The sequence below is a fragment of the Asaia astilbis JCM 15831 genome, from assembly GCF_000613845.1.
In the GTDB taxonomy this organism is placed as follows: Bacteria; Pseudomonadota; Alphaproteobacteria; order Acetobacterales; family Acetobacteraceae; genus Asaia; species Asaia astilbis.
Map to the genome: position 1 here is coordinate 1 of NZ_BAJT01000003.1, position 221236 is coordinate 221236.

At 58.3% G+C, this 221236-nt stretch carries 181 protein-coding genes, 7 tRNA genes and 37 pseudogenes; 128 read left to right on the forward strand and 97 right to left on the reverse strand.

Annotated elements, in window-relative coordinates:
• On the reverse strand, nt 1–1633 hold a 1633-nt coding region (locus tag JCM15831_RS16115), incomplete at its 3' end, for a DEAD/DEAH box helicase (RefSeq protein WP_408735015.1).
• A 557-nt stretch (nt 1634–2190) separates the two neighbouring features.
• Complete coding sequence (locus tag JCM15831_RS02695) at nt 2191–2643, reverse strand: hypothetical protein (RefSeq protein ID WP_025822541.1); 453 nt, start codon at nt 2641–2643, stop codon at nt 2191–2193.
• Nucleotides 2644–2774: 131 nt separating this feature from the next.
• Here JCM15831_RS02695 and JCM15831_RS02700 point away from each other — a divergent pair, with 131 nt between their 5' ends.
• The 23 genes and pseudogenes from JCM15831_RS02700 to recO all read left to right on the forward strand — a co-directional run bounded on the left by JCM15831_RS02700 (nt 2775) and on the right by recO (nt 28586).
• Nucleotides 2775–4232, forward strand: coding sequence for a bifunctional ADP-dependent NAD(P)H-hydrate dehydratase/NAD(P)H-hydrate epimerase (locus JCM15831_RS02700; RefSeq protein ID WP_025822543.1), 1458 nt, complete (start codon nt 2775–2777; stop codon nt 4230–4232).
• A 27-nt stretch (nt 4233–4259) separates the two neighbouring features.
• Nucleotides 4260–4344: transfer RNA gene (locus tag JCM15831_RS02705), tRNA-Leu, on the forward strand.
• Nucleotides 4345–4446: 102 nt separating this feature from the next.
• The gene (tig, locus tag JCM15831_RS02710) at nt 4447–5778 is read left to right on the forward strand and encodes a trigger factor (protein WP_025822545.1); all 1332 of its coding nucleotides are present in this window, start codon (nt 4447–4449) and stop codon (nt 5776–5778) included.
• 142 nt (nt 5779–5920) lie between these two features.
• The gene (locus JCM15831_RS02715; RefSeq protein ID WP_035773782.1) at nt 5921–6559 is read left to right on the forward strand and encodes an ATP-dependent Clp protease proteolytic subunit; all 639 of its coding nucleotides are present in this window, start codon (nt 5921–5923) and stop codon (nt 6557–6559) included.
• A gap of 204 nt (nt 6560–6763) precedes the next feature.
• Nucleotides 6764–8032, forward strand: coding sequence for an ATP-dependent Clp protease ATP-binding subunit ClpX (clpX, locus tag JCM15831_RS02720; protein ID WP_025822549.1), 1269 nt, complete (start codon nt 6764–6766; stop codon nt 8030–8032).
• Nucleotides 8033–8331: 299 nt separating this feature from the next.
• The gene (gene lon, locus JCM15831_RS02725; protein ID WP_269530317.1) at nt 8332–10662 is read left to right on the forward strand and encodes an endopeptidase La; all 2331 of its coding nucleotides are present in this window, start codon (nt 8332–8334) and stop codon (nt 10660–10662) included.
• A gap of 281 nt (nt 10663–10943) precedes the next feature.
• The gene (locus JCM15831_RS02730) at nt 10944–11228 is read left to right on the forward strand and encodes an HU family DNA-binding protein (protein WP_025822553.1); all 285 of its coding nucleotides are present in this window, start codon (nt 10944–10946) and stop codon (nt 11226–11228) included.
• A 49-nt stretch (nt 11229–11277) separates the two neighbouring features.
• Nucleotides 11278–11352: transfer RNA gene (locus JCM15831_RS02735), tRNA-Val, on the forward strand.
• Nucleotides 11353–11374: 22 nt separating this feature from the next.
• Nucleotides 11375–12025 carry a biotin--[acetyl-CoA-carboxylase] ligase gene (locus tag JCM15831_RS16120; protein WP_051528266.1) on the forward strand — a complete coding sequence of 217 codons (651 nt, stop codon included), beginning with the start codon at nt 11375–11377 and terminating at the stop codon, nt 12023–12025.
• A complete protein-coding gene (locus tag JCM15831_RS22295; protein WP_232227979.1) occupies nt 12022–12102 on the forward strand; it encodes a hypothetical protein in 81 nt (26 codons plus the stop codon). The genes JCM15831_RS16120 and JCM15831_RS22295 overlap by 4 nt, the downstream gene beginning before the upstream one ends.
• A gap of 10 nt (nt 12103–12112) precedes the next feature.
• Entirely contained in the window at nt 12113–12904 is a 792-nt protein-coding gene (locus tag JCM15831_RS02745; RefSeq protein ID WP_025822555.1) for a type III pantothenate kinase, read from the forward strand.
• A gap of 36 nt (nt 12905–12940) precedes the next feature.
• On the forward strand, nt 12941–14587 hold the full coding sequence (locus tag JCM15831_RS02750) for a ribonuclease J (RefSeq protein WP_025822558.1): 1647 nt from the start codon (nt 12941–12943) through the stop codon (nt 14585–14587).
• 70 nt (nt 14588–14657) lie between these two features.
• Entirely contained in the window at nt 14658–15983 is a 1326-nt protein-coding gene (gene proS / locus JCM15831_RS02755; RefSeq protein ID WP_025822560.1) for a proline--tRNA ligase, read from the forward strand.
• A gap of 2 nt (nt 15984–15985) precedes the next feature.
• Nucleotides 15986–17233, forward strand: coding sequence for a lipoprotein-releasing ABC transporter permease subunit (locus JCM15831_RS02760; RefSeq protein WP_025822562.1), 1248 nt, complete (start codon nt 15986–15988; stop codon nt 17231–17233).
• Nucleotides 17226–17938, forward strand: a pseudogene (locus JCM15831_RS16125) (ABC transporter ATP-binding protein). Before JCM15831_RS02760 ends, JCM15831_RS16125 begins: the two are co-directional and overlap by 8 nt.
• Nucleotides 17939–17951: 13 nt before the next feature.
• Nucleotides 17952–21370, forward strand: a pseudogene (gene dnaE / locus JCM15831_RS16130) (DNA polymerase III subunit alpha).
• A 278-nt stretch (nt 21371–21648) separates the two neighbouring features.
• Nucleotides 21649–22914, forward strand: a pseudogene (locus tag JCM15831_RS16135) (UbiA family prenyltransferase); the annotation flags it as partial.
• Entirely contained in the window at nt 22911–24230 is a 1320-nt protein-coding gene (locus JCM15831_RS02780) for an FAD-binding oxidoreductase (protein ID WP_025822564.1), read from the forward strand. The pseudogene JCM15831_RS16135 and the gene JCM15831_RS02780, both read left to right, overlap by 4 nt.
• Nucleotides 24227–24976 (forward strand): SDR family NAD(P)-dependent oxidoreductase, encoded by a 750-nt coding sequence (locus tag JCM15831_RS02785; protein ID WP_025822566.1) that lies wholly within the window; start codon nt 24227–24229, stop codon nt 24974–24976. The genes JCM15831_RS02780 and JCM15831_RS02785 overlap by 4 nt, the downstream gene beginning before the upstream one ends.
• A gap of 88 nt (nt 24977–25064) precedes the next feature.
• The gene (locus JCM15831_RS16140; protein ID WP_025822567.1) at nt 25065–25625 is read left to right on the forward strand and encodes a GtrA family protein; all 561 of its coding nucleotides are present in this window, start codon (nt 25065–25067) and stop codon (nt 25623–25625) included.
• Between the two features lie 334 nt (nt 25626–25959).
• Complete coding sequence (rpsB, locus tag JCM15831_RS02795) at nt 25960–26766, forward strand: 30S ribosomal protein S2 (RefSeq protein WP_035773742.1); 807 nt, start codon at nt 25960–25962, stop codon at nt 26764–26766.
• 103 nt (nt 26767–26869) lie between these two features.
• Nucleotides 26870–27773, forward strand: a pseudogene (gene tsf, locus JCM15831_RS16145) (translation elongation factor Ts).
• 33 nt (nt 27774–27806) lie between these two features.
• Complete coding sequence (recO, locus tag JCM15831_RS02805; RefSeq protein WP_025822571.1) at nt 27807–28586, forward strand: DNA repair protein RecO; 780 nt, start codon at nt 27807–27809, stop codon at nt 28584–28586.
• On the opposite strand, the gene JCM15831_RS16150 is transcribed toward recO, so the two are convergent.
• The gene (locus tag JCM15831_RS16150) at nt 28554–29483 is read right to left on the reverse strand and encodes a Brp/Blh family beta-carotene 15,15'-dioxygenase (protein ID WP_025822574.1); all 930 of its coding nucleotides are present in this window, start codon (nt 29481–29483) and stop codon (nt 28554–28556) included. The two genes, recO and JCM15831_RS16150, sit on opposite strands and share 33 nt — an antisense overlap.
• Before the next feature lie 14 nt (nt 29484–29497).
• The gene (locus JCM15831_RS02815) at nt 29498–30208 is read right to left on the reverse strand and encodes a bacteriorhodopsin (RefSeq protein ID WP_025822576.1); all 711 of its coding nucleotides are present in this window, start codon (nt 30206–30208) and stop codon (nt 29498–29500) included.
• 243 nt (nt 30209–30451) lie between these two features.
• Here JCM15831_RS02815 and parC point away from each other — a divergent pair, with 243 nt between their 5' ends.
• Nucleotides 30452–32674 carry a DNA topoisomerase IV subunit A gene (parC, locus tag JCM15831_RS02820; protein ID WP_025822578.1) on the forward strand — a complete coding sequence of 741 codons (2223 nt, stop codon included), beginning with the start codon at nt 30452–30454 and terminating at the stop codon, nt 32672–32674.
• An 8-nt stretch (nt 32675–32682) separates the two neighbouring features.
• Here parC and JCM15831_RS16155 read toward each other — a convergent pair whose 3' ends face one another.
• Nucleotides 32683–33330 (reverse strand): arginyltransferase, encoded by a 648-nt coding sequence (locus tag JCM15831_RS16155; RefSeq protein WP_306301807.1) that lies wholly within the window; start codon nt 33328–33330, stop codon nt 32683–32685.
• A 218-nt stretch (nt 33331–33548) separates the two neighbouring features.
• Between JCM15831_RS16155 and cls the strand changes: the two genes are divergently transcribed.
• Nucleotides 33549–34964, forward strand: coding sequence for a cardiolipin synthase (gene cls, locus JCM15831_RS02830; RefSeq protein WP_025822580.1), 1416 nt, complete (start codon nt 33549–33551; stop codon nt 34962–34964).
• On the opposite strand, the gene JCM15831_RS02835 is transcribed toward cls, so the two are convergent.
• Together JCM15831_RS02835 and JCM15831_RS23840 are read right to left on the reverse strand one after the other, a co-directional pair.
• Nucleotides 34948–35691: an endonuclease/exonuclease/phosphatase family protein gene (locus JCM15831_RS02835; RefSeq protein WP_156938719.1), complete on the reverse strand. Its 744-nt coding sequence runs from the start codon at nt 35689–35691 to the stop codon at nt 34948–34950. The two genes, cls and JCM15831_RS02835, sit on opposite strands and share 17 nt — an antisense overlap.
• Nucleotides 35688–36723: pseudogene (locus JCM15831_RS23840) on the reverse strand (AI-2E family transporter). Before JCM15831_RS23840 ends, JCM15831_RS02835 begins: the two are co-directional and overlap by 4 nt.
• Nucleotides 36724–37028: 305 nt before the next feature.
• On the opposite strand from JCM15831_RS23840, the gene JCM15831_RS16165 reads away from it, so the two are divergent.
• Complete coding sequence (locus tag JCM15831_RS16165) at nt 37029–37676, forward strand: sulfurtransferase (RefSeq protein WP_232227961.1); 648 nt, start codon at nt 37029–37031, stop codon at nt 37674–37676.
• 13 nt (nt 37677–37689) lie between these two features.
• The gene (gene metC, locus JCM15831_RS16170) at nt 37690–38913 is read left to right on the forward strand and encodes a cystathionine beta-lyase (RefSeq protein ID WP_035773745.1); all 1224 of its coding nucleotides are present in this window, start codon (nt 37690–37692) and stop codon (nt 38911–38913) included.
• A 10-nt stretch (nt 38914–38923) separates the two neighbouring features.
• Here metC and JCM15831_RS16175 read toward each other — a convergent pair.
• The 3 pseudogenes from JCM15831_RS16175 to JCM15831_RS16185 all read right to left on the reverse strand — a co-directional run bounded on the left by JCM15831_RS16175 (nt 38924) and on the right by JCM15831_RS16185 (nt 42598).
• A pseudogene (locus JCM15831_RS16175) lies at nt 38924–40425 on the reverse strand (YifB family Mg chelatase-like AAA ATPase).
• A 68-nt stretch (nt 40426–40493) separates the two neighbouring features.
• Nucleotides 40494–41743 (reverse strand): annotated as a pseudogene (gene serA / locus JCM15831_RS16180) (phosphoglycerate dehydrogenase).
• A gap of 55 nt (nt 41744–41798) precedes the next feature.
• Nucleotides 41799–42598: pseudogene (locus tag JCM15831_RS16185) on the reverse strand (inositol monophosphatase family protein).
• 133 nt (nt 42599–42731) lie between these two features.
• Between JCM15831_RS16185 and JCM15831_RS16190 the strand changes: the two are divergent.
• The 4 genes and pseudogenes from JCM15831_RS16190 to smpB all read left to right on the forward strand — a co-directional run bounded on the left by JCM15831_RS16190 (nt 42732) and on the right by smpB (nt 45790).
• Nucleotides 42732–43465 (forward strand): annotated as a pseudogene (locus tag JCM15831_RS16190) (3-deoxy-manno-octulosonate cytidylyltransferase).
• Nucleotides 43462–44301, forward strand: a complete 840-nt coding sequence (locus JCM15831_RS02875; protein ID WP_025822582.1) for a prephenate dehydratase — start codon at nt 43462–43464, stop codon at nt 44299–44301. The pseudogene JCM15831_RS16190 and the gene JCM15831_RS02875 overlap by 4 nt, the downstream one beginning before the upstream one ends.
• 99 nt (nt 44302–44400) lie before the next feature.
• Nucleotides 44401–45295, forward strand: a pseudogene (gene dapA / locus JCM15831_RS16195) (4-hydroxy-tetrahydrodipicolinate synthase).
• Nucleotides 45296–45790 carry an SsrA-binding protein SmpB gene (smpB, locus tag JCM15831_RS02885; RefSeq protein ID WP_025822583.1) on the forward strand — a complete coding sequence of 165 codons (495 nt, stop codon included), beginning with the start codon at nt 45296–45298 and terminating at the stop codon, nt 45788–45790.
• Between the two features lie 239 nt (nt 45791–46029).
• On the opposite strand, the gene JCM15831_RS23225 is transcribed toward smpB, so the two are convergent.
• Nucleotides 46030–46707 (reverse strand): cold-shock protein, encoded by a 678-nt coding sequence (locus tag JCM15831_RS23225; RefSeq protein WP_025822584.1) that lies wholly within the window; start codon nt 46705–46707, stop codon nt 46030–46032.
• A gap of 293 nt (nt 46708–47000) precedes the next feature.
• Between JCM15831_RS23225 and JCM15831_RS16205 the strand changes: the two are divergent.
• Together JCM15831_RS16205 and JCM15831_RS23230 are read left to right on the forward strand one after the other, a co-directional pair.
• Nucleotides 47001–47905: pseudogene (locus JCM15831_RS16205) on the forward strand (lipid A deacylase LpxR family protein).
• A pseudogene (locus JCM15831_RS23230) lies at nt 47833–48039 on the forward strand (lipid A-modifier LpxR family protein); the annotation flags it as partial. The pseudogenes JCM15831_RS16205 and JCM15831_RS23230, both read left to right, overlap by 73 nt.
• A 117-nt stretch (nt 48040–48156) precedes the next feature.
• On the opposite strand, the gene JCM15831_RS19865 reads toward JCM15831_RS23230, so the two are convergent.
• From JCM15831_RS19865 to recG, 3 genes and pseudogenes are all read right to left on the reverse strand, one after another.
• Nucleotides 48157–48960 carry an EAL domain-containing protein gene (locus JCM15831_RS19865; protein ID WP_084490524.1) on the reverse strand — a complete coding sequence of 268 codons (804 nt, stop codon included), beginning with the start codon at nt 48958–48960 and terminating at the stop codon, nt 48157–48159.
• Complete coding sequence (locus JCM15831_RS19870) at nt 48909–49757, reverse strand: GGDEF domain-containing protein (RefSeq protein ID WP_051528270.1); 849 nt, start codon at nt 49755–49757, stop codon at nt 48909–48911. The genes JCM15831_RS19865 and JCM15831_RS19870 overlap by 52 nt, the downstream gene beginning before the upstream one ends.
• A gap of 141 nt (nt 49758–49898) precedes the next feature.
• Nucleotides 49899–51988 (reverse strand): annotated as a pseudogene (recG, locus tag JCM15831_RS16215) (ATP-dependent DNA helicase RecG).
• Between the two features lie 127 nt (nt 51989–52115).
• Here recG and mfd point away from each other — a divergent pair.
• A complete protein-coding gene (gene mfd, locus JCM15831_RS02910) occupies nt 52116–55571 on the forward strand; it encodes a transcription-repair coupling factor (protein WP_025822586.1) in 3456 nt (1151 codons plus the stop codon).
• Nucleotides 55572–56146: 575 nt separating this feature from the next.
• The gene (locus JCM15831_RS21325) at nt 56147–56923 is read left to right on the forward strand and encodes a class I SAM-dependent methyltransferase (RefSeq protein WP_025822588.1); all 777 of its coding nucleotides are present in this window, start codon (nt 56147–56149) and stop codon (nt 56921–56923) included.
• A gap of 278 nt (nt 56924–57201) precedes the next feature.
• On the opposite strand, the pseudogene JCM15831_RS20795 reads toward JCM15831_RS21325, so the two are convergent.
• Nucleotides 57202–57697 (reverse strand): annotated as a pseudogene (locus JCM15831_RS20795) (IS5/IS1182 family transposase); the annotation flags it as partial.
• Nucleotides 57698–58189: 492 nt separating this feature from the next.
• Between JCM15831_RS20795 and JCM15831_RS02920 the strand changes: the two are divergent.
• Nucleotides 58190–60349: a hypothetical protein gene (locus JCM15831_RS02920; protein WP_025822590.1), complete on the forward strand. Its 2160-nt coding sequence runs from the start codon at nt 58190–58192 to the stop codon at nt 60347–60349.
• A 293-nt stretch (nt 60350–60642) separates the two neighbouring features.
• Here the strand turns inward: JCM15831_RS02920 and JCM15831_RS02925 are convergent, their stop codons facing one another.
• Entirely contained in the window at nt 60643–61404 is a 762-nt protein-coding gene (locus tag JCM15831_RS02925) for an SDR family oxidoreductase (RefSeq protein ID WP_025822592.1), read from the reverse strand.
• Nucleotides 61401–61598 (reverse strand): hypothetical protein, encoded by a 198-nt coding sequence (locus JCM15831_RS02930; protein ID WP_025822594.1) that lies wholly within the window; start codon nt 61596–61598, stop codon nt 61401–61403. The genes JCM15831_RS02925 and JCM15831_RS02930 overlap by 4 nt, the downstream gene beginning before the upstream one ends.
• A gap of 325 nt (nt 61599–61923) precedes the next feature.
• Here JCM15831_RS02930 and JCM15831_RS02935 point away from each other — a divergent pair, with 325 nt between their 5' ends.
• Complete coding sequence (locus JCM15831_RS02935; protein ID WP_025822596.1) at nt 61924–62889, forward strand: AraC family transcriptional regulator; 966 nt, start codon at nt 61924–61926, stop codon at nt 62887–62889.
• A gap of 106 nt (nt 62890–62995) precedes the next feature.
• Nucleotides 62996–63628 carry a nitroreductase family protein gene (locus tag JCM15831_RS02940; protein WP_025822598.1) on the forward strand — a complete coding sequence of 211 codons (633 nt, stop codon included), beginning with the start codon at nt 62996–62998 and terminating at the stop codon, nt 63626–63628.
• Nucleotides 63629–63680: 52 nt separating this feature from the next.
• On the opposite strand, the gene JCM15831_RS02945 is transcribed toward JCM15831_RS02940, so the two are convergent.
• Complete coding sequence (locus tag JCM15831_RS02945; protein WP_035773749.1) at nt 63681–64592, reverse strand: hypothetical protein; 912 nt, start codon at nt 64590–64592, stop codon at nt 63681–63683.
• A 165-nt stretch (nt 64593–64757) separates the two neighbouring features.
• Here JCM15831_RS02945 and JCM15831_RS16225 point away from each other — a divergent pair.
• Nucleotides 64758–66168: pseudogene (locus JCM15831_RS16225) on the forward strand (pyridoxal phosphate-dependent decarboxylase family protein).
• 56 nt (nt 66169–66224) lie between these two features.
• On the opposite strand, the gene JCM15831_RS16230 reads toward JCM15831_RS16225, so the two are convergent.
• From JCM15831_RS16230 to JCM15831_RS02965, 3 genes are all read right to left on the reverse strand, one after another.
• Entirely contained in the window at nt 66225–68087 is a 1863-nt protein-coding gene (locus JCM15831_RS16230) for a cobaltochelatase CobT-related protein (protein ID WP_035773751.1), read from the reverse strand.
• Nucleotides 68088–68100: 13 nt separating this feature from the next.
• Nucleotides 68101–69117 (reverse strand): AAA family ATPase, encoded by a 1017-nt coding sequence (locus JCM15831_RS02960; RefSeq protein ID WP_025822602.1) that lies wholly within the window; start codon nt 69115–69117, stop codon nt 68101–68103.
• Between the two features lie 112 nt (nt 69118–69229).
• Nucleotides 69230–69817, reverse strand: a complete 588-nt coding sequence (locus JCM15831_RS02965) for a DnaJ domain-containing protein (RefSeq protein ID WP_035773753.1) — start codon at nt 69815–69817, stop codon at nt 69230–69232.
• A gap of 51 nt (nt 69818–69868) precedes the next feature.
• Between JCM15831_RS02965 and JCM15831_RS02970 the strand changes: the two genes are divergently transcribed.
• Complete coding sequence (locus JCM15831_RS02970) at nt 69869–70156, forward strand: BolA family protein (protein ID WP_025822606.1); 288 nt, start codon at nt 69869–69871, stop codon at nt 70154–70156.
• Nucleotides 70153–70743: a LolA family protein gene (locus JCM15831_RS02975; protein WP_025822608.1), complete on the forward strand. Its 591-nt coding sequence runs from the start codon at nt 70153–70155 to the stop codon at nt 70741–70743. The genes JCM15831_RS02970 and JCM15831_RS02975 overlap by 4 nt, the downstream gene beginning before the upstream one ends.
• Here the strand turns inward: JCM15831_RS02975 and lipB are convergent.
• On the reverse strand, nt 70647–71411 hold the full coding sequence (gene lipB, locus JCM15831_RS02980; RefSeq protein WP_084490526.1) for a lipoyl(octanoyl) transferase LipB: 765 nt from the start codon (nt 71409–71411) through the stop codon (nt 70647–70649). The two genes, JCM15831_RS02975 and lipB, sit on opposite strands and share 97 nt — an antisense overlap.
• Nucleotides 71412–71468: 57 nt before the next feature.
• On the opposite strand from lipB, the gene JCM15831_RS02985 reads away from it, so the two are divergent.
• The 11 genes and pseudogenes from JCM15831_RS02985 to JCM15831_RS03030 all read left to right on the forward strand — a co-directional run bounded on the left by JCM15831_RS02985 (nt 71469) and on the right by JCM15831_RS03030 (nt 77603).
• A tRNA-Leu gene (locus JCM15831_RS02985) sits at nt 71469–71554 on the forward strand.
• A gap of 275 nt (nt 71555–71829) precedes the next feature.
• The gene (gene galU / locus JCM15831_RS02990) at nt 71830–72705 is read left to right on the forward strand and encodes a UTP--glucose-1-phosphate uridylyltransferase GalU (protein ID WP_025822611.1); all 876 of its coding nucleotides are present in this window, start codon (nt 71830–71832) and stop codon (nt 72703–72705) included.
• A pseudogene (locus JCM15831_RS23845) lies at nt 72705–74162 on the forward strand (phosphomannomutase/phosphoglucomutase). The gene galU and the pseudogene JCM15831_RS23845 overlap by 1 nt, the downstream one beginning before the upstream one ends.
• Complete coding sequence (locus JCM15831_RS20800) at nt 74159–74335, forward strand: DUF3553 domain-containing protein (RefSeq protein WP_084490527.1); 177 nt, start codon at nt 74159–74161, stop codon at nt 74333–74335. Before JCM15831_RS23845 ends, JCM15831_RS20800 begins: the two are co-directional and overlap by 4 nt.
• The gene (locus JCM15831_RS23850) at nt 74332–74631 is read left to right on the forward strand and encodes a double zinc ribbon domain-containing protein (RefSeq protein ID WP_373277602.1); all 300 of its coding nucleotides are present in this window, start codon (nt 74332–74334) and stop codon (nt 74629–74631) included. The genes JCM15831_RS20800 and JCM15831_RS23850 overlap by 4 nt, the downstream gene beginning before the upstream one ends.
• Entirely contained in the window at nt 74568–74849 is a 282-nt protein-coding gene (locus JCM15831_RS21810) for a ComF family protein (protein ID WP_025822614.1), read from the forward strand. The genes JCM15831_RS23850 and JCM15831_RS21810 overlap by 64 nt, the downstream gene beginning before the upstream one ends.
• Complete coding sequence (locus tag JCM15831_RS21815; protein WP_025822616.1) at nt 74831–75124, forward strand: ComF family protein; 294 nt, start codon at nt 74831–74833, stop codon at nt 75122–75124. The genes JCM15831_RS21810 and JCM15831_RS21815 overlap by 19 nt, the downstream gene beginning before the upstream one ends.
• A gap of 14 nt (nt 75125–75138) precedes the next feature.
• Entirely contained in the window at nt 75139–75399 is a 261-nt protein-coding gene (gene grxC, locus JCM15831_RS03015) for a glutaredoxin 3 (protein ID WP_025822618.1), read from the forward strand.
• Nucleotides 75396–75821, forward strand: a complete 426-nt coding sequence (locus tag JCM15831_RS03020; protein WP_025822620.1) for a DUF1178 family protein — start codon at nt 75396–75398, stop codon at nt 75819–75821. The genes grxC and JCM15831_RS03020 overlap by 4 nt, the downstream gene beginning before the upstream one ends.
• Nucleotides 75822–75828: 7 nt before the next feature.
• The gene (locus JCM15831_RS03025; RefSeq protein ID WP_025822622.1) at nt 75829–76305 is read left to right on the forward strand and encodes a DUF2147 domain-containing protein; all 477 of its coding nucleotides are present in this window, start codon (nt 75829–75831) and stop codon (nt 76303–76305) included.
• 35 nt (nt 76306–76340) lie between these two features.
• Nucleotides 76341–77603: a lactonase family protein gene (locus JCM15831_RS03030; RefSeq protein WP_025822624.1), complete on the forward strand. Its 1263-nt coding sequence runs from the start codon at nt 76341–76343 to the stop codon at nt 77601–77603.
• A gap of 104 nt (nt 77604–77707) precedes the next feature.
• Here JCM15831_RS03030 and ubiG read toward each other — a convergent pair whose 3' ends face one another.
• A complete protein-coding gene (gene ubiG / locus JCM15831_RS03035) occupies nt 77708–78442 on the reverse strand; it encodes a bifunctional 2-polyprenyl-6-hydroxyphenol methylase/3-demethylubiquinol 3-O-methyltransferase UbiG (protein ID WP_025822626.1) in 735 nt (244 codons plus the stop codon).
• Between the two features lie 172 nt (nt 78443–78614).
• Between ubiG and JCM15831_RS03040 the strand changes: the two genes are divergently transcribed.
• The 6 genes and pseudogenes from JCM15831_RS03040 to prfA all read left to right on the forward strand — a co-directional run bounded on the left by JCM15831_RS03040 (nt 78615) and on the right by prfA (nt 86043).
• Complete coding sequence (locus tag JCM15831_RS03040) at nt 78615–79862, forward strand: aspartate kinase (RefSeq protein WP_025822628.1); 1248 nt, start codon at nt 78615–78617, stop codon at nt 79860–79862.
• A gap of 2 nt (nt 79863–79864) precedes the next feature.
• Nucleotides 79865–80939 (forward strand): annotated as a pseudogene (locus tag JCM15831_RS16245) (NAD(P)H-dependent flavin oxidoreductase).
• An 11-nt stretch (nt 80940–80950) separates the two neighbouring features.
• The gene (locus JCM15831_RS03050) at nt 80951–82312 is read left to right on the forward strand and encodes a helix-turn-helix domain-containing protein (RefSeq protein ID WP_025822630.1); all 1362 of its coding nucleotides are present in this window, start codon (nt 80951–80953) and stop codon (nt 82310–82312) included.
• A gap of 254 nt (nt 82313–82566) precedes the next feature.
• A complete protein-coding gene (gene ispG / locus JCM15831_RS03055; RefSeq protein WP_025822632.1) occupies nt 82567–83727 on the forward strand; it encodes a flavodoxin-dependent (E)-4-hydroxy-3-methylbut-2-enyl-diphosphate synthase in 1161 nt (386 codons plus the stop codon).
• 4 nt (nt 83728–83731) lie between these two features.
• Nucleotides 83732–84976: a histidine--tRNA ligase gene (hisS, locus tag JCM15831_RS03060; protein WP_025822634.1), complete on the forward strand. Its 1245-nt coding sequence runs from the start codon at nt 83732–83734 to the stop codon at nt 84974–84976.
• 2 nt (nt 84977–84978) lie between these two features.
• Nucleotides 84979–86043, forward strand: coding sequence for a peptide chain release factor 1 (prfA, locus tag JCM15831_RS03065; protein WP_025822636.1), 1065 nt, complete (start codon nt 84979–84981; stop codon nt 86041–86043).
• Between the two features lie 26 nt (nt 86044–86069).
• Here the strand turns inward: prfA and JCM15831_RS03070 are convergent, their stop codons facing one another.
• A complete protein-coding gene (locus JCM15831_RS03070; RefSeq protein ID WP_025822638.1) occupies nt 86070–86501 on the reverse strand; it encodes a hypothetical protein in 432 nt (143 codons plus the stop codon).
• A 40-nt stretch (nt 86502–86541) separates the two neighbouring features.
• Here JCM15831_RS03070 and JCM15831_RS22325 point away from each other — a divergent pair, with 40 nt between their 5' ends.
• From JCM15831_RS22325 to JCM15831_RS03085, 3 genes are all read left to right on the forward strand, one after another.
• On the forward strand, nt 86542–86850 hold the full coding sequence (locus JCM15831_RS22325) for a class I SAM-dependent methyltransferase (RefSeq protein WP_232227965.1): 309 nt from the start codon (nt 86542–86544) through the stop codon (nt 86848–86850).
• 8 nt (nt 86851–86858) lie between these two features.
• A complete protein-coding gene (locus tag JCM15831_RS16250; protein WP_232227981.1) occupies nt 86859–87419 on the forward strand; it encodes a N5-glutamine methyltransferase family protein in 561 nt (186 codons plus the stop codon).
• A gap of 262 nt (nt 87420–87681) precedes the next feature.
• Nucleotides 87682–88086, forward strand: coding sequence for a DUF4167 domain-containing protein (locus JCM15831_RS03085; protein ID WP_232227966.1), 405 nt, complete (start codon nt 87682–87684; stop codon nt 88084–88086).
• Nucleotides 88087–88092: 6 nt separating this feature from the next.
• On the opposite strand, the gene JCM15831_RS03090 is transcribed toward JCM15831_RS03085, so the two are convergent.
• Nucleotides 88093–88956, reverse strand: a complete 864-nt coding sequence (locus JCM15831_RS03090; protein ID WP_025822646.1) for a glycosyltransferase family 2 protein — start codon at nt 88954–88956, stop codon at nt 88093–88095.
• 56 nt (nt 88957–89012) lie between these two features.
• A tRNA-Met gene (locus tag JCM15831_RS03095) sits at nt 89013–89087 on the reverse strand.
• Nucleotides 89088–89274: 187 nt separating this feature from the next.
• Here JCM15831_RS03095 and JCM15831_RS03100 point away from each other — a divergent pair.
• Nucleotides 89275–90483: a mechanosensitive ion channel family protein gene (locus tag JCM15831_RS03100; RefSeq protein WP_025822648.1), complete on the forward strand. Its 1209-nt coding sequence runs from the start codon at nt 89275–89277 to the stop codon at nt 90481–90483.
• Nucleotides 90484–90763: 280 nt separating this feature from the next.
• Nucleotides 90764–91051, forward strand: coding sequence for a hypothetical protein (locus tag JCM15831_RS03105; protein WP_025822650.1), 288 nt, complete (start codon nt 90764–90766; stop codon nt 91049–91051).
• A 64-nt stretch (nt 91052–91115) separates the two neighbouring features.
• Here the strand turns inward: JCM15831_RS03105 and JCM15831_RS23855 are convergent.
• The 6 genes and pseudogenes from JCM15831_RS23855 to JCM15831_RS03135 form a co-directional block, all read right to left on the reverse strand.
• Nucleotides 91116–92149 (reverse strand): annotated as a pseudogene (locus JCM15831_RS23855) (bifunctional enoyl-CoA hydratase/phosphate acetyltransferase).
• A 217-nt stretch (nt 92150–92366) separates the two neighbouring features.
• Nucleotides 92367–92579 carry a hypothetical protein gene (locus JCM15831_RS03115; RefSeq protein WP_025822652.1) on the reverse strand — a complete coding sequence of 71 codons (213 nt, stop codon included), beginning with the start codon at nt 92577–92579 and terminating at the stop codon, nt 92367–92369.
• Nucleotides 92580–92967: 388 nt separating this feature from the next.
• Entirely contained in the window at nt 92968–93096 is a 129-nt protein-coding gene (locus tag JCM15831_RS23235; protein ID WP_269530291.1) for a hypothetical protein, read from the reverse strand.
• 14 nt (nt 93097–93110) lie between these two features.
• Nucleotides 93111–93332 (reverse strand): glycosyltransferase 61 family protein, encoded by a 222-nt coding sequence (locus tag JCM15831_RS23860; protein WP_084490540.1) that lies wholly within the window; start codon nt 93330–93332, stop codon nt 93111–93113.
• Entirely contained in the window at nt 93305–93754 is a 450-nt protein-coding gene (locus JCM15831_RS21335; protein WP_156938722.1) for a hypothetical protein, read from the reverse strand. The genes JCM15831_RS23860 and JCM15831_RS21335 overlap by 28 nt, the downstream gene beginning before the upstream one ends.
• Before the next feature lie 825 nt (nt 93755–94579).
• Nucleotides 94580–94654, reverse strand: a tRNA-Val gene (locus JCM15831_RS03135).
• A gap of 85 nt (nt 94655–94739) precedes the next feature.
• Here JCM15831_RS03135 and JCM15831_RS16260 point away from each other — a divergent pair.
• The 3 genes from JCM15831_RS16260 (at nt 94740) to mqo (ending at nt 97254) form a co-directional block, all read left to right on the forward strand.
• Nucleotides 94740–95432, forward strand: a complete 693-nt coding sequence (locus JCM15831_RS16260; RefSeq protein WP_156938723.1) for an N-formylglutamate amidohydrolase — start codon at nt 94740–94742, stop codon at nt 95430–95432.
• Nucleotides 95433–95476: 44 nt separating this feature from the next.
• Nucleotides 95477–95632 (forward strand): hypothetical protein, encoded by a 156-nt coding sequence (locus tag JCM15831_RS22340; RefSeq protein WP_232227968.1) that lies wholly within the window; start codon nt 95477–95479, stop codon nt 95630–95632.
• 143 nt (nt 95633–95775) lie between these two features.
• Entirely contained in the window at nt 95776–97254 is a 1479-nt protein-coding gene (gene mqo, locus JCM15831_RS16265; RefSeq protein ID WP_035773760.1) for a malate dehydrogenase (quinone), read from the forward strand.
• Between the two features lie 96 nt (nt 97255–97350).
• Here mqo and ruvX read toward each other — a convergent pair whose 3' ends face one another.
• Complete coding sequence (gene ruvX / locus JCM15831_RS03150) at nt 97351–97818, reverse strand: Holliday junction resolvase RuvX (protein ID WP_025822656.1); 468 nt, start codon at nt 97816–97818, stop codon at nt 97351–97353.
• A gap of 74 nt (nt 97819–97892) precedes the next feature.
• Between ruvX and gatC the strand changes: the two genes are divergently transcribed.
• The 4 genes from gatC to JCM15831_RS03170 all read left to right on the forward strand — a co-directional run bounded on the left by gatC (nt 97893) and on the right by JCM15831_RS03170 (nt 101292).
• Nucleotides 97893–98180: an Asp-tRNA(Asn)/Glu-tRNA(Gln) amidotransferase subunit GatC gene (gene gatC / locus JCM15831_RS03155; RefSeq protein WP_025822657.1), complete on the forward strand. Its 288-nt coding sequence runs from the start codon at nt 97893–97895 to the stop codon at nt 98178–98180.
• Entirely contained in the window at nt 98180–99658 is a 1479-nt protein-coding gene (gene gatA / locus JCM15831_RS03160; protein ID WP_035773762.1) for an Asp-tRNA(Asn)/Glu-tRNA(Gln) amidotransferase subunit GatA, read from the forward strand. Before gatC ends, gatA begins: the two co-directional genes overlap by 1 nt.
• Nucleotides 99655–101112 carry an Asp-tRNA(Asn)/Glu-tRNA(Gln) amidotransferase subunit GatB gene (gene gatB / locus JCM15831_RS03165; protein ID WP_025822659.1) on the forward strand — a complete coding sequence of 486 codons (1458 nt, stop codon included), beginning with the start codon at nt 99655–99657 and terminating at the stop codon, nt 101110–101112. Before gatA ends, gatB begins: the two co-directional genes overlap by 4 nt.
• Before the next feature lie 87 nt (nt 101113–101199).
• Nucleotides 101200–101292, forward strand: a tRNA-Ser gene (locus JCM15831_RS03170).
• Nucleotides 101293–101643: 351 nt separating this feature from the next.
• On the opposite strand, the gene JCM15831_RS03175 is transcribed toward JCM15831_RS03170, so the two are convergent.
• The gene (locus JCM15831_RS03175; protein WP_025822661.1) at nt 101644–102534 is read right to left on the reverse strand and encodes a phosphatidylinositol-specific phospholipase C; all 891 of its coding nucleotides are present in this window, start codon (nt 102532–102534) and stop codon (nt 101644–101646) included.
• A 732-nt stretch (nt 102535–103266) separates the two neighbouring features.
• A tRNA-Cys gene (locus JCM15831_RS03180) sits at nt 103267–103340 on the reverse strand.
• Between the two features lie 210 nt (nt 103341–103550).
• Between JCM15831_RS03180 and JCM15831_RS03185 the strand changes: the two genes are divergently transcribed.
• Nucleotides 103551–105002 carry a TolC family outer membrane protein gene (locus tag JCM15831_RS03185; RefSeq protein ID WP_051528295.1) on the forward strand — a complete coding sequence of 484 codons (1452 nt, stop codon included), beginning with the start codon at nt 103551–103553 and terminating at the stop codon, nt 105000–105002.
• Nucleotides 105003–105325: 323 nt separating this feature from the next.
• A pseudogene (locus tag JCM15831_RS16270) lies at nt 105326–108012 on the forward strand (valine--tRNA ligase).
• A gap of 47 nt (nt 108013–108059) precedes the next feature.
• Here the strand turns inward: JCM15831_RS16270 and JCM15831_RS19895 are convergent.
• Together JCM15831_RS19895 and JCM15831_RS19900 are read right to left on the reverse strand one after the other, a co-directional pair.
• Nucleotides 108060–108920, reverse strand: a complete 861-nt coding sequence (locus JCM15831_RS19895) for a TonB-dependent siderophore receptor (protein WP_051528274.1) — start codon at nt 108918–108920, stop codon at nt 108060–108062.
• Entirely contained in the window at nt 108896–110446 is a 1551-nt protein-coding gene (locus tag JCM15831_RS19900) for a TonB-dependent siderophore receptor (protein WP_051528275.1), read from the reverse strand. The genes JCM15831_RS19895 and JCM15831_RS19900 overlap by 25 nt, the downstream gene beginning before the upstream one ends.
• 420 nt (nt 110447–110866) lie before the next feature.
• Between JCM15831_RS19900 and JCM15831_RS03200 the strand changes: the two genes are divergently transcribed.
• Both JCM15831_RS03200 and JCM15831_RS16280 read left to right on the forward strand, forming a co-directional pair.
• Nucleotides 110867–111643 carry a tetratricopeptide repeat protein gene (locus JCM15831_RS03200; RefSeq protein WP_025822665.1) on the forward strand — a complete coding sequence of 259 codons (777 nt, stop codon included), beginning with the start codon at nt 110867–110869 and terminating at the stop codon, nt 111641–111643.
• Nucleotides 111644–111859: 216 nt separating this feature from the next.
• A pseudogene (locus JCM15831_RS16280) lies at nt 111860–114165 on the forward strand (TonB-dependent receptor).
• Here the strand turns inward: JCM15831_RS16280 and JCM15831_RS03210 are convergent.
• Nucleotides 114155–114592: a hypothetical protein gene (locus tag JCM15831_RS03210; RefSeq protein ID WP_025822667.1), complete on the reverse strand. Its 438-nt coding sequence runs from the start codon at nt 114590–114592 to the stop codon at nt 114155–114157. The pseudogene JCM15831_RS16280 and the gene JCM15831_RS03210 sit on opposite strands and share 11 nt — an antisense overlap.
• A gap of 2 nt (nt 114593–114594) precedes the next feature.
• The gene (locus JCM15831_RS03215; protein WP_025822669.1) at nt 114595–115038 is read right to left on the reverse strand and encodes a DUF1868 domain-containing protein; all 444 of its coding nucleotides are present in this window, start codon (nt 115036–115038) and stop codon (nt 114595–114597) included.
• A 535-nt stretch (nt 115039–115573) separates the two neighbouring features.
• Here JCM15831_RS03215 and JCM15831_RS03225 point away from each other — a divergent pair.
• From JCM15831_RS03225 to JCM15831_RS03235, 3 genes are read left to right on the forward strand one after another with little or no spacing between them, the layout of a single operon-like run.
• Nucleotides 115574–117418 (forward strand): hypothetical protein, encoded by a 1845-nt coding sequence (locus tag JCM15831_RS03225; protein ID WP_025822671.1) that lies wholly within the window; start codon nt 115574–115576, stop codon nt 117416–117418.
• A complete protein-coding gene (locus JCM15831_RS03230) occupies nt 117334–118245 on the forward strand; it encodes a hypothetical protein (protein WP_084490528.1) in 912 nt (303 codons plus the stop codon). Before JCM15831_RS03225 ends, JCM15831_RS03230 begins: the two co-directional genes overlap by 85 nt.
• On the forward strand, nt 118242–119480 hold the full coding sequence (locus JCM15831_RS03235; protein WP_025822675.1) for a Hint domain-containing protein: 1239 nt from the start codon (nt 118242–118244) through the stop codon (nt 119478–119480). Before JCM15831_RS03230 ends, JCM15831_RS03235 begins: the two co-directional genes overlap by 4 nt.
• Before the next feature lie 83 nt (nt 119481–119563).
• Here the strand turns inward: JCM15831_RS03235 and JCM15831_RS03240 are convergent, their stop codons facing one another.
• From JCM15831_RS03240 to ilvD, 6 genes and pseudogenes are all read right to left on the reverse strand, one after another.
• The gene (locus JCM15831_RS03240; protein WP_025822677.1) at nt 119564–120490 is read right to left on the reverse strand and encodes a LysR family transcriptional regulator; all 927 of its coding nucleotides are present in this window, start codon (nt 120488–120490) and stop codon (nt 119564–119566) included.
• A 334-nt stretch (nt 120491–120824) separates the two neighbouring features.
• Entirely contained in the window at nt 120825–121727 is a 903-nt protein-coding gene (locus tag JCM15831_RS20810) for a Hint domain-containing protein (RefSeq protein ID WP_198024225.1), read from the reverse strand.
• A complete protein-coding gene (locus tag JCM15831_RS03255; RefSeq protein ID WP_025822682.1) occupies nt 121702–122295 on the reverse strand; it encodes a hypothetical protein in 594 nt (197 codons plus the stop codon). The genes JCM15831_RS20810 and JCM15831_RS03255 overlap by 26 nt, the downstream gene beginning before the upstream one ends.
• On the reverse strand, nt 122295–123512 hold the full coding sequence (locus JCM15831_RS03260) for an AIDA repeat-containing protein (protein WP_025822684.1): 1218 nt from the start codon (nt 123510–123512) through the stop codon (nt 122295–122297). Before JCM15831_RS03260 ends, JCM15831_RS03255 begins: the two co-directional genes overlap by 1 nt.
• Nucleotides 123509–124261: an AIDA repeat-containing protein gene (locus JCM15831_RS03265; protein WP_025822686.1), complete on the reverse strand. Its 753-nt coding sequence runs from the start codon at nt 124259–124261 to the stop codon at nt 123509–123511. The genes JCM15831_RS03260 and JCM15831_RS03265 overlap by 4 nt, the downstream gene beginning before the upstream one ends.
• A 314-nt stretch (nt 124262–124575) precedes the next feature.
• Nucleotides 124576–126424 (reverse strand): annotated as a pseudogene (gene ilvD, locus JCM15831_RS16290) (dihydroxy-acid dehydratase).
• A gap of 245 nt (nt 126425–126669) precedes the next feature.
• Here ilvD and JCM15831_RS16295 point away from each other — a divergent pair.
• Nucleotides 126670–128552, forward strand: a pseudogene (locus tag JCM15831_RS16295) (CocE/NonD family hydrolase).
• Between the two features lie 39 nt (nt 128553–128591).
• A complete protein-coding gene (gene msrA, locus JCM15831_RS16300; protein WP_035773768.1) occupies nt 128592–129137 on the forward strand; it encodes a peptide-methionine (S)-S-oxide reductase MsrA in 546 nt (181 codons plus the stop codon).
• A 96-nt stretch (nt 129138–129233) separates the two neighbouring features.
• Here msrA and JCM15831_RS16305 read toward each other — a convergent pair.
• From JCM15831_RS16305 to JCM15831_RS03310, 6 genes and pseudogenes are all read right to left on the reverse strand, one after another.
• Nucleotides 129234–130548: pseudogene (locus JCM15831_RS16305) on the reverse strand (ABC transporter ATP-binding protein).
• A gap of 23 nt (nt 130549–130571) precedes the next feature.
• Nucleotides 130572–131441 (reverse strand): ABC transporter permease family protein, encoded by an 870-nt coding sequence (locus JCM15831_RS03290; RefSeq protein ID WP_025822688.1) that lies wholly within the window; start codon nt 131439–131441, stop codon nt 130572–130574.
• Nucleotides 131442–131487: 46 nt separating this feature from the next.
• Complete coding sequence (locus JCM15831_RS03295) at nt 131488–132273, reverse strand: ABC transporter permease (protein ID WP_025822691.1); 786 nt, start codon at nt 132271–132273, stop codon at nt 131488–131490.
• Between the two features lie 90 nt (nt 132274–132363).
• A complete protein-coding gene (gene dut / locus JCM15831_RS21345; RefSeq protein ID WP_025822693.1) occupies nt 132364–132825 on the reverse strand; it encodes a dUTP diphosphatase in 462 nt (153 codons plus the stop codon).
• A gap of 6 nt (nt 132826–132831) precedes the next feature.
• A complete protein-coding gene (gene coaBC, locus JCM15831_RS03305) occupies nt 132832–134034 on the reverse strand; it encodes a bifunctional phosphopantothenoylcysteine decarboxylase/phosphopantothenate--cysteine ligase CoaBC (RefSeq protein ID WP_025822695.1) in 1203 nt (400 codons plus the stop codon).
• Nucleotides 134035–134040: 6 nt separating this feature from the next.
• On the reverse strand, nt 134041–134826 hold the full coding sequence (locus JCM15831_RS03310; RefSeq protein ID WP_025822697.1) for a class I SAM-dependent methyltransferase: 786 nt from the start codon (nt 134824–134826) through the stop codon (nt 134041–134043).
• A gap of 30 nt (nt 134827–134856) precedes the next feature.
• Between JCM15831_RS03310 and mutM the strand changes: the two are divergent.
• From mutM to JCM15831_RS03355, 9 genes and pseudogenes are all read left to right on the forward strand, one after another.
• A pseudogene (gene mutM, locus JCM15831_RS16310) lies at nt 134857–135725 on the forward strand (bifunctional DNA-formamidopyrimidine glycosylase/DNA-(apurinic or apyrimidinic site) lyase).
• Nucleotides 135726–135860: 135 nt separating this feature from the next.
• Nucleotides 135861–136112, forward strand: a pseudogene (gene rpsT, locus JCM15831_RS16315) (30S ribosomal protein S20); the annotation flags it as partial.
• Nucleotides 136113–136381: 269 nt separating this feature from the next.
• Nucleotides 136382–137824: a chromosomal replication initiator protein DnaA gene (dnaA, locus tag JCM15831_RS03325; protein WP_025822701.1), complete on the forward strand. Its 1443-nt coding sequence runs from the start codon at nt 136382–136384 to the stop codon at nt 137822–137824.
• Nucleotides 137825–137894: 70 nt separating this feature from the next.
• Nucleotides 137895–139019, forward strand: coding sequence for a DNA polymerase III subunit beta (gene dnaN / locus JCM15831_RS03330; RefSeq protein ID WP_025822703.1), 1125 nt, complete (start codon nt 137895–137897; stop codon nt 139017–139019).
• A 23-nt stretch (nt 139020–139042) separates the two neighbouring features.
• Nucleotides 139043–140148, forward strand: a pseudogene (gene recF / locus JCM15831_RS23865) (DNA replication/repair protein RecF).
• Nucleotides 140149–141006: 858 nt separating this feature from the next.
• Nucleotides 141007–141762: a hypothetical protein gene (locus tag JCM15831_RS16325; RefSeq protein WP_232227969.1), complete on the forward strand. Its 756-nt coding sequence runs from the start codon at nt 141007–141009 to the stop codon at nt 141760–141762.
• 209 nt (nt 141763–141971) lie between these two features.
• A pseudogene (guaB, locus tag JCM15831_RS16330) lies at nt 141972–143479 on the forward strand (IMP dehydrogenase).
• A 23-nt stretch (nt 143480–143502) separates the two neighbouring features.
• Complete coding sequence (locus JCM15831_RS03350; protein WP_025822705.1) at nt 143503–144795, forward strand: RsmB/NOP family class I SAM-dependent RNA methyltransferase; 1293 nt, start codon at nt 143503–143505, stop codon at nt 144793–144795.
• 47 nt (nt 144796–144842) lie between these two features.
• Entirely contained in the window at nt 144843–146687 is a 1845-nt protein-coding gene (locus tag JCM15831_RS03355) for a cation:proton antiporter (protein WP_025822707.1), read from the forward strand.
• A 20-nt stretch (nt 146688–146707) separates the two neighbouring features.
• Here JCM15831_RS03355 and JCM15831_RS03360 read toward each other — a convergent pair whose 3' ends face one another.
• Nucleotides 146708–147172 (reverse strand): L,D-transpeptidase family protein, encoded by a 465-nt coding sequence (locus JCM15831_RS03360; protein WP_025822709.1) that lies wholly within the window; start codon nt 147170–147172, stop codon nt 146708–146710.
• A 241-nt stretch (nt 147173–147413) separates the two neighbouring features.
• Between JCM15831_RS03360 and JCM15831_RS03365 the strand changes: the two genes are divergently transcribed.
• The gene (locus JCM15831_RS03365) at nt 147414–148133 is read left to right on the forward strand and encodes a response regulator transcription factor (RefSeq protein WP_025822711.1); all 720 of its coding nucleotides are present in this window, start codon (nt 147414–147416) and stop codon (nt 148131–148133) included.
• A gap of 96 nt (nt 148134–148229) precedes the next feature.
• On the opposite strand, the pseudogene JCM15831_RS16335 reads toward JCM15831_RS03365, so the two are convergent.
• Nucleotides 148230–149030 (reverse strand): annotated as a pseudogene (locus JCM15831_RS16335) (exodeoxyribonuclease III).
• Between the two features lie 78 nt (nt 149031–149108).
• On the opposite strand from JCM15831_RS16335, the gene JCM15831_RS03375 reads away from it, so the two are divergent.
• From JCM15831_RS03375 to JCM15831_RS16345, 4 genes are all read left to right on the forward strand, one after another.
• Nucleotides 149109–150098, forward strand: a complete 990-nt coding sequence (locus JCM15831_RS03375) for a dipeptidase (RefSeq protein WP_025822713.1) — start codon at nt 149109–149111, stop codon at nt 150096–150098.
• 321 nt (nt 150099–150419) lie between these two features.
• Entirely contained in the window at nt 150420–152291 is a 1872-nt protein-coding gene (uvrC, locus tag JCM15831_RS16340; protein ID WP_198024226.1) for an excinuclease ABC subunit UvrC, read from the forward strand.
• A gap of 100 nt (nt 152292–152391) precedes the next feature.
• Nucleotides 152392–152997 (forward strand): CDP-diacylglycerol--glycerol-3-phosphate 3-phosphatidyltransferase, encoded by a 606-nt coding sequence (pgsA, locus tag JCM15831_RS03385; protein ID WP_025822715.1) that lies wholly within the window; start codon nt 152392–152394, stop codon nt 152995–152997.
• Between the two features lie 81 nt (nt 152998–153078).
• Entirely contained in the window at nt 153079–153609 is a 531-nt protein-coding gene (locus tag JCM15831_RS16345) for a hypothetical protein (RefSeq protein ID WP_232227970.1), read from the forward strand.
• A 75-nt stretch (nt 153610–153684) separates the two neighbouring features.
• Here the strand turns inward: JCM15831_RS16345 and JCM15831_RS23600 are convergent, their stop codons facing one another.
• Both JCM15831_RS23600 and JCM15831_RS23605 read right to left on the reverse strand, forming a co-directional pair.
• Complete coding sequence (locus JCM15831_RS23600; RefSeq protein ID WP_306301812.1) at nt 153685–154089, reverse strand: EamA family transporter; 405 nt, start codon at nt 154087–154089, stop codon at nt 153685–153687.
• A 59-nt stretch (nt 154090–154148) separates the two neighbouring features.
• A complete protein-coding gene (locus JCM15831_RS23605) occupies nt 154149–154547 on the reverse strand; it encodes an EamA family transporter (protein ID WP_306301813.1) in 399 nt (132 codons plus the stop codon).
• A 169-nt stretch (nt 154548–154716) separates the two neighbouring features.
• Between JCM15831_RS23605 and JCM15831_RS03400 the strand changes: the two genes are divergently transcribed.
• Nucleotides 154717–156120, forward strand: coding sequence for an aminotransferase-like domain-containing protein (locus JCM15831_RS03400; RefSeq protein ID WP_084490532.1), 1404 nt, complete (start codon nt 154717–154719; stop codon nt 156118–156120).
• Here JCM15831_RS03400 and lexA read toward each other — a convergent pair.
• Complete coding sequence (gene lexA, locus JCM15831_RS03405) at nt 156117–156833, reverse strand: transcriptional repressor LexA (protein ID WP_025822719.1); 717 nt, start codon at nt 156831–156833, stop codon at nt 156117–156119. The two genes, JCM15831_RS03400 and lexA, sit on opposite strands and share 4 nt — an antisense overlap.
• Before the next feature lie 236 nt (nt 156834–157069).
• Between lexA and rpmG the strand changes: the two genes are divergently transcribed.
• Entirely contained in the window at nt 157070–157237 is a 168-nt protein-coding gene (rpmG, locus tag JCM15831_RS03410) for a 50S ribosomal protein L33 (RefSeq protein WP_023977387.1), read from the forward strand.
• Between the two features lie 134 nt (nt 157238–157371).
• Here the strand turns inward: rpmG and JCM15831_RS03415 are convergent, their stop codons facing one another.
• Nucleotides 157372–157701, reverse strand: a complete 330-nt coding sequence (locus tag JCM15831_RS03415) for an FtsB family cell division protein (protein ID WP_025822725.1) — start codon at nt 157699–157701, stop codon at nt 157372–157374.
• Nucleotides 157702–157815: 114 nt separating this feature from the next.
• Nucleotides 157816–159095 (reverse strand): annotated as a pseudogene (eno, locus tag JCM15831_RS16355) (phosphopyruvate hydratase).
• Nucleotides 159096–159195: 100 nt separating this feature from the next.
• Between eno and JCM15831_RS23240 the strand changes: the two are divergent.
• Both JCM15831_RS23240 and JCM15831_RS19920 read left to right on the forward strand, forming a co-directional pair.
• Nucleotides 159196–159450, forward strand: a complete 255-nt coding sequence (locus JCM15831_RS23240; RefSeq protein WP_051528278.1) for a DUF3429 domain-containing protein — start codon at nt 159196–159198, stop codon at nt 159448–159450.
• Nucleotides 159411–159683: a DUF3429 domain-containing protein gene (locus JCM15831_RS19920; protein WP_084490533.1), complete on the forward strand. Its 273-nt coding sequence runs from the start codon at nt 159411–159413 to the stop codon at nt 159681–159683. The genes JCM15831_RS23240 and JCM15831_RS19920 overlap by 40 nt, the downstream gene beginning before the upstream one ends.
• On the opposite strand, the gene JCM15831_RS03430 is transcribed toward JCM15831_RS19920, so the two are convergent.
• From JCM15831_RS03430 to tpiA, 6 genes and pseudogenes are all read right to left on the reverse strand, one after another.
• The gene (locus JCM15831_RS03430) at nt 159671–160144 is read right to left on the reverse strand and encodes an OsmC family protein (RefSeq protein ID WP_025822727.1); all 474 of its coding nucleotides are present in this window, start codon (nt 160142–160144) and stop codon (nt 159671–159673) included. The two genes, JCM15831_RS19920 and JCM15831_RS03430, sit on opposite strands and share 13 nt — an antisense overlap.
• Nucleotides 160134–160960, reverse strand: a pseudogene (gene kdsA / locus JCM15831_RS16365) (3-deoxy-8-phosphooctulonate synthase). The gene JCM15831_RS03430 and the pseudogene kdsA overlap by 11 nt, the downstream one beginning before the upstream one ends.
• Nucleotides 160957–162588, reverse strand: coding sequence for a CTP synthase (locus JCM15831_RS03440; RefSeq protein WP_025822729.1), 1632 nt, complete (start codon nt 162586–162588; stop codon nt 160957–160959). The pseudogene kdsA and the gene JCM15831_RS03440 overlap by 4 nt, the downstream one beginning before the upstream one ends.
• A gap of 91 nt (nt 162589–162679) precedes the next feature.
• Nucleotides 162680–163030 (reverse strand): preprotein translocase subunit SecG, encoded by a 351-nt coding sequence (secG, locus tag JCM15831_RS03445; protein ID WP_025822731.1) that lies wholly within the window; start codon nt 163028–163030, stop codon nt 162680–162682.
• 34 nt (nt 163031–163064) lie between these two features.
• The gene (locus JCM15831_RS23245; protein WP_306301817.1) at nt 163065–163220 is read right to left on the reverse strand and encodes a triose-phosphate isomerase; all 156 of its coding nucleotides are present in this window, start codon (nt 163218–163220) and stop codon (nt 163065–163067) included.
• A gap of 65 nt (nt 163221–163285) precedes the next feature.
• Nucleotides 163286–163813 (reverse strand): annotated as a pseudogene (gene tpiA / locus JCM15831_RS16370) (triose-phosphate isomerase); the annotation flags it as partial.
• 225 nt (nt 163814–164038) lie between these two features.
• Here tpiA and JCM15831_RS16375 point away from each other — a divergent pair.
• From JCM15831_RS16375 to JCM15831_RS20815, 13 genes and pseudogenes are all read left to right on the forward strand, one after another.
• On the forward strand, nt 164039–165418 hold the full coding sequence (locus tag JCM15831_RS16375) for a peptidylprolyl isomerase (RefSeq protein WP_051528280.1): 1380 nt from the start codon (nt 164039–164041) through the stop codon (nt 165416–165418).
• Entirely contained in the window at nt 165415–165957 is a 543-nt protein-coding gene (locus JCM15831_RS19925; RefSeq protein ID WP_051528281.1) for a hypothetical protein, read from the forward strand. Before JCM15831_RS16375 ends, JCM15831_RS19925 begins: the two co-directional genes overlap by 4 nt.
• A complete protein-coding gene (gene trpE, locus JCM15831_RS03460) occupies nt 165954–167426 on the forward strand; it encodes an anthranilate synthase component I (RefSeq protein ID WP_025822733.1) in 1473 nt (490 codons plus the stop codon). Before JCM15831_RS19925 ends, trpE begins: the two co-directional genes overlap by 4 nt.
• A gap of 41 nt (nt 167427–167467) precedes the next feature.
• Nucleotides 167468–168064 (forward strand): anthranilate synthase component II, encoded by a 597-nt coding sequence (locus tag JCM15831_RS03465; RefSeq protein WP_025822735.1) that lies wholly within the window; start codon nt 167468–167470, stop codon nt 168062–168064.
• Nucleotides 168065–169183 (forward strand): anthranilate phosphoribosyltransferase, encoded by a 1119-nt coding sequence (gene trpD / locus JCM15831_RS03470; protein ID WP_025822738.1) that lies wholly within the window; start codon nt 168065–168067, stop codon nt 169181–169183.
• Complete coding sequence (gene trpC, locus JCM15831_RS03475) at nt 169180–170091, forward strand: indole-3-glycerol phosphate synthase TrpC (RefSeq protein WP_025822740.1); 912 nt, start codon at nt 169180–169182, stop codon at nt 170089–170091. The genes trpD and trpC overlap by 4 nt, the downstream gene beginning before the upstream one ends.
• A gap of 104 nt (nt 170092–170195) precedes the next feature.
• Complete coding sequence (pdhA, locus tag JCM15831_RS03480) at nt 170196–171218, forward strand: pyruvate dehydrogenase (acetyl-transferring) E1 component subunit alpha (protein WP_025822742.1); 1023 nt, start codon at nt 170196–170198, stop codon at nt 171216–171218.
• Nucleotides 171219–171221: 3 nt separating this feature from the next.
• On the forward strand, nt 171222–172568 hold the full coding sequence (locus tag JCM15831_RS03485) for a pyruvate dehydrogenase complex E1 component subunit beta (protein WP_025822743.1): 1347 nt from the start codon (nt 171222–171224) through the stop codon (nt 172566–172568).
• Between the two features lie 12 nt (nt 172569–172580).
• On the forward strand, nt 172581–173843 hold the full coding sequence (locus tag JCM15831_RS03490) for a pyruvate dehydrogenase complex dihydrolipoamide acetyltransferase (protein WP_025822744.1): 1263 nt from the start codon (nt 172581–172583) through the stop codon (nt 173841–173843).
• Nucleotides 173844–173846: 3 nt separating this feature from the next.
• Entirely contained in the window at nt 173847–175250 is a 1404-nt protein-coding gene (lpdA, locus tag JCM15831_RS03495; protein ID WP_025822745.1) for a dihydrolipoyl dehydrogenase, read from the forward strand.
• 8 nt (nt 175251–175258) lie between these two features.
• Nucleotides 175259–176242: a lipoyl synthase gene (lipA, locus tag JCM15831_RS03500; protein ID WP_035773813.1), complete on the forward strand. Its 984-nt coding sequence runs from the start codon at nt 175259–175261 to the stop codon at nt 176240–176242.
• Nucleotides 176243–176703 (forward strand): annotated as a pseudogene (locus JCM15831_RS16380) (type II toxin-antitoxin system RatA family toxin).
• Nucleotides 176704–176836: 133 nt separating this feature from the next.
• A complete protein-coding gene (locus JCM15831_RS20815) occupies nt 176837–177049 on the forward strand; it encodes a hypothetical protein (RefSeq protein ID WP_232227971.1) in 213 nt (70 codons plus the stop codon).
• On the opposite strand, the gene JCM15831_RS22345 is transcribed toward JCM15831_RS20815, so the two are convergent.
• Nucleotides 177018–177311, reverse strand: coding sequence for a hypothetical protein (locus tag JCM15831_RS22345; protein ID WP_232227972.1), 294 nt, complete (start codon nt 177309–177311; stop codon nt 177018–177020). The two genes, JCM15831_RS20815 and JCM15831_RS22345, sit on opposite strands and share 32 nt — an antisense overlap.
• A 54-nt stretch (nt 177312–177365) precedes the next feature.
• On the opposite strand from JCM15831_RS22345, the gene cydD reads away from it, so the two are divergent.
• From cydD to JCM15831_RS23880, 5 genes and pseudogenes are all read left to right on the forward strand, one after another.
• A complete protein-coding gene (cydD, locus tag JCM15831_RS03520; protein ID WP_025822753.1) occupies nt 177366–179093 on the forward strand; it encodes a thiol reductant ABC exporter subunit CydD in 1728 nt (575 codons plus the stop codon).
• Nucleotides 179090–180796, forward strand: a pseudogene (gene cydC, locus JCM15831_RS23870) (thiol reductant ABC exporter subunit CydC). The gene cydD and the pseudogene cydC overlap by 4 nt, the downstream one beginning before the upstream one ends.
• 94 nt (nt 180797–180890) lie before the next feature.
• Nucleotides 180891–181289: an OmpA family protein gene (locus tag JCM15831_RS03530; RefSeq protein WP_051528282.1), complete on the forward strand. Its 399-nt coding sequence runs from the start codon at nt 180891–180893 to the stop codon at nt 181287–181289.
• Nucleotides 181290–181378: 89 nt separating this feature from the next.
• Nucleotides 181379–182262, forward strand: a pseudogene (locus JCM15831_RS23875) (RecQ family ATP-dependent DNA helicase); the annotation flags it as partial.
• Nucleotides 182263–182361: 99 nt separating this feature from the next.
• Nucleotides 182362–183159: an RQC domain-containing protein gene (locus JCM15831_RS23880; RefSeq protein ID WP_373277605.1), complete on the forward strand. Its 798-nt coding sequence runs from the start codon at nt 182362–182364 to the stop codon at nt 183157–183159.
• 59 nt (nt 183160–183218) lie between these two features.
• Here JCM15831_RS23880 and JCM15831_RS03540 read toward each other — a convergent pair whose 3' ends face one another.
• Nucleotides 183219–183701, reverse strand: coding sequence for a copper chaperone PCu(A)C (locus JCM15831_RS03540; RefSeq protein ID WP_198024227.1), 483 nt, complete (start codon nt 183699–183701; stop codon nt 183219–183221).
• Between the two features lie 74 nt (nt 183702–183775).
• Here JCM15831_RS03540 and nrdR point away from each other — a divergent pair, with 74 nt between their 5' ends.
• Genes nrdR through thiL form a run of 3 tightly spaced genes read left to right on the forward strand, consistent with a single transcriptional unit; the run spans nt 183776 to nt 185728 of the window.
• Nucleotides 183776–184288: a transcriptional regulator NrdR gene (gene nrdR / locus JCM15831_RS03545; protein ID WP_025822759.1), complete on the forward strand. Its 513-nt coding sequence runs from the start codon at nt 183776–183778 to the stop codon at nt 184286–184288.
• Nucleotides 184285–184782, forward strand: coding sequence for a transcription antitermination factor NusB (nusB, locus tag JCM15831_RS03550; protein WP_025822760.1), 498 nt, complete (start codon nt 184285–184287; stop codon nt 184780–184782). Before nrdR ends, nusB begins: the two co-directional genes overlap by 4 nt.
• Nucleotide 184783: 1 nt before the next feature.
• Complete coding sequence (gene thiL, locus JCM15831_RS03555; RefSeq protein WP_035773775.1) at nt 184784–185728, forward strand: thiamine-phosphate kinase; 945 nt, start codon at nt 184784–184786, stop codon at nt 185726–185728.
• A gap of 85 nt (nt 185729–185813) precedes the next feature.
• Here the strand turns inward: thiL and JCM15831_RS03560 are convergent, their stop codons facing one another.
• Nucleotides 185814–187154 (reverse strand): GNAT family N-acetyltransferase, encoded by a 1341-nt coding sequence (locus tag JCM15831_RS03560; RefSeq protein ID WP_232227975.1) that lies wholly within the window; start codon nt 187152–187154, stop codon nt 185814–185816.
• 43 nt (nt 187155–187197) lie between these two features.
• On the opposite strand from JCM15831_RS03560, the gene JCM15831_RS03565 reads away from it, so the two are divergent.
• The 6 genes from JCM15831_RS03565 to JCM15831_RS16400 all read left to right on the forward strand — a co-directional run bounded on the left by JCM15831_RS03565 (nt 187198) and on the right by JCM15831_RS16400 (nt 192194).
• On the forward strand, nt 187198–188010 hold the full coding sequence (locus JCM15831_RS03565; protein WP_025822766.1) for an SDR family NAD(P)-dependent oxidoreductase: 813 nt from the start codon (nt 187198–187200) through the stop codon (nt 188008–188010).
• Between the two features lie 120 nt (nt 188011–188130).
• Entirely contained in the window at nt 188131–189105 is a 975-nt protein-coding gene (gene glk, locus JCM15831_RS03570) for a glucokinase (protein ID WP_025822767.1), read from the forward strand.
• 468 nt (nt 189106–189573) lie between these two features.
• Nucleotides 189574–189939: a cation:dicarboxylate symporter family transporter gene (locus tag JCM15831_RS24165; RefSeq protein ID WP_456303424.1), complete on the forward strand. Its 366-nt coding sequence runs from the start codon at nt 189574–189576 to the stop codon at nt 189937–189939.
• Complete coding sequence (locus JCM15831_RS24170; protein ID WP_456303425.1) at nt 189939–190721, forward strand: cation:dicarboxylate symporter family transporter; 783 nt, start codon at nt 189939–189941, stop codon at nt 190719–190721. Before JCM15831_RS24165 ends, JCM15831_RS24170 begins: the two co-directional genes overlap by 1 nt.
• Nucleotides 190722–190731: 10 nt before the next feature.
• On the forward strand, nt 190732–190983 hold the full coding sequence (locus JCM15831_RS21350) for a hypothetical protein (RefSeq protein WP_156938726.1): 252 nt from the start codon (nt 190732–190734) through the stop codon (nt 190981–190983).
• Nucleotides 190984–191027: 44 nt separating this feature from the next.
• Complete coding sequence (locus JCM15831_RS16400; RefSeq protein WP_156938727.1) at nt 191028–192194, forward strand: alginate export family protein; 1167 nt, start codon at nt 191028–191030, stop codon at nt 192192–192194.
• Between the two features lie 181 nt (nt 192195–192375).
• On the opposite strand, the gene JCM15831_RS03585 is transcribed toward JCM15831_RS16400, so the two are convergent.
• The 4 genes from JCM15831_RS03585 to JCM15831_RS20820 are packed head-to-tail and all read right to left on the reverse strand — an operon-like array spanning nt 192376 to nt 194749.
• On the reverse strand, nt 192376–192780 hold the full coding sequence (locus JCM15831_RS03585; protein WP_025822768.1) for a DUF934 domain-containing protein: 405 nt from the start codon (nt 192778–192780) through the stop codon (nt 192376–192378).
• The gene (locus tag JCM15831_RS03590) at nt 192767–194437 is read right to left on the reverse strand and encodes a nitrite/sulfite reductase (RefSeq protein WP_025822769.1); all 1671 of its coding nucleotides are present in this window, start codon (nt 194435–194437) and stop codon (nt 192767–192769) included. Before JCM15831_RS03590 ends, JCM15831_RS03585 begins: the two co-directional genes overlap by 14 nt.
• On the reverse strand, nt 194434–194541 hold the full coding sequence (locus JCM15831_RS23610) for a DUF2849 domain-containing protein (RefSeq protein ID WP_306301814.1): 108 nt from the start codon (nt 194539–194541) through the stop codon (nt 194434–194436). Before JCM15831_RS23610 ends, JCM15831_RS03590 begins: the two co-directional genes overlap by 4 nt.
• A 1-nt stretch (nt 194542) precedes the next feature.
• A complete protein-coding gene (locus tag JCM15831_RS20820) occupies nt 194543–194749 on the reverse strand; it encodes a DUF2849 domain-containing protein (RefSeq protein ID WP_306301815.1) in 207 nt (68 codons plus the stop codon).
• A 244-nt stretch (nt 194750–194993) separates the two neighbouring features.
• Between JCM15831_RS20820 and JCM15831_RS16405 the strand changes: the two are divergent.
• Nucleotides 194994–195520: pseudogene (locus JCM15831_RS16405) on the forward strand (flavin reductase family protein).
• On the opposite strand, the gene mtnK reads toward JCM15831_RS16405, so the two are convergent.
• The 11 genes and pseudogenes from mtnK to JCM15831_RS20825 all read right to left on the reverse strand — a co-directional run bounded on the left by mtnK (nt 195469) and on the right by JCM15831_RS20825 (nt 207622).
• Nucleotides 195469–196662 carry an S-methyl-5-thioribose kinase gene (gene mtnK / locus JCM15831_RS03600; protein WP_025822771.1) on the reverse strand — a complete coding sequence of 398 codons (1194 nt, stop codon included), beginning with the start codon at nt 196660–196662 and terminating at the stop codon, nt 195469–195471. The pseudogene JCM15831_RS16405 and the gene mtnK overlap by 52 nt on opposite strands.
• Nucleotides 196659–196949: a hypothetical protein gene (locus JCM15831_RS19930; protein WP_051528283.1), complete on the reverse strand. Its 291-nt coding sequence runs from the start codon at nt 196947–196949 to the stop codon at nt 196659–196661. Before JCM15831_RS19930 ends, mtnK begins: the two co-directional genes overlap by 4 nt.
• 13 nt (nt 196950–196962) lie before the next feature.
• A complete protein-coding gene (locus JCM15831_RS19935) occupies nt 196963–197361 on the reverse strand; it encodes a hypothetical protein (RefSeq protein WP_051528284.1) in 399 nt (132 codons plus the stop codon).
• On the reverse strand, nt 197358–198338 hold the full coding sequence (locus tag JCM15831_RS03610; protein ID WP_025822773.1) for an aldo/keto reductase: 981 nt from the start codon (nt 198336–198338) through the stop codon (nt 197358–197360). The genes JCM15831_RS19935 and JCM15831_RS03610 overlap by 4 nt, the downstream gene beginning before the upstream one ends.
• Before the next feature lie 76 nt (nt 198339–198414).
• Nucleotides 198415–199296: an endonuclease/exonuclease/phosphatase family protein gene (locus tag JCM15831_RS03615; protein ID WP_084490535.1), complete on the reverse strand. Its 882-nt coding sequence runs from the start codon at nt 199294–199296 to the stop codon at nt 198415–198417.
• Complete coding sequence (locus JCM15831_RS03620; protein ID WP_025822777.1) at nt 199265–199939, reverse strand: carbonic anhydrase; 675 nt, start codon at nt 199937–199939, stop codon at nt 199265–199267. Before JCM15831_RS03620 ends, JCM15831_RS03615 begins: the two co-directional genes overlap by 32 nt.
• A 137-nt stretch (nt 199940–200076) precedes the next feature.
• Nucleotides 200077–202726, reverse strand: a pseudogene (gene alaS / locus JCM15831_RS16415) (alanine--tRNA ligase).
• Nucleotides 202727–202816: 90 nt separating this feature from the next.
• Nucleotides 202817–203323, reverse strand: coding sequence for a GtrA family protein (locus JCM15831_RS03630; protein ID WP_025822779.1), 507 nt, complete (start codon nt 203321–203323; stop codon nt 202817–202819).
• A 114-nt stretch (nt 203324–203437) separates the two neighbouring features.
• On the reverse strand, nt 203438–204007 hold the full coding sequence (gene pnuC / locus JCM15831_RS03635) for a nicotinamide riboside transporter PnuC (RefSeq protein ID WP_025822781.1): 570 nt from the start codon (nt 204005–204007) through the stop codon (nt 203438–203440).
• On the reverse strand, nt 204007–205188 hold the full coding sequence (locus JCM15831_RS03640) for a phosphotransferase enzyme family protein (protein WP_025822783.1): 1182 nt from the start codon (nt 205186–205188) through the stop codon (nt 204007–204009). Before JCM15831_RS03640 ends, pnuC begins: the two co-directional genes overlap by 1 nt.
• A pseudogene (locus JCM15831_RS20825) lies at nt 205188–207622 on the reverse strand (TonB-dependent receptor). The gene JCM15831_RS03640 and the pseudogene JCM15831_RS20825 overlap by 1 nt, the downstream one beginning before the upstream one ends.
• Before the next feature lie 124 nt (nt 207623–207746).
• Between JCM15831_RS20825 and JCM15831_RS03650 the strand changes: the two are divergent.
• Nucleotides 207747–208238 (forward strand): hypothetical protein, encoded by a 492-nt coding sequence (locus tag JCM15831_RS03650; RefSeq protein WP_025822785.1) that lies wholly within the window; start codon nt 207747–207749, stop codon nt 208236–208238.
• A gap of 24 nt (nt 208239–208262) precedes the next feature.
• Here JCM15831_RS03650 and JCM15831_RS22365 read toward each other — a convergent pair whose 3' ends face one another.
• From JCM15831_RS22365 to JCM15831_RS03665, 4 genes are all read right to left on the reverse strand, one after another.
• Nucleotides 208263–208769 carry an MFS transporter gene (locus tag JCM15831_RS22365; protein WP_232227976.1) on the reverse strand — a complete coding sequence of 169 codons (507 nt, stop codon included), beginning with the start codon at nt 208767–208769 and terminating at the stop codon, nt 208263–208265.
• The gene (locus JCM15831_RS22370; protein ID WP_232227977.1) at nt 208712–209452 is read right to left on the reverse strand and encodes an MFS transporter; all 741 of its coding nucleotides are present in this window, start codon (nt 209450–209452) and stop codon (nt 208712–208714) included. Before JCM15831_RS22370 ends, JCM15831_RS22365 begins: the two co-directional genes overlap by 58 nt.
• 207 nt (nt 209453–209659) lie before the next feature.
• A complete protein-coding gene (locus JCM15831_RS20830) occupies nt 209660–210940 on the reverse strand; it encodes an amidase (protein ID WP_232227985.1) in 1281 nt (426 codons plus the stop codon).
• Between the two features lie 130 nt (nt 210941–211070).
• Complete coding sequence (locus JCM15831_RS03665) at nt 211071–211874, reverse strand: NAD kinase (protein WP_025822787.1); 804 nt, start codon at nt 211872–211874, stop codon at nt 211071–211073.
• A gap of 228 nt (nt 211875–212102) precedes the next feature.
• Here JCM15831_RS03665 and moaB point away from each other — a divergent pair, with 228 nt between their 5' ends.
• Nucleotides 212103–212633, forward strand: a complete 531-nt coding sequence (gene moaB, locus JCM15831_RS16435) for a molybdenum cofactor biosynthesis protein B (protein ID WP_051528289.1) — start codon at nt 212103–212105, stop codon at nt 212631–212633.
• Between the two features lie 27 nt (nt 212634–212660).
• Here the strand turns inward: moaB and JCM15831_RS03675 are convergent, their stop codons facing one another.
• Nucleotides 212661–215621, reverse strand: coding sequence for a glycoside hydrolase family 99-like domain-containing protein (locus JCM15831_RS03675; protein WP_025822789.1), 2961 nt, complete (start codon nt 215619–215621; stop codon nt 212661–212663).
• 343 nt (nt 215622–215964) lie between these two features.
• Between JCM15831_RS03675 and JCM15831_RS03680 the strand changes: the two genes are divergently transcribed.
• A complete protein-coding gene (locus tag JCM15831_RS03680) occupies nt 215965–216825 on the forward strand; it encodes a hypothetical protein (protein WP_156938729.1) in 861 nt (286 codons plus the stop codon).
• Nucleotides 216826–217334: 509 nt separating this feature from the next.
• On the opposite strand, the gene JCM15831_RS03690 is transcribed toward JCM15831_RS03680, so the two are convergent.
• The 10 genes from JCM15831_RS03690 to JCM15831_RS22375 all read right to left on the reverse strand — a co-directional run.
• Nucleotides 217335–217541 carry a hypothetical protein gene (locus JCM15831_RS03690; RefSeq protein ID WP_025822795.1) on the reverse strand — a complete coding sequence of 69 codons (207 nt, stop codon included), beginning with the start codon at nt 217539–217541 and terminating at the stop codon, nt 217335–217337.
• Nucleotides 217538–217771, reverse strand: coding sequence for a hypothetical protein (locus tag JCM15831_RS03695; protein ID WP_025822797.1), 234 nt, complete (start codon nt 217769–217771; stop codon nt 217538–217540). The genes JCM15831_RS03690 and JCM15831_RS03695 overlap by 4 nt, the downstream gene beginning before the upstream one ends.
• Complete coding sequence (locus JCM15831_RS03700; protein WP_025822799.1) at nt 217768–218058, reverse strand: hypothetical protein; 291 nt, start codon at nt 218056–218058, stop codon at nt 217768–217770. The genes JCM15831_RS03695 and JCM15831_RS03700 overlap by 4 nt, the downstream gene beginning before the upstream one ends.
• 57 nt (nt 218059–218115) lie before the next feature.
• A complete protein-coding gene (locus JCM15831_RS16440; RefSeq protein WP_051528292.1) occupies nt 218116–218346 on the reverse strand; it encodes a hypothetical protein in 231 nt (76 codons plus the stop codon).
• Complete coding sequence (locus tag JCM15831_RS03710; RefSeq protein ID WP_025822803.1) at nt 218343–218837, reverse strand: hypothetical protein; 495 nt, start codon at nt 218835–218837, stop codon at nt 218343–218345. The genes JCM15831_RS16440 and JCM15831_RS03710 overlap by 4 nt, the downstream gene beginning before the upstream one ends.
• The gene (locus JCM15831_RS03715) at nt 218837–219121 is read right to left on the reverse strand and encodes a hypothetical protein (RefSeq protein ID WP_025822805.1); all 285 of its coding nucleotides are present in this window, start codon (nt 219119–219121) and stop codon (nt 218837–218839) included. Before JCM15831_RS03715 ends, JCM15831_RS03710 begins: the two co-directional genes overlap by 1 nt.
• A 75-nt stretch (nt 219122–219196) precedes the next feature.
• On the reverse strand, nt 219197–220288 hold the full coding sequence (locus JCM15831_RS03720) for a hypothetical protein (protein ID WP_025822807.1): 1092 nt from the start codon (nt 220286–220288) through the stop codon (nt 219197–219199).
• A complete protein-coding gene (locus JCM15831_RS03725; protein WP_025822809.1) occupies nt 220285–220791 on the reverse strand; it encodes a hypothetical protein in 507 nt (168 codons plus the stop codon). The genes JCM15831_RS03720 and JCM15831_RS03725 overlap by 4 nt, the downstream gene beginning before the upstream one ends.
• A gap of 17 nt (nt 220792–220808) precedes the next feature.
• A complete protein-coding gene (locus JCM15831_RS16445; protein ID WP_051528293.1) occupies nt 220809–221063 on the reverse strand; it encodes a hypothetical protein in 255 nt (84 codons plus the stop codon).
• On the reverse strand, nt 221036–221236 hold a 201-nt coding region (locus tag JCM15831_RS22375; protein WP_025822811.1), incomplete at its 5' end, for a hypothetical protein. The genes JCM15831_RS22375 and JCM15831_RS16445, both read right to left, overlap by 28 nt.

Below are 221236 nucleotides of genomic sequence, written 5' to 3' on the forward strand. Positions count from 1 at the left end.
GGTCGCGGTTTTCTGTCTGGCGCTGGTTGCGAGCGCCGCGATCCTTGCCGCGTCTCTCGCGGCGGTCGGGCTGCTCACCTTCCTGCTCCGGATCGGCCCAAGGCAGGGTTTCGATGCCCTCGATCTCAATCACAGGGATCGCGGCATGCTTCAGCTTTTCAATTGCTTCGGCCAGCTGCTTCTGGCGCGGGGTGGCCATACTATAGGCGTGGCCAGTTTTGCCAGCACGTCCGGTGCGTCCGATGCGATGGATATAATCTTCCGCATTGAACGGCAGATCGAAATTGAAGACGTGCGACAGACCGCCGATATCGATGCCGCGTGCTGCGACGTCGGAGCATACCAGAATTTGAACTTCGCCGGTCTTGAACCGCTCGAGGGTCTTGAAGCGTAGCGACTGAGCCAGATCCCCGTGAAGATGGCCGACAGAAAATCCGTGCTTGTGCAGGGATTTGTAAAGCTCATCTACATCGCGCTTGCGGTTGCAGAACACGATGGCGTTCTGAACGGCTTCCCGCTTCAAGAGCTTGCGGAGCACCCGGCGCTTTTCGGTCTCATCAACCACGAGAAGCGCTTCTTCGATCGTCGTAGCGACGGAAGAGGGGCGTGACACCGTGATCTCTTCCGGCAGGCGCAGGAACTGATCGGCGAGGGTGCGGATCTCTGGAGCCATGGTGGCTGAGAAAAGCAGCGTCTGGCGTTGCGCGGGCAGCAGCGAAACAATGCGCGTGATATCGGGGATGAACCCCATATCGAGCATGCGGTCAGCCTCATCCACAACCAGAATGCTGGTCTGAGTCAGCAACAGGCCACCACGATCGAACAGATCCATCAGACGACCCGGGGTCGCGATCAGGATATCGACGCCCTGATTGAGCACGGCGCGCTGGTCGGCCATGCTTTCTCCGCCAATCAGCAGGGCATGGTTCAAACGCAGATGCTTGCCGTAGAGCGTCAGATTCTCAGCAACCTGAAGCGCGAGCTCACGTGTCGGCTCGAGGATAAGCGAGCGAGGCATCCGGGCGCGGGCACGTGATCCGGCCAGACGCTCAAGCATGGGCAGGGTAAAGGAGGCTGTCTTGCCTGTACCGGTCTGGGCAACGCCAAGCACATCCTGTCCCCCGAGCACGACGGGGATAGCGCGTGCCTGAATCGGCGTTGGATGCTCGTAGCCCATTTCCTCAATGGCGCGCATGATCGGCGCCGAGAGGCCCAGCTCTGAGAACAGCGGCTTCGGGGATTCTGTTTCACTTATCGCAGTCGCAGCAGGCTCGCTCTTCGTCGGCACGGTCTCGGCCGCAATAGCTTGTTCGCTCTGAGCAGATGGGGCGACGCGCTTGCGACGACCGCGTTTTGGAGCGGGCTGCACGATGTCTTCGGCGACACTCGGTGCTGGGACAGGGGCGTTTTCCTGTGCAGCCACTTTTGCTTTTGCTGTTGTGACAGCGCGTTTCCGCGTGGCTTTGGGCGTCGAACCGACAGCATTGTCGTCAGCAGCGATCGTAATTGCCTGAGTGGTTTCAGACTTCTTCGCCGCAGCAGATTTGGAAGCGGTTGAGCTTCTGCTGCGTGTGGTCTTGCCTTTGGTATCAGCCACCACATCGACGCTTTGAGTCTCAGCCGTTTCGGTAATCGTTGCAGCAAGCGGAGTCTTGCGAGGGCGGCCACGTCCGCGCTTAACGGGTGGCGCTTCGGCAGGTGCTGCTTGCGGCGTTTCCTCAGCTTCCGATTTCGTGGCTGTCGTCCGGGTGCGTGACACTTTTACAGCGCCTGATTTCACACCAGTCTTGACGACGGTGGCACGCGGCTTACGGGCAGACGATGCCTTGACCTGAGCGTCGACGGCAGGTGCGTCAGGCTCTGCGTCCCGGGTCTGGGATCCCGTTACGGTCTCCACCACAGCGTTTTCCGTTTTTGAGGAGGAACGTTTTTTTCGGGTGGGGGAGGTTTTTGCGGAACCTGCGGTCGATTTTGCGGTCAAACTGCTCTCTGATAACTATGAAGGTCTAGAAATAATGCGAGGCTCAGGCATCGCATGATTACAGATGGGCCAACGCAGAGTGTTGGCCAACTGCCAGTGCGTTATCGTGAAATCCTGCAAAAGGCAAGAATTTCCGGGTCTCTCTGCGTTGCTCCGACGCAAGCGCGGGTGTTTATCGGTTCTGGCTACGGAGTCGACACGCTTTGTTGTCAGACGCCTCCGCCCATAGCGGCGAAGAACACGGTCAGGACGCCGAGTGCGACCATCAGAATGACGCGCTGTCTTACCTTGTTGAAGAGGGCGGGCTGCGGGCGAATGGCGCGGCGAAGAGCCTGGAAAGGGCCGAAATAGCTGCTTACGAAAAGTAGCGCCATGATGAGCGCCAGGCCCTGCATGATATTGATCGGCAGGCTCATGACACCGAACCCACCCATATGGATGACCAGCAGCCAGCCCGTCACAAGCGCTGTGGGTACGATGTGGAGCAGCGTGCGGAAATAGCGCGCGATGAGCTGGATCTGGATATTCTGTCGCTGGGCGGGCTCAAGAAGTGCGACGGTGCTGCGGCTGACGATCGCCGCATAGAGGCCGCCACCGATCCAGTAGGCCATGCACAGGAGGTGGAGCGCGAGGATGACGCTCCAGAGATACGGGTTCGACATGTCTTCTCCACGTAAAATAGCCGCTCCTGAAAACATCGCAGCTTCAAAAGCAGGGGATCCGGGATACCGGTGGTTTCTGGGACGTTCCCTAGCACCATGCGCGGAATCATCAACAGGGGATTGAAACGATCATGAAGCCAGAGCTGCAGTTCGCCTTGCTCACGGCGGCGCAATGCGCCGTCATGGATCGAAAAGCCAGCGAGACCATCGGGATCGCTGGCTTGATGGATCGCGCCGGGTGGGCGGTGGCGCAGGCCGTGCGTGCGCGCTTTACACCCCGTCGCGTACTGGTGCTGTGCGGACCCGGAAATAACGGCGGCGATGGGTATGTTGCGGCGCGCTATCTTGAGCGTGCGGGTTGGCCGGTGCAGGTGGCTGCTCTTTCCCCTCCGCGCGAGGGAAGTGCTGCAGGCGAGGCTAGCAGGCAGTTTCGAGGGCTAAGAACCGGGTTTTCTGCACAGAATGCGGCGCGTGCTGACCTTGTGATCGACGCAGTCTTTGGCGCTGGGCTGGATCGACCGCCGTCGGAAGAGGTTATGAGTGTGTTGCGTGCGGCAAAAGCACTCGTTGCCATCGATCTGCCGAGCGGGGTCGATGGGACGACAGGCGCGCTTCTGGCTGATGGCCCGGACTATCGGATGAGTGTCACATTCGTTCGCCCCAAGCCGGGGCATGTGCTTTATCCTGCGCGCGCGAAGTGTGGCGAGACGATATGTGCGGATATCGGCATGCCTGAAGAATGTGTTTCTCATGCTGCGCCCGATATCTGGCTGAATGTCCCCGGGCTTTGGCGCATCCCTGCGATGACCCCGCAGGATCATAAATACACTCGCGGCGTCGTCAGCCTCTGTGCCGGGCGTGTCATGCCCGGTGCGACACGACTTGCTGCGGCTGGTGCACGGGCAAGTGGGGCGGGCCTCGTTAGGATCAATGCAGGGGAGGGAGCCGATTCTTACCGTCTCGGGGCACCCGGTCTTGTTGTTGATGACGCATCACTTGTTTCCTTACTCGAAGACAAGAGAAGAGCCGTCTGGCTTTGCGGTCCGGGTTTGACCCCTGAAGAGGTTGATGCCTGCCTGCCGCTCCTGCTGGCTGCAGATAAGATCGTCCTCGCCGATGCCAGCGCGCTGGGCTGGGCGGGGAATGAGCCTGAGAGGCTGCGTGGTGTCTCCGTGATCACGCCCCATATCGGAGAATTCACCCGGCTCTTTGGTCCACCAGATGACGATTCTGTCTCTGCCGCGCGCAGGGCTGCGGCAGAACTCGGGGCCGTGGTAGTTCTCAAGGGGGCGGTCAGTGTGATCGCTGCACCAGATGGGCACGTCGCCTTGAACGATCATGCGAGTCCGGCTTTGGCGACAGCGGGATCGGGCGACACGCTTGCCGGGGTCATTGGTACGATGCTCGCTGCAGGAATGCCCCCGTGGGAAGCAGCCTGCGCGGGCGTCTGGGTTCACGGGGAGGCGGGCTTGCAGGCGGGGCACTGGCCGATTGCAGAAGCGCTCGACGCGCATTTGGGGGATGCGCGCGCCAAGGCCATCGAGCTGGCTTGTGGAACCGGTGAACTTGCTGTAAAGCGGCGCGCTTGACGGACTGGCTTCGGCTGGACCGCGTGTGCGGGCGTGGTGGAATTGGTAGACACGCCAGATTTAGGTTCTGGTGGCGCAAGTCGTGGGGGTTCAAGTCCCTCCGCCCGTACCAAAAATTTTCTCCTTAGTCGGGGCTTTCCGCCTTGCCTGTGCTGCGATGAAGCCGGGCGCGGGGCCCCGATGGCAACCCGGTCAATAGAGGATCGCCTGACAGATGCAGGTTACCCAAACGCAATCCGAAGGTCTGAAGCGCGGCTTTACCGTCACTGTGCCGGCTGGCGATCTGGAGGCGCGCCGTAACGCTCGTCTCGCCGAGCTCGGCCGTACGATCAACGTCCCTGGCTTCCGTCCGGGCAAGGTGCCCGCATCGCTCGTCAAGCAGCGCTACGGCGCCGCGCTGAACGGCGAGATCATGGAGCAGGCTGTCAACGAAGCGACCAACAAGGTCCTCGACGACAACAAGCTGCGTCCAGCGGTTCAGCCGAAGGTCGATCTCGTGTCTGGTGGCGAAGGCGAAGGCGATCTCGAATTCAAGATCGAACTCGAAGTCCTTCCTGAAATTGCGGTTCCGGATCTGTCCGGTCTCGAGCTGACCCGTCTGACGGCCAAGCCGGCTGACGAGACGATCGACAAGGCTCTTGCCGAGCTGGCCAAGCGTCAGCGCAGCTTCGAGGCGATTGAGGAAGACCGCGCAGCCCGTACGGGTGATGTCGTCAACTGCGACTTCGTGGGCAAGCTCGATGGCACGCCGTTCGATGGCGGTACCGCGCAGGACGTCAATGTCGAGATCGGCGGCGATGGCTTCATTCCCGGTTTTGCCGAGCAGCTCGAAGGCATCAAGGCTGGTGACGAGAAGGTCATCACCGTAACGTTCCCCGCCGAATATCAGGCCAAGGAACTGGCCGGCAAGGAAGCGACCTTCGACATCAAGGCGAATGCGCTGAAGACGCCGGTTGACCCCACGCTCGATGACGAGCTGGCCAAGAAGATCGGTTTCGAAAACATCGCCCAGGTGCGCGACATCATCGTCAAGCAGGCTGAGAACGAGTACGTGCAGCTGTCACGTCTTCGCATCAAGCGTGAACTGCTCGATGCTCTCTCCAGCAAGACGGATTTCGAAGCGCCTGAGAGCATGGTCGAGAGCGAGTTCGGTCAGATCTGGCAGCGTGTCGAGCAGGACCGCGCATCCGGTGAGATGGACGAGGAAGACGCAGGCAAGGACGAAGAGACCCTTCGCGCCGATTATCGCAAGATTGCCGAGCGCCGCGTGAAGCTCGGACTGCTGCTTGCAGAAATCGGCCGCACGAAGGAAATCACCGTGTCGCGTGAAGAGCTGATGCAGGCCGTCCGTCAGGAAGCCATGCGTTATCAGGGCCAGGAACAGGCCGTGTTCGAGTTCTTCACCAAGAACCCGCAGGCAGCTGACGGTCTTCGCGGCCCGATTCTGGAGAACAAGGTCGTCGATTATCTGATCGAGCTGGCCAAGGTCACAGAAAAGGAAGTGACGCCGGAAGAGCTGGCAGAGATTCCGCCGGCCGACCTCTGATCATCTGATTCGCGCTGCGACTCTTGGAGTCCGTTCGTTTTTTGACGGACGGGCTCTAGGCGTTCATGGTGACGATACCAAGATGAAAGAAGTCATTCACCGGCCCCGTCAGGGCCGGTGACAGTTAGGAACGGAAATGCTCATGAGAGATCGCGATCCCGTCGAGGTCTTCAATAATGCGCTCGTGCCGATGGTCGTCGAGCAGACGTCACGCGGCGAACGGGCTTTCGATATCTATTCCCGTCTCCTGCAGGAGCGGATTATCTTCCTGACCGGCCCTGTCTATGATCAGGTGGCTGCGGTGATCTCGGCTCAGCTTCTCTATCTGGAGAGCGTCAATCCGAGCAAGGAAATCTCCTTTTACATCAACAGTCCTGGCGGTGTGGTCTCGGCTGGCTTGGCCATGTACGACACGATGCAGTATATCCGCTGCCCCGTAAGCACGGTCTGCATCGGTCAGGCCGCATCGATGGGCTCTCTCCTGCTCGCCGCTGGCGAGAAGGGACGTCGTTTCTGCCTGCCAAATGCTCGCGTGATGGTGCACCAGCCCTCAGGCGGCGCTCAGGGGCAGGCTTCCGACATCGAGATTCAGGCACGCGAAATTCTACTGATCCGTCAGCGTCTGAACGAGATCTATCGTCATCACACGGGACGTACGCTTGAAGAAATCGAGCAGAAGCTCGAGCGCGACAGCTACCTTTCGGCTGATGAAGCTCAGGCCTTCGGTCTTGTTGACGAGGTTGTGCAGGCGCGTCCCAAGAGCGTTTCCGAACAGGCTTGACCTTGTTCCCGGTTGTGAGGTCCGGCCCTCTCGCCGGACCTTGAGCGGGGTCGCTGTTGGCGGCGCCGCGAACAGGGCCGAAAGGTCCTTTTTTTGCCTCTGGCCGGAGGGGCTTGCCGGGCTCTCATCGCCTGGCTTAAGTTTGGAATTCCCCCTGTCGTGGTCCGGTCGTATGGCCGATCCGATCGGGGAGGAGGAGCAGCGATGAATAACAAGACCGGCGATTCGAAAAATACCCTTTACTGCTCGTTCTGCGGCAAATCGCAGCATGAGGTGCGAAAGCTCATTGCCGGTCCTACCGTTTTCATCTGCGATGAATGCGTCGAGCTGTGCATGGATATTATCCGTGAAGAGCACAAAACCCACCTTGTGAAGTCGCGCGACGGTGTGCCGACGCCTAAGGAAATCTGCAAGGTTCTCGATGATTATGTGATCGGCCAGTTCATCGCCAAGCGTGCGTTGTCGGTGGCTGTGCATAATCACTACAAGCGTCTCGCTCACTCCCAGAAGAGCAACGAGATCGAGATTGCGAAGTCCAACATCATGCTTGTCGGACCGACCGGTTCAGGCAAGACGCTGCTCGCCCAGACATTGGCGCGTATTCTCGATGTGCCTTTCACGATGGCCGATGCAACGACGCTGACCGAAGCAGGGTATGTGGGTGAAGATGTCGAAAACATCATCCTAAAACTGCTTCAGGCCGCCGATTACAATGTCGAGCGTGCTCAGCGTGGCATCGTTTATATCGACGAAATCGACAAGATTTCGCGCAAATCGGACAACCCCTCGATCACGCGCGATGTGAGTGGTGAAGGTGTGCAGCAGGCGCTGCTCAAGCTGATGGAAGGCACGGTTGCCTCTGTTCCGCCTCAGGGCGGACGCAAGCATCCTCAGCAGGAATTCCTGCAGGTCGATACGACCAATATGCTTTTCATCTGCGGTGGCGCTTTTGCCGGTCTCGATAAGATTATTTCGGCTCGCGGCAAGGGATCGGGGATCGGCTTTGGCGCGGACGTCAAAAATCCCGATGACCGCCGTCTCGGAGCTGTGCTGCATGATGTCGAGCCAGAAGATTTGCTGAAATTCGGTCTGATTCCCGAGTTCATCGGGCGTCTTCCGGTCGTCGCGACGCTGGAAGATCTGGACGAGGAGGCGCTCGTTGCCATTCTGTCCAAGCCCAAGAACGCGCTGGTGAAGCAGTATCAGCGTCTGTTCCAGATGGAAGGCGTCGACCTGACCTTCACGGATGATGCGCTGGTCCAGATCGCTCAGCGTGCCATCGCCCGCAAGACGGGTGCCCGTGGCTTGCGGTCGATCATGGAAGCGATCCTTCTTGGGACGATGTTCGATCTGCCCGGCCTCGAAGGGGTGGAAGAAGTCGTGATTAACAAGGATGTCGCAGAAAACCGGGCCACGCCTGTCTACGTTTATGGCAAGGGCAAAACGGCCGAACCTGCAGAGCAGTCCGCCTGAAAGAATGAAATGAGAACGAAGGGCTGACTTGCTGCACCGTCCCCTCGTTCTCATATGAAGAGAATCCTGCTGAGCTAGGCAGAACAGACGCGGCGTCGATCACGCCATATTTCGGGTGACATCGCCGAGATCGTCCTTAAGGAGATCAGAGTTTTATGAGTGAAAAAAAGAGGAAGACTGCAGCGAGCAAGACCGGCGCGGCAGCGAAGGCAGGGCAAGCCAAGGCAACCCAGACCAAGTCGAAGCAGAACGAGACCATCGCAGTCCTGCCTCTGCGCGATATTGTTGTTTTTCCCCATATGATTGTGCCGCTCTTTGTTGGGCGTGAGAAATCAGTGCGCGCGCTTGAGGCAGTGACGCGGGATAACAAGCAGATTCTGCTCGTTGCTCAGAAAAACGCGTCGCAGGATGACCCGCCGGCCGATGACATCTATCGTTTCGGAACCGTCTCCACGATCTTACAGCTTCTGAAGCTGCCTGATGGCACGGTGAAGGTGCTCGTCGAGGGTGTCCGTCGCGCGCGCATTAAGGAATTCCATGATGTCGACGGGCATTTCGAGGCGGAAATCGACGAGGTCGCAGACGCCCCGGAAACCGGTAAGGAAGTCGAGGCGCTCGGCCGCACGGCAATTTCCCAGTTCGAGCAATATATCAAGCTCAACAAGAAAATTGCGCCGGAAGTCATGGTGTCGCTCAACCAGATCGAGGATCTCTCGAAGCTGGCCGATACGATTGCGAGCCATCTGAATCTCAAGATTTCGGAGAAGCAGGATATTCTCGAGGGCGGCTCGGTGAGTCAGCGCCTTGAGCAGGTTTTTGCTCATATGGAGCAGGAAATCGGCGTCCTGCAGGTCGAAAAGAAGATCCGCAACCGCGTCAAACGCCAGATGGAGAAGACGCAGCGCGAGTATTATCTGAACGAGCAGCTCAAGGCGATCCAGAAGGAGCTCGGCGAGGGTGAGGACGGACGTGACGAGACCGCCGAAATTGAAGAGCGCATCGTCAAGACCCGTCTGAGCAAGGAAGCTCGTGAGAAAGCTCTGGGCGAACTGCGCAAGCTGCGTGGCATGAGTCCTATGTCGGCTGAATCGACGGTCGTTCGGAACTATCTCGACTGGATTCTCAGCATCCCCTGGAAAAAGCGCTCGAAGGTCTCGCGTGATTTCGCCGCGGCTGAAGGAGTTCTTGAGGCTGAGCATTACGGGCTCGATAAGGTCAAGGAACGGATCCTCGAATATCTGGCTGTGCAGACGCGCTCGCAGAAACTCAAGGGCCCAATTCTGTGCCTCGTCGGTCCGCCGGGTGTTGGCAAGACCTCGCTGGCGCGCTCCATCGCCAAAGCGACAGGTCGCCAATATGTGCGCATGTCGCTTGGTGGTGTGCATGACGAGTCCGAAATCCGCGGACATCGCCGTACCTATATCGGGTCCATGCCGGGCAAGATCGTGCAGGGCATGAAGAAGGCGAAGACGTCCAACCCGCTTTTCCTGCTCGATGAAATCGACAAGCTCGGATCGGACTGGCGCGGTGATCCGTCTTCAGCTCTGCTTGAGGTGCTCGATCCAGAACAGAACAGCACCTTCAACGATCATTATCTTGAGGTTGATTACGACCTGTCGGATGTCATGTTCGTGACGACGGCCAACAGCCTCAACATGCCCCAGCCTTTGCTGGATCGCATGGAGGTGATCCGTCTCTCCGGGTATACGGAAGACGAAAAGGTCGAGATCGCGCGTCAGCATCTGGTCGGCAAGCAGGCTGAGGCTCACAATCTCAAGCCGCATGAGTGGTCGATCAGTGATGACGCATTGCGCAGCCTGATTCAGCACTACACCCGCGAAGCCGGTGTGCGTAGCCTTGAGCGTGAGATCGCCAAGATCGCGCGCCGTGTGGTCAAGCGCCTCGTCACGACGTCTGTGGAAACCATTGCGGTTACTGCGGAAAATCTGGGAGATTTCTCGGGTGTGCGTCGTTTCAAGCATGGCGAAACCGAGACGGAAGACCTGGTTGGCATGGTGTCTGGCCTCGCCTGGACCGAGGTTGGGGGCGAAATTCTGACGATCGAAAGCGTGTTGCTCCCGGGCAAGGGTCAGGTGAAGGCAACCGGTAAGCTTGGCGAGGTCATGCAGGAGAGTGTGTCTGCGGCTGTCTCTTATGTTCGGTCCCGTTCACAGTCTTTCGGTATCAAGCCTTCGATCTTCGAGAAGCGCGATATCCATGTGCACGTTCCCGAAGGCGCAACACCCAAAGACGGTCCGTCCGCAGGTGTCGCCATGGCCACGTCGATCGTCAGTGTGATGACGGGTATTCCCATCCGTCGCGACGTTGCGATGACCGGAGAAATCACGCTGAGAGGACGTGTGCTCGAGATTGGCGGTTTGAAGGAAAAGCTGCTCGCAGCGACCCGCGCCGGGATCAGCACGGTTTTCATTCCCAAGGATAATGAGAAGGATCTCGCCGAGATTCCGACTAACGTCAAACAAGCATTGACGATTATCCCAGTCTCCCATGTCGATCAGGTTCTGGCTGCCGCTTTGGTACGACCGCCAGAAGCCATCGAGTGGGAGGAAGAGGAAGACGTTCCTGCTGGTCGAGAGGCTGACAAGCCCAGCAATCAACTGCCACATTGATGTTGCCCGGTCTGTGTCACTAAGCCGGGCCGACGCCCACAGACACAGGCCGAGTAGTGACGCATTTGACCTGAAGTAAAGAGAGAAGGGGCACTCCACATGGGGTGCCCCTTTTTGTCAGGCATGGCAGGAAAGACGCAGCCCTTATTAAAGCGTTAAATACCGTCGTTTTGACGCAGTCTCTTCGGTTGACTTGAAGAATAGCGGCTCCATAGTGCCTTGAGAACATGTCGTGAGGTCGGCAGCAGGCCGGATCGTAGGGATTTTCGTGAGGGAACGAGATGGATAAGCCGCTTAACAAACAAGAGCTGATCGCAACGGTCGCGGAAAAAGCAGACCTCCCGAAGGCAAAAGCTGGGGATGTCGTCGAGGCAGTCTTTGCAAGTATTGAAGAAGCTCTGGCGCGCAAGCAGGAAGTAAGACTGGTTGGCTTTGGTTCGTTCGCCACGACGACGCGCAAGGCAGCCAAGGGCCGTAATCCGCGTACGGGTGAGGAAATCGACATCCCCGCATCGGTTTCCGTGCGGTTTCGTCCCGGTAAGGGCTTGAAGGATTCCGTGAGTTAACGTATCCCCACTTTCACGACAGGCAGCGATTCGACGCTTCCTGTCCTGAGGGCGATTAGCTCAGCGGTAGAGCGTCTCGTTTACACCGAGAGGGTCGGCGGTTCAATCCCGTCATCGCCCACCATTCCTCAGTTTTTGGAAGAGTCATGAGCTTCCCCTGGTCCCTGACGTGTTACGATACACTTGGGTCGACCTCAGATTTCTGCAAATTGCAAGCTGAGAACGGAGCCTCCAACGGAACGGCTGTTTTAGCTTTTCGTCAAAGTGCTGGGCGTGGAACACGTGGCCGCGTCTGGGCTGCGCCGGAGGGTAACCTCTCCTTTTCTTTCCTTTGCCGATATCCGCGCAGAGACGCACTCATGCAGGTTCTGCCTTTCATTATTGCACTATCGGCGCATGAGGCACTGACCTGCGTACTGCCAGACGCGCCGCTGCGGTTGAAATGGCCTAATGATATCATCTGCCATGATGCGAAGCTCTGCGGCGTCCTGATCGAGAGCGGTGGCTCGGCAGAAGATGCCTGGATCGTTGTCGGGATTGGAGCCAATTTGCAGTCAGCGCCCGTTATCGAAGGGCGCAAAACCGTCTCTGTGGCTGCGCTTGGGGGTGTTGCGGCTCCTGAGCCTCTGGCCAGAAGCATTCTCGATCAGTTCTCGCTCTGGCTGAGCCGGTGGGAGAGGGGGGGCTTTGAGCCGATCCGGACTGCCTGGCTCGACCGGGCGCACGCGCGGGTTCCCGGCTTGCGGTTCAGAGGGGGGAGAACTATATTGAGGGTTTCTTCGCAGGGCTCGATCTGACCGGTCGACTTCTGCTTCAAACCGACCAGGGCGAGATACAGACGTTCGCGGCGGGAGATATTCTACTGCTTGGGTGAAGGACGGTCTGTGCTCCTCGTTGTCGACGCTGGTAATACCAATATCGTTTTCGCCGTGCATGACGGCAGAGAATGGCGTGGCACTTGGCGCATTTCGACCAATGACCAGCGCACGTCCGACGAGTATGCTGTCTGGCTCTTGGGTCTGATCGAGCGCTCCGGCCTCCAGCCCAAAGACGTCTCACGAGCGATTATCGGGACCGTTGTTCCTGCGGCGTTGTACCACCTTCGCCGGCTTTGCCGCGAATGGCTCGGCGTCGAGCCTTTGATCGCGAATACCTCTCTGGATTGGGGGTATCCTCTCAAGGTCGATACGCCCTCTGAAGTCGGCGTCGATCGTCGCCTCAACGGTCTGGCAGCCCAGCACTTCTTCGGCGGCCCTTTGGTGGTCGTCGATTTCGGAACGGCCACGACATTCGACGTTGTCGATCAGGATGGTGCCTTTTGCGGCGGTGCGATCGCGCCTGGTGTCAATCTCTCGCTCGAAGCGTTGCATCAGGCAGCGGCACGCTTGCCGAGGATCAGCGTTGGTCGTCCGTCTTCAGCGATTGGACGCAATACGTCGGTCGCGATGCGTTCTGGCCTGTTCTGGGGTTATGTCGGTCTGGTCGAAGGGATCGTTTCGCGCATTGCGCTTGAGATGGTCACGCCGATCAAAGTGATTGCGACTGGGGGGCTCGCCCCTCTGTTTTCCGAAGGAACAAATCTGTTCCAGCATGTTGCTCCTACTCTCACGCTCGATGGGCTGCGCCTTTTGGCTGCGCGCAATTCGTTGAGCGAATTTATTCCGGCACCGGGATGATGGTGTGTGTACTTTGTATGTTTTTAGGATTTTTGAATGTCAGTGACTGAAAAGGGTCTCGCTTTCCTGCCTCTCGGCGGGACGGGTGAGATCGGTATGAATTTCAACCTCTATTGCCTCGATGGCAAATGGCTCGCGATCGATTGCGGTATCGGATTTTCGGGGAACGACACCCCCGAAGCAGAGATTCTGATGCCGGATCCGCTCTTCATCGCAGAGCGCCACAAGAGCCTCTGTGGTCTCGTTATTACCCACGCGCATGAAGATCACCTTGGAGCCGTGGCTCATCTGTGGCCGCAGCTTCGCTGCCCGATCTATGCCACACCTTTTGCGGCGGCCGTGCTGCGTCGCAAGCTGGGTGAGGCCCATCTGCTGCCTCAGGTGACGATCCACACCATTCCGATGGGCGGTCGTTTCGATGTCGGTCCGTTTGATCTGCAGTTCATCAACGTGACGCATTCCGTTCCCGAGGCGCAGTCTCTGGTGTTGCGCACGCCTTATGGCACCATCGTGCATACGGGTGATCTCAAGCTCGACAACGAGCCCGTCGTCGGCCCTCTGACCGATCTTGAAGCCTTCCGCGCACTTGGCGACGAAGGCGTTCTGGCCATGGTCTGCGACAGCACCAACGTTTTCCGCGAGGGCATCTCGGGCACTGAAGGCCAGGTGCGTGACTCCATGGCCGGGCTGATCAAGACCCTTCATGGTCGTGTAGCGGTCACCTGCTTCGCGAGTAACGTTGCGCGTGTGGAATCCATTGCGCGTGCGGCAAAGGCCGCGGGGCGTCAGGTCATGGTTGTCGGGCGTTCGCTGCGTAACCTCGAAGTAGCAGCGCGTGAATGCGGCTATCTTCAGGATATACCGCCCTTTCTTGATGAGCGTGAAGCCAACTCGGTTCCCGATAACCGTCTGCTGATGATCATCACTGGCAGCCAGGGGGAACCGCGCTCCGCGCTCTCGCGCATCGCGTCTGATGTGCATCCGAATATCGCGCTGGGTGAGGGGGATACGGTGATCTATTCTTCGCGAATGATCCCCGGCAACGAGCAGGCCGTGATGGCAGTGCAGGATAACCTGACCCGCCGTGGCGCCACGGTGCTGACCGACAAGGACCATCTCGTCCATGTGTCTGGCCACGCAACGTCTGATGATCTGCGTCATCTTTACAGCCTTGTCCGCCCGAAACTGAGTGTGCCGACTCATGGCGAATGGCGTCATCTTACGGCCCATGCAGCGCTTGCGCGCGATACAGGGGCGGAAGCGATCCTTCTGGAAGACGGCGATTTGTTGCGCCTGGGCCCGGATCATGCCGAAGTTGTCGACACCGCACCGACGGGACGATTGGCTCTTGACGGTGGACGTCTGCTTCCCATGACCGGGGGCGTTCTGGCGGCGCGCCGCAAGATGCTGTTCAATGGCATGGTCATTGCGAGCTTCGCCGTCGATGACGAAGGCTATGTGATCGGTATGCCCAAGATCAGCGCGCCTGGTCTGCTGGAGGCTGAAGATCCGGAAAGCACGCGGATTTCGGAAGAATTCGCCGACGCAATCGACGAAATTCCCGATGATCTGCGTCGTGATGACACGACGTTCCGTGAAGCGGCTAAGACGGCGCTGCGTCGCGCTTTGGGGCGCAAATTGCAAAAGCGCCCCTTGGTGGATGTTCATCTGCTGCGGGTCTGATTCCGCAGCAAAAAGCCCATGAACGCGCCCCTGGCGGCGCGTAATGTTATTCTAGAATGGTTCAAGCCTGATGCGTCTGTCCCGCGGTTTCCTGCCCACTCTTAAAGAAGTCCCAGCCGAGGCGCAGATTGCCTCGCATCGCCTGATGCTGCGCGCCGGGCTGGTGCGTCAAACCTCTGCCGGTATCTATGCCTGGCTGCCCGCTGGCCTGCGTCTGCTCCGTAATATCGAGCAGATCGTGCGGGAAGAGCAGAATGCGATAGGCGCTCAGGAACTGCTCATGCCGACCGTGCAGTCTTCCGAGCTGTGGCGCCGCTCGGGGCGCTACGATGCTTATGGACCGGAGATGCTGCGTATTCGCGATCGTCAGGACCGCGAGTTGCTTTATGGACCGACCAATGAGGAAATGATCACCGATCTCTTCGGTCAGGTCGTTAAATCGTATCGCGAGCTGCCTCAGGCTCTGTATCACGTCCAGTGGAAATTCCGCGATGAGCTTCGCCCGCGCTTTGGCGTGATGCGCGGCCGCGAGTTCTTCATGAAGGATGCCTATTCCTTCGATGCGTCTTATGAAGATGCTGTGGCGGCCTATCGCCGCATGATGCTGGCCTATCTGCGGACGTTCCAGCGGCTGGGTGTGCGCGCCGTGCCGATGAAGGCAGATACGGGGCCGATTGGCGGTGATCTGAGCCATGAATTTCTAGTTCTGGCTCCGACTGGTGAGAGCGGTGTGTTTTTCGATGCGGCGCTCGAGGAGCAGGATTGGCTCAAGGAAACGGTCGACATTAACGACCATGCGAGCCTGGAGAGCTTCTTCAGCGGTGTTACCAAGTTCTATGCCGCGACCGATGAGATGCATGACGAAAAAGCATGGGATGACGTGCCTGCCGATCGTCGTCGCGAAGGCCGCGGTATCGAAGTCGGGCATATTTTCTATTTCGGCACGAAATACACTGAATCGATGGGGATTTCGGTCAGTGGCGCGGATGGCAACCAGTTCTTCCCCGAAATGGGGTCTTACGGCATTGGCGTTTCCCGTCTGGCAGGCGCCATCATCGAAGCCAGCCACGACGAGGCCGGGATCATCTGGCCGGATGCAGTCGCGCCCTATCGAGCAGCCATTCTCAGCCTCAAGCCGGGCGACGAAGCCGTCGATACCCTGTGTGAGAAGCTCTATGCGGCGGCGCCCGATGCGTTCCTCTATGATGACCGTGGCGAGCGCGCCGGGGTGAAGTTCAACGATGCCGATCTTATGGGCCATCCCTGGCAGATGATTGTCGGACCTCGCGGTGCCAAGGACGGCAAGGTTGAGCTCAAGCGTCGCGCAACTGGCGAGCGTTTCGAGTTGTCGGCTGAGGAAGCGCTGGCGAAGGTGCTGGGCAAGGAAGTCGCCTGATCATGTTCAATCGCTTCGAGCGCGTGGTGGCAGGGCGCTATCTGCGCGCCCGTCGCGGTGAACGTTTCGTCTCCATCATCGCCATTTTTTCGCTGATCGGGATTGCGCTTGGCGTTGCGACTCTCATCATCGTCATGGCGGTGATGAACGGGTTTCGTGCCGATCTGATGGGCCGCGTGCTCGGGCTCAATGGCGATCTGAACATCTTCAGCGCCGGTCACAGCATCACGAATTATCAGGACGATGTCGTGGCCATCAAGGGCGTGAAAAACGTCACCCGTGTCACCCCTATGGCTGAGGGTACCGTGCTGATCGACGCCGGGAGCTATTCCACAGGTGGGGTGGTTCGGGGCATCGCCCCTGACGATCTGCGCGATCTGCATGCGCTGAGTGATACTGTGATCGACGGCAAGCTTTCTGATTTTCAGGGCGATGACGCTGTTGCAGTCGGTGCCACCCTGGCAGCACGCGCCGGTTTGAGCGTCGGGAGCAAGGTCACTCTTCTTTCACCGCAAGGTCGCGCGACACCGTTCGGCACGATGCCGCGGGTTCGCGCCTACCGCGTGGCGTTGGTATTCGATGCAGGTGTGAACGATTACGACACCAGCGTTGTCCTTATGCCTATGGAAGCCGCCCAGCGTTTTCTGATGATGCCGAATGCGGTCTCGCTCATTCAGGTCGCCACGAAAGATGCTCTGGAAGTGACACCCGTTACGCGTGCCATTGCCCAGCGTCTGGACGATCCGAGATTGCGGGTGATGGACTGGACGCAGAGCAATAACGCGTTTCTGGGTGCGCTGACCGTCCAGCAGAACGTGATGTTCCTGATCCTGACGCTCATCATTCTTGTCGCAGCCTTTAATGTGATTTCGTCCATGATCATGATGGTCAAGGACAAGACGCGCGATATCGCAGTCTTGCGCACGCTAGGCGCGAGCCGGGGCGCCATCATGCGTATCTTCCTGATGTGCGGTGCGTCGGTCGGGGTGTCCGGCACGTTGATCGGGTTTGGGATAGGTGTGGTTTTCTGCCTTAATATCGAGCGCATTCAGCACGGGGTCGAACATCTGACCCATACCAGTCTGTTTAATCCGGAATTCTATTATCTCGAGCATCTGCCGGCAAAGCTGGTCTGGTCTCAGGTCATCGAGGTGATGGTCATGTCTCTGGCACTGTCCTTCCTCGCCACACTTTATCCGTCCTGGCGTGCAGCCAAGACCGATCCGATCGAGGCTCTGCGCCATGAGTGATACGCCTGTTTTGAGCCTTGGGGGTGTCACCAGACGATTTAGGTCAGGCGACGAGACGCTGGAGATCCTCAAGGGAGCGTCATTCGATCTATACCCGGGTGAAATTGTGGCCCTTGTGGCCCCGAGTGGCACGGGTAAATCGACCCTTCTTCATATCGCGGGACTTCTTGAATCACCGCAGGACGGGGCTGTGCGGATTGCAGGTCGCGAAACACGAAATCTCAGCGACACGGCGAGGACGCAGATCAGGCGCGACGAAATCGGTTTCGTCTATCAATTCCATCACCTGCTGGCCGAATTTTCAGCGCTGGAAATGTGATGCTGCCCCAGCATGTGGCGGGGGTGACAGCGCGAGACGCGAAGGCGAGGGCGACCGATCTGCTGACACGTTTTGGCCTGGCGCATCGTTTGCAGAATCTTCCTGGCAAGCTCTCAGGCGGGGAAAAACAGCGTGTGGCGATTGCCCGTGCCTTGGCCAATCGTCCGAAACTGCTCCTGGCAGATGAACCGACCGGCAATCTCGATGTGCATACCTCCGATACTGTGTTTGACGAGCTGCTTCATGCCGTGCGCAGCGAAGGCGTCGGCGCGCTGATCGCGACCCATAATGAAGAGCTAGCTTCGCGGATGGACCGGGTTGTGACGCTGCGGGATGGCAGATCATCGCGAAATAAAGAAAGGGATGTCGCCACGGAGCGGGTCTGATACATCCTGCTTCATGTCACACGCCCGCTTCGTTCATCTGCGTAATCACTCTGCTTATTCGCTGAGTCAGGGGGCGATCCGTATCCCTGATCTGGTGGCACTTGCCGCCGAATCGGCAATGCCGGCGGTCGGACTGACCGATACGGGCAATCTCTTTGGCGCGTTGGAATTTTCGCAATACTGCACTGGCAAGGGCGTGCAGCCGATCATTGGCTGCCAGTTGGCTCTGCCGTCCCGAAGTGACAAGCCGGGTGCGCCCTCCGAGCCGATGGTCGCTCTCGCACGAAACGAAACCGGGCTCGCCAATCTTCAGTTTCTCTCCTCGGAAGGATTTCTGAAAGGGGATCCCTCAGATCCGGCAGTTCTGCTCGAAACGCTTTGCGCGCATGCTGACGGGCTCTTCCTGCTGACAGGAGGAACGCGCGGGCCTCTTTTCCGTCTGTTGGCCGAAGGTCAGGAAGATCAGGCCATGGAGCTTTTGCGCGCGCTGCAGGGGAGTTTTGGCGACCATATGGCCGTCGAATTGCATCGTCACGGCCTGCCGGAAGAAGCTGCCGTCGAACCGGGCATGATCGCTGCTGCCGATCGTCTCGGCCTCCCGCTGGTTGCGACCAATGAGTGCTTCTTCTCCAAGCCTGCGATGCATGAAGCCCATGATGCTCTGCTGTGCATTGCGCAGGGCCGCACGATGGCGGAGCAGGAGCGCTGGCGGGTCACGCCGGAACACTGGTTCAAGACGCCGGATGCCATGCGAGCCCTTTTCGCAGACCTGCCTGAGGCGTGCGACAACACGCTCATGATCGCGCAGCGCTGCGCGGTGAAGGTCTCCACGCGCCCGCCGCTTCTGCCTGTCTGCCCCAAGGTCAATGAGGGAGCGACGGAAGAAGAGACACTACGTGCCATGTCGCAGGACGGGTTGCGTCTGCGCCTCGAGCGCATGCAAGCGGACGACGAGACGCGCGAGCGCTACGAAGCCCGTCTGGAGATGGAGCTCGGTATTATCGCCGGTATGGGCTTTCCCGGTTACTTCTTAATTGTTGCCGACTTCATCCAATGGGCGAAGGAACATGATATTCCGGTAGGGCCGGGGCGTGGATCGGGTGCGGGTTCCTGGTGGCCTGGGCACTGACCATTACCGATATCGACCCCTTGCCATTCAATCTGCTGTTCGAACGCTTTCTGAATCCGGAACGTGTATCGATGCCTGACTTCGATATCGATTTCTGTCAGGACCGTCGGGACGAAGTGATCCGCTATGTGCGGACTGAATATGGTGGCGAGCGTGTCGCCCAGATTATTACCTTCGGAAAGCTTCAGGCCCGTGCCGCCGTACGCGATGTGGGCCGCGTGCTGGGTCTGCCTTTCGGCATGGTCAACCGCGTCGCCGAGCTGATCCCCAACAATCCGGCAAAGCCTGTCACGCTCAAACAGGCGATCGATGGGGAAGCGCGCCTGCAGGAAATGCGCGATAACGACGAGGCTCTGCGTCGTCTCATGGAAATCGCGCTTCAGCTCGAGGGGCTTTATCGCCACGCTTCGACCCATGCGGCCGGTGTGGTGATCGGTGACCGGTCGTTGGTGGAGCTTGTGCCGCTCTATCGCGATCCCAAGAGCGACATGCTGGTCACGCAATACAACATGAAATTCGTCGAGCAGGCGGGACTGGTGAAGTTCGACTTCCTCGGCCTCACAACGCTGACGATCCTCAAGCGCGGTATCGGGTTTATTGCGCAACAGGGCATTGAGGTCGATCTGGCGACATTGCCGCTGGATGACGCGCCGACCTACGACATGCTCGCACGGGGAGATGCGGGCGGCGTGTTCCAGTTCGAAGGCGCGGGAATGCGCGATGTCCTCAAGCAGATGCGTCCGACGCGGCTTGAGGATCTCATCGCCGCCGTGGCCCTTTATCGTCCCGGGCCGATGGCGAATATTCCCGATTACTGTGCCCGCAAACACGGCGCCGCATGGGAGCCGCCTCACGAGGAAATTCGAGAGATTCTGTCAGAGACCTACGGCATCATGGTCTATCAGGAACAGGTGATGCAGATCGCGCAGAAGATGGCCGGGTACAGCCTCGGCGGCGCCGATCTACTGCGTCGCGCCATGGGCAAGAAGATCCGTGCCGAAATGGACACGCAGCGCGAGATCTTCGTCAAAGGAGCGACAGGACGCGGTATCACGCCGGAAAAGGCGGCTGAAGTCTTCGACCTTATGGCGCGCTTTGCCGATTACGGCTTCAACAAATCCCACGCTGCCGCCTATGCGCTGGTTTCGTATCAAACGGCCTGGATGAAGGCGAACCATCCTGTTGCTTTCCTTGCGGGCTGCATGTCTCTGGCGCGCGAAAAGACCGACAAGCTTGCGGCGCTGTGTCAGGAAGCGCGCCGTATGAAAATCAAGGTGCTTCCGGTCGACATTAATCGGTCGAAAGCCGATTTTTCGCTTGAGAAGCAGGACGATGGGAGCTGGGCTATCCGTTACGCCCTCGCTGCGGTCAAGCGGGTGGGCTTTTCGGCCATGCAGGCGATTGTCGAGGCGCGCGGCGACAAGCCTTTCACCAGCCTTGCCGATCTGGCCTCACGGTGTGACGCCAGACAGCTCAACAAGATTCAGATCGAAAATCTGGCCAAAGCCGGGGGCTTCGACTCTCTCGGTAAGGAGCGCCATGTGGTGTTTGCTAGTGCCGAAATCATCATGCGTCGCGCTCAGTCAGATGCTCAGCAGGCAGCTTCAGGCCAGATCGGCCTGTTCGGTGCGGCTGCCGAACCTGAAGAACTGCGTCTGGCCGATGCCCCCTACTGGCCGGAGTTCGAGCGTCTGGCCGCAGAAGCCGAGGCCATCGGATTCCATATGTCGGCTCATCCGCTCGATGCATATCGTTCTGTGCTGCGCCGCGCCAATGTGCTGACCTCGCAGAATCTGATGACAGCTGCCGAAAACGGCTCGTATCGCGTGCGCATTGCTGGATGCGTCGTCGATAAAAAGGAGCGCCCGACCAAGAGCGGAAGCAAGATGGCCTGGGTGCGCCTGTCTGACGCAACAGGTGGGTGCGAGGTCACTCTCTTTTCCGAAGTCCTGTCGCGTTGCCGCGATCTTCTGGTCGCCGGTCAGGCGGTCATGGTAACCGCCGATCTCAAATTGGAAGGCGATGCGCTGCGCATTACCGCCACTGATGTGACGGATCTCGAAAAGGCTGCTGCACAGGAGAGTTCAGAGATGCGCGTCTGGATCAGTGAGAGCTCAGCCGTCGGACAGGTGCGTGATCTGCTCCATAAACAGGGGGGAGGGCGCGGCAAGATCGTACTGGTGCCTGCAGTCGACGAGACCAAGGCCGTGGAAGTCACGTTGCGTGGTACTTTCCCAGTGACGCCGCGCCTCGGTGAGCGTCTGCGGACGATCCACGGTGTCTCTCGCATCGACCATTTCTAAGGCCGATTGAGAGGGAATCTCCTCCAAAAAAATGTGGTCGCGTAGGGGAGGATGAGATAACGTCTCGCGCAACGAAATCGCCCCTATGTGATGGGAGAGTTGTCTCTGAACGTTCCGAAGAATAGTCCACTTGTAGTCGATCTTGATCGTACTCTTGTGTTGACTGATACGTTGGTTGAACACTTTTTGTTGCTCTTCTTGCGCTCTCCGTGGCAAGCGATACTGTGCCTGTTTCAACTCATCAAAGGTAAGGCGGCTTTTAAAGAGCTGTCGCCGAATCTGTTGACCTGTACAGAGGCGCCCTCCTCTTCAATCCTGAGTTGCTTGCCTATCTGCGCGAGCAGAAACTCAAGGGGCGTGCCCTTCATCTCGTTACAGCCTCCAATCAGAAAATGGCCGATCTGGCTGCGGCTGCAGCGGGAGTTTTCGACAGTGCCACTGGCACGTCGTCGGCCATCAACCTGAAAGGGAAGAACAAGCTCGCGCATTTGCAGAAAGTCTTCCCGGAAGGCTTTTGCTATGCGGGCGATTGCTCTGCCGATCTGGTTATCTGGGAGCAGTCTGATGCTGCTGTCGTCGTCGGAGCGGACCGTTCCACCCGGGAAGCACTGTCACGGCTTTCCTGCCCGATTGAATTGAGCATTGACCGCAGCAAGGGCACCTTCCGTGATTGGCGTCGGTTGCTGCGCGTGCATCAATGGTCCAAGAATGTCCTTCTTCTTGTGCCGCTATTGCTCGGACACAAGTATTTCGACCTTCCCTCGATACTGTCCGTATTAGTAGGGTTCATTGCGATGGGGCTCGTCGCGTCGGGTACTTATATCATCAATGATATCAATGACCTGATTGCTGATCGTGCGCATGCAACCAAGCGGCGGCGGCCGGTTGCCAGTGGCGTTATCGAGGCTGGACCTGCTGCTGTCGTGGCTGTGGCGCTTGTCCTGGGCGGTCTGATCGTCATGGCGTCACTGTCAGTTTCGGCTGCCGGGTGGTTGCTTTTGTACCTCGTTGCAACGCTTTCCTATTCCTGCATCTTCAAGCGCCAGCCGATGATCGACGTCTTCATCCTTGGTGGCTTGTATACGTTGCGGCTGGTGATCGGTGCGTGCCTTGCCGGAGCCGAGCAGTCTCATTGGCTGCTGATGTTTTCGTTCTTCTTCTTCTTTTCCCTCTCAATGGCCAAGCGCCATGTGGAAATCGTCAAGGCTGTGGAAAGCAGCAACGGTTCGGCTGTCATCAAGGGGCGCGGCTATCGGACGTCTGACGTTCCGCTCACCCTCGCTTTCGGTGTAGGTACTTGTCTGGTGGCCGTTCTTATTCTCGGCCTTTACGTTGCCTTCGATATTAACCCGCAGAAACTCTACCGTGATCCGGAGTGGTTGTGGGGCGTCGTCGTCCTCGTGATGGTCTGGTCGTCACGTATCTGGCTGTTGAGTCATCGTGGTGTATTGGATGACGATCCGGTTTCTTTTGCAATCCGGGACCGTATCAGCCTTCTGATAGGACTGGTTGTTGTTGTCCTGTTTGCATTGTCCATCGCATGACCGACCTTGATTTCCGTCTCGATTACACGTCTTGGGGACGTGTCGTACGCGCACCGCACCATGTCCTGAAGCCGCGCTTCGTCGATACAGTGCCTCGGCTCACTGATTCCGAGGGGTCGTTTCTTCCGGTAGGAATGCGTCGCTCCTACGGTGACTCGGTCATAAATTCCTGCAACCACCTTATCGATATGACCGGCGTCGACCGTTTTCATTCTTTCGACGAGGAGACGGGTATCCTGCATTGCGATGCGGGGGTCACTCTGGACGCGGTTTTGCGCTTCTCAGTACCGCGTGGCTGGTTTTTGGCGACGACACCAGGGACGCGTTTTGTGACCCTGGGCGGGGCATTGGCCAACGACGTGCACGGCAAAAATCATCACCGCGCTGGTACGTTCGGATGTTCTGTCAGAAGTTTTGGCCTGATACGCAGTGACGGGCCGCCGCAGCGCGTCGAGCGAGGAGGCCCGCTTTTCGAGGCAACCCTCGGAGGGCTGGGTCTCACCGGCATTATCACCGATGTCGAGATTGAGCTTGTTCGTGTCGAGAGTGCTTACCTCAACATAGAACGGATCGCTTACGGGAATATTCGTGAGTTCTTTGCGCTCGCACATGAGAGTGGCGACCGGTTTGAGCATACCGTCTCCTGGATCGATTGTGCGAATGGTGGTGACGCCCTCGGGAGGGGTATTTTCCAGCGAGCGAACTGGTGTCGTGACGGGCGATTGATCCCGCATGGTACCAAGAGCGGAGCTGTCATGCCTTTCGATATGCCTGTTCGCCTGCTTAACGGCACGACCGTTCGACTATTCAATACGTTTTATAACGCGCTGCAAAAACGTGGTCCGAGAGTGCAGGAAACGCATTACGCGCCTTTCTTCTACCCCCTGGACTCTATTCGGGACTGGAACCGGATGTACGGCGGCGCTGGCCTTTACCAGTATCAATGTGTCATCCCCTCGATCAATGCAGAAGACGCGATCGAGGCTTTGATCCGTCGGATCGCTCGGTCAGGCGCAGGATCTTTTCTGGCGGTCTTGAAAACTTTCGGTGAGCGCCAGTCCGGCGGTTGTCTTTCTTTCCCCTTTGAGGGAGCAACGCTGGCTCTTGACTTTGCCAATCGCAAGGCAGAGACACTCAGCCTGATGGCGCAGCTCGATCAGATCGTCGAAGACGCGGGCGGGCGCCTTTACCCTGCCAAAGACGGACGTATGTCGGCGGGGATGTTCCAGCAGGGCTATCCAGACTGGATGCGCCTAAGGGAACTTAAAGATCCGACAATTACTTCAGATTTTTGGCAAAGGGTTTCCTATTGTTGAAGCGCAACATCATCATTCTCGGCGCACTCTCTGCGATAGCTGAGGAGACAGCCCGTCTTTACGCGGCAAAGGGCGCCAATCTGGTTCTCGCAGGTCGCAACGAGGAGCGGCTCAATCAGCTAGCTGCGGATCTCAAAATCCGCGGTGCCGCGCAATGCGATGTCGTCGCCATGGATCTCTCACACGAGGAATTGGTTGCGTCAACGTTTGCGGAAATGACGAGCGCCCTGAATGGCAAAGCCGATGGCGTCTATCTTTTTTACGGTCTGCTCGGCGACCAGCGGCAGGAAGAAGGCGATATCACGGCCGCTCTTCGAAACATAAATGTCAATTTCACCAGTGCCGCTGCATGGTGTCTTGCTGCAGCCAATCAGCTTGAACGTCAGGCTTCAGGAGTTCTGATTGCCGTGAGTTCGGTTGCCGGAGATCGCGGGCGACAGTCCAACTATATCTATGGCGCGGGGAAGGCTGGGCTGACAGTTCTGGTGCAGGGCATTGCGCACAGACTGGCCCCGAAGGGCGCTCGCGCAGTCGTAGCCAAGCTTGGCTTCGTCGATACGCCGATGACCGCCCATATCGCCAAGAAGGGCCTGCTGTGGGCGAAACCTGCCGCAGTTGCTGCGAGACTGGTCGCCGCTGCCGAGAAGCCCAGTCTGCCGGTTGTGTATGTGCCCGGCTTCTGGCGCGTGATCATGACGATCATCTGCATCGTGCCCGCCAAGATCTTTCACAAGACGAAACTCTAAACGACGTGGTTGGATCGCAGAGGCGGGGACAAAACTCCCTCAACGATCCACCATTTTACTTAGCACTCTCAAGGATCGACCGGCGTCAATGGGCAGCGTAACAGAGAAAAAACCCGCCACTTCGCAATTTTTGAAGTTCCTTATAACGGGTGGTATTTCTGCTCTGGTTAACCTCGCTAGTCGTTATGTGCTTAATTACTTTCTGCCGTTCAGTTGGTCGGTGATTTTTGCCTACACGTTGGGCATGTTGACAGCCTATAATCTCTTCCGGATTTACGTCTTTGCCCCATCAGGACGTAAAGCGAGCTCAGAGGCCTGGCGCTTCGTTCTGGTGAATATAGTCTCATTGGGGATAGTTTGGGGTGTCAGCATGGTACTCAACTACGTCCTCTTCCCGAAGATCAATTTCGCATGGCACCGCGAGGCAATTTCTCACTTCATCGGAGTTCTTTCTCCGGCTGTGCCAAGTTTCATTGGACATAAGTTTTTTCGTTTAAAGAAGAGAACGAAAAGCCTTCTGATCCGTGAGTCGTTCCTTAGTCATGTTTGGAGGCGTGTCTCCTTCAGAGGGCCGGGTTTCAGTTGCTTCGCCAGCAGGGCCCCAATGCCAAGTACGGGCGGCGTGACGCACGCTCACCCTTGTTGGTGATCGCATCGTTAATTCTACCCTCTTACCATCGCGCTCAGCTCAAGCCACAACATCAATTGTAAGGCTTCCCTTTGTGTTGTTCGTATCTTTGTGACTTGATCGGACTTGGGTTGGACTCTCACGTCGCGTGGGCGAGAGAATTGAGGGCTTGTAACCAGGTCTTCTCTTGCCTTTATCGGTAAAAAGGGCGATACCGCCCACGCCTGATCCTCCTCGATCTTCGACCAGAGGGAGAGAAGGGCAATTCGCACGTATGACGACAGACTATCTGGTGTCGGCTTCAGGGCTGGCGGAGTCATACGGAGGCACAACCAGAAGATTAGGAATTTGCATCATGGCGATGCCAGAATTCACCATGCGTCAGCTGCTCGAAGCAGGCGTCCATTTCGGTCACCACACGCGCCGCTGGAACCCGGCAATGGCGCCGTATCTGTTCGGTATCCGCAACCAGGTCCACATCATCGACCTGCAGCAGACCGTTCCGATGCTCGATCGCGCCCTGCAGGCCGTTCGCAACACGGTTGCCGGTGGTGGTCGCGTGCTGTTCGTCGGCACCAAGCGCGCTGCTGCCGAGCATGTTGCTGAAGCAGCAACCCGTTGCGGCCAGTACTACGTCAACCATCGCTGGCTCGGCGGCATGCTGACCAACTGGAAGACCATCACGGGTTCGATCAAGCGTCTGCGCCAGATCGACGAGATGCTCTCCGGCGACACGCATGGTCTGACGAAGAAGGAAATTCTCGACATCACCCGTGACCGTGAGAAGCTTGAGCGTTCGCTCGGCGGCATCAAGGAAATGGGCGGCCTGCCGGACATCCTGTTCGTAATCGACACGAACAAGGAAAAGCTGGCTGTCGAAGAAGCTAACAAGCTCGGCATTCCGGTTATTGCTGTTCTCGACAGCAACTCCGATCCGGCTGGCGTGACCTACCCGATCCCGGGCAATGACGACGCGATCCGCGCCATCACCACCTATTGCGATCTCGTGGCGCAGTCGGTTCTGGACGGTATCTCTGCTGAAATGGCCGCTTCGGGCGTCGATTTCGGTGCGTCTGAAGACCTGCCGGTCGAGACGGTTGTCGAAGAGACGACGGCAGAAGCTCCGGCGGAAGCCCCTGCTGCAGCTCCGGCCGAGGCCTGATCTGCATGTGGAGAGCTCTCGGGCTCTCCCTGCACTGACTATTATGGGCGTGCCCGGCTGGAAGGCTGCGGCACGCCGTTTCATTCCTGAAGGAGTATGGAACATGGCGGAAATCACAGCTGCCCTCGTTCGTGACCTGCGCGAAAAGACCGGCGCCGGCATGATGGACTGCAAAAAGGCTCTCACCGAAGCTGCTGGCGACATGGATGCAGCCATCGACTGGCTGCGCGCCAAGGGCCTTTCTCAGGCTGCCAAGAAGTCTGGCCGCACCACGCTGAAGGCCTCGTGGCCGTTGCCTCGGGCAAGAACAAGGCCGCCATGGTCGAAGTCAACGCCGAGACCGATTTCGTGGGTCGTAACGAAGCTTTCCAGGGCTTTGTTGAATCCGTTGCCCATGCCGCTCTCGAAGTTGGCGACAATCTCGAAATTCTGTCCCAGGCGAAGCTGCCCACGGGCCGCACGGTTGCAGAAGAGCTGACCCACCTGATCGCCACGATCGGTGAGAACATGTCCCTGCGTCGCGCCAAGGTTCTGACGGTTCCGTCAGGCATCGTCGCTTCCTATGTTCATGGCGCACTGCGTCCGGGCATTGGCAAGATCGGTGTTCTGGCTGCTGTCGAAGCGCCCTCAGAGAGCGACGCTCTGCTGACACTGGTCGCCAGATCGGCATGCATGTTGCAGCAACCCGTCCCGCAGCTCTCGAAGTTGCCAGCGTCGATCCGGAAGCTCTGGAGCGTGAGCGCCAGGTTCTGATCGAGCAGGCTCGTGAGTCCGGCAAGCCGGAAGCCATCATCGAGAAGATGATCGAAGGCCGTATCCGCAAGTTCTACGAAGAAGTCGTTCTTCTAGAGCAGGTCTGGGTGCATGACGGCGAAACGCGCGTTGGCAAGGTTGTCGAGAAGGCCGGTGCCAAGCTGGTGGCGTTCGATCGCTTCCAGCTCGGTGAAGGCATCGAGAAGGAAACCAGCGATTTCGCTGCTGAAGTGGCTGCCGCCGCTGGCAACTGATCGTTCTCACGATCGTCAAATCGAGAGCGGCGCATGAATTTCGAATGTGCCGCGATCGTCCTCTCCGCCCGCCGCTACGGCGAGGGCGGGGCGGTGGTCCATCTCTTTACTGAAGAGCATGGACGCATTGCCGGTCTGGTGCGTGGCGGTTCGTCACGCAGACAGGCCGCGCTCTGGCAGCCGGGCAATCTCATTCTCGCCCGATATGCATCGCGCCTTTCCGACCAGCTCGGTCATCTGAGCGGTGAAATGGTGCAGGAGACCGCAGTCAGACTTCTTGACCGGCCTTTGCAGCTTGCCCTTGTTCAGGCAGCTGCCGAACTGACCGATGCGGCCCTGCCGGATCGCGAACCCCACCCGGATTTCTTTTTGCGTACCATCCGTGATCTCACGGCTTTCTGCGTACTGGCCGATCCTGCCCCGGTTGTGGATTATGTCCGTTGGGAAATCGCGCTGCTTACGACGCTCGGTTACGGGCTCACTCTCAATTCCTGCGCGGTGACGGGTGAGATCGAGAATCTGGCCTATGTTTCGCCTAAAACCGGTCGAGCCGTGAGCGAGAACGCAGCGGGGAAATGGGCGGACAGGCTTCTTCATCTGCCGGTTTATCTGCGTCCCGACGGGGACGATGAGGGCGTGGGCGACCCTGTTCTCTGGTCTCAGGGTCTGACGCTGACCGGTGTTTTTCTCTCCAGACATCTTTTCGGTTCCCGGCACCGCCCGGTACCCGCGTCGCGCGAGCGGCTTGAGGCACGAATTAGGGCCATGGTCGAAGCGATGTCAGATACCGATGAGGGTGACCGGCTTCCCTGACCCTAAGTGCAGCGCCCTTGATGTCCATCTCAGCCAAAGATCGAATATCATGTGCGGCAGGGTCAGCGCGGCCAGAAGCTGGAAGGTTATCTCGAGCAGTCTTTGATCAGGTGACGCAGTGTAGAGCGGCCACAAAGCCATGCCGATCATCAGGCTCGCGATTGTCAGAGGCAGAGCAAGCTTCAGGGCCGTCCGCAAGGAGACGAGGCGCTTCCATCTGGGATCATGCACCAGAGCGGCAATATGTGCCGGGGCATGAATGAAAATAAAATACACCATGAAGGCTTTGAGAGGCTCAAAAACCCAGAACACAATGAGTGTCGTTGCGATCAGGGCAAAATGCTTGATCCTTAATAAAGGGGGGCTGAGCGCGATCAGAAAGATGACGGCGCATCCCCAGATCGGTGACAGCCATAAAAGCCATTCCGGGGGGTGAGAAAGCTGTGTCGGAGCGATCATGCCGCTGAGAAGCGCGGCAGTCTGCGCTGGCTGCAACGCGCAGGGCAGGATCAACGGAGCGCCTCCAAGCACGAACGCACTCAGCAGAGGGTGAGATCCGTCTGACAGTTCTTGTCCGAAATGCAGGAGCGAGAAAAGCAGAAACAGGTTGAGCGTCCATATCGGTGCGATATGCCAGCACGCCAGAACACAGGCGATCAATGTCAAATAGGGCAGGGCAAAAACAGGAAACCAGCCCCGCCCAAAACGGGGGAGAAGGATTTGCCTTGCCAGCTCGCCATCGAGCGCCCCATGCGGAAGACCGAACGTAATGATAACGATCAGGGCGATGACACTGTCATGGCTCCACAGGGCGAGGCCCGCGCAAAGAAGGGCACAGGCTCCGTAGACCAAGTCGAAAGGCGAGAGGGCTGTGGCCAGACGTTGCACGTTCACCACGGCCCCCTTTTCTTTCAGACGTTCGTCAGTTTCCGGTCATCGGAGAGGCTCAGGAAACCGAACCCGACTTTGGCGAGGACATCCGTGATGGCGAGAACCAGAACGCTTGTTGCATCAGAGGCGATCCCGAGCCCATCGGGGGAGAGCGCCAGAATGATGGGGTAGACCATCCAGAGCACCGAGAGCACCGCCGCGCTGCGGATATAGGCACGCTGCACGGCTGGTGTCTCCTGTCTGCTGGCTTCGAGCTGAGAGACCCAGATCACGTAATAAACGCCAAGGAATGCGAGGCATGAGAGCACAAACCAGATCCAACGACTGACGACGTTTTCCGAAGCGCTGAAGGCGAACGCCGTGATGACCATGATCACATCGGCAGTGATCGCACCAAGGAGAAGATCGAAGCGCTTGCGCCCGCTGAACATGCCCAGATAGCCGAGGCCGAGGAGCAGAAGGGGTGTCGTGAAGACCCAGTCGATATAACGGCCGAACCACAGGGTGCGCGTCGTCGCCGCGGCACCGGCAAGCGTCGCGTCCGTTGGCAGCATAAGTACACCTTGGCCTGTCGCCATTGCGACATAGAGACAGCCGGCGATGATGGGAACGATGCCATGGGCGAGACTCATCACTCCTTCGGTCTCTGTACGACGTTTGCCGAGCAGGAGAAGAGCTGTCCCTCCAGCGAACATGATGAGAGCGGTGAGCCAAAGAACGGTCTGGGTCATTGTTAAATTCTCTCCACTTAAAAGGATGATCCCAAAACGGCCGTTGACACAAAAAGTTGTAAATGGCCCGGAGCGAAAAAATCTCTCTTGCACGAAATCACGAGAGAAGCGGCGATGACCCGCTCAGGCAGGCTGCTCATCTTTTGGGATGCCAGACCGGAGGCATGAGAACAAAAACGGGGTGTTTACTCTGGACATCCTGCGCCGTGCGGCCTTATCTGCCCTGAAACGAAAGGGCGCAGGATGAGTCAGGATCTCGCAGGTCATATCGAGGATACGAAGCTCGCCGATGCATTGAGCGAGCGGTATATCGCGTATGCGATGTCGACCATCATGGCGCGTTCCTTGCCCGACGTGCGCGACGGCATGAAGCCGGTTCATCGACGCATTCTGTATGCCATGCAGCAATTGAAGCTGGATCCGAGTTCAGGCTTCAAAAAATGCGCCCGCGTGGTCGGTGACGTGATCGGTAAATTCCATCCTCATGGCGATGCCGCCGTCTACGAGGCCCTCGTACGTCTGGCTCAGGATTTCGCAGTGCGTTATCCGCTGGTCGAAGGGCAGGGCAATTTCGGCTCGATCGACGGCGATAACGCTGCCGCCATGCGATATACGGAATCCCGTCTGACCGAAGTTGCCAAGGCCTTGCTCGAGGGGATCGAGGATGACGCCGTCGATTTTCGACCCACTTACGATAATGAGGATTCCGAGCCGGTCGTCCTGCCCGGTGCTTTCCCGAACCTTCTGGCCAATGGTGCAGCAGGCATTGCTGTTGGTATGGCGACGAGCATCCCGCCGCATAATGCTGCCGAGATCTGCCTTGCCGCACGGCATCTGATCGACAATCCGCAAGCCTCGGTCGAGGCGTTGATGCAGTTCATGCCCGGTCCGGATTTCCCCACGGGCGGCGTGCTGATCGAAGATCCGGCAAGCATGCGGACAGCCTATGAAACGGGCCGTGGTAGTTTTCGCACGCGTGCGCTCTGGGAGGTCGAACAGGGGCGCTTCGGTACCTGGACGGTGATTGTCACCGAAATTCCGTATCAGATGCAGAAATCGCGACTGATCGAGCAGATCGCCGAGTTGATGGAGCAGAAGAAGCTGCCGCTTCTTGCCGACATCCGCGACGAAAGCACGACCGATATCCGTCTGGTGCTGGAACCGAAGAGCAAGAGCATCGAGCCTGAAGTGCTCATGGAGACGCTGTTCCGCGCCAAGGTTCTCGAAAGCGCGTTCAACCTCAACATGAACGTGCTGGACGCCAACTGCGTGCCGCGTGTGATGGGACTGCGTGAGGTCATTCAGTCCTGGCTCGATCATCGTCAGATCGTGCTGGTTCGGCGTTCGCAGCATCGCCTGACAGCTGTCGAGCGCCGCCTGGAGATTCTGGAAGGCTTTTTGGCGGTCTACCTCAATCTTGACGAGGTGATCCGCATCATCCGTGAGAGCGACGAGCCCAAGCCGGAATTGATGCGCGTGTTCAGCCTGACCGATCTTCAGGCCGAATATGTTCTGAACATGCGTCTTCGTTCGCTGCGCAGGCTGGAAGAAATCGAGCTCCGCAAGGAGCGTGATACTCTTCTCAAGGAGAAGGCCGGACTCGAGGGCCTACTGGGCAGTGAGCGCAAGCGCTGGACCCGCATCGGCAAGGAGCTGGAAGCAACGGCATCCCGTTTCGGCGAAGGCGCGCTTGGCCTGCGTCGCACCCGCATTGCGGCTCCGCCGGCACCGATCGATCTGAGCATGGCCATTCAGGTGGATCGTGAGTCACTGACGGTGCTGCTTTCGCGTGAAGGATGGGTGCGAGCGATCAAGGGCCACGGGATCGATCCGGAGAGCCATAAATTCAAGGAAGGCGACGCATTCGGTCTGTCGCTGGAATGCCAGAGCACCGAGCGTTTGTGTCTTCTGGTCAGCGGGGGACGTGCCTTCACGCTTAAGGCCGCGGAACTCCCGCGTGGGCGTGGTTTCGGCCAGCCGATCCGTGTTCTGGCCGATCTGCCGCAGGATGAGGACATCGTTGCGTTCTTCGTCATCGACGAGAAGGGCAGCCATGTTCTGGCCAGCGAGTCCGGACGTGGTCTGGTTGTGCGCGATGTCGACATGGCGGCGGAAAAGCGCACGGGCAAGCAGGTTCTGACCTTGCGTGAGGGCGATCGCGCGGCGTTCTGTGTCGCTGTGACGGGCGATCAGCTTGTGACGATGGCGAGCAATCGCAAGGCGCTATCTTTCGCCGTTTCGGCCTTGCCAGAAATGTCCAAAGGTATGGGCGTCACGATCCAGAAGCTGCCACCCGGGCAGAAGCTGGTCGATCTCCGTGTCTTCCCAAGCGAGACCGGGCTTGTCTGGCATGAGGGACAGAAGCCGCGCAGCGATGCCGATATAGCGACAATCATCGGCAAGAGAGCGGATCAGGGCAAGGCGGCGCCACAATGGATGACGCGCAAGCCCGCGTCACGCGGATAGGCCGGATCTCAACGTGGAGCGCTTTCCGGTGTGAGGCGCTTCCATTGACCTGCCCTGAGGATTTCTGCAGGGCGGAAGCGTGATTTATAGCTCATCTTCGGGCTGCCCGGCACCCAATAGCCGAGATAGAGATGGGTCTTTCCCCGGCGAGCCGTCTCTTCAAGCAGCCAGAGGATCGAGGTGGTGCCATAAGAGCGCTGCGGGTTGTCGATGCTATAGAAAGTATAGACTGCCGAGAGCCCATCCGAGAGCATATCCACAAGCGACACGCAGACCAGTTTCCCGTCGGGCGTGCGGAATTCAAAGAGGCTTGTTTCGATGGGGCTCGTTTCGATCATCGCCTGATAATCGTCCAATCCCATAAGTGCCATGTCGCCGTCGTTATGGCGGCGCTCCTGATAGGCCTGAAAGAGCTCGTACTGCTCCATCGTTGCGATGATCGGGCGTTCGCTGACGCTCAGATCACCCAGGCTGCGTTGCAGGCGGCGCATCGTGCGATCTGGCTCGAACTCGGCGACCGGAATACGGATCGGAATGCAGGCCTGACATCCGTTGCAGACAGGCGCGTAAACGATGCCATGGCTACGCCGAAAACCTGCGCGCGAAAGACGATCGTGAAGGTCGTCCGCTTCGAGGCCGCTTAGTTCGGTAATCACCTTGCGCTCGAGGCGGTCGGTAGATACGGACAGGGAGAGGGCTCGGTCGTGTAGAAGAGTTGCGGACGGTGGGCGGACATAACCATCCTCTTGCTCTCCTTTGTGCGCGTCGGGTTCCAGGAGAGATATTCCTCCAAGCTTTCATATTTTACGATGATTTTACCAGTTGCAAGATGCGGCACCTTGAAATTCAGCCGAATACGGTAACGTAATAAACAATGAGCTGGCCTGTAACGCTTTTCGATTTCACCCTTCTGGCCCTTCGGGTTTGTCTTTCAGTGGCAGTCACCCTTCACGTTCTGAGGACGAAACAGAATACAGCGGCCTGTGCGGGATGGATCGGGGTGAGCTGGCTCATGCCGTTTTGCGGGGCGCTGCTCTATCTCATGTTCGGCATCAATCGCGTGCGGCGCCTTGCCCGTCGGTTGGCCAGCGATCATCGCTGGAGAGGGCGCGGGCTGGCCTATCAGGCGCAGCATCGGATGAAGGGCGATTTCGAGCCGCTTGCCCGGATGATCAGCAAGCTGACCGAGCGCCCTCTTCTGGGCGGCAATTCGGTCACCACGTTGCATGATGGCGATACGATTTATCCAAGAATGCTCGAGGATATTGCCTCGGCTCAGGTGTCTGTCCTGCTCTGTTCCTATATTTTCAGAGCTGACCGGATCGGTAACCAGTTTGTCGAGGCGCTGGCCACAGCTCAGGCACGCGGCGTTGCGGTACGGGTGCTCGTCGACGGAATTGGAGCAGGGTATTTTTCCTGCGGAATTGAAAAATCCCTGCGGCGTCGGGGGATCGTCTGTCAGCGTTTCATGCATTCGCTCCAGCCCTGGAAAATGCCGTTTATCAATCTGCGAAATCACCGCAAGATCCTGATCATCGATGGTCGGATCGGGTTTATGGGCGGTCTTAATATCGGTGAGGAAAATCTGCGTCGTCTCCGTACCAAACATCCCGTTGCCGACACGCATTTCCGCCTCGAAGGGCCGGTGGTGCATCAGCTGACCGAGGCTTTCGCGCGCGACTGGTCGTTTACTTGTGGCGAGCAACTCGATGGTGAGACCTATTTCCCCGATCTGGAGCGTCAGGGAGATATTCCGATGCGGGTGGTGACATCGGGGCCGGATAACGATCTGGAGAAAATCGAATTCTCCATGCTGCAGGCCATCGCGCTTTCGAGGCGCCATGTTCGGCTCATGACCCCCTATTTCCTGCCAAATGAACGGCTTGTTTCCGAGCTTTGCCTCGCTGCGCTCAGGGGGGTGACAATCGATATCATCGTGCCCAAGCGCAGCAATCATCGCCTGATCGATTATGCGCGTGATGCCAGTCTGGCCCCGTTCCTAAAGGCAGGATGTCATGTCTGGATGAGCAGCCCCCCATTCAACCACGCCAAGCTTCTTGTGGTCGATGAGGCCTGGTCTTTCGTCGGCAGCAGCAATATCGATGCGCGCAGCCTCAGGCTGAATTTCGAGATCAATCTGGAGATCTACAGCGAGTCTGTGGCGCAGGAGCTCAATGCTTTCATGGAGCGCCACCGTACCCGTCGCCTGACGCATCACGCACTCGACAGTATCAGCGCGGTTCGCAAGGTCCGGAACGCATCGGTCAGGCTCTTCAGCCCTTACCTTTGAGACTTTGCCTGTCTTTGAACTTCTGGAAAAAACTCCGATGCCGATCCGGGGCTTCGAGCTGGAGTGTCACGCGGATTGGGTGATGGTCGGAACTTTGATTGGGGAGAACCGCCGTCCCAAGGGGGGTCATGCCGCGCACGAGGCATCGATCGATCCGGATCGGGAGCATGTCCGCCATACGATGTGTCGCCGCCCTAGGGCCGACATCGTTAAAGCCAGGGAGAAGGGTTGGGCCGACCAGATTGAAGTCGCCCATCACGAGCGCATGGTGTCGCAGCATGGGGGCGATGCGACGAAGCTGGCGCCGGTTGAGAATCTGTCCGTGCGAGAGATGGACATTCGCGATCGAGAATGAGCTGAAATCGATGAGCTGCGCGGTGCGACGGACCATGAGACCCGAGGGGAGCGCACAGGAGACAGGCGCGCGGTTGAAGGGAAAGCGGCTCCAGCACGCGGTGCCGTGAATACGGTCGGGCAGGGGGATGCGGGCATAATGCCCTCCCAGAATCTCGGGCAGGCGGTCGAAGGTATCCACGGCTTCCTGCATCAGGAAGATGTCGGGCTGAACGCTCCTTGCGAGCTCGACGACTTCATCGAGGGGGGCGCCGACTGCACGCAGGAGGTTCCAGCTGAGGATGGTGAAGCTCTCGCCGATCTGTGGAACGGCGTGTTTTTCCGTCATTTTTGCAGAAGAAGAGGAGGATTCCTGTAGGGAGGAGGAGCTCATTGCTGAAGTTTCTTTTCGGTTTGATAGGCGCCACGAGCGAATTCGGTGGTCAGAGTATAGCCAACCCCCAGCAGTACCGGTCCCAGAAAGATTCCCAGGCCCCCAAGCGTGACGACGCCTCCCAGCACGCCTAGCACGGTAAGCAGATAGGGAAGTTGTGCGCCTCGCGCGATGAAAGCGGGCCGAATGATGTGATCGGCGCCCGAGATGAAGATGATACCGTATCCGGCGAGAAACAGACCCCAGCCGAGGTGATGATGCAAAGCCAGCCAGATCGCTGCGGGAGCCAGACGAGTGGGGCGCCGACAGGAAAGACAGCGACGAAGGCGGCAAACCCGCCGAGGAGGACGGGGGCAGGTACGCCTGAGATGAAAAGGCCGATCGAGGTCAGGACGCCCTGAACGATGGCCGTCCCCAGAATGCCGTAGACGGTGCCGCGTATCACGCTCCCGATGATTGTGATCAGCCGATCCGCATAGGTGCCGGTAATCCGGGTCAGGACGGCGTGGATGATTTTCCCCAGAGAATCGCCGCTGATCCAGAAAAACAGGGCGATGAAGAGCGCCATGACGAGTTCAGCAAGGCCACTCGCCATCTGCATCAGCGCCTTGAGCGCATAATGGGCGATCTGCCGGCATAGGGGTGGAGTGCCTCGCTCAGTCCGCTGACGTCGTGGTTCCAGTGAAGATAGGCGCTGGCAAGCTGCGGCCCGACTCCCGGGACGGAGGCCAGCCAGCCCGGCGCAGGATGGGTGCGGCTGAGGGCTTCGATCTCGGTGTTGATGCCGTCGATGATGAGCGGAAGGTCGGCGAGTCCTGTCGAGGTGAGCAGGGCGAGGGGCATGACGATGGCAATGGCACTGCCGATCATCATGATGACTGCCGCAAGCGCCGGACGCATGTGGCGTCTCAGTCTCTTGAAGAGCGGCCATGTGGTGAAAGTGAGGATGGCCCCCCACAGAATGGCAGAGAGAAACGGCCAGAGGACGACGCCGCAGCCATAGGCAACGCCTACCAGAAGCAAACCCAGCATGATGCGTTCGGTCGTCACAAAATCTCCTGTGGCCGCGTCTGACGCCAGTTGACCGGATGGTCCTTCTGACTGCTATCGTGCGGTTCTTAACCCGTTCCCGCAAGGTCCGTTCATGACGCTGCCTCCCCTCATCGACGTTTCGACCCTGATGGCACTTCCCGAAGCAGTATCGCTATCTCGACGCGTCGATCCTTCTTCCCGGACAGGAGGGTAACCCTGACGCGGCTTTTCATGAATTAGCGCTTCCCGACGCAAATCGTTTCCGCATCGACGAGATAAGCGAAGCGGCGGATACGCTCCCTCATATGGTTCCCGGAGCAGCCGTCTTTGCAGGGTTCATGACGCAGCTCGGGATTGAGCGAGAGACTGGTCTCGTCTTCTACGACCAGAAGGGCAGTGTCGGCGCCTGCCGGGCTCACTGGATGGCGTCTCTTTTCGGTCATGAGCGCGCTCATGTGCTCGATGGCGGGCTGGCGGCTCTGACTGAGGCGGGGGTTCTGCCTGACGCCCTTCCAAAGGCCGCATCGCCTTCAGATCGGCCGTATCTTACGCGACCCGTCTATGCCCTTTTGGCTGGCAAAGGCGACGTGCTGGCAGCATTGGACGACCCAGCGGCTCTCATCCTCGATGCGCGGAGCGCGGCGCGGTTTCATGCAAAGGTGCCAGAGCCGCGTCCCAATATGCGTGGTGGCCACATGCCGGGTGCCGCCAATCTGCCGTTTACCGCCGTATTGGACGAAGGAGGGCATTTTCTGGCCTCGCAGACGCTCTTTGACCTTTTGGGCGGTCTCGGTGCACGGGAGCGCCGGGTTATCGCGAGCTGCGGCTCGGGGCTGACCGCAGCCACGCTGACAATGGCGCTGCGTGTGGCAGGGCTCCCCGCAGGGCAATTATATGACGGCTCATGGGCTGAGTGGGGCAGCGATCCGACAACGCCCGTAACGGCCTCTTAGGAGACAAGATAGAGTGGACAATTCTGCAAAGCAGGTCACTTTCGGCTGGAAGCGCCTGTCCTCCCTGCTGGTACAGGGTGGTCGACCCGATCCCACACCCGAAGAAGGGGGCTTCGTCAACGGTCCTGTCACGAGAGGGTCCACCGTGCTCTTCCCCTCGCTCGAGGCGATGAACGAGCAGGGGCAGCGTACCTATGATCATGCTGCGATCTATGGTGCCATGGGCACACCGGTTCAGCACGAGCTTGAAAAACTCATCGCGCAGATCGAGGGAGGCTTGCACACGCAGGTGGTCTCTTCAGGGCTTGCGGCTTGTACTCTGCCGCTTCTGGCCTTTCTGAGCGCGGGCGACCATCTCCTGCTGCCTGACTCGGTCTATGGACCGACACGGCGCTTTGCGAGCACCATGCTGGCACGGATGGGTATTGAAACGACCTATTACGCACCGCTTGCCGATGAAGCGACGGTGACCGGGCTGATGCGCGAAAACACCCGCGTGGTCTTTGCCGAGAGTCCGGGCAGCCATACTTTCGAGGTTCAGGACGTGCCGATGCTCGCGCGTATCGCTCATGAGCGCGATGCGTTGCTCATGCTCGATAACACATGGGGTATCGGCATTTTTCAGCCCTTCCGTCACGGGGTCGATGTGTCGATCCAGGCATTGACGAAATATCCTGCCGGACATTCCGATGTCATTGCCGGTGCCATCACCGTCGCCGATGGCGCCCATTGGAAAGATCTGCGCGATTCAGCCATCCAGTTGGGTCAGCTCGCAGGCCCGGACGAGTGCTGGCTGACTCTGCGCGGACTTCGCACGATGGCAGTGCGCCTCGAGCGCCAGTCGCAATCGGCCTTGCTGGTGGCGCAATGGCTGCGTGGCCGCCCGGAAGTTGCCCGCGTCCTGCATCCGGCTTTCGAGGAATGCCCGGGTCACGAATTCTGGCGACGCGATTTCGAGGGGGCCAGCTCGCTTTTCGGGGTCGAATTGCGGGCCGATCTCACGGTGGGTGCCATGCGTGACATGATCGATGCTCTGGCGCTCTTCGGCATCGGGGCCTCCTGGGGCGGGTATGAAAGCCTCGTTCTGCCGACGACGGGTGGCGTGAGACGCTCCTTGCCCAATGCAATGCCGGAAGGGCCGACATTCAGGCTCCATATCGGTCTCGAAGATCCGAATGACCTGATCGGCGATCTTGAAGGCGGGTTTGAAGTCTTGCGCGCCTCGCTCGCCGGTTGAGCTGGCGGGGCTAGCGGAGCCTGAAGCCAAGCGCCTCACGCAGATGCAAGGCGCTGACGGCTTCAGCTGCATCGAGATCGGCAATACTGCGTGAGACACGGAGCAGACGCGTGAGGCCGCGGGCGGAAAGACGCAGCTTTTCGCCCGCTTCGCTCACAAGATTTCGAGCGTCGTGTTCGAGTGTGATCGAAGTCGCGCTGACCTGAGCATTCGGAACGCCCTGGCGTGCGATCTGTCTCGATCTGGCGGCGCAAACGCGGTTGCGCACAACGGCGCTCGGTTCACCTGCCGGGGCAGTCATCATGTCGAGTGGTGGGACGGGGGTCACGAAAAGCGAGAGGTCGATGCGGTCGAGCATCGGGCCGGAAATACGCGAGAGATAGTCTTCTCCGCATTGCGGTGCTTTACGGCAGGCTCGGCTGGCATCGCCGAGATAGCCGCAACGGCAGGGATTCATGGCCGCGATAAACTGAAAACGTGAGGGATACAGCACCGTCTGTTTGGCGCGCGCCACGGTAATTGCCCCAGTTTCCAGCGGCTGACGCAGGGATTCGAGGCAGGCACGCGAGAATTCGGGCAATTCGTCCAAAAACAGCACACCGTTATGGGCGAGGCTCACCTCGCCCGGTCGGGAGCGGGTACCCCCACCGACGAGAGCGGGAAGGGTGGTCGAATGATGGGGGGCGCGAAAGGGAGGCTGGGTGACCAGAAGACTGCCACTGGCCTGACCGCCGAGACTATGTATGCGACTACATTGCAGGATCTGCTCATGGGTCAGATCGGGCAGGATCGATGGCAGGCACTGGGCAAGCATGGATTTTCCTGCACCGGGAGGCCCCGTCATGAGCAGGGAATGGGCGCCACAGGCAGCGATTTCGAGGGCGCGACGACCCATCTCCAATCCTCTGATCTCTGAGAGATCGGCCAGAGGAGGCGGCGCGTCTATCCTTTCGAGTTCAGGTGGCGACAGGACATGATCGCCATTGAAATGGGCGAGCAGGGCACGCAGCGTGTCAGGTGCCAGGATATCCAATGCATCGCTGGCCCATCGCGCTTCCTGCGCCTGCTGCTTCGGGCAGATCAGCCGAGTTGCAGGGTGAGAGTCTCAAGTGCGGCGGAGAGCACGCCGCCTGTCGCCTGCAGGCGACCATCGAGCGAGAGTTCACCGATGGCGGCATAAGCGGCGATGGCTTCATGCGAGAAAATCCCCATCGCCGTCATGATCGCCAGCGCGATGGGCAGGTCGAAATGCGAGCCTTCCTTGGGCAGGTCGGCTGGTACCAGATTGATGAGGATACGCTTGGGAGGCAGAGCCAGGCCCAGAGCGGCGAGGGCAGCGCGGACACGCTCACGTGCCTCGCCGACGGTCTTGTCAGGCAAGCCGACAATGATAAAGGCCGGGAGGCCGGACGAGATCTGAATCTCGACCGTGACAGGTATTGCGTCGATCCCCGCGAAGGCGAAGCTCTGAACTCTGGCGATCGACGAAGAAAAAGAGGACACGGCACCCACTAATGTCAGGAACAGACCTCTCTGTTCCTAACGATTACCGGGGTTTCGTCAATAATTCATTAACCTGTTCAGCGTTGATAGATCAGGCGTGCGCGCATTGTACCGTCGAGGTCCCGCAGACGTGACAGCAGACGGGTTTCGAGTTCGCCATCCGGTCCGGAATCGATCTCGACGACCACATAGCCAACTTCGCCGTCAGTCTGGAGATATTGTGCGACGATGTTGCACTCTTCGCTCGAGAAGATCTCGTTGATCTGACGCAGAATTCCGGGGCGGTTTTCATGGACATGCATGAAGCGCGTGCCACGGGGCCGCTCAGGCAGCTGCACGGGAGGGAAATTGACGGCGCCGAGGGTCGAGCCAACGTCGGAATATTCGACGAAGCGCTTGGCGACTTCAACGCCAATGCGTTCCTGCGCTTCCATGGTCGAGCCGCCGATATGCGGGGTCAGCAGAACATTGGGCAGGCCCTGCAGGGGCGAGACAAAGCTCTCACCGGCGCCTTTCGGCTCCTTGGGGAATACATCGACGGCGGCACCCATCAGATGGCCGTCGCGCAGTGCAGCGGCGAGGGCATCGATCTCGACTACCGTCCGCGTGCGTTGTTGAGCAGGATCGAATTCGGCTTCATGGCGCGGATTTCAGCCTCGCCGATCATGTTCCGGGTCTCATCCGTCTGGGGAACGTGCAGACTGACAATGTCAGACTGTCCGAGAAGGTCCTGAAGCGTTGCGACCGGTGTCGCATTGCCGTGCGGAAGCTTGTCCATCGTGTCGTAATAAATGACGCGCAGACCGAAGGCTTCTGCCAAAACGGAAAGCTGCGAGCCGATCGACCCATAACCGACGATACCGAGCGTCTTGCCGCGCACTTCCCACGCATTGACAGCCGATTTGTCCCAGCCGCCGGCATGGCATTGCTCGGAGCGTGAGGGGATGCGGCGCAGCAGCATCACAATCTCGCCCATGACGAGCTCGGCGACCGAGCGCGTGTTGCTGAAGGGAGCGTTGAAAACCGGGATGCCTGCCATGCGCGCCGCATTGAGATCGACCTGGTTGGTGCCAATGCAGAAGCAGCCAATCGCCATCAGGCGGTCAGCCGCCTCGATGACCGGTGCGGTGAGCTGGGTGCGGGAGCGGATCCCCACCATATGGACGCCCTTGAGCGCCTCTGTCAGGGCCTCGCCTTCGAGCGCTGTCTTGACACGGGTAACCTGACGATAACCCTGCGCGGCAAGATGCTGCGCTGCGCTCTCGTGGATCCCTTCGAGCAGAAGGATCCGAATGCGGTCTTTGGGGAGAGAAAACGAGGCTTCCATGTCTGGCTCCTGTCAGCGGCGCAAATCCGAAGAGCGGTGCTAGCCTATCCTCAGGTCAGGGGGAAGGGCGAAGGCTTGTGATCGCGGCCTCCAGCAGCCCCTTGTGACCGCATGCCAGAACCGTTCCATCGCTCTCCAGCGTCAGCGGTGCGCCCTGCCAGTCACTCATGACACCTCCGGCGCCTGTGACGACCGGTACCAGAGCACCCCAATCCCACGGTTTCATCGTGCATTCGGCAATCAGGTCGATCTGTCCCAGAGCAAGCAGACCATAACCATAAGCGTCGCCGCCCCAGCTCGTGCGTCGCGTGGCAGCCTTCAAACGGGCAAAACGGGCATCATAGGGCGCGATCAGCATGTCTGGCGACGTGCAGGAGAGCTCAGCATCTGCCAGAGTCGCGCAGGCGCGCGTGCCGATCCTGCCCGGCATCGCCGTCGATTCAAAGCGGGTCGGTAGGCCGTCGACCCCGATCCAGCGCTCCTGCGTGAAGGGTTGATCGATGATCCCGATGACCGGTCTGCCTTTGTGAAAAAGGGACACGAGAGTCGCAAAGCTCGGACGGCCTGTGATGAAGGCGCGGGTCCATCGATGGGGTCGATCACCCAGACCCAGTCTCCCGTAACGCCGGAGAAGCCAAACTCCTCTCCTATGATCGCATGATCGGAATGCCGCGTTGCGATCAACGTCCTAATGGCGGTTTCCGCCTCCCTATCGGCGCGCGTGACAGGACTCTCGTCGTTCTTGTCGTCAACGGTGAGGCCGGAACGGAAATGGGGGGCAACAGCCTGCCGGGCATGGTCGGCGCAGAGCAGCGCGGTTTGAAGGCAGGTGGTGAGCTCGGGCTGGGAAGGCATGGGCATGATCCGGGGCAGAAGGGACGCTGGAGGACGTGAGTGACGGGAAGATTGACGCATCAGGGGGGGTGCGGCATGTCTCAACCTGCTTTGCAGCCCTCACCAGATTAAGTGGAAAGCCTGCTTTTACCTTATGAACCCGATTATCGTCATCCCATCGCGTCTCGCCTCGACGCGTCTGCCTAACAAGCCTTTGGCGGAGATCGATGGCAAGCCCATGATTCTTCACGTGGCCTTGCGGGCGAAAGCGGCTCAGCTTGGGCCCGTGCTTGTCGCCTCGGGGGATTCAGCCATTCTGGACGCCCTTTCTGGCCATGACATCAAGGGCGTGTTGACCGACCCGGCGCTGCCGAGCGGGTCTGACAGGTTCATGCCGCGTTGCAGGATTTCGATCCGGACGGCTATCATGATGTGGTGATCAACCTGCAGGGAGATTTGCCCCTGATCGATCCGGACAGTCTTGCTCGTGCCCTTCGCCCGGTGACGGAAGCGTCTTACGATATCGGGACACTTGTCGCACCCGTCGAGACCGAGGAAGAGGCCAACCGGGAGTCGGTGGTCAAGGCAGCGTGCAGCTTTGCCGGGGAGGGCGATGTGGCCCGGGCTCTTTATTTCTCGCGCCGGGCCATCCCTTGGGGAGCAGGGCCGCTCTGGCATCATGTCGGGGTTTACGTCTGGCGCCGTGAGGCTCTGGCGCGTTTTGTCTCTCTTGATCCGTCGCCTCTCGAAAAGCGTGAGTCGCTGGAGCAGCTGCGTGCTCTGGAAGCCGGGATGACAATCGGGTGCGTCGCGATTGACGAGGCCCCTCTGGGCGTCGATACGCCGGAAGATCTAATTCGAGTACGTCAGGCTCTTTCGCTTTCATGACCCAAATCATTGCTTTCCAGGGACGCCCGGGCGCCTATTCCGACCTCGCGTGCCGAACGGCACGTCCCGGCTGGCAGACTCTGCCTTGCCCCAGCTTTCAGGCGGCCATCGATGCGGTGCGCGAGGGGCGGGCGACCGTTGGTATGCTGGCCTGCGAGAATTCGCTCGCCGGACGCGTGCCGGAAATTCATGCCCTGCTGCCCGAAGCGGGGTTGCCGATTATCGGCGAGCATTTTGAGCGCGTTGAGCATTGTCTGGTCGCGTTGCCGGGAACCAGAATTGAGGATCTGCGCCGTATCCACACCCATCCAGTCGCGCTGGGTCAGATACGCCAGTTGATCAGCGAGCTCGGGATCGAGGCATGTTCAGCCTTCGATACGGCCGGTGCCGCTGAAATGGTTGTGAAATGGCAGTCCCGCGAGGATGGAGCGGTTGCTTCCTCACTCGCAGCAGAGCTGAACGGGCTTGAGATCCTGCGTGCCAATGTCGAAGACGCTGCCCACAACACGACACGGTTCTACCTCGTCGCGCGGGAGGCTGTCTGGCCATCCGCAGATGCAGAGCGTGTCATGACCACGCTGGTCTTCCGCGTGCTCAACCGGCCTGGAGCGCTTTACGAAGCTCTTGGCGGCTTTGCGGAGAACGGCGTGAATATGACGCGCCTCGAAAGTTACATGAGCCCCGGGACCCTCACGGCGACGGGGTTTCTGCTCGATGTTGAAGGGCATCCTGAACAGCCCGCTTTGAAACGGGCTCTCTCGGTCCTGCAGGGATGCAGCGAGAATATTTCGGTTCTGGGCGTCTATCCGGGTAGCCCCTCACGATATCCTGAATAGTGAGGGGCTGAATGGCGAGTAATGCGGCGTTATCCATTTGACAGCGCTGTGCAGAGTTCTATTTAGCAGCAGGTTTGTTGAAGACGGCAGGTGGGGGCCATGGCACGGAACAAGGATTTCAACGGGTCTCTGACCGCGCTGCTGACGCCCTTTCGCGATGACGGAACGGTCGATCTCGCCGCGCTGGAACGGTTCATTGACTGGCAAATCGATCAGGGAACGGCAGGTCTCATCCCGGCGGGGACGACGGGCGAAAGCCCGACCCTGACGCATGATGAACACGCTCTGGTTGTAGCTCATACGGTCAAGATATCGGGTGGTCGTGTGCCAGTGATGGCTGGAGCTGGCTCGAACAGCACGCACGAAGCGATTGGTATGGCTCGCCATGCCAAGGCCGTGGGGGCCGATGCTCTGTTGGTGGTGGCACCCTATTACAACAAACCGACACAGGAAGGGCTCTACCGGCACTTCATGCTTGTCGCCGATGCGACGGATCTGCCGCTCTACGTTTATAATGTTCCCGGGCGTTCGGTCGTGGAAATTCTGCCCGAAACCATGGCGCGTCTCGCGCAGCACCCCAATATCGTCGGAACCAAGGATGCCACAGCCAATCTGTCGCGTCCGCTTCAGCTTCGACAGCTCCTGGGAGACCAGCCTTCACATTGCTGACGGGCGATGACGGGACAACGGTGTCGTTCCTCGCAACTGGCGGGCATGGCTGCATCAGCGTGACGGCGAATATCGCGCCGCGACTCTGTGCCGATATGCATGAGCCTGGCAGGCTGGTGACGCGGCCAAAGCTATGGAAATCCAGCAGAAGCTGACGCCTTTGCATGACGCCATGTTCTGTGAGAGCAATCCCGGCCCAGTCAAATACGCGGCGTCGCGTCTGGGGCTTTGCACCCCTACTGTTCGCTTGCCTCTGTGCGAACCGGGCGACGCTTCGCGCGCTTTCATTGATGAGGCCCTTAAGAAGACGGGTCTGTCAGGATAAATTGTGGCTGAAAAGAAAAAATCCGGTCTGATTTCGCATGGCATCGCCTCGCAAAACAGAAAAGGCCGGTTCAACTATTCCATTCTCGAGACTGTCGAAGCGGGGATCGTCCTCAAGGGTCCTGAGGTCAAAAGCCTCCGCATGGGCCGGGCAACGATCAATGAAGCCTATGCTGGCGAGCGCAACGGCGAAATCTGGCTTCTGAATTCCTATATTCCTGAATATCAGGGCGGGGTTCTCTCCCGGTTCGACACGCGTGCGCCGCGCAAGCTTCTTCTGCACAAGAAACAGGTCGACCACCTTCTGGGTGCTGTGTCGCGGTCAGGGGCGTCTCTGGTCCCGCTCGATATTCATTTCAACAAGCGGGGCGTTGCCAAGCTGACGCTTGGGCTGGGTCAGGGACGGAAGAAGGAAGACAAACGTCACGCGATTGCCGAGCGTGACTGGCAGCGCGACAAGGCGCGCCTCCTGAGAAGCAAAGGCAAGGATTACTGAGAAGAGTCTGGCGTTTCAGTGGCCGACCCAGTTCCAGGAATTTCGAGGTTTCCCGAAAGCCATGCTGTCACGCAGCATGGCTTTTTTTATACAATTTCTCGGATAATTTGTCTTCCGTAACGATGCTCGCGACACCTGTCGCAGGCATTAGCCTACGTTTTTATCGGCAGTCTTCGCCGGAAAAAGGCCACAAAAAACCCGGCACAAAGGCCGGGTTTTCTCGGAAATCAGCGCGCCGATCAGGCGAGGTTGATGTCGGCAGCCTCGGGGCCCTTCTGGCCCTGAACAACCTTGACATCGACAGCCTGGCCTTCGTTGAGGCTGGACAGACCCGAACGCTCCAGAGCGGAAGCGTGGATGAAGATGTCCTTGCCGCCGTTTTCCGGCGTGATGAAGCCGAAGCCCTTTGTGGAGTTGTACCACTTCACGATGCCACGCAGCTCCTGAGCGTGCGACAGGTCAGGGGCCGGACGAGCCGGACGTCCACCGCCACCGAAAGCAGGGCGCGGGCCAGCCGGGTTGAAGGCAGCGCGCGGACGCGGGGCTTCTTCGGTGCTCGTATCGACCGTGAGAACCTCAGCAACCTGACGGCCCTTGGGGCCCTGGCCGATGCGGACGTTCAGCGTGGCGCCAGGATTGACGCTGGTATGGCCTGCGCTGGACAATGCGTTTGCGTGAAGGAAAACGTCACCTGATCCATCAGACAGCTCGACAAAGCCGAAGCCCTTTTCGCTGTTGAACCATTTGACGCTGGCGCCGACTTCAGGGCCTGACGCCAGAACCTGGGGGCCGCCCGAAGGGGGACGACGATTTTGTACTCCGCCGCGATCCGCGCCGAAGGAGGGGGTCATGAAATCGTCATCGAATCCGCCGCGGCGCGGGGAACGTGGGCTGCGGTCGGTACGGTTGCTTCTCAACGGTCTAATCCCGGGATCTAAACGGTGATTCATCTGCGTGAGAATCACCAGTGTTGTAAGTCGAAACGATGTGCACAGCCTCGCCGCGAATATCGGAGAGGCTTTTGTCCACAAGGGGTTTCATGCAAAGCCTAACACGGTTTTTTCAAACTATGCCACTGGAAAACGTGGCTGATTACAACGATTTTCTTTAGATCGCTTTTTTATGAGCAGAACCTCTTCTCGAAGCCTGTCATCACTGTTTTCTGATAGGCGGAATGAGCTAAGGTGGTAACCTAGTATTTCAGAAAGGGATGGAATTGCGCTGTTCAAAGTCGCGCTGGCCAAATGCCAGGCAGGTCACGACAGGATCGCTCTCGGCTCTCGGAGTCGTGCTCGCTGGCGCTTCTGCGGCCCACGCAACCCCGAAGCAGGATCCCTACGGGACCTGGACACTCCAGGGTGAAAACGATGCGGTTTCGACGCTCAAGGGAACGTCGGACCAGTATTATACCTCTGGTCTTCGTTTCAACTGGACATCGGGGACGGATAATCTTCCCAAGCCTTTCGCCGATGTGAACCGCTTCCTGCTGGGCGAGGGTATGCAGCGCATCAGCTCGGGGTGCAGCAGATCATCAACACGCCTCGCGATACCCAGAGTGCGTCGCTGCCCGCAGGGGATCGCCCTTATTCCGGTCTGCTGCTTGGGACGGTCAATTTCATCAATGACACGGATCTTTCCCGGAGCGTTGCCGGTATCCAGTTCGGCGTGATGGGACCTGCCGGTCTTGGCCGTCAGCTTCAGAACGGGTTCCACGGCGCCATCGGCGATACGAAAAATCGCGGCTGGGGCACACAGCTGGCCAACCAGCCGATCTTTCAGATTCAGGCAGGACGCATCTGGCGTCTTCCGGTTGTGAATCTCTACGGGATCAGTGCCGATGTGCTGCCCGCCGTCTCGGGTGCAGCGGGTGATTACCGCACCTATGCCGATGTCGCAGGAACGTTCCGCATCGGTCAGGGTCTGGATAGCGATTTCGGTAACTCGACAATCGGGCCGGGCTTGATGGGACAGATGCTTATGTCGCGACCAGACCCGTCGCCTGGTATCTCTATGGGGGTGTCGAAGGTCAGGCTGTCGCTTATGATGCGACCCTTCAGGGTAATACGCTGCGGAGCAATTCACCGCATGTCAGCAAAAACTGGGATGTCGGTATGATCCACGCCGGCGTTGCCGTGATGTGGCATGGCGTCCGCCTGTCCTATAGCCAGAACTGGCAGACGGCTCAATTCAACACAGCCAAGGCCGGTCTCTTCAACTACGGATCGCTGAAGCTCTCGGTCAAGTTCTGAGAGCGCGCAGCGACCTGCGACTTATTGACCAAAACCTGACTGCATCATGCGGTTAGACATCGTCGAAAACCCCATGCATTCTCGAGGGAAGCATGGGGTTTTGATTCGCCTGAGTTTTTACAGGTAATCCTCTGTCGGCACGCCGAGGAGATAACCCTGCACCTCTTCACATCCGTAAGAGTCGAGGAAGGCCATCTGACGCTCCGTCTCGACGCCCTTGGCGCAGCAGGAAATACCGAGTCGCCGCGCCATCTGGATCGTCTGCCCCATGACCTCATTGACGCGGCGATCGTCATTCAGGCGCTGCATGAATGAGCGATCGAACTTGATCTGATCGACCGGGAAATTCGCCAGACGCTCAAGCGAAGAATAACCAGCACCAAAATCGTCAAGAGCGACATGGACGCCGAGTGCGCGTAGACGTGACAGCTCCTGATAGGCGATGTCACGTGGGCCGAACGGTCGCTTTTCGGAGAGTTCGATCTGAAGTCGTTCTGGTGCGAGACCTGTTTGTTGCAGAATTGCCTCGACCATGCCTGAGAGATGACGTTTTGCGAGCCAGGTAGGAGAGATATTGACGCACACGCGAAGTGGGTGACTCCACTCGACCGCAGTCCGACACGCTGTTTCAAGGCTCCACTGATCGATTTTCTCAATGAGTCCGCCATTTTCGGCGCATTGAATGAACATATCCGGTGGCACCTGCCCACTGCCGGGACGCTCCCACCGAAGAAGGGCCTCAAGGGCGACCACTGTCTGAGTGCCGGACGCGATAATCGGCATCCAGTTAAGAGAAAGTTCGTTACGGTCGATTGCTTGCATGAGGTCGCGCTCAAGACCTGACGTCCCGACAAGAGCCGCGATACTGGTCAGGCTTGCCCGTCTTTCATGTGCGCCACCGTGTTGCCGAACCTCTGCCATGCAGCGTCGACAGCTTGCAAAAGGGCTGCCGTAGACGCGCCATCATCAGGGTAAAGAGCCCAACCGATGGAAAACGACGCCTGGATCTCAGTGTCGTCGACCTTGATGGACACGGCTAATGCCTGGCGGATGGTGGCAATAAGAGTGCGGGATGTCACCAGAGAAAGGCCTGGTGGCGAGACCACCAAAAAGTTGCCGCCACCCGCATAACTCAGAAAGGCCTGACGCGGCAGCACATCCTGGATACGGCCGATGGCTTCGTCGATAATAAAATTGGACGTTTCCCACCCATGTTGCAGATTCAGGGTGCTCAGATGGTCGAGGTCGATCTTCATGACCGCAAAGCTTGTTTTGCGGATCTCGGCCGCTCCAGACTCGATCATATGTTCGATGTGAGCGGCGCAGAGCCCGCGGTCGGGAAGATCGGGGCGGCGGGTTTGCTGCGGTTGATTGCGGAAAATCGTGCGGGCGCAGACGGCCAGGTAGTGAGCGAGCTCGCGCAATTCCCTCTCATTCTGGTTCGGTGGGAGAGTCGCAGAAAGCCTCAGTTCATCATCGAGCGCGAGATCGAATTCATAGCCGTTATCGGTTCGCGTCAGAGAAAAAGGATGCTCGTTATCGCGGTTCGCGTCGGACGCCGGTGACAGGCCTGTTCCGGCGTCTGGTCCTTCTTGCGTGATGTCCACAAGGGTGTTCGACCCGTCATGGCCGCTGACGCGGATCGATGAGGCGCTTAACAGCCGGCGCGCGATTTCAAGTATCGCTGTTTGCGGCTGAAGCTGTTTGGATAGTGACATAACGCCTCTCTTCAACAGGGATATCCGCTTATGAAAGACAAAGCAGGCTGGGGCAATCATGACCCTAACGCGGCGGGGAATTCAATCACCCTGTTATTTCATATATTTAAATAAGAGGGTGATTTTTCGGTCATCAACAGTTTATCCCGAACGATTGATACGTTTCATGTCATGGCGGTCGAAAATCTGTAATAAGATTGGTAATTCTGGTCTCAGAGTAGTCAATGTTTTTGATTTTTCTGTAATCATCAAGGTATCGCGATGAGCTTCTTGCAGAAGAAGTTCTGCATTGACGCCTTCTGTGAGGCGGAATAGCGGAAGGCCGGATTGACGGTTCCCCGCGAGATCGCCACCGCCTCGCACCGAAAAGTCCCGTTCTGCAATCAAAAAGCCGTCTTCAGTCTCTCGCAGAAGGGACAGACGCTCCTTACCGGTCGCCCCGGTCGCATCATCATAGATCAGCAGGCAGTAAGAGGCGGTCGCTCCGCGGCCGACTCTTCCGCGAAGCTGATGCAGTTGGGCGAGGCCGAAACGTTCCGCATGCTCGATGACCATGACCGAGGCATTGGGGATGTCGACGCCGACTTCAATGACGGTTGTGGCAACGAGGAGGCGTGTCTCACCCAGTCTGAACCTGTCCAGTTCTGTCTGTCTTTGTGCAATTTCCTGTCTGCCATGGGCCAGCCCGACTGGGACGGAGAGGCGTTGCGCAAGGTCGCCCCAGCGCGCTTCCGCAGCCGCGACGTCGAGCACGTCGCTTTCTTCGACCAAAGGACAGACCCAGAAGACCTGCGCACCTCGTTGCAGAATGCGCGTAATGCCCGAGATCACCTCTTCCAGCGTGGAGAGTGGATGAAGCGACGTCTGAATGGGCTTTCTGCCTGGAGGTTTCTCGTCCAGGCGGCTTACGCTCAGATCGCCCCACTGGGTCAGGAGCAGGGTACGGGGAATCGGTGTGGCAGTCATGACGAGGATATCGGTCTGACTGCCTTTGAGCCCAGCATCGTCCGTTGAGCGACACCAAAACGGTGTTGCTCATCGATGACGGCCAGAGCCAGATCCTGAAACACCACTTTTTCCTGAAACAGGGCGTGGGTTCCCACGATGAGTCGGGCGGTGCCGTCGGCAATGGAGTCGAGGGCAAGCCGGCGCGCCTTTCCTTTGACGCTGCCAGAAAGATAGACGCATTCAACACCCGACAGGCGGGAGAGCGTCTCGAAATGCTGGCTGGCAAGAATTTCAGTCGGTGCCATCAGTGCTGCTTGTGCGCCACATTCCACGGCGCGCAGCATGGCCATCAGAGCGACGAGTGTCTTGCCCGAGCCGACATCGCCTTGGAGCAGGCGCATCATGGGAATAGGGGCAGCAAGGTCGGTATCGATTTCAGCCAGAGCCCGGGATTGTGCGCCGGTGGGCTTGTGGCCGAAGCGCTCCAGCGCCGCCTTTCGCAGTGACCCATCGCCCGTCAGCGCTCGCCCTGTCTGGGTGCGGGCTTCGAGCCGCGCCATGGCGAGGGCGAGCTGATCGGCAAGGCATTCGTCATAGGCAAGACGCTCGCGCGCCAGCAAAGCCTTGCCTGACCAGCTTGCATCGCTGCTTTCAGGAGGGCGGTGCAGCATGTTCAGCGCAGCGCCAAACCCCGGCCAGTCGTGATGGACCAGACGTTCGGGAGAAATCCACTCAGGGAGCGGCGGGATCAGATCCAGCGCCTTATGCATGGCGCGTCGCATTACGGAGGTGAACAGCCCTGCTGTGAGGGGCCAGACCGGATCGATTGCCGGGATTGAGCTGCGCCGTGCCCAGCCGACCATATAATCGGGATGCGGCATGGTCAGAGAAAGACCGTAGCGTTCAAGCTTGCCGGAGACGGCCAGTTCGTCGCCGATGGCGACCGAGCGGATGAAGGCCTGATGGAAAAACAGAATGTCGACTTCATCTGTGTCGTCACAGGCGCGGATGCGGAAGGGCTGGCGCGAGCGAGTGGGGGAGGTGATGTCGAGCACACGCAGTTTTGCCGTCAATGTAGCGCCGGGCACGAGGTTCTGGCGTGCTTCACGCAGGGTAAGAACCGTGCGCCTGTCGGTGTAGCTCGTCGGCAGCGTGAACAGGAGATCGATCACGCGAGGGCCCAGCGCGACCTTTCGCAGCAGATCGGCGTAGCGGGGGCCAATGCCGGGCAGTGTCGCCAGCGGGGCCAGAAGGGGAGAAATCCTCGTTAACTCTGGGGACATGACCTTCGCGCAACATGGGCTGACATCGGGATACGCAGAGGCTATAGGATAGAATTGTCATGGAACAAAACGAAACCATCGCCTGGCAGCCCGACTGCATTATGGCGCGCGTGCTTTGGATTTCTGGATGACCGATACCCCCACCTGGCCGATCCTCTGGGGCGTGCCGGAAGCCTATACCGCCTTCTTGCTGCGTCGCCGTCTCGGCGAGCATGATGGCGCCCTGATCCATGTCGCGCGTGACGATGCCGCCGTGGCCGCCCTTGCGGACATGTTGGCCTATGTCGAGCCGGACGTCACCGTGCTGCGCTTTCCGGCATGGGACTGCCTTCCCTATGATCGGGTCTCTCCGAACCCGACCATCACGGCCGAGCGTGCTGCGACACTGACACGTCTGCTCGAGCCTGCGGGGAAGACGCGGCGCATCGTGCTGACGACTGTGCACGCCCTCGTTCAGCGCGTGCCCCCCAGGCAAGCTTTTCGCGATCAGTCGATCTCGGTGAAAAAAGGCGAGGCGCTCGATCAGGCGATGCTCATCGAGCTTCTGGTGGCAAGTGGCTATACCCGCACCGATACGGTGATGGAGGCAGGCGAATTCGCCACTCGCGGCGGTATCTTCGATCTCTATCCGGCGGGCGAGAGCGAACCGATCCGACTCGATCTGTTCGGGGACGAGGTCGATAACATCCGCCGTTTCGATGTCGCCAGTCAGCTTTCGACCGACACGCTCGATGCGTTCAAGCTGCGGCCCGTTTCCGAATATGCGCTCAGCCCCGAAGCGATCAGCCATTTTCGCTCAGCCTGGCGTGACCTCTTTGGTCCGTCCTCGGCATCGGATGTTCTGTACGAGCATGTGAGTGATGCCAGACGCTTCCCCGGTCTCGAGCATTATATACCGCTCTTTCATGAGCAGATGGAGACATTGATCGACTATCTGCCGGATGCCTCGGTAAGTTTCGACCATCAGGTGCCTGATATTCTCAAGGCACGGCTGGAGATGATCGCCGATCATTTCGAAGCCAGAAAAGCGCCTGCGCGGGAAGGGGAGGCCATCTATCGCGCCTTGCCGTCCCATCTCCTTTATCTCAACCGGAACGGATGGGATGCGATGCTGGCGCGCGTGCCCAGCATCGCGCTCAATCCGTTTGCCAAACCCGACACCGTTCAGGGGCTGGATGCCGGGGGGCGACCCGGACCGATTTTCGTGCGGGGCAAGGATGGCACACGTGAGGGGGCGTTCGATGCGCTGCGTACCCAGCTTGAGGCTTGGGAGAAAGCAGGGCGACGGTGCTATGTCACGGCCTGGAGCAGGGGATCGCGCGAGCGCATCGCCTCGCTGCTCAAGGAACACCGCTTTACGACAGAGATGCATGATAGCTGGGCCTCGGCGGCAGGAATCGCCCCGGGGACGGTCGGTCTTATCCTGCTCGGGCTGGAACGCGGTTTTGTGGCCGATCGCATGGCCTTCATCTCGGAGCAGGATTTGCTGGGCGAGCGGATTGCCCGTCCCCCACGGCGAAAGCGTCGTGCCGAGCAGTTCATCACCGAGGCGTCAGAGATCGCCGAGGGCGATCTGGTCGTTCACGCCGAGTACGGCATTGGACGCTATGAGGGGCTGGAGACCGTCAGCGATGGTGTGGCGCCGCATGACTGCCTGAGACTACTTTATGACGGCGCGCAGAAACTGTTTCTGCCGGTCGAGAATATCGAGCTTCTGAGCCGTTTCGGATCGGAGCAGGGCGGTGTTGCGCTCGACAAGCTGGGCGGACAGGCCTGGCAGGCGCGCAAGGCCAAGATGAAGGAACGCATCCGCGATATGGCGGGTGAGTTGATTCGTACCGCGGCCGGACGCGCCATGAGAGAGGCGCCCTCGCTCATTCCTGCAGAGGGCATGTGGGATGAGTTCTGCGCCCGGTTCCCGTTTGTCGAGACGGAAGATCAGTCGCGCGCTATTGCAGATGTGCTGGAAGATCTGACATCCGGTCGTCCGATGGATCGACTGGTCTGCGGCGACGTCGGCTTCGGCAAGACGGAAGTGGCGTTGCGGGCGGCGTTCGTTGCCGCGCTCTCTGGTGTTCAGGTCGCTGTCGTCGTGCCGACAACACTTCTGGCGCGTCAGCATTTCCGCAGCTTCTCAACACGCTTCGAGGGCTTTCCCGTGCGGATTGCGCAGCTCTCGCGCCTTGTTACCGCCAAGGAGGCGGCTGAAACGCGCCGTGCGCTCGAAGAGGGGCAGGTCGATATTGTGGTCGGCACCCATGCGCTGATTGCGAAATCGGTCGGGTTTGCCAATCTGGGTCTTCTGATTATCGATGAGGAGCAGCATTTCGGCGTTGCACACAAGGAACGTCTGAAATCCCTGCGCGAGGACGTTCATGTACTGACGTTGTCCGCCACGCCGCTGCCCCGTACGCTTCAGCTCTCGCTGACGGGCGTACGCGAGATGAGTCTCATCGCCACACCCCCGACAGACAGGTTGGCAGTACGGACGTTCATCACGCCTTTCGATAGCGTCATGATCCGCGAGGCGATCCAGCGCGAGCGTTTTCGTGGAGGGCAGATTTTCTGTGTCGTGCCTCGTATCGAGGATATGGATCGCATGGCCGAGCGTCTGCGCGACATCGTGCCCGACGCCAAGACGGTTCAGGCCCATGGGCGTCTGACGCCTGCCGAACTTGAGCGCGTCATGACCGAGTTCTCCGACGGGCGTTACGATATTCTCTTATCGACCAATATCGTCGAGAGTGGTCTCGACATGCCTGCGGTGAACACGCTGATCATCCATCGCGCAGATCTGTTCGGTCTCGGGCAACTCTATCAGCTTCGCGGTCGCGTCGGGCGTGGCAAGCAGCGCGGTTATGCCTATCTGACCTGGCCGCAGAGCCATCGCCTGTCTCCGGCATCTGAAAAGCGGCTTGAGATCATGCAGACCCTCGACACGCTCGGGGCAGGCTTCACGCTGGCATCGCATGATCTCGATTTGCGTGGTGCGGGCAATTTGCTCGGTGACGAACAGTCAGGTCATATCAAGGAAGTCGGCATCGAGCTTTATCAGCAGATGCTTGAAGACGCTGTGACGACCATGCGCCTGCAGAAGGATCAGAAGCGCGAGGAAGACAAGGACTGGACACCGAATATCATTCTGGGCCTGCCGGTTCTGATCCCGGAGGCCTATGTGCGCGATCTCCCGGTGCGTCTCGGCCTCTATCGGCGTATTGCGCGACTGGAGGGAGAGGCAGAGCTTGAAGCGATGCGCGCCGAGATGGTGGATCGCTTCGGATCGCTCCCTCAGGAAGTGGAAAATCTGCTCGACGTCGTCGTGATCAAGCGCCTGTGCAGTGCGGCTGGGGTGGATCGACTGGAGGCTGGACCGAAAGGAATGGTGATCCAGTTCCGTAACCGCAAATTCCGCAACCCGATGGGGCTGCTGAAATGGGTCGAGCGTCATAAGGATCAGGGTGTCAAACTCCGCCCGGATCAGAAGCTGGCCGTCGTGCGGGAAATGACGAATGCCCAGCGTATTACCATGGCGCGCAAAGTGATGAGCGCCATGAAGAAGCTAGCGGAGAAAGATAACAGCTGAGAGGTCAAAAGTGCAGGCGAAAATTTTGTAAGATGCAAAGACGTTTGAGATACGCTGGCTTATAGAGCGGGAGGACGAATTTCGCATAGTGCGAGCGCGATGCTGAGGGTGAAGGCGGCAGTAGCCAAGCGCTAAACACGGAAGATCATGTCCGGCGTTGTGCGAGCACGAAGCTTCCTGCAAATTGAGCGAGAATGAGATTAGCTGGCGATGATCTGCGGCCAATGAACGCTGCTTTACTTTCAGCTTAGTTTGCCGATCAATCTTGATGGAGCTTGGGTTGATGCTCTCCGATTTATCCGTGTGCGCCATTTTTCCGTTTAGGAATTTTTCCAAGTAAAGGCTATTCCTAGCATCAATGTTTTTATTTTAGATTGAGATACAGGATGATTAACTTTCGGAAGGATCGAAAGGAGGTGGCGGTGGTAAAAGCGCTCAGATAGGCTGGGTTCTATATTTTTGAAATTCTTTCGCTCGAGAGAGATCAATTTTACACTATTATTCATTTATTTATTGGTAGAGATTATCAATAGATACGATAATTGTCCTATTAAAAACGTTAGGGGTTCAATATAGTGATTGACAAAAGCGAAATCAAAGCAAATTCTTTGTTTGCAAATAAACGCGTACTTCTATCATCTCCAGAAAGAGAATGTGTAGAAATTAACGATACTAAATCCGGAAGAATCTGGAAGAGTATCCCTGGTGGCCACAAATGGCTGGATTATTTTAAAATATATGATAGAGAATTTTCTTATTTTGTTAATAAAAGCCCCAAAATACTTGAAATTGGCGTCTATAAAGGGGCTTCCTTAAAATTATGGAAAGAGTTTTTCGGAGAGGGGTGTAAAATTGTCGGCATTGATATCGATCCAGTCTGTCTTTCGTACCACAGTCCGGAGAATAATATTTTTGTGGAGATAGGATTGCAGGGAGATGACGCGTTCCTCAGCCACGTTATTGACCAGCACGGTCCCTTCGATATCATTATTGATGATGGCAGCCACAAAGCCTCCGACCAGATTAAATCTTTTATTTCTCTTTTTGAGCATGGATTGCGGTCAGAAGGGTTGTATTTAGTCGAGGATCTTGAGTGTATGTATTGGGGGAATACGGACGAGTACAGAGACGTAAAGTCTACTTCAGTGGATTTTTTCAAGTCTCTGGTCGATATGCAAAATGAAGTATTTTCTCGATATTCCTACAATGAACTCAGTATGCATGGTGAAAATTTCGCAAAATCCCTCGATATTTATGGAATAAGTACTTTTCTTCTTTCGATTAGGTTCTATCAAGGAATCGTTGTTTTGGAGAAGGGGATCAAGGGGCCTCCTAAGACTCTCCATTTGTGAAGTGCCTGAGCGGCTTCGTCTTTCCTTCGGCTACTGAGCTATGCGGCATCCCAAATCCCTAAGGGGCGCTGCAAGAGTCAGGTGCGATATCGACGGACTATCTGGCGGACGCTTCACCATTTAGCTTTTTGGAGTCTGGCGCTGACGATCGATGTGCAAATTCAGTGAACATCATTCCGGAAAACTGAGAAGGGCTGCTGCTGGAAGGTGTCAAGGCGGCCTTGCTTAATCGAAAGGAATTGGAATGGAATTGACCTTGAGGATGTCACTTCCGAGTGTCAGATCCCGCAACACCTGTTTGCAGTTGTGACGCGCCTCCAGTCCTTGGGCCTTCCGAACATGATTTCGTTACGATTGCGGCGCCGATATTTGCGTTTGTCGCAACTCACGGGCGTCTTGCGGGATTTACGTCCCGTGATGCAGGACTTGCTCCCTTGTTCTCCCAGCCTGTCCCTGTCCGTTACCGCGTGCAGTTCGGTGTTCATGCGCCCTCTGGTCCGCCCGATCAGGCGGTCTAAACCCCCTTTTTTACCCGTGGACTCGAGGCCGTGCGGTAGGCCTTGAGATAGGTCGCGTCGATCATAATTATCTGGCGATTCGATCAGGCCGCGGACAGGCCATTCATTATTTGAGCAAAAACCCCTGCAGCACCCTGATGGTTCCAGCTATCATCGAGTGTCTTGTGCGGGCCGTACTCCCGTAGAGCATCTGCCAGCGCAACCCGTTGCGGTTCACCAAGAAGATCCCGCTCAGCTCGCGCCTCCTGCTCGTTCGTCAGCCATTATAGATCGCTCATCTTCAGTCTGCTCGCAGAGCTTGAATCAGATTTTCATATCCAGATCTCTGGCCCCAGAGCCTGACTTGTATTCGGGAGTGATGACCTATTGCGAGCATTGAAGAAATGACTTTCGTGCCACGTTGAGAGGCAGAGACGTCATCACGAGAAGCGGGTGAATTTGTCGAAGATAAATCCATTCGGAGTCGGAAATTTGCCGATTGAGGCAGCGCGTCAAGTACAAGCGTCATGGCCTGGAACGCTCATCGTTGATCAAAGCGCTTCAGCCGGGCAATCATCGAAATCAGAAAGCGTGTGGAATGCAGCGATCACTTTGAGCAAAATATTCGATATAAACTACCCATATAAAGAACTAGTTACTTATAATATCGACTCATATAATTATCTATAATAAATCTCCAGAAAAATTTACTTGATTCTGCATTGATTCTGCCGATTTTTGTTACAATAAGTAACGGGAATTATCAGCCATGTCCGAGACGCACTCCCTCATATCCAGTCATCGCCCTGACGTCTTATTTCCTCTTTCGGCAAGCGATGAGCTGATACGCCCTATCGGCAGCGGCATGTCAGGTGCTGAAACGAGTACGGTATCGCTCCCTGCATCGGGATCTTTTTCGCAGACAGGATATCTCTTTTCGGATCACAACGCAGGGCGTGTCCAGGATCGTCTCATAGGTCAGCAGGCGCAGGGGAAAGACGTGCAGGCGTTGGTTGATCAGCTTTTAGTTAAGGCTGACGCAGACGCTGTGTCCGACGTGCATGCGCTACAGGGCACAAAGCAGGCAGTGGCCCTTCCTCAGGGCGGAGAACAAGTTGCTCAACATTTCGCAAAGCAAATTGCTGAGCAACAGGCTCTTTCTACGGATGGGGCGACAGGTGCACCTCCGCTGAAGTTCCTGAGTGCGTCTACAGCTTTGATGGTGGAGCCGAGGGTCTTTTCAGCGAGCATGGAAGAGCAGTTGAAAGAGATGATCGGAACTGTTCAAGGACGTCCCCTCACTCCGGGTGATGACGATTGGGTCAGGGATAAAGCTGAGAAGATCTCCAGCGGAGCATTGAAGCTAGAGCAGGCTCGACAGGATCTCGCACACTGGACTGCTAATGACGGGCAATATGACCAGATCTTCCGCGATGTCCATGGTAGGGATCCCGGCCCTCAGGACCGCGACTATGCGGGCAATATGATTGGTGGGGGATGGTCCAAGCAGGATTATCGCTGGCACGAAGCGCATAGTGCGTCTTCCTATGACCAGTTGGAGAACATGATTCCGACGATCATGGGGCATCCTTACTGGGCGGAACACAACCAACCATGGCGTGATGCGACGGCGAATTCGATTGGGGCTGGGAACTACGATATCAGCCGTGCACGCATGGACCTTGCTCATTATCCCGAGGCGCTGAACGCTCTGGAGAACATGATTCCGACGATCATGGGGCATCCTTATTGGGCGGAACACAACCAACCATGGCGCGACGCGACGGCGAATTCGATTGGGGCTGGGAACTACGATATCAGCCGTGCACGCATGGACCTTGCTCATTATCCCGAGGCTTATGACGCCATTGTTCGAGCGGGGCGGGAGGTACTAGGACGAGAGCTTACCTCGTCTGAGATTTCCGCTTATCAATTTGAGATCGGCAAAGGACGCACCATCTCAGATTTACGTGACAGTAAATTCGCGCCGATGTTTGAGAATATCTTGTCCAATCCGAGTGTGGATGGTCCAAATCTCAAGATGAACACGCAAGGCGTGGTCAACGGAGCTCCTCAATATAATGACAGGCTTCCGGCGTTAGCGGGGGGAAGCTCTCCTGATTGGGGTGTGATTCAATGGAACGGTCAGTCGCCGCTTGATCCTGCGGCTGGGACGTCATCGCAGGCTTGGGATAAGAGATACGGCGCTTCCATTGGTCACTGGACACAAGGATCAGCCACATCGTCAGCCGGCAAGACTGACTACACAGTGTTCCGCGACCCTAAGGATGGGCATTATGTCTATCAAATGGCCGCTCAGGGCGGAAAGTTTCTCGATGTGCAGCTGTCGAGCGTTAGAGATATAGATCGTAAATATTCATTCGATCATCAGATAACGGCGTCCTTCGAGCAGGGGATTAGCGATTATAATAGGGGTAATACAGGTAATTTTCAGGCAGGAATAAATTTTACCATCAATTATCATAGTGCCAATATGAGTTTTGGTATCTTCTTGCAGTTTCAAATGGTTGATTCTCGAGGCGCTCCCCCGCCTTACGCGATGATACCGTATACGCTGGGCGGTTCCATTTATAACGTTAATGGTGGTTCGGGCTCGTATATTAATCCTCAATCGTCATCCAACGATGGGGTGATGTACAAGACGACGATCGACGTGAACAAAGGGTTGATGGCTGCCATTAGAGCGATGTCGACTGTACGCCCCGATCTTCGTGGGGAGCTCAGTAACCTCAGTAACTGGTATATGGCAGGAAATTATATTGGGGTTGAGACAACTGCTGGTAGGGGATCTCAGAATGATGTCACTGCCAAGTACACGGTAAAAGATCCGACAATTACCTATGACAGATCGAAAAATATCAATTATCAAGACTCCGTAAACACGTCTTCAATTGTATCGATGTCCTGAAATCGTCGTTCGGCGTGAGCAGCCAGCGGCGCCTCGTGCGAAATCGCATGACGCGCCAGTTCCGGTTCGGTCCTTTGGTGATGGAGATGTCGGCCAAAGGGCATTTGATGGTCCTGTAACCCTGCCTCGATGCGACAAACATCAACTCTGAATCACTCATGTAAGGTTGAATAGGTTCGGATTGATATCTCGGTCTGGTCGCGCTTGCCGGGGTCCTCGGGCCAAAGAAGGCAGGCGCGACAGCGACAACACGGATAATGTATGGTCGATGCCTGCTTCTGGTTGCTGCGTTCCTACCAGTTCCAGACGTCTTTTTCCTGCTCGCGGATTTTCTCCTCCAGGTCGCGGGGGAGAATGTTGCGAAAGCGCGAGGTTGGGTCGAGCGTGATGTCCGCCATGGTCTCGATGTCCTGATCGGCCTTGTACTGTGGCAGCGGGAACTTCAGATCACTGTAATCGAAGAGATCTTTCTCACTTTTCCAGTAACGGGGACCCTCCATGATGAGATCATTGAAGTTCGTCTGATACGGACCGGGATTGATGGTCGCAATCGTCACGTCGCGTTCAGCGAATTCCTGGTGAAGCGACTGCGCTACTGATTCAAGAGCGTGCTTGGAACCGCAATAGGCGCCGCCGAAAGGGAGGGTGACGATACCCGCGATTGAAGAGATGAAAATGACGCGGGTCGGACCGGCGTCTCGCCTTGCGTGCAGATAGTCGCGTGTGAGAGCGACCGTCCCGAAAAGATTGACCTCGAATTGGCGACGAAGCACCTCATCCGGCATGTCGGCCAAAGAGCCGCCTTCACCGATGCCCGCATTATTGACGAGGATGTCGTATTTCTCGCGCAGGGCGTGAGCCCGGTCCAGAGGGGAGGTGATGTCGAGGCGGAAAATCTCCAGATCGACCCCTTGCTGTTCGGCATCCCGGCGGAGTGCGCCCACCTGAGACGTGAGTTCGACGCTGGCGTGGACGCGATGGCCGCGGCGTGCAAGCGAGAAAGCAAGAAGGCGGCCAAATCCTGTGCCTGCGCCGGTGATGAGGATTTTGCTCATGATCTTCTCTCCTGTGAGGTGAGGGCTTTGGCCGCATCGAGCGCAGCCTGATGGTCCAGCTCGGGTCGATCGGTGGATAGACCGAGATAAAGGGGGTGGCCTGACGGGTCATGAAACATGACCCCGCCTGCGAGGAAGCAGAACCGCGTGTCCTTGATGGCGGTGACAAGCCCGTCCTCGCCTGCGAATTCCACTGTGTTACGCTGAAACGCGTAGGCCGTGAGTGCTTGGCGTGAGCGAGCGTCTCGCTGGCAGCCAGGATCTTATTGCTTCTGAAGAACATGAGTTCCTCACCTGCTGAGTTGAGGAGGCAGCAACAGTAGCGGCTATTCAAATTTGTCAGGATGCTATGTGCGGCGCCTATCCGGTTATAAAGCGGGTTCATGCTCCATCTCTCTCAAATGTGAAGGCGCAGAATATCGCTTGCTGTGAGACGATCTATCCTCATAAATCCGCCTATCCGGCTCATTGCGCCGAAATGGTGCGAAATTGAACGACGACGAGTGAGAGGAGGGAGAGGTGGATCTTCTGAGTAAAGTCTTCGCCTCGGTGAGGACCCGAGGGGAGATCTGGGGACGGGTGACGCTTTCCGGGCGCTATGGAATCCGTTTTCCGAGACAGCACGGAGCGTTCCTGGCTGTGACAGAAGGCAAGTGCTGGTTGAGCCTCGAAGGCGAGCAGCCCCTTGCTCTGGAGAGGGGAGACTTTGTCTTTCTTCCCCTGCCTTCTCCTTTCTATTTGCGCAGTGACCCGACCATAGATGAGACGCTTGAGCTTGAAGAGTGGCAGGTCGCTCATTGGCGTGCGACGAGCTCGTTAGATCTGGGCGAGACCACCAGCCTTCCTTTTACGGACGATGCGGTCTCGCTTTTGGTCGGGTGCTTTACGTTTCCATCGGCGGAGGCTCCGCTCTTGATCCGCGAATTGCCAGCGCTTTTGCACGGATCGTCTCGTCAGGGAGAGTCTTCGACCCGTCACATCATGGACATGATGCGTGAGGAAATTGCACGTGAAGCTCCCGGCGCAGGCGGGATTGTCGACAGGCTGGCCGAAATACTCCTGATGCAGACCATCCGGCGTTCGGTCGATGCAGCAGATAAGTCACGGGCTACCGGATGGCTCCGCGCGATGTCAGATCAGAAAATTCATGCGGCTCTGAAAGTCATGCACGGCAATATTGCCTGCCCATGGACGGTTGCCCGGATCGCTCGTGAGATCGGCATGTCGCGCTCGGCCTTCGCGAGCCGTTTCCGGGAGCGTGTGGGCCAGACGCCCCTGGAGCACCTTACGGCATGGCGGATGGCGCGTGCTGCGGATCTGCTGCGTCACAGTCCTTCGATGAAAACTGAAAGTATCGCAGTTGCGGTGGGTTACAAATCGGAGCGGGCCTTTCGGGCTGTTTTCGCGAAGCATATGAAATGTCCCCCCGGGGCTTACCGCCGACCTGTCGCGTCAAAAGAGCATGCGGCGGCAGCCGAAGTTTGATGGCAATTGGTCTGTAACTTGGCGCTTTAAGCCGATAAAAAGCCGTTTTAGTCATTTATCGTCCCAATACGATCGACGATAAGGAACCAAACAAGGAGATGAAGTGATGACTTTGATCGATAACCTGAAATGGCGCCACGCGGCGAAGAGCATGAACGGCGCTCCGATCGCGCGCGAGGCGCTGGATCGTATTCTCGAGGCTGTCAGGCTGACGGCAACATCGAGTGGTTTGCAGCCCTTCGAATTACGTGTGATTTCAACGGCGGATCTGAAAGCGCAGATCCGGCCGATTGCCATGAATCAACGTCAGGTTGAGGAATGCGCCCATCTGCTCGTCTTTGCCGCTTGGGATCGTTTCACCCCGGAGCGCATCGATTACATGTTCGACCTGACCAACACCGAGCGGGGTGGGGCTAATGCCGGTCTCGAGGCCTACAGAGCCTATCTGCATCAGCGCTTTGCGGAAATGGACGAGGAAGCCCATTTCGTTCAGGCCGCAAAGCAGGTCTACATCGCTTTGGGAAGCGCGTTGATTGCAGCAGCGGAGGAGCGGATCGACTCAACCCCGATGGAGGGGTTCGATAATGAGGCCCTCGACGCTCTTCTCGACCTGCGAGCACAGGGTCTACGCAGTGTTGCCCTGTTACCGCTGGGCTATCGCGACGCCGAGCATGACTGGAATGCAGGTCTGGTGAAAGTCCGCCGTCCAATGGACGAGCTGGTTCATTTCATCGATTGAGCCAGATCACCCGGTCTCCAGAGGGCGAGCAAGTGGCGCCCTCGGAGTCTCTTCAATTGACAGGAATGGGGATGGAATTGACCTTGAGGATGCCGCTCTCGAGTGTCAGATCCCATAAAACCTGATTACCGTTGCGATGCCCCATAAACTGGGCGATTGAAAGCGCAGTCGTAATGCCTGCCGGAACCACTGGGCGGATAGTCGTCAGCAGGTCTCCGAGATCGGTAATCGCCAGATGGAGGGCGCCACTGCTGCTGGCCGCGTTATGGCCGATTGTCGCCCAGCCTGATCCATCCAGACGCCCCTTGGCCCAGAGCGCTTCAAGCGACGAGATGGTGATTTTCCCTGACGGAGCATTCGGATTTTCGAGCGTTTGCTCAGGGATCGTCAGCGTGGCTCGCAGGCTGTTCGGCAGAGCAGAGCCTCCTGGGGCAGAAAGCCCGGTCGAGGTCACAGCAAGGTCGATACTGCCCGGGGCCTGCCCTGCATGCAGCGTGACGGTGATCTGTTTTGCTGAATACTGTTTGTTCCCCTCCGAAACGGCCACGTCGTTCCAGATCATTTCTGCTACTGCCCCTTGATGCAGGGCATCGCGAAGGGTGTGCAGGGCAGGGCGTCCCTCGACGCTACGACAACTCGCTGGGGCGCTGTTATGAACCAGCTTGAGCACGCCCAAAGAAACAAGGCCGTTCGCATCGCGAAGATTCGATAACGTCAGATGACCCTGTTTATCCCGTGCCGTGACCTGCTGCACATGCAGGCGCGCTCCGGTTTCGGCGAGGCGGGCCGAGTAGCCTGTCATGGTGAGACTGGAAGCACCCATGACTCGCGACGCTGAGTCAGTGCTCAGGCAAGTGGCCGGTATGGCATCAGCACGTGCTATCTGCGGGAGGGCCCCCATTGCGAGCACGGTTAGGAGAGAGGCTGTGGCGTATTTCATGGGCGTCACGATGAGGCTGTTCATTCCGTTAGACAACTGCCTTTTTGCGGCAGGAGTGGGGCGTAGCGGAGGGAGATAAGCGGGGGAGAGGAGTGGACTTCTTGCCCTGATCGTTTCGGAGCTCGATAAGGTCGCGACAACAAGGCAGGCTTCATGAGATGCCAAGATGCTGCCAGAGGGATGAGAGCAATGAGTGGACTGGACCCGGAAGATTTTGCGCCGCTGCGTGCGCTCGCTCATCGGATGCTCGACGATGTGTTCGATCGTGCAGAGCAGATGGGCGACGGGCCGGTCTGGCAGCCCATGCCTCAACAGGCTCGCGATGCGTTCAACCTGGATCTGCCGGAGAAAGGACAGGACGCAGAAGCGCTTTATGGGCAATTTCTAGATCAGATCCGTCCCTATTCCAACGGAAACCCCCATCCGGGGTTTATGGGCTGGGTACAGGGTGCAGGAACGCCAATCGGCATCTTAGCAGAGCTTCTCTCGGCCAGCCTCAACGATAATTGCGGCGGGAGGGATCACGCCGCTATCGAAGTCGAGCGTCAGGTGATTCGATGGGCCGCCGAGATGGTCGGGATGCCGAAAGAGGCGTCTGGCTGTCTCGTCACGGGTTCCTCTTTGGCTAATTTCATTGGTGTCATCACGGCCAGCCGTGTGGTCTCACCTGAGCTACGCCGGGAAGGGCTCTCGGGCCGGAAACTGGTCGGTTATGCCGCTGAGACGGCTCATGGCTGCGTCAGTCGGGCTTTCGATCTTGCGGGGCTCGGCAGCGATGCCCTGCGCCTCATCCCGGTCGATGAGCTGCATCGTATGGACGACCTCGCGCTTGCTCAGCGTATCCGTGAGGATCGCGAAGCCGGTTATCATCCCTTCATCATCATCGGCACGGCGGGGAGTGTGGATTGCGGGGCTGTCGATCCACTTGAGGCTCTGGCCGATATCGCGCAGGCGGAAAAATGCTGGTTTCATGTCGATGGGGCCTTCGGGGCGTTTGCCCGGCTTTCGCCCGAACATGCGATCATGCTCGATGGGATCGAAAGAGCAGACAGCCTTGCGCTCGATTTCCACAAATGGGGTCAGGTGCCTACGACGCGGGCTGTGTGCTAGTGCGGGACCGCGCCGCGCACGCTCAGGCCTTTGCCCAGTCTCTGAGCTATCTGACCCGTGCCGATCGCGGGCTTGCTGGTAATGCTCCCTGGCCCTGCGATTTTGGGCCGGACTTGTCACGGGGTTTCCGGGCGCTCAAGGTTTGGATGACACTTGCGCATTACGGCACAAATCGTCTGGGCGAAATGGTTGCAACATGCTGCGACGTCGCCCGCTACCTGGCCGAGCGGATTGAAAACGATGCGCGATATCTGCTGATGGCGCCGGTTGCGCTTAACATCGTGTGCTTCACCCTTGTCGATCTTGAGGATGAGGCGGTCGATGAGCTAGTGAAAGATCTGCATGAAAGCGGCGTGGCCGCGCCTCAACCACGCGGATCGAGGGACGGCTGGTGATCCGGGCGGCAATCGTCAACCACCGCACAACACGTCGTACGATCGACGCGATGCTGGATCAGATTACGAAGCTCGCCGAAAAACACGCACCGTGACGAAAGGTAGGACGCGCATCGATCCTTACAGATCGGGATGCGCGTCCAGAAAGAATTCAGCGCGCGATAAACAGGTCTGAGAGCTGTTTGATCATCGTGCCGCCTAGCTCCTCGGCGTTGGTGAGCGTGACTGAATTGCGATAATAGCGCGTCACGTCATGGCCAATCCCGATGGCAAGCAGCTCAGTCTCAGGAGCACCTTCGATACGGGCGATGACCGATCGCAGATGGTCTTCCAGATACGAGCTTGGATTGGTCGAAAACGTGCTGTCATCGACCGGGGCACCATCGGAAATCACCATCAGGATACGACGATGCTCGGGTCGGCGGCGCAGGCGTTTCCAGGCCCAGAGCAGCGCCTCACCATCGATATTTTCCTTGAGCAGCCCTTCGCGCAGCATCAATCCAAGATTATCGCGCGCCCGTCGAAGCGGTGTGTCCGCGTCCTTGTAAATGATGTGACGCAGATCGTTCAGGCGCCCGGGATCGGTGGGGCGTCCGGCAGTGACCCAGCGCTCACGGCTCTGTCCGCCCTTCCAGGCGCGCGTCGTAAAGCCGAGAACTTCGGTTTTGACGCCGCAGCGTTCGAGCGTGCGCGCAAGGATGTCGCCGCACATCGCAGCGACCGAGATCGGCCGTCCGCGCATCGAGCCGGAATTATCGATCAGAAGTGTCACCACCGTATCGCGGAATTCAGCCTGACGCTCTGTCTTGTAGGACAAGGTGAGGGTCGGGTTGGCGACCACGCGCGCAAGCCGCGCCGCGTCGAGAATGCCCTCTTCCTGATCGAATGCCCAGGAGCGCTGCTGCTGCGCCATCAGTTTGCGTTGCAGACGATGGGCGAGGCGGGAGACCACCCCTTGCAGGCTGCTCAATTGCTGATCGAGCTGTTGTCTCAGCCGTGCCAGCTCCTCCGGGTCGCATAGCTCGGCGGCGTCGGCCTCCTCATCGAAAGCCGTGCTGAACACTTTATAGGCAGGTGGCGCTGCCCCAGCCTCGTCTTCTTCCCCGTCCTTGTCGTCGAGCGATCCTGCAGGTTGTTCCGCGCCCTCATCCTGGAAGTCGGAATCGCTCGCATCGCTGCTGTCAGGCTGCTCGGTCGGCTCAGGCTGAAAACCGTTCGTTTCGCTGTCGTCCTGCTCCTGCTGGGAGGGCTCGTCCTCAGGCTGATCGGTGTCAATCTGGCTGTCATCATCCTGATCGGGATCGTCAGCGTCGCTCTGCTCGTTCTGTTCCGGCTCTTCGGTCAGGTCGAATGCCTTGAACAGCCCCGAGCAGGCATCGGCAAAACGCTTCTGGTCCGTCTGGGAGGATGCAAGCTTCTGCAGGGCACGCTGCGCGTCGGGGGTCAGCGTTTCGCGCCATGCCTTGAGAGCTTTACCGGCTTGTGAAGGCGAGGGAGTGCCCGAGAGCGCTTCACGCACGAGAAGCGGCAAAGCGGCTGAGGCAGGCATATCATCGCGTGCGCTCATGCGGCTGAAGCCGCTTTCCTGACATTCCTGCACCAGCTTCTGATGCAAATTGGCCTGCACGCCTGCCATGTGGCGCGATCCGAAGACTTCGCAACGTACCTGCTCAAGAGCGTCGTAAAGCGGTCTCGTCTCGGCCGTATCGGCGCTTTGCGGCAAAGGGGCGAGGGCCGAGTTGTGATGTTTCAGCCGTAATGCCGCTGCATCGGCCGCGCCACGCACACGCTGCATCTCCGCAGGGGTGAGGGCGCGCGATACATAAGGAAGCTGAACGCCCTTGCCCTGCTTTGCCGCAGCAGAAGCAGCAAAACTAATTTCGGTTTCGGGTTCGCCGGAGATCGCGCGCAGAGCCGCCGTGGTCGCGCGTCTGAAAGCGTCGGTACGCTCACTGCCCGGCAGAGCGAGATCGGTCGCGTTCCTGTCAGGCGCCTTCGGTCTGGGGGAAGCCATGGACCCGCCCCCTTCAGGTGTTCAGTGGCGAATGATTGAAGCAGCGCTGGTAATACTCTGCGACGATGCCGCGCTCGGCCTCGTCGCATTTGTTCAGGAAGGTCAAGCGGAACGCAAAGGCCAGATTGCCGAAGATGCGTTCGTTCTCCGCCCATGTGATCACGGCGCGAGGGGACATGACTGTCGAGATATCCCCAGCCATGAATCCGGCGCGCGTCAGATTGGCAAGCGCAACCATGCTTTCGAGTTTCTTGGTCACAGCGGCTTCGTCGCCCAGTTTCAGCTTCGATCGTACGATGCCCACTTCCTGCTCCAGTGGCAGGTAGTTGAGCGACGCCACGATATTCCAGCGGTCCATCTGACCCTGATTGATCTGCTGGGTGCCGTGATAGAGCCCGGTCGTATCGCCAAGTCCGACCGTGTTGGCCGTCGCAAACAAGCGAAAGCCTGAGTGAGGACGAAGGACACGGTTCTGGTCGAGCAGTGTGAGATGGCCTTCGGCCTCAAGCACGCGCTGGATGACGAACATCACATCCGGGCGACCCGCATCGTATTCATCGAAAATGAGGGCGCAGGGATGTTGCAGACACCAGGGGAGCAATCCCTCGCGGAACTCGGTGATCTGCTTGCCGTCGCGCAGAACGATGGCGTCCTTGCCGATTAGATCGATACGCGAAATATGGCTATCCAGATTGATACGTACTGTCGGCCAGTTCAGTCGGGCCGCAATCTGCTCGATATGCGAGGATTTCCCGGTACCGTGGAAGCCTTGCACCATCACGCGGCGGTTATGCGCGAACCCGGCTAGGATCGCTCGCGTGGTGTCGCAATCGAATTGATAGCTCGGGTCGATATCGGGGACATGTTCGGTGCGGATGGAAAAGGCAGGCACTTCCATATCGCAGTCGATCCCGAAGACGTCACGGGCAGAGACGATCCGATCGGGCGCGCCAAGGACATGGGTCGGCACCGCGTTCTGCTCGGCGCTGACAACTGTTTCCGGTGCGTCGATGGAGGCGAGATCGCTCATGGTATGAATCCGTCTTTCACTCGATCTGGCGAGGTTCTGTCATGTCTGGTTCTGGCCGAGGATATGGTCATGTTCCATTCGATGGCCAGAGGGAAACGCGCATTAAAAATGGCTAAAGATTGGTGAGATGGGCGCGAATCGCACTATAGGCGACGCTCACCGTCTTGAAACGCTCCTCGGCCGAGAGGTCTCCCGCGTTGGCGTCCGGGTGGTGCTTTCGCGCCAGTTCCTTGTAGCGGGCCTTCAGCGTATCGACTGTCACAGGCCAGTCGAGCGCAAGCGCCTGAAGATGGTCGCGCAGGGCCGGAGGGACGGATTCACGCGCCTGCTGATGACGCTGTTTGGCCGCCTGGGCGCGTCGCGCGCGGGTTGAAGAGAGGATATCGAGCGGGTCGAGCACCTCCTCTTCATCGAATTGTTGGCCGCCTCGTGTGCCGAGTTTCCAGGATGGGCGTTGCCAGGAGACGTCAGCGCGCAATTGCGCCTCGATCTGGCCCGCGCTCATACCCTTATAGAAATCCCAGCGTGCATTGTACTGGCGCACATGCCCAAGGCAGAACCAGAAATACTGGCGCAGTTGCGTACGGTCTTTGGGAGCACGATATCCTGCATGCTCGGTGCAGCCGGGCATATCGCAATAGCGCTCCGGGGCGTCTGGATCCGGGTCAAAGGCCCTATGTTTTGTGGATTTGCGCTGCATGATCGGGTTTATGTGCGTCCTAAGACACGCTGATGCAAGAAGGGAGTGACCATGACTGATCTAAAGGAACGTGCCGCGCGCATGAAGGCGGTATTGGAGAGCGAATTGCAGCCTGTCACCCTGACCATACGCGATGACAGCAAGCGGCACGCCCATCACGCCGGTCGCAATGGCGTGGAAGGCGATGAGACCCATTTCACGATGACCGTTGTGAGTACCCGCTTCGAGGGATTGAACCGGGTCGCCCGTCATCGACTGGTCAATGAGATCCTCAAGCCAGAGTTTTCGACGGGGCTTCACGCGCTCTCCTTGACGCTTTCCGCACCTGCAGACGCATGAGCGCCCGGCTTCGCTTCGTCTCCGCGCTCGCTTCTGTTTTCGTGCTTGCTGGCTGTGCCGTAAGTGGAACTGACGGGCTCTCTGCAACCCAGAGAAGCGAGGCTCACCGTGTCGAGGAGGCCCTCAATCGTTCGGGCACGCTTGAGGGGCATTTCGTTCAGGTCGGCCCCGGACGAAACGGTGGAGCAGGTCATTTTACCTACCGTCCCGGCGCCCTCTCTCTCGATTATGTGACCCCGCATGTGATGACGCTGCGCGCCGCGGGCACACATCTCGTGCTCGACGATTCGCAGACCGGGGCCGTCACGCGGGTCAGTCTGGCACGTCACCCTTTAGGTCTGCTGCTGCACGTCCCTGTGCGCTTTGTCGGCGCAATCCGGGTGACGGATCTGCAGACTACACCGGGTGCGACGCAGATCTCCCTCGCGGAAGCTAATAATCCGTCTCAGGGCCTTCTGACACTGAGATTGAAGGATGAAGGCGATCGACTTCAGCTTTCGTCACTCGACGGTGTCGACGCCCGCGGTAACAGAATCGAGCTCTCACTCTCTGACGTGATGCAAACAGGGGACGCACCGAAAAACTGAGGCCAAGTGGAAATCAGTGCCCGGTCCAGATCGTCCATGGTCAGGTCCGGGTTGAACCGCTTAAGGCTTGTGACGCCGTACTCCCTGATTCCGCAGGGAATGATTCCGTCGAAGTCGCTCAGCCGCGGATCGAGATTGATCGAGATGCCGTGCCACGAAACCCAGCGGCTCACTCTGATGCCGATTGCAGCGATTTTTGTTTCCAGACCCGTCTGAGGGTCATCGACCCAGACGCCAATGCGGCCGCATTCTATGCGGCTTGCGACGCCGAGCGATGCAAGGCTCGCAATAATCCAGCGCTCCAGGCTTTGCACGAAGGCGCGCAGATCGCGGGGCGGCGTGGGGCCGTGGGAGCGATGCAAATCGAGCATCACATAGACAATTCTCTGTCCGGGGCCGTGATAGGTCCATTGTCCGCCCCTACCTGCGTCGTAGGTAGGCAGGTTGTCCGGATTCAACAGGTCTGACGGTTTTGCTGAAGTTCCGGCCGTATAGAGGCGAGGGTGTTCGAGAAACCATAGACGCTCCTCGGCATCACCCGTTCGAATGGCAGCGGCCCTGTTTTGCATCTCTGCAAAGGCGCGTTCGTAAGGAACCAGCTCTTTTTCCTTTTTCCAGAATATTTTGTCGAAAATCGCCTTTTCGGCGATTGCCTGCTCATCAGTCATCGGCTATAGCCCCCTTCACACGAGCGGTATCGCCCAGAGCGGGCCGCTTGTCACGATGCGGTCGTGGCGGAATGGTAGACGCGCAAGCTTGAGGTGCTTGTGGGGGCAACCCCGTGGAAGTTCGAGTCTTCTCGACCGCACCATCGGAACTGGAAGCACCCCCTAACGGGGGTGCCAGTCCACCAAAAAAACCTAAAAATTGAAACAAAACGAACTTGTTGCAGCAATCTTGCTTGTGACTGCCGATGCGTTTTGTGAAGATTTAAGTGCGTGCCATCACTTTGCCGAAGTTTTGCTGCCAGATGGTGGAAGTGAAACTGGTCTCGTGCAATCTGGGGTGCGGTCTGAGGGTTTTCTCAGAACCACAGTGTTTCAGATTGCGCAGCATACTCTTAATAAGGTCAAAAGGTCGGATATCGTGATCAAGCCGCTCAGAAAAGCCGTTCTCCCCGTTGCTGGAATGGGAACACGCTTTCTCCCAGCTACCAAGGCAATGCCAAAAGAGATGCTTCCGGTCGTGGATCGCCCTCTTATTCAGTATGCGATCGACGAAGCGCGCAAAGCCGGTATCGACCAGTTCTGCCTGATTACCGGTCGCGGCAAAGATAGCCTGATCGATTATTTCGACGTGGCCTTCGAACTTGAGACAACGCTGCGTGAGCGTGGCAAGAACTCCCTTCTCGAGACGCTGCAGCCAAGCACGATCGAAGCGGGCTCGCTCGCTGCTGTGCGCCAGCAGGAACCTCTCGGGCTTGGTCATGCCATCTGGTGCGCGCGCTCCTTCATCGGGGATGACCCTTTTGCAATTCTTCTCCCTGACGATATCGTTCAGGGAGAAAAGGGATGCGTGGCCCAGCTCGTTGACGTTTACAACCAGACCGGCGGTAACGTCGTCGCGGTTTCGGAGGTGCCCAAGGAGCACACCAATCGTTACGGCATTCTCGATGTCGGCAAGGATGACGGAAAGCTGGTCGAAGTAAAGGGACTGGTCGAAAAGCCAAACCCGGAAGACGCACCTTCCAATCTTTCCATCATCGGTCGATACGTGCTGTTGCCGGAAATCATGACCCATCTCTCCAAGCTGGAGCGTGGGGCTGGTGGTGAAGTCCAGCTGACGGACGCGATGGCCAAGATGATCGGTCATACGCCGTTCCACGGACTGCGCTACGAAGGCACGCGTTACGATTGCGGTGACAAGGCCGGTTATCTGGAGGCGCAGATTGCGTTTGCTCTCGAGCGTCCCGATCTGCGCGAGGCCATGCGCGGGTTCATCAAGAAATATGCCGATGCCTGATGGATACTCTGTTTCGGCATGAGTTCCATCCGTCGATCCTGCGGGAATATGATATCCGTGGGATCGTCGGCGAGACGCTTTTCGAGAACGACGCCCGAGCTTTGGGCGTCGTTTTTTCGTCTGTGCTGCGAGAGCTGGGGAAAAACGACGTTGTGATCGGTCACGACGGGCGGCTGTCTTCCCCCGCGCTGGAGCAGGCGTTGCTCGAAGGGCTTCTTTCGGGGGGGATGAGCGTGACGCGTCTTGGGTGCTGCCCCACTCCGGAGCTTTATTTTACGTCTGTCGCGCGAAAGGCGTCGGGCGCGATCATGGTAACGGGAAGCCACAACCCGATCGGTATAATGGTTTCAAGATCATGCTCGAAAACCAGCCTTTTTTCGGCAAAGCCTTGCAGGAGCTCGCGTGTCAGGCGCGTCAGGGTGTTGCTGAAGAACCAAAGCGCGGAGGAGCTGAAACGCTCTCACGCCAGGCGAGGGCATCCTACGAAGAGGCTCTGGCCGACGGGCTGAGCGCGGGGACACGCCCGTTGCGTATTGTCTGGGACAATAGTCATTCCTCAGCCGGAGAGGTGCTGGCCCGTCTGGTTGAGCGTCTTCCCGGTGTTCATCTTGTTCTGAACGGGGCTGTGGACGGGCTGTTTCCCGCGCATCATCCGGACCCGACCCTACCCGAAAACATGGTGCAGCTTCAGTGCGCGGTGAGAGAGAGGCACGCGGATATCGGCTTCGCCTTCGATGGAGATGCCGATCGTCTTGGTGTCGTCGATGAGAAAGGAGCCATCATCTGCGGACAGGCTCAGCCTGCTGCTGGCGCGCGCCATCATCGCCGATAATCCGGATGCCGTGATTCTTGCAGATGTGAAGATGTCTCAGACCCTGTTCGATGGCGTCGTGGACGCCGGGGGGAAGGTAGACATGTGTCCAAGCGGGCATTCTGAAGTCAAGCGCGCGATGCGGAGAGCAGGGGCCTCTTTTGCGGGAGAAATGTCCGGTCACTTCTTCTTTGCCGATCGGTGGTCGGGTTTTGATGATGGACTCTACGCCGCGATCAGGGTGATGGATTTCCTGTCTCGACAGGAGCGTCCACTCTCGGAGTTGTGTGACGCGCTCCCCCAGCTTGTCGCGACACCAGAGATCCGCTTCGAGTGTGCGGACGAACAGAAATTCTCGGTGATCGAGAGGGTTACCGCCCGCTGCGCCGCGTCGGGCGAGGACATGACAACGATCGACGGCATAAGGGTCAGAGAGAAAGGGGGGTGGTGGTTGCTGAGAGCCTCGAACACCCAGCCTGCTCTTGTTGCCCGTGCCGAAGGTCGAGATCATGAGACCTGCGGTGCACTGATCGCGCGGATTGCCGCGCTTCTGGAAGAAGAGGGTCTTTTCTTGCCGCAAATCGAAGGGTTTCCGATCAGGTCGCAGGGCAGCGATCCCGTGCAAGTTGCCGGGACAATTGTATGAGAGCGCCCAGCAGTTTTTTTGAGCCCGGTCAGTTCGTGACCCATCCTGATTGCCCCGACTGGGGCGTGGGCCAGATTCAGAGCGTGACCGGAGATCGTGTCACGATCAATTTTGAGAATCAGGGTAAGGTCCTGGTGAATACTCTGCGTGTTGATCTGATCGTGTTGGAGTGAAGCGAGGCCACGTCTATGGCAAGTGGAGTGCGGGTCTATGCCGCTTTGCGCTTGACTGGGTCTTTCCACCCATCTGCCTTGCCTGCGGTTCGGAAAGTAGCGAAACGGGGCTGGTCTGCGTGTCTTGTTTCCGTGATCTGGCGACGATTATCTTGTCCTGCACCCATTGTGCGATGCCTTTGCCCTCCAGCGATTACGCCGATGCCGAGGCAGATGCTCTCAATGCACGGCTTTGCCCTATCCCTGGCAGGAGGCAAAAGCGGCTTTTGTTTATGAAGGCACGGCACGTCGCCTGATTCTGGGTCTCAAATATGGAGATCGGTTGGAGAACGCGCCGTTCCTGGCTCGGGCGATGAGTGCTGTCGCCTCGGGTATGCTTTCGAAAGCCGATCTCCTCGTGCCAGTACCGTTGCATTTCCGCAGGTTCTGGCATCGGCGCTTCAATCAGGCTTCTATCCTGGCGAAGCAAATTGCCCGATCCCATGCGGGGTTGGCTTGGGTGCCGATGCCCTGACCCGTCGTTATCCCACCCGGACACTCGCGACACTTTTCAAAAGCCAACGCGCTGCGGCCCTTGAGAATGCTTTCGACATCACAGAGGCACAGAGACACCGAATCGTCGATCGGCATGTCGTTCTGATCGACGATATCTTGACCACGGGCGCAACCGCCTCCATTTGCGCAAGGCACCTGAGACGGGCGGGAGCAAAGCGCGTGGACCTTCTGGTCGCGGCTCGGACCGTAAAGCTGGCGGAAGGTTCCGGCGTTTCCGGTGATATTTCTGAATAGACGCGAGGGACAAAGTGCAGAAAGTCGAAATCTACACCCAGCCGGGTTGCCCGTACTGCGTACGCGCCGTGCAAATTCTGTCGTCCAAGGACGTCTCTTTCTCCGAGATCAATGCGCCACATGGCACGCAGGAGCGTGAAGATGCGATCAGGCGTTCGGGTGGTGGCCGCACTGTGCCGCAAATCTTCATCGACGATCGCTGTGTTGGAGGCTGCACCGATCTGATGCAGCTCGATTCAAGCGGAGAGCTCGACCGAATTCTGGGCAAGAAATGATTTGCTACCAATTGCGGTGCTCTGCGGGGCACCCTTTTGAGGGCTGGTTTCCCAATTCTACCTCCTATGACCAGCAGCAGGATTCAGGGCTCGTTTCCTGTCCTCAATGCGGCGTGACCGAGGTCGAAAAAAGCCTTATGGCGCCTGCTCTTTCCACCAGAGCCGCGCAGAAAACGCTGCCACCGGACGAACAGGTCAGAATGGCTCTGCGGGCTTTCAGAAAAGTTGTGGAAACGCAATGTGATGACGTAGGCGACCGATTTGCCGAGGAAGCGATGAAGCGTCATGATGCGCAGCTCGAGGGGGAGCGCCAGTCGGAACGTGGCATCTATGGCACAATGAGCGACTCCGAGAAGGAAAGGCTCGAAGATGAAGGCGTGGATTTTACCCCGGTCCCCTGGATCGATCGCTCGGACTCATGAGAGACGCGTGAAACATTTTGTTGCAGGCAGTCTGATGAGTGTTGCGATGGCTCTTGCCACGCTGCTGGCTTTCCTTCCGATCGGAGCGTTAGCGCAAAACGCCGGAACGCCGCCTGTCGCGGAAGAAGGATTATGGCTTGCGCAGGATCACGACGGTGTCTTTCTCATCGGACATTGTGGCGACACGCTCTGCGGTCGACTGATCGGCATGCAATATGACGGTCCTGTTCCCAAGGATGTGTGGGGTCGGTCACAATGTGGGCTGGTCATGCTGACCGATTTCCGACTAAGCAAGGACGAAGACGTGTGGCGGGGGCATATCCTCGACCCGGAGACCGGGCGTACTTATGACGCTCGTATCCATGCCGAGTCACCGGAGGTGCTGAAGCTGCGCGGTTTTATTCTTGGAATACCCCTTTTCGGCAAGACACAGACCTGGACCCGTTATCGTGGAACAATTGGCCCAGAGTGCAAATTGCCCTGAGCTGGACGTTCGCCTGAGGAGCTTGAGATCAAATCATGAAGACTTCCCTTTCCCGTCGCAGTTTTGCGTTGGGTACCCTCGGCCTGATCGGCTGCGGCACTGCAAACGCACAGGACGTAGCAGGCAAGGCGCCTGCAACGCCGCCGCCGCCGCCGAAGGCGGTCTCCAAGACGATCTGCTTTGTTGGTGGCTATACCAAGCATGCGCCTGCCGGTGGCGCTGGCAATGGCGAGGGGATCGCGGTCTTCGAGATGGATCGCCAAAGCGGCGTGTTGACGCCGGTCACAACCTTTACCGATATCGCCAGCCCGTCCTTCATCACGCTCTCGCATGACAAGCGTTTTCTCTACGCTTTGAGTGAGATCGACGATTTCAACAAGGACGGCGATGGCTCCGTGACGGCTTTTGCGGTCGACCGGAAGACGGGCTCGCTCAAGAAGCTCAATGCGGTGAGCTCAGGCGGTGCCGTCCCTGCTCATCTGAGCGTGCATCACTCAGGCCGCTATGTGTTGGTAGCCAATTATATGGGCGGCTCTGTCGGCGTGATTCCGATCCGTCCGGATGGATCGCTCGGCCCCGCAACCGACGTGGTGCATAATTCCGGGCCGCGCCAGCCAGAACGCGCTGCCGACAACCCGCAGGGTAACTTTGCCGTCTCCGATCATTCCGGATCGCACCCGCACATGATTCAGAGCGACCCGAGCGGTCGCTTCGTGATCGCCGACGATGCAGGTCTCGATCGGGTCTATGTCTGGACGCTCAATCTCCAGACCGGCAAGCTCGTCCCGGCTAAGGTGCCCTATTACGACATGACGCCGGGCAGCGCGCCGCGTCACTTCCAGTTCAACCGTTCTGGCAAGCTGATGTACAATCTGTGCGAGCAGGATTCGAAGATCGTTGTCAGCGCCTTCGACCCGCAGACGGGCGCAATCAACAATTTGCAATCCGTCAGCACGGTGACGTCGCATTTCCGTGGCAGCACCCTGGCCGCCGAAATCCTGATCTCGGCGGATGACCGCTTTGTCTACGCGTCGAATCGCCTTGGTGACTCGCTCGCAGTGTTCAAGGTCGGTGAAGACGGAACGCTGACGCTGCAGGATGAAGCGTGGATGCACGCCGATTACGGCCGCGCGATGATGTTCGATCCGTCGGGCAACTTCCTGTTCTGCGCCAACCAGCGCAGTGACGCCGTCACGTCGTTCCGAGTGGACAAGTCCAGCGGGCAGCTCGGCTTTACCGAGAACTTCACTCCGGTCGGAAGCCCGACCACCTTTGCTTTCATGGATACGGAAGTCTGAGGAAAGAAAAGGGCGGTCTCTCGCGAGACCGCCCTTTTTCATTGGGGTGAACAGTCGAAGAGATGCTTTAGCGCATCTGCTTCAACTTAGTCTGCAGCGTCGCGTCAATCGCGAACGAACATGGCGATGTAGTTGATGCTGGTATCGCGCGTCAGGCGCCAGTGGAACGGGCGATAGCTCATTCCGGACACGTCAATCATACGCAGTCCCACCGCACCGCCCATCTGGCGCAATTCCTCAGGTTTGATGAATTTCTGCCAGTCATGCGTGCCGATCGGCAGGAGGCGCGCGATATACTCAGCGCCAATCTTAGCGACCGCCAGAGAGCGCAGTGTCCGATTGAGAGTGGAGACGGCAATCAGTCCTCCGGGCTTTGTGAGTGAGCGAAGGAGCGATAGAAATTCCTGAGGATCGTTCACATGCTCAATGACTTCGAGTGCTGAGATGGCATCGAAGCTTTTGCCTTCCCGAACCAGTTCCTCCGCGCTGCTTTTGCGATAGGTGAGTGCGCCCGCACCCGGCGCGAGAGGATGGGCCGCGAAATGAGCCTCTGCCGCACGTATTCCTTCCGGTGAAGCATCCAGGCCAAGCACGTCGTGGCCCATGCGCGCGAAAGCCTCGCTCGCCAGCCCGGCACCACAACCGATATCAAGCAGGGAGAGCGTGCCGCCCCGCAGATTATGCAGACGCTTGAGATGGGCGTTCACCCATTCGGTGCGCATGGGATTCATGTCATGCAGGGGCTTCATCGGCCCGTTCGGATCCCACCAGGTTGCGGCCAGCTGGTCGAAATGGGCAATTTCGCGGTCAGAGACGGAAGAAGCTGCGTGATCTGGCATTGTGGTTCCAAAAAGACAGTTGTGAGGCCGTTTTACCAGAGTATCTGGACGGCGCGGGCTGGACTTAGTATGTGACCGGCCTTTCCTTGCGCAACATCGCAGGCTGGAAAATCCGATCCCGGCGCTCTGTGATTGACCGCTTTCTGCTACGTACGGAGCCAGGTGCACCATTATGACGTCATCAGACCAGCGCCCAACCCGGATCGTCATGAAGTTCGGCGGAACCTCGGTAGGCGATCTGGACCGCATACGCGCTGTCGCCGAGCGCGTCCGTATTGAGCGCGACAAAGGCCATCAGGTTGCAGTTGTCGTGTCGGCGATGGCTGGTGTGACCAATCAGATGGTCGGCTATGTGCAGGCCCTCGATCCCATGGCTGACGCGCGTGAATACGATGCGGTCGTGGCCAGCGGTGAGCAGGTGACTAGCGGTCTGACAGCCATCGCGCTTCAGGCTCTCGGTGTGCCGGCACGCTCCTGGCAGGGATGGCAAATTCCTTTCCGTACTGACGATGCGCATGGCAAAGCGCGCATTGAGGCTGTCGAAGGCGCTGCGCTCATCGCGTGCATGGAGCGGGGTGAGGTGCCTGTTGTCGCCGGGTTCCAGGGTGTTGCAGCGCAAGACAGGATCAGCACGCTGGGGCGTGGAGGATCGGATACGTCTGCAGTCGCCGTTGCGGCAGCCGTCAAGGCTGACCGGTGCGATATCTACACCGACGTCGATGGAATCTACACCACCGACCCGCGTATCGTGAAAAAGGCCCGCAAGCTGGATCGCATCACCTTTGAGGAGATGCTGGAGCTGGCTTCGGTGGGCGCAAAAGTACTCCAGACCCGCTCGGTCGGGCTGGCGATGAAAGAAAAAGTGCGCGTGCGCGTGTTGTCGAGTTTTGAGCCTGAGACGGAGCTCTCAGGATCACTGGTGGTGGATGAGGACGAGATGATGGAAAAGGAACTGGTGACGGGGATCGCCTATTCCCTGGACGAAGCGAAAATCTCGGTTAGCCGGATTCCGGACCGTCCGGGCATCGCTGCTGCTATTTTCAGCCCTCTGACAGAGGCACGGCTCAATGTGGACATGATTGTCCAGAGTGTTGGGTCCGACGGCTCGACCAACATGACGTTTACCGTTCCCAAGGGCGATCAGGCGCGTGCTCTGGCAGCGCTTGAGGCTGCGCGTGGGGATATCCAGTATGGTGAAATCCATACTGCCAACAATGTCGTGAAAATCAGCGTGGTCGGCATTGGCATGCGGTCCCATTCGGGGATGGCCAGTACCATGTTCCAGACCCTGGCCGACCGTGGAATCAACGTTCAGGTCATCTCAACGAGCGAGATCAAGATTTCGGTTTTGATTGACGCTGAATATATGGAGCTCGCCATGCGCGCTCTGCACACTGCTTATGGACTGGACGCGGAATAAACATGACCAACACCGATCAGGCACGGCTTAAGGCTCGCGCGACACTGGACCGCCTCTGGGCGCGGATGTGCCTTTCTGGGTACGCCTACCGCGATCCTGGGCGGAGCCATGTCCTGGGTGAGCGAGCGTCACCTTGTTTCGGCAATTTCCAATGCCGGTGGCTTTGGCGTGATTGCCTGCGGAGCGATGATGCCGGACCGTCTGGCAGAAGAGATCGCTGCGACCCAGGCGCTGACGGACAAGCCGTTTGGCGTGAACCTGATTACCATGCATCCTGAGCTCGATAAGCTGGTCGATGTGTGCCTCGAACACAAGGTCGGGCATATTGTGCTTGCCGGTGGCGTGCCGAGCGGCGCGATCATCAAGCAGGTTCGTGATGGTGGTGCGCGTGCCATCGGGTTCGCGCCCGCGCTGGCTCTGGGCAAGCGTCTGGTCAAGCAGGGCATTGAAGCACTCGTGATCGAAGGGTCGGAAGCCGGGGGACATGTCGGCCCGGTTTCGCTCAATGTTCTGGCGCAGGAAATTCTGCCTCACATCGATAACGTACCGGTCTTTGTTGCAGGTGGGCTGGCGCGTGGTGACGCGGTTCTGGGCTTTCTTGAGCAGGGCGCATCGGGTGCGCAGCTAGGCACGCTGTTTGCGGCCAGCAGCGAGAGCATCGCGCATGAGTCTTTCAAGAAGGCTTTCGTGCGGGCGTCGGCGCGCGATGCGGTGACGTCGAACCAGATCGACGAGCGCTTTCCGGTTATTCCGGTCCGTGGTTTGAGCAATGCGGGCACACGGCGCTTCATGGCTCACCAGGCTGCGACGCTGACGCGCTTCACATCCGGCGAAATGACCAAGGAAGAAGCGCAGCTCGAAATCGAACATTTCTGGGCTGGCGCGTTGCGTCGTGCGGTCATCGATGGCGACGTCGAGGAAGGCTCAGTCATGGCCGGTCAATCGGTCGGCATGGTCAAGGCCATTCGACCGGTTGCGGAAATCCTGCATGACCTCGTCGAGCAGGCTGTCGACGCATTGGTTGCAAGAGAAGCGCGGACCGGGCATCCTTTAACTTCTGAGACCGCAATCGGATAGATAGGCCACAGATGACGACAGATCGGATCCCGGGGGAGCAGGGTAAAGTTGCGGAGGGCGCCCGCGGTTTGGGCGCAGATCTGCGCGCCCGGCGAGAAGAGCTCGGTTGGGCTCTGCCTGATCTGGCGGAATGGCTGCGCATCCGCGAAAGCTACCTTCGAGCGCTCGAAGAGGGCAACACGGGCATTTTCCCCGGAAGCGCCTACGCGCTGGGGTTTCTGCGCAGCTACGCACAAGCGCTTGGGATGGATCCGGACCAGGCGGTTGCGCGGTTTCGACGTGACACTCGGGGCGCGCTTGATCGCAAGCCGGAGCTGACATTTCCTGAACCCGTTTCGGAGCGCGGCGTGCCGGTGGGCCTGTGGGTCGGTGCCGGTCTGGCGGTTCTTGTCGGTACTTATATCGGGTATTATCATTTTGCCGGTTCCGATCCTGCGCCGACGCATCAGATGCCACCCGTGGCCGAGATCATGCCGGGCGTCACACAAAAAGGCACGACATCCCCGCAAATCGCGGCAGTGATGCCTGAACGTGGACTGGCCCCTTCGCCACAAAAAGCGCCTCCAGCCCCTGCACCGCAAGCGGTCCCATCGAGCCCGATTTCTGGCAAGGCACCGCAGGCCGCCTCTGTGGCTGAAACATCGACATCCTCGCAGCCTGCGGCGCTTTCGCCCGTAACCGAGACGCAAAACGGGCCAATCCCGCCAGCGTCTTCAGCGCCCGACCAGATTTCTCACGCATCTTCGGATTCATCCGCTGCACAGACAGGGACGGCCCAGCCACCCTTGCCAACAGAGGCAACTCAGCCGCCCTTGCCGAGTGCTGTTCAGACTGCCACGCCTGCGCCGACCGGCCCTGCAGCAGCGGTTACGCCTGCGAATATGATCGTGCTTCATGCCGGTTCTGATGCCTGGGTATCGATCAAGGACAAGGCTGGCGCGACGGTGTTCAGTCGTGTGTTGAAGACGGGTGAGACCTGGCAGGGCCCGGAAGATGCCGGTCCCTATCGTATGACGCTTGGTAATGCAGGCGGTCTTACGCTCAGCTCTGGTGATGTCACCACATCGGCACTTGGCCGGGCAGGCGCCGTGCGCCGAGGGCTGATCGTGACGGCCGAGGCCATTCGCACTGGGCAGCTCGGTCAGGAGAGCAGCGGAGCACCAGCGGTGCCATCTTCTGCAACGCCAGCATTGCCTGCTTCTGCGCCTGTCACGACCGGAGCTGCCTCGACCGCACAGAATGGGACAGACGCCTTGAAAAAGGCTCCTGCCGCCCCAAGAAATAGAGTTTCGACGCATGATAATGCAGATCATGAGTCAGAAACTGATCGGTTGAACGCACGCCAACTGGAACAGACGGCGCAACCGCGCTAAAGCGTCACCCGGTCGGCATGATCTGTTCGACCGGAGCCTGTTGGTTCGAGAAGCAATGACGAGGCGTGTGGTGCGAGATCCTTCGGGATCTATCCCATGCTTTGGAGAGAATGGGCAGGGCGCCGCCCCTCGAAGGGGAGGGCGGTCTGGCCAGCATGACATAGACACGGGGTGACGAAACGGGACAAGGTTCCGTCGGTACCCTCGGAAGGCGAGGCAGGTCAGGCTTCGCCCTCCGTTACGGAGACGAGATTATGAGCGGATATCGCCCTTACCAGTATATTGAACGTCGCAAATCCCGTCAGATTCATGTTGGCAAAGTTGCGGTCGGTGGGGACGCACCGATTTCGGTTCAGACCATGACCAACACGCTCACCTCTGACGCCAAGGCCACCATCGAACAGATCCGTCTGTCTGAAATCGCGGGCGTGGATATCGTGCGCGTCTCGTGCCCCGATGAGGAAAGCACGGCGGCGCTTGCCGAAATCGTGCGTGAAGTGAACGTGCCGATCGTGGCCGATATTCACTTCCACTACAAACGCGCCATTGAGGCAGCCAAGGCAGGCGCGGCCTGTCTGCGGATTAACCCCGGCAATATCGGCAGTGCCGAGCGTGTGCGTGAGGTGGTCAATGCAGCGCGCGATTACGGCTGTTCGATCCGTATCGGTGTGAATGCGGGCTCGCTGGAAAAACATCTTCTTGAGAAATACGGCGAGCCTAACCCCGAAGCGCTGGTCGAGAGCGCTTTGGAGCATGCGAAGATCCTTCAGGATCATGATTTCCACGAATTCAAGATCAGCGTGAAGGCATCTGATGTCTTCATGGCGGTTGCTGCCTATCAGCAGCTGGCCGAAGTCTGTGATCATCCACTCCATATCGGGATCACCGAAGCAGGATCGAAGCGTGCCGGCACCGTCAAATCCTCGATCGGTCTGGGCAATCTGCTCTGGGCCGGTGTGGGCGATACGATGCGCGTCTCGCTTTCTGCCCCTCCGGAAGAAGAAGTCCTTGTGGGTTGGGATATTCTTAAGTCACTCGGCCTGCGTCATCGCGGTGTGAAGATCATTTCCTGCCCCTCCTGTGCCCGTCAGGGCTTCAATGTGGTCGAGACGGTGCAGACGCTTGAAGATCGTCTGCAGCACATCAAGACCCCGCTGACGCTTTCGATCATCGGCTGCGTCGTGAATGGTCCGGGTGAGGCGCTGATGACCGATCTCGGTGTGACCGGCGGAGGTGCCGGACGTCACATGGTGTATTCTGCAGGCAAGCAGGATCATCGCCTGAACGAAGGCCAGAACATGATCGAACATATTGTCGATCTGGTCGAAGAGCGCGTCGCGAAAATCGAGGCCGAGAAGGCTGAGCAGGAGGCCGTTCTGCAGGCCGAAGCCACACTTGCTGCGGTTGGCGTCTGATCTCATGAGTCAGCTTCAACCGGTTCGCGGGACGCATGATCTCATCGGCGAGACGGCGCGTCGTCATGCTCATGTCGTCAAGACCGCGCGCGATGTGACGCGTCGCTACGGTTACGAAGAATGGTCCACGCCGATTTTCGAAGATACGCGCGTCTTTTCGCGCACCCTTGGTGACACCTCCGATGTCGTCACCAAAGAGATGTACACGTTCGAAGATCGTGGCGGGGATAGCCTGACCCTCAGACCTGAGGGCACGGCAGCAATCTGCCGGGCTTTCGTGACAAACGGGCTGACGCAGTCGCTGCCACAACGTGTTTTCTATCAGGGACCGATGTTTCGGTACGAGCGTCCTCAGAAAGGGCGCTTTCGCCAGTTTCACCAGATCGGTGCAGAACTTTTAGGCGCGACCGATCCGCTGATGGATGCCGAGACCATTGCAATGGCACATGCCATTCTCAAGGCTTTGGGCCTTGGTGATGCCGTCACGCTCGAAATCAACACGCTGGGTGATCTGGAAAGCCGTCAGGCCTGGCGCGAGGCACTTGTCGCCTATTTCCAGTCTCATGCTGAGTCTCTTTCGGAAGAGAGCAGGGCGCGTCTCGAAGCCAATCCCTTGCGCATCCTCGATAGTAAATCGCCGCAGGATCGTTTGCTGCTCGACGAAGCACCCAAATTTGCGTCCTATCTGAACGAGACGTCGCGCTCGTTCTGGGATGACCTTCGTCGCAAGCTCGATCTCTTCGGGGTCGGTTTTATCGAAAATCCGCATATCGTGCGCGGACTCGATTATTACAGCCATACGGCGTTTGAATTCGTGACAGATCGCCTCGGCGCTCAGGGTACGGTTCTCGCCGGTGGTCGTTATGAGGGTCTTGTGGCGCAGATGGGTGGCCCCGCAACGCCCGCCATAGGCTGGGCTGGCGGCATTGAGCGTCTGGCGCTTCTCATCGATGGCGCGCCCGAGCGGCCCCGACCGATTGCAGTTCTGCCGACTGGCGAGACGACACTCTCTGCTTCGATCACGGCTGTTCAGGCGCTGCGCAACGCAGGCTTGCCTGCTGAGATGGAAACGCGGTCTTCGCTCAAGAAGCGTATGGAGCGCGTGGTCAAATCCGGTGCGGCCCATATGGTGCTGGTTGGTGAAGACGAACTGGCACGCGGTGCGGTAACGGTTCGGGATCTGGCCAAACGCGAACAGACCGAGATCGCTCTCGATTCTCTTGCGGATCATTTCCTGAAAGCTGTCTGATCGTGGCGTTAGACGACAGGCTGGAGCGTATCGTCGCCCGGTCGGATGAATTGCAGGCCCTGATGTCCAGCGGCGAGATGCAGGGCGAGGAGTTCGTGCGGGCTTCACGCGAATACGCTGAGCTGGAGCCTGTCGTATCGTCCATTCTGGCCTATCGTCAGGCAGAAACAGCGCGAGAAGACGCGCAGGCCCTGCTGGACGATCCGGAGATGCGCGATCTCGCCCTGGGCGAGATCGAGGAAATCGATAGCCAGCTCGAAAGCCTGCAGCAGAAGGTGCGTCTGGCTCTTCTGCCCCGTGACGAAGCTGATGAGCGTAGCGCCATTCTCGAAATTCGCCCTGCAGCAGGTGGAGATGAAGCCGCTCTTTTCGCCGCCGAGCTTTTCGGCGCCTATAAGCGCTTTTCCGACCTGCATGGCTGGCGTTTCGAGATCATGGAATATGATGAGAGCGATCTCTCAGGCCTGCGCGAGGGTGTCGCGACGATCTCCGGACGGTCTGTTTTCGCCCGGCTGAAATATGAATCCGGCGTGCATCGTGTGCAGCGCGTCCCGGCGACTGAAAGCCAGGGGCGTATTCATACCTCGACCGTGACTGTGGCGGTCTTGCCAGAAGCTGAAGAGGTCGATGTTGCAATCGACGAGGGCGATCTGCGTATCGACGTCTATCGCGCCTCCGGCGCTGGCGGTCAGCACGTCAACAAGACTGAGAGTGCTGTTCGCGTGACGCATATGCCGAGTGGCATTGTCGTGGCGATGCAGGAAGAAAAAAGCCAGCACAAGAACAAGGCCAAGGCCATGAAGATTCTGCGTGCGCGGCTTTATGAAAGGCAGCGTGCGGAGGCTCATGCTCACCGCGCCGCCGATCGCAAGTCACAGGTCGGCACGGGTGACCGATCCGAGCGGATCCGTACCTATAATTTTCCACAGGGGCGTGTCACCGATCACCGGATCAATCTGACACTTCACAAGATCGATCGTGTCATGTTGGGTGAGTTTGACGAAATCGTCGATGCGCTGGCTCAGGAGGAGCAGACGGCGCTCCTCGCAGCAGAAGGACTGGCCTGAGCAGTCCTGCCGCCGTGCCGTTCTGACTAGCTGACGGGCGAAGCGCAGATTTCCGCATGGCCGGGGTGATGCTTCGCAACGTTGGGGTCTGTCGGATCGCGCAGGAAGAAATCGGTGAATCCTTCATCGCCGAGAGCGACCAGATGATGACCTGCGGGGCTGGAAAGCGTCCCTGCGCTACTCACCTGATGTGTTTCGGCTCGGCCTTCTGCATTGAGCACTGTAATCTGCCCGCAGAGCGCGTAGTCATGATTGACCCGACCGAGGGGGATTTCGACCGTCTTGGTGAGACTTGGCGTCTTCTCATCGAGACGGAATGTGGCGGCAAGCGTGCCATCGATATAAAGACGCGACACTTCGGACACCTCGATGGGCGCGCGGTCATCGGTGACGGTGAAGCTCTCAGCCAGAGCAGCCGTAGGGCAGGCGGCACTCAGGGCCGCAAGCAGGACGAACATCTTTCTCATGCGTGTTTTATAGAAGGTTCGGGAGAAACAGGTGAGTGGTAATCGACGCCCCCTCAAAGATGTGCTGATCGAGACAGCGTCAGCGCTTGAGAAAGCAGGCATCGAAGCACCTCGTATGGAGGCGCGTCGTCTGCTTTGCTGGGCAATAGGCTGCGAGGCTTCCGGGCTTTTGACGCGTGATGATATGCCCGAAGAGGTTATGACGCGTCTTGCCTCCGGGCTCGACCAACGCTGCGCGCGTCGGCCTCTGGCGTTGATTGAGGGCGAAACCGGTTTCTGGTCCCTGACACTCTCGGTCTCCCCGGACACGCTGATCCCGCGGGTGATAGCGAGACACTGATCGAGGTACTGCTTTCGTTACGCCCGAAGCGGGAAGAAATCAGATCCGTTCTCGATCTCGGCACCGGGACAGGCTGCCTGCTGCTGGCCGCGCTGAGTGAATATCAGGAGGCGTTCGGGGTCGGGGTTGATCTTTCTCCAGCCGCCGCAGCTCTCGCCTGCGAAAATGCATCGCGAAATGCCCTCGCCGAGCGCTGTGCGTTTCTCGCAGGAAACTGGTTTTCTGCTCTCAGGGGGCAGTTCGATGTCATCCTGAGTAATCCCCCTTACATCAGGGCGACGGATCTCGACGGATTGATGCCGGAAGTGCGGGATCATGAGCCAGAGCGTGCGCTGATCGGTGGTGAGGACGGGCTTGATGATTATCGGCGTCTCCTGGCCCAGGCTAAAGCGCATCTCGCGCCTCAGGGCATCATGATCTTCGAGATCGGGCGAGGGCAGGAGCCGGACGTTAGAGCTCTGGCGGAAGAAGCAGGGTTCACGCTGCGTGAGGCGCGCGCAGATCTCGCCGGTATCGTCAGGGCGCTCTGTTTTGAACATGCTTCAGCGCGTTTATGTGTGCAAAGCTGAAAAACCATTGGCACAATGCGGTAAAGTTGCTAGCTTCCGCAGATCGGCTTGTCGCGGTTAAAGATGCACGCATCCACACGACAAGACGTCTTCCGCGTTTTCGCAGTGATCGTGATGATCGGGCTGAGCGGAGCGAAGGCTGATCTTGTAATCCGGCCAACCAGAGACAAACCATAGGGTCATTCAGTCCCTGCAATTGCTCGTATCCCGCATCAGGCAGATCGAGATTGCGAATACGAAAGTGCTACGCGAATCCATGAACATGAAACGTATGAGAAGCCGTCATCATCGTCCCAGCAGTGGTGGTGGAGCGCGCCACTCCAATGGGCAGACGCCTCTGAACCGCAACCATGTGTTCGATAGCAATGGTCCCGATATGCGGGTGCGCGGGACCGCTCAGCAGCTTTTCGAGAAGTATCTTCAGTTGGGACGCGATGCGACCGGTACGGGCGACCGTATTCTGGCCGAAGCGTATTTCCAGCACGCGGAACATTATTTCCGCATTCTGAATGCCATGGCTCAGGCTGCCCAGCAGAGCCAGATGGAGCGTCAGGAGCGTAACCAGCAGCGCGCCCGCAGCCAGCAGGAGCATGATGACCGACGTCAGGGTGACGATACTCACCCAGAGTCCGAAAGAGACGAGCAGGTCGAAGAAACGGCCGAGTAAAGCGGCCTAAAACAGGCCCTCGAAGCGATCGGGTAGCAGCCAAAGTCGATTGCCGGACAGGGAGAGATCGATCGGGTAGGAATCTCCTGCCCGGTCCTTTCCCTCCTGTGTCACCCGATCACGCCATGAGCTGAGGACGTGATCGTTTTCCATAAGAGTTGAGTCCTCAATCTCCAGACCTGCCATGGCCTCCAGCATTTCCTGCCAGGCCGTGTCAGTCATGCGTTGATGTGCGCCAGCGTCGCTATTGCACCAGGGTTGGGCCCGCGTGCGTGCCAGTCTCTCCAGTCCATAATCCAAGTCGCTATAGCGCAGATGAAACAGCATCAGCGCCGGATCCGGCTGTGGAAGAAGCCCCTCTATGCTGTGAAAGCCTGGGGACCACGTGACGGGCGCCCGTATAATGCAGGGCTTGCACATGGCTGCCGAGAACCGCAGCAGTTGTCTCTGACGCGTCAAAGGGGCTGAAAAGTCCAGAGAAGGTTCGCTCCGTACGTGATGAAGCAGGTCGAAACCCGTTGCCGTTAGGCAGGCGCTCTGACGGGTCTGTGCCAGTGCCTTGAGCGAGGGGAAGCAGGCCGGATCGGCAATCAGGATTTCATCGACGTCGCAATAAAGAACAGTCTCGTACCACTCCAGCAGCCCCGCACAAAACGCGTTAAGGGCGCGAGTGCGTCTGGCATCGTCTTGCGGGGAGCGGGGAATTCGGATGCGGTTACAGGGCAGAGACTCTGTCGACCCGTCATCAGAGCCATGGTCGATGACGTAGCAGCGTTCCATGCCGACGGCCGGAGCGTAGTGACGTAGCCAGACAGGCAGGAAGACCGCCTCGTTATAGACCATCGTGACTGCGGCAAGAGGCGCTTTCATGAGCGTTTCTTACGTCTGACGAACAAGCTTGTCTATGTGAGGGATAACCGGTCGGATGGTAGCGGCGGACGGATTTGAACCGCCGACCAAGGGATTATGATTCCCCTGCTCTACCGCTGAGCTACGCCGCCATCGCGACCGGTGGGCGTGGAATTAAAAGGGTTGGGCGGATGTGTCAACACTCTGTCAGGAGGTTTTTATGCAGGCCATGTTTTTGAGCCATTGGCACTCTGTGGCATTGTGCGGCAAAGGCTAGCCTAATGCGTTTCATGAGGTGCCTGTTGTACCTCATCCCTCTCAAGGATCCGGATTTCCGACTTGAAGCAGCACTTTCTCAGTTCTCTCTTCGCCCTGCGGTCGTATTTCGACTGGTTGCCTGCCCAGCTGGTCTCCATCCTCATGCTGCTGGCGCTTGCAACGGTCGCTTTCTACGCGAGTAAGCTCGTCTCGCTGATCATTCTTCGTATTTTCGGCAATCGCGAAGGGGCCGTGCTGCGAACGATCATCCTGGCGATGCGTCGACCGGTCAGGGTGATGGTGGTGCTTGCCGTGCTCCTCTCTGCGCTGCCGGCGGCCTCAGGGTTCACCTGGGAGACGACCCAGCTCCTGCAAAAGCTGCTGCTCTTCTTCGGCATTCTGATGGTGGGGTATGCGGCGATCGTCGCCTTCCGCATCACGACAGAGGCGTATTTGCAGCGGATCACATCGCGGGACCACACCGACGACATCATGATCCGGACGCATCAGACCCAGATCAGGGTCTTGCGGCGCCTGACCGAAATTCTCGTGGCCCTTGTCACCGTGGCGACGGCGCTCATGACATTCGACTCTGTGCGACAATATGGCGTGTCGCTTTTCGCCTCTGCCGGAGCGGCGTCACTGATCGTCGGCCTGTCAGCGCGGGGCTTGCTCACCAATCTTCTGGCAGGCGTACAGATTGCCATTACCCAGCCTATCCGCATGGAAGATCTGATTATTATCAATGGGGACTGGGCATGGGTTGAGGAAATCACCTCCACCTATGTCGTTCTGCGTGTGTGGGACTGGCGTCGCCATATCGTCCCGATCTCGTTCTTTCTGGAAAACAGGTTCGAAAACTGGACGCATAATTCTGCGGCGATCATCGGTGTCGTGTTTCTCTATGTCGATTATGAAGCACCGATGGACACGATCAGGGGATATTTGAACGAAATCATCAAAACCTGTCCGCTTTGGGACGGGAAGGTCTTCGATTGCCAGGTTGCCGATTGCGACGCCCAAACAATGAAGATCCGTATCATCGCGAGTGCACGCAATGCGTTGCAAAGCTGGGATCTGCGCTGCGATATCCGTGAAAAGATTATTCTGCGTATGAGGGCCGACTGTCCGGAAGCCTTGCCGCGCTCGCGCTTCGCAGTGGTCCCGCCGCGACCCGGCGAGGGAGCCTGGCCGAGCGCAGAGGCGATCTCTCCGACCATTGATCGTCCGCCGCCGGGCTCTTACATGGGACCGGGGAGCGTTATGCCACGTGGGGGAGTTGATCTTTAAGGAAGAGGCCCTTCACCCAGTTTTTTACGCCGCGCCAGTGTAATTCGAAAATTGTCATTCTTGCTTTCTCCTGAGGGGAGAGTGTTACCCAAACTCTGGCACGAATGTGGTAAAAATTTCACCTACCTGTCATGTTTTGGCGAAGATGCCAGCGTGATCGGACGGTTTCTCTCCGGCAGCTGCTTTTGGAGCCGCTCGTGAGACATCGCTTCAAAATGTTTGAATTCTCCCCGGCAGTGTCGATCTGGCGGGCAATAGAGCTTTGCAGGAGTCCTCAGGCTTGACCACTTATCTCGTCGTTTATGAGAAGACCGCAGGGAACGATTATGATGCCATCGAGCAGAAGCTCGCGGCATTCAGCGATGTGTTTCATGAGATCGATAATTTCTGGATCATCACATCCAATCTGATCATCTCGGACCTGCGCGATGTTCTCGCGAAGCTTTTGCCTGAGGGCGCGAAGCTTATGGTCACGAAATATGTGCCCCATAACAGCATGGAGATGGGCGCAGCGGCCTGGCATGGTTTTTCGGTGCCGCAGGAAGGCTGGCTGGCGGGGCGTCTCTAAGCGTTAGGGAGGAAACCGCCAGTCATTCGATCTTGTCCGAGAATCTCCCGGGCAAGGTAAGTTCTCACTGCGGAGCATGCTCGTTGAGATAACGCGCATAGAGCGCGCCGATGGCGGCGGAAGCCAGCCGAGCCGTTGCGTCGTCAGCGCGGCTTGTGAGCAGAACAGGCACTTTAGCGCCCATGACAATGCCTGAGGTTGAGGCCTTGCCCAGAAAGGCAAGGGCTTTGACGAGGATGTTGCCGGCCTCCAGGTCTGGCGCGATCAGAATCTGGGCGCGCCCTGCGACCGGTGACTCCACGCCCTTGATTTGAGCAGACTCGCGGCTGACGGCGACATCCAGAGCCAGAGGGCCATCAAGGATGCCGTTCACGATCTCTTTTCGATCGGCCATTTTGCACAGGCTCGCCGCGTCGAGAGTGCCTGAATTTTCGTGTTGATCGTCTCGACAGCCGAGAGCAAGGCCACTCGCGGTGTGCCAAGTCCCAGAGCATGATGAAGATCGATGCTGTTCTGCACGATGTCGCGTTTCGTGATCAGATCCGGCTCGATATTGATGGCTGCGTCCGAGACAAGGAGAAGGTCAGGATAATCGGGCACTGCGATGCAGAACACATGGCTCATGCGGCGTCGGGTCCGGAGACCGCTCTCCTGCTTGATTATTCCCGCCATAAATGTGTCGGTATGCAGGCTGCCCTTCGTGATCCCGGCAACTTCGCCCGAATGGACCAACGCGACGGCGTGTTTGACAGCGCTCGCCGGATCGCTGGCCTGCTCGATGCGCATCCCGGTGATATCCAGATCGGCTTCAAGGGCTGTTTTCTCGATAGCGGAGCGATCGCCGACCAGAACTGGTTGAATGATACCATGACGAGCAGCTTCGACCGCGCCGCCCAGCGCATGAGTGCTGCAAGGCCAGACGATTGCGTAAGGCACGGGTCCAAGTTGAGAGGCCTTTGCGACGATGTCTCTCATCAAGGCGTGAGGCTCAGGAAATAAGTGTGAGAGTTCGGCGTCCTGAGCGGATGGTTGCGTCGGGGCATGGCTCTCTTGCATGGGCAAGTCTCTCCTCTCTCGCGTCGAACGCCTGAACGCCATAGGCGGCGATGGAACGTGCTCGATGTGAGCGAGCTGGACGCGTCTTGTGTGACGTCACCTTAACAGAGGGAACGCTCTATCGAAGGATCAGCATTACTTGAACGCCGTAACGTTTTACGACGCAGGTCGAAGCAGCCAGATTAAGTTATTCATGCCGTGTAGGCGTTTCTCATTGTTTTGAGGCCTGCCCTCTGAGGACTTTCGCTGCCGAAATAACTCAGCGCAGCGAACGTCTACCTTCAAGCGGACGCACGATGCCGAGCAGTGCGCGTGCGAACACCATGAGCATGCCGAGAATGAACAAGGCTTCTCCTATGAGATCGAGCGCATCGATAATCTGCGTGCTGATGAGTGGGAAGATCACGCTCGTAGCGGAGGAAAATGCCCAGACGAAGAGAGCCACAAGAAGAGGGATTGAAGTTTTTAACATCTTACCTAAACATAAGTTAATAAATATCACGAATGAGTGTAATTTACTAACGTCGATTAACTATAGATGTTCGGGCCCTGTCGTCAGTTAAATATTTTGTCTTTTTTGAAACTCTCGCAAGACGTATCTTGGCAGTGTCTTCCTTGTCGAAAACGAAAGAGATCTCTCTTTCCAGATGATGCTCTGACGCACACCTAGAGCATGTGCGGAACTCATGAGGATATTGAGAAGAGCCGCCGTGATCGTGCACTCGGTTCGTAATGCAGTTTGATCTCTGACGTCGTTGAACCATCGGGTTTTCGGTGAGCCCACGCCTGCGTTCTGGAATGAGTTGAATGCCTCAGTGAGCGCTCACTCAGTCTCGGTCTGAAGAGTTGGGATTTACGGCTTATCTCGCAGGCGAGTCAGGAGGGGCACGTTCAAGTCTCGTTATCGCGCCGTCGAGCAATTCAGATGTCAGAGCCTGTTCGTCGAGATCCAGCACCATATAGGACAGGCCGCGACGTGACGCGATCACGTAAAAACAGTTCCTCAGATGCGACTGCCCGTCGAGTTGTCGGTTGAGCTCGAGGATTTTCGTGCCTGGCGAGAAAATGCCAGGTTAGCGAGGCCCGCGCCATGTGGCGCCAGTATACACTCAGCCTGTCGGAAAAGCGCGATTTGAGTCTCAAGATCCAGGGTCTCAAGGTAGATTTTTTGGAATCCTTTGCCTTCTAGAACAGGGTCTATCTGGTTTTGTTCCTCCGGACTGATGCGGCTATCATGTCCCCCTTCGCGTGTGACGTAAAAGCGTGAGGCAGATCGTGCCTCACAGGCACTGCCATCGTATCGAAATGGCGGTGAGGCTCAGGAAAGTTCAGATACAGCTCGGGCATTGTAGGACTGTGCCAGAGGAAATGAAGTTTTTTGGCTCTGTGCACGCCGTCTGAAGCGCGGAAAATACGATCCTGAATATTTGCCAGGCGAAGAGATGTTTCGAAGGTTTCTGGAGCGAAAGCGGGCCGTCGGGTAGCTTCCGCTTTCGGCATGTCTGGTACAATAAAACGGGTCTGCGGAGGAAGATAGGTCTTGGCAAGCTGCATTTTGGACACACCGTAGAGTATCCAGTGGTAGTAGTTCCGCCAGGCTGCATCGAACCCCAGGAATACCTCATCCTGCTCTTCATGCTCTTGCATGTCCGGTAGGCGTTGGTTGGATTGGTACATGCCGTGCTGGCAAAAGCACGAGGCTCGATGATCATACGGTGTTGCTGATCGATGATCATGCCGTCCAGGCCCGGATGTAGCACGAAGCGGGCATTTTCCAGGGTGAACAGGAAAAGCTGGTTGAGCGGCGTCTCTATCGTCTTGTCCGCTGCACCGTAACGTGCGCCGTAGAGTGAAAGTCCTCTGGCGAATCCCTGATCAGGTTGCTCGTCATAGGCCGGGATCGGTGACGGCTGTGCTTGAGGCGCCATAAGCGATATGGGTTGGCTCGGTATGCCGTCGAACGCGGAGCAGTCATGCAAGACTAAGAGAGCGTCCTGTTTTCCTGACATCCTGCGGCCTTCCTGAAAAGCAATGGAGGTCCGTTAGTAAATCACGCTTCCTGCATGATCTAGGCATGTGCCGAAAATTCCTCGGACTTCGGTGAAAGGCTCGGGAAGTTTTGGAGTTCGGACTCCGTTCTTTTTGAGATAAATATCCTGCTTTCCGGCGGTCTCGCTGTTTGGACTTCGGAGTTATCCAGGAAGCGGAGCGGCCTCATGCTTCGCGTTCTGGTGTAAGGGCAGGGCGCCTGAACTTCACCGATGTTCGACGGGAACGTGTCTGCGCGACTCAGTGGCGTGATCGAAACTCGCTGCGACAGGCTTTGAGGGTTCTGTGCACATAGACCGGCTCGCCAATGTCAGCCGGGACGATACCAGATCGTGGTGCTATCAAGAAACGCCTGTCGCGCTTAGTGCAAAGCTTCTGGACGCTGATATATACAAATTTTTTCGGGGGTTTCTACGGACCGGATGGTGGGCGCAACAGGGATTGAACCTGTGACCCCTACCATGTCAAGGTAGTGCTCTACCGCTGAGCTATGCGCCCATCCGGTCCGTGAGCGGCGTTTTAGCGGGCGTTGACGGGGCTGGCAAGATAGGTTTTCTAAAAAAAACACCAAAGCGGAAAAAAAATGACATCAGGCGATCCGGTGGAGCCAAAGCTCTGTCTTTCAAAGAGTTTTTTGCTGCGGGACGTCTCTGAGCCTGTCGCACCGATCGTTCTGGCCTCGCCGCATTCAGGACGGGATTACCCCGAAGCGTTCCTCAGGCTGTCGCGCCTCGATCTGCTATCGTTGCGTCGCAGTGAGGATGCCTATGTCGATCAGCTCTTCGAAGCGGCGCCAGACTCAGGCTTACCGCTTTTGAGCGCCCAATTTCCGAGATCGTATTGTGACGTGAATCGATATGCCTGGGAGCTGGACCCCGGCATGTTCCGCGAGAGCCTCCCGCAAGGCAGTCTGATCAAAACCGAGAAGGTGCGGAACGGGCTCGGCATGATGGCGCGCATTGCAGGCGCGGGGAAGGGGATCTATCGGCATCAATTGCCCGTGTCCGAGGCTTACGAGCGGATCGAAACGTGCTGGCTCCCTTATCACGAGGCGCTGGAGGCCTTGATAAGTCGCTGCGTGGCGCGCTTTGGGATGTGTCTGCTGATCGACCTGCACTCGATGCCCAGTTTGTCCCATCTGCGCCTGCCGCAAATCGTGTTGGGCGACCTCCACGGTAAAAGCTGTGCACCGGAATTGATAGAGGGTGTGGCGGCGAGTCTTGCGAGCTGGGTTTTTCAATCGGACGCAATCGCCCCTATGCCGGGGGATATATAACGGCGCATCATGGGGCTCCTGCGCAAAACGTCCATGTCATCCAGATGGAAATCGCGCGCGGGCTCTATCTGGATGAGCTGGCAGTTGAACCATCTACGGGATTTGCCGAGCTCAAGGCCAAGCTTGACGCATTTTTGCTGCAAGTCAGCGCGTTGGCGAACGCGTTCTCGTGCGCAGACAAGGCGAGTGCCTGCGCCTGACGCGATCAACTCCGGCTGATTCCGGGCCGAAAGGGCTCGATTGATGCTAGCAAGCTGTGTTTCAAAGGACGTCTGGTCTGCCGTCCGCATGATGCGGGCCCCGGCGTACCAAAGATGTTCAAAAGACTAGGAAGAGCTGCCTCATGTCCAAGACCTGCCAAGAGCGCCCGGATATTGTCCTGATTGGTGCTGGTGTCATGAGTGCCAGTTTCGCCGCTCTCATCCGCTCGCTCGACCCGAGTCTGACAATCAGTGTCTTCGAGACACTGGATGCCTGCGCGAAGGAGAGCTCGGAGGCGTGGAATAACGCAGGCACAGGTCATGCTGCCTATTGCGAACTGAATTACACAACCAAGCGCAAGGATGGCAGCATCGATATCGCCAAGGCGCTCGATGTTAACACGGAGTTCGACCTGTCGCGTCAGCTCTGGTCGCATCTGGTTGAAACCGGGTGGATCGAAAAGCCGGATGCGTTCATTCGCAATTGTCCGCATATGAGCTTCGTGCGCGGGGAAGAAAACGTCGCGTTTTTGCGCGCGCGCTATGACGCCATGGTCAGCCATCATTGCTTCGACAGCATGAGCTATACCGAAGATCCCGCGCTTATCGCGGAATGGGCACCTCTCATGATGGCGCGTCGGAACCCGAGCGAGAAAGTGGCAGCGACGCGGGTGACGGAAGGGACGGATGTCGATTTCGGCTCGCTGACACGAGTCCTGTTTTCGCGCCTGTCGCAGGAAAACGGGGTCGAGCTTCATTACCGCCATAAGGTGACAGCTCTTGATCGCCAGCGCGATGGACGCTGGCAGGTCAGTGTGCGCGACGGTGAAACCGGAGGGGTGAAAACCGTCTCGGCCGGGTTCGTTTTTGTCGGGGCTGGTGGCGCGGCGCTGGATCTGCTCAAGCGCGCTCACGTGCCTGAAGCCCATGGCTATGCGGGTTTCCCGGTGAGTGGTTTATTCCTGCATGCGGATACGCTGGATCTTTGTCAGCGTCACACAGCAAAGGTTTATGGCAAGGCTGCCGTTGGGTCGCCGCCCATGTCGGTGCCCCATCTCGACACCCGCGTGATCGGCGGGCGGCCCTATCTGCTCTTCGGGCCTTATGCCGGGTTTACAACCAAGTTTCTAAAATCAGGCAGCTGGATGGATCTTCCACGGTCGATCACCAAAGATAATGCCAAGGCGATGCTCGACGTTGCGATGGATAATCATGACCTCGTGCGCTACCTCATCGGTCAGGTTTTGCAGAGGCCCTCTTCACGCTTTGCGGCGCTGAAGGATTTTTACCCGTCTGCACGCGAGCAGGACTGGAAGGTCGCTGTGGCTGGGCAGCGCGTGCAGATTATCAAGAGAGAGAAGGGGCGCGGCACCCTTAAATTCGGCACGGAAGTTCTCGCGACGGAAGATCATAGCCTCGCCGCCGTGCTCGGGGCATCTCCGGGCGCTTCCATTGCCGCATCTGTGGCTTTGCAAGTGGTGCAGAAGAACTTTGCGCATCGTCTGCCTGAATGGCAGGAGCGGCTCCAGACCATCATTCCAAGTTTCGGTGTCGATTTGCGCGAGGATGAGGCGCTTTGCCGGTCAATCCGCGCGCATACAGCGAGCGTGCTTGGTATCTGAGCACTTTCCGTCACCTTATCAGAGTGACGGTCGCGGCGGCTAGATCGGGTTTGCGCCGGGGGCAATAGTCATTCTGCCATCGGGGCTGGCATGGGATCACTCTTTGATCGTTGCATCCAGCCAGGATTGAAGCGTGTAGGCGGCAGCCATTTTGTCCACGACTTCGGCGCGCCTTTTGCGCGTCATGTCGGCCTCCTGAATGAGAAAGCGGTTTACGGCGCTCGACGATAGTCGCTCGTCCCAGCAGCAGGCTGGAAGCTCGAGACGTTCGGAGAGTTCAGTCATCCAATCCTGAGCGGAGCGGGCTGCCGGGCCGAAAGAGCCATCGAGGGAGAGAGGCAGTCCGCAGATAAGGCCGCCGATACCCTCTTTATGCGCAATCTTTGCAAGTTCCTGCGCTGTTTCGCCAAATTTACCGCGTTTCAGGCTCTGATAGGGCGAGGCCAGCATGAGGGTGACATCGCTCAGCGCGATGCCAATGGTTTTTTTCCCCGGGTCCAGTCCGAGCAGTCGGGAACCGGGGGGGAGGGCGTCGCGCAAGGCGTATGGATTGAACAGACTCATGGGAAGGCGTTATGATCTCTCAAAATTCTCGACCGTCGGGATTATCCGCTCACTTTCAGGAAAGTCGATCCTTTATGTCGTTGGAAACGCGCACTGTCAGGCGCATAGCAAAACTGGCCCGAATTGGCCTGAGCGATCAGGAATGCGAAGCCATGCGTCAGGAGCTAGATGGCATCCTGGGTTGGGTCGACCAACTGAATGAAGTCGATGTCACCGATGTGCCGCCAATGATCGGGACCGGTCTGGCTGTTCCGCGCCTGCGCGCCGATTTCGTGACCGATGGCGACAAGCGCGACGCCGTGCTGGCCAATGCTCCCGATAGCGCTGGTCCCTATTTCACTGTTCCCAAGGTTGTTGAGTGATGCATGATCTGACCCTCGCCTCCGCGCGAAAGGCTCTCAGAGAGCGCCGTCTCTCCGCTGTTGAACTGACCGATCATTTCCTGTCTTCGATCAAGAATCTGGATGGTGACATCAACAGCTTCGTGACCGTGACAGAAGATCAGGCACGTGCGTCTGCCCGTGCCGCCGACGCGCTTCTGGCGACTGAAAATGCGCCGTCCCTCTGTGGCATCCCGCTGGGCATCAAGGATCTGTTCTGTACCAATGGTGTCCGCACCACGGCATCGAGCAACATCCTGCGCAATTTCGTACCGCCCTATGAGAGCACGGTGACGTCGAATCTTCTGGCCGATGGGGCAATTTTCCTCGGCAAGATGAATCTCGATGAGTTCGCGATGGGCTCGACGAACATGACGTCTGCTTTCGGTCCGGTCACCAATCCGTGGCGTCGTAAGGGCTCTGACGTCAAGCTCGTGCCGGGCGGATCTTCGGGTGGCTCGGCTGCTGCTGTGGCTGCTGGCCTTGCTCTAGGAACGACCGGTACGGACACCGGCGGGTCAATCCGCCAGCCTGCGGCCTTCTGCGGTATTACGGGTATCAAGCCGACCTATGGTCGTTGCTCGCGTTTTGGCACGATTGCTTTTGCAAGCTCGCTCGATCAGGCCGGCCCGATGGCGCGTACCATGGAAGATTGCGCCATCATGCTGGAATCCATGGCCGGTTTTGACGCCAAGGACAGCACTTCGGTCGATCGCGTCGTCCCGCGTTATGAAGACGCGCTTGAGCGTGGTGTGAAGGGGATGAAAGTCGGTATCCCTCGCGAATATCGCCCCGACACCTTGCCCGCTGATATTGCGGCACTCTGGGATCAGGGTATTGCCTGGCTGCGCGACGCCGGAGCTGAAATCGTCGATGTGTCGCTTCCGCATACGAAATACGGTTTGCCGACTTACTACATCGTGGCGCTGGCCGAAGCTTCGTCCAATCTCGCCCGCTATGACGGTGTGCGGTTCGGTGAGCGCGTCAACGCCGACAGCCTGGATGAGCTGTACGAAGCCACCCGTCATGCAGGGTTTGGTGAGGAAGTACGCCGTCGTATCCTGATGGGCACGTATGTGCTGTCGTCCGGATATTACGACGCCTATTATCTGCGCGCTCAGAAAGTACGGACGCTGATCCAGCGTGACTTCCTGAATGCGTTCGAGAATGTCGACGTTCTGCTGACACCGACCGCACCTTCGGCCGCTTTCGCGCATTCCGAACGGCCGACCGATCCTGTGCAGATTTATCTCAACGATATCTTCACTGTCCCGGCCAGCATGGCTGGTGTTCCGGCGCTTTCGCTCCCCGCCGGGCTCGACCATGACGGTCTGCCGCTGGGTCTGCAGCTGATCGGTCGCTATTTTGAGGAAGAGACATTGTTCGCCGCCGGACGTGTCATGGAAAAAGCAGCGGGCTTCACGCACAGACCCGCCCTGCATGCGGGAGCGATCGCATGAGTAGCTATCATATCGAAGGCAGCACTGGCACCTGGGAGATCGTTGTCGGTCTCGAGGTGCACGCGCAGGTCATCAGCCATGCCAAGTTGTTTTCCGGCGCATCTGCCGAATATGGCGGTGAGCCGAATACTCATGTCAGCCTGATCGATGCCGGTTTTCCGGGCATGCTGCCTGTCATCAATGCTGAATGCGTTGCCCAGGCCGTTCGTACGGGTCTCGGTCTGAACGCCCAGATCCATCTGATGAGCCGCTTCGATCGCAAGAACTATTTCTATGCCGATCTGCCGCAGGGCTATCAGATCAGTCAGTTCGCTCACCCGATTGTGGGCGAGGGAAAGGTCGAGATCGAGCTCGCCGATGGTTCGGTTCGGCATATCGGCGTGACTCGTCTGCATCTGGAGCAGGATGCCGGCAAGTCAATGCACGATCAGGATCCTGCACGATCCTTCATTGATTTGAACCGTGCCGGTGTAGCGCTGATGGAAATCGTCAGTGAGCCCGATATCCGCTCACCTGAAGAAGCAGGGGCCTATCTGCGCAAGCTTCGCCAGATCCTGCGATATCTCGGCACCTGCGACGGCAATATGGATGAAGGCTCGATGCGTGCTGACGTCAATGTGTCGGTGCGCAAGGCGGGTGAAGACTATCGGACGCGCTGCGAGATCAAGAACGTCAACTCGATCCGCTTTGTCATGCAGGCGATCGAGGTTGAGGCACAGCGTCAGGTCGAGATCTGGGAGGCTGGCGGCACGGTCGATCAGGAAACGCGTCTGTTCGATCATGTGCGGAGCGAGACACGCTCGCTGCGTTCCAAGGAAGATGCACATGATTACCGCTACTTCCCCGATCCTGATCTTTTGCCGCTTCTGCTTGAACAGGATTGGGTGGATGGTCTGCGCGCGGCTCTTCCGGAGCTGCCTGAAGCCAAGCGTGCACGTCTCGAGAAGACTTATGGCATCTCACGCTATGAATCGGGTGTGCTGACTGTGGAGCAGGCCATTGCCGATTTCTACGAGACGGTAGCGAAAGGCAGCGATCCGCGCCTTGCCGTGACCTGGATGTTGGGTGATTTCTTCGGCGCACTGAACCGCATCGGGGCAACCATCGAGACCAGCCCGGTCAAGGCTGAGGGCCTCATGGAACTGCTTGCGCTCATCACCGATTCGACGATCAACGGTAAGATCGCCAAGGAAGTGCTTGAGGACATGTTCGAGACCGGGGAGTCTGCCTCCGCGATCGTTGAGCGTAAGGGGCTGCGTCAGGTCACCGATACAGGCGCGATTGAAGCTGAGATCCGTGGCATCCTTCAGGCCCATGCCGATAAGCTGGCTGAATACAAAAGTGGCAAGGACAAGCTGTTCGGGTTCTTCGTCGGACAGACGATGAAAGCCATGAAAGGCAAGGCCAATCCGGCCATGGTCAACGAACTGCTGCAAAAGCTTCTAGCAGAATAAAAATCTGCAAAAGGGGGGTTTGACGCCTGAGCCAAATCCCCCTAGAAGCAGTTCTGCAAACGCCGTGAAAACTGCGTCCCTCAAGGCGGAGGGGTGGCCGAGAGGCTGAAGGCGGCGGTTTGCTAAACCGTTGTACGATGTCAAGTCGTACCGTGGGTTCGAATCCCATCCCCTCCGCCACTTTTTCCAAGAAAAAAATAGTTACTGTCGTATCGTGCTGGTCCTTTGGACTCGGTTCGTCCCTCACGCAGGCAATGTCTTAACTGAGACCGTGCGAGGGTTTTCCGTCAGCGCGGCGTTGGTGACATCCGCAGGTCGCCCTCTGAAAGAGACAGGCCTTTGTTGCAGCTGACGGTAGATCCTTTCCTACGCGACGGACGGGCCGAAATCTGACTGGATGAGAGACGAACGAGGCACGCCTTCTTTGATCCGGGGACTCAGCAGGTAGGGCGTCAATCGGTAAAACTATCCCGAAGGAGTCTCGTCAGACCAATTCCTTCATGGCGAGACCCGGATCACCATCGATGCGATCTAGAGGGCGATATTCGCGGCGAAGTTTGTGGCAATCACCCTCTTCGTGATGTCTCCAATTTGCGGGAAGTCGGAAACGACAACTCCGCCCATTGCATGGGTATTAGCAATATAGGCTGCCAGCTCCGGGTTCTTGTCCTTCGCATAGGCCCGTGTCGAGGTGAAACGATAGGCGGCGATGCTGGTAAAATTGATGGTGAGCCACCCTTTCACTGAATTCGCTGTCGCGAAGTCCCACGCTGCCTTGATGGCCTTGCCCTTCAGCACTTCGTCGCGCTGCTCGTATTCGTCCTGCACGTGAAGTCGTCCATCAGATTCGAATGTCTGATTGTCAGGCCAATGACTGGCGTCGATGCCGTTCGAGCCAGCAAAACGGCGGAACAGGACAATTTTACCTCGTACTTCGGCAAGCTGGGGAAATCTGTCCTCGGTGAACCACTGTGTTGGATCCAGATAGTCGGCGAGGAAGGTGTCATTAAAGCTGCGCGTGCAATTCTGAGAAGTATATTCTTCCTTGACCGAGAGAAGAATGAACTCCTGAGGATTTTCTCTGAGGAATTTGTAGCAGTCCGCAAGAATGTCTGAAAAATTCAGATTCAAGAAGAAGCGGTCGTGATGGATCGCGAACGAATTATTGATGTGTCGACATCTGATGTCGAGAAATCGAACGCCATTGTTCAATTGCTCGGTGATCGACTCATCCTGCGTTTTAATCCAGGTGCTGAGGATCGAAAATTTCCCCACCGTATAGGTCCCTGAATCATGGGTGCCCGGCAGCGAAATCTGATTGATTGGGGTGGCGTCATCAAGATAGCCAAGCCAGTTCTTTGTAGAAAGAAGCCCGTCGAGTGTCCGGCTTTTCATTGTCGTGTAAAGATTGAGTTCTTTCAAAAAAATTTCCTTGTTTTGTTGGAATTTGGTTGCTCAGGCGACGGACAAGAGACGTCTGCCGGTGATGGACCGGACGACGTAGCCATTCCGAATTTCGCTGATTGTTGTGCTTTATCGATCGCCTCGACTTTTTTTGCGCCGAAGGAATGTAACAGTTGTCTGCAAGCAATTTGGCCGGATCCACAGGATCTGATTGCAAGACTTTCCTAGCGCTTAGGACCTGATCCTGACGACATTTGGATAGGTCAGGCTTTCCTACCAATCCGTGGTTGAGATATGGAGAGTGTAAGTCTCAAGCCACAAAAAACGCACCGTCTTAAGAAGCGCTGCGTTTTGGTAGTGTACATTTAAAGTAACAAATAAGATCAAAAAAGTCAATGCCTGATGATTGTTGACTGGCATCGCTCACTCTTCACTTGAAGAAGGAACGTGCGCTGATCTCGCTATTTCGTTGTGGAATTCTTCAAAGGCGTTTCGCTACGCCGACCATATTCAGGCGGGCCTAAATAAATTGCCCGCTATGATGCTGAGTGGGGAGAGAACCTCGTCTGACAAGATGGGCTCCAGCTATGCCCCGTCGACGACAGGCTAATTCCGAGAAAACCGGAAATCGCGTGCTTGTGAGGATCAACGTCTGAGAGGGAGTAACTTAATATTCGATGCGTCATTGCCGTGAGGCGACATTCGGCGGATATTTTCTGTCTCGAAGGCGGCAACGATGCCGCAGAGCTTTGGAGGTCCGGGCGGGAATCGAACCCACATTCGCGGATTTGCAGTCCGCTACATCACCATTCTGCCACCGGACCAGTTGGTGTGCCCGCTATATCTCTTTCTGCAGCCCTCGGGTCAAGAGGGTATCGTTGCCTTCTGAAAGATTTAAGAAGAAATTTCCGTCATTGGCCAAATATGCCATAGGAGTGCTCGGAGTGCCTTTCTAACGGATGGGCGATCTCTGTGGTTACGTCATCTCGGCGCCGTCGTCACTCGAAAGGGCATCCATGAAGCGCGAACATTCCATGGTCTATACTTCACTAAGCGTGGGCCTTGTTGTTCTTCTGAAGAGCACGACTGTGCTGGCCCAGACTTATGACGGCAAGGGGTCGCCCGAATTCATTCCGCATACCTTGCAAGAAGCTCTTTCAACGGCATATCTGACGAATCCGACCCTTCAACAGGAACGCGCCAAGCTGCGTGCCGCAGATGAGCAGGTTCCCACGGCTCTCGCAGGTTGGCGGCCAAAAATCGCAGGGCAGGCGGCTCTGACCTATTACCAAGGCGTGAATGCCTACGGCGCTCAAGGAGCGGAGCCTGGTTCGAGCTTCGGAACACCTGCTTATAATCGTTCCTACGCGACGCCTGGATATACCGGGGGTGTCACCATCACCCAGAATCTCTATCAGGGTGGAAAAACGACCGCGCAGACCCATCAGGCGGTCAATACGGTCATGGCCGAACGTGCCCAGCTGATCGACACCGAACAACAGGTTTTTACCGACGTTGTGTCTGCCTATCTTGGTGTCGTTCGAGGCGAGCAGATCCTTCAGATCAACATCAATAACGAACATGTTCTCGAAGAGCAGCTCAAGGCCACTCAGGATCGTTTCGAGCAGGGTGAAATTACGCGCACTGACGTTGCCCAGGCGCAGGCTGCGCTGGCTTCGGCTAAGGCGTCCCGGCAGCAGGGTGAAGGCACCTTGCGTGCAGCGCAGGCAACCTATCTGCAGGTTGTCGGGGTTCCGCCCGCACCAAATCTTGTGGCGCCTCAGCCGCTCTCTTTGCCAGTCAAGGCAGAGCGCGATGCTGTCTCCGAGGCCACGCGCAACAATCCGACGATCATCAATGCCTTGTTCACAGAGGCTAGCCAGAAGGATAATTTTTCTGTCCAGCTGGCGGAAATTCTACCGAAAATCTCGGCGCAACTTGGATATTCCTACGTCAAGAACCAGGGTTACGGCCGTATGGTGACAGATAATAAGTATGGATCCATCAATTTCGATGTCCCGATCTATCAAGGCGGTATGGAATACGCGGCAGTGAGACAGGCGCGTCAGCAATATCTTGCGGCCCGTCGTGCTGTGGATATCGCGCGCCGCGCTTCCGCCCAGTCTGCCTCAGCCAACTGGCAACAACTCCAATCTTACAAGGATTCCATCTCAAGCAATCGCACGGCTATTGCGGCTAACGTGATCGCGCTCGATGGTGTGGAGCGTCAGGCGATTGTCGGGACGAGTTCGACACTCGAGGTTCTGCAACAGCAGCAGACGCTTCTTCAGGCGCAGACAGCTCTCGTGCAGAATCTGAGTGGTCTGGTTCAGTCGTCTTATGCTGTGGCTGCGGCCATGGGACGTTTGACTGCGGCAGATCTGAAGCTCGACGTGCCGCTTTATGACGAAAAAGCCTACTACAAGGCGGTCAAGGACCGTCTCTGGGGCATCAATGACTATGCGGTCAGTCAGCCGGGACGCTGAGCCTTTAGAGCCAAGCCCTTAGTACCTGCGGCAAGAAGAAGCCCCGGACAGGGCTGATCTCGGTATGAGATCAGCCTCCTTCGGGTTCTGCCTTATGGGAGCATGATCCGATAGAGGACTGCCTGCCTACCAGTCTTGAAACTTTCTGCTCATCTGGTCATACGCTTCGCGTCTGAAATGCGGCGTTTCCTCCTCCTTGCTTGTGCTGCCATGAAGTCCTTCCAGTTTCACTGGAGCGCTCGAAGAGGTAGACTACGTCGCCCACAAGACGATGACTGCGAAGCGCCTCGGCGACGCAGGACCAGACAGGTGACAGGAAGACGATGCTCGAAAAGACCTTTGATCCCGCGGCATGTGAAGCCCGCCTCTACGCACAGTGGGAGGAAGCGGGTCTTTTCGCGGCGCATCCGGATGCGTCCGGCGATGCCTATTCGATCATGTTCCCGCCACCGAATGTCACTGGCACTCTGCATTTCGGCCACGCGCTCGATTTCGTTCTCCAGGACATCCTGATTCGCTGGAAACGTCTGGAAGGCGCCAATGTACTTTGGCAGCCCGGTACCGATCACGCTGGTATCGCCACCCAGATGGTGGTTGAGCGCGTGCTCGACAAGGAAGGTCTGAGCCGCAAGGAAATGGGACGCGAGAAATTTGTCGAGCGTGTCTGGGAATGGAAAGAGCAGTCCGGCGGGCAGATCATCAAGCAGCTGCGCACTCTGGGGGCTTCAGCCGATTGGGAGCGTGAGCGCTTCACGATGGATGAGGGCCTGTCACGCGCGGTGCAGGAGGTGTTTGTCACCCTGCATCAGCAAGGCTGATTTACCGTGCCAAGCGTCTGGTCAACTGGGACCCGTCCTTCCGCTCTGCCATTTCCGATCTGGAAGTTGAGAACCGCGAGACCAAGGGATCGATGTGGTATCTGCGCTACCCGATCGAGGGTGGCGGCACGATTGTGGTAGGGACAACGCGTCCTGAGACGATGCTGGGCGATACCGCTGTCGCCGTGCATCCTGAAGACGAGCGCTATACCGCACTGATTGGCAAGTTCGTCACACTGCCTTTGACGGGGCGCCGTATCCCGATCGTTGCCGATACCTATTCCGATCCGGAGAAGGGCAGCGGCGCGGTGAAAATCACGCCGGGTCATGACTTCAACGATTTCGAAGTTGGCAAGCGCAACGAGTTGCCGATGCCGAGCATCCTCGATGAGACAGCGTCGATCTGGCTCGATGAAATTGCCCATGAGCTCCGCGACATCGACGGGCTCTCCTCGATCGATTTCGTGCGGTCTCTGGAGGGAATGGATCGTCTCGAAGCGCGCAAGCGCATCATCGAAGAGCTCGAGCGCCTTGAGCATATCGAGAAGATCGAACCCCACACGCTTCAGGTGCCCTATGCCGAACGTGGCGGCGCCATTGTTGAGCCGCGTCTCACCGAGCAGTGGTATTGCGATGCGGCGACACTTGCTCAGCCTGCCATCAAGGCGGTCGAGGAGGGGCGTATTCGCTTCGAGCCGCAACAATGGGAAAACACGTATTTCGCGTGGATGCGGGACATCCAGCCCTGGTGCATCAGCCGTCAGCTTTGGTGGGGGCATCGTATCCCGGCCTGGTACGGCCCGGAGGGTAGCGTCTTCGTTGCCCGCACCGAAGATGAGGCACTGGCTCAGGCGCGGGCGCAATTCGGTGCCGATGTCAGCCTGACCCGTGACGAAGACGTGCTGGATACCTGGTTCAGCTCGGCACTCTGGCCGTTCACCACACTTGGCTGGCCCGACAAGACAGCGGAGCTGGCGCGGTATTATCCGACCAGCACGCTGGTCACCGGCTTCGACATTATCTTCTTCTGGGTTGCCCGGATGATGATGATGGGGCTGCACTTCATGGATGATGTGCCGTTCCGTACAGTGTTGATCCATGGTCTGGTGCGCGATGAGCGCGGTCAGAAAATGTCCAAGAGCAAGGGCAATGGGCTCGATCCGCTCGATCTCGTGGCCGAGTTCGGTGCGGATGCGACGCGCATGGCGATCTGTGCCCTGACCGGTCCGGGACGTGACATCAAATTCGGTCGCAAGCGGGTGGAGGATTATCGGACCTTCATCACCAAGATCTGGAATGCGGCACGCTTTTGCGAAATGAACGGCGTCAAGCCCGTCGAAGGCTTCGATCCCGCGCAGGTTCAAAGCGTTCTGGGCCGCTGGCTGCTGGATGAGACCGCCAAGGCGGCTTCCGCAGCCAAAGCAGCGCTCGATTCCTATCGTTTCGACGAATTTGCAGGCACCTGCTACCGCTTCGTGTGGAACGTCTTCTGCGACTGGTTCCTCGAGCTGGCCAAACCGGCCTTTGCTGCAGAAAACACGCCCGAGCAGGCAGAGATCAAGGCCGTGACGGCGCATGTTCTGGGCACGATCCTGAAAATGATGCACCCCGTCATTCCGTTCGTAACCGAGGAGCTCTGGCAGTCCTTCGGCTATGGTGGCAGCGTTGCACAATCGGCCTGGCCGGTCGCGGTAGCTCCCCAGAATGCACAGGCTGCCTCGCAGGAGATGGATTGGGTGATCCGTCTCATTGGCGAGATCCGCACCATTCGAGCCGAAATGAATATTCCGCCGGCTCAGCTCGTGCCTGTGCTCCTGCGCGATGCGGCACCGGAGAGTCTGGCGCGTGCAGAGCGCTGGGCGGCTGTCATCGGGCGTATGGCGCGTGTCGACTCAGTCGCAGCCCTTCAGGGCGAGCCTCCCAAGGCGGCGGCGCTGACGGTGATCGACGAGGCGACCCTCGTTCTGCCGCTGGAAGGACTGATCGATATCGGTGCAGAAATCGAGCGCCTCAAGAAAGAAATCGACCGTCTTGGCAAGGAAATCGACAAGGTTGAGCGCAAGCTGGGCAATGCTGATTTCGTAGCGCGAGCCAAACCGGAAGTCGTCGAGGAAAATCGCGACCGTCTGACCAGCTTCACCCATGACCGGGCCCGTCTTCAGGCCGCTTTGGCCCGTTTGTCGGCAGCCTGATCGTCTCTCTTCAAAGGGGCAGCTTGCAAAAGCTGCCCCTGATTTTTTCAGTAATGTCCGCGCAGCGTGAAGCTGAACGTGCGAGGCTGACCGTAAATCATGCCGTCATAGAATCCCACCTGACGGACGAAGGTCTTGTCGGTCAGATTGGTGATATTGCCTGTCAGATCGAGGCCTTTCATGAGGCGATAACGCGCCATGAGATTGACCAGCGTGTAGCCGTTCATGGTCAGGTTTGACGCGTCGTATTTGCCGTTACCAAGTGGGCGTCCCGGATTGGTCGACCATTGAGTGCTGGTCTGACTGGAGATCCCGCCGCCGATCATCAGGTGTTTCAGGCGTCCGTGGAACGTGTAACTCGTGGTCAGACGGACGAGATGTCGAGGGTCCTGACGATAGCTGAGACCCCTGACGTCGAGATAGCTATAGCCAAAAAGTACGTTCCACCCCGGCAGGATTTCGCCCGACGCATCGAAATCGACGCCCTGGGATTTGACCCCGTTGACGGATTCATAGACCGACTCTCCGGTTTGCCAGTTTGTCGCTCCCGTTGCCTGAGCGACATTGTTTTGTCGGTTCATGTAAAAGGCGAGGGTCGTATTCAGACGACCGCCATAGAAGGCACCCTTGATCCCTGTTTCATAACTCTGACCCGTGACAGGATTGAGAGGCTGGTTATCCGCATCGCGCAGCTGGGATTGCGGCGTGAAGACGTTGGTATAGCTGCCATAGAGCGAAAAGTTTTTGCTGAAGTCGTAAACCGCTCCCGCATAAGGCGTCAGGACACCGTTCTGGCGACCTGTTCCTTTCTGGCCTGAGTAGACATTGGCCTTGGTATAGGTGCCACTATACGCTTCGTAGGTGCTGACACGGCCTCCTAAAATCAGGGACAAGCCCTTGGCCAGCACGAAACGACCCGAGGCATAGGCGCCGTAGTTGCGCGTGACATCGACCTGACGAGCTTGGTACGATGGGTCTGATAATTCGGGTAGTCACCATTCCATGTGCGCCAGTCATCGATGGGCAGGCCCGCTGCCCGATACTGGCAGCCATTGAACGGGGTTACGCCTGCGATCGAGCAGTTTCCAAGTGCTTTGCTGAAGGTATATTGGGTCAATTCATCATTATAGCCGTTGAAGCCGAAAACAAGCTGGTGCGTGTGACCGAAGGCGCGCACAGGGCCGCCAATATGAACATCGGCGTTATCGCGTGAATCCCTGAACTCGGAGTGGATTGCGTTCAGATACCCGCCCGTTCCATCCTGATTCCAGAATCCCGCATAACCTCCGACATTTCTGGCCGCATTATTGACCTTGGCGATGCCGAGATTGTTGTAGGAGCTGCCCTCGGTGCGCATGTAGCCGACTTTGAGGTGCCACTCCCCACCGAAGCTGTGATCGTAATTGGCGAAAGCCGTATATTGATCGCGAAGGGCAGTGCTCCAGTTCGCGACCGGGTTCGTGCTGCGCGGCAGATTCGTCGGTGTGCCATCGGCAAACCAGATCGGAACATTCGCCCCCCAGGACGCACCGTCATTACGCGTGCGTTCGTATTGAAACCCGTAATTCAACGTATCACGTGGCGAGAAGGTGACCGTATAATTGGCCAGAGCGCCGATACGGTTGACATGCTCACGCACACGGAATGTGTCCGTGTCGTCCCAAGAGAACACGTAGCGGCTGCGGACCGAGCCGGATCGTGTGATCGGAACATTGACATCAGCCATGACGCGTCGCCCGTTCCAGTTGCCGAGCCGCAGCAGGCCCGTTGCAGAGAACTTTTTCATAGGGGCTTTGCGTTGCAGATAGATCGTTGCCGAGGGATCTCCGGTACCGCCAAGAAGTCCATTCGCGCCCCGGACAATCTGGGCGTTCTCGTACAGATCCATGTTCATCGATGATCCAACACCGCCGAAGCTTGAGGAGGCGTCGATCTGCATTCCGTCGATTTTATAGTTGGTGATATCGAAGCCACGCGCGCGATAGGTCGTGCGACCCGCATTGTCGTTCGAGTAGGATGACACACCGGGCGCCGTTCCAAGGACGTCATCAAGGGTATTGATCTGCTGGTCATCCATAAGCTGACGCGAGATGACCGTGACCGTCTGGGGTGTTTCACGAAGACTAAGGGGCAAGCCGGTGGACGTGCTTGTCTCGGAGATCGTGTAGCTGCCTTTTTCCCAGCCATGCCCATGAACATTGATGTGCTCGGCATGTTTCCTGCGACGCTCCGCGTCACCCTCGTGGTGGTCCCTCTCACCATGATGGCCATGTCGCTTGGCGCGTTGTTTTTCCTTGTCGGAGGATCCTGTCCGCGTTTGTTCCGCCCCTGCTTTAGTAGCCGAGCCTTGTTCTGCGAGGGCAAGAGAAGGAGAGAGGATTGCCAGGCCTGTGCCCAGCGTCAGGAGACGACGCCAGTCAGTCTTAATGATCACGTCCGATTATCCGCTTTCAAAAGATAGTAAGAATTATTCGCAACGGACGCGTAGCCATTTATGGCCGGTATTGGAATTCACAAAAAAGATACGTTTCGAGATTTATCGAAACGTCGGTGATGAAATGTTCCGGTTTCAGGCGGTCTGCGCGAAAAAGAGAAGGCTCTGGCCTACTTAAAGGCGAGGGTGTTTCCGCAGGTGCCAGCTACTCTAGATCCGATCTCAGGGGAGGCAGTGGACGCTAGATCTACTCGCGATCAAGCAGACCTCGGGAAGCGGAGAGCGATCTTCGGGAGCGCAAAGAGCAGTGTTTTTAGTCACGTCGACTTGCGGCCGATCTTATTGCGAAGGATTATCACCTTCTTTAGTGCAAGGGGACGTTTTCCCTGCCAAGATCAATGCCCTGCCGATGGTGAAGCCATGTTGTCGCGTTTTTTGAGCCTGCTGCCCCGAAGATCGAAGCGCCGTCTTCGAGGGCGCGGATCGATCCCGGACCTGCCTGAGGCCATAGAACAGATCCGTGTTCGAGCGCTTCAGGGTCATGTGAGTGAGCAGGTGCGCTGGGGCGATATCCTGCTCAAGAGTATCTACCTGCCGCCAGACCCGGTGCGGGCGCGCCAATGGTACGACATCGCTTCAGCCGCGGGGTATGCGCCGGCGCTGAACATGCTCGGACGATGTCACCATTTCGGATGGGGAGGTCCGATCGATTATGACGAGGCGGCAAAGCATTACGCCAAGGCTGCGGAGCTGGGTGATCTTTGGGGGAATTATAATCTGGCCATCATGACAATGCGCGGCATTGGAATGGAGGTCGATTTACCGCGCGCTCTCGTCTTGTTTCGCAGCGGTGCAGAGCGGGGACATGCGAAGTCGATGAACCTTCTGGCACGCTTTATCGAAGAGGGGTGGCACACACCGCGCGACCCGGCGCTGGCACTCGATTGGTATCGACGTTCTGCCGAAGGCGGTGATTATCGGGGGCAGCATAATTTCGCGACGGCATTGTTCGCAATGGGGCGCCAGGACGAAGCCTTTGACTGGTGGGACAAGGCGGTTAACGAGGCGACTTCCGACATTCTGCTGGCGATGCAGCGTCATATGCAGCCATTGAGTGGCCCGCGCGCGGATCGATTGCTGGAGCAGATATCCCGGCGTCTTGAAGAGCTTGGCGTCCCATCGCAGATGACGACGTAAAATACGATCAGGTGCAGAGAGGCGTGAGGTGTCGAGGTCTCGGACATCACCTGTCGCGAATCAGCAACACAAAGACATAAACATACAGAATGCGATTGCGAACCGATTGCAGCACTTTGTCACGAAAGTTAGGAATTGCTCTCAATTCCATCGTGGAGACTGCGTTTGTCCGTGAAATGGGTTCGCCCTTCTTACCCCGTATCCTTGCTGGCTGGCATGACGCTCGCCTGCACCGTTGCTCACGCCCAATCGACGCAGAAAGACACGGATAGCGTTCCTCCCAAGAAACCGAAGGAGGCCGTGCGTCGCGCCGATACGAAGACGAAAGCAGACAAGCCCAAGGCAGAGTCAGTCGACGGCAATACCGAGAACTTCGTAGTGCATGGCTCGGTCATGAACATTCTGCACGAGCCGATCGGTATTGGTCGTATGCCGGATGACATCATGCACACCCCTCAGACTGTGAATGCCGTGCCACAGGTTCTGATGCAGCAGCAGAACGTGAAGTCGCTGGACGAGGCGCTTCGTAACGTGCCCGGGATTACGGCATCGGTCGGGGAAGGTGAGGGGGGCATGGCAGGCGATCAGTTTTTGATTCGTGGCTTTGCCGCTCAGAACGACATCTACGAAAACGGGCTTCGTGATTTTGGTGTCTATACGCGCGACAGTTTCGATTACGACCATATCTCGGTTATCAAAGGCCCGTCTTCCGAGGTTTTCGGTAACGGAACCACGGGAGGCGCGATTAATATTACGACGAAAGTCGCTCACCTCGGCGATAGTTATAACGCCCAGTTTCTGGTGGGTCCGGTGAGTATTACCGTGGCACTCTGGATGTGAACAAGCAGATCGGTGAGTCCACCGCCGTGCGTATTACCGGCATGGGTAATGAGAATAATGTCGTCGGCCGCGATGATATCTATTCCCATCGGTGGGGGCTGGCACCCTCCATCGGCGTCGGACTGGGAAAGAAGACCAGCTTCACGCTTGAGTATTTCCATCAATCTGACAACCGCATTCCCGATTACGGCGTGCCGGTCATTACCAAACCGGGCACCACGATCGGTCGACCGGCGACGGAATATGGGCTCAATCGGCATAGCTGGTATGGCACAAATTATGATCAGGACGTGTCGAACGTGAATATGCTCACGGCGCGCCTCAGCTCGGAAATCAGCAAGCATCTGACGATATCGGACGACCTGCGCGGCGGTCTTTACGATCGTTATTTCTCGTCGTCTCAGCCTGGCTGCGATGCGACCTGCACGAAGCTGTTTTTCACAAACCCTTCTCAGGCGCAGATCAATCGACGCGGTCATCTCGGGGGGCCGGAACCCTATCAGCAGAATGACTGGTCGGTGCAGAATGTCTTCTCTGCGCGTGCCAATTTCAAAACCGGGTCGATCCGTCATCAGATCATTGCTGGTTGGGATGTCGAGCATATTTATGATCGCCGGACGAATTATGCCTACAATTTCAACGGGCAGAATGGCACGCGTACTGACACCACCAGCATGATCGACCCGTCTCATGTTCAGCCCGGATTATTACTTGGTGGGCTTGGCCAGTATCAGGGTAATCTGGTCAATCTCTCGGGCGGGGCCGGTCGTAAGCTGTACAAAACCGGCGATGCGACAGATGTCGGTGCTTTTCTGTCAGAGCAGATGTGGCTGGCACCCTGGTTTTCGATCCGTGGTGGGTTTCGCTGGGATCACTGGAACAGCCATTACGCCGCGACCGAAGGGTCGACACTTGCGGATACACGTCTGTCGCAGCAGCAGAATACGCTCAATCCGACGGTCAGCCTGATGTACACGCCCAGCGACGACACGATGGTCTATTTTAATTGGGCGAGATCGACCACACCGCTTGGCCTCTACGTGACAAACAGCGCTGAGCCGTTGAAAACCTCAACCGAGGGTTTCAGGCCTGAGCGGGCGAGCCTCTACGAAATCGGGATCAAGCAACAGTTTCTGCATGGACGCCTAGGGGCAACGGCATCGCTTTTCCGTCTGGAAAAAGGCAATGCGATCATGACCGATCCCTCGACCGGAAGCGTCTCCTCATCGGGGGACACGCAGCGCAATCAAGGCGTCGAATTGAGCCTCTCCGGGCAGATCACCCGTAATTGGAGCCTGATCGGCACTTATGCTTATTACGATGCGACGACGACCGGCTCTCTGACGGCCGCTGATATCGGCAAGCGGATCCAGTTCGCGCCAAAAAACATGGCGACCATCTGGAGCACGTATACAATCGCGCCTGACAAGCCCTGGAATCTGAGTTTTGGCGGTGGACTGACTTGGCGTGACGCCGTCTGGCTGGATGCTGCCAATACAGCCAAGGTGCCCCACACCACGGAGTGGGACGCGATGGTCTCACACATGATTGGACATCGCTGGCGTCTGGCCCTCAACGGTTACAACCTCGCCAATCGACTGAATTATTCGAACATGTTCAGCGATCGTGCGACGCCGTCAGTAGGACGGACATTTCTGGGAAGTCTGTCTTTTACATATTGATCCCGCGTTTTAGAGAAGATTTCGAGGTCATTTCGACGTGACGACGCTCCGGCTTGATTGGCCGGAGCATTTTTTTTAAGCCATATTTTATGGGTTTGAGTGTCAGAAGCGGCTGGAAGGCATTCATCGTCTCAAAGCTGCAAAATACAGGCGGCGGAATAAGGAGTGTTCCGAGTTTTTCGGCGTTCTGACGACGCCACTGATGAACCTCCATGCGGAGCACGTCTTTCTGCGATCTTGGAATATGACGATAGCGATAGCCATAAGTCGCATGGAACATGAATGTCATGAGATCATCCGGACGAAACGAAATGGCTTCAGCCAGTTGCCGTCGCAGATCATAAAGTGCGGTCGCCATTGCCGCATTGGCCGGACGTAACGGGACCCCGACCAGAGGCGCATGAAACCGATCGGCATCGATCTCCATCTCTATTTTTTCCGGAATATCGAACCGTCTCGCAGCCAGCCGATCTCGGATGAGCAGGCTGTATCGGGTATCGATGTCGTCTCCGGAATGCCTGTAGGCCAGTTTTTCTTTGCTTTTTGCTCGGCATCGACCCCGCCCAGAAGAGTCATATGGTAGCTGGAAGGCGAGGTGAGAGCGATGAAACTGGACCAGTCCCGCTGGATCAGATCGTGTAATTCGAGCATCGCGCGTGCGAGCGGATCAGCCTCGCCGAACGGGCAGATGATGGTGTTCCCGGGCCAAAAAAGAGGCGTGCCGGTTGCATCGAATTTCCCCTGACGGTCGCCTCCCTGAGGTCTTGTTGCTGAAGCGCAGAATGGTTGATCTGTTCCAGGGTGAGGGAGTGGACTGGCACCCCCCGCAAGGATTGCCCCTAGACCGAGCAGAACGGAGCGGCGTCGTGGCAAACGAAGTTCAGAGGAAAAAGAAGGACAACACATATAACAGGTCTCGCCTATGCGCCGCGGAAAGGGCGATCCTCTCTCGGTGAAGAGCCTCTATATCATGTCAAACCATGAGTATTTTATATCTAAATATGAATATATTTCCATGATGATAATGAACCCTATCCAGATGCTTCTAGAGAAGGGGTAAAACAATGCAGAACTGATAAGTGATTTGTGGACGTTTATAAATAAAAAATAAAATCATATAATATAATACCTAAAAAACAATAAGACAAAGACAAATAAATATCCTATATTTTTCTTTACAAGAATATTACAAAAAATATATTTAAGTATAGCTAATTTATTTTTTCTATTTCAAGGGTCCATCAATCACAATATTGTCAATAAGGCATCGCCGTTATTGAGGTAACAGGGAACTGTACCCATAAAATTCTAGATTATCCGAATTTGACTGTCGGATGGCTGCACATTGATTTCCTTTCGATCACGCTTGGTCGGATAGTTCTTTTTTTGCAAACAAGGAAGCGAAGACATGACCCGCAACGACTCCCGCCCTGCACAAACTGTCGTTGTTGATAGCGGTGTCGTGACGCCCGATGCGAGAAACGAAGCCGAACAGACAGAGCAAGACGCTCCCGGAAGTAATTCACGTCATTCTTCGGAAAAGAAACCAGGTTCCAAGCAGTCGTCTGCTGATAAACGGGGTCCAAATAGCGAAAACATAAGCAACACCGAACTGTTTCGTTCGATCGGAGCTGTCCCTAGCCGCGACGGTGCGATCATTGCGAATGACTTTTCCTTAAGTGGCGATGGCAATGTCGTCTCGAGTGGTAGCACGATAATTGTCTCCTCTGCCGTTGCTTCAGGTATCACGGTGCAAAACGGTGGGAGCGCTCTCGTGCAGGCAGGAGGGGCGGCGATCAATTTCGTGGCCTCGGGTTCTCAGGCACTCGTTGCGACCTACGGCAGTGGCCTCTCAGCTGCCGTTACGTCAAGCCTTTCTCTTCTCGATGGCGCCAGGCAAGATGTCGGCGCTCTTCGTGAGGACGACGGTATCGTTTTCCGGGGTTCGGCGATGGCAGATAGAACCCATATTGGTCTCAATGCGTCTCAGTGGGTCGGTTCTGGTGGAACGGTTCTCGGGAGCGTTGTCTCTTCTGGTGGAACACTCCTTCTGAGTGCTGGCGGAACAGGGGAGAACGCCGTTGTCCTGACGGATGGTCGAGTTGAGGTTGCTGCAGGAGCGATCCTCAATGGCGCCACGGTTTCGGGCACGAGTGCCTACGTCGCGACTTATGGCAGCGGCAGTGTCTACGCAGTGACAAGCGATGTGGTTCTGCAGGATGATGCCCGGCAGGACGTGGGGGCCTTGTTTCCCGACAAAACTGCCACCGGACCAGCCAATGCTTATCGTACCCAGATCGGGAACGGAACCTATCAGTGGGTGGCCTCAGGTGGCACCGCCACTCAGAGCCTTGTGTCGAGCGGCGGTACTCTAGAGGTCAAGGGAGATGGCTACAGTAGAGATGCGAGCGTGGGCTTGGGCGGAACTGCAGTTGTCGAAGAAGGCGGAACCGTCACGAACACAAGCGTCACCAGTGGTGGGACGTTGGGAATCTGGAACGGCGGTGTTGGGGTAAACGATACGATTGCGGCAGGAGGCGTCGGCATCGTCCATAGTGGCGGTACGGAAATTTTATCAGGGGGAAGTGCGTCTCGCATCACTGTAGAAGGTGGCGGAAATGCGTATGTGCAGGCAGGAGGCACAGCGCTCGATTTCGTTGCTTCGGGCTCTCAGGCATATGTAGCGACGTATGGGAGCGGTGTCTCCGCTGCTGTCACATCGAACCTTACCCTTCTTGACGGTGCCAGGCAGGATGTGGGCGCTTTGTTTGGAGATAAGGGGATTGCGTCTCGTGGTCCGGCGATCACGCATGACACGCATGTCGGTACGAATGCGTATCAATGGGTCGGTTCTGGTGGAACGGTTCTCGGGAGCGTTGTCTCTTCTGGTGGAACACTCCTTCTGAGTGCTGGCGGAACAGGGGAGAACGCCGTCGTCCTGACGGACGGTCGAGTTGAGGTTGCTGCAGGAGCAACCCTCAATGGCGCCATGGTTTCGGGCACGAGTGCCTACGTCGCGACTTATGGCAGCGGCAGTGTCTACGCAGTGACAAGCGATGTGGTTCTACAGGATGGTGCCCGGCAGGATGTAGGGGCCCTGTTTCCCAACAAGACCGCCACCGGACCAGCCCACGCGTATCGAACCCAGATCGGGAAAGGAACCTATCAGTGGGTGGCCTCAGGTGGCACTGCCACTCAGAGCCTTGTGTCGGACGGTGGCCGGCTCCTCGTTTCGGCGGTACGGCAGTTGTAGCCGATGGCGGTGTTCTGAAGAACACGATCGTCTCAAGCGGCGGTACACTTGAAATCTGGAACGGAGGCGTAGGGTTAAACGGCACGATTGCGGAGGGAGGCATTGGTGTCGTCAGTTCGGGAGGGACGGAACTCGTCTCTGACGGCAGCGCTTCAGGTCTGGTTCTCCAGACAGGAGCGCTTGCGCTGGTACAGGCTGGTGGCACCGCCATGGACTTCACTGCTTCTGGTGCGGTTCGTATTGCGACTTACGGAAGTGGGAATGTTTCTGCCGTAACGTCAAATCTGCGTTTGACAGCTGGCGCATGGCAAGACGTCGGTGTGGAATGGGACACGAAATCGTATGGGCCAGCTTTGGCCAACGATACCCGTATCGATGCGGGCTCCTATCAGCTTGTCGTCTCTTCCGGTATAGCGTCTCGAAGTGTGGCGTCTGCAGGTGGAACGATCCGCATCGACTCTGGTGGGCTCGGTCGCGAGGCTCATGTTCTTACAGGCGGTATTGCCGTCGTTTCCGGAGGCGGAGTAGTTGAAGGCGGCGTAATCGACGCGGGGGGGACACTTCGCGGCCTTTCTGGAGCGCTTTTGCGCGGAAATGTCGTTGGAAGCGGTGTGGTTTCCGGCGGAACCATCGATGCGCAAGGAAAGCTGGAAATTAGCTCGGGGGGGAGTGTTCAGGCTCCGGTGATTGCTTCCGGCGGATCGTTGCAGGTCGATCAGGGCGGGAAGCTCTTGGGGGTGGCGAATATTAGCCGGGTGGTGCGGCAACACTGGATTGTGGCGCTGGCGGTACCGTCAATCTGGGCGGAAATGGGTTCAGCCGGTTGACGCTCACGGGGACGACAAGTCCAACGTCGATCATTTCCGGGTTTAACGGCAACAACCCGGGTTCCTCCGATCAGATCATTCTGCGCGATATCCCAAAATCGGATATTCTTGGAGTGTCATATCCGGGACCAGATCTTGTTGAATTTACGCTCAAAGGAAATCGAAAACTGACCCTCAACGTTCCGGGTGTGCAAAAATTTGGTTTCGACCTAGCTGACGGGGCCGGAAACTCGACCATTTTCTCGGTCTGTTTTCTTGAGGGTACACTCATCAGAACCCCGCGAGGCGAGCAGGCTATCGAGACGCTTAACGTTGGCGATTCGGTTTTCGTCTATCATCGGGGACAAGAAGAAATACAACGTGTCGGTTGGATCGGACATCGTCAAATTGATGAAGAGATGACCTCCACTTTCGGCCCGACGCAGTATCCCGTGCGTATCAAAGCACATGCCTTTGCGGAAAACGTTCCTTATAAGGACCTTCTGGTCACCCCTGAACATTGCCTGTTCATCGACGGTGCTCTGGTACCTGCCCGAATGATCGTCAATAACAAAACGATTTATCATGATCAGAAATTAAAGACGTATCAGTATTTCCATATCGAGACAAACACTCACTCTGTTGTCTCAGCAGATGGGATGCTCTGTGAGAGCTATCTTGATACAGGGAACCGGGATGGACTCACGACCCGCAACGCGGATGCACCCCTGACATCCGTCAATGAGACGGACGTCGCCGAGAGGAAGATGGCAGCCAGGCTTGAGGTTTTACGGTCCTTTGTTGAACCAATCTGGCGGAGATTAGCGCAGCGAGCTGGCATCGAACCGACGTCGAAAACACATCATAACCCGGAGCCTGTCGTGCATTTATGCACCGAAGCGGGGGAGCGTATTCTACCGACCCGGATTAGTGATGCGCGTTATGTTTTCACAGTGCCTGGCGATGCCGAGATTGTCTATCTTTGCTCGCAATCGGCAAAGCCCAGTGAGCAGATTGGTCCTTTTGTGGATGATCGACGAGAGTTGGGTGTTCTTGTGGGAGATGTGAATTTATTCAGTCCTCAAGGGTCCACTGCCATCGATGTACGTTATTTCCTCAAGCATGCTCGTGGTTGGCATGCCGTGAAGCCAGAACAGCGTCGCTGGACCAATGGCCGCGGCGTGTTGCCAATCGGAGCGTCGAGCGGAAGCCGGGTTTTATCTGTCCAAATTCTGGCAGCAGGATCGCACCCATAAATGATAAGAACCTGATGGAATTACGTTTTCTGTTTTTACAGGGACGAAATTTCAAGCTCTGAACAGGGTTGTCTCTCTCCGCCTCAGGCTTCAGAGCTTTTGGGGATCGCGGCTCTTTCCTTTGCCTGCTCGCGAACCTGTTGCAGCAGGGCCGTCAGAGCAGGCGATTTCTGATGACGTGAGGAGTAATAGAGAAAATAGGGCTCGAAGCTGTATCGGTGCTCGGCGAGCACTTCGATCAGCGTCCCATCTTTGAAATGCGGTGCGTAAAAAGCAACAGGCAACCAACAAAGCCCCATGCCTTCAAGACAGGCTTTTCGGGCCTGGAAGATGCTTGAAAAGACGAGGCTCTGTTTGGGCTTGCACATCAATTCTGCTGAATCGAGCATGAACCGCCAATTAAAGATTTCGCCATTTGTTGGCAGGCGCATGCAGATCGATTTGAAAGAAGCAACGTCATGAGGAGAGGTGGGAACGCCAAAGCGGCTCAGAAAATCCGGGCTCGCCGCCAGAGTCATGGTATTTTCGCAGCCAACCTCGATCCCGATCATATCCTTGGAAACAAGCTTGCCGCGGCGGATCCCGACATCGCTATTGTCACGTGCCAGATCAACGCGTGCGTAGTCGCTGATGGCTTCGACCCTTATTTCCGGATGTCGTTGCGTCAAGCGGGTAATGAGAGGCCATAGGACCGTCTCGATCGCGAAATCGTCGGCCGTAACCCTTAGCGTTCCACGAATTTCTCCTTGATCGTCATGCATTTTGCTCAGACCGTGCGCGATCCGCTCGAGTGCGGGCTCGAGTTCGTTGAGCAAGGTCGAGCCGGACTCAGTGAGAGAGAGACTGCGTGTCGTTCTGTGGAAAAGTCTGATTCCCAGGCGCTTCTCCAGGCCGCGAATGGTCTGGCTCAATGCAGATTGAGAGACATTCATTGCAGCGGCCGCACGTGTAAAATTGCCTTCCTTCGCGACGACGGCAAAGGCGTTGAGATCCGGCAGAGATTCTTTCATGGCACTCCCTTGCTGCATCTGTCGGTGCCGAAGAGGCTTTCTCCGTTACGAGGGAAAGCAGTAATTTTTTGGCAAAATGCATAGTTAAAAAATCACGTGGGCGATTGCTCGCTACCCACAACGTGGGTAGAGAAGAGCGGATCAACCGTGAGCCGATATTTAATATTTTGGATAGGCGTACCGGTGCCCTGTTTTCAGGCCGCAATTTCTATAGAGAGAATACGGCTTTCGTTCTGTAAATGAGATCCCAGAAAGATCGCGGCGTTACCACTCGTCCAGCGCAGAGAGCCAGGTTCAACCTGGTGCCAGCCGTGTCCCATTGCCTCGTCTGAACTCAGATCGATTTCGCGCGTGCTCTTCGAAGAATAGAGAGACACCTCCCCGACAAGCACACCGAGAGACCGCCTGTCATCGACCAAGGGCCGATATCCCGGGACGGACAATGCACATCCGAAACAAGCCTTACGGACGAAACCTCTCCAGTAAGACAGAAAATATGTCTCTTGCCGGAGATACGCGAAGGGGTGAGGCGCCTTCCATCCTGAGTGACGAGATGAAGGTCATTTCTGGATTGTGAGGCTGTAGCAGAGATGTCCGCCAATCCTGCACGTTGAGCCAGGCGGTCCCAGATCTTTTTGACGAAAACCGCATCGACATTGAGTGGCGCGGCCATCGCTCCGTCCGGATGTGTTTCATGGTCCTGCAGCTGTTCCGATGCGGCTTCGAAAACGGTGCCTGGGTCGAAGGTCGAGCGGTTCCCTCGATCGAGATAGCTTTCGCTGAAAAGGCCATCGGATTGAAGCAGGGAATGCGTTTCGGTCTCGATGTGATGGTAGGTGTAGGTCGTGAGAGTTCGGTCGTGCTGAACGGAGTGTCCGTTCACGAGCATGCGGGCAGGAACCAGGCAACCGTCGACGAAGAGACAATGCTCTGGCGTCACGAGCAGGTCTTTGAACGGTTGACCGGGCGCGAAAGCATGAGCCTTTATTCGAACCGGGTAAGATTCCAGCTCCCTATTCTCGTCCTTGCGTTGGATGACGGATTTTTGTCCTGTCCAGACAATTTTCTGGATACTTTCAACACCGTCATGGAAGACGAAGACGTCATCTCCGGCTTTGAGGTTCTCCACGGGCTGATCGCCAAAAGGCGTGGTAATTAAGGTGCCGCTCAGAAAGCAGACCTCGAAAATGGTCGAGCCATCAGGGGCTGAATCAAGGGAGAAGCCATGTTTTTTCACCCCAGGGACCGTGAGGGTGATCGTTTCGCCGTTCCTGTAGAGTGAACGCGACGTGATCGACGTCGGGGTAATCCACTTTCATGATGTCCGCACGCGGTATATCGCGCAGAACGATCTGATCGGAGGCGTCCTTCCTGGCACCGTTGAACCCGGATATCACGAGTTTCGGATTGGTGCGCCCGGTTACGATAAGTCGAGCATAGCCATCCTGCGCGAGATCGACTGTTCCGCTGACGGAGGCATCGACAGTTGCATGCCCACCGACTTGCAAGAAGACACCGTTGGAGATCCTGCCTCCTGGATCGATGTGAATCGAGCCTCCCGAGGCGACGACGATCTGGGACGCGACACCGCCGCTGGTGATGTCAACGACACCCTGATCGATGATCGTTCCCCCTCCGATATAGCCCGCCACGTCGATATGGCCACCAAGGCGACCGCCAGCGGCTTTGACGACACCCAGATCTTCGACGACGCCCCCAGACAGGGAGCCTCCAGGTTGGATTTCGACATTTCCCGCGCCAGCTACGGCGGCGTTCAGGGCGGTTCCGCCACTGATGACCATCATCAGCCCGCTTGAGCCAACTGATGTGTCTGCGGCTGTGCCGTTGCTATAAACGTACTGGCGGCCGCCTGTGTGAGTTTTGTACCCGTAGCGAACCCCAATGAACCTGTCCCGGTCTTGCCGTTATGGGCCACGTCCTGCCAACCGTTACCAGTGACAAGAGCATCGACCGATGTGGCGCCATCGCCTTCAACGCAAATATAGCCTCCGTTGGCAATCTGATTGAAACCGGTCCCGCCGCTTCCGATTGCGATAACCCCGGTATTGTCCTGGTTGTCGAAACCGTCACCGAACACCGTGACTCCTGAACCACTGCCGAGCGTGACCGTTTCGGTGGCGTTTCGCTGCACCGTGGCGCTTCCGCCTGCTGCGGCGACCGTATTGTGGCTTGATCCCCATGACTCCACATTCATGGACCCACCGGCAGAGACCTGTGTCTGATCTGCCTTGCCGTTCGCGAGGATATTCTGCGAGCCGCCCGAACTTACAATGGTCTGGATGGCCACGGCATCCTGATCGACAAATTGCTTGCCCGCATTGACAAGGGTGGTCCTGATGGCAGTCCCGCCACCATGTGCGTCCGTTCGGTTATTGAGCCCGACATCCTGCCAGCCTCCGGCCGTGACAATTGCGCCTTCAGAAAAAGCGTTCTGCCCTTGCACGGACAGATAGCCTCCCGAAATAACGGCGTCGGTGCTGGTTGCGCCACCCTGGACAATCAGCGCACCTTCCCATTTTTCGTCTTTGCCATGAAAGCCTCGTCCCCAGGCTGTCGCGCCCGATGCCACACCACCGCTGAAAAGTGTTGAAGAAGCGCCCGAGGCGATTTGGGATTTATTGGCGGTGCCGCCAGAGTAGACGAACTGGTTTGTCCCCTCGGAGAGTTTCGTGCCGTAGGCGACGCCGTAGGAATGTGTGCTGGTTCGTCGATTATAAGCGACGTCCTGCCACCCATAATTCGTAATGACGGCGTCGATTGACGTCGCCCCATCGCCTTCGACCGCAAGGTAACCGCCCATGATATGTTCGTTGAAGGCTGTTCCACCGCTGCCGACTGACAGGAAGCCCGCACCATCCTGATTACCGAACCCGTTGCCCCAGACGGTTACCCCCGAGCCGGTACCTGCGGTGACTGTTTCCGTCGCATTTCCCTCAATACGAGCGGTTCCTCCATTTTCCACGACAGTATTGTGGCTCGACGCCCAGTTATGGACGGTCATCGACCTCCGGCTGCGACATAGCTGTGGTCTGCTTTTCCGCCGACCTGGACTTCCTGGGAGCCTCCCGAGCCAATAGTCGTGTGGGTGGCAAGGCCGCCGTCGTCCACATATTGCTTGCCACCGCTGACGAGGGTGGTCTTGCGTGCAACACCGCCGCCGCGTTCGCTCGTTCTGTTATTGAGTCCGACATCCTGCCAGCCATTTGCTGTGATGATGGCACCTTCGGACAGAGCGTCTTGTCCCTGAACGCTAAGGTAGCCGCCCGAAACGACGGCTGCGATGCTGCTTGCTCCGCCCTGGACGATAACAGCACCGTCATTCGTCCCTTCCTGTCCGTAGAAGCCGTCACCCCACGCGGTCGCTCCTGACGTTACACCGCCTCCGGAGATGACGGCCGTTGCGCCGGAACTGACCAGCGAGCCCGTGGCGGTGCCTCCAGAATGGACAAATTGTTTGGCACCAGCGCCTAACGACGTCCCCGTTGCTAGACCGCCACCACCACCGGAGCTTGTTGTTCTATTGAAAGCAACATCCTGCCAGGCGCCATGGGTCAGGGCTGTGTCCTGCGCAACAGCGCCTTCGCCCTGCACAGACATGTAATCGCCTGAGAGCTGCGCGCCACTGCAGGTATTCCCACTGGTGACGAATAGATTATCGGCGTTGTCAGGGTCGTCGAACCCGCCACCCGCTCTTGCGATCGAACGGGAGAAAGACAGAGATGCATGTTTTGAGGCGGATGTTCCGGTCATGATAGGGCTCCATAAGCCTGGTTATCAGTGACCGTTGGCAAGGCTGATGAAATTCAGAGAACTGTCCACGAAGAGAGTGAGGTACTCACGTTATCGTGATGTCTTATTTCAAACTTTTTCTCTGAATTTGACCGCGAAACAAAGCCATTACTCATGTTCTTTTGTCGAACCAAAGTCACTTTATTATTGCGACTTGTTTATTGGCTTGTTTGCGCGATAAAAACCGGCCTGATTCAGCATGCCTCATAAGAAATTCTAATGAATGAAAGGCACAAAAAAGGCTCTCCTTTAAAACAGGAGAGCCCGCTGTAAAATCAGTTTCGACGGGTGATCTGCGCGAGATCCCGCACAGCGCCATTGGCGGCGCTTGTGGTCAAAAGGCCATAGGCCCGCAGGGCAGGGGAGACTTCCCGGATGCGATCCGGTGTCCAGGCGTCGGTACCGCGCGCTTCCATCTGTTCGCGACGCTCGGCGAGGACCGCATCGTCGACGAGAGCGCGCAAGATGCGGTTCGGGATGTCGATTTCAATCTGATCGCCTTCCTCAAGCAGGCCAATCAGACCGCCTTCTGCGGCTTCCGGCGAGATGTGACCGATCGATAGGCCCGAACTGCCACCCGAAAAGCGTCCATCGGTGATGAGGCACAGGTCTCGGCTAGCCCCTTCGATTTCAGGTAGCTTGTCGGGTAGAGCATTTCCTGCATGCCGGGGCCGCCCTTCGGCCCTTCATACCGGATCACCACCACGTCCCCATCGACGATCTTGTTGGCCAGAATACCGGCGACGGCATCTTCCTGACTTTCGAACACGCGGGCGCGTCCTGTGAAGGTCAGCAGGCTGTTGACCACCCCAGCCGTTTTTACGATGGCGCCTGCCTCGGCCAGATTGCCGTAAAGCACGGCCAGACCGCCATCCTGGGAGAAAGCATGCTCGCGATCCCGCAACACGCCGTTTTGGCGGTCGGTATCCAGCTCGTAATAGCGGCTAGACTGTGAAAAAGCCTCTGTCGTCCTCACGCCGCCCGGCGCAGCAAGGAAGCGGGTTTTTGCCTGCTCATCGCCTTCGAGCACGTCCCATTTCGTAAGGGCTTCCTTCATGCTTGGCGCGTGGACGGTGTGGGCCGTCGTGTCGATCAAACCGCAACGGTTGAGTTCGGCGAGAATGGCGGGAATACCGCCAGCACGGTGAACGTCTTCCATGTGCACATTGGCTTTGGCAGGCGCGACCTTGCACAAATTGGGCACCTTGCGCGACAGGCGATCGATATCGGCCATATGGAAATCGACCCCGGCCTCCCGTGCGGCTGCCAGAAGATGCAGCACGGTGTTGGTCGAGCCACCCATGGCGATATCCAGCGTCATGGCGTTTTCAAATGCTGCCTTGGTCGCGATGCTGCGCGGCAGAGCAGTTGCGTCATCCTGCTCATACCAACGGCGAGCCAGAGAGACGACCAGTCGGCCTGCTTCAAGAAACAGCTCACGGCGATCGGCATGTGTGGCCAGAAGACTGCCATTGCCGGGCAGGGAGAGGCCCAGAGCCTCGGTCAGGCAGTTCATCGAATTAGCTGTGAACATGCCCGAGCACGAGCCACAGGTCGGACAGGCCGATCGCTCGATGGCTTCGGATTCCGCATCCGTCACTTTCGGGTTTGCCGCAGCGACCATGGAATCGACCAGGTCGAGTTTGCGGTTGATGCCGGGACCGTCGAGCTTGCCTGCTTCCATCGGGCCGCCGGAAACAAACACGACCGGAATATTCAGGCGCAGCGAGGCCATCAGCATGCCCGGCGTGATCTTGTCGCAATTGCTGATGCAGACCAGCGCATCGGCGCAATGGGCGTTGACCATATATTCGATGGAATCGGCGATCAGCTCGCGAGAGGGCAAGCTGTAGAGCATGCCTCCGTGACCCATGGCGATGCCGTCATCGACCGCAATCGTGTTGAATTCGCGCGCGATGCCACCGGCCTCAGCAATCGCACCGCCCACAAGCGCGCCCATATCCTTGAGATGCACATGACCTGGCACGAACTGAGTGAAGGAGTTGGCAACGGCAATGATAGGCTTGCCGAAATCCTTATCCGTCATGCCCGTAGCGCGCCACAGGCGCGGGCACCGGCCATGTTACGGCCATGGGTGGTAGTGCGGGAACGATAGGCGGGCATGACACTGATCCGGAACTGATGGAGGAAGCGGGCGAGTTGCGCATGAAATGCAATAGCAAGCGGCCCGTAGGCGTATTTTTATTACCCTGTGCGAAATAACGTGGCCAATCGCTTGCCGCAAGGGGAAGTCTGATCAATCATCCCCGCCTTGCTAAGCCGTTCAAGGAAATGATTGCGTGCGCGTTGGACCTCTGACCCGATCTCTGTTGCTGATGACATCCTGCCTGCTCGGGGCCTCGCACGCCATGGCGCAGACGGTCAACGGCCTGCCTGTGACGCCCGATATGGTGCAGCGAGGCTCCGATATTCCTGCACATGTGCAGTTGCCGGAAACAGGTCGGGATTACATCAAGCAGGATGTCATGATCCCGATGCGTGACGGTGTGAAGCTGCATACCGTCATTGTCATTCCGAAGGCCGCCAAGCCCCATGACGCGCCTATTCTCCTGACGCGCACCCCGTATCATGCGTCAGAGCGTGCAGATCGTGTGTCTGGCGCCGCCGAAATGCGTAATCTGCTGCCGCAGGGTGACGGCGTGTTCGTCGACGCGGGCTATATCCGGGTCTTTCAGGACGTGCGGGGTAAATACGGCTCCGAAGGCGATTACGTCATGACGCGCCCCCCGATCGGTCCGCTCAACCCCAGCAAGACCGATGATACGACCGATGCGTGGGACACGATCGACTGGCTCACCAAGAACGTGCAGCAGAGCAATGGCCGTGTGGGCATGACGGGGTCGTCCTATGAAGGCTGGACTGTTGTCATGGCGTTGCTCGATCCGCACCCTGCGCTCAAGGTCGCCGCGCCTGAGAGCCCGATGGTCGATGGCTGGATGGGCGATGACTGGTTCCATTATGGAGCCTTCCGCCAGGGCAGTTTCGATTATTTCATTATGCAGATGACCAAGAAGGGCGAAAGTGGTGGCATCCCGCGTCGCGACGCGGATGATTACACCAACTTCCTTCAGGCGGGTTCAGCGGGTGATTTCGCGACAGCTGCGGGGCTCGATCAGTTCCCGTGGTGGCAACGCATGAAGGCCCATCCTGCCTATGATGCGTTCTGGCAGGGGCAGGCGCTCGACAAGCTCCTCGCCAAACACCCGCTGACCGTGCCGACCATCTGGGAGCAGGGATTGTGGGATCAGGAAGATATGTGGGGGGCGATCCATAGCTGGATGGCTTTGCGCAAGGATCATCCCAAGGTCCCGAATATTCTCGTCATGGGCCCCTGGCGCCATAGCGGGGTCAACTACGATGGGTCGAGCCTTGGCCCGCTCCATTTCAAGGGGGATACGGCGCTCTGGTATCGCGCCAATGTCATGCGTCCGTTCTTCGATCAGTATCTGAAGCCGGGAAGTGCCAAGACACATTTCGACGATGCGATCATCTATAATACGGGTGATAACCAGTGGGACCATTTGCGGGGGTGGCTCGGCAATTGCGAGCAGAGCTGCATCGGGACGGGAGATCGTCTCTATCTGAAAGAGAATAACGGGCTCGGGTTCGAACGTGCGAAGCCCGGCACAGACAGCTACGTCTCAGATCCGGCTCATCCGGTTCCCTTCATGACACGTCCTTACAGCTTCGCGGACGGTGCTCGCTGGAAGCCATGGCTGGTCTCCGATCAGCGTTTTGCTGAATCCCGGCCCGATGTGCTGACCTATCAGACGCCGGTTCTGGATCATGCGGTGCGTGTTTCGGGTGTGCCGACAGCCGATCTGTTTGCGGCAACCACCGGCACCGATGCCGATTGGGTGGTCAAAATCATCGACGTCTATCCTGCGTCACGGCCGATCGCCCGGCGATGGGAGGCTACGAGCTTTCGGTTTCGATGGATATCTTCCGCGGTCGTTACCGTCATGACCCCGCGCGCGCCGAGGCGATTCCCGCGAACAAGGTCGAGGAATACAAGTTCACGCTTCCTGCGGTGAATCATGTCTTCCTGCCGGGTCATCGCATCATGGTGCAGATCCAGTCTTCCTGGTTCCCCCTTTACGATCGTAATCCGCAAACCTATGTCTCGAACATCTTCGAGGCCAAGGCTGCCGACTACAAGGCGGCGACCCAGTCGATCTCGCGTGGTGGCGCTCAGGCCAGCAGCATCTTCCTTCCTGTCGTCAAGCAGTGACGCCGAAAGCTTCCGTATTGTCAAAAAAGTGAGGCCCCTATGAGTGAGACCCATCTTGAAAAGGCCCTGATTGGGGGCGGTTGCTTTTGGTGTACGGAAGCAATCTTCACCGGGTTGCGCGGAGTCAAATCTGCGCAGCCTGGCTATGCGGGCGGACGTCGGGAAAACCCCAGCTATGAGCAGGTCTGCTCCGGGGCGACCGGCCATGCAGAAGTGGTTGAGGTCCTTTTCGACCCGCAGGAGATCAGCTTCGCCGATGTGCTGCGCGTTTTCTACACGACCCATGACCCAACCCAGCTCAATCGGCAGGGCAATGATGTCGGCACGCAATATCGCTCGGTCATTTTCGCGCTCGATCCGGCTCAGGACGTGATTGCTCGGGAAGTGACCCAGGAGATCGCGGATTCAGGCATCTGGCCCGCCCCGATCGTGACCGAAATCGCAGGTCCGGCGGTGTTCTGGGAGGCTGAGGAAAAGCATCACGACTACTTTGCCCGCAATCCCGAAACCGCCTATTGCAGCGCAGTCGTAGCACCGAAAGTCGCCAAGGCGCGCAAGATCTATCGCGACCGATTGAAAGCCTGACCCGCCCGGTCGGGTGACACGCCTGCTCTGCGGCGGGCGGGCGGGCATACCGCAACGAAACCCTCTTTTCGCCGCGTTCCAGACCCGGCTGGTTCACTAGCCAGCAGACTCACGATCAAGCATGAACTGGTCGGCTTCCTCGTCGAAATCGAAGAGTTCTGTGTAGCGTGCCCAGTTCGTGGCGGTCATCAGGGTCTGCTCTGCATAACTTGGCGACATCGTCGCCTCCAGCTCTTCCCGGAACCGGTCTGCTCCCGTGCGATGACCGGAGCGTTCGTCGAGGACGGCGCGGATCGAGCGGATGAGGGGGATATGGTGCACAAGCGCCGTGCGCATGATCTCACGCCGCTCATCCTGATCGGCCTGCACGAAGCGGATTCCGGCTTCCGTCATCAGAATATCGCCGTCTTCCAGCTCCGCCAGCTCCAGAAGTTGAAGAGATTCTCCAAGCGGAAACAGATCATCGAGTGCCATCTGGAGGCGCTCAGCCAGATGGGGCAGATCGGCGCGGCCATTGAGCGGAGAGGCCGCCAGTGTTTCCAGCAAACCCACAAGCACGTTGATGGGGATGGAGGGAAGCACCAGCGACATGGGGTTCGGCGCGGGCGAAGAGACGCCGGGCTCCAGGCTCGCTTCCGAGACCAGAGGCGCGCGACGCGTCATCAAGGTGTAGATCTCATCGACGAATTGTCTGAACGCCGCATCATGCGGTTGCGCGGATGGGGGAAGGGGACGGTCAGCTCATGCGAGACCCGTCCCGGATTGGACGAGAAAAGCAGAATCCGATCGCACATCAGCACGGCTTCTTCCACATTATGTGTGGCCAGCATCATGGCGCGTGTGGGGAGCGTCTCTCAGACCAGAGTTCGATCAGATCGGTTCGCAGATTTTCGGCAGTCAGCATATCGAGAGACGCGAAAGGCTCGTCCATCAGCAAAAGATCGGGCCGCATGACCAGCGCGCGGGCAAGCCCGACGCGCTGCTGCATTGAGTCCGAAAGCTCCTTGGGGAGGGCGTTTTCATAGCCGTTGAGCCCGATGAGATCGATCATGTCGTCGCAACGGCGCTCGCATTCCGCACGGGGAAGGCGCTTTGCCTCCAGGCCGAGTGCGATGTTCTGCTGCACCGTCAGCCACGGAAACAAGGCGAAGGACTGAAAAACCATCGCAATCTCAGGGGTCGGTCCGCCGAGAATGTGTCCTTTCCAGACGATCTCGCCAGCGCTCGCCGGAATAAGGCCTGACGCGATACGCAGCAGCGTGCTCTTGCCCGAGCCGGATCGGCCGACAAGACCCACGATTTCACTGGCCTGAAGATCGAAGCTCACATCCTCAAGGACGGGCAGTTCGGTGCTGCTTTCCTTCTGATAGACCTGAAGACAATTGCGTATCGAGAGCAGGGTTTCCTGCATGACAGGCTCCATGGTCATAAGGGTCAGCTCTGTGACGATTGTATGCGGCGTCTGATCTGAAGGCGCAGGGGATTCCAGACCAGAAATTCACCAAGGGCGATGCAAAGCGTCAGCACGGCGGCGCCAAGGACGACACGGGGGAGATCGCCCACCTCAATGGCGTGCGCGACGTAAGCCCCAATCCCGCTTCCGTCGCGATTCTGGAGGTTCCAGGATGATCGTTCCGCAACAATCAGGATCGTCCATCCAGTCATCGACGCGGCGCTTGCCGCCTCCACCAAAGCCGGAGCGAGGCCTGGCAGCAGGATGCGGCTCCACCATAACCAGCCCCGGATCTGCAGGTTTCGGGCCGCCTGAAGCAGGTCGACGGGATAGGCTCTCATGCCACGAAGGATCTGGGGTAAAAGCAGCCCCTGAACGAAAAACAGACAGGCGATGAAAGGCCAGATCAGAGAGGAAAACGGCAAAGCCGACAGCGCGACGCAGAGCACCGGAAAGAGGATGTTCTTGGGATAAAGCGTGAGAAACCGCGCTGCACGGCGCGCCAGCGCGGCCCGGCGTGGCGAGAGGCCAAGCCAGACCCCAAGCGGCAACCACAGGGCGAAGGCGACCAGGAGGGCAAGAGTCATCCGCACCGCCGAGAGGGAGCTTTGCGCGATGACGACCCCGAGATCGCCAAGATTGAGTGCGTGATGGCGGTAGAAGAAGGCCACAATGATCAGGAGAAGGAAGAGCCCGGAAGAGAGCGCGATCAGTGGTGAAGAGCCTGCCTGCGTTGCAGTCGGCCGGAATCCCGTTCTTCCGAGCCGCAGATCGCCCGCCCAGGCGAGGGCACGACGCAATCGTTCGCCGAAAAGCTTGAGCATCCGGGTGCGTCGCCAGAATTTGAGCATCCATGGATCTTCAGCGGAGGCGAAGATGGGATTCAGCCGGTAACGATCAGCAGATTTGCCAGGGGAAAACAAGGCCGGTGTCGTAGAGGAAGGCTAATAGGCCGATCAATAACGCGGCGAGTGAGGTCTGCCAGAACGATCCTATGGCAGCCGCTTGTGCGGCGTGAGTGCCGAGCCCCGGACGGGTCGAAAGCGCGCCATTGACGGGGAGCATCTCCGAAGCGATCAGGACACACCAGGCAAGCGGCATTGCCCGTGCCAGTGCGGTCACGCCATCGGGGATCGCAAACGGCGCTTCAAGCCGCCAAAGGCGCTGCCATCCCGTAAGCCCCAGGGCGCGGGCCGCCTCATCGAGCGGTCGGGGAATCTGCGCCCAGGCCCGAAGAGCCGCGCTCGCAATGGGGCCTGCGAAGCACAGCGCAGTAGTGCAGATCACCGTGATTTCGAAGCCCAGAGGCCGTAGAAATGGCAGAAGGCAAAGAAGCGGGATCATGTGCAGCCCGCTCAGTGCCGTTCGCACTGCGCTCTGTACAAAAGGCACTTTCGCCGCCAGCAGGGCCAGAATTGCCCCGATCATCGATCCTGTCAGCGTCGCACAGACCATGCGAAACGCCGTATGACCGAAATCTTCCAGAACGACCTTTAACCCTGCGAGAGAGCGCAGATGCGATGTCGTCAGCCCTCCGCTATGGAACGGGGTGAGCTGTGCGGGCAGAAAACGGGAGAGCAGCGCCAGAGCTGCGACAACGGCGAGGGTACCGACGAGCGTTGTCGTCAGTCCTGCTTTCCGATCCGTTCCGCGTGGGCCGCGTCGCGCCCGTAATGGCGACATGCGCTCCTTCCTCATGCCGGGGTCATTCATCGTGCCTTGCGGCGGTCGAGGAAGAGAGCCGACTTACTGGTTCAAAAAGCCTCGTTCGGCTCAGGGCTTTCGGGTGGTGCCCGTGCTGCCGAAACCGCCCGCGCCACGGGCTGTTTCATCCAGCTCAGAAACTTCAACCCATGTCAAACGGACGACGGGGGCCAGCACGGCCTGAGCCACGCGCATTCCGCGCGAAATCACAAAATCTTCCTTGCCTGTATTGAGAAGAATGATTCCGATTTCGCCCCGATAATCTTCATCGATCGTTCCGGGGGAATTGGGGAGGGTGATCCCGTGCTTCAAGGCAAGGCCGGAGCGCGGACGAATCTGGAGTTCGTAGCCAGATGGCAGCCCGATCCTGATTCCGGTCGGAACAAGGGCGCGTTCCCCGGCCTTGACGATCAGGTCAGCGTCGACGGCAGCCAGAAGATCCATCCCGGCAGCGCCGCTGCTGGCATAGTGAGGCAGGTCCAGCCCTTCGGCATGGGGGAGTCTGACGAGCTCGACAGGAATCGGTGACATACGGCCTTACCTTGAGGTTGAGGAAAAATGAGCTGCGAGGCGTGTAGCGAGGAGTGAGGCGACCTCGGCCTTGGGCATGTCCGGCCAGGTCTCAACGGTCTCGCCGTTCAGGAACAGGATGCGATTGCGATCCCCCCCAAAGACAGCGCTTTCACCGCCGACATCGTTTGCGAGCAGCCAGTCGCATCCTTTGCGGGCGAGTTTCGCCTTGGCGTGCTGTTCCAGAGATTCGGTCTCGGCGGCAAAACCGATCACCAGAGACGCGCGATGCGGTCCGGGTCGCGAGAGGGTCGCGAGGATATCCGGATTTTCGACGAGGGCGAGGGAAACCGTCTCACCGGGCTGTTTCTTGCGTTTCTGCTCGCTGCTCTGTGCGACACGCCAGTCGCCCACTGCAGCGGCACAGATGACGCAATCGGCGGGGAGAGCTTTCTCACAGGCGGCCATCATGTCTGAGGCCGTCAGAACAGGGACCAGGGTTACGCCTTTGGGGCAGGGCAGGGCTGTCGGGCCGCTGACCAGCGTGACCTGTGCGCCGAGGGCGGCACAGGCTTCAGCAATGGCATAGCCCTGTTTGCCTGAGGAATGATTGGCAATAAACCGGACCGGGTCGATCGGCTCGTGAGTCGGCCCTGCCGTGATCAGAACATGACGGCCCGTAAGCGGCTTATGGGGCGAAAGAGCAGACTCGATTGCCTCGACGATCGTCTCAGGGGCGCTCAGTCGACCGGGGCCAAACTCGCCGCAGGCCATTTCGCCGTCTTCAGGCCCGACGAAATCGCATCCGCGCTCGCGTAATCGACGATAATTTTCTTGCGTGGCTGGGTGTTTCCACATGCGGACATTCATCGCTGGCGCGATCAGTACCGGCGTGTCCGTGGCCAGAAGAAGTGTCGTAGCGAGGTCGTCGGCCAGGCCATTGGCCATACGGGCCATCAGATTGGCGGTCGCCGGGCAGACGACGAGAAGATCCGCACTGCGCGACAGGGCAATGTGATCCATCTGGCTGTCTTCTGCCAGCGAGAGCAGGGTCGTATGCACAGGGGCGCCGGACAGGGCCTGAACAGAAAGCGGCGTCACGAAATGTGTTGCTGAGTCGGTCAGAACACATTCGACTGCGACATCGCGTTTGCGAAGCAGCCGGATCAGTTCCAGCGCCTTATAGGCAGCGATGCCGCCTCCTATAATCAGGATGATCCGGCCAGCCATGTGGTGTTAGAGCTTCCAGCCGGAATGGATTGCGGCGATGCCTCCAGAGAGATTCTGGTAGCTCACCTTTTCCAGCCCGGCCTGACGCATCATCTCGGCCAGCACATCCTGCTCGGGGAAGGTGCGGATGCTCTCGGCAAGATAGCGGTAGCTTTCCGAGTCCTTGGCGATCAGCTGACCCATCTTGGGCAGTACGCCAAAAGACCAGGCATCATAGACAGGAGCGAGAGCCGCCACCTGCACGCGCGAAAACTCGAGGCAGCAGAATTTGCCACCCGGACGCAGCACGCGGCGCGCTTCGCGAAGCACGGCGTCCTTGTCGGTGCAGTTGCGTAGACCAAAAGCAATTGAGACGCGATCGACGCTACGGTCGGGGAGGGGGATCGTCTCGGCATCGACCACCGAAAACTCGATGTCGCTCAGATAGCCTTTGCTGGCCGCCCGCGAGCGTCCAACTTCGAGCATGGCGGCATTGATGTCGGTCAGAAGCACCGGACCGCCATTGTTCTTGAGCCAGCCGAAGCTGATATCGCCGGTTCCACCCGCGAGATCGAGCAGCTTGAGATCTCGTCTCGGCGCCAGCGTCGTAGTGAAAATGCGCTTCCACACGCGGTGGATACCGAGCGACATCACGTCGTTCATCACGTCGTAGCGTCCAGCGACGCTGTCGAACACGGCGCGCACCAGCGGTTTTTTCTCGGCCCTCGGGACAGAGCGATATCCGAAGTCGGTTGTCTCCTCCCTCACGCCTGCGGCAGATTCGGGACGGGGAAATGATGCGTTGTCGGTCATGCGTCTCTGGATATAGTGTCAGCTCCCAAGATGCCAGAGCTACCAGAAGTCCAAACTATTCTGATCGGATTGCGAGCGGCGCTCGAGGGACGGCGTATCATCAGCACGGAGGTCAGAAACGATCTGCGATGGCCAGTGCCGGACGATCTGTCGATACGGGCCGATGGCAAGAAGATCCGTTCTTCTTCCCGTCTGGGCAAATACATGATGATCGCGCTCGTGCGCGGCCCGACCCTGCTGATTCATCTGGGGATGAGCGGGCGTATCCGGATCACCCCGCAAAAGCGCAAACGCGCTTCCTACACGCCCATGCGCCATGAGCACGTTACCCTGACCCTCGATAATGGAACGTCGATTGGGCTGGTGGACCCGAGGCGATTTGGGTGTTTTCTGATTATCGATGCCGGGAAAGAGCGCGAGCACCCGCTTCTCAGGGCTTTGGGGGCCGATCCCCTTCTGCCAGGGTTTGACGCATCTTATCTTATTGAGAAGCTGGCCAATAAGCGATCGCCGATCAAGACGGTGTTGCTCGATCAGCGGGTGGTCGCCGGGTTGGGCAATATCTATGTCTCGGAAATTCTTTTTCGTGCCCGGATCAATCCGGAGAGACGGGCCGCGTCTCTCGATCCCGAAGAGATCGCCCGCATTGCCGAAGTAACGCCGGGTGTGCTGGAGGAGGCTATCGGCGCGGGGGGATCGACCTGCGTGACTATGTGGACTCAGAAGGCAATCCGGGTGCGTTTCAGGAGCTGCATCAGGTATATGGCCGTGAGGGGCAGCCTTGCCCTTCATGCCCGGGTTATCCTGCCTGTAACGGGATCAGGCGTGTGGTGCAGTCAGGCCGGTCGAGTTTCTATTGTCCGCGACTGCAACCACCACTTTCTTTAGAGGACGCTTGACTGACAGCGTCGAACTGGACTAAAGGCGAGCCCTCCGCTGGCTCTGCGTCTCTTTTTGAGATGATTGGCCGGCCCGCTTTATTGTTGTTGCGAGACAACCTAACAAGCCGAACAGAACAGGGCTGAAGAGTAGATATGGCTAACACCGCCTCTGCGCGCAAGCGCATCCGTCAGAACGAGCGTCGTCGTGAGCGTAACGTTTCCCGCATGTCGCGCGTCCGTACCTTCGTTAAGAAGGTTGAGACCGCGATCCTCTCGGGCGACAAGAGCGCTGCCAATGACGCCCTGCGTGCCGCACAGCCGGAAATGCAGCGCGCTGTCGGCAAGGGCGTTCTCGCTGCCAACACCGTGAGCCGCAAGCTGTCGCGCCTCTCGGCACGCATCAAGCTCTGGCTTCGGCCTGAACGGACTAACAGACGGCTCCCTTATGAGGGACTGTCTGGTCTGGGTCTTCTGAAAGAACGGGTGTGGCTCGATGAGCCATGTCCGTTCTTTTTTCGCCGGTTACCTCAAAAAAAGTCTTCCGGCCGGATAAGCTTGCCTCTCCTGATCTCTTCGCCCTATCCTGTGTGCCCTTTAATCGAAGGTCAGGAGGTGGGGCGGCTCGCGGTCGTGAGGGCTCCTATCGTGTCTTTAAGTTGCAACTCGGGGGAGTGATGGCAGACGAAGGGTCTCATACGGATCTTCCCGCAGTGACGGAAACGGTATCGTGCACGTCAGGCACCGAGCCCGCTCTGGTTTCGCAGTGGGTCAAGGTGCGTGAACGCCTCAGAGTTGAGGTGGGCGATGTCGAATATCGCACGTGGTTGCAACAGATTGTGCTCGGACCTCTCGAAGAGGACGAGATCACGCTCTTCCTTCCGACACGTTTTTTGCGTGACTGGGTGCGTGGTCGCTATGGTGACCGGCTGCAGGAGTTATGGCGCAACGAAAACCGGGCCGTCCATCATGTCGAGTTGCAGGTTAAGCGCGTCAGCGACGCTGTCACAGCGCCTGTCGCCGTAGAAACGGCTGCTGCCATCGAGATCGAAGCCCCGGCAGTTCAGGCAAGCGCCGTGCAGGATGCACGTCATGATCTGGCAGCCCCGCTCGATCCGCGTTTTACCTTCGACAGCTTCGTGGTCGGCAAGCCGAACGAGTTTGCCTATGCCTGCGCTCGTCGTGTCGCAGAAAAACCGTCCAGCCCCGGATTCAATCCGTTGTTTCTCTACGGGGGCGTCGGTTTGGGCAAGACCCATCTCATGCACGCCATCGGGTCCGAGCTGACCAGCGGTGGGCGTGTTTCGGTCGCGTATATGTCGGCCGAGAAATTCATGTATCGGTTCATTGCCGCGATCCGCTCGCAATCGACCATGGAATTCAAGGAACAGCTTCGCTCGGTTGACGTGCTGATGATCGACGATCTTCAGTTCCTGATCGGCAAGGATAATACGCAGGAAGAGTTCTTTCACACTTTCAATGCGCTGGTCGATGCCGGTCGTCAGATTGTGGTGAGTGCCGATAAATCGCCATCGGATCTGTCCGGCTTGGAAGATCGTCTGCGAACACGTCTTGGCTGCGGCATGGTTGCCGATATTCACGCCACGACCTTCGAGCTGCGTATCTCCATCCTTGAAGCGAAAGCCCTGGCTTCAGGCGTCGCCGTACCAGCCAAGGTTCTGGAGTTTCTTGCTCACAAGATCACATCGAATGTGCGCGAGCTGGAAGGGGCACTCAATCGCCTGATCGCTCACGCCAATCTGTTCGGACGTTCCGTGACGCTTGAGAGCACGCAGGACGTTTTGCACGATATCCTCAAAGCCCATGACCGACGCGTCACGATCGAAGAGATCCAGCGCAAGGTGTCGGAGCACTGGAATATCCGTCTGACCGATATGTCGTCGGCGCGTCGCGCGCGTGCTGTGGCACGTCCCCGTCAGGTCGCCATGTTCCTGGCCAAGCAGCTGACCAGCCGGTCCCTTCCCGAGATCGGGCGCAAATTTGGCAATCGCGATCATACGACGGTGATGCATGCGGTCTCTCGCGTGCAGGAACTGATGGAGCGCGATGTTGCCTTCGCCGAGGATGTGGAGCTGTTGAGGCGTATGCTTGAGAGCTGATCTTTGCCGAAGCCATTGACTCTGCTAAACTAGATTTTTGCTATCCGGGTGTTCGAGGGTTCACGATCAAATGAAATTTCAGGCTGACCGCACAACGCTGATCCGAGCCCTTGCCCATATCCAGAGCGTTGCGGAAAAGCGCAATACGATCCCCATTCTCGCCAATGTCATGCTGTCGATCGAAGGTAATCTCCTTCGTCTGACAGCGACGGATATGGAGATCGCCGTCGTTGAGGAAGTCGCCGCAGAAGGCGCTCGCGACGGGGCTGTGACGGCTCCTGCAAGTGTTCTTTACGAGATCGTTCGCAAGCTGGCGGATGGATCTGTTGTCGAGCTGGATCACGGCGGCGGCGACGCGCCATTGGCTCTCAGAGCCGGTCGCTACGCCACCAGCCTGAATGTGCTGCCGGTTGAGGATTTTCCGTCGATGGTGGCGGGCGATCTGCCCCATGAGTTCTCCATTCCCGCGACGGTCCTGCGTGGATTGGTGGATCGCACGCGCTTCGCTGTCTCGACCGAAGAGACGCGTTATTACCTCAACGGAATCTATTTCCACGTGGCGCAGGATGGCGGTGAGCCCAAGCTGCGCGCTGTTGCGACCGATGGACATCGTCTTGCCCGTGTCGAGACGGATTTGCCGGCTGGAGCGGGCGACATCCCGGGGGTGATCATTCCGCGCAAGACAGTCGCAGAGCTGCGCAAGCTGCTCGATGAGGGAGCTGGTGCTGTGCAGGTCAGCCTGTCGGAGACGCGTATCCAGTTCCGCGTCGGAGCTGTGATTCTCACCTCCAAGCTGATCGACGGCACGTTCCCGGAATATGAGCGTGTTATTCCGAAAAACAACGACCGTTTCCTGCGCGTGAACAAGCAGGCATTTGCTGACGCAGTGGCACGTGTGGCGGCCATCAGCCAGGAGCGGTCGCGTCCGGTGAAGCTCGCTGTGCAGACCAATCTGCTTACGCTTTCCGCCATAAGCCCCGATCAGGGGATGGCGAAGGAAGAACTCGACGAAACGAGCGTCTCCTATGACGGTCCGTCGCTCGAAATCGGATTTCAGGCGCGCTATCTCAACGACATCACCGATCAGATCGATGTCGAGGCCGAGTTCGCTTTCGCCGATAGCGCGGCGCCGACTCTCGTGCGCGACACGAATATGCCGAATGCGCTTTTCGTTCTTATGCCAATGCGCGTCTAAGCACTGGGTTTGGCGAGCCTTCCTTGCGTATAGACAGGCTCGTTCTAACGGAATTTCGCAATTACGAGCGTCTGGTCTGGACGCCCCGATCCCGGCTTGTCGTTCTCACGGGTGAGAATGGCGCAGGCAAGACCAATCTGCTCGAAGCGCTCTCCCTCCTTGCGCCTGGTCGGGGGCTCAGGGGCGCAAGCAACGCCCAAATCCAGCGTCAGCAAGGTGGCCCCTGGGGGGTCGTCGCCCGCCTGTCGGATAATCGGACTGGTGAAGTCAAGCTGGCGACGGGCGCCGACCCAGCGACGCCTGCGCGTCGCGTGTTTCGCCTCAACGGCGAGGTTGCGCGCAATCAGGGCATGATCGCCCCTGTCTTTTCGACAATCTGGCTGACACCACAGATGGATCGCCTGTTCAGCGACCCGGCGTCAGGAAGGCGACGTTTTCTTGATCGGCTGGTGCTCGCGCTCGATGCCAATCACGCTCGCGAAAGTGCGGCGCATGAACGCGCCCTGACGCAGCGCAATCGTCTTCTTGCGACACGACCGGATCAGAATTCCTGGCTCGACGCACTTGAGGACAGCATTGCTCGACATGCTGTCGCCTTGACCGCTGCCCGCATGGCGTTGACCGAAGCATGAATCGCGCGCCAGCACGAGATGACACGTCATTTCCCGTCGCGCGTTTGCGACTTGTCTGCGATCTTGCCTCGGATCTAGCCAAACGCCCTGCGCTCGCTGTCGAAGAAGGACTTCGCGCTACCCTTCGAGAGTCTCGCAAGGATGATGCGGCACGCGGCGCTACAACGGCCGGCGCGCATCGTGCCGACCTCCTTTTGCAGGATGCCCTGACTGGAAGAGAAGCCTCTCTTTCAAGTAGTGGGCAGCAAAAGGCGATGCTGGTGCACGTCATTCTCAATCATGCGGCGCTGACGGCTGAGAAGGCGGGATCAGCCCCTCTGATTTTGCTCGACGAACCGCTGAACCATCTCGACGCCATCAAGCGAGAGGCTCTGCTGCGTGTTGTGCAGGAACGCGCGGTTACGGCGCTCATGACCGGAACAGACGAAGAGAGTTTTGGAGTTCTGCGTGCTACCGCTGAGTATTGCCGCATTGAGGCTGGGCGGTTCGTTGCATAGGCAACCAGAGCGCCAACAGGCGAGTCTGACATATCAAGAGAGCCAAAGACTGACTTTTTTGTAACAGGCTTTATTTATACCACGTCTGGCCCCGCTGACTGAGGCTCGCGCTCAATCAGGCCTTTGCCGCAACCGAGAATGCGCGGTCGAATGGCCGAACGCTCTGTCATGTCCGTTTCCCAAGTAACCGAAAATGGGGGGCTCCTTTGTAGGGGGCCGGCCTTAGGCTCTCACGGCATCCTTGAGAATTCAGCTTGGATTTACGGTATTCGAAAAATCGTCAACAAAAAATGGCATTCCTGTTGGCGTATGTGTCAATAAAAAATATGGTGACCGAATAAAGTTAATATATTCTTCGGAAGAATGCGATTTTGGTCGATCCCTGAATACTATCGTTACTCATGGTTACAGCCATTCCATCTATGGAGTCTCTTCAAGAGGCTGCGTGAGGAGAGATGGCTCGAATGAAAATTGCGTTTTTATACGTCGCGGAGCCTTATCAGTGCTATCATGTTGCGGCTGTCTCTTCAGAGCTTGCGCGGCTACCGAATGTCTCAGTCACTGAATTCATAAGCTTTCCTGAGACGGCGCAGCATCTTGAGCAGATCCGTCGCGATAATCACTTTGGCAGCCCGATTAAGCGTGGCGTCTTGAAGATGCCGCTCAAGGCAATGATGCTTCGTCGTTTGCGTCAGTTTGATGCTGAGCGCGAAGTCGTCATGCGGGAGAATGTGGCCCAGCTGGAGCAGTTCGACGCTGTGGTTGCGACGGAGTATTCCACCGGTTTATTGCGGGAAATGGGCCTTGTGCATCCCGCTCTGATCCTTATTCAGCATGGTGCTGGAGATCGCGCGGTCAATGACGAACATCTTATTCGTCATTTCGATCTGTCGCTCGTCTCGGGACCGAAAATCGCCGAGAGTTCTGGCCAAAAAACTCGCAACGGCGGCTCAAACGCGCATCATAGGCTATCCGAAATTCGATGCCGTCACCAAAGAGCATTATCAAAACGAGGGGGCGGCGCACGGGAGGCGTCCGATTGCGCTTTATAACCCGCATTATAAAAAGGGCCTCTCTTCCTACAAGAAATTCCTTCACCCTCTCGTAGAGGCCGTCAATGAGCTCGATCATTACGACCTGATGATCGCGCCTCATGTGAAAATATTTCACAAGGATTTCGGCGGGCGACGTCGCCTGTTCAGGAGCGTTCTGGGCGCGCATGTGAGTCTGGACGCCTCATCCAGGGCGCTGCTCGACATGACGCATACAGCGCAGGCCTCGCTCTATATCGGGGATGTGAGCAGTCAGGTTTACGAGTTTCTGATCAGGCCGCGTCCTTGCGTCTTTCTCAATCCTCACGGTGTGGCATGGCGTGACGATCCACATTTTCGGCACTGGACACTCGGTGACGTGGTCGATCGACCGGAAGATATTCTGCCCGCTCTTGCCCAGGCAGAAGCCAGGCATGAGCTCTATCGGGCGCGCCAGGAGCGTGTGATCCAGGAAACATTCGGTTCTCAGCCCCGGCGTGGTGCTGCCCATCGTGCGGCGCAGTCTATCCGTGAATTTCTTGGGCGTGATTTCTCCGCAGGGGCAGTTTCGGCGGCGGCGTGACGGCTGCAGTCTTTCATAGGGTGTCTCGTGCGCTTGTGATCCTGAGTGGCAAAACGGTTAAATTAGGCCAATTAGCGCAATCTCCTGTTTTCAACCCGGAGTGCTTTGGTCTAAGAGGACGCGCCAACGGTAGGAAAGCCGCGGGCTTTCCTGATTGAATTGCGGGGAGGCTGCGGCACATGACCACGACCAATGAAACACCGACCGGAATGGCTGGGGAACGTCTTGGTTCTTATGCCTCCCGCAGCGTGACCAGCGACCGTATCCGTGAAGCTCTGGCCTTTGATGACGTTCTTGTTGAACCGGCCGCTTCGGAGGTTCTTCCCGCTCAGGCATCGACGCGTACGCGTCTGACACGCTCGATCGAACTCAATATTCCGCTTCTTTCGTCAGCCATGGATACCGTGACTGAAGACGCATGGCGATTGCCATGGCGCAGCAGGGCGGCATGGGCGTGATCCATAAAAACCTTTCTGTCGAGGAACAGGCGGAGCATGTGCGCCGCGTCAAGCGTTTCGAGTCGGGCATGGTGGTCGATCCGGTGACAGTCGGTCCGGATCAGACGCTGCGTGACGTGCATGCCATCATGGCCCAGCACGGGATCAGCGGTCTGCCGGTCGTTGTGCCCGGCACGGGTGAGCTGGTCGGTATTCTGACCAATCGCGATATGCGCTTCACGCGTGATCTGACAACGCCGGTGCGCGACATGATGACCCGTGAGAATCTGGTCACGGTGCGCCACGGAGCGGACGCAGCGACGGCTCAGGATCTTCTTCATCGTCATCGCATCGAAAAGCTTCTGGTGATCGACGATCAGAACCGCTGCACCGGACTGATCACGGTCAAGGATATGGACAAGGCCGAGGCCTATCCGCTGGCGATCAAGGATCAGTACGGACGCCTGCGTTGTGCTGCGGCGATCGGCGTCGGGGCAGACGGTCTGACACGCGCTGCGGCGCTGGTCGCGGCCGGTGTCGATATCGTCATCGTCGATACAGCCCATGGCCATTCACGCGGTGTGCTCGATACCGTGGCGACGCTGAAGTCACGCCACCCCGGAATTCAGGTCATTGCCGGTAACGTCGCGACGCCCGAAGCCGCGATTGCTCTGGCAGGTGTCGGTGCCGACTGCGTAAAAATCGGTATCGGGCCGGGCTCGATCTGCACGACACGTGTCGTTGCGGGTGTGGGCGTGCCCCAGTTCTCGGCCGTGATGGAGACGTCAGCCGCGTGTCATGAGGCCGGAATTTTCGGCATTGCCGATGGTGGCATTCGTACGTCGGGCGATATCGTCAAGGCAATCGGGGCAGGTGCCGACGTCGTCATGATCGGTTCGCTGCTTGCAGGCTGTGAAGAGAGCCCGGGCGAGGTGTTCCTGCATCAGGGGCGTTCCTACAAAGCGTATCGCGGCATGGGGTCTCTTGGCGCCATGGCGCGCGGCTCGGCAGACCGTTACTTCCAGGCTGAGGTCAAGGATTCGCTTAAGCTCGTTCCGGAAGGCATTGAGGGGCAGGTTCCGTTCAAGGGCAGCATGGCCGCCGTTGTTCATCAGCTTGTTGGCGGCCTGAAGGCCGGGATGGGCTATACGGGCTCACCCACGATCGCCGATCTGCAGGTCCGGACGCGTTTCCGTCGCATTACCAATGCGGGTCTGCGTGAAAGCCACGTTCATGACGTGACCATCACGCGTGAAGCACCTAACTATCGCCAGGACTGACAAAAACTTGTAAGCGCGGGGGCATGACTCCCGCCGCTCGACTTTCTGCCGCCATCGATCTGCTTTGTGCCATCGAGGCTGCCCCCCGCCGTCCCGCAGATGCGACGGCTAATGCCTATTTTCGTGATCGCCGCTATATTGGTGGCGGCGATCGCCGGGTTATTTCGGCCCGTATCTGGGACGTCCTGCGTCAGTGGCGGCGTCTGCACTGGCATTTGCGTGATATTCCCGGCGGTGCGTCTCCGCGTACGCTCTGTGCGGCCTCCCTGATCCTTGGGGGCGAGGAGATTGGCACAGTGCGCGGTCTGTTCAATGGTGAACGTTTCGCACAGTCTCATCTGACGTCGCGAGAAGATGCTGCGCTGGCGGCCCTCGGTGGCCAGACATTGAATAACCCTGACATGCCGGGACCGGTTCGCCTCGAATATCCCGACTGGCTGCACCCTTATCTCGTGCGCGCGTTCGGTGACTCGCTTGAAGCCGAGATGGCCGCGCTCGATGGGGCCGCATCTCTCGATCTGCGCGTCAATCTGCTCAAGGGTCATCGTGACGAGGCTATCCGTTCTCTCCGTAATGAGCAGGTCATCGCCACTCCGACGGCGCTCTCTCCCTGGGGGCTCCGTCTCCCCGGACGCCAGCCCGTTACGGCGACGCAAAGCTTCAAGGACGGGATCATCGAAATCCAGGATGAAGGCAGTCAGCTGATTGTTGGCGCGCTTGATGCCCGGCCCGGCGAACGCGTTGTCGATTTCTGCGCGGGGGCAGGTGGGAAAACGCTCGCCATCGCCATGGGAATGGAAAACAAGGGTCAGATCGTTGCGTGCGATGTTTCCTCGCCCCGCCTTGAGGGTGCGGTCAAGCGTCTGCGCCGCGCCGGGGTGCATAACGTCGAGCGTCATTTGCTGGTCGCAGGTGATAAATGGGTCAAGCGCCGCGCCGGAGCCTTCGACCGGGTGCTCGTCGATGCTCCCTGCTCGGGCACAGGCACATGGCGCCGCAATCCTGATGCGCGCATCCGTCTTGTCGAGCAGGATATCATCGAGCTTCGGGCCAAGCAGGCGGATATTCTCGACCGCGCTTCCTCCCTCGTGAAGCCGGGCGGACGTCTTGTTTATGCAACTTGCTCGTTGCTTGAAGAAGAAAATGAGGCTCAGATCACGGCGTTTCTGGAGCGGAATGACCGTTTCGAGCGTGTTGCGGCTGGGGGCGAGATGCTGCCTGAATCGCTTCGGACGCAGACGGGCTTCGCGCTGACACCTTTGCGGAACGAAACCGATGGCTTCTTTGCTGCGGTCCTGCAACGCAAGGCGTCTTGATTTGGTGATCTGGGTATCGAGAGCGGGCGAGGAGTGAAGGCAAAACCATGGCGTTGACAATCTTTATCGGGCTTCTTCTGACACTTGGGGCCGGGATCGGTGCCCAGTGGGTTGCCTGGCGTTTTCGTCTTCCCGCCATCGTATTGCTTTTCGCGCTCGGCCTGATTTTCGGACCCGGGTTGGGTGTCCTGCATCCGTCTGAAGCCTTGGGCTGGATTTTTCGTCCGCTTGTCCTGCTTCTGGTGGCGATCATCGTTTTCGAAGGTGGGTTGCTTCTCGATTTTCGCCAGCTGAGAGAGGCAGGAGAGGGCGTCAATCGTCTCACTATGCTTGCTCTCCCGCTGTCCTGGGTGCTCGGCTGGCTGGCTGCCCATTACATCGCGCATATGGAATGGGGGGTCGCCGCGCTATTCGGGGCGATCATCACCGTAACCGGGCCGACGGTGGTGCTGCCTCTTTTGCGGCACAACAAGCTTCAGCCCCGTGTGGCGGCTTTTCTCCGCTGGGAAGCGATCATCAATGACCCCATCGGCGCGATCCTAGCCGCTGTGGTCCTTCAGGTTGCAGGCACACGTGTGCCGGTGGGCACGGATGTCTTTCTGACAACGGTCGTGCCGGATCTGCTTGCGTCGACGGCAGAATCACTGGCGGTTGGCATCTTGCCTGCCTATCTGGTGCGCTATCTGTTTGTGCGTGATCTGATGCCAGAGCCGCTCAAGACACCCCTCCTGCTGACGCTCGCGCTTCTGATTTTCAGCATCTGCAACATGAGCATGGAGGGCGCCGGACTTGTCGGTGCAACCGTGTTCGGGATGGCTCTGACCAACCTGCATGTGCCCGGACTATCAGAATTGCGCCGCATGAAAGAATCGCTCGTCGTCCTCGTCGTGGCGGTACTGTTCATCCTGCTCACCGCTGATCTGCATCGTGACGTTCTCGCCCATCTATCAATACCCATCTGCCTGCTGACGGCTGCGGTCATGTTCGGCGTGCGGCCCTTGGCCATATTCCTGTCTACCATTGGGACGGATCTGAAATGGCAGGAGCGTCTGTTCGTTGCCTGGATTGCCCCGCGCGGAATCGTGGCCGCCGCAGTGGCCGGCGCTGCGGGCTACCGGATGACCGATGCCGGTTATCACAGCGCAGATCTGATCATGCCTGCGGTCTTCGCAATTATCGGCGGTACCATGATCTTTCATGGTTTCTCCCTGCGACCGATCGCACGCTATCTCAAACTCACTCTCTCCAATGAGCCCGCCCTGGCGATTGTGGGCGCTTCCACCTGGTCGATCGATCTATCGAAATGTCTGAGTGGTGCGGGGGTCCCGGTGCTGCTCGTCGATAACCGTTCTACCGCGCTGCTCCCGGCGACCCGACAGGGTGTGCCGGTGCTGCGTGCCGAATTGCTGTCTCAGCATGGCGAGGAGGCGCTTGAAGAGCGGCCTGCGGATTATCTGATCTCCACGACGGCAGATGCCATTTATAATGGTCTCGTCTGTGCCCATATGGCGCCTCATATGGGGCGCCAGCGCGTCTTTCAGATCAGCCCCGGCGTTGCGCGTCTCGATTTTTATCATGGCTTGTCCCGCGATGCGCGCGGCAAGCTCTTGGGCGATCCCTCGTGGAACTTCACGTTGATCGACATGCTTTTCGAGAAGGGCTGGCGCTTCATGACAGCGATCGCGGACGAGGCCAGTGCGGCCTCTTTCGGATCCGTCTCCAATCGTCTCGATTTTCTCTCCATCCATCGTGGGCAATCCATCGCGATCCGATCGTCGGAGGATACGTCTCACGTGACGCCAGCGATCGGTGATCTTCTCGTCTTCATGACTCCACCGCCTGCCGAGCCGTCTGCTGCTCCTGACGAAGACGAGGCGTCGGCCGCTCCATAAGCGAGGGCTCGAAGATATCCTCAGTCTATTCTGACCTCGATCCCGCTATGGTCTGACGCGATGAGTTGGCGAAGGAGATGCTCTTCGAGGGCGATGCAGCCCTCCGTGACGCCGCTTCGAGGCGGGAGGTGCAGAAAGATCGCAGACCCCCGGTTGCGGACAATCGGAGCGTCGTTCCAGCCCAGAACCACGCAGAGATCATAACAATGGTCATCACGCCACAGCCGCTCATGACGTGCCGGATGGGGGAGAGCGATCTGACGGTTGTAATCGCCATGGCTCGGGTCATCGCACCATCCGTCGTCGGGGCTCAAGGCTTCGATCCGGAGAGGAGTACGCGGGCGCTCAACCCTGTCCGCGCGATAAAAGACGTGGCGGAAAGGAAGAAACCCGGTGGGGGTTGCCTGATCTCCTTCCATCTTGTCTGTCCTCAGCCCACCTGCACCGATGAGAGCAGGAACGGTATTTCCATCGAAAAGGAGCACGCCGGAGCGCCCATTTATGTGTCGTAAGATGACGCACATTTCACAATCCTCACGAAATAACATTAAATTAACGGTAATTCTCGTCTAAACGCCGGTATCATGGGCCAAGACGGGGTCCATCGCATTGGCGATGTCACGTCAACCGTGTAAGAGTAACACTTAAAATGAGGCTCCCTCTTCCAGTAATGAATGGGGTCTTGGCCCTGGGGCATTTCCCCAAGATGGTGAGAGAAGGTTATACATGCCTGGTCCGCGTCCAATACTGATCGTTGACGATGACGATACGCTTCGCCAACTTCTGGTCGAACAGCTCAAGCTCGAGGGTGAGTTTGATCCCATTGAGGCCGCCTCGGTTGCGGAAGCCAAAGAAAAGCTTGCTGTCGCTGACGTCCGCGTCGATTCAATTATCCTTGACGTTACGCTGCCCGATGGCGACGGGCGTGATTTCTGTGCGGAGCTTCGCCGTCAAGGCATCAGGATGCCCATCATCATCCTGACAGGCTCGGATGACGAAGCTGATGTGGTGCGTGGCCTCGATGCAGGTGCCAACGACTACGTTGCCAAGCCCTTCCGTATTGCTGAGCTCCTGGCTCGCCTCCGTGCCCAGCTGCGTCTGTTCGAAAACAGCGAGGATGCGGTGTTTCCGATCGGTCCGTATCTGTTCCGGCCGTCTTCCAAGGTTCTTCAGGAGCCGGCGAAAAATCGTCGTATCCGCCTGACGGAGAAGGAAGCTGCGATCCTCAAATATCTCTACCGCGCCGGGCATCGCCCCATTGCGCGTCAGGTGCTGCTGAACGAAGTCTGGGGATATAATGCGGCAGTGACGACGCACACGCTCGAGACCCATATCTATCGCCTTCGTCAGAAGATCGAGCCCGATCCGGCAAATGCCTCGCTGCTCCTTACCGAAGGGGGTGGTTACCGCCTGAACCCTGAGGGAAGCGAGACCCTCATGAGCTGAGTCAGGCTTGCCGGTTCGGACGCTAGTGGGTGGATTGTTTCCAAGGGAACAATCCACTTTTTTTTATTGGAAGGTCGGGTTGGGCTTCCGTCGAAGTCAGGCTGGGTTCAGATCAAGATCGACCGTAACGGGCACATGGTCTGAAGGGCTCTCCCAGTCGCGGACGTCTTTAAGCACGGTCATACCGCTCAGGCTTGGGGTCAGGTCCGGCGTAAGCCAGATGTGATCGAGCGTCGCCCCCGATTGGACAGTTTCCAGTCGCGATTGCGATACGACCACCATGTGTAAAGCTTCTCGTCCGCCGGGACGATGAGGCGCATTGCATCCACAAACCCCGTTCCCAACCAGGCTTCAAGGCGTTCGATTTCCGGCGGTGTATGGCTGACGACAGTTGAAAGCTGCTTATGGCTCCATACGTCGTGCTCTTGCGGTGCGATATTGAGGTCGCCCACCACAATCGACCGTTTGGGTTTGTTCTCCCTGAACCATGAAGTGACTTCTTCCAGAAACGCCAGCTTATGAGCGAATTTGTCATTCAAGGCAGGATCCGGGACGTCCCGCCCGCGGTACATAAAAATCGTGCAGTGTCACTGGTCCGGTGTCAGTGTCGAGAATGACACCAGCGTGGCGCGTATCGCTCTTGCCGCACCAGTCCGGAACCGTCTCCAGAGGGCGTATTGCGTGGCGGGAGAGAATGGCGACCCCGTTATAGCCCTTCATGCCGAGATAATGTTGGTGCCGATACCCGAGATCGATCAAAGGCTGCTTCGGAAAAAGCGGGTCCGGAACTTTGGTTTCCTGAAGGCAGATGAGATCAGGGCTTTGCTCTTCGACGAGGCGTTGCAACAGAGGCAGCCTCAGGCGCAACGAATTGATATTCCACGTCATCAGCCGCATCGCGTCGACCCTCTCAAAATGGCAGGAACTGCAAGAAGACCTCTTGCCCCCGCGTTGCAATAGACCATTTAAACACTCATGACATCCGACATTCATGACCGTCTTCTGACGCTCGACTCCCACATCGACATCCCCTGGCCCGATCGCAACGACTTTGCGGCGGGGTCGTCAGACCGTCAGGTCGATTTGCCCAAGCTTCGTGCAGGAGGCCTCAAGGCCGTTTGCCTCGCAGCCTATATTCCTCAGGGTCGACTTGAGGCAGAGGAGCGTCAACGAGCCTGGGTTCGGGCGCAGGACATGCTTGTCGTGATCAACGGGTTGCAGAGCGACGACGTTGCCGTCTGCTCCCGGGTTGCCATGCTGCTCGAGGCTCTGAGCGCTGGCCGTGTCGCAGTGGTGCCCGCTGTTGAAAACGGTCATGCGCTCGGCGGCGATCTCACAAGGCTTGACCATCTGGCAGCAAGCGGCGTTCGTTACATGACCCTGACGCATAATGGACATAACGATCTTGCCGATGCGGCAATTCCCCTTCCAGCATTAGGGAACGAGCCCAGCCTTCATGGTGGCTTATCCGCGCTCGGGCGTGAGGCAATCGCGCGAATGAACGCGTTGGGTATCCTTGTCGACGTTTCACATGCCGCCAAGACGACGATGATGCAGGCGGCCGAACTCTCGCGACAGCCGATTATCGCGAGCCATTCCTGTGCACGGGCACTGTGCGATCATCCCCGCAACCTCGACGACGAGCAGCTTTTGCGTTTGCGCGACACAGGGGGAGTGATCCAGATCACGGCGATGTCGTCCTTCCTGAAGCGGGCAACTGAAGGAAAGGCGTCAGTCGACGATCTGGCGCGCCATGTGCGCTACGTTGCCGATCGGATCGGTGTGGCGCATGTCGGAGTTTCTTCCGATTTCGATGGCGGCGGGCAGATTATCGGCTGGTCGGATGCCGCGTCGTCAGCGGCAGTAACGGACGCGCTCCTTCGCGCTGGCTTTGCGGAGCACGACGTTGCGGCAATCTGGGGAGAGAATTTTCTCCGCGTTCTGGCACAGGCTGAAGTGGCCTGAGGAAAAATGCGAACAAAACAGGATCGATCCGCACGGCAGAAGGTGAAATTTGTCCACTTTTATTTCTGTTCAGGGATTGACTCCCTGTAATTCCAACGTGTTGGCATGGTTTCCATCTGGTGGATTGTCAAAATTGTTTCTTTTCAATGACTTATCATTGATTGCCCAAAAAATAGGCAAACTAACGCAAAGCGCGCCAAACTGCGCTTGTCACAGGTTTGTCACTGGATGCCCCACAGACTTATCCACATCATCCGTGGATGAAGTTGCGCTCGGCCGCGCTACTGGCGGCCGCTCTTGAGGAGCGAGGAGGAAAGGGGCGTGTCCTGGTCCGGGCGTGCCGATCCTGCGACGCTGCAGGTTGGGGCCGATGCGATCCGTGAGGCGTTGAAGACCATTCCCCTGTCCTCTGGTGTCTACCGGATGCTCGGCGCCAAGGGGGAGGTGCTTTATGTCGGCAAGGCACTGAGTCTCAAAAAGCGTGTGTCGTCCTATCTACGTCTTAATCAGCTCCCTGAGCGATTGAGGCGTATGGTGGGGCTGACGCACTCCATGGAGATCGTCACGACCCGCACCGAAGCGGAGGCGCTGCTGCTCGAAGCGAACTACATCAAGAAGATGAAGCCGCGCTTCAATATCCTGCTGCGGGACGATAAATCCTATCCATGGATCATGCTCACCGATGGGCATGAGTTTCCCCAAATCACTAAGCAGCGTGGCAGGCCCGTCAAGGATGCCACCTATTGGGGGCCCTTTGCCTCGGCCTGGGCAGTAAATCAGACGCTCAATCTCATCCAGCGCAGTTTCCTGCTCCGCTCGTGCAGCGACTCTGTGCTCTCGTCGCGTACACGGCCCTGTCTGCTGTTTCAGATCCGTCGATGCTCCGCGCCTTGCGTTGAACGCGTCACGCGAGGGGAGTACGCCGCGCTTGTAGACGAGACGAAGCAGTTTCTCTCAGGCAAGAGCACGGACCTGCAACAAGCGCTGGTCGAGGAGATGGAAAAAGCCTCCGAGGCGATGGAGTTCGAGCGTGCGGCGACAATCCGTGATCGCATACGAGGTTTTTCGAGCATGCAGGATTCCGGGATCATCAACCCGGCGTCCATTGGCGATGCCGACATTGTTGCGCTGTGGCAGCAGGCAGGGAAAACCTGTCTTCAGGTGTTCTTCATTCGAAACAGCCGTAACAACGGCAATCGAGCCTTTTTTCCGGAGCATGCGGATGACGATGAGGCCGCAGACATTCTCACGGCCTTCCTGCTGCAGTTTTACGATGACAAGCCGCCGCCGCCGCAGATTCTGCTGAATTGCGACCCCGCTGAGCTCGAGCTGGTCTCCGAGGCTCTCAGTCTCAAGAGAGGACGCAAGGTCGAGTTGCTGCAGCCTCAGCGCGGTGAACGACGGGATGTTGTGCGTCATGCCGAGACCAATGCTCGGGAGGCCCTCGAGCGCCGTCTTGCCGAGAGCGCCGGGGTGAGCAAGTTGCTCGATGGCGTTGCGTCGGTTTTCGATCTGGACGGTCTCCCCCAGCGGATCGAGACCTACGACAATTCGCATATCATGGGGCAGCATGCGTACGGCGTGATGGTCGTGGCTGGTCCTGAGGGCTTCACAAAACGCGCTTATCGCAAATTTGGGATCAAGGGGCCGGTCACGCCGGGCGACGATTTCGGCATGATGCGTGAGGTGATGGAGCGCCGCTTTGGCAAGCGTGATCCGCAAGCGCCGGACGAACGCCCGCAGGACTGGCCCGACTTGCTGCTGATCGACGGGGGGCTCGGCCAGTTCAATGCGGTGCGCGCCGTGCTCGAAGAGCTGAATGTGCGTGGCATCGCGATCGTTGCCATTGCCAAGGGGCCGGATCGTGATGCCGGGCGCGAGTGGTTCTTTCAGGAAGGGAAGGCGCCGTTTCAGCTGCCGCCCAATGATCCCGTGCTCTATTATCTGCAGCGGCTTCGCGATGAAGCCCATCGTTTTGCCATCACGACCCATCGTGCCGGACGAAGCAAGGCGATCAAGACTTCGGAGCTCGACTCTGTGCCCGGAATCGGTGCCGTCAGAAAGCGGGCCTTGCTGAACCGGTTCGGCTCTGTGCGCGGTGTTAGGGGCGCGAGCATTGAGGAGCTGACGTCGGTCACCGGGATCAACTCGGAAATTGCGCGGGTAATTTATTCGTTTTTTCATCCGCAATGAGCGTTGTGCGGCTATGCTCTGGTGATAATACCAGCCTATTATGGGGCATGATCTCCTTTTCATGCATCGGTACATCCTCCGGCGGCTCCAGGAACGATTCATGCTGACAGACCTGCCCAATATCCTGACCCTGCTGCGTATCGCGTCGATACCGTTGCTGATTGCCCTGATCGCCTTTGCGAGCCCGGTGATGGATGGGGTGGCTTGCCTGATCTATATTGCTGCCTGCGTGACTGATTATCTCGATGGCATGCTGGCCCGACGCTGGAAGCAGGGCTCGGAACTGGGCCGGATGATGGACCCGATTGCGGATAAGCTTCTTGTCGGGGCCTTGCTCCTGGCGCTTGCCGGCTATGGCCGGCTGGGTGATGGGTCGCTTTTTGCGGCCATCATCATTCTAGTCCGCGAGATCATGGTCAGTGGGCTGCGCGAATTCATGGCCAGCCAGCGTGCGACGCTTCCCTCGACCCGTCTCGCCAAGTGGAAGACAGGGATTCAGATGGTCGCGATCGGGTGTCTTCTCGCAGGGGATGCCATGCCGCGCATGATCGGGCTGGGCGCAGTGTCCTTCTCGACCGTGGGAGCCTTGATGCTCTGGATTTCGGTTGTGCCGACTGTGATGAGCGGCTGGGGATATCTCGTAACGGGTCTGTCTAAAATGATGGGAACGCAAACAAACAGGTCCTCGGCGAAGGCTAGTCACTAATATTGCCAGGAAATTACTCTCTGCGACTGGCGCCCAACGCGCGCTCCCAGTAGAAGAGCCATTGAGACATTCTTGGAGTATATGATGAGAAAGGCCGCTCTGTTAGCGATCCCTCTGGTTTTGAGCGGCTGTTCCGGTCTCGGAAAATCTCTTCAGGACACCGCGACTTTGCCCGGTGCCAATCCGAACATGCCTGAAGGCGTGTCCGAGAACCTGGAAAAGGTGAAGGGGCACACCTACATGGCGATGCCGCTTCTGCCCGAAAGCGGCAATATCTGGCCCGGTGCACCTCAGCCTTTGCCAACCCTGCGCGATGTAGAGGCCTCGCCCAACGGCCTGCGCGACGCCATGTCTGACACCGATAGCTATTTCGGTTCCATGACGAAGGGGATGGACGCGAGCGGTGCCCAGCTTGGGGATGGGGGCGCGCTGTCCATCGGCGAGCATGATGGGGTCGTCAACGGTGTGCATCCCGTTCAGCGTCCTTCCTTGTCGTCCTCGGTCGAAGATAACGCGCATAAATACATCTCGCCCAGCCGTAGCGGAACAATCGTTATCCCTAACGGCGATGGAACCAGCACCCATATCGACCTGATGGCACGGTCCGCGTGACCAAGGACAAGCCTGCGACGCATTGAGCATTGCGGGTGTGTGCTCTACGATCCGAGAAGAGGCCCGAAGCGGCGCTCAGGCCGCGTTCTTGGCGCCCAAGACGCAGAGCAGGACGATGCAACCCACACCAATCATCAGTGGTGTTACTGTCTCTCCGAGAAGGAGCGCCGAGAGGGCAAGCCCGCCGAAAGGCTGAAGAAGCTGCAATTTTCCTATTCTGGCGATGCCACCCTGTGAAAGCCCGCGATACCAGAAAACGAAACCGAGCATCATGCTGAAGAAAGCGACATAGAGAAGCGCGATCCAGGCGCTGGGTTGGATAAGTTGCCATTTGCTTGGCTGTGTCACGCACGCGATCAGGCTCGTAAGCGGCGACGCTAGGATTAGCGCCCAGGAGATCACCTGCCAGCCGCCAATGTGGCGGGACAAGATTGCGCCTTCTGCATAGCCGAGCCCGCAGGCAAGGATGGCGGCGATCATGAGACCATCACCCTCAAATGACGGCGTTTGCGTCTCGATTATCGTGTATGCGGCGACCGTCACCGCCCCGCAGAGCGAAAAAATCCAGAAGCGAGAAGAAGGACGCTCACCGGACCGAAGCACAGCAAAACAAAACATGCTGTGCTGAGAGGAAGAAGACCGGTCCATAATGCAGCTCTGGTGGTATCCATATGTTGAAGAGCACAAGCCGATAAAAGCGGGAACCCGATGACGACGCCAAATGCCACACTCGTAAGGGGAAGCAGGGCATCCCGCTTGGGTGGTTTTTGCCGTAGGATGAGAAGAAGACCCGCCCCCAAGAGCGCAGCAATGACAGCCCGAGCCGCTGTGAGAAAAACGGGAGGAAAGCCGCTCTCTGCGATGCGTGTCGCAGGAAGAGACGCGCTGAAGATCGCAACGCCGATGAGCCCGCTGACATAACCCTTCGATAGCCTCACTGGCTTGTTCTCCCCCACGCTTGGTCTCGCTGTTCGATCCCTCAAGCCTGCGGGGGAAAGCTCATCTTGGCCACGTACAATTCAGTACAGGTTACCCGAACTGTATGGCACAGAGTGTCCATACAGTTGCGAGGTGGAAATGCGTCAGAGAACTCGTACGGAAACTGTTATGGTCTCGATACGTGAGCGGATTGCGTCGGGGCATGTCGCGTCTGGAGAGCGCTTGCCTTCTATTCGCCGTCTGGCAACGCAATATGGGTTCTCTCCATCGACGATCGCCGAAGCCTATGAACGGCTCGTCGCCGAAGGTCTTCTTTCTGCGCGGCCGGGTTCGGGTTATTTCGCGCAGGGTAAAGCCCGAATGGAAGTCCCCGCCACACCCAGACGGGCATGCGAGATCGATCCTTTTTGGGTGTCGCGTCAGGCGCTTGAAGCCGATCCGGCGGTGATGCAACCTGGCTGCGGCTGGTTGCCGCCTGACTGGATGCCGCAGGATGCGCTGCGCCAGGCGTTGCGGGTGATGTCCCGAAGTGACGCGACTGCGTTGAGTGGGTATGGCCCGACAAAGGGGTCGCCTGAATTGAGAGTGCATCTGTCGCGGCGTTGGGCAGACGAGCAATTCCATATCTCGCCCGATCAGATCTTACTGACGGGTTCAGGTACGCAGGCTGTCGACCTTGTCTGTCGGTCACTGCTCCGGCCGGGAGACACGGTGCTCGTCGATGACCCGTGTTATTTCAACTTCATGGCATTGCTGGAGGTGCATAAGCTCAAGGTCATCGGGGTGCCCTGTCTCGCAGACGGGCCCGACCTGACTGTCTTTGACGAACTTCTGCGGAAGGAGACGCCACGGCTCTATATCACCAACTCCGGACTACAGAACCCGGTCGGTAGCAGCCTGAGCCCGCTGAAAGCACATCGCCTGCTTGGCCTCGCGCAAGCCTGTGATCTGACAATCATCGAAGATGATATTTTCGCCGATTTGGCGCCCAGACCATTTGCGAGCCTGGCGCCGCTCGATGGTCTCGAGCGTGTCGTCCGTGTCGGATCATTTTCAAAAACACTCTCCGCGTCCCTCAGATGCGGGTACGTCGCAGCACAGCCGAGCCTGATCGACACGATCGCCGATCTTCAGATCGCGACAGGCTTTGCAGGCATCAGTCCTGTGACAGCCGGTGTTGTGCTGCATGTGTTGAAAGGTGGGTCGTATCGACGGCATCTCGAGAAGCTGCATCGTCGTCTGGCGAAGGCGCGCAAAGACGTCGTAGGGCGACTGGATGCGCTGGGGATAAGACCACTGGTTACTCCCACGGGCGGCTTTACGCTCTGGTGCTCCATGCCGCAGGAATGTGATGTCACCGTACTTGCCCGGTTGGCGCTCGAAGAAGGGATGCTGCTGGCCCCGGGGGCGGTGTTCAGCATCTCGGGAAAGGCAGATGGGCTGATGCGGTTCAATGTGGCTGCCATGACCGATCCGCTGATCATGGAGCACTTCATCGATTTGCTGAGACGCGTGCAGTCCCGTCACGAACCTGAAGTCAGGGCAGGTGACGGGGGAGGGAATTCCGCCTAGCTGTATTGCCGGTAAAGGCCGATCAGCACGCCCTGAATCTTGACCCGGTTTCGCGGGAAGATCTGCGTTTCATATGCCGCGTTGGCGGGCTCCAGAGCAATCGACTGGGATTTCTGACGCAGGCGTTTCAGGGTGACTTCTTGATCATCGACCAGCGCTACGACGATCTGGCCGTTTTCTGCGGTCTCGCCTTGTCGGATGATGACGGTATCCCCATCGAGGATACCCGCCTCAATCATGGAATCCCCAGAGACGTGCAGCGCATAATGCTGACCCTTGGTCAGTTGCCCAGCGGGGACGTCGATTTGTTCACCTTGATCTCGGAATGCTTCGATGGGCAGTCCTGCAGCAATACGGCCATAGAGGGGGACGCCGACAACAGGCGTTTGCGCGGTCGTGTCAGACGCAGGAGTGGCTCTCTCCTGACTATGCGCGAGACGGGGGAAGCCGGCGTTTTCCGGGACAAGAGACGGCGCGGGTGTCACCGGCGTCGTCTCGGTAATCGGTAGGCGAACAATTTCCAGAGCACGGGCGCGGTGATGATGCCGCCGGAGAAAGCCTCGTTCCTCAAGCGCAGAAATCAGTCGGTGGATGCCTGATTTGGAGCGAAGGTCGAGCGCCTCCTTCATCTCGTCAAAAGAGGGAGAAAACCCGGTCCGCTTCAGATAAGAGTCGATGTAAAGCAGAAGCTGATGTTGCTTGCGTGTGAGCATGGGTTTCCTCTCTCCGTGGCCGGGGTTATCTGGAACCTTGGCGGCCCGGAATCACTATGTTCTTATAAAGTTCTTGCTTCGATCTCTTCAAGATTTTTTCCCCAGAACGTCAAAATTAATCCACTGAATCATCAGAAACACTTGACCTGCGCGCCTAATGCCCGCATTTATGCGCCCAGCTTGAAAACGCTGCCGTTCATGTCGCGCGCAGCGACAGATCAGTTTGCGAGGACCCAATGGCTAAGACCAATGTCATCCAGATCCGTCTCGTCTCGACCGCGGATACCGGATATTTCTATGTTACCAAGAAGAACGCCCGTTCTGCGACAGGCAAGATGGAAGTGCGCAAGTACGACCCAGTCGTCCGCAAGCACGTTGCGTTCCGTGAAGCCAAGATCAAGTAAGATCGGCTTCAACGATTAGAAAAAGCGGCCCTTAGTGGCCGCTTTTTTATGTCTACTGCCTGAGGCGCGTTCGAAAGTCACAACCCAGCGGGTGTAACTTTCGAAGACGTAGCCTGAAGGTCGAAGTTGATTATTTAGTAAAGCTTCTCATGCGGGCCGTACGGAATGACCGTATCGCCTTCACGCGCCAGATTGAGCATGGCTCTCGACCGTTCATCGAGCATATCGGCGTCAAGGGCGCGTTCGTTCAGGCTGGTAATGCGACGCTTCCAGACGATTTGCTCGGCTTCGGCGTCTTTTTGCGCCTGCACGGCCTGACTCATGAGGGTGAGTTGCTGGTGATAGGCTTTCATTCCGTGATCGCCCTGAAGGGCGTTCCATCCGAAATAGCCAGTCAGCGCCAGAAAGAGGGCCGGTGGGACAACAGCGCGCACCGCACGGCGGATAACTCGAAAAAACTGCACGGGAACTCCATGAACGCAAGCATGCGCTATTAAAGCGATGCTAACCCCATAAAAGTTTCCTTAACAATAACGTGAAAGGCCGGAGACAAGAAAAACTTGTCTCCGGGGTTGATTTTATGCGCGCGGCAGGATCGAGCGGCCAGCATAACGGGCCGCCGTGGCAAGCTCATTCTCGATACGGATGAGCTGGTTGTACTTAGCTGTACGGTCCGAACGCGAGAGCGAGCCGGTTTTGATCTGGCCGCAATTCGTAGCGACTGCCAGATCGGCGATGATCGAATCTTCGGTTTCACCCGAACGATGGCTCATGACGCATTTATAGCCGGCACGATGGGCGGTTTCCATGGCGCGGAGCGTTTCCGTCAGCGTGCCGATCTGGTTAACCTTGACCAGAAGCGCATTGGCGGTGTTGCTCTCGATACCGCGCACGAGACGCTCGGTGTTCGTCACAAACAGATCATCGCCGACGAGTTGCAGCTTGTGGCCCAGCTTCGCGGTCAGATCTGCCAGCCCTGCCAGTCATCTTCTGCCAGACCGTCTTCGATCGAGACAATGGGGTAACGCGCAGCGAGATCGGCAAGATAGTCGATCATCCCTGCGGAATCGAGGTCGCGCCCTTCGCCGTCCATTTTGTAGCGGCCGTCGCGATAGAATTCGGTGGCAGCACAATCGAGTGCAAAGGTGACGTCTTCACCGAGGCGGTAGCCCGCACCTTCGACAGACTTGGAGATGAAACCCAGAGCTTCATCAGCCGATTTCAGGCCGGGTGCGAAGCCGCCTTCGTCACCGACATTGGTGTTGTGACCGGCGGCGGCGAGGTTCTTCTTCAGATGAGCGAAGATCTCCGAACCCATGCGGACGGCATCCATGATCGTCGGCGCGCCGACCGGCTGAATCATGAATTCCTGGATGTCGATGGGGTTATCGGCATGCTGGCCGCCATTGACGATGTTCATCATCGGCACGGGCAAGGTGTGGGCGAAGACGCCGCCAACATAGCGATACAGAGGCACATCGAATTCGATCGCCGTCGCCTTGGCTGTGGCGAGCGAGACGGCGAGGATGGAGTTGGCTCCGAGGCGCGCCTTGTTTGGGGTGCCGTCCAGCTCGATCATCGCTTCGTCGATCGCGATCTGGTCCGACGATTCGGCGCCCTGCAGGGCATCGAGGATTTCACCTTCGGCGAAGGAGGCTGCCTTGAGGACGCCCTTACCACCATAACGGGATTTGTCACCGTCACGCAGTTCGACGGCTTCGTGCGCGCCGGTCGAGGCGCCTGACGGGACGGCTGCGCGGCCTTTGGCGCCTGAGGACAGTTCGACCTCGACTTCGACAGTCGGGTTGCCGCGGCTATCCAGAATCTCGCGGGCAATGATATCAATAATGGCGCTCATTTGGGGGCTCCCTGTTTGAACGTTCGAACTTCGGGCATCACAAGGCGTCGAGACACCGACGCTGTCAACTGGCGTATTGTGAAATGAGGATGGATATTCCGTGAGACCCCTGACACCGCTTGCCATTTTTCTTGGGATTGCCGGTTTGGTACCCTTTATAGGCCTCGCTATGGCTGCTCTTTTCTGGGGGAGCATCGGGCCAATCACGCATATCGGCGTCGCCATGCTTGTCTATGGCGGCTGCATTCTGTCCTTCCTTGGCGCTGTCCATTGGGGACTGGCGCTGGAGCAGCCTGCCATCGTTCCCGCCCAGGCATGGGCGCGCTCAACCGTCGGCGTCTGGTCCTCGGTGTGATCCCCGCGCTCTGGAGCTGGATCGCGGTTTATGCGGGCGTGGTCTGGGCACCGCGTGGAGGCATATTGATGGAAATGATCGGCTTCGCGCTCGTGCTCCTTGTCGAGCGTGCAGCCTATCGAAAAGGGGCGTTGCCGGCTGGATATTTTCCGTTTCGCGCCCTGTTGACCGTTATCGTCGTTCTGAGTCTGGCGGCATGCCTGAGCGCGCCGCTCCAGCCTTACACGATCTGAAAAACAGGCTCGCAGATCACCGGAAAATTGACCGAGCGTGCAATGAAGCAATGGGCGTGAGCCTGTTCATGAAGTGCTTCGGCTCTGGAGAGTGAGCTGCCACTGGCGAGGGTGATGAGGGGGCGCAAAACCGCGCTCTCGAATTCGCCATCGCCTTGCGGCGATTCAAGCATGACAGCTTCGGCATTGTCTTCATACGCTGTCACGACGATGCCAGCGCCAGCACAAAGCCCGAGATACCAAAGCTTGTGACAGGCGCTGAGGGAGGCGAGCAGCAATTCGCCAGGGTTCCAGCCCGTCGGATCGCCGTGAAAGCTCGGATCGGCAGAACCGTGGATGACTGGCTTGCCCTCGGCAGCAATATCATGATTGCGCCCGTAGACATGCCAGGAGCGTGTTCCTAGCCCGTGATTGCCTGTCCACTCAGTACGGACAGAATAGACGTGACGCTTAGACCCCATCGGTTTTTGCGAGCTTATCGAAAGCCTGAAGCGTTTTGAGCAGATCGCGCATTTGCGTTAGAGGCACCATATTCGGCCCATCGCTGGGCGCGCGATCCGGGTCCTCATGCGTCTCGATAAAGAGAGCCGCAACACCGATGGCGATGGCAGCGCGCGCGAGGGGGGGGACGAATTCGCGCTGTCCGCCTGAAGCGCCACCGAGACCGCCGGGCTGCTGCACCGAATGGGTAGCGTCGAAGAGACCGGATAGCCGGTGGCTGCCATGATCGGCAGGCCGCGCATGTCGCTGACAAGGGTGTTGTATCCAAAGCTCGTCCCCCGGTCGCAGAGCATGATCTGCTCATTGCCCGTGGACGCGATCTTGGCGGCGACATTGGCCATGTCCCAAGGAGCCAGAAACTGTCCCTTTTTGACATTGATCGCGCGACCTGTTTCGCCTGCGGCAAGAAGAAGATCTGTCTGACGGCAGAGAAAAGCCGGGATCTGCAGGACATCCACGGCCTCGGCTGCCGGCTTGCACTGCTCGGCGCTGTGCACGTCCGTCAGAACGGGGCAGCCGAATTCCTCACGGATGCCCGCGAGAATATCGAGGCCCTCAGCAAGCCCAATGCCGCGCTCTGCCTTGAGCGAGGTACGGTTGGCCTTGTCGAAGGAGCTTTTGTAGATCCACCCGATTCCGAGCGCGGTGCAGATCTCGGAGAGGCCAGCGGCCATCTCACGCGCGTGAGCGCGGGATTCGATCTGGCAGGGGCCGGCAATCAACGTGAAGCTCTGGCGATTGCCGATGGTGAGAGAGCCGAGACGGATATCGGTCATGCGAGGCGCGCTTTCTTGACAGCGGCCTCGATAAAGCCGGCGAAGAGCGGATGCGGTGCGAACGGCTTGGACATGTATTCAGGATGATACTGCACGCCGATGAACCAGGGATGGTCCGGATATTCCACCACTTCCGGCAGTACGTCATCAGGTGACATTCCCGAAAAGACGAGCCCTGTCGCCTCGAGTTTCTGGCGGTAATGCACGTTGACCTCGTAGCGGTGGCGATGGCGCTCCCGCACTTCAGTCGTGCCGTAGGTTTCGGCAGCACGTGAGCCTGGCTTGAGCTTGGCCGGGTAGGCGCCCAGACGCATCGTACCACCCATTTCGCCGTGCTCGCGGCGGCGCAGCATCTCGTTGCCGCGAGCCCACTCGGTCATGAGCCCGACCAGAGGTTCATCCGTAGGGCCGAATTCCGTCGAGGAGGCTTCTGCAAGCCCAGCGAGGGAGCGGGCGCACTCAATGACGGCCATCTGCATGCCAAAGCAGATCCCAAGGAAGGGAACGCCGTTCTCGCGTGCATAGCGGACGGCTTCGATCTTGCCTTCGGAGCCACGTTCGCCAAAGCCGCCAGGCACCAGAATGCCATCGACGCGACCGAGGACGGAGAGCGATTCCGGGTTCTTCTCGAAGGTTTCGGATTCAACCCATTCGAGTCGCACTTTGACACGATTGGCGATGCCGCCATGAAGCAGGGCTTCGATGAGTGATTTATAGCTGTCGAGAAGTGCCGTGTATTTGCCCACAACGGCAATGCGGACTTCGCCATCGGGGTGACGCAGCGTCTCGACGATCTTGATCCAGCGGCTCAGATCGGGTTCGCCGTCGATCGGAAGACCGAAATAGCGCAGAACCTCATTGTCCATGCCTTCCCGATGATAGGAGATCGGGCAGGCATAGATCGTATCGACATCCAGAGCGGCGATGACCGCTTCCGGCCTGACATTGCAGAAGCTTGCTATCTTGCGGCGTTCGTTGGTCGGGATTTCCCGATCCGAGCGGCAGATAAGCATCTGCGGCTGGATGCCGACATTCTGCAGTTCCTTGACGGAATGCTGGGTAGGTTTTGTCTTCAGTTCGCCAGCAGCCGGGATGTACGGAAGCAGGGTGAGGTGCACGCACATTGTGTCGGCATGGCCGAGATCGTTGCGGAGCTGGCGGATCGACTCAAGGAAAGGAAGGCTCTCGATGTCGCCGACTGTGCCGCCGATTTCCACCAGAACGAAATCATAGCCATCCGTGCCTGCGACAACGGCTTCCTTGATTGCGTCTGTGATGTGCGGAATAACCTGAACGGTCGCGCCGAGATAATCGCCACGACGTTCCCTGGCGATCACGTCAGAGTAGATACGTCCTGTCGTAGCGTTATCTGCCTTGCGGGCATGAACCCCTGTGAAACGTTCGTAATGACCGAGATCGAGATCAGTCTCGGCTCCGTCATCGGTAACGAACACTTCGCCATGCTGATAGGGGCTCATGGTCCCCGGATCGACATTGAGATAGGGATCCAGCTTGCGCATGCGGACTTTGTAGCCGCGCGCCTGGAGGAGAGCCGCAAGGGCAGCAGACGCTATGCCCTTGCCGAGAGAAGAAACCACGCCGCCGGTGATGAATACGAACCGAGTCATGGACGGCTCTCCTACACCGGTTCGCGCTCTGAGGGAACGAGAAGAATGCCGTCAGAAGGGTTCTGACGGCATAATTTTTGAGTTTGTGACCTTACTGCTTCGCTGGCGTCGCCGGTACCTGCTGGGGCGAGGTCGGTGCGGCCGGGGCAGGGGTCGTCTGTGAAGACGATGCCGGGGCGGGCTGGGCAAGAATGTCGCTGCCAGAATGGGTCGAGGCGCCACGGTTCAGCACGGCAAGAAGCAGGCAAAGAATCATGAACACGCCAGCGAGGATGGATGTCGAGCGTGTCAGGAGATTGGCCGTGCCGCGCCCGGTCATGAAGGACCCCATGCCCTGGCTGCTTCCGATGCCGAGGCCACCACCTTCACTGCGCTGAATGAGAATGACGCCGATCAGGGCTATGGTCACGAAGAAGTTGAGAACGAGCAGCAGCGTGGTCATGTCCGGCTTTCAGGTAATCACGATAAAAATGCCGTCAGGAAGTCAGCGAAAGACCAGCCTTTGCGATGCCGAGAAACGATCCGGCAGACAAGCTGGCCCCGCCGACGAGCACGCCCCCCACACCGGGAACAGCGAGGATGGACGCGGCATCTTCGGGCTTGACTGAGCCGCCATACAGGACCCGGTCGATTTGTCATCCGTTTCCAGATGGCGGTGCAGAACCTCATGCAGGAAGGAGAGGCGCGACTGAATGTCTTCGCGCGTGGCGGCCTTGCCTGTGCCGATCGCCCAGATCGGCTCATACGCAACGACACCGTTGAAGTCGGGGGGGAGGCACTCGGTGATCTGCTCGGTCAGCCACGTCTCCGCCACACCGTCTTCCTGTTGCTGCGCGGTTTCGCCCACGCAGACGACCGGGCATAGTCCGTGCTCGCAAGCAGCGCGAACTTTGCGTCTCACGAGCTCATTTGTCTCATGGTGATGTTCGCGTCGTTCGGAATGCCCCAGGATGACATGGGTTACCCCAAGATCCGCAAGCATGGGTGCGGCAATATCGCCCGTGAAGGCCCCCTCGGACTCTGCATGACAATCCTGAGCACCCAGGCCGATGTCGTGAGCGCGCAAAAGAGATGCCAAAGCGCCGATGAGCGTGAAGGGCGGGGCGATTATAATCTCGCGTTCAGCCACAATCGGGGCAATTGCGCCGGCAATCCCGGTGGCAAGATCATTCCCTTGTTCGTGCAGCCCATGCATTTTCCAGTTGCCTATGATCATCTGGCGCATCGTGCTCTCTCCATCCCGGGCGATCAGCCTGCTTAGCGCAGGTCTTCGGGACCGGAACAGACCATTTCTCAACAAAATACATCATCTTCTTGTCAGCTGTGTCACATCTGATGTGACACAGCCTCACACAAGGCGGGGCGTTTTGGGCGCCGTCTGGTCAAGGAGAGTGTCTGGCAGTATGGTCCTGCGCTTCAATCCTTGGCGAATTGCGGATCTGTAGCGCGTATGATTTCGACTTTGCGGCATCTTGTTGTCGATTCCTGGATCGGGCGTCTCATCGCTCTCCTCATTTTTCTCGCTTTTGTGGGGTGGGGCGTCGGTGACGTGGTCGGGAGCTATAATGGCTCGCAGGCCGACACGGTCGTCACCATCGGCTCACGTCGGATCACGGCTTCTGACCTCGATCGTGGCATTCGCAATCGTTTCCCTGCCGCTGCGCAGCAGATGGGCGTGAGTGATCCGTCCCAGCTGCCCCCCAATGTGCGTCGCGAAGTTGCGCAGGGTGTTCTGCAAAGTCTTCTGGCCCAGAACGAAGCGCTGGCTCTTGCTGATCGCAACGGAATGAAGGTTCCGGATGCTCTGGTTCGCAAGGAAGTCTTCAGCTATCGCGCTTTTCAGGGAACGGATGGACGCTTCGACCGCAAGCTCTTCGACGAACGGCTGAAAAAACTCGGCCTTCAGGAACGCACCCTGCTTGAATCGGTGCGAGACGATATCGGCGCTCGCGGCCTGCTCGACGGACTTGGAAAAACGATGGTCGTGCCAAATTCCGTTCTCGATCAGCTGCTGGCTTTCAATACGCGTCAGTACAAAACTGATCTGCTGCGTCTCGACAGTGGCAGCATGGCCGTCCCGGCCGCGGCTGAAGAAGCCCAGTTGCGCCGCTATTACGACAATCATTCCTCGCAGTACCGTTCGGCCGAGTATCGCCATGCGAAGATCATTCTGCTGTCGGTTGACAGTGTTGCGCACAGCCTGACCGTGCCGGATGAGCAGCTCAAGCGCTACTATGAGTTCGAGAATGCTAAATATAATGTCCCGGAAACGCGCGATATCGAAGTTCTGACTCTCCCGAACCGCGTTGCGGCTGAGGCGATTGTCACGGCCTGGAAAGCCAATTCCGATTGGGCCAGCATCCAGAAAGCAGACCCCTCGGCGGCCTCTGTTTCGTTCCCCCATGCCCGACAAGCTGATATTCCCAGCCCGGAGCTGGCTAAGGCAGCTTTCTCGGCTCCGGAGAACGCGGTGCAGGGGCCAATTGAGAGCCCGACGGGCTGGATCGTCTTCAGGGTGGCGGCCATTGCCGCCCCGCATAAGACCGATTTCGAGCACGCCAAAGCCGAGATTCGTGACGAAATCGCCCGGTCGCAAGCGCCGCAACTCTTTGCGCAGCGTTTCGCCAGCCTTCAGGATGCGATTGCCGGCAGTGCTGACCTTGAGCAAATCCCGACCGATCTGGGCGCTGTGCCGGCTCAGGGATCGCTCGATGAGCAGGGCCTGACCAAGGACGGCGAAATGGCGCCCCTGCCGGGCGATGAGGCCACACGCAAGGCCATCATCGCGCGTGTGTTCGAACAGAAGAAGGGCGACAAGCCTCTCTGGTGAACGGGCCGCAGGGAAGTGCCTTTGCCGTGGTCGTCGATCAGATCGAGCCCGGTCATGTGAAGCCTTACGAGGTCGTGCGCGAACAGGTTGGCCATGACTGGCTCAAGGCGCAGCAGCTTCACATGGCTGATGAACGTGCGACCACGATCATGCTGGCGGCGCGTCGTTCAGGCGGACTCGAGAAGGCTGTCGCGGGCACGACTGACGCAGCTGCAATGCAGAAAGATCTGCCTCTCTCCAGAATGCAGAATGCGGGTCTGCCTGCGGCTCTTCTGTCCGCGGTGTTTGCGACAGCTCCCGGCAAGACCGGAATGCTTGCTGTCGGCGATACGCTCTATGTCTTTACGGTGACCGGCACACAGGCTGCGTCTGCCAAAAGCACGAAGGCGCTTCGTGCCTCGATGCAGAACCAGCTGCAGGAGACGGTTCAGTCCGACGTGCCGACGGTCTTCGTTCATAGTCTCGAAAACCAGATCAAGCCTGTTCCGAACATGCCTGTCCTGCAGCAGGTTCTGAATGCGGCGGCAGGGCAGCCATGACGACACGCTTCGTCTACAGCATCGAGGCCGCCGACCTTCTGACGCCGGTTTCAGCCTTCATGAAGCTTTCTTCTCTCGTTCCCGAGCATGAGAAGGGTCGCCCCTATCGTCTCCTCTTCGAGAGTGTCGAGGGGGGCGCGACACGGGGGCGTTATTCCGTCATCGCCCTTTTGCCTGATCTGGTATGGCGCTGCGCTCACGGTGTGGCCTCGATCAATCATGCGCCTTTTGAGTCTGGTTCACAGTTCGAGGAAGTCGCCGAGAAGCCTCTGCACTCGCTGCGGGCTCTGATCGAGACAAGTCGGGCCGCGCTGCCCGAGGGGCTGCCGACGATGATCGGTGGTGTCTTCGGCTATCTCGGTTATGACATGGTCCGCCAGATGGAGGTCCTGCCAGACGCGCCGCCGGATGATCTGCATCTCCCCGATGGCGTCATGATGCGTCCAAGCCTGTTTGCCGTATTCGACTCGGTCAGAGACGAGCTCTATCTAGCTGTGCCTGTACGCGAAAACGGTATGACGGAAGAAGCTGCTCAGCTGCTGCTGGAGCGCGCTCGCAAAGCGCTTGTCTCTGCACCTCTCGAGCTGCCCGCGTCGCTGCCGCAAGGGACGCAGCTTGCTGCCCCTGTTTCGACGTTCACCCCGGATGCCTTCATGGATCGGGTCAGGAAGGCGCAGGATTATATCGCTGCGGGCGACGCCTTTCAGATCGTCCCAAGTCAGCGTTTCGAGACCGCGTTCCCGCTGCCGCCTCTGGCGCTTTATCGCTCCTTGCGCCGTGTCAATCCTGCCCCGTTCTTGTTTCTGGTCGAAATGGACGGGTTCTCGCTGGTTGGATCGTCCCCCGAAATTCTTGTCCGACTGCGCGATGGCGCGGTGACCGTGCGACCTCTTGCAGGCACTCGTCCGAGAGGCGCGGATCGTGATGAGGATGAACGCCTTGAGGCCGAGCTGCTGGCCGATCAGAAGGAGCGTGCCGAGCATCTGATGCTGATCGATCTCGGTCGCAACGATGTCGGGCGCGTTGCCCAGACAGGATCCGTGACTGTGCCCGCTTCCTTCGTGGTCGAGCGTTACAGCCACGTGATGCATATCTCTTCGACAGTGCAGGGGCTCATTCAGCCGCAGTACGATGCTTTGGATGCTCTGTCCGCTGCCTTTCCGGCAGGAACGCTGACAGGCGCGCCGAAAATTCGGGCGATGGAAATCATCGATGAGCTGGAAGTGACCCGTCGCGGCCCATATTCCGGCTGCATAGGTTACATTGGCGCCGATGGCGATATGGATACCTGCATCGGGCTGCGTATGGCGATCCTGCACAAGGACCGTATGTATGTGCAGGCTGGATGTGGCGTTGTGGCTGACAGTGACCCTGTCAGTGAGGAGATGGAGACGCGGCACAAATCGCGCGCCATTTTCCGTGCCGCCGAACTCGCCGTGCAGCAGGCCAGTGACTGTGGCGGAGTGTAATCGAATTTGACGTTCATCAGAGACAGCGCCATCTTAGTGCCATGATATTGCTGATCGACAACTACGACAGTTTTACCTTCAATCTCGTCCATCATTTCGGGGCGCTGGGTGAAAGCTGTGACGTCTGGCGTAACGATGCGCTGAGCGTGCAGGCGGCGCTTGACCTCAATCCGGAAGCCATTGTGATTTCCCCGGGGCCCTGCTCACCCAACGAAGCCGGGATCTGCTGTGCGCTGATCGAGGCAGCCGCACCGCGCATTCCTGTGCTGGGCGTCTGCCTTGGGCATCAGGCGATCGGTCAGGTTTTCGGTGCGAGCGTCGTGCGCGCGCCGAAGCCGATGCATGGCAAGGTCGATGCGATCGAGCATGATGGCACGGGTGTTTTCCACGGGCTTTCGAGTCCGTCACAGGCGACGCGTTATCATAGTCTGACTCTCGCCCCTAAGACGATTCCGGACTCCCTGATTGTCAATGCGCGCTCGAGTGACGGGGTTGTGATGGGCGTCCATCATCGAACGCTGCCGGTACACGGGGTGCAGTTTCATCCCGAGAGCATCGCTTCCGCCGATGGCCAGCGTATGTTGGCCAATTTCCTCAGCATTGCACGCGATGCGCGCCAGAAAACGCAAGTTGCCTGAATGGACACGCATACGGGCCGTTTGACGAAGGCGCTTCGTCAGCTGGCGGAAGGCCATGTTCTGTCTGACAGTGAGACAGAGGCACTTTTTACCCTCGTAATGCAGGGGCAGGTTCCGTCCGAGCAACTCGCTGCCATCCTGATGGCATTGAGAGTACGTGGCGAGACGGTTGACGAGCTGACCGGTGCCGTGCGCGCCGTTCGGGCCTGCATGACCACACTGCCCTTTGCGCCGGCTGACGCGATGGACGTCTGCGGTACCGGGGGCGATGGTCTCGGGACATTGAATGTCTCGACAGCTGTTGCCTTTGTGCTGGCAGGTCTGGACGTGCCTGTTGCCAAGCATGGCAATCGTGCTCTCTCATCCCGGTCCGGGGCAACGGACACGCTGATGGCGCTCGGCATCGCCCCTTGTGACGATCTTGATGAGCAGGCCCGACGTCTGACCGAAGACAATCTGGCGTTTCTTGCGGCGCCCTTGCATCATCCGGCCATGCGCTTTGCGGCTCCGGTTCGTACGTCGCTGGGATTTCGAACGCTTTTCAATCTTATCGGTCCGCTCTGTAACCCGGCACAGGTCCGACGCCAGATGGTGGGTCTTTACGACGCACGGTGGCTGCGCCCGGTCGTCGAGACGCTGGCCTCGCTCGGTAGCGAGCGCGTCTGGGCGGTGCATGGCGAGACGGATCTCGGCGGAAGCGATGAAATCACGCTCGCCGGTGTGTCCCATATCCGTGCCTGGGATGACGGGCGGTTCCTCGAGCTCGTTCTGACTCCTGAAATGGCAGGTCTGCAGCGTCGACCCATTTCAGCCATTGCGGGCGGTAATTCCTCCCATAATGCGGCGCAGCTGTCCGACCTGCTTTCCGGCCAGGGCGGCGCTTACCGTGAGACGGTTCTGCTCAATGCGGCGGTTGCCCTGCATGTGAGCGGGCGCTCAGGCATTCTTGAAAATGGCGCGATCATGCCCATTCTTCTTCAGAGAAATATCGAGAGAGCGGCTGAGGTAATCGATAACGGCCTCGCGCTCTCGGCCCTTGTTCGCGCTCAGCAGGGCGTCAATCGACTGGCCGAAACGGCTCACTCTTCCACATTGATCCAGACATCAGGACTTTCATGACAGATCACTCGTCCAGTCCGACTCACGACACGCCTGAGGGGTTTCCCGATGTGCAGGTGCCCGGCACGATCGTGCAGGAGGAGACGTCTCTTCCTCTGTCGGGGCGTGACATGCCGGACGTGCTGGCACGGATCTGTGCTCGCACCCGTATCGATGTGGAACAGCGCGCTCTGCTGATGCCGCTTAAGGAGATCACCGCGCGTGCTCGTGAGGTGAACGTGCCGACGCGCGGGTTCGGGCAGGCTCTCAAGCAGATGGCCGCCGATCAGCGTGTCGGCCTCATCGCAGAGATTAAAAAGGCATCCCCCTCGGCCGGTATTCTCCGTCCGGATTACGATCCGGTGGCGATTGCCAAATCCTATGAGGAAGCTGGCGCCATCTGCCTGTCGATCCTGACGGAAGGCTCATGCTTCCACGGGTCGATCGAGGATCTGAAGGCGGTCAAGGAAGCCTGCCCGCTGCCGATCCTGCGCAAGGATTTCATCCTCGAGCCGTGGCAGGTTCACGAAAGTCGATTGATCGGTGCAGATTGCATTCTGCTTATTCTGTCTGCCCTGAGCGATGCGGAGGCCTCGGATCTGATCGCGCTGGCGCGTGGTCTCGACCTCGATGTTCTGGTTGAGGTGCATGACGAGGCAGAGCTCAACCGGGCGCTTGCACTCAACACCTCGCTGATCGGGATCAATAACCGCAACCTGCGAAGCCTGACGATCGATCTGGACACAACGGTCAGACTCGCCCCTCTGGTTCCGCCCGACCGTATTCTGGTTTCGGAGAGCGGAATTCGCACGCTCGAAGATGTGAAACGGGTTGGCGAAGTCGGTGCCAGTGGCATCCTCGTCGGTGAGAGTCTCTTGCGGGAAGACGATCCGGGCCATGCGGCCCGCCGTCTCCTCGGGACGCTCTAACACACTTATTCATCGCTTGGGTTGTGGACTTGCGCGGCGGGACTGATAAATACCGGTCCCTGAAAAGCGCGTGTCGCAACTGTCTGGCTCAGGAGATATTCAGCATGTCCGGCAAAGCCCATAAAGGGGCGGCCCAGCCGCTCGCGGATCATAACGGACCGACCCTGCCTCTGGAGACCGTTCGCACGGCATATCGCGATATGCTTTTGCTGCGTCGTTTCGAGGAAAAGGCCGGACAGCTCTACGGCATGGGTCTGATCGGTGGCTTCTGCCATCTCTATATCGGGCAGGAAGCTGTGATCGTCGGCATGTCGCTGGCGATGAAGCCGGGCGACAAGATCGTTACCTCCTATCGCGATCATGCACATATGCTGATGATGGGCATGAGCCCGGGCGGCGTGATGGCCGAGCTGACCGGACGCAAGGACGGTTATTCGCACGGCAAGGGCGGCTCGATGCACATGTTTTCGCGGGAGAAAAACTTCTACGGCGGTCATGGTATCGTCGGCGCGCAGGTCGCCATTGGTACGGGCCTTGCCTTCGCCAATAAATATCGTGGGACCGACGAGGTTGGCGTCGCCTATTTCGGCGAAGGCGCAGCTCAGCAGGGGCAGGTTTATGAGAGCTTCAATCTCGCCGCCCTGAACAAGCTGCCCTGCATCTATGTGATCGAGAACAACCGCTACGGCATGGGCACAAGTGTCGAGCGCTCCAGCGCTGCGGCCCATGATCTCTCGCAGATTGGCGCCCCCTGGAAAATTCCGGGCCTCAAGGTCGACGGGATGGATCTCTTTGCCGTTCATGAGGCCGCGCAGAAGGCTGTGGCTCATTGCCGCGCAGGCAAGGGACCGTTTCTGCTCGAGATGGAAACCTATCGCTATCGTGGTCACTCGATGTCCGACCCGGCGCGTTATCGCGACCGTTCGGAAGTCGAGGAAATGCGCCGTACGCGTGACCCGATCGAGGCGCTGCACAAGCTTCTCTCCGAAAAGGGGACGAGCGATGAAGCGTTCAAGGAGATCGATGTCGAGGTAAAGCAGATCGTCAACGACGCTGCCGAGTTCGCCCAGAACAGCCCCGAGCCCGATCTTTCTGAACTTTGGACCGATATTCTGGTGGAGGCGTAAGCTATGGCCGCTCCTGTTCTTATGCCGGCGCTTTCGCCTACCATGACCGAAGGCACGCTGACCAAATGGACGCGCAAGCAAGGTGACAAGATCAACTCTGGCGACGTGATTGCAGAAATCGAGACCGACAAGGCAACGATGGAAGTCGAAGCCGTCGATAGCGGTATCCTCGCCAAGATTCTGGTGCCGGAAGGCTCGGAAAACGTGGCTGTGAACACCCAGATTGCGATCATCGCAGAAGAGGGTGAAGACATCTCCGCGCTTGAAAATGGTCCGGCAGCTGCCCAGACAGAACCAGCGCAGCTCGCGGTCGAGGAAAAGGCGCCCCAGAAGCCGAAAGATCTGGTGGCAACGCCAGACAAGGAATGGGGAGAGACGTCCGTTATCACCGTGCGCGAGGCGCTGCGTGATGCCATGGCCGCCGAACTGCGTCGCGATGACGACGTGTTCCTGCTGGGTGAGGAAGTTGCCCAGTATCAGGGCGCTTACAAGGTCAGTCAGGGTCTGCTCGACGAGTTCGGGGAACGACGGATCATCGATACGCCGATCACGGAGCATGGCTTCGCCGGTATGGCTGTCGGTGCTGCCCTTACAGGCCTCAAGCCGATCGTCGAGTTCATGACCATGAATTTCGCGATGCAGGCGATCGATCACATCATCAATTCGGCGGCCAAGACGCTTTACATGTCTGGTGGCCAGATGGGTTGTCCGATCGTGTTCCGCGGGCCGAACGGAGCTGCCGCCCGCGTCGGTGCCCAGCATTCGCAGTGCTATGCCAGCTGGTATGCTCATATTCCGGGTCTGAAAGTTGTGGCTCCGTGGTCGTCTGAAGACGCCAAGGGCCTGCTGCGCGCAGCCATTCGTGACCCGAACCCGGTCATCGTGCTCGAAAACGAGATCCTTTACGGCCAGAAATTCCCATGCCCGGTCGATGAAGACTTCATCCTGCCGATCGGCAAGGCGAAGATCGAACGTGAAGGCAAGGATGTCACGCTCGTGGCCTTCTCCATCATGGTCGGTGTGGCACTCGAAGCCGCTGAGAAGCTGGCGGAGCAGGGGATCGATGCGGAAGTCATCAATCTGCGCACGCTCCGTCCGCTGGACACGGAAACGATCATCAACAGCGTGAAGAAGACGAGCCGCATCGTCTCGGTTGAAGAGGGCTGGCCTGTGGCCGGCATCGGCGCCGAGATCTGCACCATCGCCTGTGAAGAGGCGTTCGATTATCTCGATGCACCGCCTGTTCGTGTCAGCGGTCTCGATATTCCGCTGCCTTATGCCGCCAATCTCGAAAAACATGCGCTTCCGCAGCCTGACTGGGTAGTGGACGCGGTTCGCAAACTGTTCTGAGGGGCTGCGACCATGGCTACCAATATCCTGATGCCCGCGCTCTCTCCGACGATGACCGAAGGTACCGTGTCGCGTTGGCTGAAGAAAGAAGGCGACAAGGTCAGATCAGGCGATCTGATTGCTGAGATCGAGACCGACAAGGCGACGATGGAAGTCGAAGCTGTCGATGAGGGAATTCTGGGACGGATCGTCGTCCCGGAAGGGACCGAAGGAGTCAAAGTGAACTCCCCGATTGCCATTCTGGTCGAAGAAGGCGAGGCGCTCCCTGAGCTGAGCGACACGCCTCCTGCCAAGGCAGCTGCGCCCGCACCGCAGACGGCCAGCCAGTCGGAGCCCGCAAAAGCTCCGACCTCTGTGCAGCCTGCGACGTCAGCACAGCCGTCCCGGTCTGCGGACTCATCATCGGCAGGAAAGCGACTTTTCGTCTCTCCTCTCGCGCGTCGTATCGCCGCGCAGAAGGGGCTCGATCTGGCGTCTGTGAAAGGCACCGGCCCGAACGGCCGTATTCTGCGTCGCGATGTCGATGGTGCCCAGAAGGCGGCGCCCGTTGCGGCAGAGCCAGCAAGCACTGCACCGGCCGAAGCAAAACGCGTCGCCAACTCGTCCATGCGCAAGGTGATCGCGCGCCGTCTGAGCGAGTCCAAGCAGAACGTTCCGCATTTTTATGTCTCAGTGGATATCGAGCTCGATGCTCTGCTGGCCTTGCGCGCCCAACTGAATGCCGCCTCGCCAAGCGAGGGGGAAGGGCAGTTCAAGATCTCGGTCAACGATCTGATGATCAAGGCTGTCGCCCTTGCCCTGCGCAGCTGCCCGGGCCTGAACGTGCAGTTTACCGAAGCCGAAACGCTTCATTTCCCTGATATCGATATCTCGATGGCGGTATCGATCCCTGACGGTCTGATCACGCCCATCATTCGTCAGGCAGATCGCAAGTCTCTTCGCGAAATCAGTGCCGAGGCCCGCGATCTCGCCAAGCGTGCCCGCGATGGCAAGCTCAAGCCCGAAGAGTTTCAGGGTGGAACGTTCTCAATCTCGAATATGGGCATGTTCGGCGTGCGCGAGTTCTCGGCAATCATCAACCCGCCGCAGGCCGGTATCCTGGCCATTGCGGCAGGTGAAAAACGTGCCGTTGTGCGCGGGGGTGAGCTGGCCGTTGCCACGGTCATGACTGCAACGCTCTCGGTCGATCATCGTGCCGTCGATGGTGCTCTGGGCGCCAAATGGCTGAACGCCCTGCGTGATATCGTTCAAAACCCTTATCGTCTGGTGATCTGAGCAATGGACAAATTCGATCTGATCGTCGTTGGCGGCGGTCCGGGCGGGTATGTCGCCGCCCTGCGCGCCGCACAGCTCGGCAAGAATGTCGCCGTTGTCGAAAGCACCCATCTGGGCGGAATCTGCCTCAACTGGGGCTGTATTCCGACCAAGGCATTGCTGCGCGCGTCTGAACTGAATCATCAGCTGCATAATCTGGCCGAGTTCGGTTTCAGCGCCGAAAAGGTGAGCTTCGATCTCGAAAAGGTCGTAGCCCGTTCGCGCGGTGTCTCTCGCCAGTTGTCGCGTGGCGTGTCTGGCCTTCTGAAAAAGGCCAAGGTCAAGGTGTTCGACGGCCGTGCCAAACTGGCCGGTCGTGACGGCAAGGCCCATATCGTTTCTGTCAGTAAGGATGGCGCCGAAGTAACGCGTATCGGTGCACCCGATGTCATTCTGGCAACGGGCGCTCGGGCACGTCATTTTCCGGGGCTCGAGCCGGACGGTGATCTGGTCTGGACCTATCGGGAAGCAATGGTGCCCAAGGAACTCCCGAAGCGTCTGCTTGTGATTGGCTCCGGTGCCATTGGTGTGGAATTTGCCTCTTTCTATCGCAATATGGGCGCGGAAGTGACCATTGCCGAAGTGGCCGATCGCATCATGATTGCCGAGGATGCCGAAATCAGCGCCATGGCGCAGAAGGCGTTTGAAAAGCAGGGGATCAAGGTGCTGACAGGTGCCAAGGTCGGACCGCTGAACAAGAAGAACGGCACGGTATCGACGCAGATCACAACCGCTTCGGGTACGACCGATCTTGTCGTGGAGAAGGTGATTCTGGCTGTCGGGATTGTAGGCAATGTCGAGGATCTGGGTCTGGAACAGACCAAGGTCAAAGTCGAGAAAACCCATATCATTGTCGATGAGTTCTGTCGTACCGGCGAGCCTGGTCTCTGGGCTATCGGTGACGTCGCCGGCGCGCCCTGGCTGGCTCATAAGGCGAGTCATGAGGGTGTGATCTGCGTTGAGAAAATTGCAGGTCACGATCCTGAACCGCTCCACCCGCTCAATATTCCGGGGTGCACCTATAGTCGTCCGCAGGTCGCGTCCGTCGGTCTGACGGAGGAGAAGGCCAAGGCGGCAGGGCGCAAGCTCAAGATCGGCCGCTTCCCATTCATGGCCAATGGCAAGGCACTGGCAATGGGTGAGCCTGACGGGCTGACCAAAACCATTTTCGACGCGGAAACCGGCGAATTACTCGGTGCCCACATGATCGGTGCTGAAGTGACGGAGATGATTCAGGGTTACGTCATCGCACGGACATCCGAGTTGACCGAGGCTGAACTTAAGGAAACCGTGTTCCCGCATCCGACCATCTCCGAGACGATGCATGAGTCGGTACTTGCCGCATGGGGTGAGGCGCTCCACTTCTAGTGACGACCATGCAGCGAATCACCATCGACCATCGAAAGACGGGCTCGCTCCGTCATCCTGAAAAGGCCAATCGGCCCGACAACCCGATCCAGCGCAAACCCGACTGGATCAGGGTCAAGGCGCCGAATAGTCCGGTCTATCAGGAGACGCGCAAGCTGATGCGTGACAACAGGCTGGTGACGGTCTGTGAAGAGGCTGCGTGTCCGAATATCGGTGAGTGCTGGTCCCAGCGCCACGCCACCATGATGATCATGGGCGAGATCTGCACCCGGGCATGCTCCTTTTGCAATGTCACCACGGGCATGCCGAAAGCGCTCGATACGGATGAGCCCCAACGTGTTGCAGAGGCTGTTGCCAAGCTCGGCTTGCGTCATGTGGTGATCACCTCGGTCGATCGAGACGATCTTGCCGATGGTGGTGCGTTGCATTTCGCACAGACGATTGCGCGAATACGCGAAGCTTCACCGGCAACAACGATCGAGATTCTGACGCCTGATTTTCTGCGCAAGCCGGGCGCGCTCGAAGTCGTGGTCAAGGCCAGGCCCGATGTGTTTAACCACAATATCGAGACTGTTCCGCGACTCTATCCGACCATTCGTCCCGGCGCGCGCTATTTTCAGTCAGTGCGTCTGTTAGACGACGTCAAGGCTTACGACGCATCCATTTTCACGAAATCCGGGCTGATGCTCGGCCTGGGTGAGGAGAAAATGGAAGTGGCTCAGGTGATGGATGATTTCCGTATCGCCGATGTCGATTTCATCACCATGGGGCAATATCTCCAGCCGACCCCGAAACACGCAGGGGTCGCTAAATTCGTCACGCCGGACGAATTCGAGGAATATGCGCGACTTGCTCGTGCCAAGGGCTTCCTTCAGGTCAGTTCAAGCCCGCTGACACGCTCTTCCTATCATGCCGACTCTGACTTTGCTGCACTCAGAGAGGCCAGGCAAAACAAGCTGAAGCAGGATCTGCTTCCGTCGGAGAGACAGTAAATGCCCACCCACGCCGAGCAGCGGCTGATCGCCTACAGTCCTGAACAGCTTTTCGATCTCGTGGCCGACGTGGGGGCTATCCGCAGTTTCTTCCGTGGTGCGTGAAGGCTGTTGTCAAAAGTCGGACCGAGCAGGAACTGGTTGCTGACCTGACAGTCGGATTTGGGCCATTCCGTGAGACCTTCACCAGCCGCGTCTCGCTGGAAAAGCCAGATCGCATTCGTGTCCGCTACGAGAAGGGTCCTTTTCGTTATCTCAATAATGTCTGGACCTTCTCGCCTGACCCGCGTGGCTGCCTCGTCGATTTCTTCGTCGATTTTGAATTCCGGTCGCGGCTTTTGCAAAATGCGATCGGGGTCGTTTTCAATGAAGGGGTGAGATTGATGGTTTCGGCCTTCATCAAGCGTGCGCGCGATATCTACGGCGTTTCCACGCAGCCGGGCGCAGTGATCAAAAATTAAATACGCGTAGGTTTGAAAAAAGCACCGCAACCGAGCAGCTTCCGTTACGTTCTGTCGCAGTCGAGAGCTCTCCTGCGGACTGATGTGCTCCGCTGAAGACCTTTTGGATCCGAGAGTATTGGAAGGAAGAGACATGAAGTTTTCCGCACTGGGCGCCACCCTGATGGCTGCCACCTTCGCTGTTGCAACCCCCGCCTTCGCCAAGCACACGCACACCCATCACAAGGGTCATGCTGCTAAGACCGAAGCCCATAAGAAGGCTGAGAAGAGCGCAAGCGCGACCGATGATCTCAATGCCCGTACCTTCAGCAGGCTCAGACCCCGGTTCCGGCAACGGCGCCTGTAGCGGCTCCTGCTGCCAGCGCAACGGCACCGGCCCCTGCACCTATGCCGATGGACCCTTCGATGAAGATGCCTGCCTCGAGCATGCCGGCTTCTTCGGGCCAGTAAAAATTTTTCTCACGTCCCTGAGTCCCTCGGGGCGCCGGGGTGAGAAATCGATGGAACTGCCGCATCGCGGCGGGGTTTTGTTTTTTCCGGAGATCGAGGACGCTGACATTGGGGCAGGGTATGACGGGGGCAGGGCAGGCATGCTTAATCTTCTGCAATCTCCACGTCAGAACTCTACCGTTTGCTTTGCGGATTACCTATATCCCCCGATCATGAGCGGTGTAGACAAAAAACTGGTGCGGGCCTGGGTCCGGCAGCAATCCGGACCGGCCAGGCGTGCAGCCCTGCCGATCGTCGCCGTGGGAGGTCTCAACACCTTTCTCGGCATTGGTCAGGCCTGGTGCCTGGCCTCCGTGATCGGCGCGTTGTTGCAAACGCGTGGAGCGCAGGTAAGCGGAACGATCGCGGCGTTTGTCGGATTGTCCCTCTGCCGCGCTGTTTGTCTTTATGCACAGGAATTATTGGCTTCCCGCGCTGGAATGATGGCCCGTGAGCGGCTGCGTCGCTCTGTTCTAGGCTCGGTAATCGACATCGGGCCCGCTCTTTTGCGCCGTCAGCATTCGGCAGAAATCGCCGCGCTTCTAGTCGACCGTATTGAGGTGCTCGACGGCTATTTCGCCCGATGGCTGCCTGCATCGATGACGTGGATGGTCTTTCCGTTTTTCGTGTTGATCGCGGTGTTCGTCGTGGCGCCCCACGCCGCCCTGATTCTGGCTCTTTGCGGTGTGCTGATCCCAGTCGCTCAGGCAGTGTTCGGCATCGGTGCCGCTCTCGCGTCACGTAACCAGTTTCTCGCGATGGTACGCCTTCAGGCGCGGTTCCTGGACCGGATCAGGGGAATTGCGACCATTGTGCTGTCAAACGCAACGGAGCGCGAAGCTGAAGCGCTCTCCCGCTCAGCGGATGATTTGCGCGGGCGCACCATGAAGATCCTGCGCATCGCCTTTCTCTCGTCAGCGGCGATCGACATCGCGACCGTCGTTGCAATCATCCTGATTGTCCTGACGCAAGGGCACTTCGTTCACCTCGACGCGTTCTCTCTTCCAAGCATCCGCCCGGCACCGCATTTCACCGAGACGCTTTTCGCGCTTTTCCTGGTGCCCGAATTCTTCGCGCCTTTCAGAGGACTGGCTCTGGCCTATCAGGATCGCGCCCACGCAGCCGGAGCCGCTGAGGCGATGGATGGCATCCAGAACGGCGCCTTTCTCCCGGAGACCGAAACGACATCACTCCCGACAGCACCGATCGGGTCTGTGACGGTCACGATGGAAAATGTCTCCTACTGCTGGAATGACGCGGCACCCTATGTCTTTAAGGAACTTACGGTCTCTGTCGGGCCGAACGAGGTTCTGGTTCTGGACGGCCCGTCAGGAGCAGGGAAGTCCACCCTGATCGAATTGCTTTTGGGTTTCATCAAACCGGTTGCCGGGAAGATCACGTTTAATGGTCGCGATATCGCCGGGATGAGAGGGCGCGATATTGCTCACCATCTCGCCTGGATCGGACAAAAACCTGTCCTTTTTGCGGGCACGCTGCGCGACAACGTGCTTTTTGCAAAGCCGGATGCTGATGAAGCCAAGCTCCAGAACGCGTTGAAGGCGGCGGCGATCGATAGCTTTCTGAAAGATCTCCCCAACGGGATCGAGACGGAAATCGGTGAAGGTGGGTTCGGTCTCTCTGGAGGGCAGGCTCAGCGGGTTGCCATTGCTCGCGCCTATCTCAAGGATGCGCCCCTTCTGCTGCTCGATGAGCCGACCGCCCATCTCGATCCTCAGACTGAGGCTGAGATTATCGATGCCCTGCGGCCTCTTGTTGAAGGACGAACGGTGATCCTGAGCGCGCATTCATCGGCGATGAAAGCATTCGGAACCAGAACACTGCCTCTGAGCCAACAGAGCACCAGCCCAACTCAGGATAGGCAGGAGGAGGCGCAGTCATGACCACGTCACCTCGGACGAGTGTCACACCCTCGCAAAACGGCAAGAGCCCGTCAGACGCAAGGAGTAGCCTGGACGCGCTGCGGCGCATTCTTGAGGTCTGGCGTCCGTTTTACCGCAGGCTCGGTTTTGGCCTTCTGTTATCGGCGCTCGCGCTTCTAAGCGGCCTGGCCCTGATGTGGAACGCGGGGCTCGGGGTCTCCGCCCTCGCTGTCGGGACGACTCTTGCCTACGGGCTACTGCGTTTCTTCGGCGGGGCGCGAATTATCCTGCGCTACACTGAGCGTCTCTATGCTCATGATGCGATGTTTCGGGCGCTGGCGGCTCTGCGTGTCTGGTTTTTCAGCCATCTGGCGCGGGGGGCGGCGGCAGGCCTCGGCTTCAGGCGGGCGGGCGATCTGATGAACCGGCTCGTCGGCGATATCGAGCTTCTGGATAATCTCTATCTCCGTATCGCCATGCCTGTTCTGGGGATCGTCGTTAGTCTGCCGGTTCTTGTTTTCGTGGCTGGCCGCGAAAACTGGCGTCTTGGGCTCGGCCTGGCCGCGCTCTTCATCTTGGCTGCCTGCGTCGTTCCCTATGTCTCCGCCCGACAGGCGGCACGGCGGAGTGGGACCATTCTTCACGCAGAATCGTCCTTGCGCATTGCAGCGCTCGATCTCGCAACCGGGTTGCGAGAGGCGCGCGCCTTTGCCGGAGAGGCGCGTCTGGCAGAACGGATCAGGGTGGAAGAAACACGCCTCCATGACGCCCAGCGTGCACAGCAAAGGGCAATGGCTGGTGCCGGCGCTTGTCGTTTCTCTGCGGTCAGGCGTCGCTGGCTCTCGTTCTTCTGGCGCTTGCCGATGTCGCCGGTCTTGGTGTGAGTTTCCTCGCCGGTGTCGCGCTGGTCTTTCTGACCGGGACGATTTTTGAGTCGGTCGGTACTCTGGCCCGCACCAGTGTGCTTGTCGGACAGGTGGGGCAAGCCGCCCGTCGCGTGGTCGATATCGCCGATCAGGACAGGGATAGCGGGGAGCAGGGATGTGCTGCGCCTGAGGGCGGCGACATCGTGTTGAGCAATGTGAATTTCCGTTGGAACGATACTCAGCCGCTTGTTCTTCGTGGGCTTTCGATGACCATCCGTTCCGGAGAGCACGTGGCGCTGATCGGCTTCGGGAGCGGGTAAATCCAGCCTTGCCGCGCTTCTGCTCAAGGTTGCGGCTCCGGAAGCGGGAAATATCGAGTTTGGCGGCCATCCGATCGCGACACTGGACACTGAAAGTCTGCGCGCGCGCATAGGCTGGCTCTCGCAGGCGACCCATCTTTTTGCCGATACGATCCGCCACAATCTGCTTCTGGGGCAGGAAGGCATCGATGAGGCACGTTTATGGGATGCGCTGGAAAAGGCAGAGATTGCGGAAACGGTGCGCGCGTTGCCCGACGGGCTCGATAGCTGGGTTGGCGAGAGCGGGGCGCGGCTCTCGGGCGGTCAGGGGCGTCGCATCGCTTTGGCGCGCACGCTGTTGCAGGATGCACCGATCATGGTTCTGGATGAGCCGGCGACAGGGCTCGATTCAGCAACCGAGCGGGCCTTTCTCGAAACCCTCGGGCGCACGATGCAGGGAAGAACCGTTATCCTCATCGCTCATCGCCTGACCGGGGTAGAGGCGCTCGATCGTGCCTGGCGACTGGAGAAAGGGGAGGCGCATCCGCTCCCTCTCTAAAGGTGGGACGGGCGTCTGCTTGACGGAAACTGTGTCACACGGCAGTGACAGAATTACGGCCCCGTGGAAGTCACGGCGATTCGAGAAGGAAATTATGATGCGTCGTCTGCCTGTGCTCTTGTCGATCAGTGCTCTCGCGGGCCTCGCAGCCTGCTCGAACGGCCCTGATCGTGATCGCTACCCCGTGTTTTTCGGACCCGCTTCGACTGCGCTCTCCTTGGCGGCGCAGACGATCATCGACAAGGCGGCTGCCGATGCGCGTGACACCCATGCCCGCACTGTCGAAGTCATCGGCCATGCTGGCGCTGGGGCCAATCTCTCCGCTGACGAGCTGCTCTCCGTCGAGCGCGCCAAGGTCGTTGCTGCAGCACTCGCCAAGGCCGGTGTCGGTGGCGCGCAGATCAGCCAGATCGCGCATCCGCCCAAGAACAACGAAGACGCAAGCGTTGCGTCACGTCTCGTCACCATCGAAGTCGATCCGTCGACACCCTGATTGGCCGTACTCTCGACGCATCCTGTTCTTTGACCGAAACCGATCTATCTCCCTCAGGTCTGGCTGACAGTGAAGCCCCAGACGCGGTCTTGCATCGTGTCTTCGGCTTTTCGTCGTTTCGCGGCCAGCAGGAGGAGGTCATTGCCTCGGTCATGGCAGGCGAGGACGTTCTCGTCATCATGCCGACTGGCGGCGGCAAGAGCCTCTGCTATCAGGTGCCTGCCCTTTGTCGCTCCGGCATGGGCATCGTCATCTCTCCGCTCATTGCCCTGATGGACGATCAGGTGGCGGCCTTGCGCCAGCTAGGCGTCAATGCAGCGGCCCTCCATTCTGAACTCGATCCGCAACGCCTCGATCAGATCCGGGCCGATCTGCGCGAGGGTCGCATCGATCTGCTCTATATTTCGCCTGAGCGCCTCGTGTCGCCCGGCACGGCGCGCTGGCTCGCGCGTAATCCGGTTTCGGTGCTGGCCATTGACGAGGCCCATTGCGTCTCGGCCTGGGGGCATGAGTTCCGACCCGAATATCGGGCGCTCGCCGACCTGCCCAGCATTTTCCCGGGTGTGCCGCGCATCGCACTGACGGCCACAGCAGATTCACGCACGCAGGACGATATTCTGCAGGCTCTGGGCATGCCCGAGGCCAAGCGGCTGACATCGAGCTTCCATCGCCCAAATCTGTTCCTGGCAGCCTCTCCGAAAGGGTCGGAAACCAGGCAGGTGCAGGACGCACTGACGCCTCATCGCGAAGATGCGGCGATTGTCTATTGCGGAAGCCGCAATCGAACCGAGCGCATGGCCAAAAGTCTCAGAGATCGCGACTTCAACGCGCTTCCGTTTCACGCAGGTCTTTCTCCGCAGGAGAAACATGCAACGCTCATGCGGTTTCGCAGCGGTGAACCCATGGTGATCGTGGCTACCGTGGCGTTCGGCATGGGTATTGATCGACCGATGTGCGCTGCGTCGTGCATCTCGATATGCCCGGGTCGCCGGAGGCTTATTACCAGCAGATCGGGCGAGCCGGGCGCGATGGCGCTCCTGCCGATACGTTGCTGCTCTATGGCGGTGAGGATATGGCGCGGGCCAGACACTGGCTCGAACAGTCCACTGCGCCCGATACCGAAAAACGGGTCATGCATGCCCGGCTCGAGAGCATGATCGCGCTGACCGAGACGGTCGGGTGTCGCACTCAGGCCCTTCTGGCCTGTTTTGGCGAACCGCTTTCTGCGCCTTGTGGGCATTGCGATAATTGCCGCAATCCGGCTGAAACATTCGATGGGACGCAGGCGGCTCAGAAAGTGCTGTCCGCTATCTACCGGACCGGTCAGCGTTTCGGAGCCGTGCATCTGACGACCGTGTTGCGCGGCAAGCTGACCGAGGCGATCGAGCGGCACGCCCATCAGCATCTGACCGTCTTCGGTGTGGGCAAGGACCATTCCGAGCAATGGTGGCGAGGTGTAATCCGGCAATTGATCGCTCGAGGTGCCATCAAGATGACGGGTGAACATGGTGCACTCGGTCTCGATGTCGAGGCAGCCCGGCCGATCCTGCGCGGGGAAGAAACCCTGCATCTGCGGGCCGATCCGTTGAAACCTGCCGTCAGCGCCCAGCGTGGTGCGCCTTCATCCACGATCGTCGATTCACTCAACGATATCGAGCGTGATCGCTTTGAGGCGTTGCGTCGCTGGCGTCGTGACGAAGCGCGTGAACAGGAAATCCCGCCCTACGTGATTTTTCATGATGCAGTTTTGACAGAAATCGCCCGGGAAAATCCCGAGAGCGTCGAAGAGCTCTCGGTCATCCGTGGGGTCGGGGCTTCGAAGCTCAAGCGTTACGGCGATGCCGTGATCGCGGTGCTCGAAGAAGCTTAGACAGTCCGGTTAAGTAAAAGGGGCGTGCCCATCCGGTCGTGCTGTCGCCCCGGTATGGCTCACTCCTTGAGAGTGAAATTAACCGTTGAAGAGCTGCCACCAAGATATTTGAAGGTGAGGGGAACGGTCTGCCCGAGCTGGACGGTATCGGGGAAATTGCGGCAGATCAGATGATATCCCCCTTCCGGAAAGACCATGGTCATGTCGCCCGGAATGGTGAAGTGAGAGAACAGATTGGCTGTGTGCTTCGTGACTTCCTGCTCGCTGTGAAAGGCTTCGATGGCCGTACAATCAGGTGACGTCACGCCAGAAATCAGATGTGCGTCATGGCCCTTGTTGACGATGGTGAAATAGGCAGCCGCCAGACCCGGATAATGCGGGGCACGGCGGATCCAGCCTTCGATGGAGATATCGCGATTGGCTTTCTCCTGCCCGGGCAGGTTATGATCTTTGGCTTGGGCGAGTACGCAATTGGGGACCAGAGCGGCGCCCGTCATGCACAGCGTTGCGAGAGATGCCAGAATAGCTTGCACTCTTTTCACCGATACGTTCCTTTCTGCACCCGGTCCGACAGGCCGGGTTCGTGCCATCATCCGCCCATCAGGGAGAAACTCTCATGAATTGTCCGTTTTGCGGCCATGAAGATACGCAGGTCAAGGACAGTCGTTCGACAGAAGATGGCGCTGCAATACGTCGGCGTCGCGTTTGTGGCGGATGTGCACAGCGTTTTACGACGATCGAGCGTGTTCAGCTGCGTGAACTGGTCGTGACGAAGATGGACGGGCGGCGTGTTCCCTTCGACCGTGACAAGCTCGCGCGCTCGATCCGTATCGCGCTGCGCAAGCGCCCGGTCGAGGAAGACCGTCAGGAGCGCATCGTGAACGGGCTCGTCCGTCAGCTCGAAGCATCGGGCGAGGCTGAAATTTCTTCATCGCGCATCGGCGAATTGGCCATGGATGCATTGCACAGCATCGACGGTGTCGCTTATGTGCGCTTTGCAAGTGTGTATCGCGATTTTCGCGAAGTTGAGGCTTTCTCGAAGCTCCTGACAGCGATGCGTCCTGGCGAGGAGGGAGGGCTCCTTCCTCCTCCCGGTGAACACGAGAAAGACAAGGGAACCAAAAAATGACCGACGAAGCCCAGACCAAGAACCCGCCCAAGCGCTCGCGCACCGTCGCGCGCGTTGCAGCCGTTCAGGCGCTGTTTCAGTGCGAGCAGGGGGGCGAGAACGCCGAGACGGTGATCAACCAGTTCCAGCGCCACCGTCTTGGATCAACGCAGGAAGAAAGCTTTGACGAGGGTCACGCGCCCGATGCTGATTTCCGGCTCTTTGGGCTGATCGTCAAAGGCACGACCCTGGCCCAGGATCGGATCGACGAAGCTCTGATTGGCGCCTTGCCGGAAAGCTGGCCGCTTTCGCGCCTCGACCCTGTGCTGCGTGCGCTGCTCCGTGCGGGCGTGTGGGAGTTGGGAGAGGACGTTCCGGCACGCGTGGTCATCAACGAATATCTCGATGTGGCCCATGGCTTTTTCTCGGGAGATGAAGCGCGTCTTGTGAATGGCGTGCTCGACGCGCTTGGCAAGAAGCGTGAGACGGGAACGGCCGGAGCAGACGCTTCCTGAAATGAGCGGTGGTGAGTTCGATTTCATCGATCGCTTTTTCAAGCCGCTCGCCGGTGAGGGGGCGCTTGGGCTGAGCAATGACGCCGCTTTGTTCGACGTGCCGTCGGACAAGCAGATCGTGCTCTCGACCGACACGCTTGTGGAAGCCGTGCATTTTCTGCCCGACGATCCGGCAGAGACAATCGGTCGGAAATTGCTGCGCGTGAGTCTGTCCGATTGTGCGGCGATGGGGGCGGTGCCGCGCGCGTATCTGCTCAATATCAGTCGTCCTCCCGCCTTCGATGACCAGTGGTTCGCGAGTTTCAGCACCGGGCTTGCGCAGGATCAGGCGCGTTATGACGTGCGCCTTCTGGGCGGTGACACGACAGGCACCCGTGGTCCGCTGGTGCTGAGCCTGACGATCCTTGGCGAAGTGTCGCGTGGTGAGGCCATCAGCCGCTCTGGCGCATGTCAGGGCGACGCGCTCTGGGTCACCGGTACGATTGGAGACGCCGCGCTCGGGCTTCAGGCGCTGCTTGGCGAGTTATCGGACCCGGACGGGTATCTGAGCGATCGTTATCGTCTGCCGCAGCCACGTGTCGGCTTTCCGCTCGCGGATTTCGCGACAGCAGGGATGGATGTGTCAGACGGCCTTGTTCAGGATGCGGGGCATCTCGCGCGGGAAAGCAGGGTTTGCGTCGAGATCGACGTCGCGGCAGTTCCGCTCTCCCCACAGGCGCGGGATGCTGGCGCAGCATGGTTCGAAACCTGCCTGACAGGCGGTGACGATTACGAGCTTCTGTTTACAGCCCCCGATGCTGCTGCGGATCTGATCACGAACGCAGCCAGAGCCTGTGGTGTCCGCGTGGCGCGTATCGGCCGCGTCTGCGAAGGCCAGGGTGTCAGAGTATTAGGTGCGGACGCTCAGGAGATTTCGCTTACCCGTAAAGGGTGGCAGCACTTCTGAGGGCACAAGTGCTGTCGCAAGTGAGGCCAAGCACCCCCCTTACAAATTCAGGTCAGACGGTCAGTCTGCATAGAGATCGGCCAGCTCAGGACTGACTGATCTCCTTTTCATAGATGCGATGGGTCTTGTTCGGCTCTGGCACGAGACGTTTGACCAGATTAAGCATCGGCAGGTTCGTATCCAGAATCCAGCCCAGCTCGACACTCTTGTAGGGCAGGGTCGCGCGACGGCGGATCAGCTCGTCGATGGCGAGTGAGGGCATAAGCGCGCCGAGCAGCGTGCCACGGACCTTATGGGAAACGCCGAGCAGGATCACGCGAGCCGATTCAAAGCGATGGGAGAGCAATCGGGCGCCCAGTTTGGCCCAGCCGAGGGGGGAGGGTGCGCCTTCGATCCCCTGAAGGACATCGTAGATATTGGGCACGACCAGAGCCATGGCGGCCGGTTCACCAGCATGATCGATCTGGACGTAATGCTCGGGCCGAAGGACGAGCTTCAGCTGTGCGATGAGCGCATCCATCTCATAAGATTGTAATGGCACGAAATTATAGGTGCCAGCCCAGGCATCGTTATAAAGCGATCTGAGCACTTCGCCCTGAGCTGTGATCTGTTTTTTGGAGAGATGCGAGACGCTGACCTCGCCAAGTTTTCCCTGGCCCGGCTTGAGCGCGCCCGGAACGATGTGACGATCATCCAGATCGTCGGTCAGGTCGAGCTTGAAGGTGAGCAGATCGCGCCCGGTTTCGAGCCCCAGCTCTTCTATCAGACTATGAAGTTCGGGAGGATGCCAAGGCGTCCCGATCATCGGGGATTCGGTCTGCCCGGTGACCATCAGGCCTGACTCGCCATGATAGCCCAGTGTGACAGGCCCGCGCATGCGCTGCATGCCCTGGTCGCGCAGCCAACCCTCCGCGGCGTCGAAGAGCGCTTTGAGAATGCCGCGCTCAGGCAGGGCGTCGATCGCACCGAACCAGCCGATCTTCTCGTCCCAGGTGTCCAGAGCCTTGCCATCGACGATCGCCGCAATGCGTCCAACGGGCATTCCGTCACGCCACGCCATGAAATAGCGGATTGAGGCGTGACGAAAAATCGGGTTGCGCTTGGGGTCGAGCAGGTCGTTCTGCTCCATGTCCAGCGGCGCCTTGTAACCGTCGAGCCCCTTGTAGAGAACGCGGGGAAGCGTGATGAACGTCTTGAGATCCTTGCGAGAGATCACCGGACGGATACTTGTCACGGCGCTGGATGGAGTCCTGTCCCGGTTCGTCACAGCCTGAGGCTCCGTGAAGTCCAATGCACTCGTTGCGTCGGTGGTAAAGGAGTGGGGGGTGACCACCCGGTCAGCGACAAGCGCATCGGCGACGATCTGGCGGGAATCTGCTGCGTCCGGCAAGGTGAACTCTCTATGGCGATAGGCCGGCTGGACCACATGGCGTCACCGGATGATCACTTAATTGACGAAAGCGCGTTGAATGTCACGTTCAGAACGGTTTGCAAAGCCAGAGTTTGCACCCGATCACACCCTTATAACCGGAGCCTCGGGCGGTCTGGGCCGTGCTCTTGCGCTACATTACGCGCGTAAAGGCACCCATCTCACCCTATGGGGGCGCAATGCAGAACGGCTTGAATCTGTCGCCGTGGCCTGTCGAGAGAAGGGAGCGACAGTCTCGTGTCGGGTTCTGGCTCTGAACGATCTCGATGCGGGGATTGCCCAGTTTCGCAAAGATGAACGCGGGCGGCCTGTCGATCTCGCCATTCTGAATGCGGGTGTCTCCGACATCCGCCCGGAGGGCGCTCTGACCGAGAGCGTCGACGCCGTCAAGGAGGCTGCCTTGATCAATTATGCAGCGCCTGTCACGCTGGCGACGGAAGCAGCCTCCCACATGGCTGCGCGTCGCAGAGGCCGGATTGCGCTGATCGGTTCGGTCGCAGCCCATCACGATCTGCCTTTTGCTTCGGCCTATAGCAGTTCCAAGGCGGGACTGAGCCGCTTTGCGACCTGCCTGCATGCAGCGATGGCGCCTCATGGCGTGGGGGTGACGCTCGTCGAGCCGGGTTATATCGACACGGCGATGAGTCAGCGTCTCGATGGGGCGCGGCCTCTGCTGGTCTCACCCACAAAAGCGGCCTCTCTGATTGCCGCCGCTGTCGACAGGAAGCGCGCCGTTCTGGTGTTCCCGAGCGTGTTTCTGGTGCTTAAACTGGTATCGCATCTCGTGCCGCGTGCCCTTGCCCATCGGCTTTTACGCATGGCGAAAGTGAAACAGAACGCGAAAGATGTGTGATTTGTTATCGCAGGTGTTGACGTCCGCGTGCTCTCCTGCGAGTGCTGCATCACGAAATGCCAGAGCATCAGTTGCGGCTGATCCGTGCTCGGGCATCTCCCCAGGTTAGTGGAGCAAGTGATGCAGGATATTGTCACCGTCGATATTGGAGGCACGAACGCGCGGTTTGCGATCGCCAAAGTCGATCAGGGCCGCGTTGTCGAGCTCGGAGAGGCGACGACCCTTCGCACGGCAGATCATGCGAGCCTTGCCTTGGCCTGGGAGGCCTTCGGTCGCGCGATCAATCGCGAGCTGCCGCGTTATGCCGGCATTGCCATCGCCTGCCCGATACAGGGCGAGACGCTGAAGATGACCAATAACCCGTGGATCATCCAGCCTGGCATGCTTGCCGAGCGTCTTCATCTTGAAGATTTCACGCTGGTCAATGATTTCGGTGCCGTCGGTCATGCGGTCGCTCAGATTGACGATCGCTATCTAGAGCATCTTTGTGGTCCCGATCGCCCCCTGCCCAAAGAAGGTACGACCACCATCGTCGGTCCGGGAACGGGTCTGGGCGCTGCCTGCCTGTTGCGTCGCAAGGACCAGTATTTTGTCATCGAAACGGAAGGCGGGCATATCGATTTTGCCCCGCTTGACGAGTTTGAGGACAAGATTCTGCGCGCGCTGCGTCGGCGGTTCCGCCGCGTTTCAGCCGAACGGATTGTCTCTGGTCCGGGCCTGACCAATCTTTATGAAATCATTGCCGAAATGCAGGGCCTGCCCATCACCATGCGTGATAACAAGGCATTGTGGGAAATGGCGATGGAAGGCCGAGACTCAATGGCGGCTGCGGCGCTCGAGCGATTCTTCCTGTCACTCGGGGCTGTCGCAGGCGATCTTGCGCTGGCGCACCGTGCGCAGGGCGTTGTCATCGCGGGCGGGCTTGGCCTGCGTGTGGCTGGCAAATTGCCGCATTCCGGCTTTGCCGAGCGCTTTGTCGCCAAGGGACGTTTCGAGAGCATGATGGGCGACATGCCTGTTAAAATCATCACGCACCCTCAGCCCGGTCTGTTCGGCGCGGCGGCGGCTTTTGCCTCGGATCACGCTGACATCTAACTCAACGACGGCGTCGCGATGGCCGCATGTTGCGGATAATCCGGCTGCAGTAAGCACGTCGTGTATGTAGAAAATCTGTTTTCTCTTGCATGAAGAGCCCGGCTAACCGCCGGGCTTTTTGGCATTTTGGACCTGATCGTTTTCGAAGCGTACTCGGTGTCATCCTGCTTCTGATGACGTCAGGAAAAGTTGTTTTGCGTTTTGCTCTTCCTGGACTTATTGATTACGCAAAATTAATTTAACGTAGCGGTTCCGTCTTGTCCGGACATCGAGGCCAGAAATGAAAACAGTTCCGCTCGCAGAAGGGCCAGAGGTCTCGCCTCAACCGGAAAAGAGGAAGGCCTTTTACCGGCATACCTATTTTCAGGTTCTTCTGGCGATCGCCGTCGGGTCGCTGATTGGGCATTTTGCGCCCCAGACAGGTCAGGCTCTTCGACCCTTCGGGGATGGTTCATTCGCCTCGTCAAGATGATCATTCCTCCAGTCATCTTTCTGACCATCGTCACCGGCATTGCCGGAATGCGTGACCTGCGGGCAGTTGCGCGTGTCGCAGGCAAGACATTCGGGTATTTCCTGTTCTTTTCGACCCTGGCACTGATTGTCGGTCTGGTCACCGCCAATGTTATCCGACCGGGGGCAGGCATCCATGCCAAAGTCAGCGAGGCAGGTGATTATAGCGCGAGTGTGGCAGGTTATATCGGCAAAGCCCATGAAAGCAGCGTCACCGACTTCGTGCTGAACATCATCCCGGAGACCTTCGTTTCGGCTCTGACGACCGGCAACATCCTTCAGGCCCTGTTTGTCGCCATTCTGACGGGCGTCGGCCTTGCCTGATGGGTGAACGCGGTGCGCGCATCCATGAAGTGCTCGAAGAGATCTCGGCGGTTGCGTTCAAGATCGTCGGCATCCTGATGAAGGCCGCGCCCATCGGGGCTTTCGGCGCCATGGCATTCACCGTTGGCAAATACGGCGCTGGGAGCCTTGCCGATCTCGCTACACTGGTCGTAACCTTCTATCTGACGGCGATTATTTTCGTCGTTGTCATCCTCGGACTTGTCGGGCGGCTGGCCGGATTTTCGATCCTGCGTCTAATTGCCTATCTCCGCGCCGAATTGCTTCTGGTCCTCGGCACTTCTTCCTCCGAGAGCGCCTTGCCGAGCCTGATGGCGAAAATGGAACAGGCAGGATGCCCCAAAACCATCGTCGGCCTGGTCGTACCGATGGGCTACTCGTTCAATCTCGACGGCACGAATATCTATATGACACTTGCGGCGCTCTTTATCGCGCAGGCCTATGATATCCATCTGAGTTTCGGGCAGCAGATCCTGCTGCTCGGTATGGCGATGCTGTCTTCCAAAGGCGCTGCCGGGGTCACGGGGGCCGGATTCATCACGCTGGCGGCAACTCTGTCGATCCTGCCCACAATCCCTGAGGCCGGGATCGCCCTCATTCTGGGGGTCGATCGATTTATGAGCGAGTGTCGAAGCCTGACGAATTTCATCGGCAATGCGGTGGCGACCATCGTGGTGGCACGATGGGAGGGTGTTCTTAACCGGGAGGATCTCGCGCGGGCGTTGTCGGGGCAAAAAGCCGTGCCTCCTCGACTCTCAGAGTAGGGAATGGGCGTTGACTGTCATGATCATGGGAAGCCGGGATCGTTTTTCGCTCAAGCTTCTTGGGGCGGCGGCGACGTCACTGTCCCTTTTGGTCGAGCCTTCAGAGAGCGTCGCCGATAGTCGAAAAGACTGGAGACCTCTGGCGCCTCAGGCACGCTCCCTGTCAGGCTTAATCCGGCTCCTGACCCTCTCTCCCAGACACGTGCACCAGCAGAGCCTGCCGTCAGTGCCTATCCGGCTCCGGCGGCGGGTGATGGCGTAACGACGGCCGGATATAATCTTTCTCGCTGGGCGGAGGACTGGACGATGATGCGCGAGGCAAAAAAGCGTCGCGACGTCCTCGATCGTCTCAAATTCATCCCGCTCAATGCCAGGCAGACGATCTATCTGACGTTCTCCGGCGAGATGAGGCTGCGTCTCAATCAGACCAGTAATCCCAATCTCGGGAAAGGCCCGTTACAACGGCAGGAGATCATGCGTCTTGTGGGCGGGGCCGATTTGCACATCACCCGATATTTTCGTGCCTTCGGCGAGCTCGCCCATGGTGGCATATCGGGGCCGAATATCGGGGTGCCGACCGCGGCGATGCGGAATAAACTGTTTCTCCAGCAGTATTTTGCTGAGGCGGATGCGCCATTCTCGTCGCTGAATGCCGGAGTTCGCTATGGACGTCAGGAATTCACCGATGGCGCCAATCTCATGACATCGCAGCGCGATAACAACACGCTGCGTTTTGTGTTGAACGGGACCCGTTTCTGGCTGCGCGGTAAAAAGCTCAGAGGCGATTTCTTCGATTTTCATTACACACGTCTCGGCCATGGGGGCGCCCGTGACGATGTGATCGATCGCGGAATCAGGTTTTCAGGCGGAACGGCCGGACTTGTTATCCCCCACAGCTTTCTGGGGAAATCGAAGCTTTATCTCGATCCGTTTGTCTGGCGTCTGCGTAACCGTCGTGCCGTCTGGGGAACCGGACAGGCACGGGAAGAGAGAGTGTATTACGGGGCACGGCTTTGGGGGGACGTTGATCGTCTGACGATCGACTGGGTGGCCAATTATCAGAGTGGTCACTATGAAAATCGCCGGATCGAAGCCTTTCAGGTTTTTATGGCGCAGACCTACCGCCTCGGGGCGGCTCGTACGGCGCCGCGCATTGGCGTGCATGTTGACTATGCCAGTGGCGGCGGGGCTTTCGGAAAAGGCACGCTCCGGAACGCCACAGTACCTTTTGGCAATAACATCTATTACAGCTACCAGCTCTTTCTCACCCCGACCAACCTGATGGCGTTGGCGCCTAATGTGACAATCTCACCGATCGAGAGCGTACGACTGACCTTTGAGCATCAGTTTGCCTGGCGTGCGAGCCTGACGGATGCCGTGTATCGCGCGAATGGGACAGCATTTTCCGGTAGCCAGAGTACTCATGCACGCCGCGTCGCCCAGTCGACGCGCGCCCAAGCCGTCTGGACCTGACGAGACGGCTGAGTTTTACGGGGCGTTACGAGCATCTTCAGGCGGGACCTGCGTTGACACGAGCAGGGTGTACGAGCTCGGATTTTCTCGCAGGCTGGGCCAATTACCGCTTCTGACCAGAGGCCTCCTCGCGACTTACGCTCCGTTAGAGAGCTGTGTAAGCCGCGAGAGGTCAGCGCGCTCAGGCGCGCAAGCCGAGACGTGACTGATAGGTGGCAGGAAAGAGCGAGAGCGCCTTCAGCCAAGGGGTCGTGTCGGAATCATCGGCGAGCGACACGGAATCCACCCCGCAGGTCCGCAGAAACTGGGCCTGATCTGCAATCAGATGGCCTTCTGCACGGATCTCTCCCGCAAAACCGAAATATTCCCGCAAGGCGCGGGCCTGCGTGAAGCCGCGACCGTCACGGAAGATCGGAAAGGTGACGATGATGAGATCGAGATGATCCAACGCCGTACCGAGCGTCTCAACGTCAAAGTCCGGTGTCAGGCGGATGGCGCGGGTAGCTTCTGACATCTCCGCCACGGGCACGACATCGAGGCTCGCCGGGGCGGGATGGCGAACCGGCGCGAGGTCAAACTGTTTCATATGCCGCTTCCTTGAAGGGGGCGTCGCCGAGACGCGTCAAGGTGTCGAGGAACTGCTCGCCCTTTTCGCGCACACTCAAAAAGCGATCGACAATGCGTGCAATCGCATCGACCATGTCGTCTTCGGGCAGGGCCGCACCGAGGATATCACCCGTACGTGAGTGATCGTCGTCACGCCCGCCTAAAGTGATCTGGAAGAACTCTTCTCCCCGCTTATCCACGCCGAGCAGACCGATGTGCCCGACATGATGATGGCCGCAGGCATTGATGCAGCCGGAGATATTGATTCGTAACTTGCCGATCTCTTCCTGAAGCGCATTATCGGCAAAGCGGGCGCTGAGCTTTTGGGCAATCGGGATCGAGCGCGAATTGGCGAGAGCGCAGTAATCGAGGCCGGGGCAGGCGACGATATCGCCAATCAACTCGTGATTGGCATCGCCCAGACCGATATCCGTCAAAGCCTGCCAGAGCTCCACAAGGCGATCCTGCGGGACATGGGCCAGCACGACATTCTGCAGATGGGTGATCCGCAATTCGCCGAAAGAGAACTGATCGGCCAGATCGGCCAGTCGCTCAAGCTGATCCGAGGTGGCATCTCCTGGAATGCCGCCCGCGGGCTTGATCGAGACGGTCACGACGATGCGACCCGGCGCGAAATGCGGGTGGGTGTTGCTCCGTACCCAGCGATCGAACTCGACATTGCCGCGTCGGTCCTGAAGCAGCTTGCTTTCTGCTTCGGGCGACGCAGTGAGATCCGGAGCCGCAAAACGCGCCTTGATGGCCGCCACCGTTTCCGGGGCGAGGCGGTAATGGTCCGGGTTCATGCGCGATAATTCGTGCTCGACGGCCTTGCGGTAGCCGTCAATTCCGAGAGCCTGAACGAGAATCTTGATACGGGCCTTGTAGATATTATCGCGCCGGCCATAGGCATTATAGACGCGCAGCACGGCTTCGAGCGTCATCAGCAGGTCTGATTCTGGCACGGCATCGAAGAGTTCGTGTCCAACGAGAGGCGTGCGACCCAGCCCGCCGCCGACAAAGATCCGGAAAAGGGGACCGTTCTCGCCGGGACGCGCAATGATGCCGATATCGTGAAAGCGCGCCGCCACACGGTCCTGCGGGCTGCCCGAGATTGCGATCTTGAACTTGCGCGGCAGGAAGGTGAATTCCGGATGCAACGTCGACCACTGGCGGAGGATTTCAGCGTGAACGCGCGGGTCCATCAATTCGTCGGCAGCCGCACCGGCGAACTGGTCGCAGGTGACGTTGCGAATGCAATTGCCGCTGGTCTGGATGGCATGCATGTCCACATCGGCCAGCTGGCGCAGGATTTCTGGCGTTTCCTCGAGCTTGATCCAGTTGAACTGGATGTTCTGACGCGTGGTGAAGTGGCCGTAATCGCGGTCATAACGTCGTGCGATGTGACCGAGCTTGCGCATCTGACGTGAGTCGAGAACGCCGTAGGGAATGGCCACGCGCAGCATATAGGCGTGCAACTGCAGATAGAGGCCGTTCATCAGACGAAGGGGCTTGAATTCGTCCTCGGTCAGTTCACCGTCGAGGCGTCGCTGGACCTGCCCTTCGAATTCGGTGATGCGCGAGGCCAGAAACTCGCGATCTGCCGTCTGGTATTGGTAGAGACCGACAGGCGCATTCATGCGTCTAACTCCGTGGCAAATTGCGGGTGAACCGTGGGACCGAAAGCCCGGATACGCTCTCTCACGCTCACAGGCGCGACCGGCGGCCCAGGGAGCACGACCACCTCATAGACCCCGACGACACCGTCTTTCTGCTGATTTTGTGGCAGTTTCGAGCACCGATTCGTAGTCTTCAGGCGAGAGGACAGCGGCGTGAGCAATCGAACGCTGCCACGTACCATCGGCAGCGCGCCAGACGATCAGCCCATCGAGCAATCGGTTGGCCGTTAGCACCAGTGCTTCACCAGCGCCTATGCGTATCGCCCGTTTCATCCGTTATCCCGCCTCGTTTAAGCTATTCACCGCGTGGATTATAAACTATCCACGATGATCGTGTGTTTATATCACAGGAAACCGAGTCAGGAGCAAGGCGTCAAAGCGCGTCTGGCTTTGGTAAATTATGCGTTCACCTCTTGTCGCAAGGGGAAAATGCCGCATACCGGTGCCTTCAAACCTCTGTGGAGCTGAAACGATGCAGGATCGCTCACCCCTGTCGAAAGAAATTTTTCGTGATGCCATGGCTCGCCTGGCGAGTGCCGTGACGATTATCACGACGGATGGTGAAAACGGGCGCCACGGATTTACGGCCTCTGCCGTGTGTAGTGTTTCGGACGATCCTGCGACGCTGCTCGTCTGCGTGAATCGTTCGGCATCGACCATGCGCATCTCGTGACCCACGGTCTGCTGGCCATCAACATTCTAGCCCATGAGCAGGAAGCCTTGTCCTCCCTGTTCGGCAGCTCCCGATATGACATGGAGGCCCGCTTCAATGCCGGGACATGGCGTAAAGGTGAGATCGGTATGCCGATCCTCGAAGGGGCGCTGGTCTCACTTGAATGCCGGATCAGCCTGACGCAGGAAATCGGCACGCACAGCGTCTTCTTCGTGGAGCCGCTTTGCGCCGAATTCACCCGGCAGGAGACGTCGGGTCTCGTCTGGTTCGATCGCGCTATCGCCGGGCCTGACAGCGCGCCTAGGGCACTCGCGCCCGGTCAGACATGGTCGAGGAGAGCCTCGATCGTGTCGATCTGGAAGGCTTTCTGAATGAGGCTGCGCCCTGTCATCAGCGCGCGCCTTCTGGCTTCGATCTCGCCAGCACGGTCTTGTGCCGCCTCGTAATCGGCAATCTGGGCAAATCCGATTGTCCGGCGGATCATTTCCAGACCGGCAAAGCCTACAGCATCATGCATGACTTGCTGGAAGAACCGGGTGCGTTCTGTCCCACAGCTGGCGGGCTGGGTGAGTGATCCTAGGTCGCCTTGTGCGCCGCCATGCTCCCAGCGTTCAAGATAGGCACGTCTGAAGCTTGCCCAGAGAAGGGCGATTTCATCGCGCATCCAGTCCTCATGTCCGGTTTGTGCGTAGCCATTCATGACGAGATTGGCGATGAACATACCGAGATCGAACCCGATCGGGCCGTAAACGGCGAATTCTCCATCGATGACGCGCACATCGTCGCCGCTGATCATGATTGAGCCGGTATGCAGATCGCCATGCAAAAGCGCCTGACTGCTCGAGAGAAAACGCTCCTGCATCCGCTCCACGGCAGTGTGGAGCACTGCGTCTTCCTGAAGCGCGGTGACGAGGTCGTCCAGCTCGGGAGAGAGCCAGTGATTACGGGAGCACGCGCTGCGATAGGGATCGGTCAGAACGAGATCGACCGTGATGCGCGTCAAAGCCAGATTGCGCGAGAACTTGTCGCGCAGGGCGTAGACATCTTCAAAGGCGAGGGCACGCCATGACGTCGCATAGGCGGCATGGCCGACAAATTCACCGATCCGGGCAGCAAAACCCGCAGGGGCGACGCCGCTCACAAGGGCTGAGCGGAGCACCTGATGGCTGCCGAGATTTTCCATGACGATGAGAAAGAGCCCCTCATCGAGATGATAGAGCTCGGAAATCTGATGCCCAACCGCGGGGCTGACGGCCTGCATCCAGCGGGCCTCGAAGAGAGTGCGCTCGAGCGGCATGGCCCAGTTTGGATCGACGCGGACATAGGGCAGTGACTGCTTGCAGCAGACGCTACCGGCCGGGCCTGTCACGATGAAAACCGTGTTCAGATTGCCGTCGCTGACTTCACGCGCTATCCAGTCTGCGGCTTTTCCGCCGAGCCGTGCCGTCAGATCTGGCAGGGTTGCAAGATGGTCGATGAGCAGGGAGGCGGAGAGGGGGCGGTAGGCACTCATGGGGCAAGGCGCTCCAGCAGGGCGCGCGTCGTCGGCAGGACCTGCGAAGTGAGAGGGGCGATCTCGTGCCACGCATGGCATTCGAGCGCGTCATATTCGTCATTGGCCTTGGCCTGCCAGCCTGCACGGATCGCGTCGAAGCTCAGCTCGGTGCGAATGGCGAAACCGAGGTCGATGATATGGGTGGTGTCATGCTCGCAGGCGAGGAGAGGGTCGGTTAGTATCACGTCGTGGCTAAGTCCGACTTCCTCGTCCAGTTCAGCCAAAAGCTGTTCCGGCAGATTCACCGTGTCGCTCGCTTCACGCGCCTCGACGCTCCCCGCCGGGACGCCCTGCCAGAACCCGCAGATAGAGCGAGGCAGGATTGCGCCGTCCCAGAACCACCCCTTCAGGGCAGATCAGTAACCCTGTCACGGCGAGAGAGCGGAGTTTCAGTCGGGCTGCTAATTCGGGCGACCGCATCTGAGCCAGAACCCAGCGATACTCGCACCAAAACCCGGATATGGCGTCAGGCTTGAGGTCGGAGACACAAAAAACCCGACCGTTATAGAGTTTCGGATGGTGTCGGCGGGTGTCCCGCCAGACGGAGTCGATTCCCTCTAGAAGAGCGGAGTCTTCAAGCTCCGGTGCGGGATGGCAGGAGACGATCAGGCGCTGAGAAAGCGTCGTGAGCTGCCAGTTCTGCTGCGACGGGTTCATGAGCTTGCGTCATGTGCCTGGAGGATGCTGTCGAGTTCGGAAAAGACAGCGTCGCTGAGGGTATCGTCGCAGGAGCGCGCGTTGGCCTGCACCTGAGCTTCGGACGTGGCTCCGGCGATGACGCTTCCAACCTGCTGGTGTCTGAGAAGCCACCCGAAAGCCAGATCTGTAAGGCTGGCATTATGACGCTCGGCGAGTGCAGTCAGCGTCTTGATGAAAACCCAGACAGTAGGGCTGCGATATTGCTCCTGAAGATAGGTCCAGGCGGCAAGGCGTGACCCTTCGGGCGGTGGTGCGTCTTGGAGATATTTGCCGGTCAGCATGCCCGAGGCCAGGGGGAAATAGGGCAGCAGACCAAGACCGAAATGGGTCAGCGCGGGCAGAAGATCGTTTTGTGCCTTGCGTTCGAGAAGCGAGAACTCGTCCTGACAGGAAATGATTCCAGAAAATCCCTCGCGTTTCGCAATATGGCAGGCATCGGCGACCTGCCACGCAGGCAGGTTGGAGACGCCAGCGTAGCGGATCTTTCCTGCGCGGATAAGATCGTCAAAAGCGCGGAGCGTTTCCTCCAGCGGCGTCTGTGGATCGGGGAAATGCAGCTGATAAAGATCGATCCAGTCGGTCTTCAGGCGGCTCAGACTCGCATCGACGGCTTGCATGATATAGCGGCGAGACCCGCCGGAGGTGAGCCCCGCCTCATCGGCGCCACCTGCGAGATTCATACCGAATTTGGTCGCGATCACGGCTTTGCTGCGCCGGGTCGCAAGGGCCGCACCAAGGGCTTCTTCAGAGGCGCCTGCATAGGTGTCGCGTCGCCCGTAGACATCGGCAACGTCGAAAAAGGTAACGCCCAGATCGAGCGCGGCATCGACAAGGCGGTGGGATTGCTGCGCGTCTATGCGACCGCCCAGATTATTACAGCCCAGCCCAAGTTCTGAAACGATCAGGCCAGACTGCCCGAGAGAGCGATAGCGCATAGCCGCCTCCTTCAATAGGGACGCAAGTCTAGTTCAGTAAAGACGAGACGCAAGTATCAAGCGTGCTTCAGGTCGACTAGGGGAGCAATAATCTTACTGAAACGGGGCAGTGATCCGACAAAGTGAAGCTGGCATCTTCCGGCGGGTAGACGAGAACGCGCAGACTGTCCTTGACCAACCAGTCTCGTGCAGCTCCGCCAATCAGCAGGTGATCGATAAAGTAATTCCCGTCCTCGCAGGGGCTGGCATATCCTGCGGTTGTCAGGACCGGGGCCGTTCCGTCGATCATCCGCATGAAATAGGGATCGCGAAGAGTGAAGCGGCGATTGAAATCTCCGAGCACGACATAGGCGTCTCCCTCATCTTCCCGCTCCGCAATCCAGTTCGAGATCAGGTCGATCTGATCGCGGAGGATCGGGCAGGAGTAGCCTTTCTCCGACCAGCGGCGGAACCAGCATCCGGATTTGAGGTGGACGATCAGCAGATGCAGGACATGTTTGCCGTTGCTCACCGTTAGATCGAGGCCCGGTCTCAGGGGATGTCCGCCGCGATAAGGAGAACGGTCGAACTCCGGAAGCTCTTCATGAGTCACGACGTGCCAGGGCGCGCGTAGAGCGACGCCCAGATTCTGCACGATGGGCGCTTTGCTCATGACGAGCTTAGTGTCGGGTGAGGGGAAGAGACGCCTCAAGGCGGCCTCGTCGCTGACTTCCTGAACGGCGACAATATCGGCATCGAGACGATAGGCGGTTTTTCTGAGAGCGGACCAGTCAGGTGCCGAGCGATGGGGGATGTTTACGGGCAGGCCCGGTGCTGACGCGGGGAGCTGCGTCAGCCAGTCAAGATTCCAGGTGGCAATCTTGAGGGAAGCGGCTTCCGCTGTCCGGGACAGGCCCCAGACAGCAAGAAGCAGAAGGCAGAGACGATCAGACCGTAACGCCAAGATCGCCGAGAACATCGCGAACCGTGCGTTCTTTGCGGGTCTGCTCGTCAATAACGACGACCTGACCGGTGCCGATATCGTAGAACCAGCCCTGCAGTGCGATTTCACCAGCGGCCAATGCGCCGACGACAGCGGGGTGGGTGCGGAGATGGGCCAGCTGCAACAGCACGTTCTGCTGTGCGAGTTCGCGGACTGTCTCCGGACCAGCGTCCTCCGCCTTGAACGGACCAAGAGCCGCGCGGGCTGCCTCGGCGTTGCGAAGCCAACGCTGAACTGTCGGCATCGCGTCGAATTTGGGGTTGTTCAGGTCGCACAGGGCGCCCATTGCACCGCAATTCGAGTGGCCACACACAACGATGTGCTTCACCTTTAGGACGAGCACAGCGTATTCGATGGCCGAGGAAACGGCACCGAGCATCTCGCCATGAGGCGGAACAATGTTGCCCACATTGCGGACAATGAACAGATCACCGGGAGATGTCTGGGTGATCATGCTCGGATTGATGCGGCTATCGGAGCAGGTGATGAACAAGGTGGACGGCGCCTGGCTTTCCGCAAGGCTCTGGAAAAGCTCGCGGTGCCCTTCATAAACCTCTTCGTCGAAATACTGGACGCCCTTGAGCAGGTCGATCAGGCTGTTTTCGATTGCACTCTTCATCGAGACCTCATCTGAAAAAGAGGGTGTGGCTTGCTGTGAGTTTTTTGCCACACCCGGAACTGAGATGACTCCGATGCCGTAGATTTTAAAGGGTGTCCATGCTATAATCGCAAGGAATATCCTTTGTCATGAAGAGGTCAGGCGGAAATGATCTGCCTGATTGCTGCGAAAACGGCGTCGCTATTGGCTTGTGGGCCTCCTGCCTGCGCCATATCGGGACGACCGCCGCCGCCTTTGCCTCCCATCTCTGCTGAGGCCAGACGGACCAGATCGACCGCACTGAATCGATCATTGAGGTCTTTCGTTACAGCTACCACGACGCTGCCTTTGCCTTCGGCCGTCGAGATCAGCGTGACGACGCCACTGCCGATCTGCTTGGTAATGGCTTCGGCGACATTCTTCAGCTCGCGCGGGGCGACATCGCCCAGATCACGCGGGATGAACGTGATGCCGTTGATCGTCTCACTAGCCGAATCTGTCTGACCTGTCGCAAGACGCTTCTGCAGTTCGGAAACCTGACGCTCGAGCGCACGACGTTCTTCCACCAGAGTGGCAAGACGGTCGGGCGCCTCGGCGATCGTCGATTTCAGAAGATCTGCCATACGGCGAAGACGCTCGTCGCTTCGAGCGCCAACCGGTCGGCGGCAAGGCCACAGACAGCCTCGATGCGACGCACACCCGCCGAAACACCGCTTTCAGAGACAATGCGGAAAGGCCCGATCTCGCCGGTATGCCCGACATGCGTGCCACCGCAAAGCTCGATCGAATAAGCGCCTCTCTCGTCGTCACCCAGTCCCATGGAGACGACGCGAACTTCGTCTCCATATTTTTCACCGAACAAGGCCATCGCGCCTTCGGCAACGGCGGTCTCAGGTGTCATGATGCGAGTTTCGACAGCGCTGTTTTCGCGGATGCGCGCATTGACCTCGCGCTCGACCAGCGCCAGTTCGTCGGCAGTGATCGGACGGGGCTGGGAGACGTCAAAACGCAGGCGCTCTGGCGCATTCAGGCTGCCCTTCTGGGCAACATGGTCACCAAGCTGGCGGCGCAGAGCTTCGTGAAGAAGATGGGTCGCCGAGTGATGGCTTCGCACGGCCTGACGGCGTGTGTGGTCAATCTCTGCCGTGACGGACTGGCCCGGGCGCAGCGTGCCTTCGACAACCCGGCCATAATGAACTAGCAGATCGCCATTGCGCTTTTGGGTATCGGTAATCTCGATCCGCACCCCATCGCCTACGAGCAGACCATGATCGCCTACCTGACCACCGCTCTCGCCGTAGAATGGGGTCTGGTTGAGCAGGATTGCAATCTCATCGCCCGCAGAAGCGGCATCGCTTTCAATGCCGGCCTTTGCGATCAGAATGACTTCGGCATCGCTCTTTTCCGAGCTGTAGCCAAGGAATTCGGAGGCACCGAAACGCTCGCGCGCGTCGAACCAAATCGTCTCCGCAGCAGCATCGCCCGAGCCGACCCAGGCGGCACGGGCGCGGGCACGCTGCTCAGCCATGGCGGCTTCGAACCCGGCGACGTCGACGGTCCGATTCTGCTCACGCAAGGCGTCCTGCGTCAGGTCGAGTGGGAAGCCGAATGTATCGTAGAGCTTGAACGCCACGTCACCGGGAAGCGCCCCCCCTTCGGAAACACGGGCCGTCTCGTCTTCGAGAAGCGACATGCCGCGTTCGAGCAGGGCGGTGAAGCGTTCTTCCTCACCTTTCATGGTTTCGGTGATGAGTGATTGGTACTGGACCAGCTCCGGATAGGCCAAGCCCATCTGACGGATGAGGGCCGGGAGCAGGCGATAGAAGACCGGCTCCGTAGCGCCCAGACGCTGCAGATGGCGCATGGCACGGCGCATAATGCGGCGTAGCACGTAACCGCGTCCGTCCTTGGACGGCATGACGCCATCGGCAATCAGGAATGCCGTCGAGCGGAGATGGTCGGCGACGACGCGATGGCTGGCGCGCAGCGTCCCGTCCGGGTCGGTGTTCAGCGTGTTTGCGGTTGCCTCGACAAGGCTACGCAGCACGTCGGTGTCATAGACGTCGCGCTTGCCCTGCATGACGGCCGCAAAGCGCTCCAGACCCATGCCCGTGTCGATCGACGGGCGCGGGAGCGGGGCACGCGTGCCGGGCGGGCCTTCCAGATACTGCATGAAGACGAGATTCCAGATCTCGACAAAGCGGTCGCCGTCTTCCTCCGGAGAGCCCGGCGGGCCACCCCAAACATCGGGACCATGATCGAAAAAGATCTCGGAGCACGGGCCGCAGGGACCCGTGTCACCCATGCGCCAGAAATTATCCGATGTGGGAATGCGGATGATTTTCTCTTCCGGCAGACCCGCAATCTTGCGCCAGAGATCGGCTGCTTCTTCATCCTCGGCATAGACCGTGGCGAGGAGCTTCTCCTTGGGAAGGCCATAGCCTTTGGTCAGCAGGCCCCAGGCGAACTCGATCGCATCGGCCTTGAAATAATCGCCGAAGGAGAAATTGCCGAGCATTTCGAAAAAGGTCAGATGGCGAGCGGTGTAGCCACATTGTCCAGATCGTTATGCTTGCCGCCGGCACGCACGACTTTCTGGGCCGTGGTGGCGCGGGTGTAAGGACGGGTTTCCTGCCCGGTGAACACATTCTTGAATGGCACCATTCCTGCATTGGTGAAAAGCAGGGTCGGATCGTTTTGGGGAACGAGCGGGGCGGAAGGTACGATTTTGTGGCCCTGGTCTCCGAAATACTTCAGAAACGCGCTGCGCAGCTCATTCGTGGTGGTGTCATGCGGAGATGTTGTCATGGCGCGAGCAGAAAATCCCGATTGCGGCGTGAAGATGGCATCTCCACTAGAGCAAAGAGACCGCAAAGGAAATGTTTTGCGCGCCTCGGTTCAGGATTTCAGGTCGTGATCCGTCGGGTCGATGTTCAATGAGACGGCCATCTGCGCCAGCTCCATCGGTGTCTCGGGAACCTTCTCACGAAAGACAAGCTTGCGCGACAGGCTGAAATTGGCGGTCAGACCCATGAGCGCCCCTGCGGCCAGCGGTATCGCAACGTGCTTTGAGCAAAACGGAATGGTAAAGCAGAGCGTGTAGACCGTGCCGCGATTGAGCAGAAAACCGAAGCTGTTGGCAGTCAGAAAGCGAAGCCATTGCAGAACCGGGTGATCGCGGTGGGCAACGTTCTTAAAGGTCCAGAGCTGGTTGAGCAGCCAGTTCAGACTGGCCACGGCGAAATAGGAGAGAAGGGCGGCGGCGGTCAGTCCGAGATGAGGACGCAACAAGGTGACGATCAGAATGTCCCAAACCAGGCCCATGGCCCCGATCGTTCCAAAGCGTATGAACTGGCCAAAGAGCTGCCGTGGTGCCCGCGGATAGAAGATCCGGTTCTTCTGCACTTTGGCCCTGCCTTTCGAAAACTCTGGTAAGTGGCGTCCCGCTGGTAAGACGATCGGGGACGCGATGCAAGCGGCGTTCCAGATGCGAGGTCACGTTAAGTTCAGCCGCGTTTGTCAGACCTGCTGAGAGGCCCTGAGTGACGCCCGCCAGCTCGACCATCCATAAACCGCGAGCGCGATCAGGCCCGCATAGAGGCCCGCACTGAGCCAGAGATCCCGGGCGATGAAGAGCGCCACATAGGCACCGTCGACCACAATCCAGAGCGGCCAGCATGCAATGAAACGGCGTGCCGTCCAGATCTGGCCGATGACGCTGAAGACACTCAATGTGGCATCGGTCATGGGAGCGGCATCGCTCGTCCAGAGTCGCAGGATCGTGCCAAGCAAGGCCGAGCAACCCAATCCGATAAAGACATCGCGAAGAAGAATTCTGAGCGACGCGGCTGTTACCGCGATTTCCTCCGCGTCCTGCTTCAACCGATGCCAGTCGATCCAGCCTTTGATCAGGAACCCGCAGAACACCAGCTGCAAAGCGGAATCGGCGTAGAGCTGCGCTTTGGCGAACACGGCCAGATAAAGCAGGGAGGCAAGCAGGGAACATGGCCAGCCCCAGACATGCCTGCGTGCCATCAGCCAGATGCCCAGCATCGTGATCAAGACAGCGAGGATTTCGATGAAGGACATCAGACCGTCTTTCCGCATCGTGTCGCAATGTGGTTCAATATGCTGCGACCGTGATCGGCCGAGAACCACCTCGCGTGGCCCTGCAGATAGGTAGTGCAGGTCGTCTTTGCCAGTTCGGCTGCGTGAAGGAGATGCGCGTAATACCAGATTTCCGAGCAGGCGAAGGTAACGTGAGCCAGAGGAAGATAGGCGGCAATCTCGGCGTGGTCGTGAGCCGAAAGAGAATGTATTTGTTCGTATCCTGCGAGGAACGCATCGATCTGATCCAGATGGACCGTAAAATCGGGTAGGGCGCTCTCTGTGGTTTGCTGAGGACCCATCCAGCCGAACATGCTGCGCTCAAGCGCCACGGCGATATCAAAGCCGCGTGTCGTCAGATCCGACATGCCGAAATCGAAGGGGGCGCTCACGGTCTCCTTGCCCTCAACGCCGCACCAGCTCAGATTCGATCCGTGCCAGTCTCCATGTCCCCAGAGGAGCAGAGCTCGCTTCAGAAAGGGGGCAGCGTGGTCGAGATGCGGCTGAAGCGGGGCGAAGATCGTTTCGAGGCTTCCCTCATTCTCTAGAGCTGCGTGAAGGTCTCTGTTGCGTGCTGCCCAGGATTTCAGCCCCTCGGCGGGGCCTTTGTCATCGAGCAGCGGTGTGAGGGCCGAGACGAGAGGTCGATCCGAGCGCGGAGACGCATCCCAACCTTTGCTTGCTTCGTGAAAGCGTGCCAGAGCAGCGCCAGCCTCGTGGGCGTGATGGAGTGAGAGATAAGGCTCCCATGACATACGGTCACGATAGAGGTCTGCGCCTCTGATGGCGGGAAAGCACTCATAGCTCCATGCGCCGATGGCGACGGTGAAAGTGCCGTCTTTAGCCGCTCGGGGGCAGGCGACGCCCAGACCGCTGTGATGAAGATGGGTGATTAGGGCATGCTCTTCGCCCAAGGCGACCGGGTCGCGGAGAGCACGATGATGTCGTTTGAGAAACCAGCTTTTCCCCGCCTCATCGCTCAGGCGCGACACGGCGGAGAACGGACGGGCGCTATGCCAGTCGATCGTCTCGACACCGTTCAATCCGAAAGCGGTGAGAACCCGGCTCGCTTCATCCGGGGTAATCAGGGGCCAGTCGCGCTTGCTCTCCTGTCCCCAGAGGCCGAACTGGCCGGGTGAAGAAGGGGGGATACCCTCTGTCATCAGAACCCGGCAGTGGCGGTAGCCAGAGCTGAGAAACCCCCGCCGATATAGTAAGATGGGGCCGAGCCAGAGAGGGTCGTACCATAACGCCCGACTGTGTCGCGTGCGCTCAGCGTGGGGTTTGCGACACCTGAGAGGTAATGCTCGTTGGTGATATTGATGAAATTCAGACGCAGCGAAGGCGCCTTGAGATGATGCGTATCCGAGAAGCGATAGCCGAGGGCCAGATTTCCGGTCGTGTGATCGCTGATACGCTCGTCATTGAGGAAGGTCGCATACTGCCTGCCCGTATAATTGACCGAGGCGAACCCGAAGAGATGGCCGTCATCATAGGTCAGACCGGCAGCGGCCTGCAGGCTGGGACTCCGTACGGCGATCTTGCCGCGCGTCGGCAGCAGGTCGCCATTGCTTGCAATATCGTTGTCGATCGTCGCGTGCAGATACTCACCCGACAGATAGGGCGCCCAATGGTGCCAGGGTTTCAGGCCGAGTTCGACATCCAGGCCGCGCGAGGTCTGTCCACCAGCATTGATGGTCGAGGAAATCGGCGCGTTGTTGACGATGATCTGCGTCTGAACCTGACGATTGGTGAAATTGTAGTTGAAGAAGGTCAGACTCCCGGTCACGAGCGGGCCTGTATAGCGATAGCCGAGTTCTTCGGAGATCGAATATTCGTTACGCAAATTATTCGCGCCGGTCGTGTTCGTCTGTCCGCTCGTGGGATCATAGACATTGTAAAGCGCGGTAAAAGATGAGGCCCTGAAATTGGTTGTGGCATTCAGGAAGAGCTGATGCTCGGGCGAAATCTGAAAGCGCACGCCAAGACGCGGCAGAGGGACAGCACTGTTTGTGCCGACATGATATTGCGGTCCGGGCACAGCATTCGTGCCCGTACGATTGAACATCACTTCCTTGAAGCCAAACTCGATCAGTAACCGGTCGGAAAGCAGGTTCATCCGGTCGCCGATAAAGAGCGCATTGGCGATGCTGATCGTATGATTATCGCCTGCATAATAGACATGACCGTCATTGAGCCTGACGAAATTGCGCGTGCCGTTGCCCCAGATATTGGCCGAGCTTCCGTATTCGCTTACGGGCGAGAAGGTCTGAACTTCATGATCGTCACCGTAATCGAACCAGTACCCCAGAACGAGCTCGTTCCAGCCCTGTTTCCAGGCTAGCTCGGAAGTGAAACCCGAGCGTGTGCTGCGCTGCGTGTAGTTGGCGCGCACAACGGCCTGACCGTCCGCGGAGCTTGGCAGGCTCAGAACGTCGCCCAGAGCCTGGGTGCCTGTGTAGAGACCGCTCAGCGGCAGGGTCGAGCCACTCGGGACATTGCCATAGGCGCCTGTGCGTAGGGCGTGGCGTGGAAGGTGAGGTGATCGCTCAGGGCCAGCGTGACGGGAGCCCCCATGTATAACGTGCGCTCGGGGGCGCGCCACAAACGCTGATAGGACGTCGCCTCTTCCTGATTTTGAGGGTCATAGCGACCGGAAAGCGCATTGCCAGAAGAGACGCCATAGAGCCTGAACTGGTCTTTCGAGACCTGCGGATAATAGCTTGTGATTGTGCTGTTGAAGCTGCCGACCAACCCCGCGCTCGAGCGCTCGCCAATATCGCGCACGAGTTTGAAGTCGATATGGTGGCGCATATCATGGCCGGGGCCACGCCAGTTCTCCGCACTCGTATGAGAATACGAGACGAACCCGCGCAGCCGCGTCTGACCAAGTTCACCCGTGTCCAGTCGGATGAACTCGCGATTGGCGTTATATGACCCATAGGACGCAGCGACCGTGCCACCTGCCTTGCGCGCAGGATCGCGGAAGCTTAAATTCATCAAGCCTCCGGCCGCGTTAAGCACCGGGCTGTCGAGATCGGCGGCGCCCTGACTCAGCGATACCTGACGGTAGTTTTCACCATCGGCAAACTGGCTGGGATAGCCCGAATAATAGGCAAGATCGTTGAGAGGCATGCCTTCGAGCACATAGCCGATGGAATCCGTGTTCAGGCCGCGCACGGAGATCGTTGTCTGCGGGGAAAGCCCCATCGGGTCCGAGGCAGCGACATTGGCCCCGGGAAGCAGGGAGACGAGCTGATAGGCCGTCGCGATCGGTGCCTGCTTGGCGATGAAGCTGCTATCGACGCTGCTGACCGATCGGATTTCATGGTGGGGCTTGATCAGGCCACCGCCGCGCTCGGCATCCCGCTTCTCGGGCTCTGTGGCGCGAACGACGATCTGCTCGGCCTTGCGCGGCTTTGCCGCGCTGTCGGCAGCCCAGGTCGAGCTATAAGGCGCCGCGCAGAGAACCGAGACGGTAGAGAAAAGCCAGATCCGTGTGAACGAGCGGCGAGAGTCGGGCAGGGAGCGTGCCAATGTCCTGATCCAGCTATGAAGAGATGACAGGGCCGGTCCCTGTTTGAGAGCAGTTCCCATATATACGATGTCAGAACAATGGAGATTCCGATCTTTTAGTCCGGGATCCGGGCCGTCCGCCCGCGTGGCTGGGCGAAGGGGCATGTCTCTGGTAACAGGGGGCAGGTATAGGGAGGGTGACGTGATGTCTGATCTGGAAATCGCAAAGCATGTTGAAGGCTGGGTCATCAAGCCGGTGAATGAGACGGCGCCTCGTCGGATTTCGGAGCAGGATATTACGCTTCTGGTGCAGTCACTGCGCGCGCAGAGCGGGCAGCCGCGCGACGTGGCGCTTGGTGCGCTGATTTCAGCTTTTCAGGGGTGGATCGTGCAACGCGCTCGGGGGGAACGGCCCAGCGCTTTGGGCGAGGACGTATTCGCGCCTCTTCTCGATCTGCTGCCATCTGCAGGTCAAGCGGCTCCTGCTCCTGCTCCTGCCTCTGCTCACCAAGAAGTCTCATCGGAGCGATCCGCAGCCGACCTTCCGGTTGAGTCTGAGCGTCAGCATGTTGAGGCTCCTGCCGGACCGATTGTCGAAGAGCCCAAGACAGGCGCTACTTACAGCTCCCGCCTTGAACGGAGCGCGAGCGCTGCCAATCTGGACAAGGCGCTTTTCCACCTCGAATACGGTGTCTGACTGGTACAAATCAGGTCTTCGAGCTCACCCTTCCGCCACTCCCGTTAACGGCAAGGCGCCGCGTCGTGCGAGTTTGAACACAAGGATGAGGCCGATCAACGCGCAGCCGAGCCCCATCAGGAAGATGGCACGATAGCCAAGATGGTCGGAAAGCGTCCCTGCGACCGGCCCGCTGACCGCATAGGAGAGATCCTGAAATGCAGCGAAGCCGCCCAGAGCGGTCGCACGGATGGAGGCTGGCACGCGCTTGACGACCTCCACCCCCATTGACGGGTAGATGAGCGAACATCCGGCGCCCGTTAGAATGGCTCCTGATAGGGCGAGAACAGGGCCGGGCGCAAAGGCGATGCAGGCCTGACCTGCGGCCTCGATGCCAAGCGAGATCATCGCGACACGGATCCCTCCCATCTTTTCGGGAAGATGGCCGCCGAAAAGGCGCCCCGCGACAAAAGCGAGACCGAAACAGGTCAGTCCTAGGCTTCCGAAATGCCAGTGTCTGGCAAGGAAATAGACGGAGAGAAACGCGCCCAAGACGGCAAACCCGACACCCTGAAGCGCCACGACCATGCCGAAAGGCCGGATCGTCCCCAGGACGGGCCAGAAGGATTCACGTTTGTTCGAGAAAATGGGTGCAGCCGGAACGCCTTGCACGATGGCCAGCCGATAAGGGGTAGAAGCGTACAGACGCCCATAAGCGTCGAAAACCCGGCGAGATGATAGAGTTCGAGGCCGAGGGGGCCACCGAAAGCGAAGGCTCCATACATGGCGGCCCCGGTCCAGGTCAGGACTTTGCCCGCCCCTTGCGGACCGATCAGGCCAATGCCCCAGCCATGCATACCGACCAGAGTGTAGCTCTCGCCGATTCCAAGAAGCAGCCGTCCGACGATCAGAAGGCCAAGGGAAGCGTTTCTGGGGAGCAGGTCGAGCCCGGCGACGAGGCAGATGGCGCTGGCCAACGTGTAGAGCACGAGGCCGAGGCGCATCGCACTGCGTCCTCCTCGCCGGTCGGCAAAACCGCCTGCCAGCGTTCGGGTCAGAATGGTCGAGATAAAAGCACAACCGACGACCAGACCGGCGACGGCATTGCCGTAGCCCGGCCAGGAGGTGATGAAAGGGGGGATGACCGCAAGGGGCATCGCCACAGCCATATAGGAAAGGACCAGAGCAAGGGTGAGAGGAGGCAGGTAGCCAAAGGATGAAGACTTGTCAGCCACGATGAACCCCCCGAAATTTTTCTGATGGGCTCACGCACGACGACGGGTCGAGCCCAAGAGGGATCGATGCCGAATGCGTGGCATGGCCCGAAATGTGAGAACGGCAAGGTAGCTTCTCGAGCGAACACGCTCAAATAACGCTGCGGTGACAAGAGCATCCTCAGCGACAGGCGCGCTGGAGCGATCGCAGAGAGTGGTCCTACGAGGTCAGCCTTTGAGCCGGATTTCACAGCGACGGGCGATCCGCGCAAGAGCCGTATCGCGTCCGTGGCACGCGGTCAGCATCAGACCTGCGGCCAGACCTCTCCAGTGGAGTGGCAGGCTGAAAGAACAGCCGTCAACGAGGTTGGCAATCGAGGGATTGCGCAGGATCAGGCGGTTGAAGCGTCCATAGGCTTGCGGATCTTCGCAGTCCTTGATGAGCGGCGGCAAAACCGGCGAGGTCGGACAGATCAGGGCATCGAATTTGCTCAATTCTGCATTGAAGCGTGAACAGAGTTTCTGGCGCTCGACATAAAGCTGGCGCAGGGTCTGCACGCTGATCTTTTCACCAAGGGCAATCCGTTCGCTCACGCGAGGGTCGAAGCCTTGGGGGTTGTGAAGCAGATCGTCATGGAAATAGTGGTAGGCCTCGGCGGCGACGATCTGCCCTTGCAGGTTGAGATCGATGATGTCCTGCAGGATCGGCAGGGGCTGTCGGATGATCTCGATCCCGCCTGCTTCGAGATGCCTTACCACGGTCTCGAAGACGGCAAGGACCTGGGAATCTGCCTCGTTTCGCACGATGGATGTCGGCAAAAGCAGGCGGATCGGCCCCTCCTGCGGTTCGACGCGCGACCAGACTTCCCGTTTTTGAGACATGATATGGTCGAGAAGGACGCAGTCATCGACGGTCTGAGCAATACTGCCGACGCTGTCGAAGCTTGGCGAGAGAGGCACCATGCCCTGTCGACTGATATGGCCTGCGGTCGGTTTGAAACCGGTAAGGCCGTTCATCGCCGCCGGAATGCGGCATGATCCCCCCGTATCCGACCCAATTGCCGCGAGCGCGGCACCCGTGGCGACGGAAACGGCTCCCCCCGAACTCGACCCTCCCGGGATGGCGCGCCCTTCATCGATCATTGTGTTCCAGGGCTGGGGCCCGTGAGGATTCAGCCCAAGACCGGAATAGGCGAATTCCGTCATATGGGTGCGTCCAAGAAAGATGAAGCCGGCCTCGCGCAGGGGGGCGATGGCCTCGGCGTCCTTCGGGGCTGGCGGGCGATTTGCAAGAATGGTCGATCCTGCCCGGGTCACCTGTCCCTGGATATCGAACAGGTCCTTGATCGAAACAGGGAGGCCTGCCCAGGGGGAGGCAGCATAGCCTTTCGCACGGATCCGGTCAGCGGCATCGGCGTATTGGCGCGCCCGATCGGCGGAGAAGTCACCGGAGAAAGCAGCGCGGGCATTGTCGCACCCGTCGATCTTTTCGAGACAGCGCTCGATCAGGCACGGCTGGTGACTTCGCCTTTTGCCAGACGTTCTGCTGCTGAAAGCAGCGTGTCTGATGACGGAGTATAGCTCGGGCGGATCGTGAGACTGCTCATTGGCTGCGCCTTCTTTCTTGGGTCTTTTCGGCTTATTCGGCGAATTGTTCGGCGATGATCCTCTCCGACAATCCGTGATCCGGGTCGAACAAGATCGTGGCTGTGATAGAACGATCTTCCCGCACAACAACTTCAGCGACGTCGCGAACTTCCATGAAATCCGCGACAGCAGCGCAGGGACGTTTTTCCTGCTCCGAAAGCGTGAGGCGAACGACCGCATTCGAGGGCAGGAGCGCACCGCGCCAGCGTCTCGGTCGAAAGGCCGAGATCGGTGTCAGAGGCAGGAGATTGGCTGTGAGCGGGACGATCGGCCCGTGGGCCGAGAGATTATAGGCGGTCGATCCTGCAGGGGTCGCGACGATGATGCCATCACAGATCAGCTCTGGGAGACGCACGCGGTCATCGACCTCGACCTTGATCTTGGCCGCCTGTCGGGTTTGTCTGAATAAAAAGACGTCGTTGAAGGCGATACCTTCGTGCCGGGTGCCGTCGCGGCCGATGGCGTTCATCCGCAAGGGATGCACTTCCGATGCCTGGGCTTTGGTGAGCCGCTGGATCAGGTCTTCATCCGACATGGTATTGAGCAGAAACCCGACAGACCCGCAATTGAGCCCGTAGACCGGGATACCGCGCTCGGCGACCTTATGAAGCACCTCAAGCAGAAAGCCGTCACCGCCGAGGCAGACCACAAGCTCTGCATCGCATAGCGGGGTATCGCCATAGGTCGAGATTAGTCGGTGTCGCGTCTTCTGAGCGATCTCAGTTGGTGACGCCAGAAACGCGATACGCTCTGGAGGTTTGGAAAAACGCCGCTCTGGCGTCGAGGGGGTGCTCATGCCCGGATCCCGTTCCGAATAAAGATGAACGGATCAGGCAACGCGGGACAAACCGGACGATCCACTCTTTCGTACACCTGAACTGAAATTAAGAAAGCCACCCTAACGGTGAGACGCGCTCCCCGCAACCTCGCTTGCAGGGCAGAAAACCGTTCGCCATGAACCTCTTTGTCTCACGCGGAAACGGCGCAATAAAGGACGTTTATCTTTGCAGGAAAGATTTCGACGATGACCGAGAACCCGGGCGGTGCCGCGTTCACACCGTGTACCTTTGCGATCCTGACGATTTCGGACACGCGCACGCCAGAAACGGATCGTTCCGGAACAATTTTGGCCGAGCGTGTCGTTGCGGCAGGTCACCATCTGAACGAGCGGGCCATCGTCAAGGACACGGTCAGTGACATTGTCGAGCGTTTGCGCGTCTGGATCGAACACCCCGAAATTGACGCGGTGATCGCCACCGGCGGTACGGGGCTAACCGCGAGGGATGTGACCCCCGAGGCCTTTGCTCAGGTGATCGAAAAAGAGATCCCGGGCTTTGGCGAGCTGTTCAGAATGCTCTCTTATGCAAAGATCGGGACCTCGACCATTCAGTCCCGCGCTTTGGGGGGAATTGCGAACGGAACGTTCCTCTTCGCGCTCCCCGGCTCAACGGGCGCTGTCGCCGATGGCTGGGACCTCATTCTTTCCCAGCAATTCGACCGACGTCACCGGCCTTGCAACTTCGTGGACCTGATGCCCCGTCTGAAGGATGTCTGAGGACCAGAAGCGTCCTAATTGAGGGAGTTAGGAAAGGCGCTGACGTCTCTTTCTCGGGGTCGAAGAATTGAGCCCGAACTGGGCGGTCAGGGAGTCACGATACGCTCTCTGGCTCCTCATCAGGTCGTGCGGATTGCCGAATTTTTGCGCGATCAGATCGTGCATCGTTTCGATCTCGGCGAGGTGGGCACGATGATCCAAAGATCCGGTGACGGATTGATTGTGTCGACGGTGGATGTTGAGCGGGCGGGCGAGGAAAGCGATCTCGGTGCCCGGTCGCATGAGGAGTTCGACGTAGATGCGCCAGTCTCCTGCAAGACGAAGCTGTGGTAACTCCGACTGGCAGGCAAGCAGCGCGTTCAGAAACTCCTGACGCCTGAACAGGGCGGAGCTGGCATTGAGAACGAGATTGCATGTGGCGAGATAGTCGCGCGCGAAGCTTTCCCCCTCCATCAGCATGTCCCGTCCAAGCCTGTGCCCCACATGGCTGCGATAATAGTCCTGATAATTCGGGGCTAACTCCGCCCCGTCCTGATCGATGGCGCGACTATCGCAAAATGCCATGACCGCCTTGGGCGATTGGGTAACTGCTGCGATCAGGACGGATAAGAATTCCGGCTCTGAAAGATCATCGGCTTCGGCGATCCAGAGCCAGTCTCCTGTCGCGAGCGTTGCTGCCTTTTGCCACTGGGTGAAGACCGATCCGCTCTGTTGCTTTCCTTCAATCAGGCGAATGTTGCGGTTGAACTGTTCCGCGGTCTGTCGGCACAGCTCGACACTCTGGTCATCAGACGCATCGTCGAGGACAATAATTTCGGTCACGGGGCAATTCTGCGCGAAGATCGTGGCCATGCGTGCGGCAAGATACTGCGCATAATTATAGGAGAGAACGACAACCGAAATCGACGGTAAATCTGGCAGTGCGAGTGTCTTAAGACGGTCCACATAAGGGGCGAATGACAATTTTTCGGCCAGAGCCTGACCTTTTTGCATCCGTTCGTCGGAAGACTGTGGCGCGCTGGCCGCCGCTCGCAAGACTTCCATTCCCATGAAAGGGAGATCGCCGGGCAGTGCCACGCGATGGCGTGTATCGCCCTCCTGATGAAGCTCCTCGAGGAGATCGGGAATCATGCCATTGCGGGCAAAGGCGAGGCAGGGCAGGCCCGAGGCAAGCGCTTCCAAGGCGACCGAAGGATAGGGGTCTTCCCGGGAAGGGAGGAGAAACAGGTCAGCGGCAGACAGAAATGGATTGACGTCCTCCACTCTACCCGGAAGGTGAAAGCGCCTTGTTGCCTGTGCGGCGTCGAGGTCTGAAAGCAGGTTCTGTCTCATGCTGTCGGCAAGAGCACCGACCCACAAAAAGTGGATCGGGCGGTGAGGGCGCGTTTTGGCCACTGGCGTAAAAGACTCGCTCTGGATCATCTGCCAGAGCTGAAGAAACAGGTCGAAGCCTTTGCGGATATCGCCGTAACCGACGCCGATCACGACGAGTGCTTCGCTCTCTATTCCGTAGGCCAAACGCACCCGTCGACGCGCGGGGTCGAAAAACGCAATGTTGTGATAAAGACCCTGCGGCAGAATGATCGCCTCAGGGCAAAGGCGTGTCAGCTGCGCGCCGGGAACCACGACTTTTCTCGCCTGTTTGCGCGCCTGCTCGAAACAGTCTTCGAGACGATGCTGTCTGATCATGCCGGGAAGCTCGTGCACAAGCAGGATGAAGGAGAGGCCTGCTGCGCTGATCTCAGGGGCCAGTTTGGTCGATGCGACACTGTTCATCAGCGCAGAGGTAAAGCCCTCGGCACGAAGAGACTGGATACGTTCCGCGCAGGCCCGTGTGCCCGGGGTCAGGATGTCGACCGTGCCGATCTGACGATAGCGCGCCAGCAGATCGCCACCGCCCAGAAGCACGAAGGCGATCTCGAGCCCATGGGTGCGCTTCAGGGTCTCTCCGATTGCGAGAAGCAGCATTTGTGCGCCTGCCGGAAAGGCGTCATGTCCGATCAGCAGAAGCCGGTGGGGGGCGAAGTGGCTTTGAAGACCGGTGACCGCCCGTGCCGTTGCATTGAGATAGGCAGCGCCGAAATGGATGTCGGGCTCGAGATAAGCTCCTTCTGCCCACTCGTTCCACGCATTGATGCACAGAAAGGGCTCGCCCATGAAAGGATTGCGACGTGCATTGGCGATGCTCTCCTTCAGCCAGCGCTCGTAAAGCCTTGGTGTTGAGCCATGCAGAACAAGCCCGGCTCCCTGGCGTCTCGGGTCATTATCCCAGGAAGGGGTGAGGGTTCTGATCAGCGGAAAATCCGGAGCCGGATCGGCGAGAGATTTCTCGACCAGCTCGTCATAATCGTAGATCCGTGCCGTCATATCCTCGTCGAGCACCTGAACCCTGTCTTCGATCGGGGTGCAGGGCACAGTCAGCTTGTGCGGCGGAAATTCGATGGCGCCGTCCATCCCGAATGCGCGTGGATCATTGTCATCGAAGGCCTGAGCCATGACAACAATGGGGTCGAGCGCGTGTTCGCTCTGGAAGAGGAAGCGCCAGCGCGCGATGCGCCTCGCGGCATCAGGAATGGTGCCGGGCCGATAGATCATGAAGAGGGGACGAGACCCGATACGCAGATATCGTCTATCCGCCATATGCCGCGCGAGGTCAGTGATGAGGGCCGGATCGTCTTCGACATTGTAGTTCTGCGAAATCAGAATGTCATCTTCGCCGCCATCCCAGCGTCGGCTCCAGTTTTCATTGGCCCACATCAGACAGAAGGGAAGGTCGATGTCCGGGTTCTGAAGGAGTATTTCCATCGGCCGCTCAAGCAGGCGCTGACCATCGAACCAAAAGTAACACCCATTGATATCATTGGTGTTTTTTCCGGATGGTCGCGCTACGTTCTCCTGTTTCCGACCGTGGGAACGGGAAACTTTCCCCTTGTACTGGCCCGCCAGATCGTGCGATTCTGCGGGGGCTGCGGCGGCGTGGATGGACACGCGGGAGAGGGCTCTCCCTAAGCGAGATCATGCGGCTCACCAGCCCAGAGCAAGCGTGTCAGACGGTTAATTGGTGGAAAGGTCCCTCCAGCGCGTGAGCGTCCGTCAGCGATAGCCGGTATCAAGCCCGGCACGCAGCACCGGCGCCCTGTTCGAGAGGGGTTACGCGTCGCGTTTCTTCAGTGACCGAACCGGGGCGCAAAATCATCGTGGTGTTGATAGGCGAGGGCGGCTTTCGGGCCGCCCTTTGCTTGCAGGACTAAGCTACGCGCCGCTTAGGCGTGCTGCCAGATAAAGGCTGTTATACAGTAGGTCTTGATTATCGCGACTTTATGGCGTCTGTATGCGTTTCGACATCGCGCAGTGGAACAGAGATATGACGACAATTCCCACCGATGGTCTCACTATCAAGTACGAGAACCATAGCCCCATTGAGTTGGCAGATCTGACGACCAGCCTGCAGGCTGTGGCTAGGAGATACGCTCGATTTGCCGCGCAAAACGGAGTCACCTTTGAGGACGAGAACGCATCTGCGCTGTATGTGCGCGAGATCAGGCCAGGCAGCGTTATCGTCGATCTCATCAATTGGGGCGAAGCTCACAAAGGAACTTTGACCGCTGCGGTTGTCGCTGGAGGCGCGGCCGCAACGCAGGTGAATGCTCTTACTACGTTCGCCAAAAATCTTCGCGATAGTCTCAATTGGTTGAAAGGATCTGGAGATAAACCAGAAGATGTGTCTACAAGTGAACTCAAGGATATCAGCAAGATCCTGGAGCCCATCGCAAAAGATCCTGGAGCCAATCTGCACATAAATGCGGCGGAAGGATCTCATGTAGTTGTCTCCGTCAATTACAATAGTCTTGAGGCAAATGCCATTCAAAACAGGGCAGACAAGATTATTGAAGAGAGAGCAGAGCCTGCCCAGAAAAGTTTCAGACGTGTCCTTATGTATTGGTGGCAAGCCAATAAGGGCGCGGAGTCTACTAGTGATAAGGTGGTTATCGACGATATCTCCGAGAAGCCCTTGAAGGTTGTTTTCGAGGATGACGAAATAAAGAGCAAAATGTTGAGCGGAGCAGGAAATCCATTCAACGAGAGCTTCTTGGTGGACGTACATCTTCTCACCGTGCGCGGCAGGCCAAGGGCCTATAAAGTCACCAAGCTTCACGAAGTGATGGACTCTGATGAGACCGGTGAGGACTGATTTGCGTAGTAGATCCTCCCGTTGCTTGTCGTCCGTTGTCGTCAAGGGCGCTTGATGGCGGTTTGGTCGCCTATCCTATCGGCAACGTGTGCAAAAAATGCACAGGTTCAACTATCTGGAATCTCCGAAGGCTCGATCATTCGAAACTTGCGATTTTGCGCAAGTTCGCAAGTTCCTCGTGCCGATCGCATCTCGCAACAGTTCGCGCTCGCCTTTTAATTGACTCTCACCATTCGTTCGCGTTCTGTTCTAACTCAACAAACCCGACCCCAGCGACCGAAGAAGACGTGCATTTCGTGATCCTCATGGCGCTCAAGCTTGACGATAGCGGAAGGCACCGGCGCTTGAATGCGAAGATGACCGGCTCAGAGGTCGAGGGCCTGGCCCAGAGAATCACCGCCCACCTGCGCCGGTCGAATATGTGGCCGCATCAGGGGGAGCCGTTGCCGCCACATGAGACGATTGGTTACTCGATTGCTTGGCGGGACAAGGATGACGAGTAAAGCCGCTCATCTCTGACAGGCGCGCACCTGGTCCCGTAAGCCGATATAGTCGCCGATCCATCGCACGGTTTCCGGATTTGGATTGGCTTTGATCTCCGCAGCAAGCGCGGCCTGATCAGCCTTGCTGTAGGTCACAAGGACAGGGCAGGGCACATATTGCACCGACGAACAGGAAGAGAGCCCGAGGAGGGCGACGAGAGCGAGCCACCTCATGCCGAGCCATCCCCGAGACGCTGCAACACCGCCTCTTCCGTCGCGGGCTTGTCGGCCTGAGCCTGCGCCATGGCTTGAGCTTTAAGCGTCGTCGCATCGGCTGAGGTCTTCGCAGCCTCGGACGTGCTGACAGACGCTGCGTTCTTCCCGGCCCGGTTGGCGTACCAGATCAGGACACCGAGGGCGACGACGACAAACGCCACCGCCCCGGCGATGAGATCAGCCGTCAAGCGGCCTGCGCAACAGTGCTGCTCGTGCCCTTGAAGGCGGCAACGAGGGACTTGATGTCGGTGTCGAGCTTGTCGGCATCGTCTTCGATCGCGCTGATTGCGTCGAGGATGGCCGAAAGATCCTTGTTGGAGTTCTCGAGCGACGGGATGATCAGATCGCCGACCTCGCCGATGATGGCAGCGGCTGCCGTCAGCTTTGCCGTCGTAGCGGAGCTGACTGAACTGCCAGCCGCATCGGTGATCAGCTTGACGAGCTTGGTGACGAGCGTGTTTGCGCTGGTGGTCATGGTATTCTCTTTCTCAATGGTGATGATCGATCCCGGCCCGACTGCCGGTGTCGTCAGTCAGGGTTTGCGGTCGTCCGCGTTCGCAGCGTGCTTGCCGTTCATGGCGAGCCCGTTGACGATCAGATAAAGAGGAAGCCACTTCGAGCTGTCGGAGGGGCGAGGCCAGAAGCGGGCGACTACGGCTGCTAGAGCGACGATGAACGTGATGATCGTTGTCGCATCCCCTGCGAGAGATGCTGGAAGAAAGGGGAGGATCGTTTCGAAGATCGTTTGCCAGTCGATATTCATGCTTGGACCGCCTCGCGGAAATGGGCGACGTTCGCGACTGGATCAGCCGCGCCGAGCGCCGAGTTGTAAAACTGCTTGTGGTATCGGCTGAGCCCTTCGGCATCGGCAAAGTGCGGAAGGGCGGCCGGAGCGCGGTAGTATTTCACGCGGCACATCGCGCAGGCGTAGGCCAGATTGGTGACCATCAGATCAGCCGTGGCCGGTAGGTTGCCAATCATGGCACGGATAGCGGTTGCCGCTTTGGACTGACCTGGGTAGCGGAGCCAGTTCGACCAGCAATCGTCGTGCGTGAAAGGCTCCATCTGCCAGAGCCCCATTGCAGGGCCGTATCCGGTGTTGGTCACCTGCCGGAGATAGGCCGCGTTGCTCTCAGCCAGTGCCGTGCCAACCACGAGGTTGACGGCGGCCATGCTTGCGTGGGATTGGCCCATAAGCTGAAGAGTGGGAGCAACGACCAGCGCTTTGAGCTGCGATGTGTTGATACCGGCCATCAGATCTTACCCAAGCTGTGCAGCAGGGCGTAAACGCCCACTGCTGAGCCGCCGCCGAGGCCCGAACAGGCCGATACAATCATCGCACGGACATTGCCCTGACTACGGATCATGGCAGTCTGAGCATCCTGATTCATGATGATTTGCGATAGCTGGCCGCTCTGGGCGCTCTGTGTCGTCTGAACTTCAACCATCTGGCGTTCGAGGGTTTTGACATCCTGTCTCACGTCAGAAAATTCGCCTCTTGTGACGTAGGCAAGGACGTCATCAGTTTCGGCGTTCATGGCCCCTCCAATAAAAAAGCCGCCCGGTGAGGGGCGGCTGATGCAGCCTGGCTAGGCCGAAATTTGAACAACAACTTACTGACATGCCGAAGTGCTGCGATAGAACTGACCAGCAGAATTTACGCACGCATAAGCATTCCCAGTGCCAGTCATGCTGGTTGCTTTGAGAATATTAAATTTGGATGTTAGATAGTTAGATGCCTGAGCCCCTCTGTTTGTGAAGTAAAGGGAATTGTCAGAGGAATCGAAGCTTATATAGATATTCTGATTGTTTGCATCTTGCGTCGGGTTTGTTAGCCACAAATACCCGCCACTAAGTATGCGAACGTAGCCAGACAGGACAACATTGCCCGTTATGCTTCCGCCACTTAGCGGAAGATACGTTGATGTCGCCTTCGCTTGCGTGAGATAAGATGATGCTGCGCTGGTCTGCGTCAGGTAAGTCGACGCAGCGTCAGACTTGGCAAGATAAGTGCCTGATGCAGAGGAAGGAGTTAGGTAAGTGTTCGCCGCATTCGTCTGCGTCAGGTATGTGCTGCTCGCATTGCCCTGCGTCAGATAAATCGACGCTGCATCAGCCGACTTAAGATAGGGCGCGATGGCGGCGCTAAAATCCGAATTGGAAACGTAGTTTTCGGAGACGTTTGTAAGATCTGTTTGCAACCCCTCCTCTACGGACATGGCGCGCGTCTTTTCGGCATCGACAGCAGAAGAGACCTGATCGGGAGTCGAATAGCGCGGGTCCACATAGGACGGGATGCATGGTGCGTTAGCCGGGTATAAATACCCGGTTCCGGTATCGGCGCACATATATGCAGACTGGTCGTTAGGAGGGGTCGAAACATACCCCCGCGCGTAAATCTTGCCGTTGAACGTCACATCTCCATTCACCGAACCGCCAGTAAGCGGGAAATACTGTGATTCCGCGCTCGCTTGCGTGAGATATGGGGTAAGAGCTTCTGTCAGCTCAGAGGGCGTGACTGCTGCATCGATGCCAGCCTGCATGGTGGCAAACGTAGTGACCCCCGCCCCATCAGCGTTGCGGGCCGTTCCGAGCGGCGTATTGAGCGGCAATCCATTCGGAGGAACAAACTGCGGCTTGGTCGTCTGTGTCTGGGCGCACGCAATGGCAGGCAGCAACCCAGCGAGGATAAGAAAACGCTTCACGATGGAGCCTCATAAGTCGGGATGTTGGCATTGTTCCACCACCCGCCGCCACTTGGGGGCGAAGTAGGCAGCGAGTCTAGCCACGCGCTCATCGTCGCGCTGTTGACGGCGCTAATGTCGATCCCCGGCGCGCTTGGCGGCGAAGCATCCACAAGGGAAGGTGTCGAACTGACGATGATCGAGACTGTGGCCTGATAGGTAGCCCCGGAGCTGCCGAGCACGCATACTGTGACGGGGATCGCGCCGGATTGAACCCACTTGATCCACGCAGTAACGGTCGTTCCGCTGAGATAGGTCCACGACTGAGATCCGGCACTTCCAGCATCGAAAGCCAGCGCCTGCACGCTTTCGCCCGGACCCAGAATCGCCGAGAAATCGACGCTATAATCAGCGCCGCCGTTGATGTTATTGTCAGGCCACGCAAGCGGAGGCTGCAAGGCCATGCCGCGCAGTTGTGCGGTCGCACACCCGCCAGGCGCACGATCCGCGCTGATGGGCGCCAACTCATAGCAATGATCCTTTAGGCTGTCGGGGCTTTCGGCAAGGCTGTGCTCGTCGTGTCAGAGCCATTGGCGATTGCCATCAGGCTCTTGAGATACGAGACCCAGGCGTCAGGCGTAGCCTCGTTCAGAATGCCGTAATTGTTGTAAACGTAGCCTCGGGCTGACGATAACTCGTCGGATGCCTGCTTCGCGAGCGTAGGAGCGGGAATATAGTTGCTATCTTCCGTAACCGTAGATAGGTCGATCAGTGAACCATACCCACCATTAGACACAGCACTAGGCGAGCCATTGCTGTCCGGGATGATAGCTGCACCATTTTCAGCGCCAGAAAAAGTAGAGAATGCTGCTCGTCGGTCACTGCGACAACGTCTGACGGCATGTCAGAATACGACTCTTCATCGTCGTAGAACAGGCGAGTAGACTTCGAGTAATGGTAAGGCATGTT

Coding starts and splice junctions, on each gene's coding strand:
- JCM15831_RS02695 (WP_025822541.1), bottom strand. CDS start 2,643: ATGTCGAACCCGTATCTCTGGAGCGTCATCCTCGCGCTCCACCTCCTG.
- JCM15831_RS02700 (WP_025822543.1), top strand. CDS start 2,775: ATGAAGCCAGAGCTGCAGTTCGCCTTGCTCACGGCGGCGCAATGCGCC.
- tig (WP_025822545.1), top strand. CDS start 4,447: ATGCAGGTTACCCAAACGCAATCCGAAGGTCTGAAGCGCGGCTTTACC.
- JCM15831_RS02715 (WP_035773782.1), top strand. CDS start 5,921: ATGAGAGATCGCGATCCCGTCGAGGTCTTCAATAATGCGCTCGTGCCG.
- clpX (WP_025822549.1), top strand. CDS start 6,764: ATGAATAACAAGACCGGCGATTCGAAAAATACCCTTTACTGCTCGTTC.
- lon (WP_269530317.1), top strand. CDS start 8,332: ATGATTGTGCCGCTCTTTGTTGGGCGTGAGAAATCAGTGCGCGCGCTT.
- JCM15831_RS02730 (WP_025822553.1), top strand. CDS start 10,944: ATGGATAAGCCGCTTAACAAACAAGAGCTGATCGCAACGGTCGCGGAA.
- JCM15831_RS16120 (WP_051528266.1), top strand. CDS start 11,375: ATGAGCTTCCCCTGGTCCCTGACGTGTTACGATACACTTGGGTCGACC.
- JCM15831_RS02750 (WP_025822558.1), top strand. CDS start 12,941: ATGTCAGTGACTGAAAAGGGTCTCGCTTTCCTGCCTCTCGGCGGGACG.
- proS (WP_025822560.1), top strand. CDS start 14,658: ATGCGTCTGTCCCGCGGTTTCCTGCCCACTCTTAAAGAAGTCCCAGCC.
- JCM15831_RS02760 (WP_025822562.1), top strand. CDS start 15,986: ATGTTCAATCGCTTCGAGCGCGTGGTGGCAGGGCGCTATCTGCGCGCC.
- JCM15831_RS02780 (WP_025822564.1), top strand. CDS start 22,911: ATGACCGACCTTGATTTCCGTCTCGATTACACGTCTTGGGGACGTGTC.
- JCM15831_RS16140 (WP_025822567.1), top strand. CDS start 25,065: ATGGGCAGCGTAACAGAGAAAAAACCCGCCACTTCGCAATTTTTGAAG.
- rpsB (WP_035773742.1), top strand. CDS start 25,960: ATGGCGATGCCAGAATTCACCATGCGTCAGCTGCTCGAAGCAGGCGTC.
- recO (WP_025822571.1), top strand. CDS start 27,807: ATGAATTTCGAATGTGCCGCGATCGTCCTCTCCGCCCGCCGCTACGGC.
- JCM15831_RS02815 (WP_025822576.1), bottom strand. CDS start 30,208: ATGACCCAGACCGTTCTTTGGCTCACCGCTCTCATCATGTTCGCTGGA.
- parC (WP_025822578.1), top strand. CDS start 30,452: ATGAGTCAGGATCTCGCAGGTCATATCGAGGATACGAAGCTCGCCGAT.
- cls (WP_025822580.1), top strand. CDS start 33,549: ATGAGCTGGCCTGTAACGCTTTTCGATTTCACCCTTCTGGCCCTTCGG.
- JCM15831_RS02835 (WP_156938719.1), bottom strand. CDS start 35,691: ATGAGCTCCTCCTCCCTACAGGAATCCTCCTCTTCTTCTGCAAAAATG.
- JCM15831_RS16165 (WP_232227961.1), top strand. CDS start 37,029: ATGGTTCCCGGAGCAGCCGTCTTTGCAGGGTTCATGACGCAGCTCGGG.
- JCM15831_RS02875 (WP_025822582.1), top strand. CDS start 43,462: ATGACCCAAATCATTGCTTTCCAGGGACGCCCGGGCGCCTATTCCGAC.
- JCM15831_RS19865 (WP_084490524.1), bottom strand. CDS start 48,960: ATGGCAGAGGTTCGGCAACACGGTGGCGCACATGAAAGACGGGCAAGC.
- JCM15831_RS19870 (WP_051528270.1), bottom strand. CDS start 49,757: ATGTCACTATCCAAACAGCTTCAGCCGCAAACAGCGATACTTGAAATC.
- mfd (WP_025822586.1), top strand. CDS start 52,116: ATGACCGATACCCCCACCTGGCCGATCCTCTGGGGCGTGCCGGAAGCC.
- JCM15831_RS02920 (WP_025822590.1), top strand. CDS start 58,190: ATGTCCGAGACGCACTCCCTCATATCCAGTCATCGCCCTGACGTCTTA.
- JCM15831_RS02925 (WP_025822592.1), bottom strand. CDS start 61,404: ATGAGCAAAATCCTCATCACCGGCGCAGGCACAGGATTTGGCCGCCTT.
- JCM15831_RS02940 (WP_025822598.1), top strand. CDS start 62,996: ATGACTTTGATCGATAACCTGAAATGGCGCCACGCGGCGAAGAGCATG.
- JCM15831_RS02945 (WP_035773749.1), bottom strand. CDS start 64,592: ATGAACAGCCTCATCGTGACGCCCATGAAATACGCCACAGCCTCTCTC.
- JCM15831_RS16230 (WP_035773751.1), bottom strand. CDS start 68,087: ATGGCTTCCCCCAGACCGAAGGCGCCTGACAGGAACGCGACCGATCTC.
- JCM15831_RS02960 (WP_025822602.1), bottom strand. CDS start 69,117: ATGAGCGATCTCGCCTCCATCGACGCACCGGAAACAGTTGTCAGCGCC.
- JCM15831_RS02965 (WP_035773753.1), bottom strand. CDS start 69,817: ATGCAGCGCAAATCCACAAAACATAGGGCCTTTGACCCGGATCCAGAC.
- JCM15831_RS02970 (WP_025822606.1), top strand. CDS start 69,869: ATGACTGATCTAAAGGAACGTGCCGCGCGCATGAAGGCGGTATTGGAG.
- JCM15831_RS02975 (WP_025822608.1), top strand. CDS start 70,153: ATGAGCGCCCGGCTTCGCTTCGTCTCCGCGCTCGCTTCTGTTTTCGTG.
- lipB (WP_084490526.1), bottom strand. CDS start 71,411: ATGACTGATGAGCAGGCAATCGCCGAAAAGGCGATTTTCGACAAAATA.
- JCM15831_RS20800 (WP_084490527.1), top strand. CDS start 74,159: ATGAGAGCGCCCAGCAGTTTTTTTGAGCCCGGTCAGTTCGTGACCCAT.
- JCM15831_RS03020 (WP_025822620.1), top strand. CDS start 75,396: ATGATTTGCTACCAATTGCGGTGCTCTGCGGGGCACCCTTTTGAGGGC.
- JCM15831_RS03030 (WP_025822624.1), top strand. CDS start 76,341: ATGAAGACTTCCCTTTCCCGTCGCAGTTTTGCGTTGGGTACCCTCGGC.
- ubiG (WP_025822626.1), bottom strand. CDS start 78,442: ATGCCAGATCACGCAGCTTCTTCCGTCTCTGACCGCGAAATTGCCCAT.
- JCM15831_RS03040 (WP_025822628.1), top strand. CDS start 78,615: ATGACGTCATCAGACCAGCGCCCAACCCGGATCGTCATGAAGTTCGGC.
- JCM15831_RS03050 (WP_025822630.1), top strand. CDS start 80,951: ATGACGACAGATCGGATCCCGGGGGAGCAGGGTAAAGTTGCGGAGGGC.
- ispG (WP_025822632.1), top strand. CDS start 82,567: ATGAGCGGATATCGCCCTTACCAGTATATTGAACGTCGCAAATCCCGT.
- hisS (WP_025822634.1), top strand. CDS start 83,732: ATGAGTCAGCTTCAACCGGTTCGCGGGACGCATGATCTCATCGGCGAG.
- JCM15831_RS03070 (WP_025822638.1), bottom strand. CDS start 86,501: ATGTTCGTCCTGCTTGCGGCCCTGAGTGCCGCCTGCCCTACGGCTGCT.
- JCM15831_RS03085 (WP_232227966.1), top strand. CDS start 87,682: ATGAAACGTATGAGAAGCCGTCATCATCGTCCCAGCAGTGGTGGTGGA.
- JCM15831_RS03090 (WP_025822646.1), bottom strand. CDS start 88,956: ATGAAAGCGCCTCTTGCCGCAGTCACGATGGTCTATAACGAGGCGGTC.
- JCM15831_RS03115 (WP_025822652.1), bottom strand. CDS start 92,579: ATGTTAAAAACTTCAATCCCTCTTCTTGTGGCTCTCTTCGTCTGGGCA.
- JCM15831_RS21335 (WP_156938722.1), bottom strand. CDS start 93,754: ATGCAAGAGCATGAAGAGCAGGATGAGGTATTCCTGGGGTTCGATGCA.
- JCM15831_RS16260 (WP_156938723.1), top strand. CDS start 94,740: ATGACATCAGGCGATCCGGTGGAGCCAAAGCTCTGTCTTTCAAAGAGT.
- JCM15831_RS22340 (WP_232227968.1), top strand. CDS start 95,477: ATGGAAATCGCGCGCGGGCTCTATCTGGATGAGCTGGCAGTTGAACCA.
- mqo (WP_035773760.1), top strand. CDS start 95,776: ATGTCCAAGACCTGCCAAGAGCGCCCGGATATTGTCCTGATTGGTGCT.
- ruvX (WP_025822656.1), bottom strand. CDS start 97,818: ATGAGTCTGTTCAATCCATACGCCTTGCGCGACGCCCTCCCCCCCGGT.
- gatC (WP_025822657.1), top strand. CDS start 97,893: ATGTCGTTGGAAACGCGCACTGTCAGGCGCATAGCAAAACTGGCCCGA.
- gatA (WP_035773762.1), top strand. CDS start 98,180: ATGCATGATCTGACCCTCGCCTCCGCGCGAAAGGCTCTCAGAGAGCGC.
- gatB (WP_025822659.1), top strand. CDS start 99,655: ATGAGTAGCTATCATATCGAAGGCAGCACTGGCACCTGGGAGATCGTT.
- JCM15831_RS03185 (WP_051528295.1), top strand. CDS start 103,551: ATGGTCTATACTTCACTAAGCGTGGGCCTTGTTGTTCTTCTGAAGAGC.
- JCM15831_RS03200 (WP_025822665.1), top strand. CDS start 110,867: ATGTTGTCGCGTTTTTTGAGCCTGCTGCCCCGAAGATCGAAGCGCCGT.
- JCM15831_RS03210 (WP_025822667.1), bottom strand. CDS start 114,592: ATGGAGATCGATGCCGATCGGTTTCATGCGCCTCTGGTCGGGGTCCCG.
- JCM15831_RS03225 (WP_025822671.1), top strand. CDS start 115,574: ATGACCCGCAACGACTCCCGCCCTGCACAAACTGTCGTTGTTGATAGC.
- JCM15831_RS03240 (WP_025822677.1), bottom strand. CDS start 120,490: ATGAAAGAATCTCTGCCGGATCTCAACGCCTTTGCCGTCGTCGCGAAG.
- JCM15831_RS03255 (WP_025822682.1), bottom strand. CDS start 122,295: ATGATGGTCATCAGTGGCGGAACCGCCCTGAACGCCGCCGTAGCTGGC.
- JCM15831_RS03260 (WP_025822684.1), bottom strand. CDS start 123,512: ATGACCGTCCATAACTGGGCGTCGAGCCACAATACTGTCGTGGAAAAT.
- JCM15831_RS03265 (WP_025822686.1), bottom strand. CDS start 124,261: ATGACCGGAACATCCGCCTCAAAACATGCATCTCTGTCTTTCTCCCGT.
- msrA (WP_035773768.1), top strand. CDS start 128,592: ATGAGTGAGACCCATCTTGAAAAGGCCCTGATTGGGGGCGGTTGCTTT.
- JCM15831_RS03290 (WP_025822688.1), bottom strand. CDS start 131,441: ATGCTCAAATTCTGGCGACGCACCCGGATGCTCAAGCTTTTCGGCGAA.
- JCM15831_RS03295 (WP_025822691.1), bottom strand. CDS start 132,273: ATGTCGCCATTACGGGCGCGACGCGGCCCACGCGGAACGGATCGGAAA.
- dut (WP_025822693.1), bottom strand. CDS start 132,825: ATGTCACCGATTCCTGTCGAGCTCGTCAGACTCCCCCATGCCGAAGGG.
- coaBC (WP_025822695.1), bottom strand. CDS start 134,034: ATGGCTGGCCGGATCATCCTGATTATAGGAGGCGGCATCGCTGCCTAT.
- JCM15831_RS03310 (WP_025822697.1), bottom strand. CDS start 134,826: ATGACCGACAACGCATCATTTCCCCGTCCCGAATCTGCCGCAGGCGTG.
- dnaA (WP_025822701.1), top strand. CDS start 136,382: ATGGCAGACGAAGGGTCTCATACGGATCTTCCCGCAGTGACGGAAACG.
- dnaN (WP_025822703.1), top strand. CDS start 137,895: ATGAAATTTCAGGCTGACCGCACAACGCTGATCCGAGCCCTTGCCCAT.
- JCM15831_RS16325 (WP_232227969.1), top strand. CDS start 141,007: ATGACGAACATCTTATTCGTCATTTCGATCTGTCGCTCGTCTCGGGAC.
- JCM15831_RS03350 (WP_025822705.1), top strand. CDS start 143,503: ATGACTCCCGCCGCTCGACTTTCTGCCGCCATCGATCTGCTTTGTGCC.
- JCM15831_RS03355 (WP_025822707.1), top strand. CDS start 144,843: ATGGCGTTGACAATCTTTATCGGGCTTCTTCTGACACTTGGGGCCGGG.
- JCM15831_RS03365 (WP_025822711.1), top strand. CDS start 147,414: ATGCCTGGTCCGCGTCCAATACTGATCGTTGACGATGACGATACGCTT.
- JCM15831_RS03375 (WP_025822713.1), top strand. CDS start 149,109: ATGACATCCGACATTCATGACCGTCTTCTGACGCTCGACTCCCACATC.
- pgsA (WP_025822715.1), top strand. CDS start 152,392: ATGCTGACAGACCTGCCCAATATCCTGACCCTGCTGCGTATCGCGTCG.
- JCM15831_RS16345 (WP_232227970.1), top strand. CDS start 153,079: ATGATGAGAAAGGCCGCTCTGTTAGCGATCCCTCTGGTTTTGAGCGGC.
- JCM15831_RS23600 (WP_306301812.1), bottom strand. CDS start 154,089: ATGATCGCCGCCATCCTTGCCTGCGGGCTCGGCTATGCAGAAGGCGCA.
- JCM15831_RS03400 (WP_084490532.1), top strand. CDS start 154,717: ATGGTCTCGATACGTGAGCGGATTGCGTCGGGGCATGTCGCGTCTGGA.
- lexA (WP_025822719.1), bottom strand. CDS start 156,833: ATGCTCACACGCAAGCAACATCAGCTTCTGCTTTACATCGACTCTTAT.
- rpmG (WP_023977387.1), top strand. CDS start 157,070: ATGGCTAAGACCAATGTCATCCAGATCCGTCTCGTCTCGACCGCGGAT.
- JCM15831_RS19920 (WP_084490533.1), top strand. CDS start 159,411: ATGGGCGCGCTCAACCGTCGGCGTCTGGTCCTCGGTGTGATCCCCGCG.
- JCM15831_RS03430 (WP_025822727.1), bottom strand. CDS start 160,144: ATGGGGTCTAAGCGTCACGTCTATTCTGTCCGTACTGAGTGGACAGGC.
- JCM15831_RS03440 (WP_025822729.1), bottom strand. CDS start 162,588: ATGACTCGGTTCGTATTCATCACCGGCGGCGTGGTTTCTTCTCTCGGC.
- secG (WP_025822731.1), bottom strand. CDS start 163,030: ATGACCACGCTGCTGCTCGTTCTCAACTTCTTCGTGACCATAGCCCTG.
- JCM15831_RS16375 (WP_051528280.1), top strand. CDS start 164,039: ATGATTTCGACTTTGCGGCATCTTGTTGTCGATTCCTGGATCGGGCGT.
- trpE (WP_025822733.1), top strand. CDS start 165,954: ATGACGACACGCTTCGTCTACAGCATCGAGGCCGCCGACCTTCTGACG.
- JCM15831_RS03465 (WP_025822735.1), top strand. CDS start 167,468: ATGATATTGCTGATCGACAACTACGACAGTTTTACCTTCAATCTCGTC.
- trpD (WP_025822738.1), top strand. CDS start 168,065: ATGGACACGCATACGGGCCGTTTGACGAAGGCGCTTCGTCAGCTGGCG.
- trpC (WP_025822740.1), top strand. CDS start 169,180: ATGACAGATCACTCGTCCAGTCCGACTCACGACACGCCTGAGGGGTTT.
- pdhA (WP_025822742.1), top strand. CDS start 170,196: ATGTCCGGCAAAGCCCATAAAGGGGCGGCCCAGCCGCTCGCGGATCAT.
- JCM15831_RS03485 (WP_025822743.1), top strand. CDS start 171,222: ATGGCCGCTCCTGTTCTTATGCCGGCGCTTTCGCCTACCATGACCGAA.
- JCM15831_RS03490 (WP_025822744.1), top strand. CDS start 172,581: ATGGCTACCAATATCCTGATGCCCGCGCTCTCTCCGACGATGACCGAA.
- lpdA (WP_025822745.1), top strand. CDS start 173,847: ATGGACAAATTCGATCTGATCGTCGTTGGCGGCGGTCCGGGCGGGTAT.
- lipA (WP_035773813.1), top strand. CDS start 175,259: ATGCAGCGAATCACCATCGACCATCGAAAGACGGGCTCGCTCCGTCAT.
- JCM15831_RS20815 (WP_232227971.1), top strand. CDS start 176,837: ATGAAGTTTTCCGCACTGGGCGCCACCCTGATGGCTGCCACCTTCGCT.
- cydD (WP_025822753.1), top strand. CDS start 177,366: ATGAGCGGTGTAGACAAAAAACTGGTGCGGGCCTGGGTCCGGCAGCAA.
- JCM15831_RS03530 (WP_051528282.1), top strand. CDS start 180,891: ATGATGCGTCGTCTGCCTGTGCTCTTGTCGATCAGTGCTCTCGCGGGC.
- JCM15831_RS23880 (WP_373277605.1), top strand. CDS start 182,362: ATGGCGCGGGCCAGACACTGGCTCGAACAGTCCACTGCGCCCGATACC.
- nrdR (WP_025822759.1), top strand. CDS start 183,776: ATGAATTGTCCGTTTTGCGGCCATGAAGATACGCAGGTCAAGGACAGT.
- nusB (WP_025822760.1), top strand. CDS start 184,285: ATGACCGACGAAGCCCAGACCAAGAACCCGCCCAAGCGCTCGCGCACC.
- thiL (WP_035773775.1), top strand. CDS start 184,784: ATGAGCGGTGGTGAGTTCGATTTCATCGATCGCTTTTTCAAGCCGCTC.
- JCM15831_RS03565 (WP_025822766.1), top strand. CDS start 187,198: ATGTCACGTTCAGAACGGTTTGCAAAGCCAGAGTTTGCACCCGATCAC.
- glk (WP_025822767.1), top strand. CDS start 188,131: ATGCAGGATATTGTCACCGTCGATATTGGAGGCACGAACGCGCGGTTT.
- JCM15831_RS24165 (WP_456303424.1), top strand. CDS start 189,574: ATGATCATTCCTCCAGTCATCTTTCTGACCATCGTCACCGGCATTGCC.
- JCM15831_RS24170 (WP_456303425.1), top strand. CDS start 189,939: ATGGGTGAACGCGGTGCGCGCATCCATGAAGTGCTCGAAGAGATCTCG.
- JCM15831_RS16400 (WP_156938727.1), top strand. CDS start 191,028: ATGATGCGCGAGGCAAAAAAGCGTCGCGACGTCCTCGATCGTCTCAAA.
- JCM15831_RS03585 (WP_025822768.1), bottom strand. CDS start 192,780: ATGAAACAGTTTGACCTCGCGCCGGTTCGCCATCCCGCCCCGGCGAGC.
- JCM15831_RS03590 (WP_025822769.1), bottom strand. CDS start 194,437: ATGAATGCGCCTGTCGGTCTCTACCAATACCAGACGGCAGATCGCGAG.
- JCM15831_RS20820 (WP_306301815.1), bottom strand. CDS start 194,749: ATGAAACGGGCGATACGCATAGGCGCTGGTGAAGCACTGGTGCTAACG.
- mtnK (WP_025822771.1), bottom strand. CDS start 196,662: ATGAGTGCCTACCGCCCCCTCTCCGCCTCCCTGCTCATCGACCATCTT.
- JCM15831_RS19935 (WP_051528284.1), bottom strand. CDS start 197,361: ATGAACCCGTCGCAGCAGAACTGGCAGCTCACGACGCTTTCTCAGCGC.
- JCM15831_RS03610 (WP_025822773.1), bottom strand. CDS start 198,338: ATGCGCTATCGCTCTCTCGGGCAGTCTGGCCTGATCGTTTCAGAACTT.
- JCM15831_RS03615 (WP_084490535.1), bottom strand. CDS start 199,296: ATGTTCTCGGCGATCTTGGCGTTACGGTCTGATCGTCTCTGCCTTCTG.
- JCM15831_RS03620 (WP_025822777.1), bottom strand. CDS start 199,939: ATGAAGAGTGCAATCGAAAACAGCCTGATCGACCTGCTCAAGGGCGTC.
- pnuC (WP_025822781.1), bottom strand. CDS start 204,007: ATGTCCTTCATCGAAATCCTCGCTGTCTTGATCACGATGCTGGGCATC.
- JCM15831_RS03640 (WP_025822783.1), bottom strand. CDS start 205,188: ATGACAGAGGGTATCCCCCCTTCTTCACCCGGCCAGTTCGGCCTCTGG.
- JCM15831_RS03650 (WP_025822785.1), top strand. CDS start 207,747: ATGTCTGATCTGGAAATCGCAAAGCATGTTGAAGGCTGGGTCATCAAG.
- JCM15831_RS03665 (WP_025822787.1), bottom strand. CDS start 211,874: ATGAGCACCCCCTCGACGCCAGAGCGGCGTTTTTCCAAACCTCCAGAG.
- moaB (WP_051528289.1), top strand. CDS start 212,103: ATGACCGAGAACCCGGGCGGTGCCGCGTTCACACCGTGTACCTTTGCG.
- JCM15831_RS03680 (WP_156938729.1), top strand. CDS start 215,965: ATGCGTTTCGACATCGCGCAGTGGAACAGAGATATGACGACAATTCCC.
- JCM15831_RS03690 (WP_025822795.1), bottom strand. CDS start 217,541: ATGAGGTGGCTCGCTCTCGTCGCCCTCCTCGGGCTCTCTTCCTGTTCG.
- JCM15831_RS03700 (WP_025822799.1), bottom strand. CDS start 218,058: ATGACCACCAGCGCAAACACGCTCGTCACCAAGCTCGTCAAGCTGATC.
- JCM15831_RS16440 (WP_051528292.1), bottom strand. CDS start 218,346: ATGAATATCGACTGGCAAACGATCTTCGAAACGATCCTCCCCTTTCTT.
- JCM15831_RS03710 (WP_025822803.1), bottom strand. CDS start 218,837: ATGGCCGGTATCAACACATCGCAGCTCAAAGCGCTGGTCGTTGCTCCC.
- JCM15831_RS03715 (WP_025822805.1), bottom strand. CDS start 219,121: ATGAACGCCGAAACTGATGACGTCCTTGCCTACGTCACAAGAGGCGAA.